194 protein-coding genes, 4 tRNA genes and 10 pseudogenes (2 of these 208 running past the window's edge) are annotated in these 228,179 nt (G+C 72.5%); 118 read left to right on the top strand and 90 right to left on the bottom strand.

Annotated elements, in window-relative coordinates; genetic code table 11:
- Positions 1–640: the end of a hypothetical protein gene (locus GR130_RS07815; protein ID WP_159504033.1), read on the top strand. Its footprint begins 707 nt before the window's first position; 640 of the gene's 1,347 nt are visible here — the last part of the coding sequence; the start codon falls outside the window, past its left edge; its stop codon occupies positions 638–640.
- A gap of 152 nt (positions 641–792) precedes the next feature.
- Positions 793–963 (top strand): hypothetical protein, encoded by a 171-nt coding sequence (locus tag GR130_RS39715; RefSeq protein ID WP_201304828.1) that lies wholly within the window; start codon positions 793–795, stop codon positions 961–963.
- Positions 964–1,068: 105 nt separating this feature from the next.
- Here the strand turns inward: GR130_RS39715 and GR130_RS07810 are convergent, their stop codons facing one another.
- From GR130_RS07810 to GR130_RS07800, 3 genes are all read right to left on the bottom strand, one after another.
- A complete protein-coding gene (locus tag GR130_RS07810; RefSeq protein WP_159504032.1) occupies positions 1,069–2,010 on the bottom strand; it encodes a 3-oxoacyl-ACP reductase in 942 nt (313 codons plus the stop codon).
- Positions 2,011–2,077: 67 nt separating this feature from the next.
- The gene (locus GR130_RS07805) at positions 2,078–3,154 is read right to left on the bottom strand and encodes a Zn-dependent alcohol dehydrogenase (protein WP_159504031.1); all 1,077 of its coding nucleotides are present in this window, start codon (positions 3,152–3,154) and stop codon (positions 2,078–2,080) included.
- Between the two features lie 115 nt (positions 3,155–3,269).
- Positions 3,270–4,154 (bottom strand): MaoC/PaaZ C-terminal domain-containing protein, encoded by an 885-nt coding sequence (locus GR130_RS07800; RefSeq protein ID WP_159504030.1) that lies wholly within the window; start codon positions 4,152–4,154, stop codon positions 3,270–3,272.
- Positions 4,155–4,558: 404 nt separating this feature from the next.
- Here GR130_RS07800 and GR130_RS07795 point away from each other — a divergent pair, with 404 nt between their 5' ends.
- From GR130_RS07795 to GR130_RS07780, 4 genes are all read left to right on the top strand, one after another.
- Positions 4,559–5,572, top strand: coding sequence for an ABC transporter ATP-binding protein (locus GR130_RS07795; protein ID WP_159504029.1), 1,014 nt, complete (start codon positions 4,559–4,561; stop codon positions 5,570–5,572).
- Positions 5,572–6,300: an ABC transporter permease gene (locus tag GR130_RS07790; RefSeq protein WP_159504028.1), complete on the top strand. Its 729-nt coding sequence runs from the start codon at positions 5,572–5,574 to the stop codon at positions 6,298–6,300. The genes GR130_RS07795 and GR130_RS07790 overlap by 1 nt, the downstream gene beginning before the upstream one ends.
- Positions 6,301–6,440: 140 nt before the next feature.
- Positions 6,441–7,646 carry a histidine kinase gene (locus GR130_RS07785; RefSeq protein ID WP_236573927.1) on the top strand — a complete coding sequence of 402 codons (1,206 nt, stop codon included), beginning with the start codon at positions 6,441–6,443 and terminating at the stop codon, positions 7,644–7,646.
- Complete coding sequence (locus GR130_RS07780) at positions 7,643–8,248, top strand: response regulator transcription factor (protein ID WP_159504026.1); 606 nt, start codon at positions 7,643–7,645, stop codon at positions 8,246–8,248. The genes GR130_RS07785 and GR130_RS07780 overlap by 4 nt, the downstream gene beginning before the upstream one ends.
- A 39-nt stretch (positions 8,249–8,287) precedes the next feature.
- Here GR130_RS07780 and GR130_RS07775 read toward each other — a convergent pair whose 3' ends face one another.
- The 3 genes from GR130_RS07775 to GR130_RS07765 all read right to left on the bottom strand — a co-directional run bounded on the left by GR130_RS07775 (position 8,288) and on the right by GR130_RS07765 (position 13,294).
- Positions 8,288–9,733: an MFS transporter gene (locus tag GR130_RS07775; RefSeq protein ID WP_159504025.1), complete on the bottom strand. Its 1,446-nt coding sequence runs from the start codon at positions 9,731–9,733 to the stop codon at positions 8,288–8,290.
- Between the two features lie 146 nt (positions 9,734–9,879).
- The gene (locus tag GR130_RS07770; RefSeq protein WP_159504024.1) at positions 9,880–11,073 is read right to left on the bottom strand and encodes a lipid-transfer protein; all 1,194 of its coding nucleotides are present in this window, start codon (positions 11,071–11,073) and stop codon (positions 9,880–9,882) included.
- 16 nt (positions 11,074–11,089) lie between these two features.
- Positions 11,090–13,294, bottom strand: coding sequence for an acyl-CoA dehydrogenase (locus GR130_RS07765; protein ID WP_159504023.1), 2,205 nt, complete (start codon positions 13,292–13,294; stop codon positions 11,090–11,092).
- A 383-nt stretch (positions 13,295–13,677) separates the two neighbouring features.
- Between GR130_RS07765 and GR130_RS07760 the strand changes: the two genes are divergently transcribed.
- The 4 genes from GR130_RS07760 (at position 13,678) to GR130_RS07745 (ending at position 17,442) form a co-directional block, all read left to right on the top strand.
- Positions 13,678–14,337, top strand: coding sequence for a class I SAM-dependent methyltransferase (locus tag GR130_RS07760; RefSeq protein WP_159504022.1), 660 nt, complete (start codon positions 13,678–13,680; stop codon positions 14,335–14,337).
- A 19-nt stretch (positions 14,338–14,356) separates the two neighbouring features.
- On the top strand, positions 14,357–15,247 hold the full coding sequence (locus tag GR130_RS07755; protein ID WP_159504021.1) for an N-acetylmuramoyl-L-alanine amidase: 891 nt from the start codon (positions 14,357–14,359) through the stop codon (positions 15,245–15,247).
- A gap of 211 nt (positions 15,248–15,458) precedes the next feature.
- The gene (locus GR130_RS07750; protein WP_159504020.1) at positions 15,459–16,259 is read left to right on the top strand and encodes a hypothetical protein; all 801 of its coding nucleotides are present in this window, start codon (positions 15,459–15,461) and stop codon (positions 16,257–16,259) included.
- Between the two features lie 163 nt (positions 16,260–16,422).
- Positions 16,423–17,442, top strand: coding sequence for an LLM class F420-dependent oxidoreductase (locus GR130_RS07745; RefSeq protein ID WP_159504019.1), 1,020 nt, complete (start codon positions 16,423–16,425; stop codon positions 17,440–17,442).
- A 284-nt stretch (positions 17,443–17,726) separates the two neighbouring features.
- Here GR130_RS07745 and GR130_RS07740 read toward each other — a convergent pair whose 3' ends face one another.
- From GR130_RS07740 to GR130_RS07720, 5 genes are all read right to left on the bottom strand, one after another.
- The gene (locus tag GR130_RS07740) at positions 17,727–18,563 is read right to left on the bottom strand and encodes a maleylpyruvate isomerase family mycothiol-dependent enzyme (RefSeq protein WP_159504018.1); all 837 of its coding nucleotides are present in this window, start codon (positions 18,561–18,563) and stop codon (positions 17,727–17,729) included.
- A gap of 30 nt (positions 18,564–18,593) precedes the next feature.
- The gene (locus tag GR130_RS07735; RefSeq protein ID WP_159504017.1) at positions 18,594–19,181 is read right to left on the bottom strand and encodes a hypothetical protein; all 588 of its coding nucleotides are present in this window, start codon (positions 19,179–19,181) and stop codon (positions 18,594–18,596) included.
- Between the two features lie 132 nt (positions 19,182–19,313).
- Positions 19,314–20,384: a prenyltransferase/squalene oxidase repeat-containing protein gene (locus GR130_RS07730; protein WP_159504016.1), complete on the bottom strand. Its 1,071-nt coding sequence runs from the start codon at positions 20,382–20,384 to the stop codon at positions 19,314–19,316.
- On the bottom strand, positions 20,381–21,220 hold the full coding sequence (locus GR130_RS07725; RefSeq protein ID WP_159504015.1) for a class I SAM-dependent methyltransferase: 840 nt from the start codon (positions 21,218–21,220) through the stop codon (positions 20,381–20,383). The genes GR130_RS07730 and GR130_RS07725 overlap by 4 nt, the downstream gene beginning before the upstream one ends.
- A gap of 59 nt (positions 21,221–21,279) precedes the next feature.
- Entirely contained in the window at positions 21,280–22,635 is a 1,356-nt protein-coding gene (locus GR130_RS07720) for a glycosyltransferase family 4 protein (protein ID WP_159504014.1), read from the bottom strand.
- A 239-nt stretch (positions 22,636–22,874) separates the two neighbouring features.
- Here GR130_RS07720 and GR130_RS07715 point away from each other — a divergent pair, with 239 nt between their 5' ends.
- Positions 22,875–23,513 carry a TetR family transcriptional regulator gene (locus GR130_RS07715; protein ID WP_159504013.1) on the top strand — a complete coding sequence of 213 codons (639 nt, stop codon included), beginning with the start codon at positions 22,875–22,877 and terminating at the stop codon, positions 23,511–23,513.
- A 24-nt stretch (positions 23,514–23,537) separates the two neighbouring features.
- Here GR130_RS07715 and GR130_RS07710 read toward each other — a convergent pair whose 3' ends face one another.
- Entirely contained in the window at positions 23,538–23,771 is a 234-nt protein-coding gene (locus tag GR130_RS07710; RefSeq protein ID WP_159504012.1) for a ferredoxin, read from the bottom strand.
- The gene (locus GR130_RS07705) at positions 23,771–25,222 is read right to left on the bottom strand and encodes an aldehyde dehydrogenase (RefSeq protein ID WP_159504011.1); all 1,452 of its coding nucleotides are present in this window, start codon (positions 25,220–25,222) and stop codon (positions 23,771–23,773) included. The genes GR130_RS07710 and GR130_RS07705 overlap by 1 nt, the downstream gene beginning before the upstream one ends.
- Positions 25,223–25,384: 162 nt before the next feature.
- Between GR130_RS07705 and GR130_RS07700 the strand changes: the two genes are divergently transcribed.
- The 6 genes from GR130_RS07700 to GR130_RS07675 all read left to right on the top strand — a co-directional run bounded on the left by GR130_RS07700 (position 25,385) and on the right by GR130_RS07675 (position 32,909).
- A complete protein-coding gene (locus GR130_RS07700) occupies positions 25,385–26,425 on the top strand; it encodes an MBL fold metallo-hydrolase (RefSeq protein WP_159504010.1) in 1,041 nt (346 codons plus the stop codon).
- A gap of 662 nt (positions 26,426–27,087) precedes the next feature.
- Entirely contained in the window at positions 27,088–28,500 is a 1,413-nt protein-coding gene (locus GR130_RS07695; RefSeq protein ID WP_159504009.1) for a prenyltransferase/squalene oxidase repeat-containing protein, read from the top strand.
- Positions 28,500–29,198 (top strand): SCO2322 family protein, encoded by a 699-nt coding sequence (locus GR130_RS07690; RefSeq protein WP_159504008.1) that lies wholly within the window; start codon positions 28,500–28,502, stop codon positions 29,196–29,198. The genes GR130_RS07695 and GR130_RS07690 overlap by 1 nt, the downstream gene beginning before the upstream one ends.
- Positions 29,195–30,376 carry an energy-coupling factor transporter transmembrane component T gene (locus GR130_RS07685; protein ID WP_159504007.1) on the top strand — a complete coding sequence of 394 codons (1,182 nt, stop codon included), beginning with the start codon at positions 29,195–29,197 and terminating at the stop codon, positions 30,374–30,376. The genes GR130_RS07690 and GR130_RS07685 overlap by 4 nt, the downstream gene beginning before the upstream one ends.
- Positions 30,373–32,001, top strand: coding sequence for an ABC transporter ATP-binding protein (locus GR130_RS07680; protein ID WP_159504006.1), 1,629 nt, complete (start codon positions 30,373–30,375; stop codon positions 31,999–32,001). Before GR130_RS07685 ends, GR130_RS07680 begins: the two co-directional genes overlap by 4 nt.
- Positions 31,998–32,909, top strand: coding sequence for an ECF transporter S component (locus tag GR130_RS07675; protein WP_159504005.1), 912 nt, complete (start codon positions 31,998–32,000; stop codon positions 32,907–32,909). The genes GR130_RS07680 and GR130_RS07675 overlap by 4 nt, the downstream gene beginning before the upstream one ends.
- Here the strand turns inward: GR130_RS07675 and GR130_RS07670 are convergent.
- Entirely contained in the window at positions 32,893–34,062 is a 1,170-nt protein-coding gene (locus GR130_RS07670) for a steroid 3-ketoacyl-CoA thiolase (protein WP_159504004.1), read from the bottom strand. The two genes, GR130_RS07675 and GR130_RS07670, sit on opposite strands and share 17 nt — an antisense overlap.
- A gap of 260 nt (positions 34,063–34,322) precedes the next feature.
- Here GR130_RS07670 and GR130_RS07665 point away from each other — a divergent pair, with 260 nt between their 5' ends.
- Positions 34,323–35,555, top strand: a complete 1,233-nt coding sequence (locus GR130_RS07665; protein WP_159504003.1) for a cytochrome P450 — start codon at positions 34,323–34,325, stop codon at positions 35,553–35,555.
- Positions 35,556–35,658: 103 nt separating this feature from the next.
- Here GR130_RS07665 and GR130_RS07660 read toward each other — a convergent pair whose 3' ends face one another.
- Together GR130_RS07660 and ctaD are read right to left on the bottom strand one after the other, a co-directional pair.
- Entirely contained in the window at positions 35,659–36,021 is a 363-nt protein-coding gene (locus GR130_RS07660; protein ID WP_159504002.1) for a hypothetical protein, read from the bottom strand.
- Positions 36,014–37,672 carry an aa3-type cytochrome oxidase subunit I gene (ctaD, locus tag GR130_RS07655; RefSeq protein ID WP_236572918.1) on the bottom strand — a complete coding sequence of 553 codons (1,659 nt, stop codon included), beginning with the start codon at positions 37,670–37,672 and terminating at the stop codon, positions 36,014–36,016. The genes GR130_RS07660 and ctaD overlap by 8 nt, the downstream gene beginning before the upstream one ends.
- Before the next feature lie 116 nt (positions 37,673–37,788).
- Between ctaD and GR130_RS07650 the strand changes: the two genes are divergently transcribed.
- From GR130_RS07650 to GR130_RS07625, 6 genes are all read left to right on the top strand, one after another.
- Positions 37,789–38,328: an RNA polymerase sigma factor gene (locus tag GR130_RS07650; protein WP_159504001.1), complete on the top strand. Its 540-nt coding sequence runs from the start codon at positions 37,789–37,791 to the stop codon at positions 38,326–38,328.
- The gene (locus GR130_RS07645) at positions 38,321–39,361 is read left to right on the top strand and encodes a CU044_5270 family protein (RefSeq protein WP_159504000.1); all 1,041 of its coding nucleotides are present in this window, start codon (positions 38,321–38,323) and stop codon (positions 39,359–39,361) included. Before GR130_RS07650 ends, GR130_RS07645 begins: the two co-directional genes overlap by 8 nt.
- Before the next feature lie 563 nt (positions 39,362–39,924).
- Positions 39,925–41,349: a glycine betaine/L-proline transporter ProP gene (proP, locus tag GR130_RS07640; RefSeq protein ID WP_236573925.1), complete on the top strand. Its 1,425-nt coding sequence runs from the start codon at positions 39,925–39,927 to the stop codon at positions 41,347–41,349.
- A gap of 202 nt (positions 41,350–41,551) precedes the next feature.
- Positions 41,552–42,688 (top strand): DUF2330 domain-containing protein, encoded by a 1,137-nt coding sequence (locus GR130_RS07635; RefSeq protein WP_236573924.1) that lies wholly within the window; start codon positions 41,552–41,554, stop codon positions 42,686–42,688.
- Between the two features lie 104 nt (positions 42,689–42,792).
- A complete protein-coding gene (locus tag GR130_RS07630; RefSeq protein ID WP_159503998.1) occupies positions 42,793–43,122 on the top strand; it encodes an antibiotic biosynthesis monooxygenase family protein in 330 nt (109 codons plus the stop codon).
- 322 nt (positions 43,123–43,444) lie between these two features.
- Complete coding sequence (locus GR130_RS07625; protein ID WP_159503997.1) at positions 43,445–43,972, top strand: GNAT family N-acetyltransferase; 528 nt, start codon at positions 43,445–43,447, stop codon at positions 43,970–43,972.
- Positions 43,973–44,111: 139 nt separating this feature from the next.
- Here the strand turns inward: GR130_RS07625 and GR130_RS07620 are convergent, their stop codons facing one another.
- Complete coding sequence (locus tag GR130_RS07620) at positions 44,112–46,190, bottom strand: MFS transporter (RefSeq protein ID WP_159503996.1); 2,079 nt, start codon at positions 46,188–46,190, stop codon at positions 44,112–44,114.
- Positions 46,191–46,575: 385 nt separating this feature from the next.
- Here GR130_RS07620 and GR130_RS07615 point away from each other — a divergent pair, with 385 nt between their 5' ends.
- Together GR130_RS07615 and GR130_RS07610 are read left to right on the top strand one after the other, a co-directional pair.
- Positions 46,576–47,586 carry a peptidoglycan-binding domain-containing protein gene (locus GR130_RS07615; RefSeq protein WP_236572916.1) on the top strand — a complete coding sequence of 337 codons (1,011 nt, stop codon included), beginning with the start codon at positions 46,576–46,578 and terminating at the stop codon, positions 47,584–47,586.
- A gap of 169 nt (positions 47,587–47,755) precedes the next feature.
- Entirely contained in the window at positions 47,756–48,418 is a 663-nt protein-coding gene (locus GR130_RS07610) for an HAD-IA family hydrolase (RefSeq protein WP_159503994.1), read from the top strand.
- A gap of 30 nt (positions 48,419–48,448) precedes the next feature.
- Here GR130_RS07610 and GR130_RS07605 read toward each other — a convergent pair whose 3' ends face one another.
- The gene (locus GR130_RS07605; protein ID WP_159503993.1) at positions 48,449–49,030 is read right to left on the bottom strand and encodes a TMEM165/GDT1 family protein; all 582 of its coding nucleotides are present in this window, start codon (positions 49,028–49,030) and stop codon (positions 48,449–48,451) included.
- A gap of 200 nt (positions 49,031–49,230) precedes the next feature.
- Positions 49,231–49,989, bottom strand: a complete 759-nt coding sequence (locus GR130_RS07600) for an ABC transporter permease (protein ID WP_159503992.1) — start codon at positions 49,987–49,989, stop codon at positions 49,231–49,233.
- Between the two features lie 764 nt (positions 49,990–50,753).
- Between GR130_RS07600 and GR130_RS07595 the strand changes: the two genes are divergently transcribed.
- The 5 genes from GR130_RS07595 (at position 50,754) to GR130_RS07570 (ending at position 56,519) form a co-directional block, all read left to right on the top strand.
- Positions 50,754–52,748 (top strand): FAD/NAD(P)-binding protein, encoded by a 1,995-nt coding sequence (locus GR130_RS07595; protein WP_159503991.1) that lies wholly within the window; start codon positions 50,754–50,756, stop codon positions 52,746–52,748.
- 104 nt (positions 52,749–52,852) lie between these two features.
- Positions 52,853–53,317 (top strand): DoxX family protein, encoded by a 465-nt coding sequence (locus GR130_RS07590; protein ID WP_159503990.1) that lies wholly within the window; start codon positions 52,853–52,855, stop codon positions 53,315–53,317.
- 172 nt (positions 53,318–53,489) lie between these two features.
- Positions 53,490–54,128 (top strand): DedA family protein, encoded by a 639-nt coding sequence (locus GR130_RS07585; RefSeq protein ID WP_159503989.1) that lies wholly within the window; start codon positions 53,490–53,492, stop codon positions 54,126–54,128.
- Between the two features lie 137 nt (positions 54,129–54,265).
- Positions 54,266–55,432, top strand: coding sequence for a methyltransferase (locus GR130_RS07580; RefSeq protein ID WP_159503988.1), 1,167 nt, complete (start codon positions 54,266–54,268; stop codon positions 55,430–55,432).
- Between the two features lie 430 nt (positions 55,433–55,862).
- The gene (locus GR130_RS07570; protein ID WP_159503986.1) at positions 55,863–56,519 is read left to right on the top strand and encodes a nucleoside/nucleotide kinase family protein; all 657 of its coding nucleotides are present in this window, start codon (positions 55,863–55,865) and stop codon (positions 56,517–56,519) included.
- A 35-nt stretch (positions 56,520–56,554) separates the two neighbouring features.
- On the opposite strand, the gene GR130_RS07565 is transcribed toward GR130_RS07570, so the two are convergent.
- Entirely contained in the window at positions 56,555–56,974 is a 420-nt protein-coding gene (locus tag GR130_RS07565; protein WP_159503985.1) for a hypothetical protein, read from the bottom strand.
- Between the two features lie 99 nt (positions 56,975–57,073).
- On the opposite strand from GR130_RS07565, the gene GR130_RS07560 reads away from it, so the two are divergent.
- Together GR130_RS07560 and GR130_RS07555 are read left to right on the top strand one after the other, a co-directional pair.
- A complete protein-coding gene (locus GR130_RS07560; RefSeq protein WP_236572914.1) occupies positions 57,074–57,859 on the top strand; it encodes a MarR family winged helix-turn-helix transcriptional regulator in 786 nt (261 codons plus the stop codon).
- A complete protein-coding gene (locus tag GR130_RS07555; RefSeq protein WP_159503984.1) occupies positions 57,856–58,704 on the top strand; it encodes an alpha/beta fold hydrolase in 849 nt (282 codons plus the stop codon). Before GR130_RS07560 ends, GR130_RS07555 begins: the two co-directional genes overlap by 4 nt.
- A gap of 117 nt (positions 58,705–58,821) precedes the next feature.
- Here the strand turns inward: GR130_RS07555 and GR130_RS07550 are convergent.
- Positions 58,822–59,157: pseudogene (locus tag GR130_RS07550) on the bottom strand (VOC family protein); the annotation flags it as partial.
- A 246-nt stretch (positions 59,158–59,403) separates the two neighbouring features.
- Here GR130_RS07550 and GR130_RS07545 point away from each other — a divergent pair.
- A complete protein-coding gene (locus GR130_RS07545; RefSeq protein WP_236572911.1) occupies positions 59,404–60,423 on the top strand; it encodes a class I SAM-dependent methyltransferase in 1,020 nt (339 codons plus the stop codon).
- Between the two features lie 461 nt (positions 60,424–60,884).
- On the opposite strand, the gene GR130_RS07540 is transcribed toward GR130_RS07545, so the two are convergent.
- On the bottom strand, positions 60,885–61,733 hold the full coding sequence (locus GR130_RS07540; protein ID WP_159503982.1) for a PadR family transcriptional regulator: 849 nt from the start codon (positions 61,731–61,733) through the stop codon (positions 60,885–60,887).
- Between the two features lie 108 nt (positions 61,734–61,841).
- Between GR130_RS07540 and GR130_RS07535 the strand changes: the two genes are divergently transcribed.
- Both GR130_RS07535 and GR130_RS07530 read left to right on the top strand, forming a co-directional pair.
- Entirely contained in the window at positions 61,842–62,330 is a 489-nt protein-coding gene (locus tag GR130_RS07535) for a hypothetical protein (RefSeq protein ID WP_159503981.1), read from the top strand.
- 34 nt (positions 62,331–62,364) lie between these two features.
- Positions 62,365–63,561 carry an FAD-dependent oxidoreductase gene (locus GR130_RS07530; protein WP_159503980.1) on the top strand — a complete coding sequence of 399 codons (1,197 nt, stop codon included), beginning with the start codon at positions 62,365–62,367 and terminating at the stop codon, positions 63,559–63,561.
- A gap of 63 nt (positions 63,562–63,624) precedes the next feature.
- On the opposite strand, the pseudogene GR130_RS41770 reads toward GR130_RS07530, so the two are convergent.
- Positions 63,625–63,726 (bottom strand): annotated as a pseudogene (locus GR130_RS41770) (helix-turn-helix domain-containing protein); the annotation flags it as partial.
- A gap of 303 nt (positions 63,727–64,029) precedes the next feature.
- On the opposite strand from GR130_RS41770, the gene GR130_RS07520 reads away from it, so the two are divergent.
- Positions 64,030–65,721: a serine/threonine-protein kinase gene (locus GR130_RS07520; protein ID WP_159503978.1), complete on the top strand. Its 1,692-nt coding sequence runs from the start codon at positions 64,030–64,032 to the stop codon at positions 65,719–65,721.
- Positions 65,722–66,145: 424 nt separating this feature from the next.
- Positions 66,146–66,913, top strand: a complete 768-nt coding sequence (locus GR130_RS07515) for a GNAT family N-acetyltransferase (RefSeq protein WP_159503977.1) — start codon at positions 66,146–66,148, stop codon at positions 66,911–66,913.
- 312 nt (positions 66,914–67,225) lie between these two features.
- Here the strand turns inward: GR130_RS07515 and GR130_RS39710 are convergent, their stop codons facing one another.
- The 3 genes from GR130_RS39710 to GR130_RS07500 all read right to left on the bottom strand — a co-directional run bounded on the left by GR130_RS39710 (position 67,226) and on the right by GR130_RS07500 (position 69,738).
- On the bottom strand, positions 67,226–68,269 hold the full coding sequence (locus GR130_RS39710) for a hypothetical protein (RefSeq protein WP_201304827.1): 1,044 nt from the start codon (positions 68,267–68,269) through the stop codon (positions 67,226–67,228).
- A gap of 446 nt (positions 68,270–68,715) precedes the next feature.
- On the bottom strand, positions 68,716–69,075 hold the full coding sequence (locus GR130_RS07505; protein ID WP_159503975.1) for a DoxX family protein: 360 nt from the start codon (positions 69,073–69,075) through the stop codon (positions 68,716–68,718).
- A 168-nt stretch (positions 69,076–69,243) separates the two neighbouring features.
- Positions 69,244–69,738 (bottom strand): cupin domain-containing protein, encoded by a 495-nt coding sequence (locus GR130_RS07500; protein WP_201304826.1) that lies wholly within the window; start codon positions 69,736–69,738, stop codon positions 69,244–69,246.
- 81 nt (positions 69,739–69,819) lie between these two features.
- Here GR130_RS07500 and GR130_RS07495 point away from each other — a divergent pair, with 81 nt between their 5' ends.
- Positions 69,820–70,671: a LysR substrate-binding domain-containing protein gene (locus tag GR130_RS07495; protein WP_236572909.1), complete on the top strand. Its 852-nt coding sequence runs from the start codon at positions 69,820–69,822 to the stop codon at positions 70,669–70,671.
- Between the two features lie 509 nt (positions 70,672–71,180).
- Here the strand turns inward: GR130_RS07495 and GR130_RS07490 are convergent.
- A complete protein-coding gene (locus GR130_RS07490) occupies positions 71,181–72,119 on the bottom strand; it encodes a phospholipid scramblase-related protein (RefSeq protein WP_159503973.1) in 939 nt (312 codons plus the stop codon).
- 219 nt (positions 72,120–72,338) lie between these two features.
- On the opposite strand from GR130_RS07490, the pseudogene GR130_RS07485 reads away from it, so the two are divergent.
- Positions 72,339–72,995: pseudogene (locus tag GR130_RS07485) on the top strand (amidohydrolase); the annotation flags it as partial.
- Here GR130_RS07485 and GR130_RS07480 read toward each other — a convergent pair.
- Entirely contained in the window at positions 72,979–73,698 is a 720-nt protein-coding gene (locus GR130_RS07480; protein ID WP_159503972.1) for a TetR/AcrR family transcriptional regulator, read from the bottom strand. The pseudogene GR130_RS07485 and the gene GR130_RS07480 sit on opposite strands and share 17 nt — an antisense overlap.
- A 106-nt stretch (positions 73,699–73,804) precedes the next feature.
- Between GR130_RS07480 and GR130_RS07475 the strand changes: the two genes are divergently transcribed.
- Positions 73,805–74,884 carry an alpha/beta hydrolase gene (locus GR130_RS07475; RefSeq protein ID WP_159503971.1) on the top strand — a complete coding sequence of 360 codons (1,080 nt, stop codon included), beginning with the start codon at positions 73,805–73,807 and terminating at the stop codon, positions 74,882–74,884.
- A gap of 435 nt (positions 74,885–75,319) precedes the next feature.
- Here GR130_RS07475 and GR130_RS07470 read toward each other — a convergent pair whose 3' ends face one another.
- Positions 75,320–75,802: a carboxymuconolactone decarboxylase family protein gene (locus tag GR130_RS07470; RefSeq protein ID WP_236572908.1), complete on the bottom strand. Its 483-nt coding sequence runs from the start codon at positions 75,800–75,802 to the stop codon at positions 75,320–75,322.
- Positions 75,803–75,869: 67 nt separating this feature from the next.
- Here GR130_RS07470 and GR130_RS07465 point away from each other — a divergent pair, with 67 nt between their 5' ends.
- On the top strand, positions 75,870–76,754 hold the full coding sequence (locus GR130_RS07465; RefSeq protein ID WP_159503970.1) for a sigma-70 family RNA polymerase sigma factor: 885 nt from the start codon (positions 75,870–75,872) through the stop codon (positions 76,752–76,754).
- Positions 76,755–76,949: 195 nt separating this feature from the next.
- On the opposite strand, the gene GR130_RS07460 is transcribed toward GR130_RS07465, so the two are convergent.
- From GR130_RS07460 to GR130_RS41300, 3 genes are all read right to left on the bottom strand, one after another.
- Positions 76,950–77,207, bottom strand: coding sequence for a hypothetical protein (locus GR130_RS07460; protein WP_159503969.1), 258 nt, complete (start codon positions 77,205–77,207; stop codon positions 76,950–76,952).
- Positions 77,208–77,517: 310 nt separating this feature from the next.
- Entirely contained in the window at positions 77,518–78,606 is a 1,089-nt protein-coding gene (locus tag GR130_RS07455) for a hypothetical protein (RefSeq protein ID WP_159503968.1), read from the bottom strand.
- A gap of 80 nt (positions 78,607–78,686) precedes the next feature.
- Positions 78,687–79,052 (bottom strand): hypothetical protein, encoded by a 366-nt coding sequence (locus GR130_RS41300; protein ID WP_159503967.1) that lies wholly within the window; start codon positions 79,050–79,052, stop codon positions 78,687–78,689.
- 81 nt (positions 79,053–79,133) lie between these two features.
- On the opposite strand from GR130_RS41300, the gene GR130_RS07445 reads away from it, so the two are divergent.
- The 4 genes and pseudogenes from GR130_RS07445 (at position 79,134) to GR130_RS07435 (ending at position 81,815) form a co-directional block, all read left to right on the top strand.
- Positions 79,134–79,289, top strand: a complete 156-nt coding sequence (locus GR130_RS07445) for a hypothetical protein (protein WP_159503966.1) — start codon at positions 79,134–79,136, stop codon at positions 79,287–79,289.
- An 82-nt stretch (positions 79,290–79,371) separates the two neighbouring features.
- Positions 79,372–80,553 (top strand): annotated as a pseudogene (locus GR130_RS07440) (IS3 family transposase).
- Positions 80,550–80,675 (top strand): annotated as a pseudogene (locus GR130_RS41765) (hypothetical protein); the annotation flags it as partial. The pseudogenes GR130_RS07440 and GR130_RS41765, both read left to right, overlap by 4 nt.
- A complete protein-coding gene (locus GR130_RS07435; RefSeq protein ID WP_159503965.1) occupies positions 80,676–81,815 on the top strand; it encodes a site-specific integrase in 1,140 nt (379 codons plus the stop codon).
- A 95-nt stretch (positions 81,816–81,910) separates the two neighbouring features.
- Here the strand turns inward: GR130_RS07435 and GR130_RS07430 are convergent.
- Positions 81,911–81,982 (bottom strand) — tRNA-Val (locus tag GR130_RS07430).
- Between the two features lie 181 nt (positions 81,983–82,163).
- Between GR130_RS07430 and GR130_RS07425 the strand changes: the two genes are divergently transcribed.
- The 6 genes from GR130_RS07425 to GR130_RS07400 all read left to right on the top strand — a co-directional run bounded on the left by GR130_RS07425 (position 82,164) and on the right by GR130_RS07400 (position 88,078).
- Positions 82,164–83,558 carry a hypothetical protein gene (locus GR130_RS07425; RefSeq protein WP_443043582.1) on the top strand — a complete coding sequence of 465 codons (1,395 nt, stop codon included), beginning with the start codon at positions 82,164–82,166 and terminating at the stop codon, positions 83,556–83,558.
- Positions 83,559–83,751: 193 nt separating this feature from the next.
- Positions 83,752–84,621: a DUF4383 domain-containing protein gene (locus GR130_RS40355; protein ID WP_236572905.1), complete on the top strand. Its 870-nt coding sequence runs from the start codon at positions 83,752–83,754 to the stop codon at positions 84,619–84,621.
- Between the two features lie 144 nt (positions 84,622–84,765).
- Positions 84,766–85,470 (top strand): FadR/GntR family transcriptional regulator, encoded by a 705-nt coding sequence (locus GR130_RS07415; RefSeq protein WP_159503964.1) that lies wholly within the window; start codon positions 84,766–84,768, stop codon positions 85,468–85,470.
- A 136-nt stretch (positions 85,471–85,606) separates the two neighbouring features.
- Entirely contained in the window at positions 85,607–86,755 is a 1,149-nt protein-coding gene (gene dgoD, locus GR130_RS07410; protein WP_159509807.1) for a galactonate dehydratase, read from the top strand.
- Between the two features lie 65 nt (positions 86,756–86,820).
- Positions 86,821–87,837 (top strand): sugar kinase, encoded by a 1,017-nt coding sequence (locus GR130_RS07405; RefSeq protein WP_159503963.1) that lies wholly within the window; start codon positions 86,821–86,823, stop codon positions 87,835–87,837.
- 25 nt (positions 87,838–87,862) lie between these two features.
- Positions 87,863–88,078, top strand: coding sequence for an FmdB family zinc ribbon protein (locus GR130_RS07400; protein ID WP_159503962.1), 216 nt, complete (start codon positions 87,863–87,865; stop codon positions 88,076–88,078).
- 4 nt (positions 88,079–88,082) lie between these two features.
- On the opposite strand, the gene GR130_RS07395 is transcribed toward GR130_RS07400, so the two are convergent.
- From GR130_RS07395 to GR130_RS07380, 4 genes are all read right to left on the bottom strand, one after another.
- Entirely contained in the window at positions 88,083–88,742 is a 660-nt protein-coding gene (locus tag GR130_RS07395; RefSeq protein ID WP_159503961.1) for an O-methyltransferase, read from the bottom strand.
- Between the two features lie 108 nt (positions 88,743–88,850).
- Entirely contained in the window at positions 88,851–89,672 is an 822-nt protein-coding gene (locus tag GR130_RS07390; protein WP_159503960.1) for an HAD family hydrolase, read from the bottom strand.
- Complete coding sequence (locus tag GR130_RS07385; RefSeq protein WP_159503959.1) at positions 89,669–92,176, bottom strand: phosphoribosyltransferase; 2,508 nt, start codon at positions 92,174–92,176, stop codon at positions 89,669–89,671. Before GR130_RS07385 ends, GR130_RS07390 begins: the two co-directional genes overlap by 4 nt.
- A 106-nt stretch (positions 92,177–92,282) precedes the next feature.
- Positions 92,283–93,455, bottom strand: a complete 1,173-nt coding sequence (locus tag GR130_RS07380; RefSeq protein WP_159503958.1) for an HpcH/HpaI aldolase/citrate lyase family protein — start codon at positions 93,453–93,455, stop codon at positions 92,283–92,285.
- 220 nt (positions 93,456–93,675) lie between these two features.
- Here GR130_RS07380 and GR130_RS07375 point away from each other — a divergent pair, with 220 nt between their 5' ends.
- Positions 93,676–94,785, top strand: coding sequence for a TerD family protein (locus GR130_RS07375; protein ID WP_159503957.1), 1,110 nt, complete (start codon positions 93,676–93,678; stop codon positions 94,783–94,785).
- 56 nt (positions 94,786–94,841) lie between these two features.
- On the opposite strand, the gene GR130_RS07370 is transcribed toward GR130_RS07375, so the two are convergent.
- The 6 genes from GR130_RS07370 to GR130_RS07345 all read right to left on the bottom strand — a co-directional run bounded on the left by GR130_RS07370 (position 94,842) and on the right by GR130_RS07345 (position 99,390).
- A complete protein-coding gene (locus GR130_RS07370) occupies positions 94,842–95,579 on the bottom strand; it encodes a TerD family protein (protein ID WP_159503956.1) in 738 nt (245 codons plus the stop codon).
- A gap of 99 nt (positions 95,580–95,678) precedes the next feature.
- Positions 95,679–96,857 (bottom strand): DUF475 domain-containing protein, encoded by a 1,179-nt coding sequence (locus GR130_RS07365; RefSeq protein WP_159503955.1) that lies wholly within the window; start codon positions 96,855–96,857, stop codon positions 95,679–95,681.
- A 52-nt stretch (positions 96,858–96,909) separates the two neighbouring features.
- On the bottom strand, positions 96,910–97,485 hold the full coding sequence (locus GR130_RS07360) for a TerD family protein (protein WP_159503954.1): 576 nt from the start codon (positions 97,483–97,485) through the stop codon (positions 96,910–96,912).
- 116 nt (positions 97,486–97,601) lie between these two features.
- Positions 97,602–98,177: a TerD family protein gene (locus GR130_RS07355; protein ID WP_159503953.1), complete on the bottom strand. Its 576-nt coding sequence runs from the start codon at positions 98,175–98,177 to the stop codon at positions 97,602–97,604.
- Positions 98,178–98,355: 178 nt separating this feature from the next.
- Positions 98,356–98,814 carry a peroxiredoxin gene (locus GR130_RS07350; protein ID WP_159503952.1) on the bottom strand — a complete coding sequence of 153 codons (459 nt, stop codon included), beginning with the start codon at positions 98,812–98,814 and terminating at the stop codon, positions 98,356–98,358.
- Positions 98,815–98,961: 147 nt separating this feature from the next.
- A complete protein-coding gene (locus tag GR130_RS07345; RefSeq protein WP_159503951.1) occupies positions 98,962–99,390 on the bottom strand; it encodes a DUF3052 domain-containing protein in 429 nt (142 codons plus the stop codon).
- 515 nt (positions 99,391–99,905) lie between these two features.
- On the opposite strand from GR130_RS07345, the gene aceE reads away from it, so the two are divergent.
- A complete protein-coding gene (aceE, locus tag GR130_RS07340; RefSeq protein ID WP_159503950.1) occupies positions 99,906–102,638 on the top strand; it encodes a pyruvate dehydrogenase (acetyl-transferring), homodimeric type in 2,733 nt (910 codons plus the stop codon).
- Positions 102,639–102,736: 98 nt separating this feature from the next.
- Here aceE and GR130_RS07335 read toward each other — a convergent pair whose 3' ends face one another.
- Both GR130_RS07335 and GR130_RS07330 read right to left on the bottom strand, forming a co-directional pair.
- Positions 102,737–103,168, bottom strand: coding sequence for a peptidase inhibitor family I36 protein (locus GR130_RS07335; protein ID WP_159503949.1), 432 nt, complete (start codon positions 103,166–103,168; stop codon positions 102,737–102,739).
- 660 nt (positions 103,169–103,828) lie between these two features.
- Positions 103,829–105,430: an MFS transporter gene (locus GR130_RS07330; protein ID WP_159503948.1), complete on the bottom strand. Its 1,602-nt coding sequence runs from the start codon at positions 105,428–105,430 to the stop codon at positions 103,829–103,831.
- A 115-nt stretch (positions 105,431–105,545) separates the two neighbouring features.
- Here GR130_RS07330 and GR130_RS07325 point away from each other — a divergent pair, with 115 nt between their 5' ends.
- The 7 genes from GR130_RS07325 (at position 105,546) to GR130_RS07295 (ending at position 113,716) form a co-directional block, all read left to right on the top strand.
- Positions 105,546–106,202 (top strand): TetR family transcriptional regulator, encoded by a 657-nt coding sequence (locus tag GR130_RS07325; RefSeq protein WP_159503947.1) that lies wholly within the window; start codon positions 105,546–105,548, stop codon positions 106,200–106,202.
- 216 nt (positions 106,203–106,418) lie between these two features.
- Positions 106,419–107,633 carry an alpha/beta hydrolase gene (locus GR130_RS07320; RefSeq protein ID WP_159503946.1) on the top strand — a complete coding sequence of 405 codons (1,215 nt, stop codon included), beginning with the start codon at positions 106,419–106,421 and terminating at the stop codon, positions 107,631–107,633.
- A gap of 198 nt (positions 107,634–107,831) precedes the next feature.
- A complete protein-coding gene (locus tag GR130_RS07315) occupies positions 107,832–108,710 on the top strand; it encodes a DUF4429 domain-containing protein (RefSeq protein WP_159503945.1) in 879 nt (292 codons plus the stop codon).
- A gap of 154 nt (positions 108,711–108,864) precedes the next feature.
- Complete coding sequence (locus GR130_RS07310; RefSeq protein WP_159503944.1) at positions 108,865–110,256, top strand: sensor histidine kinase; 1,392 nt, start codon at positions 108,865–108,867, stop codon at positions 110,254–110,256.
- Positions 110,253–110,933, top strand: coding sequence for a response regulator (locus tag GR130_RS07305; RefSeq protein ID WP_159503943.1), 681 nt, complete (start codon positions 110,253–110,255; stop codon positions 110,931–110,933). The genes GR130_RS07310 and GR130_RS07305 overlap by 4 nt, the downstream gene beginning before the upstream one ends.
- Positions 110,934–111,147: 214 nt before the next feature.
- On the top strand, positions 111,148–112,314 hold the full coding sequence (locus tag GR130_RS07300) for an alpha/beta hydrolase (protein ID WP_159503942.1): 1,167 nt from the start codon (positions 111,148–111,150) through the stop codon (positions 112,312–112,314).
- A 163-nt stretch (positions 112,315–112,477) separates the two neighbouring features.
- A complete protein-coding gene (locus GR130_RS07295) occupies positions 112,478–113,716 on the top strand; it encodes an acyltransferase family protein (protein WP_159503941.1) in 1,239 nt (412 codons plus the stop codon).
- Positions 113,717–113,891: 175 nt separating this feature from the next.
- Here the strand turns inward: GR130_RS07295 and GR130_RS07290 are convergent, their stop codons facing one another.
- Both GR130_RS07290 and GR130_RS07285 read right to left on the bottom strand, forming a co-directional pair.
- On the bottom strand, positions 113,892–114,908 hold the full coding sequence (locus GR130_RS07290; RefSeq protein WP_159503940.1) for an aldo/keto reductase: 1,017 nt from the start codon (positions 114,906–114,908) through the stop codon (positions 113,892–113,894).
- A 6-nt stretch (positions 114,909–114,914) separates the two neighbouring features.
- Positions 114,915–115,430 (bottom strand): MerR family transcriptional regulator, encoded by a 516-nt coding sequence (locus tag GR130_RS07285; protein WP_443043581.1) that lies wholly within the window; start codon positions 115,428–115,430, stop codon positions 114,915–114,917.
- 187 nt (positions 115,431–115,617) lie between these two features.
- Here GR130_RS07285 and GR130_RS07280 point away from each other — a divergent pair, with 187 nt between their 5' ends.
- Positions 115,618–116,436 (top strand): serine hydrolase domain-containing protein, encoded by an 819-nt coding sequence (locus GR130_RS07280; RefSeq protein ID WP_159503939.1) that lies wholly within the window; start codon positions 115,618–115,620, stop codon positions 116,434–116,436.
- A gap of 61 nt (positions 116,437–116,497) precedes the next feature.
- On the opposite strand, the gene GR130_RS07275 is transcribed toward GR130_RS07280, so the two are convergent.
- Positions 116,498–117,169 carry a pirin family protein gene (locus tag GR130_RS07275; protein ID WP_201304825.1) on the bottom strand — a complete coding sequence of 224 codons (672 nt, stop codon included), beginning with the start codon at positions 117,167–117,169 and terminating at the stop codon, positions 116,498–116,500.
- A gap of 57 nt (positions 117,170–117,226) precedes the next feature.
- On the opposite strand from GR130_RS07275, the gene GR130_RS07270 reads away from it, so the two are divergent.
- The 5 genes from GR130_RS07270 to GR130_RS07250 all read left to right on the top strand — a co-directional run bounded on the left by GR130_RS07270 (position 117,227) and on the right by GR130_RS07250 (position 122,219).
- A complete protein-coding gene (locus GR130_RS07270) occupies positions 117,227–118,411 on the top strand; it encodes a PucR family transcriptional regulator (protein ID WP_043264201.1) in 1,185 nt (394 codons plus the stop codon).
- 89 nt (positions 118,412–118,500) lie between these two features.
- Complete coding sequence (locus GR130_RS07265) at positions 118,501–119,436, top strand: ACP S-malonyltransferase (RefSeq protein ID WP_159503938.1); 936 nt, start codon at positions 118,501–118,503, stop codon at positions 119,434–119,436.
- 13 nt (positions 119,437–119,449) lie between these two features.
- The gene (locus GR130_RS07260) at positions 119,450–120,496 is read left to right on the top strand and encodes a ketoacyl-ACP synthase III (RefSeq protein ID WP_159503937.1); all 1,047 of its coding nucleotides are present in this window, start codon (positions 119,450–119,452) and stop codon (positions 120,494–120,496) included.
- Between the two features lie 111 nt (positions 120,497–120,607).
- Positions 120,608–120,856 (top strand): acyl carrier protein, encoded by a 249-nt coding sequence (locus GR130_RS07255; RefSeq protein ID WP_016572342.1) that lies wholly within the window; start codon positions 120,608–120,610, stop codon positions 120,854–120,856.
- A 76-nt stretch (positions 120,857–120,932) separates the two neighbouring features.
- Positions 120,933–122,219, top strand: a complete 1,287-nt coding sequence (locus tag GR130_RS07250) for a beta-ketoacyl-[acyl-carrier-protein] synthase family protein (protein WP_159503936.1) — start codon at positions 120,933–120,935, stop codon at positions 122,217–122,219.
- 70 nt (positions 122,220–122,289) lie between these two features.
- Here GR130_RS07250 and GR130_RS07245 read toward each other — a convergent pair whose 3' ends face one another.
- Positions 122,290–123,180: an NAD(P)-dependent oxidoreductase gene (locus tag GR130_RS07245; protein ID WP_159503935.1), complete on the bottom strand. Its 891-nt coding sequence runs from the start codon at positions 123,178–123,180 to the stop codon at positions 122,290–122,292.
- Between the two features lie 56 nt (positions 123,181–123,236).
- On the bottom strand, positions 123,237–123,731 hold the full coding sequence (locus GR130_RS07240; RefSeq protein ID WP_043264207.1) for a DUF3145 domain-containing protein: 495 nt from the start codon (positions 123,729–123,731) through the stop codon (positions 123,237–123,239).
- A gap of 325 nt (positions 123,732–124,056) precedes the next feature.
- Here GR130_RS07240 and GR130_RS07235 point away from each other — a divergent pair, with 325 nt between their 5' ends.
- A complete protein-coding gene (locus GR130_RS07235) occupies positions 124,057–124,980 on the top strand; it encodes an SGNH/GDSL hydrolase family protein (protein WP_159503934.1) in 924 nt (307 codons plus the stop codon).
- Between the two features lie 218 nt (positions 124,981–125,198).
- Positions 125,199–125,900: a DUF4097 family beta strand repeat-containing protein gene (locus tag GR130_RS07230; protein ID WP_159503933.1), complete on the top strand. Its 702-nt coding sequence runs from the start codon at positions 125,199–125,201 to the stop codon at positions 125,898–125,900.
- On the opposite strand, the gene GR130_RS07225 is transcribed toward GR130_RS07230, so the two are convergent.
- Positions 125,887–128,448 (bottom strand): beta-glucosidase family protein, encoded by a 2,562-nt coding sequence (locus GR130_RS07225; protein ID WP_159503932.1) that lies wholly within the window; start codon positions 128,446–128,448, stop codon positions 125,887–125,889. The two genes, GR130_RS07230 and GR130_RS07225, sit on opposite strands and share 14 nt — an antisense overlap.
- A gap of 146 nt (positions 128,449–128,594) precedes the next feature.
- Between GR130_RS07225 and GR130_RS07220 the strand changes: the two genes are divergently transcribed.
- The 3 genes from GR130_RS07220 to GR130_RS40345 all read left to right on the top strand — a co-directional run bounded on the left by GR130_RS07220 (position 128,595) and on the right by GR130_RS40345 (position 131,120).
- The gene (locus tag GR130_RS07220) at positions 128,595–129,314 is read left to right on the top strand and encodes a TetR/AcrR family transcriptional regulator (RefSeq protein WP_236572902.1); all 720 of its coding nucleotides are present in this window, start codon (positions 128,595–128,597) and stop codon (positions 129,312–129,314) included.
- A 237-nt stretch (positions 129,315–129,551) separates the two neighbouring features.
- Complete coding sequence (locus tag GR130_RS40350) at positions 129,552–130,322, top strand: carbon-nitrogen hydrolase family protein (protein ID WP_236572894.1); 771 nt, start codon at positions 129,552–129,554, stop codon at positions 130,320–130,322.
- Between the two features lie 12 nt (positions 130,323–130,334).
- Positions 130,335–131,120, top strand: coding sequence for a M15 family metallopeptidase (locus GR130_RS40345; RefSeq protein WP_236572892.1), 786 nt, complete (start codon positions 130,335–130,337; stop codon positions 131,118–131,120).
- Between the two features lie 260 nt (positions 131,121–131,380).
- Here GR130_RS40345 and rbsK read toward each other — a convergent pair whose 3' ends face one another.
- The 6 genes and pseudogenes from rbsK to GR130_RS07180 form a co-directional block, all read right to left on the bottom strand.
- A complete protein-coding gene (gene rbsK / locus GR130_RS07210) occupies positions 131,381–132,307 on the bottom strand; it encodes a ribokinase (protein WP_159503930.1) in 927 nt (308 codons plus the stop codon).
- A gap of 125 nt (positions 132,308–132,432) precedes the next feature.
- Positions 132,433–134,354 (bottom strand): annotated as a pseudogene (locus GR130_RS40340) (ABC transporter permease/substrate-binding protein).
- Positions 134,344–135,987: a sugar ABC transporter ATP-binding protein gene (locus tag GR130_RS07195; protein ID WP_159503928.1), complete on the bottom strand. Its 1,644-nt coding sequence runs from the start codon at positions 135,985–135,987 to the stop codon at positions 134,344–134,346. The pseudogene GR130_RS40340 and the gene GR130_RS07195 overlap by 11 nt, the downstream one beginning before the upstream one ends.
- 212 nt (positions 135,988–136,199) lie before the next feature.
- The gene (locus tag GR130_RS07190) at positions 136,200–137,282 is read right to left on the bottom strand and encodes a LacI family DNA-binding transcriptional regulator (RefSeq protein ID WP_236572891.1); all 1,083 of its coding nucleotides are present in this window, start codon (positions 137,280–137,282) and stop codon (positions 136,200–136,202) included.
- Between the two features lie 555 nt (positions 137,283–137,837).
- The gene (locus GR130_RS07185; protein ID WP_159503927.1) at positions 137,838–138,266 is read right to left on the bottom strand and encodes an organic hydroperoxide resistance protein; all 429 of its coding nucleotides are present in this window, start codon (positions 138,264–138,266) and stop codon (positions 137,838–137,840) included.
- Between the two features lie 380 nt (positions 138,267–138,646).
- Entirely contained in the window at positions 138,647–139,669 is a 1,023-nt protein-coding gene (locus tag GR130_RS07180; protein WP_159503926.1) for an NADP-dependent oxidoreductase, read from the bottom strand.
- Positions 139,670–139,756: 87 nt separating this feature from the next.
- Here GR130_RS07180 and GR130_RS07175 point away from each other — a divergent pair, with 87 nt between their 5' ends.
- On the top strand, positions 139,757–140,257 hold the full coding sequence (locus GR130_RS07175; protein ID WP_159503925.1) for a MarR family winged helix-turn-helix transcriptional regulator: 501 nt from the start codon (positions 139,757–139,759) through the stop codon (positions 140,255–140,257).
- Between the two features lie 132 nt (positions 140,258–140,389).
- Positions 140,390–141,013: a mycothiol-dependent nitroreductase Rv2466c family protein gene (locus GR130_RS07170; protein ID WP_159503924.1), complete on the top strand. Its 624-nt coding sequence runs from the start codon at positions 140,390–140,392 to the stop codon at positions 141,011–141,013.
- Positions 141,014–141,189: 176 nt separating this feature from the next.
- Here the strand turns inward: GR130_RS07170 and GR130_RS07165 are convergent, their stop codons facing one another.
- On the bottom strand, positions 141,190–142,908 hold the full coding sequence (locus GR130_RS07165; RefSeq protein WP_159503923.1) for an MFS transporter: 1,719 nt from the start codon (positions 142,906–142,908) through the stop codon (positions 141,190–141,192).
- A 171-nt stretch (positions 142,909–143,079) separates the two neighbouring features.
- Between GR130_RS07165 and GR130_RS07160 the strand changes: the two genes are divergently transcribed.
- Complete coding sequence (locus tag GR130_RS07160) at positions 143,080–144,012, top strand: GntR family transcriptional regulator (protein WP_159503922.1); 933 nt, start codon at positions 143,080–143,082, stop codon at positions 144,010–144,012.
- Positions 144,013–144,041: 29 nt separating this feature from the next.
- Here the strand turns inward: GR130_RS07160 and GR130_RS07155 are convergent, their stop codons facing one another.
- Positions 144,042–145,349, bottom strand: a complete 1,308-nt coding sequence (locus GR130_RS07155) for a helix-turn-helix domain-containing protein (RefSeq protein WP_201304824.1) — start codon at positions 145,347–145,349, stop codon at positions 144,042–144,044.
- A 127-nt stretch (positions 145,350–145,476) separates the two neighbouring features.
- Entirely contained in the window at positions 145,477–145,623 is a 147-nt protein-coding gene (locus tag GR130_RS39700) for a hypothetical protein (RefSeq protein ID WP_201304823.1), read from the bottom strand.
- A 317-nt stretch (positions 145,624–145,940) separates the two neighbouring features.
- Here GR130_RS39700 and GR130_RS07150 point away from each other — a divergent pair, with 317 nt between their 5' ends.
- The 11 genes and pseudogenes from GR130_RS07150 to GR130_RS07100 all read left to right on the top strand — a co-directional run bounded on the left by GR130_RS07150 (position 145,941) and on the right by GR130_RS07100 (position 161,875).
- On the top strand, positions 145,941–146,930 hold the full coding sequence (locus GR130_RS07150) for a DUF3068 domain-containing protein (protein ID WP_159503921.1): 990 nt from the start codon (positions 145,941–145,943) through the stop codon (positions 146,928–146,930).
- Between the two features lie 175 nt (positions 146,931–147,105).
- Positions 147,106–148,389, top strand: a complete 1,284-nt coding sequence (locus tag GR130_RS07145; RefSeq protein ID WP_159503920.1) for a glycosyltransferase family 4 protein — start codon at positions 147,106–147,108, stop codon at positions 148,387–148,389.
- Between the two features lie 8 nt (positions 148,390–148,397).
- On the top strand, positions 148,398–149,123 hold the full coding sequence (locus tag GR130_RS07140) for a class I SAM-dependent methyltransferase (RefSeq protein WP_159503919.1): 726 nt from the start codon (positions 148,398–148,400) through the stop codon (positions 149,121–149,123).
- Positions 149,120–154,102, top strand: coding sequence for an alpha-(1->3)-arabinofuranosyltransferase domain-containing protein (locus tag GR130_RS07135; RefSeq protein WP_236572889.1), 4,983 nt, complete (start codon positions 149,120–149,122; stop codon positions 154,100–154,102). Before GR130_RS07140 ends, GR130_RS07135 begins: the two co-directional genes overlap by 4 nt.
- Positions 154,099–155,817, top strand: coding sequence for a condensation protein (locus GR130_RS07130; RefSeq protein WP_159503918.1), 1,719 nt, complete (start codon positions 154,099–154,101; stop codon positions 155,815–155,817). The genes GR130_RS07135 and GR130_RS07130 overlap by 4 nt, the downstream gene beginning before the upstream one ends.
- Positions 155,814–156,647: a class I SAM-dependent methyltransferase gene (locus tag GR130_RS07125; protein ID WP_159503917.1), complete on the top strand. Its 834-nt coding sequence runs from the start codon at positions 155,814–155,816 to the stop codon at positions 156,645–156,647. The genes GR130_RS07130 and GR130_RS07125 overlap by 4 nt, the downstream gene beginning before the upstream one ends.
- A gap of 353 nt (positions 156,648–157,000) precedes the next feature.
- Positions 157,001–157,876 (top strand): annotated as a pseudogene (locus GR130_RS07120) (DMT family transporter); the annotation flags it as partial.
- A 481-nt stretch (positions 157,877–158,357) separates the two neighbouring features.
- Positions 158,358–158,561, top strand: a pseudogene (locus GR130_RS40335) (Trm112 family protein); the annotation flags it as partial.
- A gap of 320 nt (positions 158,562–158,881) precedes the next feature.
- Positions 158,882–159,721, top strand: coding sequence for an FkbM family methyltransferase (locus GR130_RS07110; RefSeq protein ID WP_159503916.1), 840 nt, complete (start codon positions 158,882–158,884; stop codon positions 159,719–159,721).
- The gene (locus GR130_RS07105; protein ID WP_159503915.1) at positions 159,705–160,316 is read left to right on the top strand and encodes a hypothetical protein; all 612 of its coding nucleotides are present in this window, start codon (positions 159,705–159,707) and stop codon (positions 160,314–160,316) included. Before GR130_RS07110 ends, GR130_RS07105 begins: the two co-directional genes overlap by 17 nt.
- 527 nt (positions 160,317–160,843) lie before the next feature.
- Positions 160,844–161,875: a rod shape-determining protein gene (locus GR130_RS07100; protein WP_159503914.1), complete on the top strand. Its 1,032-nt coding sequence runs from the start codon at positions 160,844–160,846 to the stop codon at positions 161,873–161,875.
- A 219-nt stretch (positions 161,876–162,094) separates the two neighbouring features.
- On the opposite strand, the gene GR130_RS07095 is transcribed toward GR130_RS07100, so the two are convergent.
- Both GR130_RS07095 and trxA read right to left on the bottom strand, forming a co-directional pair.
- Positions 162,095–162,691 (bottom strand): histidine phosphatase family protein, encoded by a 597-nt coding sequence (locus GR130_RS07095; protein ID WP_159503913.1) that lies wholly within the window; start codon positions 162,689–162,691, stop codon positions 162,095–162,097.
- Positions 162,688–163,089, bottom strand: a complete 402-nt coding sequence (trxA, locus tag GR130_RS07090; protein WP_159503912.1) for a thioredoxin — start codon at positions 163,087–163,089, stop codon at positions 162,688–162,690. Before trxA ends, GR130_RS07095 begins: the two co-directional genes overlap by 4 nt.
- Positions 163,090–163,806: 717 nt before the next feature.
- Between trxA and GR130_RS07085 the strand changes: the two genes are divergently transcribed.
- Together GR130_RS07085 and GR130_RS07080 are read left to right on the top strand one after the other, a co-directional pair.
- Positions 163,807–164,598, top strand: coding sequence for an MBL fold metallo-hydrolase (locus GR130_RS07085; RefSeq protein WP_159503911.1), 792 nt, complete (start codon positions 163,807–163,809; stop codon positions 164,596–164,598).
- Positions 164,599–164,758: 160 nt separating this feature from the next.
- A complete protein-coding gene (locus GR130_RS07080) occupies positions 164,759–165,634 on the top strand; it encodes a glycosyltransferase family 2 protein (RefSeq protein WP_159503910.1) in 876 nt (291 codons plus the stop codon).
- Positions 165,635–165,689: 55 nt separating this feature from the next.
- Here GR130_RS07080 and GR130_RS41295 read toward each other — a convergent pair whose 3' ends face one another.
- Positions 165,690–167,537: a hypothetical protein gene (locus GR130_RS41295; protein ID WP_159503909.1), complete on the bottom strand. Its 1,848-nt coding sequence runs from the start codon at positions 167,535–167,537 to the stop codon at positions 165,690–165,692.
- A gap of 180 nt (positions 167,538–167,717) precedes the next feature.
- Here GR130_RS41295 and GR130_RS07070 point away from each other — a divergent pair, with 180 nt between their 5' ends.
- From GR130_RS07070 to GR130_RS07060, 3 genes are read left to right on the top strand one after another with little or no spacing between them, the layout of a single operon-like run.
- The gene (locus GR130_RS07070; protein ID WP_159503908.1) at positions 167,718–168,848 is read left to right on the top strand and encodes an NAD-dependent epimerase/dehydratase family protein; all 1,131 of its coding nucleotides are present in this window, start codon (positions 167,718–167,720) and stop codon (positions 168,846–168,848) included.
- A gap of 59 nt (positions 168,849–168,907) precedes the next feature.
- Entirely contained in the window at positions 168,908–169,402 is a 495-nt protein-coding gene (locus tag GR130_RS07065) for an NUDIX domain-containing protein (RefSeq protein WP_201304821.1), read from the top strand.
- On the top strand, positions 169,399–170,403 hold the full coding sequence (locus GR130_RS07060; RefSeq protein WP_159503906.1) for a mevalonate kinase family protein: 1,005 nt from the start codon (positions 169,399–169,401) through the stop codon (positions 170,401–170,403). Before GR130_RS07065 ends, GR130_RS07060 begins: the two co-directional genes overlap by 4 nt.
- A gap of 177 nt (positions 170,404–170,580) precedes the next feature.
- Here GR130_RS07060 and GR130_RS07055 read toward each other — a convergent pair whose 3' ends face one another.
- From GR130_RS07055 to GR130_RS07040, 4 genes are all read right to left on the bottom strand, one after another.
- Positions 170,581–171,693 (bottom strand): radical SAM protein, encoded by a 1,113-nt coding sequence (locus GR130_RS07055; RefSeq protein ID WP_159503905.1) that lies wholly within the window; start codon positions 171,691–171,693, stop codon positions 170,581–170,583.
- Positions 171,694–171,780: 87 nt separating this feature from the next.
- A complete protein-coding gene (locus tag GR130_RS07050) occupies positions 171,781–172,671 on the bottom strand; it encodes a carbohydrate ABC transporter permease (protein ID WP_236572887.1) in 891 nt (296 codons plus the stop codon).
- On the bottom strand, positions 172,668–173,597 hold the full coding sequence (locus GR130_RS07045; protein WP_236572885.1) for a carbohydrate ABC transporter permease: 930 nt from the start codon (positions 173,595–173,597) through the stop codon (positions 172,668–172,670). The genes GR130_RS07050 and GR130_RS07045 overlap by 4 nt, the downstream gene beginning before the upstream one ends.
- Positions 173,598–173,602: 5 nt before the next feature.
- The gene (locus tag GR130_RS07040; RefSeq protein WP_159503904.1) at positions 173,603–174,886 is read right to left on the bottom strand and encodes an extracellular solute-binding protein; all 1,284 of its coding nucleotides are present in this window, start codon (positions 174,884–174,886) and stop codon (positions 173,603–173,605) included.
- A 298-nt stretch (positions 174,887–175,184) separates the two neighbouring features.
- Here GR130_RS07040 and GR130_RS07035 point away from each other — a divergent pair, with 298 nt between their 5' ends.
- Both GR130_RS07035 and GR130_RS07030 read left to right on the top strand, forming a co-directional pair.
- Positions 175,185–176,348, top strand: a complete 1,164-nt coding sequence (locus tag GR130_RS07035; protein WP_159503903.1) for a serine/threonine protein kinase — start codon at positions 175,185–175,187, stop codon at positions 176,346–176,348.
- A gap of 5 nt (positions 176,349–176,353) precedes the next feature.
- Positions 176,354–177,088 carry an HAD family hydrolase gene (locus GR130_RS07030; RefSeq protein WP_159503902.1) on the top strand — a complete coding sequence of 245 codons (735 nt, stop codon included), beginning with the start codon at positions 176,354–176,356 and terminating at the stop codon, positions 177,086–177,088.
- On the opposite strand, the gene GR130_RS07025 is transcribed toward GR130_RS07030, so the two are convergent.
- Positions 177,072–178,499 (bottom strand): N,N-dimethylformamidase beta subunit family domain-containing protein, encoded by a 1,428-nt coding sequence (locus tag GR130_RS07025; protein WP_159503901.1) that lies wholly within the window; start codon positions 178,497–178,499, stop codon positions 177,072–177,074. The two genes, GR130_RS07030 and GR130_RS07025, sit on opposite strands and share 17 nt — an antisense overlap.
- A gap of 124 nt (positions 178,500–178,623) precedes the next feature.
- Here GR130_RS07025 and GR130_RS07020 point away from each other — a divergent pair, with 124 nt between their 5' ends.
- Both GR130_RS07020 and GR130_RS07015 read left to right on the top strand, forming a co-directional pair.
- Complete coding sequence (locus tag GR130_RS07020) at positions 178,624–179,484, top strand: class I SAM-dependent methyltransferase (protein ID WP_159503900.1); 861 nt, start codon at positions 178,624–178,626, stop codon at positions 179,482–179,484.
- A complete protein-coding gene (locus GR130_RS07015) occupies positions 179,481–180,245 on the top strand; it encodes an N-acetyltransferase (RefSeq protein WP_159503899.1) in 765 nt (254 codons plus the stop codon). Before GR130_RS07020 ends, GR130_RS07015 begins: the two co-directional genes overlap by 4 nt.
- Before the next feature lie 560 nt (positions 180,246–180,805).
- Here GR130_RS07015 and GR130_RS07010 read toward each other — a convergent pair.
- From GR130_RS07010 to GR130_RS07000, 3 genes are all read right to left on the bottom strand, one after another.
- Positions 180,806–180,879 (bottom strand) — tRNA-Ile (locus GR130_RS07010).
- Between the two features lie 180 nt (positions 180,880–181,059).
- Positions 181,060–181,132 (bottom strand) — tRNA-Asn (locus GR130_RS07005).
- 5 nt (positions 181,133–181,137) lie between these two features.
- Positions 181,138–181,210, bottom strand: a tRNA-Asn gene (locus GR130_RS07000).
- A 218-nt stretch (positions 181,211–181,428) separates the two neighbouring features.
- On the opposite strand from GR130_RS07000, the gene GR130_RS06995 reads away from it, so the two are divergent.
- Together GR130_RS06995 and GR130_RS06990 are read left to right on the top strand one after the other, a co-directional pair.
- On the top strand, positions 181,429–181,728 hold the full coding sequence (locus GR130_RS06995) for a YtxH domain-containing protein (RefSeq protein WP_159503898.1): 300 nt from the start codon (positions 181,429–181,431) through the stop codon (positions 181,726–181,728).
- Between the two features lie 78 nt (positions 181,729–181,806).
- The gene (locus tag GR130_RS06990) at positions 181,807–183,276 is read left to right on the top strand and encodes an FGGY family carbohydrate kinase (protein ID WP_159503897.1); all 1,470 of its coding nucleotides are present in this window, start codon (positions 181,807–181,809) and stop codon (positions 183,274–183,276) included.
- Between the two features lie 33 nt (positions 183,277–183,309).
- Here GR130_RS06990 and GR130_RS06985 read toward each other — a convergent pair whose 3' ends face one another.
- The 5 genes from GR130_RS06985 to GR130_RS06965 all read right to left on the bottom strand — a co-directional run bounded on the left by GR130_RS06985 (position 183,310) and on the right by GR130_RS06965 (position 190,652).
- Positions 183,310–184,557 (bottom strand): RNA polymerase sigma factor, encoded by a 1,248-nt coding sequence (locus tag GR130_RS06985; protein ID WP_159503896.1) that lies wholly within the window; start codon positions 184,555–184,557, stop codon positions 183,310–183,312.
- Between the two features lie 118 nt (positions 184,558–184,675).
- Positions 184,676–186,592 carry a DNA primase gene (gene dnaG / locus GR130_RS06980; protein WP_159503895.1) on the bottom strand — a complete coding sequence of 639 codons (1,917 nt, stop codon included), beginning with the start codon at positions 186,590–186,592 and terminating at the stop codon, positions 184,676–184,678.
- 272 nt (positions 186,593–186,864) lie between these two features.
- Positions 186,865–188,127: an NAD(P)/FAD-dependent oxidoreductase gene (locus GR130_RS06975; protein WP_159503894.1), complete on the bottom strand. Its 1,263-nt coding sequence runs from the start codon at positions 188,125–188,127 to the stop codon at positions 186,865–186,867.
- 195 nt (positions 188,128–188,322) lie between these two features.
- The gene (locus GR130_RS06970) at positions 188,323–189,723 is read right to left on the bottom strand and encodes a deoxyguanosinetriphosphate triphosphohydrolase (RefSeq protein ID WP_159503893.1); all 1,401 of its coding nucleotides are present in this window, start codon (positions 189,721–189,723) and stop codon (positions 188,323–188,325) included.
- Positions 189,720–190,652, bottom strand: coding sequence for a sirohydrochlorin chelatase (locus GR130_RS06965; protein WP_236572877.1), 933 nt, complete (start codon positions 190,650–190,652; stop codon positions 189,720–189,722). Before GR130_RS06965 ends, GR130_RS06970 begins: the two co-directional genes overlap by 4 nt.
- A gap of 161 nt (positions 190,653–190,813) precedes the next feature.
- Here GR130_RS06965 and GR130_RS06960 point away from each other — a divergent pair, with 161 nt between their 5' ends.
- The gene (locus tag GR130_RS06960) at positions 190,814–193,009 is read left to right on the top strand and encodes a molybdopterin oxidoreductase family protein (protein WP_159503892.1); all 2,196 of its coding nucleotides are present in this window, start codon (positions 190,814–190,816) and stop codon (positions 193,007–193,009) included.
- A 49-nt stretch (positions 193,010–193,058) separates the two neighbouring features.
- Here the strand turns inward: GR130_RS06960 and GR130_RS06955 are convergent, their stop codons facing one another.
- Positions 193,059–194,069, bottom strand: coding sequence for an adenosine deaminase (locus tag GR130_RS06955; protein ID WP_159503891.1), 1,011 nt, complete (start codon positions 194,067–194,069; stop codon positions 193,059–193,061).
- 97 nt (positions 194,070–194,166) lie between these two features.
- A complete protein-coding gene (locus GR130_RS06950; RefSeq protein ID WP_159503890.1) occupies positions 194,167–194,628 on the bottom strand; it encodes a gamma-glutamylcyclotransferase family protein in 462 nt (153 codons plus the stop codon).
- A gap of 139 nt (positions 194,629–194,767) precedes the next feature.
- Here GR130_RS06950 and GR130_RS06945 point away from each other — a divergent pair.
- A pseudogene (locus GR130_RS06945) lies at positions 194,768–195,199 on the top strand (SanA/YdcF family protein); the annotation flags it as partial.
- Between the two features lie 105 nt (positions 195,200–195,304).
- Here GR130_RS06945 and GR130_RS06940 read toward each other — a convergent pair.
- The 3 genes from GR130_RS06940 to cutA form a co-directional block, all read right to left on the bottom strand.
- A complete protein-coding gene (locus GR130_RS06940) occupies positions 195,305–195,742 on the bottom strand; it encodes a hypothetical protein (RefSeq protein WP_159503889.1) in 438 nt (145 codons plus the stop codon).
- An 847-nt stretch (positions 195,743–196,589) separates the two neighbouring features.
- Positions 196,590–197,756 carry a trypsin-like serine peptidase gene (locus tag GR130_RS06935; RefSeq protein WP_201304819.1) on the bottom strand — a complete coding sequence of 389 codons (1,167 nt, stop codon included), beginning with the start codon at positions 197,754–197,756 and terminating at the stop codon, positions 196,590–196,592.
- 136 nt (positions 197,757–197,892) lie between these two features.
- A complete protein-coding gene (cutA, locus tag GR130_RS06930) occupies positions 197,893–198,267 on the bottom strand; it encodes a divalent-cation tolerance protein CutA (RefSeq protein WP_201304818.1) in 375 nt (124 codons plus the stop codon).
- A gap of 532 nt (positions 198,268–198,799) precedes the next feature.
- Between cutA and GR130_RS06925 the strand changes: the two genes are divergently transcribed.
- On the top strand, positions 198,800–199,165 hold the full coding sequence (locus tag GR130_RS06925) for a cupin (protein ID WP_159503888.1): 366 nt from the start codon (positions 198,800–198,802) through the stop codon (positions 199,163–199,165).
- A gap of 76 nt (positions 199,166–199,241) precedes the next feature.
- Positions 199,242–200,063, top strand: a complete 822-nt coding sequence (locus GR130_RS06920) for a class I SAM-dependent methyltransferase (RefSeq protein ID WP_159503887.1) — start codon at positions 199,242–199,244, stop codon at positions 200,061–200,063.
- 208 nt (positions 200,064–200,271) lie between these two features.
- Here GR130_RS06920 and GR130_RS06915 read toward each other — a convergent pair whose 3' ends face one another.
- A complete protein-coding gene (locus GR130_RS06915) occupies positions 200,272–201,060 on the bottom strand; it encodes a sulfite exporter TauE/SafE family protein (protein WP_159503886.1) in 789 nt (262 codons plus the stop codon).
- Between the two features lie 75 nt (positions 201,061–201,135).
- On the opposite strand from GR130_RS06915, the gene GR130_RS06910 reads away from it, so the two are divergent.
- Positions 201,136–202,053: an aldo/keto reductase gene (locus tag GR130_RS06910; protein ID WP_159503885.1), complete on the top strand. Its 918-nt coding sequence runs from the start codon at positions 201,136–201,138 to the stop codon at positions 202,051–202,053.
- 57 nt (positions 202,054–202,110) lie between these two features.
- Positions 202,111–202,557 (top strand): hypothetical protein, encoded by a 447-nt coding sequence (locus GR130_RS06905; protein ID WP_159503884.1) that lies wholly within the window; start codon positions 202,111–202,113, stop codon positions 202,555–202,557.
- A gap of 18 nt (positions 202,558–202,575) precedes the next feature.
- On the opposite strand, the gene GR130_RS06900 is transcribed toward GR130_RS06905, so the two are convergent.
- Positions 202,576–202,941: a hypothetical protein gene (locus GR130_RS06900; RefSeq protein WP_236572875.1), complete on the bottom strand. Its 366-nt coding sequence runs from the start codon at positions 202,939–202,941 to the stop codon at positions 202,576–202,578.
- Positions 202,942–203,143: 202 nt separating this feature from the next.
- On the opposite strand from GR130_RS06900, the gene GR130_RS06895 reads away from it, so the two are divergent.
- The 4 genes from GR130_RS06895 to GR130_RS06880 all read left to right on the top strand — a co-directional run bounded on the left by GR130_RS06895 (position 203,144) and on the right by GR130_RS06880 (position 207,485).
- Complete coding sequence (locus GR130_RS06895; RefSeq protein WP_236572873.1) at positions 203,144–203,968, top strand: helix-turn-helix domain-containing protein; 825 nt, start codon at positions 203,144–203,146, stop codon at positions 203,966–203,968.
- Positions 203,965–204,252 (top strand): DUF397 domain-containing protein, encoded by a 288-nt coding sequence (locus GR130_RS06890; RefSeq protein WP_159503882.1) that lies wholly within the window; start codon positions 203,965–203,967, stop codon positions 204,250–204,252. The genes GR130_RS06895 and GR130_RS06890 overlap by 4 nt, the downstream gene beginning before the upstream one ends.
- A gap of 9 nt (positions 204,253–204,261) precedes the next feature.
- Positions 204,262–205,449, top strand: a complete 1,188-nt coding sequence (locus GR130_RS06885; RefSeq protein WP_159503881.1) for a M20 metallopeptidase family protein — start codon at positions 204,262–204,264, stop codon at positions 205,447–205,449.
- Between the two features lie 80 nt (positions 205,450–205,529).
- Positions 205,530–207,485, top strand: coding sequence for a glycoside hydrolase (locus GR130_RS06880; RefSeq protein WP_159503880.1), 1,956 nt, complete (start codon positions 205,530–205,532; stop codon positions 207,483–207,485).
- A 125-nt stretch (positions 207,486–207,610) separates the two neighbouring features.
- On the opposite strand, the gene GR130_RS06875 is transcribed toward GR130_RS06880, so the two are convergent.
- The gene (locus tag GR130_RS06875) at positions 207,611–208,267 is read right to left on the bottom strand and encodes a response regulator transcription factor (protein ID WP_159503879.1); all 657 of its coding nucleotides are present in this window, start codon (positions 208,265–208,267) and stop codon (positions 207,611–207,613) included.
- Positions 208,268–208,339: 72 nt separating this feature from the next.
- Entirely contained in the window at positions 208,340–209,656 is a 1,317-nt protein-coding gene (locus tag GR130_RS06870; RefSeq protein WP_159503878.1) for a sensor histidine kinase, read from the bottom strand.
- A gap of 253 nt (positions 209,657–209,909) precedes the next feature.
- Here GR130_RS06870 and GR130_RS06865 point away from each other — a divergent pair, with 253 nt between their 5' ends.
- From GR130_RS06865 to GR130_RS06840, 6 genes are all read left to right on the top strand, one after another.
- Positions 209,910–211,274, top strand: a complete 1,365-nt coding sequence (locus tag GR130_RS06865) for an NAD(P)/FAD-dependent oxidoreductase (RefSeq protein WP_159503877.1) — start codon at positions 209,910–209,912, stop codon at positions 211,272–211,274.
- Between the two features lie 2 nt (positions 211,275–211,276).
- Complete coding sequence (gene nirB, locus GR130_RS06860; protein WP_159503876.1) at positions 211,277–213,904, top strand: nitrite reductase large subunit NirB; 2,628 nt, start codon at positions 211,277–211,279, stop codon at positions 213,902–213,904.
- The gene (gene nirD, locus GR130_RS06855; RefSeq protein WP_159503875.1) at positions 213,901–214,299 is read left to right on the top strand and encodes a nitrite reductase small subunit NirD; all 399 of its coding nucleotides are present in this window, start codon (positions 213,901–213,903) and stop codon (positions 214,297–214,299) included. The genes nirB and nirD overlap by 4 nt, the downstream gene beginning before the upstream one ends.
- Before the next feature lie 137 nt (positions 214,300–214,436).
- Positions 214,437–214,931: an SRPBCC family protein gene (locus GR130_RS06850; protein ID WP_236572871.1), complete on the top strand. Its 495-nt coding sequence runs from the start codon at positions 214,437–214,439 to the stop codon at positions 214,929–214,931.
- The gene (locus tag GR130_RS06845) at positions 214,928–215,326 is read left to right on the top strand and encodes an ArsR/SmtB family transcription factor (RefSeq protein ID WP_159503874.1); all 399 of its coding nucleotides are present in this window, start codon (positions 214,928–214,930) and stop codon (positions 215,324–215,326) included. The genes GR130_RS06850 and GR130_RS06845 overlap by 4 nt, the downstream gene beginning before the upstream one ends.
- Positions 215,327–215,377: 51 nt before the next feature.
- Positions 215,378–216,322 carry an oxidoreductase gene (locus GR130_RS06840; protein ID WP_159503873.1) on the top strand — a complete coding sequence of 315 codons (945 nt, stop codon included), beginning with the start codon at positions 215,378–215,380 and terminating at the stop codon, positions 216,320–216,322.
- Between the two features lie 21 nt (positions 216,323–216,343).
- On the opposite strand, the gene GR130_RS06835 is transcribed toward GR130_RS06840, so the two are convergent.
- Positions 216,344–216,976, bottom strand: a complete 633-nt coding sequence (locus tag GR130_RS06835) for a hypothetical protein (RefSeq protein WP_236572868.1) — start codon at positions 216,974–216,976, stop codon at positions 216,344–216,346.
- A gap of 294 nt (positions 216,977–217,270) precedes the next feature.
- Here GR130_RS06835 and GR130_RS06830 point away from each other — a divergent pair, with 294 nt between their 5' ends.
- Positions 217,271–219,154 carry an APC family permease gene (locus GR130_RS06830; protein WP_159503872.1) on the top strand — a complete coding sequence of 628 codons (1,884 nt, stop codon included), beginning with the start codon at positions 217,271–217,273 and terminating at the stop codon, positions 219,152–219,154.
- Between the two features lie 55 nt (positions 219,155–219,209).
- On the opposite strand, the gene GR130_RS06825 is transcribed toward GR130_RS06830, so the two are convergent.
- Positions 219,210–219,632, bottom strand: a complete 423-nt coding sequence (locus GR130_RS06825; protein ID WP_159503871.1) for an ATP-binding protein — start codon at positions 219,630–219,632, stop codon at positions 219,210–219,212.
- Between the two features lie 180 nt (positions 219,633–219,812).
- Between GR130_RS06825 and GR130_RS06820 the strand changes: the two genes are divergently transcribed.
- The 4 genes and pseudogenes from GR130_RS06820 to GR130_RS40325 all read left to right on the top strand — a co-directional run.
- Entirely contained in the window at positions 219,813–221,072 is a 1,260-nt protein-coding gene (locus GR130_RS06820) for an ABC transporter substrate-binding protein (protein WP_201304817.1), read from the top strand.
- A 74-nt stretch (positions 221,073–221,146) separates the two neighbouring features.
- The gene (locus GR130_RS06815) at positions 221,147–222,049 is read left to right on the top strand and encodes a carbohydrate ABC transporter permease (RefSeq protein ID WP_159509796.1); all 903 of its coding nucleotides are present in this window, start codon (positions 221,147–221,149) and stop codon (positions 222,047–222,049) included.
- A 5-nt stretch (positions 222,050–222,054) separates the two neighbouring features.
- Positions 222,055–222,891, top strand: coding sequence for a carbohydrate ABC transporter permease (locus GR130_RS06810; RefSeq protein ID WP_159503870.1), 837 nt, complete (start codon positions 222,055–222,057; stop codon positions 222,889–222,891).
- Positions 222,892–223,012: 121 nt separating this feature from the next.
- A pseudogene (locus GR130_RS40325) lies at positions 223,013–223,375 on the top strand (TauD/TfdA family dioxygenase); the annotation flags it as partial.
- Between the two features lie 103 nt (positions 223,376–223,478).
- On the opposite strand, the gene GR130_RS06800 reads toward GR130_RS40325, so the two are convergent.
- The 3 genes from GR130_RS06800 to GR130_RS06790 form a co-directional block, all read right to left on the bottom strand.
- Positions 223,479–224,351, bottom strand: coding sequence for an ArsR/SmtB family transcription factor (locus GR130_RS06800; protein WP_159503869.1), 873 nt, complete (start codon positions 224,349–224,351; stop codon positions 223,479–223,481).
- 718 nt (positions 224,352–225,069) lie between these two features.
- Positions 225,070–226,902: an RNA polymerase sigma factor gene (locus tag GR130_RS06795; protein WP_159503868.1), complete on the bottom strand. Its 1,833-nt coding sequence runs from the start codon at positions 226,900–226,902 to the stop codon at positions 225,070–225,072.
- 280 nt (positions 226,903–227,182) lie between these two features.
- Positions 227,183–228,179 carry the 3' portion of a radical SAM protein gene (locus GR130_RS06790; RefSeq protein ID WP_159503867.1) on the bottom strand. 113 nt of this gene lie beyond the right edge of the window, so the window shows 997 of its 1,110 coding nt (coding positions 114–1,110); its start codon lies beyond the right edge, outside the window — the gene reads right to left on this strand; the stop codon is at positions 227,183–227,185.

Genomic DNA, 228,179 nt, shown 5'->3' with positions numbered 1-228,179 from the left:
CAGCAGCCTGCCGGTGCGCTTCCCGGAGTGCCTGCGGGCTCCCGGCATGGCGGTGACGCCGTTCGCGCTGCAGCCGGGGCGGATGCTGCTTCCGGAGAGCTGTGCGGTGGCGTTCCGGATCGACGCCGCGAGCGGGACGTGGCTGGGCGTATGGCGGCCCGCGGGGCGGCGGTTGCGGCAGTTCCGGGCGCCGGAGGGCTGGCTGGCGGGCGCCGGGCTGTGGACGCGGGACGGTGAACTCCTGCTGCCCTACGCGACGGACGCGGTGCCGTGCGGGATGGCGCGGATGACCGTACCGCCGGAGCCGGTCGCGGTGCGGGTGGCCGCCGGGCCGGTCGTGGGGCAGGCCGCGGCCGTGGGGACGGTCGATGCCGTACGGCCGGTCGCGGTGCCGGTCGCCGCGGTGCCGGTCGCCGCGGTGCCGGTCGCCGCGGTGCCGGTCGCCGCGGTGAACGGATCAGGAATCACGCATTCCGGGGGCGGGATTGTCCCGGATGCTGCGCATACCGGTATCGACTCCACAGCATCTCCACATCTCAAGGTCATCGACACGGAACCGCACACCAGTGCCACGCATCCCCGATTGTGCAGGCCAGTGCCCCTGCAACAGGCACCTCTCGGGGCCCGGGAGGCCCGGTGAAGCGCTGGTTTCCGCCCAGTTACTATTCAGGCGGGGGCTACGCAGCCGGTTGACCCGGCCACCGACAGCGCCGCACGGGTTTCGCCCCGGCGGTAGCTGGGGGAGGTCCCGACGCGTACAGCTGCAAGCGATCTGACGGAGTGACTCTTTCCATGTCCGAAGCCCGAACCGACACGACCCAGGCGCGCCCCCAGGTGGCCTCCGCCCAGGCCGCCGAGGCCGCAGGCGCCGGCAAGCACCGCGGCCAGGCTTCCTCCAGCGAGGAGGCCCAGGCCGCCGTGCACGGCCGGCACCGCCGGGACCAGCAGGCGCAGACCGCCTGAGGACCCACCCGACGCCGACGGCCGCGGCCGACGCACCGCTTCCCGCGGGCGGCGGCCGCGGCCGTTTCCGTGCGTGCACCGGTCCGCACCCGAACGGACCGGCCGTCAGCCGTGCTTGAGGCCCAGCACCTCGGCCGCCGCGAAGGTCTCGTGCGCCGGGCGCTCGGCGTAGTACGGCGTCAGCAGGCCGTCCAGCTCCTCGTAGCTGAAGACCTCCTTGGCGGTGTCGAACTTGGCGGCGATCCGGGGGCGTTCGGCGATCGCGACCATCCCGCCGTGGACGACCAGCAGCTGGCCGTTGACCCGGGCGGCGGCCGGCGAGGCCAGATAGCCGACCAGCGGCGCGACGTGCTCGGGTGCCAGCGGGTCGAGGCCGCCGTCGTCCGGGACCTGGAATCCGGCGAAGACGTCCTCGGTCATCCGGGTGCGGGCGCGCGGGCAGATCGCGTTCGCGGTCACGCCGTACTTGGCCAGCGCCAGCGCCGTGGACGTGGTGAGGCCGACGATGCCGCCCTTGGCCGCCGCGTAGTTGGGCTGGCCGGCCGAGCCGGCGAGGAACGCCTCGGACGAGGTGTTGACGATCCGGCCGAAGACCGGGCCGCCGGCCTCCTTGGAGCGGGCGCGCCAGTGTGCGGCGGCGAAGTGGGTGGTGTTGAAGTGCCCCTTGAGGTGGACGCGGATCACCGAGTCCCACTCGTCCTCGGTCATCGAGAACACCATCCGGTCCCGGAGGATCCCCGCGTTGTTGACCAGGATGTCCAGCCGGCCGTAGGTGTCGATCGCCAACCGGACGAGTTCTTCGGCCTGTTGGTGGTCGGCGACGTCGCCGAGGTGGGCGACCGCCTGCCCGCCCGCCGCGCGGATCGCTGCGGCGGCCTCCTCGGCGGGGGCGGCCGAGGCGGTGCCCGAACCGTCCCGGCCGGGCTGACCGAAGTCGTTGACGACGACCCGGGCGCCGAGGCGGGCGAGTTCCAGGGCCTCGGCCCGGCCCAGACCGCGTCCGGCGCCGGTGACGATCGCGGTCAGGCCCTCCAGTGGCTGTGCCATGCGTGTCCCCTCCTGTCCTGTCATGCCCTGTCCCGACCCGTCCTGTCGTCCCGCACGGCGGTCGGTGTCAGATCTCGATGCAGGTGCGGAGCGAGGTTCCCGAACGCATCTGGTCGAGGGCGTCGTTGATCTCGGCGAGCCGGACGCGGTGGGTGATCAGCCCTTCGAGGTCGATCCGGCCGGCCCGCCACAGCGCGATGGCCCGCTCGTAGGACCGCAGCACGTCGCCGCCCCCGTACAGCGACGGCAGGATCCGCTTCTCGTCGAAGAACAGCTCGAACATGTTGACCTGGAAGGTGTCGTCCAGCGCGCCCGCGCCGACCACGCACAGGGTGCCGCCGCGCCGGGTCGTCTCGTACGCGGTGCGGGTGGTGGCCGACTTGCCGACGACCTCGAAGACGTAGTCGAAGCCCTCTCCCCCGGTGATCCGGGCCTTGGCGTCGGCGAGTTCGTCCGGCGCCACGGCCTCGGTGGCGCCGAAGCGGAGGGCGGCCTCGCGGCGGGCGGCCACCGGGTCGACGGCGACGATCTGCGCGGCGCCGCAGGCCCGCGCGCCCTGGATGACGGAGATGCCGACGCCGCCGCAGCCGATCACCGCGACCGACGACGCGGCCTCCACCTTCGCGGTGTTGAGGGCGGCGCCGAGCCCGGTGGTGACCCCGCAGCCGATCAGCGCGGCGATCTCGTACGGGACGTCGTCCGGGATGGGGACCGCGCAGTCGGCGGCCACCACGACCTCCTCGGCGAAGGTCCCGGTCCCGGCGAAGCCGAAGACCTCCCCGCCGGGGCGCCGGAAGTTGGGCGTGCCGGCGTTCATGAACCCGGCCAGGCACAGGTGCGTCTGGCCCCGCTTGCAGGACGGGCAGCCGCCGCAGGCGGGCAGCCAGCACATCAGGACCCGGTCGCCCTGCCGCAGTCCGCCGACCCCGTCGCCGACATCGAGGATCTCGCCGGCGCCCTCGTGGCCGGGGACGAACGGCGCGGGCTGCGGCAACACCCCGTTCATCGCGGAGAGATCGGAGTGGCACAGCCCGGTGGCCCGGATGCGTATCCGGACCTTCCCCGGCCCGAACCCCGTCGCCTCGACGTCGTCGAGCACGTCGAGCTTGTCCTGTCCCGTCTCGTGCAGTACGGCTGCGCGCATGCGCACTCACGGCTCCTCTCGCGGCTTCACGGCAACAAACGGCGACCGGATGTCCCGGCCGTCGCCCCTCGGGCAGGACCTGGGGCCTGCCCGACCCCGACCCACCGGGCAGGGCCTAGCGGTACGCGATCACGGTGTCCGCCAGCACCGGGGCGTCGTCGCGGTCGGCCGCGGTGACCGACACCTGGAGGCGGCCCGCCTCGGGGGCGTCCCGCCAGACGTGGATGCGCAGCGTCTCCCCCGGGAAGACCACCCCGGCGAAGCGGGTGGTGTACGAGCGGACCCGCCCGACGTCGCCGCCCAGCGCCGTGTCGACGACCGCCTTCAGCGTGACCCCGTACGAGCACAGCCCGTGCAGGATCGGCCGGTCGAACCCGGCGAGCCTGGCGAACTCGGGGTCGGCGTGCAGCGGGTTCCAGTCGCCGGACAGGCGGTAGAGCAGCGCCTGGTCCTCGCGGATGAGCCGCTCGGTGGTCAGGTCGGGTGCCCGCTCGGGCGGTTCGAGGCGTGCGGAGGGCCCGCGTTCGCCGCCGAAGCCCCCCTCGCCGCGGACGAAGATCTGGGTGTCGCAGGTCCACAGCGGGCCGTCGCCGTCGGCCACTTCGGAGCGCAGCACGATGACGGCGGCCTTGCCCTTGTCGTAGACGGCGGGCACGGTCGAGGTCTGGGTGGCCCGGCCGGTGACGGGCAGGGCGCGGTGCACGGTGACGGTCTGCCCGCCGTGCAGGACGGCGGCCAGGTCGACGTCGATACCGGGGGCGGAGAGTCCGCCGGCGAGCGCCATGCCGCCGCCGGCGACGGTGGCGAAGCTGGGCAGGACGTGCAGCGCGCTCTCCAGGGTGTAGCGGAGCTCGTCCGGGTCGGTGGCGGGGTGCGGCTTCTCGGGGGTGGCCGCGCCGGCGCCGATGCCGAGGTGGTAGAGCTGGACGTCCTTGTGGTCCCAGGCGAGTTCGGTGGTCCGCGGCTCGGCGGAGGTGGCCTTGGCGGCGTCGATGGGCATCGGGGGTGCTGCTCCTTCACCACGGTGTGAGACCCCGGCCCGGCCGTCCGCACCGTCGACCGTGCCGGGGTCGTATCGGGTCGGCGGACCGCGTCCGGTGGGCGCGCCGGCGCGCTTCTAGAACGCGTTCTAGCCGATGGCCCTCATGTATAGCCGATGCGCGCCGCACCCGGAAGACCTCTGACGGATTGTCAGATACGGGGAGGGCGGGCGAAGGCGCGGACGTGCCGCGGTGCGGTGCCGCCCGGCGGACCGTGACATTTGTCAGGGCGGATCCCGCACATTCGCACCTGCCGCCCGGCGGCGGACGTCCGTAGCGTCATGGGCACGACGCCGGTGGGGCGTCGTCCGAGGACGAGCACGGCCGGCGCGGCGAGCGCGCCGGCGCAACGGGGAGGGCGGCCATGACGGGGACGGCGGTGCCGGGAGGCACGGCGGTGGGATTCTCCGGGGTGACCCGGAACTACGGCGCGGTGCGTGCCGTGGCCGGGCTGGACCTGGAGATCGCCCAGGGCGAGACGGTGGCACTGCTCGGGCGCAACGGCGCGGGCAAGTCCACCACCATCAGCATGCTGCTGGGCCTGCTGCCGCCCAGCTCGGGCACGGTGCGGCTGTTCGGCGACGAGCCGGAGGCGGCGGTGCGGGCGGGCCGGGTGGGGGCGATGCTCCAGGACGGCAAGCCCATCCCCCGGGTCACCGTCCGCGAGTTGGTCGGCTTCGTCGCCGCCACGTACCCGAACCCGATGGAGGTCTCCGAAGCCCTGGGGCTGGCCGGCCTCGCCGACTTCGGCGGGCGCCGGATCGACCGGCTCTCGGGCGGCCAGGCGCAGCGGGTCCGGTTCGCGGTGGCGCTGGCCGGCAACCCCGAGCTGCTGGTGCTCGACGAGCCCACGGCGGCGCTGGACGTGGAAGCGCGCCGGGCGTTCTGGCACGCCATGCGCGGCTATGCGCGGCGCGGCAACACCATCCTGTTCTCCACCCACTATCTGGAGGAGGCGGACGACAACGCCGACCGGATCGTGGTGATCGACCGCGGCCGGGTGGTCGCGGACGGCAGCGGCGAGGCGGTCAAGCGGCGGGCCGGCGGCTCGCTGGTCTCCTTCGACCTCGCGGGCGCGGGCACCGGCGCACTGTCCGGGCTGCCCGGCGTGACCGCCGTGGAGATCCGCGGCGACCGCGCCCTGCTGCGGACGTCGGACTCCGACGCGACGGTGCGGGCGCTGGCCCACCTGGACCTCATCCGCGGCCTCCACGTCTCCCCCGCCAGCCTGGAGGATGCCTTCCTCCTACTGACCGGCGCACCGGACGCCGACGACGACACCGGCGGCGCGACGGGCCGCGGTGCCACGGACCACGGCGCCGTGGGCGCCCGTACGCCCGCCGCCCACGGCGCGCTGCCCCCGAAGGAGACGGTGTGATGCTCGACTACCTCCGCCTGGAAGTGCGCCGCACGCTGCGCGACAAGGGCTTTGTGATCTTCGGTGTCGGGATGCCGGTGCTGATGTACCTGCTGTTCACCAAGATCGGCGCGGGCCCCGGTGGCGCGCCGATGGCGTGGAAGGTCTCCTCGATGGTCGGCCTGGCCGCGTACGGCGGGCTGGGCGCGGCGATCGGGGTGGGCAACGGCCTCGCCGAGGACCGGAGCCTGGGCTGGCTGCGGCAGCTGCGGATCACCCCGCTGGGCCCGGTCCAGGTGGTGGTGGCCCGCGGACTGGCCGGGACGGTGACGGTGCTGCCGGCCATCGGGGCGGTGCTGCTGGTGGGCGCGCTGGTCAACGGCATACGGCTGGCGGCCTGGCAGTGGGCCGCGCTGGTCGTGCTGCTCTGGCTGGGGACCGCGCCCTTCACCCTGCTCGGTCTCGGCAACGGCTACCGCCTCTCCTCGCAGACCACCGGACTGGTCAACACCGGCTGCCTGCTGCTGCTCTCGCTCGTCGGCGGCCTGTGGTTCCCGGCCGACGCGTTCCCCGGCTGGCTGCGCGCGCTGTCCTCCTGGACGCCCGCCAACCGCTTCGCCGATCTGGGGCTGAGCATCACCCGCGGCGGCGCGCCGGGGCTGACGACGGTGGCGGTGCTGGCCGCCTGGCTGGCACTCTTCGGCGGTTACGCGGTGTACGCGTACCGCCGGGCGGCCCGCTCGGTGTGAGGGACGGCGTGAGGCAGATGGCACAGCGGCGGACACGGGGCGCGAAGCCCGGGGGCGGCAACGGCGGCAGCGGCAACGGCTGCAGCGGCGACGAGGGGCAGGGGTCGTGCGCGACGGTGCCGAAGTGGGCCGAGCGGCAGATGAAGGGCCCCAACCGGTACACCTTCCTGCCCTGGCTGCTGATGGGACTGGGCGCGTTCTCCAACATCATCCACGGCAGGACCGACCACCCGGTGCTGGCCGGCGCCGGACTCCTGGCCTTCAACTCCCTCTACGTCAGCGTCGTCTTCGCCTCCTTCAACCCCCGCAGGCGCGACACCCGCTACCCGCTCTACGCCCTCGGCGCGCTGACCGCCGTCACCTTCGCCATCGCGCTCGGCTTCCGCGGTGACTGGTTCCTCTTCTTCCCGCTGCTGTCGCTGGCCTCCGGTACGGTGCGCGCGCTGCGCGGCAGGCCCCTCGGCGTCTGGCTGATCGCGATCAGCGGCGCGGCCGGCTTCCTGTCCGGCCAGGTCGACCACAGCGTGTCGGGCTCGGTCGGCATCGGCTACGCCACGTTCCTGTCCGGCATGGTGACGGCGACGGTCCTCAGCCTCTTCGACACGATCCAGGAGCTGCGCACCACCCGTCAGGAACTGGCGCGCAGCGCCGTGGAGCGGGAGCGGCTGCGGTTCTCCCGCGATCTGCACGACCTGCTGGGCCACACCCTGTCCGTGGTGGTGGTCAAGGCCGAGGCGGTCCGCCGGCTGGCGCCGCGCAACCTCGATGCCGCGCTGGCCCAGGCCGCCGACATCGAGGCGGTCGGCCGGCAGGCGCTGACCGAGATCCGCGAGGCGGTCACCGGCTACCGCGAGGGCAGCCTCAGCACCGAGCTGGACCGGGCCCGTTCGGCGCTGGAGGCGGCCGGTGTCGACCCCGTCGTACGAGTGTCCGGGCCGCCGCTGCCCGCGCAGGCCGAGGCGCTGCTGGGCTGGGTGGTCCGCGAGGGCGTGACCAACACCGTGCGGCACAGCGGCGCCACCCGCTGCGAGATCGCGCTGCACGCCGACGACGACCGGGCCCGGCTGACGATCACGGACGACGGCCGCGGTCCCGTAGGCTCCGGTTCCGGAGCGCCCGACGGTGCCGCCGGTACGCGGGGCCGCTCGGCCGACCCGGCCGACCCGGCCGACGGCAACGGCCCCGGCCCGGTGGGCGGTACGGGCCTGAAGGGGCTGGCCGAGCGGCTGGCCGCGGCGGGCGGCACGCTGCGCAGCGGTCCCGACGGCCGGCGCGGTTTCCGCGTGACCGCCGAACTGCCGGTGGGCGCGGGCGACATGGCGGATGCGGAGGAGTTGACCAGGTGATCAGGGTCCTGCTGGCGGAGGACCAGGGAATGATGCGGGGCGCGCTGGCGCTGCTGCTCGACCTGGAGGAGGACATGGAGGTCGTCGCCCAGGTCCCGGCGGGCGACCAGATCGTCGACGCGGCGCTGGCCGCCCGGCCCGATGTGGCGCTGCTGGACATCGAACTCCCGGGCCGCAGCGGGCTGGACGCAGCCGCCGACCTGCGCGCGCAGCTGCCGTCGTGCAAGGTGCTGATCGTGACGACGTTCGGCCGGCCCGGCTATCTGCGCCGCGCCATGGAGGCCGGGGCGTCCGGCTTCCTGGTGAAGGACGGGCCGGTGGAGGACCTGGCGGCGGCGATCCGCCGGGTCCTCGCCGGTGAGCAGGTCATCGACCCCGGGCTGGCCGCGGCGGCGCTGAGCGCCGGCCCCAATCCGCTGACCCAGCGCGAACGCGATGTGCTCACCGCGGCCGTGGACGGTGCGACGGTCGCCGATATCGCCGGCCGGCTGCACCTCTCCCAGGCCACCGTCCGCAACTACCTCTCGGCGGCCATCGGCAAGACCGGCACCCGCAACCGCATGGAGGCCGTACGGGCGGCCCGCCGCAACGGCTGGCTGTAGCCGCGGGCCGTACCGGGCACGCGGCCCCCGGCCGGGCGGTCACCCCTGGGCGGCCCCGGCCCGGCGGCGCGGCAGGGCGAGCAGCATCAGCACGATGGACGCCGCCAGCACGATCGCGCCGGAGCCGAAGGCGAGCCCGTAGCCGCTCGCCAGCGCCGTCCGGCCGTGCCCCTCGGCGATCCGGGCGGCGGCGATGGTGGAGAGGACCGACAGGCCCAGCGCGCCGCCCATTTGACGGGAGGTGTTGATCAGGCCGGAGACCAGGCCCTGGTCGGCCGGGTCCGCGCCGGAGGTGGCGATGGCGGCGGTCGGTGTCGCGGTCAGTCCGGCGCCCAGCGCCATCAGGACGCCGGGGCCGAGGATCGTGCCGAGGTACGTCCCGTGGGCGGTCATCGTGCTCTGCCACAGCATGCCGGAGAGCGAGATCGCCGCACCGGTGACGGCCAGCGTCTTGGCTCCGACCCGGTTCATCAGCCGCGGCGCGAGCTTCGAGCCCAGCACGATGCTCAGCGAGTGCGGGATGAAGGAGAGCCCGGCCTCAAGTGGCGTGTAGGAGAGGACGTTCTGGACGTAGAGGGACAGGAAGTACCACATGGAGAACATCGCGGCGCCGGCCAGCACCATCGCCGCGTTCGCCGACGAGACCGAGCGCAGCCGGAAGAGCCCCAGCGGCATCAACGGGGCCTTGGTGCGCGCCTCGACGGCGACGAAGGCCGCGACCACCAGGAGCCCGGCGGCCAGCGGCAGCAGCGCGGCGGCCGACCCCCAGCCGTGCGTCTCGGTCTGCACGATCCCGTAGGCCACCAGCCCGAGCCCGCAGGTCACCAGCAGCGCGCCGGGCACGTCCAGCCGCCGCGTGGCACCCTGCCGGCTCTCGGTGAGCCAGGTCACCGCCCCGGCCAGGACCAGCGCCCCCACCGGCACGTTGATCAGCAGCACCCAGCGCCACGACAGGTACTGGGTGAGCACCCCGCCGACCAGGCCGCCCACCGCGCCACCGCCCGCGCCCACCGCGGTCCAGGTGGCGATGGCGCGGGTACGGGCCGGGCCGGCCGGGAACGACGTGGTGAGGATGGTCAGCGTCGCCGGGGAGAGCACCGCCGCGCCGACGCCCTGGACGGTGCGGGCCGCGATCAACTGCCAGGGCTGCTGGGCGAGTCCGCCGGCCAGGCTCGCGACGGTGAAGAGCGCCAGCCCGAGGACGAAGATCCGCTTGCGGCCGAAGAGGTCGGCGGCCCGGCCGCCGAGCAGCATGAAGCCCGCGAAGGTGATCACGTAGGCATTGACGATCCACTGGAGGCCCAGCTCCGACAGTCCCAGGCCGGAACGCATGGCGGGCAGGGCCACGTTCACGACGGAGACGTCCAGGACGACCAGGAACTGCCCGGCGCAGACCAGCAGCATCACCAGCCAGGACGGCGCCGCCGCCCGGCGTGCGGCGGCGGACAGCGTGGAAGGGGTGGCTATCGGGGGCATGCGGACCATGCTCGCACTCGCCGCGCGCCCGGCGCATCGGGATATCGGTGCATCGGACATCTGTCGCACGGCCTAGTCCCGGAGGCGTAGGACGCGCCTGCCCGCTTCCCCTCCCCTGCCCCTCTCTCCCCTCCCCTCAATCCCTTCCCCTCCCCTCACCTCCGCAGCAGCGTCACCACCGCCGCGCCGCCCAGCCCGATGTTGTGGGCCAGCCCGACCCGGGCGCCGGGCACCTGGCGCTCGCCCGCCGTTCCGCGCAACTGCCATACCAGTTCGGCGGTCTGGGCCAGGCCGGTCGCGCCCAGGGGGTGGCCCTTGGAGATCAGGCCGCCGGACGGGTTGACCACCCAGCGCCCGCCGTAGGTCGTGGCGCCGTCGGCGACCAGCTTCCCCGCGTCGCCGTCCGCGCACATGCCCAGCGCCTCGTACGTCAGCAGCTCGTTGATGGAGAAGCAGTCGTGCAGCTCGATGACGTCGACGTCCTCGATACCGAGGCCGCCGTCCGCGTAGACCTGCCGGGCCGCGGCCCGGGACATCGGCTTGCCGACGACGTCGATGCAGGAACCGGAGACGAAGCTCGCCTCGGTGTCCGTCGTCATGGCCTGGGCGGCGATCTCCACCGCCCGGTCCGCCAGGCCGTGTTCGCGTACGAAGCGCTCGGAGGCGAGCACCGCCGCCGCGGCGCCGTCGGAGGTCGGCGAGCACTGGAGCTTGGTCAGCGGGCGGTGGACGGTCCGGGCCGCGAGGACCTCCTGGACCGTGTGGACGTCCTGGAACTGCGCGTAGGGGTTGTGCGCGGAGTGCCGGTGGTTCTTCGCGCCGACCGCGGCGAGCTGTTCGGTCGTGGTGCCGTACCGCTCCATGTGCTCGCGGGCCGCGTTGCCGAAGATCTGGGCGGTGGGCGGGGTCGCCTCGAAGCCGTGGGCGGCGGCCATCACCCCGTAGTGGCGGGCCACCGGAGAGGTCGCGAAGCCTCCGCCGTCCGCACCGGCGCCGAGTGCGCCCCGCTTCATCTTCTCGAAGCCGAGGGCCAGCACGCAGTCGTTGAGGCCGGCGGCGACGAACTGACGGGCCATCATCAGTGCGGTGGAGCCGGTCGCGCAGTTGTTGTTGACGTTGTAGACGGGGACGCCGGTCAGCCCGAGTTCGTAGACGGCGCGCTGGCCGGCCGTCGAGGGCTGGTAGCAGTAGCCGACCGGCACCTGCTCGACCGCCTCGTAGCCGATCCCGGCGTCCGCGAGGGCCGCGCCGCCCGCCTCCTTCACCATGTCCCAGTACTGCCAGTCGCGGGTCTCGGGCTTCTCGAACCGGGTCATCCCGACGCCGACGATGTACGCCTTGCCAGCCATGCGAATCCTCCTGGGGTCAGATGAGGGGGCGGGGCTCCGGATCCCGCGGCAGGCCCAGCAGCCGTTCCGCGACGACGTTGCGCTGCACCTGGGTCGTCCCGCCGGCGATGGTCAGGCAGCGGGACATCAGGAAGCCGTGCAGGGCCCGTTCGCCGGCGCCCTCGCGTACCGCGCCGGCCGGGCCGAGGAGTTCCAGCGCCAGTTCGGCGACCTTCTGCTGGTGGGCGGTCTGCACCAGCTTGCGGATGCCGGCGCCGGGGCCCGGCTCCAGGCCCGACACCTGCTGGAGCGTGGTGCGCAGCCCGATGCAGGCCAGCGCATGCGCCTCGGCGGCCAGCGCACCGACGCGCGCCCGCACCGACGCGTCCAGTCCGGCGGAGCGGTCGAGGAGTTCCTCGAGCCCGGTGTCGAAGGTCAACTGGTCGGCCATGTGGACGCGTTCGTTGTCCAGGGTGGTGCGGGCGACCCGCCAGCCGTCGCCGGCCCCGCCGACCACCGCGTCGGCCGGCAGCAGCACGTCGTCGAAGTAGACCTCGTTGAAGAGGGCGTCCCCGGTGATCTCCTTGAGGGGGCGGACGTCGATCCCGGGTGCCTTCATGTCGACGAGGAAGAACGTCAGGCCGCGGTGCCGGGGCGCGTCCGGGTCGGTGCGGGCGAGCAGGATGCCGTGGTCGGCCCACTGGGCGGCCGAGGTCCAGACCTTCTGGCCGTTGATCCGCCAGCGACCGCCCTCGGCCGGCGTCGCGCGGGTGCGCAGCGACGCCAGGTCCGAGCCGGCCTCCGGCTCGGAGAAGAGCTGGCACCACAGGAGGTCGCCGCGCAGCGTCGGCGGCAGATAGCGCCGCTGCTGGGCGGCGGTTCCGTGGGCGAGGAGCGAGGGGACCACCCAGGTGGCGATGCCGAGATCGCCGATCCGGACGCCGGCGGCGGCCAGTTCCTGCTGGATGGCCAGCTGCTGGACGGGGCCCGCGCCCAGTCCGTAGGGCTCGGGGAGGTGGGGTGCGGCATAGCCGGTGGGGGCCAGGGCACGGCGCACGGCGGCCGGGTCCAGGCCGCGGACCCCGCCGACGACGCCCCGGGCCTGCTCCCGGAACGCGTCCGCCGCGGCGGGGAGTTCGAGCCGGAGCGCGCGGCGGGCGCCGGCGGCGGCGTGGCGGGCGGCCCGCAGCCGGTGGCCGTCGCCGCCGCCGAGGAGCTGGCGGGCGGTGACCGCGCGGCGCAGATGGAGGTGGGCGTCGTGCTCCCAGGTGAAGCCGATGCCGCCGAGGATCTGGATGCAGTCCTTGGCGCAGCCGACCGCGGCGTCCAGGGCGGTCGCGGTGGCCAGCGCGGCGACCAGCCCGCGCACCTCCGGCGGTTCGTCCAGCGCGCGGGCCGCGTCCCAGACCAGCGCACGGGCCTGCTCGCAGCGTACGAGCATGTCGGCGCAGAGGTGCTTGACGCCCTGGAACTGGCCGATCGGGCGGCCGAACTGCTCGCGCACCGCGGCGTGTTCGGCGGCGGTGTGCACCGCCCAGGCGGCGGTGCCGCAGCCCTCCGCGGCGCTCAGCACGCCGGCCAGGTCGCGGACCAGGGCGCCGTCGAGCGCCAGCCGCCGGCCGCCGGGGACCGCCACGCCGTCCGCGCGCACCTCGGCGACCGGCCGCGTGGGGTCGGCGCTGTCGTGGGCGCGGACGGCGAGGAGGTGGGCGTCGACGGCGAGCCAGACCTCGTCGGCCGAGCCTTCTGCGCTTTCCGCGCTCTCCGCGGCCAGCACGAGCAGATCGGCGTCGGCGCCGGCCAGGACCGGTGGCGCGGTGCCGTCGAGGACATGGCCGTCGGCGTCCGCCGCGGCGGTGAGCGAGCCGGCGCCGAGGGCGACGGCGGCGGTGCGTTCGCCGGTGGCCAGGGCCCGTACGAGGTCCCGGGGCGCGCCGCCGCGGTGCAGCAGTTCGGCGGCGAGGACGGTGGGCAGATAGGGCCCGGGCAGCGCGGCACGCCCGAACTCCTCCAGGACGACGGCGAGATCGAGCAGGGTGCCGCCGCCTCCGCCGTCGGCCTCCGGGAGGTGCGGGGCGAGCAGGCCCTGGGCGGCGAGCCCGTCCCAGTACGCGGGCCGGCCGGGGCGCAGGGGCGCGGCGTCGAGGAGTTTGCGCACCTCGCCGGGCGGCACGGTGCGGGCGGCCCAGCCACGGGCCGCCTCGGCCAGGTCACGGTGGTCTCGCGTGATTCCGATGCCCATGGCGGGCAGAGTAGAACACGTTTCAATCTGATGGAAGGTCAGACGGCGGCGGAAGGGCGGACGCCGCGCGGACGGCGGAGGCGAAAGCGGTCCGGACCGGACGGGAACGGTTCGGAGCGGATCAGAGCGGATCGGAACGGCACGGATGCGCACCGGAAACAGTCCGGTGAATTCCCGTACGGACCGTTCCGCTATTCCGTTCGCCCGCCGGCTCCGCCGCGCCCGGCAGGCGAATTCGCGGCATTCCCGGGCCCCACCGCGCACGCGGCAAACACCCGCCGGCGAAACGTCCGGCCGGCGAAATGGGAACCCCCGTTCCGATATCGCTCCCGGCATACGGCACGATGAGCCACTGACCGCCGCCGCACACCAGGAGGATGCGCATGACCGCCCCCACGGCTCCGACAGCACCCCGGCCGGAGATTCTCGCCGCGTTCGAGGCGGCGAAGGGCTTCATGCCGGCGGACGAAGGGCTCGCGCTGTACGCGGCGGCCACCGAGGCGGCGGCGCTCGGGCTGCCGCTCGTGGAGGTCGGCACCTATTGCGGGCGCTCCACGATCCTGCTCGCCGACGCCGCCCGCGCGGCCGGCGTGACGGCCGTCACCGTGGACCACCACCGGGGCAGCGAGGAGCAGCAGCCGGGCTGGGAGTACCACGACCCCACGGTCGTCGACCCGGTGGTCGGGCGGATGGACACCCTGCCCACCTTCCGCCGCACCCTGCACGCCGCGGGCCTTGAGGACCACGTGATCGCCCTGGTGGGCCGGTCGCCGCAGGCCGCGGCCCTCTGGCAGGCGCCGGTGGGCCTGGTCTTCATCGACGGCGGGCACACCGACGAGCACGCCACCGCCGACTACGAGGGCTGGGCCCCGCACGTCGCGCCCGAGGGCCTGCTGGTCATCCACGACGTCTTCGCGGACCCGGCGGACGGCGGCCAGGCCCCGTACCGGATCTACCGCAGGGCCCTGGCGTCCGGCGCGTTCACCGAGGTCGCGGTGCACCGCTCGCTGCACGTCCTGCGCCGCACCGGCCCCGGAATCTGAGCGGGCTACCATCGCGAACGTGTCGAACGGCAGCAGCTTCCCCCCGCCCCGGCGCCTGCGCGGCACCCTGCTGATCGCGCTGGCCGCCGTGGTCGCCGTCGGCGCCGCGGGCTGGCTGGCCTGGCGGTCACCGGGCGGCGGACGGCCGCACGCCGGGACGTCCGCCGCCGGCTCCCCGGCACCCGACGGCAAGGGCGGCACGGCAGGCCCCTCCGCACACCCGGGCAACCCGCACGGCAGCCTCAAGGGCAGGACGGTGCTGCTCGACCCCGGCCACAACCCGACCAACCACGACCACACCGCGCAGATCGCCCGCCTCGTGGACATCGGCAACGACCGCAAGGAGTGCGACACCACCGGCACCTCCACCGACGACGGCTACGCCGAGGCGTCCTTCAGCCTCGACGTCGCCCGGCGCGCCCGGACGCTCCTCCGGGCGGAGGGTGCCAAGGTCGTCTTCACCCAGGACGGCGACCGGCCATACGGCCCGTGCGTGGACGAGCGCGCCGCCATCGGCAACGCCGCGCACGCCGACGCCGCGGTCTCCATCCACGCCGACGGCTCGGCCGTGGGCAACCGCGGCTTCCACGTCATCCTCCCGGCCCGGGTGCAGGCCGGCGCGGCCGACACCTCCGCGATCACCGGCCCCTCGCGGGACCTGGGCGAGCGGCTGGCCGGGCGGTTCGTGGCGGCGACCGGAAGCGCCCCGTCCAATTACGTCGGCCACGGGACGGGCCTCGACACACGCTCCGACCTCGGCGGTCTCAACCTGTCGACGGTGCCGAAGGTCTTCATCGAGTGCGGCAATATGCGCGACCCCAAGGACGCCGCGGAATTGGCCGACGCCCAGTGGCGGCAAAAAGCGGCCCGCGGGATCACGGAGGGCATTACGGACTTCCTGACGCGCTGACCGGACTTTCTCGACACGTCCCGTACCGGCGCGCCGCCTGCTCCGCCATCGTGATTGCCGCGCCGATACCGGCGGGACGATCCACAGGATTCGGGGCTAGGTTCCCCTTTACCATGGGGTGCCACCGCCGTGCCTCGCACCGCGCGCCAGCGACAGCGTCGACCGGAAACGCGACGTCGACCAGAACACGAAACCGACAAAGGACCTTTACGTGAACATCCGCTCCCTCAGTCGAGGCGATGGCGTGGTGATCGGAGCAGCGGTGCTGCTGTTCATCGCCTCGTTCCTCAGCCTCGACTCGTCCGGCGTCATGAACGCCTGGCAATCGCTGCACCTGCTGATGAGCATCTTCCTCGCGGGTGTCATCGCCGCCGCGCTGATCGTGGTGGCCCGGTCGCTGCCGCATCCGCGCAAGGTCGCCGGGCTGGACCTCGGTCAGTTCGGTACGGCGCTGGCCATCTTCGCCGCCTGGACCGCGTTCTGGGCGCTCATCGACAGCACGGGACCGGGCGCCGGCCTGATCCTCGGCCTGCTCGGCAACCTGGTCCTGGCGGGCGCCGCCGTGGCCACCCCGCTCGTCCCGCAGCTCCAGGCCGCACTGGTCAGCGCCCCCCGGCCGCAGGTCGCCCCGTACGGCGGCGCGGCGGGCGCCACCCAGGGATACGGCTACCCGGGCGCCCAGCAGCAGGGCGGCTACGGCTACCCGTCCGCCCAGCAGCCGCAGGCCGGCCAGACCTACGGCCAGCAGGCCCCGGCCGCGGACGCCACGGCAGGCGGCGCTGCCGGCGCCACCCAGGCCGCCGGCAGCCCGGCCGACTTCGCGCCGTTCTGGTTCGCGGTACCAGTCGCCCGCCCGCTGTACAGCGAGGAGGGCAGCCCGTCGCCGATCGCCGAACTGGCGCCCGGCACCTGGTATCTGGCGGTGGAACAGCGCGGCCAGGCGCTGATCGCGCAGACCCAGGACGGCCGGCGCGGCGTCCTCCAGGACACCACCGGCATCCAGCGCGGCTGACGCCCGTCACCCGCACCGCGGTCCTTCCGGCCCCCGGCCGGGCGGCCCCTCGCCCTCCAGGGCGGGGGGCCGTTGCCATGTCCGCGGCACGGCCGTACAGTTCGCCGGACCGCACGAGTACCTGACACCACATCAGATGACTCACCGTCGGAGGGCGGGCACCATGCGACTCGGTCTGGCACTCGGCTACTGGGGGCGCGGCCCCGACCCCCGGCATCTCGAACTCGCCCGCGAGGCCGAGCGCCTGGGCTACGACTCGGTGTGGACCGCGGAAGCCTGGGGCTCGGACGCGTTCACCGCGCTCACCTGGATCGCCGCGCACACCTCCCGCATCAAACTGGGCACCGGCATCGCCCAGATGGCAGCCCGCACCCCCACCGCCACCGCGATGCACGCCCTCACCCTCGACCACCTCTCCGGCGGGCGGATGCTGCTCGGCCTGGGGCTGTCGGGCCCGCAGGTCGTCGAGGGGTGGTACGGACGGCCGTTCCCCAAGAGCCCGCTGACCGCCACCCGCGAATACGTGGACGTGGTCCGCCAAGTCCTGCGCCGGCAGGGCCCGGTGGAGCTGGACGGGCGCTTCCACGCGCACCCGTACCGCGGCCCGGACGGCACCGGCCTCGGCAAGCCCCTCAAGCCCATCACCCATCCGCTGCGCACCACGCTCCCCGTCCTCCTGGGCGCCGAAGGCCCCCGGAACATCGCCCAGACCACCCGGATCGCGGACGGCTGGCTGCCGCTGTACTGGTCGCCGGCCCGCACCGAGGTCTACCGGGAGTCGCTGGCGAACGCCCCGGACGGCTTCCTGATCGCCCCCATGGCGCGCGCCGCGGTCTGCGACGACCTCGCCGAGGGGCTGCTCCCCGTCAAGGCGATGCTCGGCTTCTACATCGGCGGCATGGGCCACGCGGCCAGGAACTTCCACGCCGACCTGATGGCGCGGATGGGGTACGAGGAGGAGGCCCGCCGGATCCAGGAGCTGTTCCTCCAGGGCCGCAAGGAGGAGGCGGTACGCGCCGTACCCGACGCCTTCGCGGACGAGATCTCACTGATCGGGCCGCGCGAACGCATCGCGGAACGGCTGGAGTTGTGGCGCAAGGGGCCGGTCACCGACCTCCTGGTGACCGCCCCGGACCTGGGCACGTTGCGGGTGTTGGCGGAGCTGAACGCTGCGCTTGGCTGACCTCCCACGTTTTCGGCTGTCCCACCGTTCCGCTGCGCTTTGCCTGCTTCCCACGTTGCCGGGTGCGGCGCCGTTGCTCCCCCACTGCCTGAAGGGCGTGGGAGGTACCCCCACGCGGCGGGCGGGGCCGCTGCGCGGGGCTGTCGGGGTGCGGTGACGGGCCTCCGGGGCAGGGTGTCCGGACTGCTTCGATTTACGTCCGGACACCCTGCCCCTCCGGCCCGTCCCCTCCCGTGAGTGGGGGGAAATTCGGTGGGTGGGGGCTGGTGTAGGTGGCCGGTACCTCAGTCGAAGGACGCGTAGGACAGCCAGCGGTCGAGCAGCGGGCGGTCGCCCAGCACCTCGACCCGGTCGCTGTCGGCGGGCAGCCTGCGGTAAATGACGGCCAGCAGGTCGGTGAGCGGGCCGCGGAGCGCGACCGCGGCCTTCTCGTGGGCGCGGCGGTGGACGAGCCGATCGCCGGTGAGGTCGAGGAACCACTCGGCGTTCAGAGCGGGCGGGACGTCGGTGGCGTGCAGGTGCAGCGTCCGGCCGGGCCCGAACAGGCCCTCGGCGCGCTCCGCCCAGCGCTCGGCCGCCGCCGGCAGGGCGCACACCTGGAGCCACTCGTCGATGCAGTCGGCGGCGATCTCTGCGGCGACCTCGTAGCCGGCGCCGGTGGTGAGCGCGGCGTCGGCGCGGTGGACCACCGTCTCGTGAGTCATCCGGCGGGCCCAGAACCCGGCCCGGTGGTCCGACGCCCAGGACCAGACGGCGGTGTCGGGGCCGGCCTCGCGCAGCGCCGCCACGGTGCGCTCGGCTCCCTCCGCCAGCCAGGCGTCGAGTGCACCGGGAGTCTCGTCCGCCGGACCGTCGGCGCCGGGGACGGTGGCCGGGTCGATCCCGGCGGTGGCGCGGGTGGCGACCAATTGCCCGGCCCAGCGGTGCGCGCCACCGAGGTGTCGGGCGAGGTCGGCCAGGGTCCAGTCGGGGCAGGTCGGCACCGCGGCGGAGAGGTCGGCGCCGCGCAGCGCCGCGCGGAACTCCCCTGTCTCGGCGAGGAGTTCCGCGCAGTAGCGTTCGTGGTCGAGCGAGCCCTGGAGGCGGACGGGCGGGGGCTGGTGCGGTTCCTGGAGAGTCATGGGCCGCACCGTACTGCGCGCCCCGGTGCCTCAGCCTCCCAATTGCGAGGTGCTCGGCACCTGGTCCTTCACCTCGGCGCCGTTCTTCTTGCCCGCGTCCTTGACGTTGTTGATGACGTTCTGGAACTGGTCGACGTCGCCGGTGCCGGCCTCGCCCTTGCGCAGCTTGGTGCCCAGGTCCTTCAGCGACTCGATGCCGCTGGTGAGCGGGGCCAGCGCCTTGGAGAGCGCGGGGTCGCCCTGGGCGTTGCGCACCGCGGCCTTGAGGCGGTTGTAGGTGAAGACCCCGGCCAGGCCCGCCTTGACCAGGGCGGTCTTGCGGCCCTGGGCGCCCTTCTTGAAGGTGCCCGCCTTGTACGGCTTGACGATCCACTGGTAGGTGGCGCCGGCCGCCAGCCCGGCGTTGGCGACGAAGCGGGTCTTGGCGAACTTCTGCTTCTCGAACGAGCTGGTGGGGCTGGGGCTCGGGCTGGCGCTGGCGCCGGGCGAAGCGGAGGAGCCGCCCTTGTTCTTGCTGCAGGCCACGGCGCCCACGGTCAGGCTGCACGCCAGCAGCAGCGCGACGACGGCCCGGCGGAGGGCCGCGTGGTTGCGGGTGGGGGACGACTGGACGGTCACGGCGCGCCTCCGGTGGGCTGGGGTGGGCTGGGGAGCATTCGTCCGCAGCCTGACCCGCCCACCGGAGGGCCGCCACCGGGAACCGGCCGTATGGGGGTGCCCGGTGCCGGCCCGCGCCCGTACGGGGGAGGGCTACCGGCAGCAGTCCGGGGCGAGCCCGGACGGCAGCCGCTCACCGCCGAAGACCGCCGTGGTGGCTTCGTCGCCGCCCAGGGCGGCCACCGCCAGCAGCAGCGAACCGGCCGTCCAGGAGGTCAGCTCCCGCGGCCAGATCGCGTCGTCGTCGAAGACGTAGCCGGTCCAGTACATCCCGTCCTCGGCGCGCAGGTGCTGGATCCACTTCAGGATCTGCACCGCCCGCTCGGACTCCCCCATCGCCCAGAGCGCCAGCGCCAGTTCGGCGCTCTCGCCGCCGGTGACCCAGGGGTTGGGCAGCACGCAGCGCACTCCCAGGCCCGGTACGACGAAGCGCTCCCAGTCCGCGTCGATCCGCTCCCGGGCCGCCGCGCCGCGCACCGCGCCGCCCAGGACCGGGTAGTACCAGTCCATGGAGTAGCGGGACTTGTCGAGGAACCGCTCCGGGTGGTGGCGTATCGCGTGCCCCAGGCGGCCGACCGCCAGTTCCCAGTCCGGCTGCGGCTCCTCGCGCTGCTCGGCGAGCGCCAGCGCGCAGCGCAGCGCCTGGTAGACGGAGGACGAGCCGGTCAGCAGCGCGTCGTCGACGGGGGTGCCGTCGTCCTCGCGCTTCCAGCCGATCTCGCCGCCGGGCTGCTGGAGTTCCAGCACGTACTCGATCGCCGCGTGGACCGCGGGCCACATCCGGTCGAGGAAGGTCTCGTCCCCGGTGGACAGGTAGTGGTGCCAGACGCCGACCGCGATGTACGCGCAGAAGTTGCTCTCCCGGCCGCGGTCGGTGGGCGCCGCCGCGTCGCCGTCGGCGTAGGCCGCGTACCAGGAGCCGTCCGGGTTCTGGTGCCGGACCAGCCAGTCGTAGGCGGCCTCGGCGCGCTCGTGCTCGCCGGCGGCGTCCAGCGCCATGGCGGCCTCGGTGTGGTCCCACGGGTCGAGGTGGTGGCCGCGGAACCAGGGGATCGCCCCGTCCGCGCGCTGGGTCGCCAGGATGCCGGCGACCGTGCGGGCCGCCTGTTCGGCAGTGAGCACCCCCGGCAGGACCAGCCGTTCGGTACGCCCGGGACTCGTCACTTGGCGGCCCCGGAAGCGGACGCGGTGGTGGACTTGGCCGTCTTGGTGCCCTTGGCGGTGCGCTTGGCGGGCTTCCCGGCAGGCGCCTCGGCCGCCGCCTCTGCCCGAACCTCCGCCTCCGGCAGTCGCGGCTTCGTGGCGTAGGCGACGAAGCTCTTGCCGATGAGCGGGTTGAGCGCCTGCTCGGCGAGCCGGGTGGCCAGCGGCTTCTTCATGATGTCCCAGACCAGCAGCTTGTGGTACGCCTTCACCGGCAGCGCCTGGTCGTTGTCCACGCCGAAGGCGCACTTCAGCCACCAGTACGGGCTGTGCAGTCCGTGCGCGTGGTGGGTGCCGTACGGTTCCAGGCCGGCCTCCCGCATTTTGCCGAGGAGTTCGTCCCCGCGGTAGATGCGGATATGGCCGCCCTCGACCTCGTGGTAGGCGTCGCTGAGCGCCCAGCAGATCTTCTCCGGGCCGTACCGGGGCACGGTGACCGCGATCCGGCCGCCCGGCCGCAGCACCCGGACCATCTCGGCGAGCACGCCCTTGTCGTCCGGGATGTGCTCCATGACCTCGGAGATGATCACGACGTCGAAGCTGTCGTCCGGGAACGGCAGCGCCAGCGCGTCGCCCTCCATGGCGACGGCGGACGCGCCCGCCGGGGCCTCCCCGGCCTCCTTCATCGCGGCGAACCACTTGGCGACCTCGCGGATCTCCTCGCCGTTCTGGTCGAGGGCGACGACCTGCGCGCCGCGCCGGTAGCACTCGAAGGCATGCCGGCCGGCGCCACACCCCAGATCGAGTACGCGGTCGCCCGGAGCGAGCGGGAAACGGGAAAAGTCGACGGTCAGCACAGCGTTCTGCTTTCGTCCGGCGGTGGGTGGCGGTGAGGGCTGCGGTACGGGGTGAACGGCTAGCGGGAAAGGGTGTGGGCGGCGGCCCGGCCGCCCTGGAGGGCGATCGCCTCGCGGTAGCGCTCGGCGGTGCCGATGGCCGCCTGCCGCCAGGTGAAGCGGGACAGCACCCGCTCCCGGCCGGCCGCGCCGAGGCGGCGGCGCAGCGCGTCGTCGCCCAGCAGGCGGAGCAGTCCGGCGGCCAGCGCGCCGGCGTCGCCCGGCGGCACCGCGAGGCAGGTCTCGCCGTCCGGGCCCGCGACCTCGGGGATGGCGCCGCCGGTGGTGGCCAGCAGCGGCGTCCCGGTGGCCATCGCCTCGGCGGCGGGCAGCGAGAAGCCCTCGTAGAGGGACGGGACGCAGGCGATCTGCGCACCGCGGACCAGGTCGACGAGCTCGGCGTCGCTGATGCCCTTGACGAACTCGATGGCGCCGGAGAGGCCGAGCCGCTCGATGGCGGCGGCGACCGGCCCGTCGTCGGCGCGCTTGCCGACGACCACCAGGTGCGCGTCCGGGTTCTCGGTCCGCACCTTCGCCAGCGCCTCGACGAGGTGGATCAGGCCCTTGAGGGGCACATCGGCGCTGGAGGTGGTGACGATCCGGCCCGGCACCTCCGGGACGGCGGCGTCCGGCGAGAAGAGGTCGGTGTCGGCGCCGATGTGCACGACATGGATCCGGTCGGTCCGTACGCCGAGGTCGTCGATGATCTCCTGGCGGGAGGAGCCGGAGACGGTCAGCACCGATGGCAGCCGGCGGGCGACCCGCTTCTGCATGCGGGTGAAGCCGTACCAGCGGCGGACCGAGGCGCGGCGCTTCCAGTCGTGCGCGGCGGCCAGGTCCAGCCGCCGGTCGACGGTGATGGGGTGGTGGATGGTGGTGACCAGGGGGGCGCCGAGCGCGCCGGGGCCGCCGAGCAGGCCGTACCCGAGGGTCTGGTTGTCGTGCACGACGTCGAACCGGCCGCGGTGGGCGGCGAGATGGCGCCGGGCGCGGAGCGAGAACGTCAGCGGCTCGGGGAAGCCGCCGGTCCACATCGTGCCGACCTCAAGGGCGTCGATCCAGTCGCGGTACTCACCGCGCCGGGGCGTGCGGAACGGGTCGGGCTGTCGGTAGAGGTCGAGGCTCGGCAGCTCGGTCAGCGTCACCCCGTCGTCGAGGACGGGATAAGGCTGGGCGCCGATCACCTCGACGGTGTGGCCGAGGCGGGCCAGTTCGCGCGAGAGGTGGCGTACGTAGACGCCCTGTCCGCCGCAGAACGGGTTCCCCTTGTACGTGAGCATCGCGATGCGCAGGGGACGCCCGGGGTCCGTCGGGGCGGAGGCCGAAGCGGCCTCTACCGGGCGGGGCGCGGCTGCCTGGACGGCCTCTGCGGTCACGCTCGGCCCCCTTCTCACTGGACTTTCGCCGGAGCGTAACCGCTGGCGATAATCTAGAACAAGTTGCAGAACCGTATAGCTACTGATCAGTTCGGCGAAGTTCGAATCTACCGGCCGGGAACGGAGCGAGAAGAGCCGCACCAGGTGATTCGCGCCACCACACACCCCCCTGCCATGCTGTGCCGATCGCACCACCGACACTCACCGCATCGCGGATGGAAAGTCACGGAATGGGACATATGACTACGGAATCCAAGGCGGCCCGGCCGGCGCTTCCCGCGAGTCCTCCCCTGACCGAGCGTCAGGAGGCCCGGCGCCGCCGCATCCTGCACGCCAGCGCCAAACTGGCCAGCCGCGGCGGCTTCGACGCCGTCCAGATGCGCGAGGTCGCCGAGTCCTCCGGGGTCGCGCTCGGCACCCTCTACCGCTACTTCCCGTCCAAGGTGCACCTGCTCGTCGCCACCATGCAGGACCAGCTCCAGCACATGCACGAGACGTTGCGCAAGCGCCCCCCTTCGGAGGAGGACCCCGGCGCCCGGGTCGCCCAGACCCTGATGCGGGCCTTCCGCGCGCTCCAGCGCGAACCGCACCTCGCCGACGCGATGGTGCGCGCACTGACCTTCGCCGACCGGTCCGTCAGCCCCGAGGTCGACACCGTCTCCCGGCTGACCACCGCGATCATCCTGGACGCCATGGGCCTGGAGGGCCCGCCCACCCCCGAACAGCTCTCCGCGGTCCGGGTCATCGAGCACACCTGGCACTCGGCGCTGATCACCTGGCTCTCCGGGCGGGCGTCGATCGCCCAGGTGAAGATCGACATCGAGACGGTCTGCCGGCTGATCGACCTCACCACCCCCGGCACCGGGGCGAAGGGCTGAGAACCCTCCACCCCGCGCGCCCCTTCACTCCTCAGGAGGGAAGACCGCCTCCCCGCTCGCCACCGCGGTGATCGTGATCGCCTCGACCGGGCACCCCTCGGCCGCGGCCAGTACGCCCTCCCCGGCGTCCGTCTCCGCCGCCACGGGATGCGACTGGCGGGCCGCGTCCAGGCGGAACCCGTCCGGCGCGGCCCCGACGCACAGCCCGGACCCGATGCAGACCCGCCGGTCCACCGCCACCCGCCAGCGCTCCCCCATCAGGCACCCGCCGGCAGGTGGATCATCTTGTGCTCCAGGTACTCGGCGAAGCCCTCCGGCCCGAACTCCCGCCCGATCCCGGAGTTCTTGTAGCCGCCGAAGGGACCGAGCATGTCGATGCTGAACGTGTTCACCGAGTACGTCCCCGTCCGCACCTGCCGCGCGACCTCGATGCCCCGCTCCACGTCGGCCGTCCACACCGACCCGGACAGCCCGTACTCCGAGTCGTCGGCGATCCGCACCGCCTCCGCCTCGTCCTCGTACGGCAGCAGGCAGATCACCGGCCCGAAGATCTCCTCGCGCGCGATCCGCATCGCGTTGTCGACCTCGCCGAACAGCGTCGGCTCGACATACCAGCCCGTCGGCAGGTCCTTCGGACGCCCGCCGCCCGCCAGCACCTTGGCGCCCTCCTGCTGCCCCAGCGCGATGTAGTCCAGCGACCGCTGCCGCTGACGGCGGGCCACCAACGGCCCGACCTCGGTGGCCGGATCCAGCGGGTCACCGACCCGCAGCGCGTCCGCCGCCGCGGCGAACCGCTCCGCTATCTCGTCGTAGCGGGCGCGCGGCGCGAGGATCCGGGTCTGCGCCACGCACGCCTGCCCGTTGATCATCCAGGCGAACGGCGCGATCCCGGCCACCGCCGCGTCCAGATCCGCGTCCGGCAGGATCACCGCCGCCGACTTGCCGCCCAACTCCAGCGTCACCCGGCTGAGATTGCGGGCCGCGACCTCCATGACCCGCTTGCCGGCCGCCACCGACCCGGTGAACGACACCTTGTCCACGCCAGGGTGCCCGACCAGGTACTCGCTCACCTCCCGGTCGGCCGGCAGGATCGACAGCACCCCCTCCGGCACCCCCGCCTCCGACGCGATCTCCGCGAGCAGATACGCGTCCAGCGGGGTCTCCGGCGACACCTTCAGCACCACCGAGCACCCGGCCAGCAGCGCCGGCGCGAGCTTGGCGGCGGCGGTGAACTGCGGGACGTTCCACGGCACCACGGCCGCGACCACCCCCACCGGCTCCCGGCGGACCAGCAGCGGCCCCAGCACCCCCGCCCGCCGCTCCTCGAACGCGAACCCCCCGGCCACCGTGATCGCCGCGTCCCACACCATCATCGCGGCCAGCGACTGCACCATGACGCCCGAGGTCACCGGCGTCCCGTTCTGCGCGCCGATGACCCGGGCGAACTCCTCGCTGCGCACCGCGAAGGCGTCCTTGATCCGGCTCACCACCGCGATCCGGTCCGCCAGCGGCGCGTTGGCCCACTCCCCCGCCGCGAACGACCGGCGGGCCGCGGCCACCGCCCGGTCGACATCGGCCCGCGACGCGTGCGGAACCCGGCCGATGACCTGTTCGGTGTGCGGTGAGACGACCTCGATCGTGTCCGTACCGGCCGGGTCGACCCACTCACCGCCTATGTAGAGCCTGCCGTGCTCGACGAGGTCGCTCATCTCCGCCGCCTCCCGAAGGTTTCTGACGCTCCATCAGAACTGATACCAGTTCCACTTCCCCGAGTCCACGACACCGCCCCAACTACCCACCCCCCGACCCCACTTCACATCACCTGAAACCCGTTCTAGTTATAGTGACGGCAGGCGACGAGGGGACGGGACATGACACCGCAGGTGATCGACCACAGGGGCGGCGTATGGAGCATCGCCGTCCCCATCCCCGACAACCCCCTCGGCCACACCCTCGTCCACCTCCTGGAAACCGACCGCGGCCCGGTCCTCATCGACACCGGCTGGGACGACCCCGACTCCTGGGACACCCTCACCGCCGGCGTCACCGCCTGCGGCTTCGCCCTCGCCGACATCCACGGCGTACTGGTCACCCACCACCACCCGGACCACCACGGCCTCTCCGCCAAGGTCCGGGAGACCTCCGGTGCCTGGATCGCGATGCACGCCGCGGACGCCGCGGTCGTCCGGCGCACCCGCGAGGCCGAACCGGGCCAGTGGCTCGACTACCTCCTCGCCAGACTCACCGCGGCCGGCGCCCCCGACGACCATCTGGCACCCCTGCGCGAGGCCCGCGCCGCCGGCCGCGGCCGGCGACTCCCCGGCCGCGGGGCCGCCCTCCCCGACCGCGCGATCGCCCCCGGCGAACTCCTCGACCTCCCCGGCCGCCGCCTCCGCGCCATCTGGACCCCGGGCCACACCCCCGGCCACGTCTGCCTGCACCTGGAAGAGGAACACCCCGCCCGCACCCCCGGCTCCGGCCGCCTCTTCTCCGGCGACCACCTCCTCCCCGGCATCACCCCGCACATCGGCCTCTACGAGGACCCCGACGACACCACCACCACGGACCCCCTCGGCGACTACCTCGACTCCCTCGAACGCATCGCCCGTCTCGCCCCCGCCGAGGTCCTCCCCGCCCACCAGTACGCGTTCACCGACGCCAACACCCGCGCAGACCAGCTCATCGCTCACCACGAAGAACGCCTCTCCGACCTGAGAGCACTGCTCCGCGAACCCCGCACCCCTTGGCAACTCGCCACCGCCATGCAGTGGAACCGCCCCTGGGACCAGATCCCCTACGCCTCCCGCAACATCGCCGTCTCCGAAGCCGAAGCCCACCTCCGCCGCCTGGTAAAACTCGGCCACGCCGAACTCCTCCCGGGCAACACCCCGCAGCGGTACCAGGCGGTGTAACCCCCACCACAGGGACGGCCGCCTGCGAGCCAAAGGACACGAGCCGGTATCCGCGACGGTCGGAGCCACCGTCCGACGGTCGGCGACGGCGCAGGGCCGGAGGGATGTACCGGAGTGCGCCCGCAGGACCTGGAGCGAACGCCGGGGCATTCGTCATCCACACACCAGATGCGCCCGCGCCGAGGACGAACTCCGGTGCAGCCCTCCGGCCCCCACCCACCGGACCGCAACCGCAACGAGGCCAGCCCCCACCGGCCGGCAGCCAAGAGCGATCCCCACCACGACATCGGCGTCCCCCCAGCGGAGCGTTAAGGTGTGCGGGACAACTTCATCCGTACCCGATCGGGGGAAGCCGGTGTAAATCCGGCGCTGACCCGCAACCGTGAGCACGGCCGCATACCGCGCAGCCCCGTATGCACCCCGCATGCACCCCGTATGCACCGCCGTACCAGCCGGAGCACCCGTAGGGCACGACCAAGGCTCCCGCCACCGACCCGCCGCCCGAGCGGACGGCCGGTGCGCGGCACCGTCGAGGTATACGGAGCTGAGCCCGGTGCCACCGCGAACCGCCCAACAGGGCGCGCGGCACGGCCGAGCCGCGGCTGCGTACACCGCCGCGAACCGACCCGAGAGGCACCGACCCGATGGCCACCACGGCCCCCATGGCCCCCCTGGCTCCCCAGCCCCCATCGCCGCAGACGCACCCCGTCGCCGCCCGGGCCCCCCGCGCCCGCGCCGCCGCGGCGCTGGCCGCCACGGCCGCACTGGGCACGGTCCTCACCTCGTACACCGCCCCCACCGCATACGCCGCCCCCGCCACGCACACCGCCGCCGACCCGGCCGCGCCCGCCACCCCCGCCAAGCTCCCGCACGGCCTCTACGGCACCAAGGACCCCCAGTACGACGGCGTCTGGCGCCAGTCGCTGGCGCTGCTCGCGCAGCACACGGTCGGGGTGCGGCCCGCGGCGTCGGCCGTCGACTGGCTCGCCGGGCAGCAGTGCGCCGACGGCTCGTTCGCCGCGTTCCGTCCCGACGCCGGCACCGCGTGCGACGCCAAGACGATGCGGGACACCAACCAGACGGCCGCCGCGGTCCAGGCGCTGGCCGCGCTCGGCGGGCACGGCAGCGCCGTGCAAAAGGCCGTCGGCTGGCTGAAGTCCGTCCAGCACGACGACGGCGGCTGGGGCTCGATGGCCGGTTCGGACAGCGACGCCAACTCCACCGCCGTCGTCATCGGCGCGCTCACCGCGGCGGGCGAGCGGCCCGAGTCCGTGACGTCGAAGAAGGACGGCAAGAAGGACGGCAAGAACCCGTACGACGCGCTGCTGGGATTCCAGTTGGGCTGCGACGCGAAGGACACGAAGGACGACGCGCGCGGCGCGTTCGCCTTCCAGCTCAAGGGCGCGGCGCCGAACGCCGACGCGACCGCGGCTGCCGTCACCGGCGCGCTGGGGAAGGGCTTCGTCGTCGACCCGGCCGGCAAGGACGCCACCGCACCGGTCAAGGCACTGACCTGCGGCCAGGACCAGGGCAGCGACGGCGCCAAGGCCGCCAACGGAGCCGACGGGGTCGACGGGGCGGACCGGCGGGCGCGCGCGGCGGACGCCGGCAGCGCGTATCTGGTGGCCCAGCTGGACGCCGACGGCCAGCACCTGCGCTCCGCGATGCCGGGCGCCGAGCAGCAGCCCGACGTGGGCAACACCGCCGCCACCGTGGTGGCGCTGGCGGCCGGTTCGCACGGCGCCGCCGCGCAGAAGCCGCTGCAGTGGCTGGAGAAGAACGCCGCGGGCTGGGCGAAGCAGAGCGGCCCGGCAGCGTACGCCCAGCTGGTGCTGGCCGCGCACGCCACCGGCACCGACCCGCGCTCCTTCGGCGGCACCGACCTGGTGGCCGCCCTCAACGCGACCGGCCCGGCACCGGAGGGCACCGCACCCACCACCCAGGACAAGAACGCCAAGAACGCCAACGACACCGGCGGCGGCATCAGCCCGTGGTGGGTGGTCGGCGTCGGGCTGGCCTTCGGCGCCGGCATCGGCTTCCTGCTCAGCGGCCGCAAGAACAAGAACGCCCTGTGATGCGGGGCAGCCGATGCGGCCGGGGCGCCGCAACTCTGCTGCTGGCCGGGGCGGTCGCCGGGCTGTCCGCCGCGCCCGCGCAGGCGCAGGAGTACCGCTACTGGTCGTTCTGGGAGGCGAAGGGCGGCAGCGGCGGCTCGTGGACGTACGCCACCGAGGGGCCGGCCACGCTGCGGCCGGCCGACGGCGCCGTCGCGGGTTTCCGCTTCACCGTCAGCACCGACTCCGCCAAGGCCGGTACGCCGCGCACCGCCCCCGACTTCGCGGCGATCTGCCGCACCACCCCGGCGAAGCCGGGCAGCAAGCGCATCGGTGTCGCCCTGGACTTCGGCACCGCGGCCGACGCCCCCGCCGGCGAGCAGCCGCCGCCGGCCCGGACGGCGTGTGCCCAGGTGCCCGAGGACGCCTCGGCGGGCGATGCGCTGGCGGCGGTCGCGAAACCGCTGCGCTACGACGCCAACGCGCTGCTGTGCGCCATCGCGGGCTACCCGCGGTCCGGCTGCGCGGAACAGGTCGCCGGCGGATCGAAGGACGGGTCGAAGGACGGAGCGAGGAGCGGGGCGAAGCAGAGCCCCAGCGCATCCGGCACCTCGTCCACAGCGGACGGCGGCCCCGCCGCCGGCCTGCTCGGCGGCATCGCGGCCGTCGTCGTACTGGGCGCGGCCGGCGTGTGGCAGGCCCGCCGCCGGCGCGGATGAGCGCCCCGCAGGCGACCCGTACCACCGCGCTGCACGCGGGCGCCTGGTGGCTGTGGGCGCTCGGCCTGGCGACCGCGGCGTCGCGGACCACCGATCCGCTGCTGCTGGGACTGCTGATCGGCGTGGCCGGCTACGTCGTGGCGGCCCGCCGTACGACCGCGCCGTGGGCCCGCTCGTACGGGGCGTTCGTCAAGCTCGGGCTGCTGGTGATCGGCATCCGGCTGGTGTTCGCGTTCGTGCTCGGTTCGCCGGTTCCCGGTACGCACGTCCTGGTCACGCTCCCCGAACTGCCGCTCCCCGACTGGGCGAAGGGCGTCCGGGTCGGCGGCCGGGTCACCGCGGAGGGCATGGTCTTCGCGGCGTACGACGGCCTGAAGCTGGCCACGCTGCTGATCTGCGTGGGCGCCGCCAACGCGCTCGCCAACCCGGCCCGGCTGCTGAAGTCGCTGCCGGGCGCGCTCTACGAGGCGGGGGTGGCGGTCGTCGTCGCGATGACGTTCGCACCGAACCTGGTCGCGGACGTCCAGCGGCTGCGCGCCGCCCGGCGGCTGCGGGGCCGCCCGGACCGGGGCGCCAGGGCGCTCCTCCAGGTCGGGCTGCCGGTGCTGGAGGGCGCGCTGGAGCGCTCGGTGGCGCTGGCCGCGGCGATGGACGCGCGCGGCTACGGCCGTACCGCCCAAGTGCCGCGCGCCGTACGGCACACCACCTCCGCGCTGACCCTCGGCGGGCTGCTGGGCGTCTGCGCGGGCACGTACGGACTGCTGGGCGACTCCGGCGGCGGCTACGGGCTGCCGCTGCTGCTGGCCGGGCTCGCCGCCGCTCTGGCCGGGCTGTGGCTGGGCGGCCGGCGGTCGGTGCGCACCCGCTACCGGCCCGAGCGGTGGGGCGTGCGCGCCTGGCTGGTGGCCGGTTCGGGCCTCGCCGTCGCCGCCCTCATGATCGCCGCCAACGGCTACGCCCCGGCGGCCCTGCACCCGCCCGCGGTGCCGCTGACCGCGCCGGTGCTGCCGCTGTGGCCGGCGCTGTCGCTGCTGGTGGGGCTGGTGCCCGCAGTGGCCGCGCCGGTACCCGCGCCGGTGCCCGCGGGCGGGGACGGCGGGGCGCGCCGACCGGACCGCGCCAACGGCCCCGCCCGTACGGCCACTTCCGATCCGTCCACGAAGGAGCCCGCCCAGTGATCCGCTTCGAGCAGGTCTCGGTCACCTACGGGGACGCCGCCGCGCCCGCCGTGCGGGGCGTCGACCTGACCGTGCCCGAGGGCGAGTTGTGCCTCCTCGTCGGCCCGTCCGGCGTGGGCAAGTCCACCCTCCTGAACGCCGTGTGCGGGCTCGTCCCGCACTTCACCGGCGGCACCCTGCACGGCCGGGTGACCGTCGACGGCCGGGACACCCGCCACCACCCGCCGCGCGAACTGGCCGATGTCGTGGGCACCGTGGGCCAGGACCCGCTGGCGCACTTCGTCACCGACACCGTCGAGGACGAACTCGCCTACGGGATGGAGTCGCTGGGCCTGGCCCCGGACGTGATGCGCCGCCGCGTCGAGGAGACCCTGGACCTGCTGGGCCTGGCGGAGCTGCGCGACCGGGCCATCGGCACGCTGTCGGGCGGCCAGATGCAGCGGGTGGCGATCGGCTCGGTGCTCACCACCCACCCCAAGGTGCTGGTCCTGGACGAGCCGACGTCGGCGCTGGACCCGGCCGCCGCGGAGGAGGTGCTGGCGGTGCTCCAGCGGCTCGTCCACGACCTGGGGACGACGGTGCTGCTGGCCGAGCACCGGCTGGAGCGGGTGGTCCAGTACGCGGACCAGGTGATCCTGCTGCCGGGCCCCGGCGCCGCGCCCGTGATGGGCGACCCGGCCGAGGTGATGGCCGTCTCGCCGGTCCATCCGCCGGTCGTCTCCCTGGGGCGGCTCGCCGGCTGGTCGCCCCTCCCGCTCTCCGTGCGCGACGCGCGCCGCAAGGCCGCCCCGCTCCGCGACCGGCTGGCCGGGGTCACCCCGCCGGCGGCCGGCGCGGGCGCGGCGGCCCCGGCGGCCGGCGGGGAGCCGGTCGCCGCCGTCCGTGACCTCGGCGTCCGCCGCGGCCGGAGCGAGGCCCTGCACGGCGTCGACCTCACCGTCCGCCCCGGCGAGACGGTCGCCCTGATGGGCCGCAACGGCGCGGGCAAGTCCACCCTGTTGACGACCCTGGTCGGGATGCACGCGCCGGCCTCCGGCACGGTCCGCGTGGGCGGCGCCGTCCCGCACCGCACCCGGCCCCGCGATCTGCTGCGCCGGGTCGGGCTGGTGCCCCAGGATCCCCGGGACCTGCTCTGCGCGGACACCGTGGCCGCCGAGTGCGCCGCAGCCGACCAGGACTCCGGCGCGCCGGCCGGCCGCTGCCGGGAGCTGGTCGCCCAACTGCTTCCCGGCGTCGCGGACTCCGCGCATCCGCGCGATCTGTCCGAGGGCCAGCGCCTGGCGCTCGCGCTGGCCGTGGTGCTGTCCGCCCGGCCTCCGCTGCTGCTGCTCGACGAGCCCACCCGCGGCCTGGACTACGCGGCCAAGGCCCGGCTGGTCGAGCTGCTGCGCGCCCTGGCCGCCGAGGGCCATGCCATCGTGCTGGCCACCCATGACGTGGAGCTGGCCGCCGAACTGGCGCACCGCGTCGTCATCCTGGCGGACGGCGAGGTCGTCGCCGACGGCCCCACCGGCGACGTGGTGGTCTCCTCGCCGTCGTTCGCCCCGCAGGTCGCCAAGATCCTCTCCCCGCTTCCCTGGCTCACCGTCTCCCAGGTCGCGCGCACCCTGGAGGCGACGGCGTGACCGCGCCGACCCGCCCGGCCCGTGCGGTACGCCTCGGCCCCCGCTCCGTCGCCGCCCTGGTCCTGGTCTCGGCCGTCGGCGTGATGGCGTTCGGCTGGCCGCTGCTCGCCGACTCCGCGTCCGGGCTCGCCCATTCCCAGGACGCGCCCTGGCTGTTCACGGCGCTGCTGCCGCTGCTGCTCGCCGTCGCGGTGGCGACGGTCGCGGATGGGCCCCCAGCTAACGCTGGGGGGACCCCCGGCCTGGACGCCAAGGCCATCGCGATGCTCGGCGTGCTGGCGGCCGCCGGGGCGGCGCTGCGCCCGCTGGGGGCGGGCACCGCCGGGATCGAGCCGATGTTCTTCCTGATGGTGCTGGCGGGGCGGGTGCTCGGACCGGGGTTCGGCTTCGTCCTGGGGTCGGTGGCGATGTTCGCGTCGGCGCTGCTGACCGGCGGGGTCGGCCCGTGGCTGCCGTTCCAGATGCTGTCGATGGGGTGGGTGTCGATGGGCGCGGGGCTGCTGCCGGGGCCGGACCAGCTGCGCGGGCGCCGAGAACTGGCGCTGCTCGCCGCGTACGGGGCGCTCGCCGCGGTCCTGTACGGGCTGGTGATGAACCTCCAGGGCTGGCCGTACATCGCCGGTCTGGCCTCCGGCGTCTCCTTCGTCCCCGGCGACCCGCTGCACGACAACCTGGCCCGCTACCTCGCGTACTGCCTGGCCACCTCGCTCGGCTGGGACCTGCCGCGCGCCCTGGTCACCGTCGTGCTGACCGCCACGCTCGGCGGCCCGGTCCTCAAGGCGCTGCGCCGCGCCACCCGCCGGGCCGCCTTCGAGGCGCCGGTCTCCTTCGCCCCCGGTACGCCACCGGCGGCCGGGACAGCCGGGGCAACCGGGACAGCCGGGCCATCCGTTACAGCCGCTGAATGATCGTCCCGGTCGCCAGCCCGCCGCCGGCGCACATCGTGATCAGCGCGAACTCCTTGTCCCGGCGCTCCAGTTCGTGCAGAGCGGTGGTGATCAGCCGGGCGCCGGTGGCGCCGACCGGGTGGCCGAGGGCGATGGCGCCGCCGTTCACGTTGACCTTCGTCAGATCCTGCTCGAAGACCTGCGCCCAGGACAGGACGACGGAGGCGAACGCCTCGTTGATCTCGACGAGGTCGATGTCCTTCAGCGACATCCCGGCCTTGCCGAGTACCGCCCGGGTCGCGTCGATCGGCCCGTCCAGGTGGAAGTGCGGGTCGGATCCGACCAGCGCCTGGGCCACGATGCGGGCCCGCGGCCTGAGTTTGAGGGCACGTGCCATCCTCTTGGAGGCCCACAGCACCGCGCAGGCGCCGTCGGAGATCTGCGAGGAGTTGCCCGCGGTGTGGACGGCGGTGGGCATGACCGGCTTGAGGCCGCCGAGCGCCGCCATGCTGGTGTCCCGCAGCCCCTCGTCGCGGTCGACCAGCCGCCACATCCCCTGTCCCGCGGCCTGTTCGTCCTCCGTGGTGGGGACCTGGACGGCGAAGGTCTCCCGTTTGAAGCGCTCCTCGGCCCAGGCGGTGGCCGCGCGCTCCTGGGAGATCAGGCCGAGGGAGTCGACGTTCTCGCGGGTCAGGCCGCGGTGGCGGGCGATGCGCTCGGCGGCCTCGAACTGATTGGGCAGGTCGACGTTCCACTCGTCGGGCCAGGGCTTCCCCGGGCCGTGCTTGGAGCCGCTGCCGAGGGGGACCCGGGACATCGCCTCGACGCCGCAGCCGATCCCGACGTCGATGACACCGGCCGCGATCATGTTGGCCACCATGTGATTGGCCTGCTGGGAGGAGCCGCACTGGCAGTCGACGGTGGTGGCCGCGGTCTCGTACGGGAGGCCCATGGCGAGCCAGGCGTTGCGGGCCGGGTTCATGGACTGCTCGCCGGCATGGGTGACGGTGCCGCCGACGATCTGCTCGACGCAGTCGGGCTGGATGCCCGTACGGGCGAGGAGTTCGCGGTACGTCTCGCCCAGGAGGTAGGCGGGGTGGAGGTTGGCAAGCGCACCTCCGCGCTTGCCGATCGGGGTGCGTACGGCTTCGACGATGACGGGTTCCGCGGCCATGACTGACTCGTCCTCTCCTCGCGTCCGCGGGCTTCCCGGCGCCCACGGAGGGAAGAACTAGTACGCGTTCTAGTTCTGCGAACAGTCTCGTGAGCCGCACCCCGGGGCGCAAGAGGGCTGCAACCCCCTTGTGCGCAACGGGTATCGCCGCGACCCTTGCCACTTGCGGGACGCGTCATTACCTTCACCGCGACCAGACCTGATGACCCGTCAGGAGACGCCCTCGCCGCGTCCGACGTCAGCCGGCCCAGGAGTCGCCGATGCACTGCCCCGCGTTCCCCGAAGGGTTCGACTTCACCGACCCCGACGTCTACCAGTCCCGCGTCCCGCTCCCGGAGTTCGCGCGGCTGCGGCAGACCGCGCCCGTGTGGTGGAACGCCCAGCCGCACGGCATCGCCGGCTTCGACGACGACGGCTACTGGGTCGTCACCCGCCACCAGGACGTCAAGGAGGTCTCCACCAGACCCGAGGTCTTCTCCGCCCACCTCAACACCTCGATCATCCGCTTCAACCCGGGCATCTCCCGCGACCAGATCGACGTCCAGAAGCTGATCATGCTCAACATGGACCCGCCCGAGCACACCCGGGTCCGCCAGATCGTGCAGCGCGGCTTCACCCCGCGCTCCATCCGCGCCCTGGAGGAGGCGCTGCGCCACCGCGCGGAGCGGATCGTCGCCGAGGCGCGGCGGCGGGGCGCCGGCGACTTCGTCACCGAGATCGCCTGCGAACTCCCCCTCCAGGCCATCGCCGAACTCATCGGCATCCCCCAGGACGACCGGGCCCGCATCTTCGACTGGTCGAACAGGATGATCGGCTACGACGACCCGGAGCTGGCCATCACCGAAGAGGTCGGCGCCAACGCGGCCATGGAGCTGATCTCGTACGCGATGAACCTCGCCGCGGCCCGCAAGGAGTGCCCGGCCGAGGACATCGTCAGCCGGCTGGTGGCGGCGGAGCACGAGGGGAACCTCGGCTCCGACGAGTTCGGGTTCTTCGTGCTGCTGCTGGCGGTGGCCGGCAACGAGACGACACGCAACGCCATCACCCACGGCATGCACGCCTTCCTCACCCACCCCGACCAGTGGGAGCTCTACAAACGCGAGCGCCCGGCGACCGCCGCGGAGGAGATCGTGCGCTGGGCGACGCCGGTGGTCTCCTTCCAGCGCACCGCCACCCAGGACACCGAACTGGGCGGCGCGCGGATCAGGAAGGGCCAGCGGGTCGGGATCTTCTACTCCTCCGCCAACCACGACCCCGAGGTCTTCGCGCACCCCGAGGTCTTCGACATCACCCGCGACCCCAATCCCCATCTGGGATTCGGCGGCGGCGGCCCGCACTTCTGCCTCGGCAAGTCCCTCGCCGTACTGGAGATCAACCTGATCTTCAACGCCATCGCCGATGCCATGCCCGACATCTCCCTGGCCGGCGATCCGCGCCGGCTCCGCTCCGCCTGGCTCAACGGCGTCAAGGAACTCCGGGTCCGCTACGGCTGACGCCCCGGCCCACCTCTCCGGCAGCGCGCGTCCGCACGCCTACGGCATCACGAATCCGGCGTCCCGAATCCGGCGTCCCGAATCCCGAGGCACGGCGCGGACCTCACGGCCGCGGGAGGCCGATCGCCACGGTCAGCAGCACCGCGGCCGCCGCCGACGCGCTCAGGAACGCGGCGACCAGCCGCTTCCGCAAAGCCAGGTAGACGCTCTCGTATTCGGTTCGCAGACCGGCGCTGCGGACCGCGATACGTTCCAGATAGACCCGGGAGATCTCGCCCTGGTCCCGGCAGTAGTGCCGTACCACCTCCTGCCGCTGGGATTCGGTGAGCCAGGGCAGCCCCGCGCAGAAGGCGTCCGCCCGGGTACGCGCCCGGTCCTTCTCCGCCGCCCAGAGCAGATACCCCTCGATCTCGTTGATCGCCTCGTCCATCCGTATCACCCCGTCCTTCCCGGTCTCGTCACCCATCGATCGCACCCGCTACCTCGGGATGATGCACATCGAACGCCGGGGATTCGGACCGAATACGCGGAAGGGCAAGGAAGTTGTGCCGTGGCGGCGGACAGGACGTCGCCCATTCCAGCGAACGGCCGTAGCCCCAGGGATCGTCACCGACCACCCGCGCCCCGTATTTCGCGGTCTTCCAGACGTTGTAGAGGAACGGCAGCAGGGAGAGCCCGAGAACGAGGGAGAAGATGGTGGAGACGGTGTTGAGGGTGGTGAATCCGTCGGCCGCCAGATAGTCCGGGATACGGCGCAGCATGCCATTCGCGCCCAGCCAGTGCTGGACGAGGAACGTGCCGTGGAAGCCGACGAACAGCGTCCAGAACGTGATCTTGCCGAGCCGCTCGTCGAGCATCTTGCCGGTGAACTTCGGCCACCAGAAGTGGAATCCGGCGAACATCGCGAAGACGACCGTGCCGAACACGACGTAGTGAAAGTGCGCCACGACGAAATACGTGTCGGAGATGTGGAAGTCCATCGGCGGCGAGGCCAGGATGACGCCGGTCAGACCACCGAAGACAAAGGTGACGAGAAAGCCGACCGCCCAGAGCATCGGCGTCTCGAAGGACAGCGAGCCCTGCCACATCGTGCCGATCCAGTTGAAGAACTTCACGCCGGTCGGGACCGCGATGAGGAACGTCATGAAGGAGAAGAACGGCAGCAGTACGCCGCCCGTCACATACATGTGGTGCGCCCACACCGTGACCGAGAGACCGGCGATGGAAATCGTCGCGGCGATCAGGCCGATGTAACCGAACATCGGCTTCCGGGAGAAGACCGGAATGACCTCGGAAATGATGCCGAAGAACGGCAGCGCGATGATGTAGACCTCCGGATGCCCGAAGAACCAGAACAGATGTTGCCAGAGCAGCGCCCCGCCGTTCGCCGCGTCGAATACATGGGCACCGAATTCACGGTCCGCCTCCAGGGCGAACAGCGCGGCGGCCAGCACCGGGAAGGCGAGCAGGACCAGCACACCGGTCAGCAGCACGTTCCAGGTGAAGATCGGCATCCGGAACATCGTCATGCCCGGTGCGCGCATGCAGATGATGGTGGTGATGAAGTTGACCGAACCGAGGATCGTGCCGAAGCCGGAGAAGGCCAGACCCATGATCCACATGTCGGCGCCGACACCGGGGGAATGGACCGCGTCGGAGAGCGGCGCATAGGCGAACCAGCCGAAGTCCGCCGCACCCTGCGGGGTGAGGAATCCCCCCACCGCGATCAGTGAGCCGAAGAGGTAGAGCCAGTAGGCGAGCATGTTGAGCCGGGGGAACGCCACGTCGGGCGCGCCGATCTGCAGCGGCATGATCCAGTTCGCGAACCCGGCGAACAGCGGCGTCGCGAACATCAGCAGCATGATCGTGCCGTGCATCGTGAACGCCTGGTCGAACTGCTCGTTCGACAGGATCTGGTGCCCTGGCCGGGCCAGTTCGGCACGCATCACCAGCGCCAGCAGCCCGCCGACGCAGAAGAAGGCGAAGGCGGTGACCAGGTAGAGCGTGCCGATGGTCTTGTGGTCGGTGGTGGTCAGCCACTTCACGGGGAGCGGCCGGGCCGGGCGCGGCCGCGCGGCGGGCGGCTCCACGGACGGCGGCTTCACAGAAGACGTCATGCCCCGTACGTGTCCGCGGCCCCCGGAACCGTCACCGCGCGCCGCCCTTCCGCGGGGTGTGAAGTCTCACCCGGGGAGGGTGTGACGATCGGCGGTATGCCGGACACCAAGGGTTCATGAGCACGGACGACGCCTTCGCCGAGGCATATCGCGCGCACTACTGGGCGGTCAGCCGCTTCGTGGCGCGGCGGCTGGACGCCCCGGCACACGAGGTCGAGGAGGTGGTGGCGGAGGTCTTCTCCATAGCGTGGCGAAGACGCACCGATCTCCCCGACGCACCGCTGCCCTGGCTGTACGGGGTGGCCCGCAACTGCCTGGCCAACACGGTGCGCGGGCTCGGCCGGTACCGGCGGCTGCTGCACCGGCTGGGCAACCACGAGGCGGCGCACGGCCGGCAGACCGTGGACAGCCCGGACACCGAGCGGCCCGGCTCCTGGGTCCACGAGGCGCTGGCCCGCCTCTCCGCCGCGGACCGCGAGGTGCTCCGGCTGACCACCTGGGAGGAACTGACCGTCGAGGAGCTGGCGGTCGCCCTCGGCTGCGGCCGGAGCGCCGCCGCGATGCGGCTGCACCGGGCCCGGCGCCGCCTTCGCGCGGAGATCGACCGTACGCGGACGACCGTGTCCGTACGAGCAGGAGGCGACGCCCGTGAGTGACGAACTGGAGCTGCTGCGCGCGGCCAATCCGGTACCGGCCGGCGAAGGCCCCTGGCGGGACCGCCCGTTGGACGCCGCCGCCGAGCGCGGCCTCAACCGCCTGCTGCACAGCGCCCGCACCCGGCGCGCCCGCCGCCGCCTCGTCCTGCGCGCCGAGGCCGCCGTGCTCGCCCTGGTCGGCGTCCTCGCCTTCACCCTCTCCGACGCCGGCAGCAGCCCGGCCGCCGCGGCCCCCTCCGCCCTCGTCCCGCACGCCGGTGCCGCGCCCGTCCCGCTGGCCGAACTGGCCCGCAGGGCGGAGGCCAGGGCGCGGACGGCCGGCCCCGCGGACGGGCCGCGGCGCGGCAGCCATCTGCAGAGCTGGTACCTGAGCATGCGGACCGGCCCGGACGCCGCGCCCCCGGTCACCGTGCCGGAGGAGCGCATCACCCGCTGGAACGCCGACGGCAGCGGCTCGGAGCTGGTCGTGGCCACCGACCCGCGGTACCCCGGACGCCCGGTGATCCACGACGACGACGGCCGCTGGACGACCGTCGGCGACGGCAGGGTCCTGCACCGCACGACGTATCCGCCCGGCTCCGGCGACCGGCCGCGCGGCCTCGCCGCCCGGACGAAGCCGCCCACCGACCCCGCGGCACTGCGCACACAGCTGGCGTCCCTCTACGGACGAGGCGGCGACTCCGAGGGCACCCCCGAGGGCACCGCCGACGCCACCCCCCAACTCCTCCTCGCCCTCTCCTCGTTCCGCCAGGAGTGGACACCGGGACCGCGTGAGACGGCCGCGATCGACCGGATGCTGGCCGACGCCGGGGGCCTGCGGCCGGCCGGCGCGGTGACCGACCGGCTGGGCCGGCGCGGCCAGGCGTATGTCCACGACGGCCCGGACGGCGGCATGAACGCCACCCGCCAGATGGTGATCCTCGACCCACGCACCGGCCAACTCCTGGGTACCGAGATCACCTTCACCAAGGACCTGCCGGACTTCCGGATCACGGCGGGTGAGGTGATGTCGTACGAGGCGTGGATGCCGTGACCGTACGAGGCGTGGACGCCGTGACGCTATGTGTCGTGGACGCGTGACACCGGCCGCCCGCCGAACCGTCCGGGACCCGCGGCGGGGACGCCCGAGTGGCGGGGCACCGCCGCATGGCGGATCCTTGAGGGACGCGACGATCCTTCGGCGCGGTGGTGCCCGGCACCGCCGCGCCGTTTCCGTGCGCCCGCATCGCAGGAACCGGAAGCCGTGAGGGCCGCCCGCCGGACCGAGGGGCCGCCCGCCGAACCGCCCCTGCGGCCTATGACGCGGGCCACAATCCGCCATCGGTTGCGGTCGATCCCCGCGAGATGGATCACAGCCGATAGTCCCCGAAAAAGATCGCCGGAACCATGTTTGCCCTGCAAGGAGCGGGTAGACGAGCGACTGTGCGGTCATCCGCCTACTGTCCGTAATAACCCGTTCTGCCCCTATGGTCGACCTTTGCCCGTCACGCCATGGCGGGCAGTGCCATGTAGTCGTCCAAGAGAGCGCAGGCGAGCGAACACGTGCCGACGCAGTCCCCCATCGCATCCGGGTCCGATACGAAGGCCGGCGGCCCGCTGAACGCCGCCGAGCCGCGCTCGGCGTCCACACAGCGGCCGACACCGGACGAGGTCACCGTCGTCGACCCCGCGATGGTCAAGCGCGCGGTGTCCGCGGCAGCTCTCGGTAACGCGATGGAGTGGTTCGACTTCGGCGTCTACAGCTACATCGCGGTCACCCTCGGGCACGTCTTCTTCCCGTCCGGGAACCCGACCGCGCAGTTGCTGTCGACGTTCGGAGCGTTCGCGGCGGCATTCCTGGTGCGCCCCATCGGCGGCATGGTCTTCGGGCCGCTCGGCGACCGCATCGGCCGCCAGAAGGTCCTCGCGATCACCATGATCATGATGGCCGTCGGCACCTTCGCCATCGGCCTGATCCCGTCGTACGCCACGATCGGGGTCGGCGCGCCCATCCTGCTGCTCGTCGCCCGCCTGGTGCAGGGCTTCTCCACCGGCGGTGAGTACGGCGGCGCCTCCACCTTCATCGCCGAGTACGCACCCGACAAGAAGCGCGGATTCCTGGGCAGCTGGCTGGAGTTCGGCACCCTCGCCGGTTACGTGGGCGGCGCCGGCCTGGTCACGCTGATGACCGCGCTGCTGTCCACCGAGGACCTCAACTCCTGGGGCTGGCGCATCCCGTTCCTGATCGCGGGCCCGATGGGCATCATCGGCCTGTACCTGCGGATGCGGCTCGAAGAGACCCCGGCCTTCGCCCAGTTGGAGAAGGAGGCGCACGCCAAGGAGAAGGAGCGCCGCGCGGCCGAGAAGCGGATCGGCATCCGCGAGATGGTCTTCGGCCAGTGGCGGGCGATGCTGCTGTGCGTCGGCCTGGTCCTGGTCTTCAACGTCACCGACTACATGCTGCTGTCGTACATGCCGAGCTACCTGACCTCGGAGCTGAAGTACGACGAGACGCACGGGCTGCTGGTCGTGCTCGGCGTGATGGTCGTGATGATGGTCGTCCAGCCGTTCGCGGGCAAGCTGTCCGACCGCTTCGGCCGCCGCCCGGTCATCGCGGCCGGCTGCCTGGGCTTCCTGGTGCTGTCCATTCCGGCGCTGCTGCTGATCCGCCAGGGCTCGCTGGCCGCCATCGCACTGGGCATGGCCGCGCTGGGCCTGCTCCTCGTGTGCTTCACCTCGTCGATGCCGTCCGCGCTGCCCGCGCTCTTCCCGACCAAGGTGCGCTACGGCTCCCTGTCGATCGGCTTCAACATCTCGGTGTCGCTCTTCGGCGGCACGACGCCGCTGGTGGTCACCGCCCTGATCGGCGCGACCGGCAACAAGATGATGCCCGCCTACTACATGATGGCCGCGGCCGTCATCGGCGGCATCGCCGTCCTCCTGATGTCCGAGAGCGCCGGCAAGCCCCTCCCGGGCTCCCCGCCGGCCGTGGAGACGGAACAGGAAGCACGCGAACTCGCAGGGGCCACGACGGGCCGCTGAGCCACCCGACCGCCCGGCGGCCCCCGCCGGGCGAACGACCCGCCGACGACACCCCAGCCACGGCCCCTGCCCCCTGGGGGAACCAAGGACACCGCACCACCCGTCTGTGACGCTGCCGATCGCGGGGATCGGTTCACGGGGAACGGGGGCCACCATGGGCATGGCGGCAGGCGCCACAACCGGCGCAGGGGCGGGCGCCGGAATGCGCGCCGGGGGCACGGAGCGCGCCACCGGCGGCCGGCGGCGCGCGCTCTGCATCGTGCTGGTCCTGCTGGCCGTGCAACTCGGCTGGCTCGCCCGGCCCGCGTACGCCTGCGGTTGCGGGGCGATGGTGCACGGTCCGAACGCCACCATGGCCGTGCACCACGAGACGTCCGCGGTCCGCTGGGACGGCACGGCCGAGCAGATCACGATGAGTCTGACCGTCGACGGCACCGCCCCGGACGCCGCCTGGATCATGCCCGTACCGCACCGCGCCACCGTGCGGCTCGGCGATCCCGCACTCCTCACCGAACTCGGCCGGCTCACCGAACCGGTCACCGAACACCGCAGCTACTTCTGGCCGCGCAGCGGCGACTGGCCCTTCGCGTCGGGCTTCGGCGGCGCCACGGCCCCGGCCCCCGGCGCCAGGGCACAGGGCGTCGGTGTGGTCGGCCGTGAGCGCCTGGGCCCCTTCGACGTCGCCCGGCTGACCGCCACCGACCCCGACGCCCTGCGCAACTGGCTGAAAACCAATGGCTTTCAGCTTCCCCCGGCGCTCGCCACGGAACTCCGTCCGTACGTGACCCAACGCTGGGAGTACGTGGCGATCCGGCTGGCCCCCGCCGAACGGCACGGCTACCTCACCGGCACCCTCGATCCGCTGCGGCTCTCCTTCCCCAGCGAGCGCCTCGTCTACCCCATGCGGCTCTCCCGCCTCGCCCGGACACCCCAGTCCCTGAGCCTCTACCTCCTCGCACCACACCGGATGGAGCCGCGCAGCACCATCGGAGGAGCCGCACCCAAGGTCTTGTACGCAGGACGGATCCGGCCACGCGGCGCCGTCCGCGACTTCAGCGGCACCGGCCCGGCCTTCCTCACCGCCCTCGACCAGAGCTTCCCGCAACCCCAACGCATCAGCGGCGACCACGAGTTCCGCCGCACCACCGCGGACACGCCGTACCAGCGGGTGACCTACGCCTACTCCCCCATGGAGGTCGGCGGCATCCCCCTCTGGATCCCCACGGTCGGCGGGGTACTCCTCCTCCTGACCGCGGCAACCGCCCTGACCCTCGCCCACCGCACCCGCGACCGCGCCACCCCACCAGCCCCGGTACGGATCCCCCCACCCCTCCGCTGACATCGCAGGCCCCGCAACGGACGGACGCCCCACGAGCCGGCTGCCCCGCGAGCCGGACGGCCCTGACCGGCCTCCCGTGCGGCCCATGGGGCACGATGGGGTGCATGAGCATCGTGAAGATCAACGTGCTGACCGTCCCCGCTGAACAGCGGGAAACCCTTGAGAAGCGCTTCGCGTCCCGCGCGCACGCGGTGGAGAGCTCGGACGGCTTCGAGTGGTTCGAACTCCTCCGCCCGGTCGAAGGCACCGACAGCTATCTGGTGTACACGCGGTGGCGTGACGAGGAGTCCTTCCAGGCGTGGATGGAGGGACCCATGAAGGCGGCCCACCAGGGCGCCCAGGGGCAGGGTGCCGAGCGGCCCAAGCCCGCCGCCACCGATTCGACGCTGTGGTCCTTCGAGGTCGTTCAGCACGCCGCCCCCAAGAACTCCTGAAAGCGGGGGCGCACTCGGCCGCGCTCATTCCGCCAACAACAACCGGCCGCCTGGCAACACAGGCGGCCGGCCTTGTGTTGACGAACGGCTATCGCGTCAGGGCTTCGAGTGCGTGGCTGGCCGCCACTTCAGCCATTCGACCATTCGGCCATTCGACCAACGGCACGTGCGCCTCACCGGAATTTTTCTCGACAGCCCACTGGAACGGCTTGCCAGCGCGGCCGATCGCCCCGTCTCTCGGCCTTCACTCCGCCGCGGGGTACGGCCGTTCCCGTACGAAATCCCTTGCGTCCGGCGTCGCCGCTCTCGTCACAATGTCGGCATGACCGACGCCGTCGCCACCCCTCTCCCCCGCCCCTGGGCGGTCTCCGCAGAGCCGGTCGGTTCGCCGGTGGCGCGGGCGCTGCTGCGCGAGTACTACACCGAGGTCGCCGACCGCTACTTCGCGCTCCACGAGGGGCGCCACTCGACGCCCGAGGAGATCGAGAAAGGGCTGGCGGAGTACCCCAGCGCCGATCTGGTGCCGCCCAACGGCGTGCTGCTGGTGGCCCGGCACGGCGATGAGGTGGCCGGATGCGTGGGCACCCGGCTGCTGGACGCGCGTACCGCCGAGCTCAAGCAGATGTTCGTACGGCCCACCCAGCGCGGTAGGGGCGCCGCGGGAGGGCTGCTGCGCGCCGCCGGGTCCGCCGCGCTGCGGATGGGTGCCGAACGGCTCCGGCTGGACACCCGGCTCGACCTGACGGAGGCCGTCGCGCTCTACAGGCGGCACGGTTTCGTGGAGATCGACCCGTATCACGACGACGTCCACGCGGAGATCTTCTTCGAGAAGCGGCTGGTGGAAGGGTAGTTGGGGGGATGGAGGGCCGGGGGAACGGAGGGCCGGGGGGACGGGGAGAGGGGGAGAGGCGGAGAGGGGGACGGGTGGGGAGGAGGCGTCCTGACTCGGCGGCGCGCCTTCGGGAGCGCCTCCCGGTCTGCCGGTCGAGTCACTTCGCCATGTCCGGTGGTCGGGGCGTGCGCTGGGCCGTGCGCGAGACCGGCTGGCGGGCGTCCCCGTTGGTCGGTTCCTCGGCGTCCGAGCCGCACAACTCCGCCGACAGCTCCCGGACGAGTTCGGTGAGGTCGGTGGGCCGGTCCCTGGTCCACCAGTCGCCCAGCATCTCCGCCAGCGACTGCTGGCGGGCCTCGGAGAGCCGGTCCGCGACCTCCCGGCCGCGGTCGGTGAGGAGCAGCGTCAGCCCCTCGCGCTGCGCCAGGCCGCGTTCCTCGACCTGTCGTGCCCCCTCGGCCACCACCCCGAGCGGCACGCTGGCGCGGTCCGCGAGGAGCGCCGGTTCGACCGAGCCGTAGCGGTAGATGCGCAACAGCATCCAGCTGGCCGCCGGTTTGAGGTCCAGGCCGGCCCGTGCGGTGATCTTCTCGTAGATGTCCTTGCGGCCCTCCATGCTGCCGAGTTTGGACAGTGCGCGGGCGACCTCCTCGTGGGACGACCGCTCGACGGGGTTGGAGCAGAGCACTTCGGTGGTGTCGGGTGCGGTGACGCTGCTGCGGAGCGGCTCCTCCCGGAGGAACCAGGCCAGGGCGAACGCGACGAGGACGACCGGGACGGCGTAGACGAAGACGTCGGTGATGGAGAGGGAGTAGGCGTTGAGGACGCCGGCGGCCTGGGCGGGCGGCAGCTGCGCGACGGCCCGCGGGTCCTGGGCGATCTTCGACGCCGTGATGCCGGGCGGGAGTTGCGCTCCGGCGAGGGCGTCGGCGATCCGCGGGCCGAGTTGGTTGGTGAAGATCGTGCCGAAGATGGAGACGCCGAACGAGGCACCGATGGAGCGGAAGAACGTCGCTCCTGAGGTGGCGACCCCCAGGTCCTGGTAGGGGACCGCGTTCTGCACGATGAGGACCAGCACCTGCATGACCAGGCCGAGCCCGAAGCCGAAGACGAAGAAGTAGGTGCTCGTCAGGGCGACGCCGCTGGACGGGTCGAGCTGGTGCAGCAGGAGCAGTCCGAGGGTGACCACGGCGGTGCCCGCGATCGGGAAGACCTTGTAGCGACCCGTACGGGACACGATCTGCCCGGAGGCGGTCGAGGAGATCAGCATGCCGAGCACCATCGGCAGCATGTGCACACCGGACATGGTCGGGGAGACCCGGTGCACGACCTGGAGGAACGTCGGCAGATACGTCATCGATCCGAACATCGCGAAGCCGATGACGAAGCCGATGATCGCGGTCAGTGTGAACGTCCGCATCCGGAACAGCCGCAGCGGCAGGACGGGTTCCGCGGCCCGCCGCTCCACGAGGACGAACACCCCCAGCAGGACGACACCGAGCACGCCGAGCCCCACGATCCGCCACGAGCCCCAGGGGTAGGTGACGCCGCCGAGCGAGGTCATCAGGACCAGGCAGGCGGCGACCGCCGCGATCAGGGCGGTGCCGAGGTAGTCGATGCGGTGCGGAGTGCGGCGTACCGGTATCTGCAGCACGGCGGCGATGACGGCGAGCGCGATCACCCCGATGGGAACGTTGATGTAGAACACCCAGCGCCAGCTGAGATGGTCCACGAACAGCCCGCCGAGCAGCGGCCCCAGGACGCTGCTGCCTCCGAACACGGCGCCGAACAGGCCCTGGTACCTGCCGCGTTCGCGGGGCGGGACGATGTCCCCGACGATCGCCATCGACAGCACGATCAGACCGCCACCGCCCAGGCCCTGGAGCGCGCGGAAGCCGATGAGCTGCCCCATGTTCTGGGCGATCCCGCACAGCACCGAGCCGACCAGGAAGATCACGATGGCGGTCTGGAACAGCTTCTTGCGCCCGTACTGGTCACCGAGCTTGCCCCACAGGGGCGTCGCGGCCGTCGACGCCAGCAGATAGGCGGTCACCACCCAGGAGAGGTGGTTGAGCCCGCCGAGATCGCTGACGATCGTGGGCAGCGCGGTGGCGACGATGGTCTGGTCGAGCGCCGCGATGAGCAAGCCGAGCAACAGCGCGCCGATCGCGACGAGGACCGCCCGCCGGGACCGTCCCTCGCCGGCAGCGGCAGGAGCGCCGGTGTCCTGCGCCATGAGCGTCTCCCTCTCGTCCCTTGGCCTTCGGGCTCTGGGCTTGGGCTTCTTCTGCTCCCTGCTCCCTGCTTCCTCTGCTCTGTGCCTCTCCGGCTCCGCTACGGCCGTGGGGCTCGGCTGCCTTCCGGCCGTCGGAGCGATTCCGGGACGCCCATGGGCGTCCGACGTCCATGGGCGTCGCTGCCCGTATGGGAACACCCGTCGGCCTTTCTCCCATCCTGGGCGGTTACCCGGGATATGGCCCGCCGAGAGGCCCTGGGTATCGGCATTCACCTTGAAGACACCCGGGGTACACCCTGCGGATGTCGTGGAGCGCCTGCGCGGACGCGTGCGGGCTCTGAATAATCGGCTGCCGGCGCGAGCCTCCAGAGAGAGGGGACCCCCCGTGACGGCATCGGCCTGCCCGCACTGCTTAGCCCCCGAACGCAGCGACGGCCGTCCCACCTGCCTGTGCGCGGCAGCCGAGGCGGCGGACTTCGACCCGCTGCGGATCCGGCCCTACGTGTCCTTACCGGACGGCGAGGGCGGCGACCCGGAAGAGGACGAGGCCGCGGGCGCCGCGTACGGGGACGGCGAGAGTCGCGGAGGCGGCGGGCGCGACAGCCTGGACGTCCTGGGCCTGCACCTGGACGGCCTGGACGGCTTACCCGGGGTGGCACCGGCCGCCCCCGCTCCCCTGCCGCCACCTCCCGGACCCCCGGATTCCGGGGCACCGCCCTCCCTGGCGCACCGCGGCGCCGGCCCGACCTCCCGCACCTTCACCTCGTCCCCGCCCCCCGAACCGCCCGCGCCGCACACGGCCGCCCCCTCCGGACGCCGTCGGCGGGCGCTCCCCGCCGTTCTGGCCGTCACGGGAGCCGCGGTGGCCGCCACCGCGATCCTGGTCGGTACCGACGTGCTGCCGGGCATCGGGCGGGACCGGGCGGCCCCGCCCGACGGCGGCGCCGTCGCCCCCACCGCGTCCCTCCCGACCGACGACGGCGACGCCTCCCCCACGCCGAACGCCCACCACTCCGCCCCCGCCTCGACCACCCCACGCAGCACAGCCCCGGCGACCACCGTGACACCCCGCGAGACCGCGCCGGCACCAGGCCCCCAGGCCCCCGTACGGGCATCCGGCAGCGTGACGGACAGCCCCGGCGACAGCTCCGCCAGCGCCCCGCCCACCGGCCCGATCGTGCTCCGCGAGGGCTCCACCGGCCCGCAGGTCGCCGACCTCCAGGAGCGGCTGCGGCAACTGGCGCTCTACGCGGGTCCGGCCGACGGCCAGTACGGCACGGCGGTACGGAGCGCCGTAGCGCGCTACCAGCAGACCTACGGGGTGCACGGCGACCCGGACGGGGTCTACGGGGCGCCGACCCGGGCATCCCTCGAATCGCGCACCCGGGCGCCGTGACGGACCTCATGGCCGTCCTGGACCGGGGTGGCTTGTCGGCCCCCCATGCCGCTTTGTATCGTGTAGGAACAAAGTGGTTCCGCCCGCATTCCCTGACCGGCGGGCGGGACCGCTTGTGTTCTCCGCACCGTTCACCGTCCCGCCAGCGACAGCGCCCAGGAGCCCGCCGATGACGGCCACCACCACGCTCATAGCCCGCGCCCTGCTGCTGGACATGGACAGCACGATCGTGAACTCCGAGGCAGTCGTGGAGCGCTGCTGGCGGCGCTGGGCGGCCGAACAGGGGCTCCCGGCGGACGACGTCCTCCAGGTCGTTCACGGGCGCCAGGGCTGGGCGACGATGGCCGCGCTGCTGCCGGACCGCCCGATGGAGCTCAACATGGCGGACAACCGCCGGATGCTGGCCCAGGAGACCTCCGACACCGAGGGCGTGGTGCCGGTACCGGGCGCGCCCGCTTTCATGGCCGCCCTCGCCGGACTGCCGCACGCCCTGGTGACCTCCGCAGATATCGCCCTGTCCGACGCCCGGATGCAGGCCGCGGGGCTGCCCATGCCGACCGTACGGATCACCGCGGAGAGCGTGAGCGCCAGCAAGCCCGACCCGGAAGGGTTCCTCAAGGGCGCTGCCGAGCTGGGCTTCGCGCCCGCGGACTGCCTGGTCTTCGAGGACTCCGAGGCGGGCATCGCCGCGGGCCGGGCCGCGGGAATGCGAGTCGTCGGCGTGGGCGACCGCGCCGCCGCCCACGCCCCCACCGCCCAGGTCCGCGACCTCACCCAGATCCGTATCGAGGCCCTGCCGGACGGCGCGATCGCCGTCCACGTCACGCACTAGTCGCGGTACCAGGTCGCGTACCGCCGCCCCTCAGCCCGCGGCCGCCTCGTACAGGCTGAAGCCGGCGAGCACGAGCATCAGCGCGGCGGCGATCTTGGTGATCAGCCGCAGCGGCACCCGCTTCATCAGCGTCCGTCCGCCCAGGATGCCCAGCCCCGCCACGGCCCACAGGCCGAGGACGGCGCCGATGCCCACGGAGACCGGGTCGTTGTAGCGGGCGGCGAGGTTGGCGGTCATGATCTGGGTCAGGTCGCCGAACTCGGCGACCAGGATCATCATGAAGCCCGCCCCCGACACCTTCCAGAAGCCCTGGTCGGCGGGCTTGACCACGTCCTCCTCGTCGTCGTCCTTGCGGAACAGCAGCACGGCCGCGCCCGCCAGGAACAGCACCCCGACCACGCCCTGGACGATGCGGTGCGGGAGGAGGGTCAGCACGCTGCCCGCCGCGATGGCGAGGACGACATGCACCAGGAAGGCGGCGGCGACGCCCGCGAAGACGTACGAGGCGCGGTAGCGGGTACCGAGCATCAGGCTCGCCAGGGCGGTCTTGTCGGGCAGTTCGGCGAGGAAGATGACGCCGAAGACGATGGCGGCGACGGTAAGGCTGAACACGGGGTGGGATACCTCGATCGGTCGGGCCGCATCAAAGGGCCCGGGAAGTGGGGTCGCTTCGGCACGGCAGCGTCGAACACTGCGGCCGAAGGTCTCGCTGGCGCGTAGGGATACGTACCGCGTCGCACTGCGATACCTACCGCGCCTCCGGGCGCCGGCTCAGACGAGCTGAGCAGTATGTCGACAATCCCGGCGAAGAGCTACTCCCCTCCTGCTGCCGGCAAGGGTACGCGGTGGATCCGCCCGCGTGCCACCAGCTCCAGCACCACCGCGCACGACGACGCCTGCACGGCCAGCAGCGCGACCAGGACGAACAGCTGCACCGCGCCTGCCTGTACGGGCGAGGCGCCGCCCAGCAGCATGCCCACGAAGGCGCCGGGGAGTGTGACCAAGCCCACCGTCCTGGTCTGGTCGAGCCCCGGAAGCAGTGCGTCCGACGCGGCCGGGCGGGCCACCTCCATGCGCGCGTCCCGGTCCAGCAGCCCCAGCGCCAGCCCCGCCTCGAACTCCCCGCGCCGTAGTTCCAGCTCGTCCAGCGCCCGGCGCCCTCCCAGTACGGTCGCGGTCAGCGCCCCGCCGATGAGGATGCCGGTGACCGGGATCAGGCTGAGGCCGCGCGGCGGTACCAGGCCGGTGAGCAGCAGCAGGGCGACGACCGGCAGGACCCCGGCGGCGATCGGCACGGCGGCCCACCACCAGGTGTGGTTCCGGGTGATGCGGCGGCCGGCCGTACGGACCGCCACCGCGAACATCAGGACGAGGAAGCACAGCAGCCAGGGAAGGGCGCCGACGACCCAGCCGATGAGGTAGGAGACGGCGGCGAGTTGGGCCGCCGCGCGCAGGCCGGCGAGGGCGATGGCCCGGGCGTGGCCGAGACGGGCCACCGCGGCGACGGCCACGGCGGCGACCAGCAGGACGACGAGGACGACCCCGAGGGTGGCGTTGACCGACAGGAGCACGCGCTCACTGTAGGCGGACGGGTGGGCCGGGCACGCGCACCGGAGTTCCGGCGCAGGTATGGCGTGCCGCGGGTAAGGCGTCCCCCCGGCCCGGTGGCTTCCCGGGCGTTCCCCGCGAACTTCGTCAGGACCTCATGAGGACCTCGTTGATCCGACGCGCCCATGTCTCCAGCTTGCTCTCCGGTACCCACCGCACGTCAACTCCACTCCAGGCCAAGGGCGTTCCGACGTCGAAGCATTACGCGCGTCACGTCGCGCCACGTCGCGCCACGTCACGTCACGTCACGTCACGTCGCGCCACGTCACGACCGCCGCGGGTCCGACCGCGGTCCTGGTACCGGCCCGAGGCCGACAAGGATCCGGCGGAGAAAGCAGAGTTGCAGAAGTTCCTCAACGGCTGCTGAGACGACGCCGGGCGCCCGCCGGCCGGGAGCGCCGGTCGACGAACGCCGGACGCCGGTCGACGAACGCCGGTCGACAGACGCCGGTCGACGGACGACGCAATGGACCTCTTGAACCGGAATCGTCCGGTTCTCCGCTCGTGTGCGGGTTGCCGGCGTACGCGTTGATGCGTGTGGTTCGCCGCCCGTCGGCCGCCGGCCGAACCGCCGCCCACCTGCGAAATCGGCGGAATCTTTTGCCTCTCGGGGTGCCGTGCGGGCGCCTCGGGCGGTGATGATGGGGCGCACCTACGCTTGCCGTCCACCCCCCGATGGCCGCGCGCTCCCCCGCGTACGCCGTCCACCCCCCTGGGAGAGCCGCTCTTGGCTGCCGACCGCCCCGCCGACCGCCCCGCCCGCCCGTCCATCGCCATCGTCGGGGCGGGGCCGCGCGGGACGAGTGTCCTGGAGCGGATCTGCGCCTCGGCCCCCGAACTGGCCCCGGGCGTCCAACTGACCGTCCATGTCATCGACCCCGCACCGCCCGGTGCGGGCCGGGTGTGGCGTACCGCCCAGCCGTCCGAGCTGCTGATGAACACCGTCGCGTCGCAGGTCACGCTGTTCACCGACGACAGCGTCGAGTGCGCGGGGCCGATCCGCAACGGGCCGAGCCTGTACGCCTGGAAGGGGTGCGACGTCGGGCCGGACGACTATCCGGGGCGGGCGCTCTACGGCCGCTATCTGGAGTGGGTGTTCCGGCACACGGTGCGGACCGCGCCCCGGAACGTGACCGTGGCCGTGCACCGGGCCCGCGCGGTGCGGCTGACCGAGGCCCCCGACGGCACGCAGTCGCTGGCCCTCGACGACGGCCGGACGCTGCCGGGCCTGGGCTCGGTCGTGCTGGCGCAGGGCCATCTGGAAACCGTCCCGGATGCGGAGCAGCGGCGCTTCGCCGACTACGCCGCCGGGCACGGCCTGCCGTATCTGCCGCCCGCCAACCCCGCCGATCTCACCGAGGAGTTGGCGGCGCTGCCCCCGGGCCGCCCGGTGCTGCTGCGCGGGCTCGGCCTGAACTTCTTCGATCACATGGCGCTGTTGACGACGGGGCGCGGCGGCCGGTTCGTACCCGGCGCGGACGGCTCCGTGCGGTATCTGCCGTCCGGCCGCGAGCCGCTGCTGCACGCGGGTTCCCGGCGGGGCATCCCGTACCACGCGCGCGGCGACAACGCGAAGGGCGCGCACGGCCGCCATCTGCCGCTGCTGCTCACCCCGGACGTCATCGCGGCCTTCCGCAAGCGGGCCGACTCCGGGGATCTGCCGGACTTCCTCACCGAGGTCTGGCCGCTGGTGGCCAAGGAAGTGGAGGCGGTCTACTACGGGGCGCTGCTGGCACGCCGCTCCCCGGACGGCTCCCCGGACGCCTTCCGGGAGCGCTTCCTGGGCAGCGCGCACGGCAGCCCCCAAGAGGCCGCCGCCCTCGACGAGTTCGGTGTCGCGCCCGCCGAACGCTGGGACTGGGACCGCGTGTCCCGCCCGCACGCCGACCGCCCGTTCGCCGGCCGGGCCGACTTCCGCGGCTGGCTGCTGGACCATCTGCGGGCGGATGTGGCACACGCCCGGCAGGACAACGTGTCGGGCCCGGTGAAGGCCGCCCTGGACGTGCTGCGGGATCTGCGCAACGAGCTGCGGCAGATCGTCGACCACGGCGGGCTGGCGGGCACGTCCCGCCGCGACCACCTGGACCGCTGGTACACCCCGCTGAACGCCTTCCTGTCCATCGGGCCGCCGCGCCGCCGCATAGAGGAGATGGCGGCGCTCATCGAGGCGGGGGTGCTGGAGGTCGTCGGCCCCCGTATGGAGGTCCGCGTCGGCACCGGGGAGGAGGCGCCCGGGTTCACGGCCTCGTCCCCGGACGTCCCGGGTTCGCGGATCACGGCGACGGCCCTGATAGAGGCCCGGCTCCCGGAGCCGGATCTGCGGCGCACCGGGGACGCTCTGCTGACCCGGCTGCTGGCCGACGGCGGCTGCCGGCCGCACACCGCGGACGGCTACGAGACCGGCGGGCTGGACGTGTCGCCGAGCCCGTACCACCTCGTCGAGGCGGACGGGCGGCGCCATCCGCGGCGGTTCGCGGTCGGGGTGCCGACGGAGGGCGTGCACTGGGTGACGGCCGCCGGAGCGCGCCCCGGGGTGGGATCGGTCACCCTGGCGGACACGGACGCGGTGGCCCGGGCGGCGCTGCGCGCCTCGGCCGCCCGGCCGCCGCGCCCGCGACCGCCGGCCCCTCCGGCCCCTTCCGTCCCGGCCACCGCTCCCGTCGCGTCCGCCTCGTCGATCGTCTCCGCCACCCCCATGGGCCGCTTTGGTTCAGACCAATAGTTCCCCAAAAGAGAAGATGTTGAACTTGCAAGCAACAGTAAGGCGGGCCTAACCTTCCACTCCAGCGGTTACCTCGTCCCCACAAAACCGTAGGAGTCACCCCCATGTCCGCTCCCCTCACCTCCTTCACCGACAAGGCGACCCCGCACGCCCTCGCGCTCTTCCGCGTCGTCGTCGGTCTGCTCTTCGCCTGCCACGGCGCGTCCTCGCTCTTCGGCATCATGGGCGGAGCGATGGGCAACGGCTCGACCGTCCCGGCGGGCAGCTGGCCCGGCTGGTACGCCGCGGTCATCCAACTCGCCGGCGGCGTCCTCGTGATGACCGGCCTGGGCACCCGCCCGGCGGCTTTCATCAGCTCCGGCTCGATGGCCTACGCCTACTTCACGATGCACGCGGGCCACGCGCTGTGGCCGATACAGAACGGCGGCGAGGCGGCCGCGATGTTCAGCTGGGCCTTCCTGCTGATCTTCTTCACCGGCCCCGGCGCCTGGGCGCTCGACCGCGTCTTCTTCGGCGCGTCGGACGCGGCGCCGGCGCCCGCCGCCGAGCGCGAGCCGAGCGCCGCCTGACGCGCCCGCGCCCGCGACCCGCGCCCGGCCCCGACATCCCGGTGGCCCCGGGAGGGACACACTCCGCCCCGGGCCGCTCGGCAGCCGGGGCCGGGCGTACGCTGTATGGCTGTAGTGCCGCCCCTGCCGCCCCAAGCGACGTCGCGGCGGGGTCCGGACCGGGAGCGATGCGTTGGTGGAAAGCCTGGGGTCCCTCAGCGGCACCCCCTGGGTGTATGTGATCGTCGGTCTCTCGGTCGTCCTCGATGTCTTCGTACCGATCCTGCCCAGCGGGGTCCTGGTGATCACCGCCGCCACCACGGCCGCCGGCACCGGCACCGCCACCGACGTCGCCACGTCCGTCCACGGCGAGAACCACCTCGCCGAGATGCTCTCGCTGGTGCTCTGCGCGGCCACCGCCTCGGTGCTCGGCGACATGGTCGCCTACCGGCTGGCCTGGCGCGGCGGCGACCGCTTCGACCGCGCCATCGGCCGCTCCCGCCGTCTGGCCGCGGCCCAGGAGCGGCTCGGTGCGGCGCTCACGCGGGGCGGCGGCGGCATCGTCGTACTGGCCCGCTTCGCACCCGCCGGGCGCTCCGTGGTCAGCCTGGGCGCCGGTGTCGCGCACCGCACGGTCCGCGAGTTCCTCCCCTGGTCGGCGCTGGCCGGGCTCGCCTGGGCCGCGTACAGCGTGAGCCTCGGCTACTTCGGCGGGCACTGGCTCGGCACCTCCTGGGTCAGCGCCGCGCTCTCCGTCTTCGCCCTCTTCGTCGCCGGATCGGTGGCCGCGTTCCTCATGCGGCGGCCGGAACGGCGGGCCACCGCCCACTGACCCACGGGCGGCGACCCGGCACGGAGTAGAGTCGATCGTCACCACCCCGCTCCCGCCGCCCCTCCGGGCGGGCGCGGCGCCGCGCCGCAGCGGCCCGGGATGCGGGGGTTCGAACCACTAACGCGAGGCACACTTCGGTGAACCAACCACCGGTCGTCGAATGGACCGAGGCCGACGAGGCCCGTTCCGCCCGTTGGCGTTCCGAGAACGGCGCCCCGCCACCCCGCAGGATCGTCATCGCGGACGACCGGACCAGAGCCGACGAGGCGTACCGACTCGCCTGCGAGGGCACCGCGCTCCTCTGGCGCGGCGACTTCCACAACGCCCGCCAGTTGCTGACCGCGATGGCCCGCAGGGTCGACCGCCGCCCCCGCAAGGCGCCGCCCGCCGACCCCACCCAGGCGTTCCACCTGCACCGCGCCGCGCAGAACCAGCGCGCCCGCATCCTGGGCATGCTGCTGGTCCCCCTGGACGCGGACCTCGCCGTCCCGCTGCACCGCGCGCCGGACGTCCGCGAGGCGTGCGCCAGGGCATACGGCCCGCCCGAGCCAGCCGCTGCGTCCGCGCCCGCCGGGACCGCCGGGACCGCCTCGCTGGTCTCGCTCCGCGAACTCCTAGGCCTCATCGGCGCCAACGAATGGCGCCGGAAGGGCGTCGAGATCCCGGCCCTCGGCGGCGACCGGATCCATCCGCACTACGGCGTGTTCTCCCCGGCCCGCGGCGAATACGTCGACCTGGTCGCCGAGACGCCGCTGCCGAGCCAGGACCTGGCGTTCGACATCGGTACCGGCACCGGCGTACTGGCGGCGGTGCTGGCGCGGCGCGGGGTGCGCCGGATCGTGGCCACCGACCAGGATCCGCGCGCGCTGGCCTGCGCCCGCGAGAACACCGAACGGCTGGGCGTCGCGGACCGGGTGGAGGTGGTCGAGGCCGATCTCTTCCCGGCCGGCCGCGCCCCGCTGGTCGTCTGCAATCCCCCCTGGGTGCCCGCCAAACCGACCTCCCCCGTGGAGCGCGCGGTCTACGACCCGGGCAACCGGATGCTGCACGGATTCCTGAGCGGCCTCGCGGAGCATCTGGCACCGGGCGGCGAGGGCTGGTTGATCCTCTCCGACCTGGCCGAACACCTCGGCCTGCGTCCGCACGACGAACTCCTCGACGCGTTCACCGCGTCCGGTCTCACCGTCCTCGGCCGGCTCGACATCACACCGCGGCACCCGCGCGCCCGCGACACCTCCGACCCGCTGCACGTGGCCCGCGCCGCCGAGGTCACGTCGCTGTGGCGGCTGGGCGCGGCGGACTGACCGCCGCGCCGGGCAGGCACCGGCCGCGCACCGGCCGTCCCCGAGATCGGCGCCCTGCCGGCCGCACGGCGTGCCGCACGCCTGCTCAACACCGTGCAGGCTCCCGCCCGTTGGCACCGAACCCCGGCGCGCGGCGGCGGGCCCCCTTCGTGGCCGGCCTGCCGGAAGCCGGGCCGGTCGCCGTGCAGGACGACCACCCCGGCCCCGGCCCCGGCCCCGGCCCCGGCCCCGGCCCCGGCCCCGGCCCCGGCCCCGGCCCCGGCCCCGGCCCCGGCCCCGGCCCCGGCCACCGCAACGAACCGGCGCGGCATACGGCACGGCACACGGCACGGCACACCACCGCCGGCCCAGCAGGGCGGGCGGGCGATGGAGCGCGGGAACTCCCCCGGTCTCCGCCGGCCGCCCGTCCGTCAGGCACGATGTACCCACCATGGATCCCGCGCATCTCCTGACCCGAGCCCGCCGGCTCGCCGCCTCCGCGACCCCCGGCCGACGCCGCCTGCTCGGCATCACCGGCCCGCCGGGCGTCGGCAAATCCACCCTCGCCGCGCATCTGGCGGCGGAGCTGGCAGGCCAGGCCGTGCTCGTACCGATGGACGGATTCCACCTCGCCGAGGCGGAGTTGCGCCGTCTGGGGCGCACCGATCGCAAGGGCGCACCCGACACCTTCGACCCCGCCGGATACGCGGCGCTGCTCGCCCGCCTGCGCGCGCGGGAGTCCGGCACCCCCGTCTACGCCCCGGCCTTCGACCGCCGCATCGAGGAGCCGATCGCCGGCAGCATCCCCGTGGCCCCGCACATCCCGCTCGTCATCACCGAAGGCAACTACCTCCTGCTCTACTCCGACCCCTGGGCCCAGGTCCGCGAACTGCTCGACGAGGTCTGGTACATGGAGCTGGACACCCCGGAGCGGGTGCGCCGGCTCATCGCCCGCCATGAGCGCTTCGGCCGGCCGCGCACCGACGCCGAGCACTTCGTCCGCACCTCGGATGAGCCCAACGCCCGGCTGATCGCGACCACCCGCGAACGCGCCGACCTCGTCGTCACCTTCACCCCCGACGAGGCGCCGCCGGCAGCGGGCGAATAACCCGCGCACCCGGCCTCCGCCCCTCCCCCAGCACCTCACCACCCCCTTCTCCCCCTTCCTCCCCCGTCCCACTCCGCCCCGTTCCCCCGCCCGCCGGACGCCATCAGGCCCAGCACCGACAGCGCGCCCCACCCCACGGACACCGCCACCGCCTTCCGCCGCCGCCCGCGCCCCGGCAGGGTCAGGCCCAGCAGCGCGGCATCGCCGAAGTCGGCCGCGATCCGCAGACACGCGGCCGTACGCAGCGCCGGCCCCTCGGGCGCCAGCACCATGGCCAGTCCGCTCGCCGCGTCCCGCCAGCCGACCGGCCGTAGAGAGGTCCGGGTCGCGGCTGCGGTCCGCCCGCGCGCGTCCACCAGCCCCGAGGGGCGCGCCAGCACATCGGGCAGCGCCATGACGGCCACTCCGTACACCGCCGTGGCCGCCCCCACCGCGCGCAGCAAACCGACCTTCATCCGCCTCCCGCCTTCCTCTCGTCCCGTCAACTCCTTTCCTCAACTCCATTCCTCGCCAACGACCTTCCCAAACGACATCAACAGTGTCATCATGACATCATGAGTGTCGATAAGGGGGGCACCACCGAGCAGTCGGGTGCCGAGCAGGCAGGGGCCATGCAGGCGGGTGCCGATCCGGAGGGCGCCGAGCAGGGGCGCACCGGACGGGAGGGCACCGGACAGGAGGGCACGGGACAGGAGGGCACGGGGCGCACGGACGCCGCCGAGCCCACCGGCGCCGAGCCCACCGCCGTCGAGGACCTGCTGTACGGGGTCATCCGGCGCCTGTGGCCGCTGCACCGGACGATCGTGCGCGCCGTGGAGCGCGAGCTGCGGGGCACCGGCATGACCGCCGGCGAGCACGCCCTGCTCGACGCGCTGCGCACCCAAGGCCCCCGGACGGTGCCGCAGTTGGCGCGCTCACTGGACCTGGACCGGCAGCCGGTGCAGCGCTGGGTGAACCACGCGGCGGACCTGGGCCTGGTGGTGACGGCCCCGAATCCCGCGCACCGCCGCTCGTCCCTGATCCGGCTCACCGCCGAGGGCTCGGAGGTGATGCGCGGGATACAGGACTCCGAGGCGGCGGAACTACGGCGCGGGCTGGCCGACCTGTCGCCGGCGGACGTCAGCACCGCACTGCACGTACTCGACCGGCTCGGCGAGGAATTCCGGCACTTGGCGGACGGCTCGCGCGTTCCACCGGAGGAAAGCGGCAATCCCGACATCAGGGAATCCACCGACACGGATGCGACAGGGACTGCCGAACCATCCCCTACCACCCCGCAACAGCGAGCAGCCACCCGCCCATCCGCCCCTCTCTCCCACACAGAACGGCCCGGAGAATGACCCACGACTTCAGCGCCTGGTCCGAGATCGACAACGGCACCGTCCCGATCGACGACGGCGAGCTGTTCTACGAGACGGCCGGCGCGGGTCCCGCGGTGGTGCTGCTGCACGGCGGGATGCTCGACCAGCACATGTGGGACGAGCAGTTCGCCTGGCTGGTCAACTCCGGTCTCCGCGTGATCCGCTACGACTCCCGCGGCCACGGCCTCTCCTCCACCGTGACCGGCGACTGGGCCAACCATGACGACCTGGCGGCCCTCCTGGACGCGCTCGACGTCCCGAGCGCCGTCCTCGTCGGCCTCTCCCACGGCTCCCGGGTCGCGCTCGACACCGCCCTGGCCCACCCGGACCGGGTGACCGCCCTCGCCCTCGCCGCCCCCGGAATCAGCGGCCGGGCCTTCACCGACCCGTTCGTCCTGGAGCACATCAAGGAGCAGGTCGCCGCGATCGGCGCACCGGACGGCGCGGAGCGCTACGTGGAGCACTTCCTGCGGATGTGGGTGGACGGGCCGCACCGCGGGCCGTCCGCCGTGCACCCCGGCTTCCGCGAGCGGATGCGCGCGTCGGCGACCGCCAATGTCGAGGTGCATGCCGACGGTGTCGGCGCCGGCCTGCCCATCGAGGTGGGCGCCTTCGACCGGCTCGGCGAGATCCGGGTGCCGACGATCGTCCTCGACGGCGACCTCGACTCCTCCGACATATCCGCCAACGCCCATGCGATAGCGGTCACCGTCCCCGGCGCCCGGAGGATTCGCGTACCGGCCGCCGGCCACATGGTCAATCTGGAGAACTCCCCGCTCTTCGACCGCGAACTGCACGCCTTCCTGTCCTCCCTGGACTACTGAGGACCGCTGAGGACGACCACATCGCCGCCATCGACGACACCACCCGCAAGCTGATGGCCGACGTCAAGCGGCCCGTGTCGGTGGGCTTCTCCCCGGCCGACACCACGGAAGCCCACCGGCGTACAGCGACTTGGACACCGGGTGGTCGCTGGTCCTGACCAGGGCACCCGAGGCGTTCAGCCGCGCCTGGGCCGCAGCGAGGTCGCCGAGCGTGCCGACCTCCCAGGCGAGGTGGTACAGCCCGATCCGGCCACTTTCCGGCCCCGGCTTGTCCGAGCCCGCCGCGAACAGCCCCAGATCGTGATCGTTGAGCGACCCCGGCGCACGAAGGAAGGCCGCCCGCCCCGGAATCTCCCAGCCCACCGACAGCCCGAGGGCCTCGGTGTAGAACGCCACCGACCGCGCCACATCGCGGACGTACAGCACCGCATGGTTGAGCCGCCGTACGGTCATATCCCCTCCCGTCGCACACGGAACTCCGGCCTCTCCCCGGTACCTGTCCCGCACACCACCCAACGGAACCCCACTTCCGGCCAAGCGGGTTGCCCCTCAAACGGCACACTCACGGACGGCGACATGCGGACCGGTCAACGCCGGGAGCGGGCTCCCCGGTCAGCGTCACGTAGCGGGGATCGGCGGGGAACGTCGGCTGCGAATCTCTCTCCACGCGTCCAACGTTCCCTCGGCAGCCCCTCGGGCTTGGCCTCCGCACGCGGCCATCGCCTCTCGTACCGTGTGGGCCGCCTCGATCACGGCATCCCCTGCCAGGAGCATCACTCGCTCAAAGGCGATCGCTTGGACTCCGGCCACCATCCCATCTCCCTTTTCCTGACACGGTCATGGGGGATGGCTAAGGTGAGCATCATGCGCTCCGGAAGCCCCAGTCGCACCGCTCGGTCCGCGGCCGTCCATCGCGCGGCCCACCAAGTCATAGAAGGTGGCCGTGTCTTCACCGATCCGCTGGCGATCCGCCTGCTCGGTGAGAGCCCGGCCGACATCGCGGGCGAGGCGCGCGCACATCCGGAGCGGCGCTTGATACGGCTGTTCATCGCGGTACGCAGTCGGTTCGCCGAGGACGCGCTGTGCGCCGCCGTTGCCGCGGGGGTGCGTCAATTCGTCGTGCTGGGTGCGGGGTTGGACACCTTCGCCTGCCGCAATCCACACAGCACCGTGGGCCTGACCGTGTTCGAGGTGGATCATCCGTCGACCCAGGCGTGGAAGCGCGAACGGCTGGCGGCTGCCGGGATCGACCCGCCGCCGTCGCTGACGTTCGTGCCGGTGGACTTCACACAGCGGACTCTCACCGATGGTTTGCGGGCCGCGGGGTTCGATCCGCACCGCCCGTCCTTCTTCAGCTGGCTCGGCGTGGTCCCGTACCTCACGCGGGAGAACGTGTTCGCGACCCTCCGTTCCGTGGCGGCACTGCCCGGCGGTGCCGAGATCGTGTTCGACTACAGCGACCCGCCGAGCACCCTGCCGCCCGACCAGCGCGCCGCACATGACGTCAGTGCGGCCCGTGTCGCTGCTCTGGGAGAACCGTGGCTGAGCCACTTCGAGGCCGACCAACTGGCGGCGGATCTCGGGGATATCGGCTTCACGATGGTCGAGGACCTGGGCCGGAACGCCCTGGCCGCCCGCTATTTCGGCGCCCCGGCCAACGCGCCGCAGCGGCCAGGAGCCCACGTTGTCCGCGCCGCAAGCTCCCCCAGGCAGCGGTGAAGCACAGCAGCTGCCCAAGGACTCCCGGAACACGCAGCCTGTCACGCGCGGAAGTCCCGCTGCGGCTCGTACCAGGGCATGGTCGCGTTCTCTGCCCATAGCTCTGGACAAATCGGCCGGTTGGGGTCAGTGGAGCGGGCTTGCCCCCTGGCTTCCAAGTGGAGCGCGCCACCGTACGAACGACCTGGATGCCACGGGCCGCGCCTGCCCGGCTCCACCCACCTCGCCCCCCGAGCCGAAGTCCCCTCGCGCGACCCCGCGTTCAACGATTCCTTCCCTTCCTTCCTCGCCGCCACGACCGGAGCACTGACCACCCACGCATCGCCGCGGCAGAGGCGGAACGCGTGTCCAAGGTTCTTCGCCACTGGTGCGGTTGGCCGGTCCCCGTCCAACCGGTCATAGCGATCGTCGGGGCATCCCGCATCGACTTTGCCGGAGCAGCGGCCTCCGGTGAAGCGCGTTCACGCCCGGCCCCCTGCCATCACCGACGGCCACTTCGACGACCCCCGCCGACCTGGCGGAGACGGGGAACCCTTGAGGCGGGGGGAACCTTCGAGACGGGGGGAGCCTTCGAGACGGGGGAGCCTTCCGGGGAGTACGGACCCCTCAGGTCCATGCCCCGGGGGTTCGCTGTGGGGCACGGCTCGCGGCCGCTGTAAGTCGCGGTCCGGCTTTGAGGACGCTTGGCCGGCCAGGGCCTGCCGCCCGGTGTTCTGGGCGAGACGGGTCAGTTCGTCGAGCGTCCAGCTCAGCCGACCGCTGCGCAGATCGTCCGTGACGGCGCGGATCCAGTCCAGTTCTGCGGCGGTCATCGCGCGCAGATACTCCTCTTCGAGCGTGGTCACCCGCGGAAGGCCGTGGACCTCCGCCTGCTCCGCCAAGGACCTGTCGTGCGCGTCAACGGTCCGCGCGAGGACCGCGGCGCGCTGTTCCAGCACGTCGAGGGCCTCCTCCGGGGCGAGCAGGAGGACGAAGGACAGCGCGGCGGGGAACTGCGGGAACTCCTGCTTCGGTGCGGCCAGCATCTCGTTGAGCCAGACGCGCATGGCCGAGCGCCCCGCGTCGGTCGGCTCGTACACCGTCCGCTCGGGGTACTGCTGGTCGCGGCCGGTTTCCCGGACCGTGACCAGGCCCGCGGCGAGCAGCCGGTCGATCGTCCGGTAGAGGCTCGCGCGCTGGCCGACATTGACGACCTGGCCCTTCCCCCACCGCTTGATCAACCTCTGGATTCCGTACGGGTGCAGCGGCTGGAAGTGCAGCAGGGCCAGCACGGTCAGGGCCAGCGGGGAGCTTCGGGGAGGGGCGCTCATGTCCGCACACTACCCACCGCGAAACTAGTTGACACGAGACTAGTTCCACTGCAACTATCAAACCCGACGGGAAAGAGCAGGCACCACCAGCGGACGGAGACCACGGAGATGACCACCAGCACGGAGACGACCGCCGCCACCGAGCGCATTCACGCCGACCACACCGTGACCAAGCGGCTGGGCAACTGGACCCGCGCCGGACACATCCAGGTGCGCGCCCGCCGGGGCCTGGCCGTGCTCGACCTGCGCTCCCCGGACCTGCCCGACGACATCGAGCTCCGCCTTGAACTCCAGCGCGCCACGGTCAAGTTGCTGGTGCCGGACGACGCCGTCGTCGAGCACTGGGACCTGCACTGGACCGCCCGCGGCAAGGTCAAGGACGCACAGGTCCGGACCGCCGACGAACCGGCCCTCGCCGGCGCCCGTCGGATCCGTCTGGCCGGTGTCGCAACCGACAGCGAGGTCCGCGTGCACCGCGGCGGCATCGCGGTCCTCAGCGCCATGTGCTCCCGCGCCTATCTGGAGGACCTGCGGCTCGCCCACAGGACGGGCGGTCACCCGACCGTCGACGACCCGGCACGCTCGCACAGCCACTGAACATCCGACCCAGGTGCGGGAAAGGGGCAGACACATGAGCGCGATCAGGACGGCGGCCGTCATCGGAGGCGGCATAGCCGGACCGGTAACGGCTCTCGCACTGCGCAGGGCGGGCATCGAGGCGACCGTCTACGAGGCCTACGAGAACACGGCGGACGGCCTCGGCGGCATGCTGATGGTCGCCCCGAACGGGCTCGACGCCCTCGAAGTCGTCGGCGTGGAACGGGGCTTGGCCGGTCAGCCGATCCACCGCATGGTCATGACCGACGGACGGGGCCGGCGGATGGGAGAGTTCGGAGGGCTGACGGGCCTGCCACCCAGCCGGGTGATGTGGCGTGCCGACCTGTACGGGGCGGTGCGCGAGCGGGCCGCCGCGGCGGGCGTACAGACCGTGTACGGCAAGCGGCTGGCCGGGGTCGAGGAAACCCCGGGGGGCGTCATGGCCGAGTTCGCCGACGGGACCCGGGTGACCGCGGACGTGCTGGTCGGGGCCGACGGCATCCGGTCGACGGTCCGGCAGCTGATCGACCCGGCGGCACCCGGCCCCCGGTACACCGGCCTGCTCGGTTTCGGCGCGTACTCGGAGGCGGAGGTCCCTCAGGCGCGGCCGGACACCATGTACTTCGCTTTCGGCGAGCAGGCGTTTCTCGGCTACTGGCCGGTGCCCGGCGGAGGCACCGCCTGGTTCGGCAACCTGCCGTACGACGAGCCGCTCGGCGCGGAGCAGGCCCGCGCGACGCCGCCGGCCGCGTGGATGCGGATCCTGCGGGAGAAGTACGCCGAGGACGTGCCCGGCCGCGATCTGCTCCAGGGCACCCGCGACGACGAACTCCTCACCTTCGGAGGGCTGGAGATCCTGCCTCCGGTTCCGAAGTGGTACCGCGGCCGGATGGTCCTGGTCGGCGACGCGGCCCACGCGCCGTCCTCCAGTTCCGGACAGGGCGCGTCCCTGGCGGTGGAGAGCGCGGTGCAGCTGGCGCGGTGTCTGCGGGACATCCCCGACGCGGGCGCGGCGTTCGCGGCGTACGAGCAGCTACGGCGGGGCAGGGTGGAGAAGGTCGCGGCCCAGGCCGCGAAGACCAACAGTCAGAAGTCGATGGGGCCGGTGGCGACGAAGATCATGGCCTTGCTGATGCCGCTGGCGACGCGGACGTTCCTGACGCCGGAGAAGATGTTCGGCTGGACGCACCGTTACCGGATCGACTGGGACGAGCCCGTGGTGCCCGCCTGACGCCGCGCGGCAGTGGGCCTCCCGGACGGCTTCCGGAGCCGCGCCATCGCCTAGGGCGAAGTTGTACCCGCACCGGGCCGCGTTGGCGTAGTGCTCAAGGACAGTGGTCTGGGCGGGAGTTGGATCGAGTGCGAACCGGTGGGCTCGTACGGTTTCCGCGGTCATCGGACGATCGTCTCGTAGGCCACTGGCAATCGTCGGCGACGGGCGAGCGATCAGCCTCGGACAGCGGCGCGGGGGGGCCGTGTCGATCGCTACGCGAAGCGCGCTCAGCGCCTTGTCGGCCGTCTCGGTGCCATCGTGGGTTGAGCGGTCCGGGTGTGGCTGAGCGTCCTGGTTCCCTCGGTCACACTGACGGACTTGGCCATCACCGCCTGCTCTGTATTCCCGATTCCCGGCGTGATCTCAAGCGGACCTATACTCCCCCTGCTCGGCCGACAAGGTGCACAGGGGAAGCACGGGGGAAGCATGACGGTCTTCGAGAACCTCGACTACATGGTGATATCGCTGGGGTCGGGCCTCTTGGTCGTGACCGTGCTGACGCTGGTGGTGCGAATGGCATCACTGCCGCTGCTGTTGCGCGCTCAACGGGCTGCACGTCAGCGGGCGTTGGCGACCGTCGGCGGGGGTGCGTCGCCAGACGGGTTCTCGGCGGCAGCCGTCGGGGAGCTGGTGCTCGGAGTCGGCGGCGCCATCGGGCTGGCACTCCTGCTGCTCGGCGATTTCGTCTCCGGCTTCGACGTGCTGATACAGCCCATCGGTATCGGCTCGGTGGGAGCCTTCGCCCTGGCCAGGGAGTTGGACATCCCCGCCGGAACCGCACAGCTCTGGCTGCTCGTCGGCGGGATCCCGATCCTGGCGCTCTGGGTCCTTCTCTGGCTGCTGACGCAGCGCAACCTGCTGAACGTCCGGATGCCTGCGGGGTCTTGGCCCTCGCCCTCGACGCGTGGTCGGCTGGTCGGCCTGTTTCTTCTTCGTGTGGTGCTCGGCGTGTTCGTACCGGTCGGGGTGGTGGTGGCCGCCTTGCTGTTCCAGGCCGTCGCAGTCGTGACCAGTTGGAGGCTCCGGTCCGCCGCCGCCCCGGTTCCGCTCCAACCCGCCCCGTACGGTCCGCCCTCCCCGTACGCACAGACGGTGCAGTCCGCGCAGCCCGTCCCGTACGTGCCGCCCGTTCCGGCCTCTCCGCCCGCGCAGCCCAGCGCGCACGTACCGACCCAGGCCGACCGGAGCGCCGGTGCCGCGCCACAGGTCGCATACCAGGAGCTGCACCCGAACGAGCCGCGGACGATCGCCGGGTACCAGTTGCTCGGCCGGATCGGGTCCGGTGGGATGGGCACGGTGTATCTCGCCCGGCGCGAGGGCGCGGCGACGCAGGTGGCTCTGAAGACCATCCACCCCGAACTCCTGGACCACGCCGAGCTGCTGCGCCGCTTCGAGCGCGAAGCGGAGGTGCTGGCCATGGTCTCCGGCGCCTACACCGCCCGGGTGCTCGATGCCGGGGTCGACGCCGGACGGCCGTACCTGGCCATGGAGTTGCTGGACGGGCGGCCCCTCGACGTCCATCTGCGCGAGCAGGGACCGATCCGCTCTCCCGAGGCCCTGCGGGCCCTGGCGCTGGCCCTGGCCGTGGCCCTGTCCGGGGTGCACCGGCTCGGCCTGGTCCACCGGGACCTCAAGCCCGCCAACATCATGCTGACCACCGCCGGACCGCGCCTGCTCGACTTCGGCATCGCGGCGATCGTCGACGGCACGCGGCTCACCCGCACCGGCGGCGGACCGGGGACGTTGACGTACATGGCGCCGGAGCAGTTCGGCGACGAGCCCGTCGGCCCGACCGCCGATGTCTGGGCATGGGCGTGCTGCGTGGTGTGCGCGGCGCACGGCACCAGCCCGTTCGCGGCGACCAGCACGGGTGCGGTGATCCGCCGAATCGTGGACACCGGGCCCGAGCCCGCCGGGCTGGAAGCAGTGCAGGCGCTCGACCCGGCTCTCGCGGCCGCCGTCGGGCGGGCGCTGACCGCCGATCCGGCGGGGCGCCCGGCGGACGGCGCTGCCCTGGTGGAACTGCTGACCGCCCACCAAGGGCCGGGCCACACACTCCCGGACGTGAACACCGTCCGGGACCAGATCACCCAGGGCTGGCGCACGCTGGCGCTCTGAGCACCAGATCACCCCATGTCGTCACTTCGTACCAGTGGGCCGGGTCCTTTTCCCGAAGCCTCCGGTACACCGGGTAGGGGTCGGGGATGGTCGCCATGTCCAGGGGGCGTAGTGCGCAGAAAGCGTCATGAGCCGTGCGTTTCCACCAGTTGCCCGTGGCCGCGGCCACCGAGGAGAAGGGCCGAACCCGAAACCCGCCCGGACCGCCCGAAGCAGTTCGGCAGGTCGTAAGGCGGCTGTCGGGAAAGTGACCGAAGCGAAGTGACTGGTCAGATCAGAAGTGGTCGTAGCGCATAGCCACTTCCTTTCCGCATACCTCGAACGTGATGCTGAGCGGAATTGCGATTACGCGTGAGGGGGCATCCCTTCAGGCCACCGCGGTCGAGGGGCTCACATTCCAGCGGTGGCTGTTCGCGTTGTCCCTATGACGTTCAGCGACGAGCCGGGAGGCGTGCGCCGGAGGCGTAATGAAGGTCTGATGCGGCTGCGCGCGGTGCCAAGAGGACGAGGCCGCCGCGTCCTCGAAGAGGTGTCCGGAACCTGCCCGTGCGGTGTTGCCGGGCCTGCGGCGGTCGGCCACCTTGTGCATCCCACAGGTGAGGAGAGTTCGTTGACGTATCCCCTCCGTCTGGTCGGCGACAAGGTCACGGTGCGCGAGTTCCGCATCGAGGACGTCGACGACATGCAGCGCGTTTTCGGCGATGACCGAGTGACCAAGTGGCTGTCGTTCGACAGCCGCGACCGCAGCGAGACCCAGGCCAGGATCGAAGGCGCGATCAAGAACGCTCAGCTCTCCCCTCGGACCGAGTTCTACCTGGCGGTGACCAAGCGCGACGACGACCGTGCGATCGGCTTCGTCCGCCTCGTGCGCTCCGGCTCCCAAGGCGAGGACATCGGCTGTGCCATCGCGGCGGACGAATGGGGCCGCGGCTACAGCACCGATGCCCACCTTGTGATCCTCGACTTCGCCTTCGGGAGCCTTGGCCTGGAGCGGGTCAGCGGGTGGATCCCCCTCGACAACACGAAGAGGATCACGTCACTCGTCGAGGGTGGATCTCTCGCGAGGCTCGGGTTCAGGACCGACCGGGTGGCGCGCAGGCACGAGTTCATCAACGGAGCGTGGCGGGACTGCAATCTGAACTCCGTGAGCGCGGAGGAGTGGAGTCACCGTCGCCAGACGCGACGAGACTGATCCCCTCGGTCGAAGGCGCCGTCGACCTCGCACCCGCCCTCATACGGCTGGCTGCCGTAGGGGCGCATCTCCTCGCCAACTCGCGGTCACGCGGACGTGAGGGACAACACGGCCTCGATGGCGGAGGCATGGCAACCACCGAGACCTCGTCCTGGTCGACAACCCGTTGTCCGGCATGTTCGGCCAAGCCGTGTTCTGCGGATCCTGTCCCCGAACGTCAAATGCAAACCGCTTCTTGCGCGCGTCGCAGGCTGCCTACGGCCACCAGGCGTCCGCGTCCCGGGAGGGCGGCGCCAGTGGCTGGCGGAGCGGTCAGCTCTCAAAGGTGATTTTGACGTAGCCGTGGCCTCCGGGGGTGCCGGGTTTGCCGTCAGCGCCGGTGGATCCGTTGGCTCCTGGCGCGGCGGTGTGCTGCATGCTGACTGATCCTTCGCCGCCACCGCCGTGTGCGCCGCCGTTGCCTCCGTGACCGCCGGTTCCGCCGGTTCCGATGCCTGCGGCAGGCGGGGCGACTGTGGGCTGGGCTTGGTCCGAGGCTGGGATGCCGCCGGCTTCCGGCCCGCGCGGGCCGTAGGGGCCGGTCATGCCGTCGCCGCCAGCGGAGCCCGCCCCTCCGGGGGTGTTCTTGGCATCGGACTCAGTGGAGTCGGGGCAGGCGCTTTTGAGGTCGACTACTTGGGAGGCTCGGCTGGCTCCTCCGGCGCCCCCGTTCCCGTCTGTCCCCTTCGCGCCCTTCTTGTCCGTGCCGCCACGGCCCGGAGCGCCGGGCTTGCCGGGCTGTGCCGGATGCCCTGTGGCGCCGCCCTGGGCGAACGCGAGTGGGAAGGTCCTGGGGGCACGGCTGTCTGGATTGTCGGTGCCGACCCCCAGTCGGAGGTAGATCTTTGAGGCGTCGCCGCCGTCTGCGTGCGGTTCTGGGCCGGTCTGGCCGGCTTGGCCGTCGCTTCCGTTCGAGGTGCCGATGCCGAGGACCCCGTTGGTGCCCCTGGCGCCTCCGGTTCCTCCGGTGCCCCCCTTGCCCTGGGCTGCCGGTGTGTCTTCCGCTGCCACATGAACCCGGGCGATCAGTGGATGCTGAGCGACCACCGGTACTACGCAGCGGGTGTATCCGCCGGCGCCGCCACCGGCACCGGCGCCGCCGCCACCACCGGCGCCGCCCCTGCCGCCCTCGCCCCCCTCGGCGGCGCCGAGGTTGAGCTCGTTGGCCCCGGCGCCACCGCCTCCGCCCCCTCCGCCGCCACCGCCCGCACCCGATGCTCCCGCAGCGCCACCACCCCACGCCTCGATGATCATGCGCTTCGTCTCGGGCGGAATGGTGAACCGGTAGTCAGTGCCAGAGGGCTTGTCGAACACCAAGGTGCGCTCCTGCCCGCTAGCGGCAGCGCCAGCCACGCCACCGTGCACCGGCAAGGCGCCCTTACTCCGCCCCTGCGCCTGAACCGTGCCTGCCGTGCACGTCGCTGCTACGGCCAGGGCGGCCAGACCAGCCAGCACCTGCCTCATCGGCGCCATGGAGCACCAACTCCTCTCAGAGGAACGGAAGTTGAGCGGAGGCTACCTATTCGGAGGCATGCATATGCTCACACCTACGAGTGAAATGTCCCCTCAGACGTCTGCCGGCGGCTCTTCGGCTCCGCGTCACGCTGATCAGGGCGGGTGGCTTTGTTCACGAGTTGCGACAGCAGATGTACGCGTCACCGAGCAGCGCGTCGATGGCGGCGTGTTCGATGTTCAGGAGAAGTGACAGCGGCCGTGGGGCGGCCGGTCCGCAGGTGCATCCACCGGTCGAGGACCGTGCTCGATCATGGCCCGGTGGCCAGCCAGATGGTCACGGCCGCAGCGGCGGCGAGTCCGATGTTGAGTGTGATCCGGCGGTCTTCGGCGGTCAGGTGGACGGCGATCGCACCGGTCTGCAGGAGTACGAAGCCTGTGGCCGCGGCCGGCGCCAGCGAGGGGGCGATGCTGGTCAGTGGCGGCAGGATCAGGCCGGTCGCGCCAAGTACTTCGACCGTCCCCAGCGCCCTAACGGCGGGCAAGGGCATTCGGTCGACCCAGGCCATCATCGGTCGGAGTTGATCGCGGCTGCGGAGTACCTTCAGCGTGCCTGCGTAGAAGTAGAAGAGGGCGAGCGGTCCCGCGACGATCCAATAGGCGATGTTCATGGTTTCCGTTCATGGGCCGCCGGTTCCCGGAGACCCGTCGATTGCATCGATTGCCAGAAGAGGCGTGGAGAAGGCCCGGTCCGTCGTCCGAGGGACCCGGACGCCGGAAGGCGGGAGCGCCACGCCCCCGCCGGTCGTAAGGAGGGCGGCCGGGCCGTTCCGTCGGCTTCAGGCGAGGTCGGTGGCAGGCTCGGTCGCGTAGCGGCTCATCGCGTCGATGTTGGCCTGTGGCGTCAGCGGCCGGCCGCCGGCGAGCACGTCCTGGAGGTCTCGGAAGTACTGCACGTACAGGTCGGGGGTGAATGTGCTGAGCATGACGGCGGGTTGGTCGGTCAGGTTAGCGAAGGTGTGCGGGGTGCCGGGCGGAACCATCACGAGCGTGCCCGTGGTGGCGTCGCGGTCCTCGTCCCCGACGGTGAACCGCACGGTGCCGGAGAGGATGTAGAAGCCCTCGTCGTGTTGGGCGTGGCGGTGCTGCGGCGGTCCCTGGGTGTGCGGGGCGAGGACGGACTCGGCGATCGCGAGACGGTGCCCGGTGTGGCTTCCGTCCTCCAGGACGCGCATGCGCGTGGTGCCGAGGACGATCGTCTCGCCGTCGTCGGGACCCACCACCGATACGGCGGGGTCGGCCTGCGGTTCGTTGGTCCTTGCTTCTTCGGTCATGTTCACGAGTGCACCGCCGGAGCCTCACGGCTGTCCAAGACCCATCCCGCAGCGCCGATACCTCGTGGGTATCGTTGCAGTGTGGAGCTACGGACCTTGCGCTACTTCGTGGCCGTCGCCGAGGAACTCCACTTCGGCCGAGCCGCCAGCCGACTGCACATGAGCCAGCCGCCGCTGAGCCGGGCGATCAAGCAGCTGGAGGCCGATGTCGGGGCCCTGCTGTTCGCCCGTTCGCCTGCCGGCGTCACGCTCACCCCAGTGGGCACGGTGCTGCTCGACGAGGCACGAGCCCTACTCGACCATGCCGACCGCGTCCGTGCACGCGTGAGCGCGGCGGCCGGCGTCGCGACCATCACCGTCGGCATCCTGGCCGACGGCACCGACCCGGGAGTGCCCAGGCTGGCCGCCGCCTACCGCCGAAGCCACCCCGGCATCGACATCCGCATCCGCGACACCGATCTGACCGACCCAACGTGCGGGCTGCGCGCCGGACTGGTCGACGTCGCCTTGACCCGGGCGCCGTTCGACGAAACTGCCCTGACGGTGCGGGCGCTGCGGACCGATCCGGTCGGAGTGGTCCTGCGCGCCGACGATCCACTGGCCCGCCGCGACCGGCTGCGGCTGGCCGAGCTGAGCGACCGCCGCTGGTTCCAGTTCCCGCAGGGCACCGACCCCATCTGGCAGTCGTACTGGAACGGCGGCACGCCGCGCGAGGGCCCGGTGGTGCGTGCCGTCCAGGAATGCCTGCAGGCCGTGCTGTGGAACGGCACGGTCGGCCTGGCCCCGCTCGGACACGACCTGCCCGCGGAGTTCGCCGTGGTACCGCTGATCGACATGACGCCGAGCCGAGTGGTGGCGGTGTGGAACGAAGGTGACACCAACCCGTTGATCCGATCCTTCATCGAGATCGCGACGGCCGCGTACCGCCACTGAGCACCGGCAACCGGTGCTGCCACAGCTCGTGAACAATTCGAACGCTGCGGCTCTCGGGACTGCCTCCCGAAGTGGTGAACATGTGCTGTTCCTTCTCGCATACAGAGCCAGGGCGGGTGTCCGTTGTCATCGAATCGAGTCGTTTGACAGCGAAGTCAGTCCGCTGCGGTTCTGCGCCACCGAAGATGACCCACGACGTCAAGCCCACGGTCGTGGAACTGGAGGCCCAGGGGCTCCCCCAGAGGGAGATCTGGCGCGGCAGGATTAACCAGAGGCGGTCGCGGAGGGGGCTGGGTAGCATCCGCAGTCGCTGGCCTCCACCACCCAATGGTGAAGGAACCTGCGACGACGCCATCATCGCGATCCAGCGCACACCGGTCCCGCACCCCCGCCACCACCTGGGAATGTTCGACCACGCCGACGGCTCCGGCCGCTGAGTACAGGCACCGCCCCCGGCGCGACGCCCATGTCACGGACAGCGCCCAAGCGCCTGTCCGGTGGGTGAGGGCCTAGGCGTTGCCGTCCTTGTCGGGCTTGAGCATGGTGTCCACGGTGAGCGCACCCGCCAGCGCCAGCGAGCGCAGGGGTTCGTCCATCGGACGCAGCACCTGGATGTAGTAGTAGTCCTGGCCGCCGATGCCCTCCAGGATCACGTCGAGCAGCGTCCGGGCGATCCGGGCCACCGGCGTACCCGTGTGGTCGGTGATCGTAAAGCTGAAGTGGATCCAGTTCTCCGCTCGGATGTGCCCGACGGTATGGCCGTTGGCCACCAGGTCGAAGCTGATCCGGCCGATCACTTCCTGCTGGACAATCTCGCCCACCGGCGACCCGTCCGGGCGGGCGACCGCCACCCGGGCCTTGAGGACCTTGGTACCCCGGCTCAGCACCAGGAACGGGACACCGGCCGCGTCCCGGATCTCGAACTTGCGGGAGAGGTAGCGGTCCATGCTGCTCATGAAGCGCAGCGCCTTGCGAGCAGCGTTCTGGCCGGTCTCGGCGACCGAACCGATCTGGTTGCCCTGCTGATCGCAGACCGCGTAACTGGTGCTGATGTCGACCCACTTGAAGTCCTGGTCGACCCTGAAGATCTCGGCCGACAACAGGGCCTCGGGACCGCCGCCCGCCTGCTGATAGGCCGACTGCGGCTGCGGGTACTGCGGTTGCGCGTACTGCTGCTGTTGAGCCGGCGCCGCCTGCGCGTACTGCTGCTGAGCCGGGGCCTGCGGGTACTGCTGCTGGGCGGGCGCCTGCGGCGGGTACTGCTGCTGGGCCGGCGGCTGCGGATACGCGGGTGCCGGGGCGGCCGGCTGCGCATACACCGGGGCCTGCGGCGCGGGCGGCGGCGACGCCTGGGTGTGTTCGGTCCAGCGATAGCCGTCCCACCAGCGCACAACCGGGGCACCGTACGGATCCTGATACCAGCCTGGGGGAACTGCTGTCTGCGTCACGCCGAGAGCCTAGCCGCCGCCACTGACACCGGGTACAGCGGGCACTACCCGTTCTCGCTCAAGCGCCTTGACGGCACGTCACCGGCGGCATCCGGCAACGAAAGCGTCCCGGGGTAGCGCGTCCAACGCCCGTCGGCGGGCGGGAACAAGCCCCGTTCCAACGCCGTCACGACGGCGGCGTCGGGCGGATCGCCCCGGACGGGAAGATCGACGAGTTCGCCCTACCCGATCGCAGCTCACGCCCGCACGCCATCACACGATGCCGCGCGACGCCTGGCCGCCGAGATCGGCACGCTCGCCACGGTGCCACTCCCGCAGACCCCTGCGGACATCGAGCGGATAGTCGCCGACGCCCAGACGCCCAACGGGCCGCTGGCCCGGTTCGTGGCCGTTCGGGCCAGAGCACAGGAGGCCACGGTGAGCGTGTCCTACCGCTGCTGGCCGCAGGAGCGTTACACGGAGGTACGCGAGGACATCCGCCGACTGGCCACGTCGTACACGGGGGCCGGGGTCAGCTTCCCCACCGATCCGTTCCCCGCCATGGTCTACCCAGAGCACGACGCCCGCATGCTCGCCCGCCGCGTGCGCCGCACACTGGGCCCGGACGCGGTCACCGTGCTCCATGCCGCGTTCCCGCCCTTCAGCGGCGAGGACTTCGCCCTCTACCTGGACCGTGTCCCCGGCACGTTCACCTTCCTTGGCGTCCGTGCCCCCGGCGCACCCATCACAACCGCCTACCCGCACTACCCCGACTTCGCCCCGGACGAGCGAGCCATCGGCATCGGCGTACGGGCGATGGCAGGCTGGATCGCGCAGCGGACCCACAGGGCCCAGGACTTGCACGGGGCGGCCGGCGGCTCTAGGAGCGGTCGATGAGGGTCTGGACGCCGTCGAGGATCCGGTCGAGGCCGAACTCCAGGGGGTCGGCGGTGTCGGGGGCGAAGGCGCCTGCGGCGATGGCGCGGGTCAGAGCGGGGAAGCGGTCGGCGTGCCGGTCGAGCAGTTCTCCGGTGAGGTAGCTCCACTCCTGGCTGTGCTCCTCGTCGAAGTCGAGCAACTGCTGGACATGGGTGCGCACAAAGCCGGCGACGAGAAGGAAGACCCGGTGCTGCTGGCCGGCCGTGAGGCCGGTGGGCTCCAGGGCCGCGAGCGCCGCGTCCAGCCAGCCGAGCTGGTTCGGCCCCATGACCTGGCGGCGCATCGAGATGGCCGCCAGCAGCCAGGGGTGGGCCCGATGGATGCGCTCGGACTGGCGAGCCCACTCGATGATCCGTGGCCGCCAGCCACTACCTGCCGCTGACAGATCGGGCGCCTCGGCGAGAACCGACTCGACCATCAACTCGACCAGTTCGGCCTTGCCCGGCACATAGCGGTACAGCGCCATCGCCGACACGCCGAACTCGGCGGCGACCTTGCTCATGGAGACGGCCGTCAGATCCTCGGCGTCGGCGATGGCCACGGCGGCCTCCGCGATACGCAAGGGAGTCAGGCTCGGCTTGGGGCCGCGGGTCGGCTGCTCCTGCTCCCCCCACAGCAACGCGATGCTCGCGCGCAGGTCACGCGCCTTCTCCTTGGCCATGCGGCCCTCCCTCTCGACGGCAGTCGGTGATGCCCGTTGACGCCACCCACAACTGTATATACCGTAAACGCAACTGCTGATGACATAAACAGTTGGGGGAACCGTCATGCTCGCCACCATCCTCACCGCCTCCGCCGCCACCCTGGCCACGCCCGTCGCCGGCCTGCTGGGCTACCGCCAGGCCAAGCGCACCGCGAACGCCAAGCGGCTGCGCATCACCTCCCCGAACGGCATCGACGAGTCCGGGTTCGTCCGCATCGGCGGCATCGACCAGTGGGTCTCCGTCCGCGGGGAGGACCGACGCAACCCTGTGATCCTGGAGATCCATGGCGGCCCCGGCGCGTCCAACCTGATCTACGCCTCGTGCACGCGGGCCTGGGAGCGCCACTTCACCGTCGTGCGGTGGGACATGCGCGGCGCCGCCAAGACCTTCGGCCACGGCGGCCCGGCCGGACAGGGCGAGCTGACCCTCGACCGCCTCCACCGGGACGCCGTCGAAGTGACCGAGCACGTCCGTGCCCGGCTCGGCGTCGAGAAGGTCCTGCTGGTCGCCAACTCCATGGGGACCGTTCTCGGACTCCGCCTCGCCCGCAACCACCCCGAGCTGTACTCCGCCTACGTCGGCACCGACCAGAACGTCGTCGCGGGCGGACGCGACCGCCCGGCCTACCACTCCCTGCTCGGCCGCCTGCGGAAGGCAGGCAAGCGCAAGGAGCTCGCCGCCGTCACCGCGATGGGCCCCGATGCCTCAACCTGGAGCGTGCACCAGTGGTCGCAGTACAACAAGCTCGTCGTCACCACCGACCCGTTGACCTTCGACACGATGAAGACCGTAGTGATCCGCTCGCTGTGGTTCTCTCCCCTGCACACGCTTCGCGGGCTCCGGACCTACCTGAAAGGCATGGATTTCTCGGAGCCGCTCGGGCTCCAGGCCGCGACCGTCGACGAGTGGGCCGAGGGCACCGCGTTCCGGATCCCGTTCTTCGTCTTCCAGGGCGACAGCGACGTCCTCACCCCGCCCGAACCGGCCCGTCGGTTCTTCGACGACGTGACCGCCCCCGTGAAGGACTTCGCACTCATCCGGAACGCCAGCCACTTCGCGTCCTTCCGCCACCCCGACCAATTCCTCGACCTGATGCTCACCAAGGTCCGCCCGGCGATCACCAGCGAGCCACTCGCCAGGTGACGCGCCGCTCCCCACATCACCGCCGCCCCTGCCCAAGACTGCGCGGCCGCCGCTGACCCTGGTTGCAGTTACGGTTGCATTCACCTCCGTCCAGCACCGTTCAGAGCCGGTTCGACGTGGCGCTCCGCCGCTGTCGAGACGTCTACGGCCCCCCGGACAGCCGTCTCATTCGACCACTGATCCACGAACCCCAATGGGCGAGGGGTGACACCCCCGCCACCTGGGGCGGTTGACAGCCCTCCGACAGTTCCACAGCGGCGCGATCGTCCGCACTTCCCTCGCTACTTCCGGTGCGGACAGGATGTCGCGGGTCACCAGGCGTTACAGCTTGGCCCGCGTGCTTTCGGTGTGCCGTGGCTCGGTGCCGAAGCCAAGCGCGATGGCCATCGGGGAGCTGTCCCGCCCCCGGCGTAGCGCCTCGGCCGTGTATGAGGATCAGTTCCAGGAGGTGCCGGCCGGCTCCTCGATCGTGGTGTTGAGGCGGTTGAAGAAGTTGGTGAGGCCGATCATCAGGATGATCGCGGAGAGCTGCTCCTCGTTGAAGTGGTCCGCTGCCTCGTCCCAGATCGCGTCGGGGACGGCCTTGCCGGAGCGGTCGGCGATCCGGGTGGCGGCCTCGGTCAGCGCCAGGGCGGCACGCTCTTCGCCGGTGAAGAACGGGGCCTCGCGCCAGGCGGCCACCGCGTGCAGCCGCTCGTCGGTCTCCCCGTGCTTCCTGGCGCCCGCCACGCCGGCGAACACGCAGGCACTACAGCCGTTGATCTGACTGGCCCGCAGGTGGACCAGTTCCAGGATCTGCGGCGCGACGCCGCCCTGGTACATGGCCTTGTAGATGTTCTGGATGCCCTTCATGGCGTCCGGCAGAACCATCGCGGGGTTCTTCATGCGGGCGGTGGTCGTGATGGCGGCGTTCAACATGGTGTTTCCTCTTCATCGGTTAGCGTCCGTCACTGGACCGACGGATCCCGACGCGAGGATGTGACAGGTGAGCGAAGAAATTCTTCTGGCCCAGCGTTTCGAGGCGGAGCGGCCCCAACTGCGTTCGGTGGCCTACCGGATGCTGGGGTCGCTCGCCGAGTCCGAGGACGCCGTCCAGGAGGCGTGGCTCAAGCTCAGCCGCACCGACGTGAGTGACGTGAAGAACCTCGGGGCCTGGCTCACCACGGTCGTCGGCCGGGTCTGCCTGGACATGCTGCGCTCCCGCACCTCGCGCCGCGAGGACCCTCTCCCCGAGCAGGAAGAACAGGCCCGGATACCGGATCCCGTCGTCAGCGGCCTGGCCACGGTCAACCCCGAGCAGGAGATCTTGGTCGCGGACTCGGTCGGCATCGCCCTCATGATCGTGCTGGAGACCCTTTCCCCCGCCGAGCGGCTGGCGTTCGTCCTGCACGACATGTTCGACGTGCCCTTCGACGAGATCGCGCCCGTCCTGGGCCGGACCTCCGCCTCCACCCGGCAGCTCGCCAGCCGCGCCCGCCGCCGCGTCCAAGACGCCGCCCCGCCCGCCGACCCGGACACCACGCGCAAGCGCCAGGTCGTCAACGCGTTCCTGACCGCCTCCCGCGGCGGTGACTTCGAGGCGCTGCTGACCGTCCTCGACCCCGAGGTGGTGGCGCGCTCCGACGGCGGCACGCTCGTCCCGAGCGTTCTGCGGCGCGGCGCGGCCGACGTGGCGTCCCAGGCGATCACCTTCGCCCGCTTCGCGGCCGACGCCCGCCTGGTACTGGTCAACGGCACACCCGGGGTGGTGTCCTTCGCCGAAGGCCGACCGCTGTCGGTCATGTCGTTCACCATCCGGGACGGCCGGATCACCGCACTGGACATCCTCACCGACCCCTCACGCCTGACCGCCCTCGGCTTGACCACCTGACCGCTACACGCCCCGCCGCGGTGGCCGATCGGCCACCGCGGCGGAACCTGCGCCGGTGGGCCACACGCTGCCGTGTCACCGAAGCCGACCCCTGTCGGCGCTTCACCTACGAGGTGACGGCGACACCGCTCGCCGTCCCCATCTCGCACCGGCAGTACGACATCGCGCCACCAAGGAGGGCCGCACCGTCACTGCCTAGGCCTGGGGGACGGTAGTGCCGTATGCCTCGTGAGCTGCGTTGAACGCCGCATGGACCCGCGTCAGGGCGGCTCGGGTCTCTTCGGCGCTCATGACCGGGAGCATCACGAGTTCTGCCCGTGCCGCCCGCTCGACGGCGGCCCATGCCTGATGCGACCGCTTGTTGTTCGCGACCCGCTGGTCGGTTCGTACGAAGCCGAGGGCGGCCGTCAGCGAGGCGGATGCTAGGGCGAGCACGCCCGCGAGCACGCGCATTCCGGCATCGGCGAGCCCGGCTCCGAGCTGTTGGTCACCGTCATGGAGCTGTTGGTCACCGTCATGTGAGCAGGGTGTCACTGGGAGTCAATTAAGGGAAGATGGCGTGTAGTTGTCCAAGCTGGCGTTGGGGGGGGTACGCCGCGAGGATCGCACGCGACGGCCAACGTGCACGAGGATTGGGTCGTGGTGAGGGACGGCGGCCTACTTCCAGCCGACGCGACCGGCTTCGCCGACGTGCAGAGCATCACCTCTCCAAGTGGGACAGGCAGCGCACCAACCCGTAGATCATTTGCCGGACAACCCTTAGTTAGCCCGTGGTGAAGCAGAACTCGTGGATGTGGTCGTCGATACCGCGATAGACCACGTGCAGGGTCGTGTCGACGTCCCAGGAGTAGACGGCCGGGTCACCAGCCGCGCGGGGAGCCGCACCGGTGTCGGACAGATCCGTGTGGTGCCACTCGCCATTGCGCACGAGGTCGTGGATGTGGTTGTCCGTGCCGCGATAGACCACGTGCAGGGTCTTGTCGACGTCCCAGGAGCGGACAGCCGGGTCACCAGCGGCGTTCGGAGCCCCACTGGTAGCGGACAGGTCGTTGTGGTGCCATTCGACGTCGCCCGTGTACACCCCCAGCAGCTCGTGGAGGTGACCGTTGCCATCGCGGTAGACGATGTGCTGTTCGCGCTTGTCGTTCTGCGCATCCCCGGCAGGGTTGCCGGCCGCGGCTGGTGGGTTGCCGGTGGTCACGGCGGTGATGTCCCCCTTGTACTGGGCGCCGAAGTGGCGGGAGAGCGACAGAAGACAGAGGTGGTCGTCGGTGCTCCGATAGACCACGTTCATGCCGTTGTCCATCGCCCAGCGGTAGACGGCGGTCGGGCCGCCGGCCGCTTCCGGAGGCGTGTCCGGCGCGAAGAGGACGCTGGGGCCGGTGTCGCTCCACACGGACTCGAATTCCGACATGTCGTGGATTCCACTGTCGGAGCCGCGGTAGAGCACGGTCGGATCGTCGAAGTCGTTGAGGATGATGCCGATGGGCTCGTCCGTGGAGTCTGGTGGGTCGCCTTGTGCCGTGCCGGTGAGATCGGTGTGATGCCAGGTGCCATCGAACGACAGTCCGTGAACGTGGCTGTCCGTCCCGCGGAAGAAGACGTACGCGGCTGCACCGGAGGTGCTCCCGGCAACAGGATCTCCTGCCGACTCCGGCGGGTCACCTCGGGCCGTGCTGGTGAGATCGGTGTGATGCCAGGCGCCATCGAACGACAGTTGGTGAATATGGCCGTCCGTACCACGGTGGACCACACGCTCGGTTTTGTCGGCGTCCACGGTGTACCCGGCGGGATTGCCTGCCGACGGTGGGCCGCCGCCAGCACGAGTGAGGTCGTTGTACTGCCACGTCATGCCGTTTCTCCTCGACTTGAACCGGAAGCCGGGGCCGGGTCGGCACGGTCGGCCGACCCGGCCCACGGCGACAGGCGTGTTCAGGTGCTTCCGGTGCTTCCGGTGCTTCCGGTGCTTCCGGTGCTTCCGGTGCTTCCGGTGCGAATGTTCCCGGTGATGTACTGGACGTACGGGCCGCTGGTATCGCAGGCCTGCCCGGTCCGGTCGGTTCCCGCGGGCGTGTTTCCGGCGAACCAGTCCTCGACGACCTGCGCCTGCGCTTCGATGCTGAACTCGTCGTAGGACGCACCTGCGGGACCGCAACTGGAGGGATTGCCCCCGGTGGCCTCACAGACCTTCGTGACGAAGGCTTCGGCCAGGAACGTGAGATCCATCGGGGTCTGGTGAATCTGCCACGCGTGGACCAGTTCGTGGACCGGAAAACGGTCGGTGCCCCGCTCTTGCATCCCGCGGTGAAACACCCCGTCCCAATTCAGTCTGCGACTCCGTGGCGACAGCGGCAACCGGAGCTCCGCCGCGGCCTCGCGGTGACCGGCGATGGCGGCATCCCGCTGCACTCCCGCGTCATCGGCGGCGGAGCCGCGGAGATCTCCCAGATCACCGGCACCATGAACGCCCTGCACGCGATAGCCGGCCCCAAGGAGTTCCTGCTGGTCGCGGAGTCTGAACCGCTCCGGGTCTGATGGAGGCTCGATTCCCTGAGAGGATCGAGTCATCGCACGTCCGTCCCCTTACCCTGCCGAACTTCGCGAGCGTGCGGTGCGCATGTTCGCGGAGATCCGTCCGAACTACCCGACCGAGTGGGCCGCGATGAAGGCGGTCGCGGCGAAGCTGGGCATCGGTGCGGCCGAGACGGTGCGGACCTGGGTCCGCAAGGCCGAGGTGGACGCGGGCCAGCGGCCCGGCACCACGTCCGAGGAAACCGCGGAGATCAAGCGTCTGCGGGCGGAGAACGCCGAACTGCGGCGGGCGAACGAGATCTTGAAGGCGGCGTCGGCTTTCGTCGCGGCCGAGCTCGACCGGCCGTCAAAGCGCTCGTAGCGTTCATCGACGAGTTCAAGAAGGTGTTCGGGGTCGAGCCGATCTGCCGTGTGCTCTGCGGCCACGGACTGAAGATCGCAACGAGCACCTACTACGCCGCCAAGAACCGCGCTCCCAGCGCCCGCGCGATACGGAGCCAAAGGCGCACATCAGTCGGGTGCATGCCGACAACTACGGCGTCTACGGAGTCCGGAAGGTCTGGCGGCAGCTGCATCGCGAGGGCATGGTCGCGGCCCGCTGCACGGTCGCCCGGCTGATGCGCGAGCTCGGCCTGGAAGGCGCCCGTCGTGGCAAGAAGATCCGAACCACCCTGCGCGACGATGGGCATGAACGGGCGGCTGACCTGCTGCAACGCGACTTCACCGCCTCCAGGCCGAACGAGCGGTGGGGCGCGGACTTCACCTACCTCGCCACCTGGTCCGGGATCGTCTACGTCGCATTCGTCGTGGACGTGTTCTCCCGGGCGATCGTCGGCTGGTCCGCGGCGACCAGCAAGCGGGCCAAGCTGGTCCTCGACGCCCTCGACATGGCCCTGTGGCGCCGGGATCGCGCCGGAACTCCCGCTGGACCAGGGCTGGTTCATTATTCGGATGCGGGCAGTACACGTCTTTCGCGTTCACCGCGCACCTGATCGAGGCCGGCATCGACGCCTCGATCGGCACCGTCGGCGACGCCCTGGACAACGCGCTCATGGAGTCCCAGATCGGCCTCTACAAAACGGAGCTGATCAAACCCCGCAGGCCCTGGCACGGCCTCGTCGACGTCGAGCTCGGCACCGCGGAATGGGTCGACTGGTTCAACAACCAGCGCCTCCACAGCGCGACCGGCGGCATCCCGCCCCATGAGTACGAGACCAACCACCACGCTCAACACCAGCCCCGACCGGCGGCTGGAGTCAACGTATAGAGCCTCCACCGATCCCGGAGCGGTCCACCTACCTCGGCTACGAGGACTACATCCAACGCATCTTCATCCCCACCATCGGCCACCTCAAGCTCCGCGACCTTCGCACCCGCCACGTCCAGGAGATGTTCCAGGACATCTGGGACCGCAACAAGGAACACGAAAAGAACATCGAAGCCGCCAAGGCAGCACTGGCCACCGAGCGGGCCGCCCACGCAACCTGGCGCCAGGCACCCACCCCCCGCCCGCAGGAACTACGCCAAGCCTGGAACGACGCCAAGACCGCGCTGCGCAAAGCCCGGAGCAAGCCCCGCCACATCACCGGAGCCGGCACCCAGCTACACATCAACAACACGCTCAGCGGCGCCCTCGATGACGCCGTCAAGGCGCGCCTGCTCTCAGAGAACTGGGCCAAGCACGTGGTCCTGCCGACCTACCGCAAGCCAAAGCCGCTCGTGTGGACTCCCGAGCGCGTCGGGTCGTGGCGGAAGACAGGTAAGAAGCCAGGGAAGGTCATGGTCTGGACACCCGAGCAAACGGGACAGTTCCTCGACTCGGTCGCCGAGCACCGCCTGTACCCGCTGTTCCACCTCATGGTCTTCCGGGGGCTGCGCCGCGGCGAGGCATGCGGTCTGCCGTGGACCGAGGTCAACCTCGAAGCGGGCATCGTGCACATCAGCGAACAGCTGGTGGCCCTCTCGTACGAGGTATGGGAGGACACCCCCAAGAGCGACAGCGGCGCCCGTACCGTCGCGCTGGACTCCCAGACCCTGGAACTGCTGAACCTCTGGAAGCGGCGCCAGGAGCAGGAACGGAAGGAGTGGGAGGAGCACCAGCAAGCCAAAGGCAAGAACGGCGAGCCGCCGCAGATCTACCACGAGACCGGCCGCGTCTTCACCTGGGAGGACGGACGGGCATACCACCCTGACTACGTGCGTCAGGTCTTCGACCGGCTTCTGACCAAGCACGACCTCCCGCCCATCCGCCTTCACGATCTCCGCCACTGCGCCGCCACCCTCTCCCTGGCCGCCGGCGTCCATATGAAGGCGATCCAGGCGATGCTGGGCCACTCGTCGTACCAGCTCACGGCCGACACCTACACCTCGGTACTCCCCCAGTTCGAGAAGGCGCAGGCCGAGGCGCCGGTGCAGCTCGTGCCACGTAAGACGCAGGCGAAGAAGGCGAGCAAAGCCGAGACAGAGAAGCCAACGGCCAGCAGTGAGACCGGAGCCCCCGCAGAGGAGTCCGGCGAAACGGCCGCGTGACGCCAGGTTCCCAGGATGTTCCCGAGCATGGGAAAAGGCCCTCCGGATGATCTTCCGGAGGGCCTTTCGTGATGCTCCGCTGCTGGTCAGCGCGGTGGGCACAGACGGATTTGAACCGCCGACATCTGCTTTGTAAGAGCAGCGCTCTACCGCTGAGCTATGCGCCCTGGACGAGCCGACAGACTACCTTGCCCGGGGGCCTGGTCTGCAAACCCGTGGTCGGAGGGCGGGAGGCGCTCGTCCGCGGGCGGGAAGTCGCGTGGAGCGTGAACTTACCGGACGGGGTGTTCGTTTCGGTGGGTGGGAGAATGCCAGCCGGCCCTGGGGCGATCCGATCAGGAGAGGGATGTGACGGCGACACAAACGCAGCCGCAGCCGCAGCAGTACGAGCAGCGGGCACGCCGTCGATCCCGCGGGGGCCCGGTCCGGGATGTGGTGGGGCTCGTGCTGCTGCCGTTGCCGCTGCTGGCGGCGATGGCGCCGATGGCGTTCGCGGGTGGCGGCACCCGCCGCTGGTTCGGGCGCGGGGAGAGCCAGCGGGCCGAGACGCAGGCCGCGAAGGACGCCGCGGCGGCGGCGTTCTACGAGCTGGACACCGCGCACCGTGACCTGCGGATCTCGGTGGAGACGATCACCGCCGTCGACAGTTCGCAGCGGGCGCGGCAGGCCGCGGTGGAGTACGAGGGCTTCGGCCGGCGGATCGACCAGGTGAGCGAGGGCTACATCACCGCGGTCGACGCGCACGATCTGGACCGGGACGACATCGACGGCGCGGCGGTGGCACGGGCGCGGGCCGATCTGACGCGGGCCAGGGAGGAACTGGAGCGCGTCAGGGGGGAGCTCGACTGGTTCGCGCAGAGCCTGGCGCCGCTGCTGGAGGGCGCCGAGACGCAGCTGGCGCGGCTGGCGCCGGCCGTGGAGCGGGCGCGGCAGGCGCTGCTGGCGGCGAGCAACGCGCTGGACGCGGTGCGCGCGCAGGGCCTGCGGGCGGACGATCTCGCGGCCCGGCTGGCGGCGCTCGGCCCGGAGCTGACCAAGCTGAACGAGGGTGCCGGAACGCACGGCGTACCAGAGACGATCCGGCGCGCCGACGAGGTGCTGCGCACGGCCGAGGAGCTGCGGCGCGAGGCGGAGCGGCTGCCGGAGACGGCGGCGGAGATCGACAAGCGGCTGGTGTCGCTGCGGACCCGTTCGCAGGCGATCACGACCCGTGCCCAGCAGGTCGATCCGGTGCTCAGCGAGCTGCGGCGGCGGTACAGCGCGGCGTGCTGGCAGGACCTCCAGCGGGTGCCGGAGGAGGCCGCGCGGTCCGTCAGGGAGGCCGAGAGCACGCTGCGGGAGGCGCAGCGGGCCCGCGACGAGCAGCGCTGGTCGGACGCCACGAGCCGGCTGGCGACCGTACGGGCGCTGCTGAACACCACGGACGAGGCGGTGTCGGCGGCCGGCGACCGGCTGCGGCGGCTGGACGCGGTCTCGTTGGACCGGCAGCAGGAGATCGAGCGAACCCGGTTCGCGGTCCGCGACGCGCAGCGGCTGGCGATGGCCGGGCGGAGCACGCCCGACCCGCGGCACGCCGGCCCGCTGGACGAGGCGGTGGCGCGGCTGGAGCGTGCGGTCGGCGGCCTGGAGGGGCGGCATCCGGACTGGTGGCACTTCCTGACCGAGACGGAGGCGGTACGGGAGACGGCCGCCCGGGTGGTGCAGGAGATCCGCGAGGCGCGGGGCGGCGCGGCGGGCCGCTGAGGCGCGGGAGGGGGAACTGCGGGAGGGGGTACGGGGTCCTCCGGGGCTCCGTACGCGGAGCGGAGGCGTGGTTCTTCTCCGGGCAGCCCGGGCTGCTGCGCTTCGGCGGGCGCGCGATGGCGTGAACCGGCCCCTTGGCGGATCCTGGGAGTGAGTACGGCCAGGCGGCTCATCTGCGCGAAGGAGGCCGGAGATGGCAACTGGGGCTACTGGCGGCACCCTGCACCTCGTGAATCCGTTGCAGCGGCTCAAGCGGCGGCGCGCCCAACTCGACGAGCACCTGCCCGTGGACCACCGGCTCAGCCAGGTCTACCGCATCGGTGCCGGACTGATGGGGCTGGTGCTGATCGCGTTCGGCGTCCTCGGTCTGACCCATCACATCGGTTTCTTCGACACCGGCGGCGCGACCGTCGCCGGGCTGAACGCCAACGGCGCCCTCAGCGTGCTCTCGGTCGTCGTCGGGGCGCTGCTCTTCGGCGGCATGCTGATCGGCGGGAACTTCGCCTCGACCTGGAACATCCTGTGGGGCGCGCTGTTCCTGCTGAGCGGCTTCGTGAATCTGGCGCTGCTCCAGACCGACGCGAACTTCCTGGCCTTCAAGATCCAGAACGTGCTCTTCAGCTTCGTGGTGGGGCTGCTGCTGATGGTGTTCGGGATGTACGGACGGGTCAGCGGCGGGCTGTCGCACGACAACCCGTACTGGCGCGCCCGGCACCCGGAGGAGGCGGATCGCTTCGCCCGTGGCGAGCTGCACCCGGTGGCCGGTATGACGGCCGGACGGCAGGCGGCGCGGGTGAACATGCAGGGCGCCTGGCACGGCGGACGCGGTTCGCTCGGCCCCGGGACCAGCCTCACCGGCCCCCACCGGCACGCCGGCGACCTCCCCGCCACGGGCGCGGGCCGCGGCGCCGGCGCGAGCGGAACCGCGGACAGGAGCGGCGGTACGGCGACGGCGGACACGAGCGGAGGTAAGGCGACGGGGGCCACCGGGACGGGCAGGGGTGCGGGTCGCGCAACGGACACCCGCACCGGTCCGGACGACACCGGCGGCAAGGAGCAGTGAGCCGGGGCGAGGAGGCGTCGGGGCGCACCGGGGCGGGGGCGTTCGCCCGGGGCGCCCCGCCGGCTGCGGGCCGACGGCCACCGGCCGAGGGGCCATCGGCCGAGGGGCCATCGGCCGAGGAACGGGAGAGCACGGGGAGCAGCCATGACGCAGCGGGCAAACGCCGGCTCCGGGGCGGGACACGGGTCCCAGGGGGCGGTGGTCGAGGCGCTGGCGAAGCGGATCTTCGGCGGCGCCTACGGCGAGGGTGACGTCCTCGCCCTGCGGGAGCTGACGGCCGAACTGGGCGCCACCCAGACCGTGTTGCGTGAGGCGATCAAGGTGTTGACGGCCAAGGGACTGCTCGCCACCCGCCCGAACCACGGCACCTACGTCCGCCCCCGGGAGGAGTGGAACCTCCTCGACTCCGACGTCCTGCGGTGGAAACTGGCGGCCGGCGCCTCGTCCGACTTCTTCGCCGACCTGCTGGAACTCCGCCGCTCCATCGAGCCCGCCGCGGCGGCGCTCGCCGCGGAGCGCCGTACGGACGACGACCTGGAGGCGCTGAACGCCGCGCTCAGCGCGATGGCCGCGACCGAGGACGATCCGGTGCTGCTCGTACGCGCCGACGCCTCCTTCCACATGGCGATGCTGGTGGCGTCCAACAACCGCTTCTACGCCCAGATGCACCGGGTGATCGTGCCCGTCCTCATCCACCGCGGGCGGGCGATGTACGCCTCCGGCGGGGAGTTCGAGCATCCGCACGCGCGGCACGCGGCGGTGGCCGCGGCCGTACGGGACCGGGATCTCGACGGCGCCTACATGTTGATGCTGGAGCTGCTCGACAAGTCTGCGCGCGACTTTCCGTAGGGCTCGGCGTACGACGTTCCGTTGGGCCGCCGCCCCAAGAGGAGGTGCGGGCGCCGTGCCGAGGGGATAGAGGGAGGAGGGGTGGACGCCCCGTGCCCCTCGCCGAAAGGACGGTCCCCTCCCCATGGCCCGATCCCTGAAGATCACCCGTATCGAGACGTTCCTGGCCCCGCCGCGCTGGCTGTTCGTCCGGGTCGAGACCGACGCGGGCGTCGTCGGATGGGGCGAGCCTGTCGTCGAGGGGCGCGCCGAGCCGGTCCGGGCGGCCGTGGAGGTGCTGGCGGAGTACCTCCTCGGGCAGGACCCCGCGCGCATCGAGGACCACTGGCAGGTGATGGCCAAGGGCGGCTTCTACCGGGGCGGCCCCGTCCTCTCGTCCGCCGTCGCCGGCCTCGACCAGGCGCTGTGGGACATCAAGGGGCGGCACTGCGGTCTGCCCGTCCACCAGCTGCTGGGCGGGCCGGTGCGCGAGCGGGTCCGGGCCTATGCCTGGGTCGGCGGCGACGATCCGCGAGCCGTCCGGGACGCGGTGGCCGCGCAGGCCGAGGCGGGCTTCACCGCCGTCAAGATGAACGGCTGCGGCCGGATGTCCCCGGTGGCGACCCGCGCCGAGGTGCGCGGCTGCCTGCTGCGCGCCGCCGCTGCCCGCGAAGTCCTGGGCGACGAGCGGGACTTCGCGCTCGACTTCCATGGCCGTGTCTCCCCCTCCAACGCCCGCAGGCTGCTCCCCTTGCTGGCCGAATACGCGCCGATGTTCGTCGAGGAGCCGGTCCTCCCCGAGCACACCGAGGCCCTGCCCGGCCTCGTCGGCGCCTCCGGCATCCCCCTTGCTCTCGGTGAACGTCTCTACACCCGCCGTGAGTTCCTGGCTCCGCTCCAGGCCGGTGTGGCGGTCGTGCAGCCCGACATCTCCCATGCGGGCGGCATCTCCGAGCTGCGCCGGATCGCCGCGCTGGCGGAGACGTACGGGGCACATCTGGCCCCCCACTGCCCGCTCGGCCCGGTGGCGCTCGCCGCCTCCCTGCAAGTCGCCTTCACCACCCCGAACTTCCTCATCCAGGAGCAGTCCCTCGGCATCCACTACAACAAGGGCGCCGAACTGCTGGACTATGTCGTGGACCCGGAGCCGTTCCGCTTCGAGCAAGGGGCGTTCCTGCGGACCGACCGGCCCGGCCTCGGGATCGAAGTGGACGAGCGCGCCGTACGGGCGGCGGACGCGGCGGGCGGGCACGCCTGGCGGAACCCGGTCTGGCGGTACGACGACGGCGCGTTCGCGGAATGGTGACACGGCGGACGGCGGCAGCGGCAACGACGGCAGCAGCAGCGGCAGGAGACCGGGGGGAAGGTGCGATGCGGAACGGCGCGGAACCGGACGACGCGATACGGGGCGACGCCGGGAGGTCCGGCCCCGCGGTCGGACCGGACGTCCTCACCTTCGGGGAGACGATGGTCGCCCTGCGCGGCAGCGGCCCGCTGAGGCTCGGCGGCACGATGCAGGTCTCCATCGCGGGCGCGGAGAGCAACGTCGCGATCGGCCTGGCCCGCCTCGGGCACGACGTCCACTGGTCGGGCACGGTCGGCGACGACGAGGCGGGCCGGCTGGTGCTGCGTACGCTGCGGGCCGAGGGCGTCGGGGTGGGCGGGGCGGCGACCGACAGCGGCGCGCCCACCGGCCTGATCCTCTTCGAGCCGCGGCTGCCGGACGTGACGCGGGTGCACTACTACCGCACCGGTTCGGCCGGCTCCCGGCCCGGCGCGTCCGCGATCGAGCGCGCCTTCGCCACCGCCCCGCCCCGCGTCCTGCACCTGACCGGCATCACTCCGGCGCTCGGCCCCACGGCCCGGGCGACGGCCCGGCGGGCGCTCCAACTGGCGTGCGGGCACGCCACGCTGGTCTGCCTGGACGTCAACTTCCGCGCCCGGCTCTGGACCGCGGACGAGGCCGGCGCGGTGCTGCGCGAGTGGCTGCCCTCCGTGGACCTCGTCATCGCCTCCGACGACGAGCTGCCGCTGTGCCTGCCCGGACCGCCGGGCGACCCCGGCGAGGGCGCGGCGCGGCTGCTGGACCTCGGCGTCCGCGAGGTGGTGGTGACACACGGCGCGGCCGGGGCGACGGCGTTCACCGGCACCGGCTCCCGCCACCGGCCGGCCACCCCGGTCCGGGCGGTGGACCCCGTGGGCGCCGGCGACGCCTTCGTGGCCGGCTACCTCTCGGCGCTCCTGGACGGCGCGGACCTCGCCGGGCGCCTGGCGCGGGCCGCCGCCACCGGCGCGTTCGCGGTCGCCTCGGCGGGCGACTGGGAGGGCGCGCCCACCCGCGCGGAGCTGGGCCTGCTGGGCGCGCCGCCCGGCACCGTCGTGCGGTGAGCGGCACCGCGGATAACCTGTGGCCATGCCTCGTTACGAATACCGGTGCCGCCCCTGTGGCTCCACCTTCGAGCTGAACCGGCCGATGGCCGAGTCCTCCGCCCCGGCCGTCTGCCCGGAAGGCCATGAGGACACCGTGAAGCTGCTCTCCACGGTCGCGGTCGGCGGTTCCGCCGCCGCGCCCGCCCCGGCTCGCGGCGGCGGGGGCGGCGGTTGCTGCGGCGGCGGCTGCTGCGGCTGAGCCGCTACCGCCGGCGCGCCAGCGTCAGCCCGTCCGCCACGGTGAGCATCACCGACTCCATGCGCCGGTCCTCCCGGACGTGGTCGTTGAACTCCCGGATCGCCAGCGCCGGTCCGGTCGCCGCCGGGTTGGTGACCAGGCCCCGGTACAGGACGTTGTCGGCGACCAGCAGGCCGCCGGGCCGCAGCCGGGGCACCAGCTCCTCCCAGTAGGCGATGTAGCCGCCCTTGTCCGCGTCGAGGTACACCAGGTCGAGGTGCGGCTCGGGCGGCATCGCCCGGAGGGTTTCCAGGGCGGGCGCGATCCGCAGCTCGATGCGGTCCGCGACGCCCGCCGCCGCCCATGCCTCCCGGGCGTACGCCGTCCACTCCTCCGACACGTCGCAGGTGACCACCGTGCCGCCGCGCGGCAGCGCCTGCGCCATGGAGAGCGTGGAGAAGCCGGTGAACGTCCCCACCTCGACGACGTGCCGCGCCCCGGTCAGCCGGACGAGGAAGGCCAGCAGCGGCCCCTGCTCCGGCGCCGACTGCATCCCCGCCGCGCCGGGGAACCGCTCGTGGGTGAGGTCCACGAGGTCGCGCTGCGCGGAGTCCAGCGGCGGATTGTGCGCAAGGACGTAGTCGTACAACTCCGGTGTGATCGGCGTGTTCTTGGACTCGGCCACCAGCACTCCTCCTGATCCCGGGCGGCGGTCCCGGCCGGTGCGGACGGGCAACGGCACGGCGCCACGACGACCTAGGAGGCTAGCGGAGCGCCGTCCGTGCCGACGGCTTCAGCCGTCGCTCCGCGAGCCACCGGCGGCGGCGCGGAAGGCCCGTACGATCTCCTCGCCCGCCGCCGCCCCGCGCGCCTCCAGCGCGGTGACATGGGGCGCCTGCCAGCCGGCTGCGGCCAGTTCGCCGTGGCCGGGCCGCCAGCCCCGGTCCGCCGCCAGCAGCAGGTCGGCGTCGAGCAGCGAGTCGCCGGCCGCGAGGATCTCGGCGGCACCGGTGCGGCGGGCCACCTCGGCCACCGCGGCGCTCTTGGTGAGCGGCTTCGGCACGGCGTAGATCTTGCGGCCCTGGAGGGACACCGTCCAGCCGCGGGCGCCGGCCCAGTCGGCGAGGTCCGCGACCCAGCCGTCCGGCAGCAGCGTCCGCTCGACGACCAGATAGACGAAGAGGTCCTCGGCGACGCGTTCCTTGCGGAGCCAGGCCGGGTCGGCGGTGCGGGCCAGGTGCCCGCGGATCTCGTCCAGCGGGGCGCACCGCGCCGCGAGCCGGGCGGCGACCGTGCGCCGCCAGTCGGGGTCGGACTCGCCCCGTACGAGGAGGTGGCCGCCGTTGGCGCAGACGGCGAACTCCGGGGGCGGGCCGGGGAGATGGATGCGCCGGTACTGCTCCCGGGTGCGGGTGGTGGCCGGTACGAAGGTGGCGGTGGCGGCGACGTCGGCGAGCAGCACGGCGGCCGTCTCGGTCATGTAGGACAGCGGTGCGCGGTCGTGGACCTCGACGCAGAGCAGCCGCGGGGCTTCGGCGTCGGGCTGGGTGAGGTCCAGTGCGGCGGCGGAGTAGATCAGGGTGCGGTCGAGGTCACTGGCGACGAGTGCGGTCATCGGGAGGCCACCGCCGTGCCGTCCGCGCCGGTGGCCCCGCGGGTGTAGCGGGGGTGGATCAACCCGACGCAGGTGTAGGGGAGTTCGTCGACCTCTTCGACGGGCACCCCGCGCTGGCCGGCGAGCAGGCGCACATGGTCGAGGTCGGTTCCGGCGCCGCGCCGCGCGAGGATCTTCCAGGGGACCCGGCGCAGCAGGACCCGGGTGGTCTCGCCGACGCCGGGCTTCACGAGGTTGACGTCGTGGATGCCGTACTCCTCGCTGATCCGCTCGACGGCCGCCCAGCCCGCCCACGTGGGGGTGCGGTCGGTGGCGGCCAGTTCCGCGACGTCCGCGGCGACCGCCCCGGTGACCTCGTCGAACCGCGCGCCGACCGAGTCCAGGAAGGCACCGGAGACATCGCTGCCGGCCAGGTCGCGGTAGAACTTGGCGCCGTGGAAGTCGTCGGGTCCCACCAGGTCGGCGCGCAGCACGGTGCGCGATATCAGCCCGGAGACGGTGGAGTTGAGGCAGGCGGACGGGATGAGGAAGTCGTCGCGGGTGCCGTAGGTGTCGACGCAGCCGCCGGGGTCGGCGAGCACCGCGAGCCGCGGGTCGAAGCCCGGGACGCCGGGGAGACCGGGGAAGTCCGCCAGGGCGCGGGCCAGTTCGCGGGCGATGGCGCCCTTGCCGGTCCAGCCGTCGACGAAGACCACGTCCGCCGGGTCGTGCCGGTCGGCGAGCCAGCGCAGGGCGGTGGTGTCGATGCCCCGGCCGCGGACGATCGAGACGGCGTAGTGCGGCAGGTCCACGCCGTGTGCGTGCCGGGCCCAGCGGCGCATCAGCACGCCGACGGGGGTGCCGGCCCGCGCCAGGGACACGAGCACGGGGCGGGGGCCGCGCTCCCGGAGCACCGTCTCGGTGACCGTTCCGACGGCCCGTGCGATACGGCCCGCGGAGCTTTCCAGCGCACCGCGGAAGAGCGCCTGGTACGCCTCGCTCGGCTGGTACTCGACCGGCAGCGACTCCGCGTAGTGCGCGCCACCGCTCTGGATGGCCTCCTCGCGCTCCTCGGTGGGCGCTTCGAGGGTGACCGAGGACAGGTCCTGGAGCAGCCAACCCACCTCGTCGGGCGCGTACGAGGAGAAGGCGGGGCCGCGCAGCGGCTCGGGAAGGGGCCCGGCCGGAGCCTGCCGGTGCGGGGTGTAGGCGGGGATGACGGCGAGCAGCAGCCGGTCGGTGTGGGCGGCGAGGCGGTCCAGCAGGCCGCCGGGGCAGTGGAGTTCGGGCCGGTCGCCCTCGGAGTCGACGACCGCCACGACGGCGTCGAAGCGGCGCTCCGGGTCGGTGCCGGGGGCGACGTTGTAGGCGTAGCGCTCCCCGGGCCCGTCCGCCGGCCGGTCGTGGGCGGGGAAGGCCAGCCGGGTGCGTATCGCGTAGCCGGGGTCGTCGATGGCGAGCACCGGGGAGCGGGTGGTGGTCGAGAAGTGCACGGCCCGGTCGCCCGCGCCGCCGCCGATCCGGTCGTCGAGGGCCCCGGCGAGGCGCAGCGGTGCGTACATCAGCTCCTCGTTGCCGAGGACGAGGACGCGGCGGGCGCCCGCCAGGTGCTCGGCGATCCGGGCGGCCATGGCCGGCAGCCCGGCCTCCAGGCGCGCCCGGTGCTCCGGGGTGAAGCCGTGCCGTCCACCGTCCGGCAGCCCCTCGGGCCAGCCGAGGTCGATCCGTACGGCGCCGGCGCCCCGGCCGGACCGCGGCGGGACCGCCGCGGTGCGGGCCACCTCATGGGCGGCGACCAGCTCCCGGCCGCGCGCGAGGACGTCCGCGGGCAGCCGAACGCCGCCCGCGGCCAGGAACACCAGGTCGACGCGGGCGCCCAGTTCGGCCGCGCACTCCGCCAGCCGGTCGCGGTCCCCGGCGGATCGCATGTCGACCAGGGCGACGACGACATAGCGGTCGCGCGGGAAGCGCGCGTGCAGCGCCCGGAGGGTGTTCAGGACCGTGCGCCCGGTGGAGAACTCGTCGTCGACGAGCACCAACGGGCCGCCACCGGCGAGGAGTTCGCGGTCCTCGGGGAGCAGCAGATGGGAGGTCGCATGGCTGTGCTCCTCCTCGAAGCCGCCCACCCGGTCGACGCCCGGCACCGGCCGCCGGGTGGAGTGCAGATACGGTGCCGAGCCCAGCCCGTCGGCGACCGAGTGCCCCAGTCCGGTGGCGGTCTCGGCGTATCCCAGGACGACGGAGCGGGCGGCGGCCTCGTCCCCGAGCAGCGCGCGCACCCGGCGCCCGAGTCCGACGCCGGCGCCGTGGACCACGTCCGGGCGCTGCGGGACGTGCTTGCCGAGCACGTTCGACACCAGGAGGTGGGCCCGCTTGGGGTTGCGGCGCAGCGCCAGCCCGAGCAGTTCGGGCAGCTCGTCCGCGCCGCTCAGCGCGACCCCGAGCCGCCCGGCGACCCACTCCCCCGTCCACACCTCGCGTGCCGTCTCCTCCTCGGTGCCGTACGTACCCTTCGTGCCGCTCATGCCGTTCCCGCCATCCTTGCTGTTCCTGCTGTTCCTGCTGTTGCTGGGCCGCTGTTCCCGCTGTTCCCTCGTCTTTCGCCGCCGTTCCCGCCCCGTCCGCCGCGCCTCAGGCCGGCGGCAGGCTCGCGGTCAGCAGCTCCACGAACCCGACGTCCTCCCGCGCCACGCCGAACGCCGCGGCGCGCAGCAGGGTCCGTTCGGCCCAGGCACGGTGCGGCTTCACCTCGTTCATCTTGTTCGTGTAGGCGGAGCGCAGGACCCCGCCGTCGCCCTGCTCGGGCCGCAGGATGTCGCCGGCGTCGCTGAACTCCTCGTGGCTGACGACCGAGAGGGCGTGCACGGGGGCGACGTGCGAGGGGTGGATGCAGGTCTTGCCCTCCAGTCCGTTCGCCCGGTCGAGCTCGATCTCGCGCAGCAGCCCGTCCATGTCGTGCTCGATCAGCGCGTTGCGCAGCTCCTCGGCCTCCCCCACGAACGGGGTGCGGCGCAGCTGCGGCTTGAACATCCGCTGGTGCAGCCGGAAGTACTCCCACACCGGGCCGGTGACCGTGAAGCCACTGCCGTCCGCGCGGCCGAGGACGTTCACCACGTCGGCGATCACGGAGGCGACGATCTGCACGTCGTACGCGGTCATGTCGGGCGCCCGGCGCAGCCCGTAGGCGGAGCAGAAGTCCGTGACGCCGAGCCGCAGGGCGAGCACCCGGTCGCGGTGGGCGCCGACGGCCCTGGCGATGCCCCGGAGCGTCGCGGCGCGGCTCTCCAGGTGCAGCAGCTGCGGGGATTCGAGCACCGGCATCGCGAACAGCCGCCGCCCGCAGGCGGATTCGGCGGCGGCCAGCTCCTCCAGGAAGGGCGTGCCCCGTTCCTCGGTGAACTTCGGAAGTACGAAACCGGACAGCCTGCGCACGGCGGGCCCCAACCGCCCTACCAGGTCCCGTATTTGGTCCGGTTCACGGACGCGGACGAACAGCAGCGGCAGGTCCGCGCCCGCCTCGGCTGCCGCGTCGAGCAGTCCGAGCTGCCGGACGAGGTTCTCCTCGCCGGCCGCCACGTCCGCGTCTCCTATGGAGTCTTCGAGGCACAGCACCATGGACACGACCCCGCGCCCGGCCTGCTTGAGGACGTCGGCGGCGAGCCGCGGGCGGGTGGCGGGGCTGTAGAGCGTGGCGCCCAGGGCGGCCGCGAGCGTACGGGCCGGGGAATCGGCGGTGAACTCCACCGGTTCCTCGTGGAACAGAGCCTTCCGGATGTCAGGCGCAAGATGCCCGAAGTGACGCATACAACTCCCCGCATACCAGCGGGACCCGGGCACCCCCGTGACGTCTCGCTGTCTGGATCCAGCCGATAATCGTACGTGTGTGGGGGTACCGAAAGTTCCCGCCGCAACGAAATTCCGTGACCCCGGCCCGGCGTCCAGGTGTACGGGCGGGCCGCGGGTCCGGCGCGCGGGCCGGGCCCCCGCGTTGTCGCTGCGAGGTGTGGGAAGGCAGGATTGCCGCATGACGCACGCGATGCTGAAAGGGTCGAACGTACCCCTCGACGCCACGGCGGTACGGGCCGTCCTGCGCTGGACCCCCGGCGCCGACGTCCCCGACGTCGACGCCTCGGCCCTGCTCGTGGGACCGGAAGGACGCGTGCGCTCGGACGAGGACTTCGTCTTCTACAACCAGCCGAGGCACCCCAGCGGCCTGGTCCGGCACCTGCCCAAGTCCCGGCTCGGCGACCACCTCACCGACAGCATCGAGGCGGACCTCGCTCCGCTCGACCCGGCGGTGGACCGGGTCGTCCTCACCGCGTCGTCGGACGGCGGCACCTTCGCGGACGTACCGGATCTGCGTGTTCTGCTGTACGACGCGGCGACGGAGGGCGCCGAACCGGTCGCGGTCTTCGACGTAGTGCCCGACACGGGCGAGGAGACGGCGCTGATCTGCGGGGAGCTCTACCGGCGCGGCGACGGCTGGAAGTTCCGCGCGCTGGGGCAGGGGTACGAGAGCGGGCTGGTCGGCCTGGCGACGGAGTTCGGGATCTCGGTCGACGAGAACGATCCGCCCGCCGGCCGCACGGACCCGCCGGGAGCGGCGGAACCCTCCCCGGCCCCGCCGGACGACGTCCCCACGGAGGCCGTCGAGCGGCCCGCCCCCGGCGCGCCACAGGTCCCCGGACCGGCCACCCCCACCTCCCCGCCGCCCAGCGCCTGGCCCGAAGAGGCCGTCGCGCCGTCGTCCCCGGGGGGCCCGCCGGCGTATCCGGCGGCCGGCCCGGATGCCGTCACCCAGCATGTGCCGGACCGGATGCCGGAGCCGTTCTCGGCCGCCCCGCTGCCCCCGGCCCCCGCGGCACCGCCGCCCACCGCCGGCTACGGCTACCCGCAGCACGTTCCGCCGCCGCCGGCGCAGCCCCCCGCCTACGGCTACCCTGGCCCGCCTCAGCAGCCCCCGTACGCGCCCCAGCAGCCGCCCGCGTACGGCTACCCGCAGCACATGCCGCCGCACCTGCAACCGCCGCAGCCCGCCCCGACGTACGGCTATCCCGTGCAGCAGCCGCAGCCGTTCGCCCCCGACCCGTCGTTCGTACTGCCGCCCCAGGGGCCGCAGTTCCAGCGTCGCTAGGGCAGGCCCCGGCGGCCGGCCGCGGCGGTCAGGCCATGGCGGTCAGACCATGGCGGTCAGACCTTGGACTTGTAGCCGCGGCCCCACTGGAGCCCCCAGCCGTACATCCGGTCGAGCTCCGCCTGGAAGCCGTAGACGTACTTCACCTCGCGGCGCACCGTCAGGCCGTCCTTGCCGTTCTCCAGCATGAAGATGGCGCAGGAACGGGCCTGCGGGGCCCGCTCGTCCAGCTTGACCTCGACCCGCGGTCCGGTGCTCGGGTAGAGCGTCACGACCGCGTGCGTACGGTCGAAGGCCGGGGTCCCGTCGTAGATGTAGACGAAGATCAGCAGCCGCTTGATCTCGTCGCGGTGGTCCAGGTTGACGTACAGCGTCTCGCCGGACCCCGAACCGAACCGGTCGTCGCCGCTGAGCTGGACGAACGGTGGGCCGTTGAGGTCGCCGAGGAAGTCCCCCAGCGGCTGCACCACGCCCTTGGTGCCGTCGGCGAGTTCGTACATGCAGGCCAGGTCCAGGTCGACGTTGACCACGGCCGGCCCCTGCGCCTGCACGACCTCGGGCTTGAACAGCCGCCCCGGATTCCGCAGCAGGCTGCCGGTGCGCTGCCCGCCCCGCTCCATCAGGTCCGAGGTCCGCATCTGCCAGCTCAGGTTGACCCGCAGATGCCCGTTGGCCGCCCCCTGCTTGGTCAGCGAGACGACCGGATGACGCTTCGTCAGCTCGACGACGTACGACGCTCCGCCGCCGTCGAAGGCCGGCGCGTTGCCGCGCCGCCAGTTCCCCAGGAACGACATCTTTCCCACCCCCTTGTCAGGCCCCGCATCACCACGGGGCGGCCGGAGGGTTCGTACCCATGGCCGCCCCGCAGAAAGCGTTCCTCAATCAGCCGTCCGTCACACTCCGGACGTCACTTCCGACTTCGCCGACGACTCCTGCCCTGGCCTGCCCTCGCGCCGGTTGCGCAGCACGGACGAACCGAAGGACAGGGCGATCAGCACGACGCCGACCAGGCCGGTGACGACCTCGTTGATCTCGTACTTGATCGTGACGAGCAGGATGACGCCCAGCGCGCCGATCGCGTAGTGGGCGCCGTGCTCCAGATAGACGTAGTCGTCCAGGGTGCCCTTGCGCACGAGGAAGACGGTCAGCGACCGGATGTACATCGCGCCGATACCGAGGCCCAGCGCCATCGCGAAGATGTCGTTGGTGATGGCGAACGCGCCGATGACGCCGTCGAAGGAGAAGGACGCGTCGATGACCTCCAGGTAGAGGAACATGAAGAACGCGGCCTTGCCGGCCAGGCCCACGGCCGAGCCGCCCCGCTTCCGCGCCGGAGCCGCGTCCGCGCCCTTCCCGCCGCCCCGGGCGCCCTCGGCACCTTGGACCTCGTCGGCCGCGCCGTCCTCGTCGTCCTCGTCGTCCTCCAGCCGGCCCTCGAAGTACCCCGAGACACCGCCGACGACGAGGTAGGTCACCAGACCGCCGATACCGGACAGCAGGACCGTGGTGGTCTTGTCGCCGCCGCCGTGCGCCACGTTGGTGGCCACCGTCAGGGCACTCACCAGCAGGGCGACCAGCGCGACGATGATGGAGAGGGTGTCGAGCTTGCCGATCCGGGCGAGCGGCTTCTCGATCCACCCCAGCCACTTGTAGTCCCGCTCCTCGAAGATGAAGTCGAGGAAGATCATCAGCAGGAAGATGCCGCCGAACGCCGCGATGGCCGGGTGGGCGCTGGTGACCAGTTGCTCGTAATGCGCCTTGTCGTTGATCGCGAGCCTGACCGCCTCGATCGGCCCCAGCTTCGCGGTGATCGCGACGATGACGACCGGGAAGACCAGCCGCATGCCGAACACCGCGACGAGAATGCCGACGGTCAGGAAGATCTTCTGCCAGAAGGCGTTCATCTTGCGCAGGATTCCCGCGTTGATGACGGCGTTGTCGAACGAGAGCGAGATCTCCAGGATGGACAGGATCCCGACGATCGCGAGCCCCTGCCACCCCCAGAGGACACCGGCCAGGCCGAGGCCGAGCACCGTGATGGCGAACGACCAGCCAAAGGTTTTCAGGAGCACTGCCCACCCAATCCTTCGCTGTATGGGTCCCCCGCGCGCGGTGCGCGGCGCTTTACGAAACGTTGACCCCGAAGTCTAGAGCGATGCCCCGCAGACCGGATGCGTACCCCTGCCCCACGGCCCGGAACTTCCATTCGCCGTTGTAGCGGTAAACCTCGCCGAAGATCATCGCCGTCTCGCTGGAGGCGTCCTCGCTGAGGTCGTAACGGGCGAGTTCGCCACCGTCGGCCTGATTGACGATCCGGATATAGGCGTTGCCGACCTGGCCGAAGCTCTGGCCGCGCAGATCGGCTTCATGGATCGAGACCGGAAAGACGATCTTGTCGACCTGCTCCGGAACCAGCGTGAGGTCGACGAGGACCGTCTCGTCGTCGCCCTCGCCCTCACCGGTGAGGTTGTCGCCCGTGTGCTCGACCGAACCCTCGGGGCTCTTGAGGTTGTTGTAGAAGACGAAGTACTCGTCCGCCAGGACCCGGCCCTCCCGGCACAGCAGCGCGCTGGCGTCGAGGTCGAACGGCGCTCCCGTGGTGGACCGCGCGTCCCAGCCGAGCCCGACGGTGATCCGTGTGAGATTCGGCGCGGCCTTGGACAGGGAGACGTTGCCCCCCTTGGCGAGTGTGACGCCCATCGTGTTCGCTTCCTCCCCTGTGTCGGTAGGGGACGCGGCTCACGCCCCCTGAAGCGCGTCCGGCGCCGTACTCCCCGCTGCGGGGCGTACGGCGCCGGACGCGGTGCAGCCGTCGGTCAGACGTTGACGCCGAAGTCCTGCGCGATACCGCGCAGCCCCGAGGCGTAGCCCTGGCCGATGGCGCGGAACTTCCACTCCGCGCCGTTGCGGTAGAGCTCGCCGAAGACCATGGCGGTCTCGGTCGAGGCGTCCTCGCTCAGGTCGTAGCGCGCCAGCTCCTTGCCGTCGGACTGGTTGACCACGCGGATGTAGGCGTTGCGGACCTGGCCGAAGCTCTGCTGACGGGTCTCGGCGTCGTAGATCGACACCGGGAACACGATCTTGTTGACGTCGGCCGGGACCCCGGCGAGGTTCACCTTGATGGCCTCGTCGTCGCCCTCGCCCTCACCGGTGGTGTTGTCACCGGTGTGCTCGACCGAACCGCAGGGGCTCTTCAGGTTGTTGAAGAACACGAAGTTCTGGTCGCTGGCGACCTTGCCCTGGTCATTCGTCAGCAGGGCGCTGGCGTCGAGATCGAAGTCCGTACCGGTGGTGGTACGCGCGTCCCAGCCCAGACCGACGAGCACGGCGGTCAGATTGGGGGCTTCCTTCGTCAGCGAGACGTTGCCGCCCTTGCTGAGGCTGACTCCCACGAGTCCTCCCATAGATTCGAGGGGTACGTCATGAATGTGCGCCCCCATCGTGCATGGCATCGGATCAACGAATTGATCCTAGTGACGGGTTCCCACCGAATGCGGATACCGCGCGCGGATCCCGAAGGATGTCCGCCCGGTGGGCCGTGGGGCGCCCGGCGCGTGCGGCGCTCGGTGACTAGAGGGCTTCGAGGGCCTTGACGTAGTCGTTCAGGTCGCGGGCGTCGGGCAGGCCGTTGACGACCGTCCAGCGCACCACGCCCTCCTTGTCGATGATGAACGTGCCGCGCACCGCGCAGCCCTTGTCCTCGTCGAAGACGCCGTACGCCCGCGACGCCTCGCCGTGCGGCCAGAAGTCCGACAGCAGCGGGTACTCCAGCCCCTCCTGCTCGGCGAAGACGCGCAGCGAGAAGGGGGAGTCGTTGGAGACGGCCAGCAGCTGGACGTCGTCGTTGGCGAACTTCGGCAGCTCGTCGCGGAGCGCGCACAGCTCACCGGTGCACACGCCGGTGAAGGCGAAGGGGTAGAAGAGCAGGACGACGGCCTTCTCGCCGCGGAAGTCGGAGAGCCTGACCAGCTCGCCGTGCTGGTTCCTGAGCTCGAATTCCGGAGCCTTCGTGCCGACCTCGATCGCCATGGGTGCTTCCCTTCCGCATCACTCTCAACTTGACGCGACCAACCCTACGCGCCGGCCCGAACGCCCGGAGAACCCGGCCTGAACAGGGCCGAGCCCCCTCCGGAACAGGCCGGAGGGGGCTCGGGCGCACACCGTCGAGGGGAGCGCTCAGCGCTTGGACTTGGGGGTGACCAGGCGGCTGCCGGTCCAGTCCTTGCCCGCGTTGATGCTCCGGGTCTGGGACAGGCCCGCGGTCTGGGCGGCTTCGTTGATGTCGCTCGGCTCGATGTAGCCGTCGCGGCCGGTCTTGGGTGTCAGCAGCCAGATCTGGCCGCCCTCGTCGATCAGACCGATGGCGTCCACCAGCGCGTCCGTGAGGTCGCCGTCCTCGTCCCGGAACCAGAGCAGGACGACGTCGGCCACGTCGTCGTAATCCTCGTCCTGGAGCTCCTGGCCGGTGACGGCCTCAATGCCTTCTCGGAGCTCCTGCTCGACGTCATCGTCGTAGCCGATCTCCTGGACCACCTGTCCGGGCTCGAACCCCAGCCTGGCGGCAGGGTTGGTCCGCTCCTCCGCGTGGTCCGCGGTCGCGCTCACGGATTGCCTCCTGTCATGTTTCGGAAATGCTCGGGGACCCCGCGCGTGCGCGGGGCATTGGGCGTAGTCCACACGGGCCGGGCGGATCGCGCAAGTACCCGGCGGTCGAGACCGCCTAAACGGTGACGATCCGAAGGCACCGCTGGACCACCGCCACCCCACCAGGACACCACGAAGTGATTCACACCACAGCACCGGGGCGGGTATATGGGGTAGGCGGGCACGAATGGCCCCGTCGAGTGACGAGGGAGCCACCCGGACCCGCTTTCGAGCGCCGGACGGCCGTACGTCAAGGACTTTCGACATGGGCGTATGGTTGCGATTTGGCCGACCTGAGGACCGGCCTTTTCAGCGCCATCTCTCAGCGGGTGGTTACCCATCGGTAGAGGTGACGTATCCCAGTGACTCGGTACACGATGGAAGACGGCGCGACACAAGGCAGAGACAGCATTCGTCCCCGTGCACAGCAGCAATGGCAAGCCGAGCACGATACGAACCGAACACTAAGGAACAGCGTGGCTTCCGGATCCGATCGAAACCCGATCATCATTGGCGGCCTTCCCAGCCAGGTCCCGGACTTCGATCCCGAAGAGACCCAGGAATGGCTCGACTCGCTCGACGCGGCTGTTGACGAGCGAGGCCGGGAACGTGCCCGCTACCTGATGCTCCGCCTGATCGAGCGCGCCCGCGAGAAGCGTGTGGCCGTGCCCGAGATGCGCAGCACGGACTACGTCAACACCATCGCGACCAAGGACGAGCCGTTCTTCCCCGGCAACGAGGAGATCGAGCGCAAGGTCCTCAACGCGACCCGGTGGAACGCTGCCGTCATGGTCTCCCGCGCCCAGCGCCCGGGCATCGGCGTCGGCGGCCACATCGCCACGTTCGCCTCCTCCGCTTCCCTCTACGACGTGGGCTTCAACCACTTCTTCCGGGGCAAGGACGAGGGCGACGGCGGCGACCAGATCTTCTTCCAGGGCCACGCCTCGCCCGGTGTCTACGCCCGCGCCTTCCTCCTGGACCGACTGTCCGAAGCGCAGCTGGACGCCTTCCGCCAGGAGAAGTCCAAGGCCCCCAACGGGCTGTCCAGCTACCCGCACCCGCGGCTGATGCCGGACTTCTGGGAGTTCCCGACCGTCTCCATGGGCCTGGGTCCGCTCGGCGCGATCTACCAGGCCCGCATGAACCGCTACATGGAGGCGCGCGGGATCGCCGACACCTCCAAGTCGCACGTCTGGGCCTACCTCGGCGACGGCGAGATGGACGAGCCCGAGTCGCTCGGCCAGCTGTCCATCGCCGCCCGTGAGGGCCTGGACAACCTGACCTTCGTCGTCAACTGCAACCTCCAGCGCCTGGACGGCCCGGTCCGCGGCAACGGCAAGATCATGCAGGAGCTGGAGTCGCAGTTCCGCGGCGCCGGCTGGAACGTCATCAAGCTGGTCTGGGACCGCAGCTGGGACCCGCTGCTCGCGCAGGACCGCGACGGCATCCTGGTCAACAAGCTCAACAGCACCCCCGACGGCCAGTTCCAGACGTACGCCACCGAGACCGGCGCGTACATCCGCGAGCACTTCTTCGGGGACGACCAGCGCCTGCGCGCGATGGTCGCGAACATGACCGACGACCAGATCCTCCACCTGGGCCGCGGCGGTCACGACCACAAGAAGATCTACGCGGCGTACGCGGCGGCCAAGGCCCACAAGGGCCAGCCGACGGTGATCCTCGCGCAGACGGTCAAGGGCTGGACGCTCGGCCCGAACTTCGAGGGCCGCAACGCGACCCACCAGATGAAGAAGCTGACCGTCGAGGACCTCAAGGGCTTCCGCGACCGGCTGCACCTGCCGATCCCGGACAAGGACCTGGAGGACGGCCTGCCGCCGTACTACCACCCGGGCCGCAACTCCGAAGAGATCCAGTACATGCACGACCGCCGCAAGTCGCTGGGCGGCTACGTGCCCACCCGTCTCGTGCGGGCCAAGCCGCTGGAGCTGCCCGGCGACAAGGCCTACGCCACCGCCAAGAAGGGCTCGGGCCAGCAGAAGATCGCCACGACCATGGCGTTCGTCCGCATCCTGAAGGACCTGATGCGGGACAAGGAGATCGGCAAGCGCTTCGTGCCGATCGCCCCGGACGAGTACCGCACGTTCGGCATGGACGCGTTCTTCCCGTCCGCCAAGATCTACAACCCGCTGGGCCAGACCTACGAGTCGGTGGACCGCGAACTGCTGCTGGCCTACAAGGAGTCGCCGACCGGCCAGATGCTGCACGACGGCATCACCGAGGCCGGCTGCACCGCCTCCCTGATCGCGGCGGGCTCCGCCTACGCCACGCACGGCGAGCCGCTGATCCCGGTCTATGTCTTCTACTCGATGTTCGGGTTCCAGCGCACCGGCGACCAGTTCTGGCAGATGGCCGACCAGCTCGCGCGCGGCTTCGTGCTCGGCGCGACCGCCGGCCGTACGACGCTGACCGGTGAGGGGCTCCAGCACGCCGACGGCCACTCCCAGCTGCTGGCCTCGACCAACCCGGCCTGCGTCGCCTACGACCCGGCCTACGGCTACGAGATCGCGCACATCGTCAAGGACGGTCTGCGGCGGATGTACGGCGAGAACGCCGAGGACGTCTTCTACTACCTGACCGTCTACAACGAGCCGATCCAGCACCCGGCGGAGCCGGCCGACGTCGACGTCGAGGGCATCCTCAAGGGCCTCTACCGCGTCAAGTCCGGTGAGAAGGGCGAGCACGCGGCCCAGATCCTCGCCTCCGGCGTGGCGGTCCCGTGGGCCGTCGAGGCCCAGCGGATCCTCGCGGACGAGTGGAACGTCAAGGCCGACGTCTGGTCGGCGACCTCCTGGAACGAGCTGCGCCGCGACGCGGTGGCGATCGAGGAGCACAACCTGCTGCACCCGGAGGAGGAGCAGCGCGTCCCGTACGTGACGCAGAAGCTCCAGGGCGCCGAGGGCCCGAAGGTCGCGGTGTCGGACTGGATGCGTTCCGTCCCGGACCAGATCGCGCGCTGGGTCCCGGGCACGTACCAGTCCCTGGGCGCCGACGGGTTCGGCTTCGCGGACACCCGCGGTGCGGCCCGCCGCTTCTTCCACATCGACGCGCAGTCGATCGTCCTGGGTGTGCTCACCGAGCTCGCCAAGGAGGGCAAGGTGGACCGCTCGCTGCTGAAGCAGGCGATCGACCGCTACCAGCTCCTGGACGTCACGGCCGCCGACGCGGGGGAGGCGGGCGGCGACGCCTGACCCCTGTGCGGCCTGCCGCCGCACCGTCTCCGCCGCGCCCCCCGGCCAGCGCTCAGCGCCGGCCGGGGGGCGCGGTGCGTGCACCGCGGACGCCCGGATCACTGCTCCCATAGCTTGAACGCCCTTACCTGGTACGGCGCCTTGGGCACCCAGCTGCCGCCGCCCGGGTACGTGTCGAACTCGCCGGTCTCGGCACACTCGGCGCTCTGGTAGGTGGTGACCGGGCGGCCGGTGCGGTTGGCGAACGCGGCGGCGGTGACCCCCTTGGGCAGGGAGACGCAGCTCTCGATCTCGGTGTCGGACAGCTCGTAGGTCTGCCGCCTGCCGCCGAAGTCCGCCTTCGGCCAGAGGCACAGCTGGCCGGCCGAGCAGTCGCCGGAGGTGGCGGGGTGCCCTGCGGTGCGGGCGGCGCCGGCGGCGTACGCGGCCGGGGCGCCGAGGGCGGCCGGGGCGACCAGCACCGCGGCCAGCGCGGCCAGGCCGGTGACCAGCGCGGTGGTGTGGAACGTGTCGAACAGACGGATACGCATAGGAGCCTCTCCCCCGTGACGTGGCCGTGGCGCCCCGCGCGGAGCGGGAGGTGGGCCACGGCGTGGGTGTCCGCGGCGGGCGGGTGTCCGCTGCGGGTTCGTTTTCGAGCCTGGCGCCGGTGCGGCGCGATCGCCAAGGCCCGGGCGGAGGCTCCACCCGCATCAGGTATGTGGATAACCGTGCGGCGCCCCGCCGGCGCGGTGGTACGCGCGGTTGACGTGTGACGGGGTCGCGGAGACCGGGCGCGGAAACCGTTCCTCCCGTGCGCCGCACGGCAGTTGGGCGTGCCCGCTGCCCAGGAGGAGGCGCCGCGGGCCGGCGGTTCCCGGATCGGGTCATCCGGATGAGGGATTCGGCGGTCCTGGCGGAAGCCAACTCGCCCTTGGCGTACGGCGCGTGGCGGCGACCGGCGGGCGGACGGGACGGGTTGACGACCGGCGGGCGGGTTGACGACCAGCGGACGGCGGACGGGCGCCCGCGGCGGGCGCACGGCCGACTCGGCACCCCGCGCCCCGCACAGCGGCCGGCGGCCGGCACCCGGCGCGCGAAAGACGACGGCGCGCGGCCGGCCGAGGGTGCCCCGGCCGGCCGCGCGCCGGTCGTGTTCTTCGGGTGTGTGCGGCGCCGGGGCGCTGCGCCCGACTACCGTGCGGTGCCGGTCAGATGTGCCCCATGCCGGCGCCCGCCTCGGCGTTCGCGCCGCGCTTGGTGAGGACCGCGACGACGGCCGCGACGATCGCCACACCGCAGGCGACCGTGAAGGCCAGGCCCATGCCGGAGACGAAGGTGTCGTGGGCGACGGTGGTGATCTTCTGGGCGAACTCCGGCGGGGTGCCCTTCGGCACCGGCGCGATACCGGCCGAGACGGCGTCGGACACCTGGGACATCTTCTCGGGCGGCAGCGGCGGGAGGCCGGCCGCCTGCCACTTGCCCGGAAGCTGGTTGTCGACGCGAGAGGCCATCACCGCGCCGAGCACCGCCGTACCGAGGCTGCCGCCGACCTGCATGGCGGCCTGCTGGAGACCGCCGGCCACACCGGACAGCTCCAGCGGGGCGTTGCCGACGATGACCTCGGTGGCGCCGACCATGACGGGCGCGAGGCCCAGGCCGAGCAGGGCGAACCAGAGGGACATCGGGCCGGTGCCGGTACTCGTGTCCAGACCGGACATGCCGTACATGGCGACGGCGGTGAAGACCATGCCGCCGACCAGCGGGATCCGGGGGCCGAACTTGGTGATCAGCGCGCCCGCGAGCGGCGAGCCGACGATCATCATGCCGGTCAGCGGCAGGAGGTGCAGACCGCTGTCGACGGGGCTCATGCCGTGGACGTTCTGGAGGTAGAACGTCACGAAGAACAGGCCGCCCATGAAGGCGAAGGCCATCAGCACCATGAGGACGGTGCCGGCGGTGAGCGGCACGGAGCGGAACATCCGCAGCGGGATCAGCGGCTCGCGCACCCTGGTCTCCAGGACGGCGAAGAGCACGAAGAGGACGACCGCGGCGATCAGGAAGCCCCAGGTCTTCGTGTCGCCCCAGCCCCAGTCCGTCGCCTTGATCAGCGGCCAGATGAGGCAGAACATCGCGCCGGACAGCAGCACGATGCCGGGGATGTCGAAGGAGCGGGGGGCATTCTCCGCGCGGTGGTCCTTGAGGATCACCAGGCCGAGGATCAGGGCCAGCGCGCCGACCGGCACGTTGATGAAGAACACGGACTGCCAGCTGACGTGCTCGACCAGCAGTCCGCCGACTATCGGGCCGCCGGCGGTGGAGGCGCCGATGACCATGCCCCAGATGCCGATGGCCATGTTGAGCTTCTCGGCCGGGAAGGTGGCGCGCAGCAGTCCCAGCGCGGCGGGCATCAGCAGCGCGCCGAACAGGCCCTGCAGCACACGGAAGACGATGACCAGCGTGACCTGGCTGGAGAACCCGATGGCACCGGACGCGGCGGCGAAGCCGACGATGCCGATGAGGAAGGTCTGGCGGTGACCGAAGCGGTCACCGAGCTTGCCCGCGGTGATCAGCGCGACGGCCAGCGCGAGCATGTAGCCGTTGGTGATCCACTGCACGTCGGCGAGCGACGCGCCGAGGTCCTCCTTGATGGCCGGGTTGGCGATGGCGACGATCGTGCCGTCGAGCGCCACCATCATGACGCCGATGGCGACGGAGAAGAGCGTCAGCCAGGGATGGCCCCGCAGCCCCTTTCGAGGCTCCGGTACGGGAAGTTCCGGTGCGACGTCGGCGACCGGGGTCTGTGAACTCATGTTTCGAGGCTAATGTCAGCCACTGACAATTGACAAAGTGATTCATGAGTCGGTAACTGTCATTTAGCTCACAGGTATTCTGAGCAGCAAGAACACCAGGGAAAGGCGGCGCAGGATGGCGACCCCGACGCCGCAGACGGCACCCACCGGCGGCCTGCGCGAACGCAAGAAGCAGCGCACCCGCGACGCCCTGATCCGGGCGGCGCTGGAGCTCTTCACGGAGCAGGGGTACGAGGCGACGACGATCGACGAGATCGCCGAGGCCGTGGACGTCTCCCAGCGCACGTTCTTCCGGTACTTCGCCAACAAGCAGGACGTCACCTTCGCGGTCCAGGACATGGTCGAGGCCCGCTTCCTCAGCGAGCTGCGCGCCCGCCCGGAGGACGAGGCCCCGCTGACCGCGCTGCGCAGCGCCGTGATGGTGGCCTGGGACGACATCGGCAACGCCATCGCCTCGGTGATCCCGCTGGACCTGCACATGCGCTCGTACCAGATGATCGAGTCGACGCCCGCACTGGTCGCCGCGCATCTGCGCCGCTCGTCCGAACTGGAGGAGCAGATCGCCCAGTTGATCGCCCGGCGCGAGGGGCTGGACGTGGACACCGACCCCCGCCCGCGGGTGCTGGTCGCGGCGTTCAGCGGCGTGATGCGGGTGGCCGGGAAGATCTGGGGCGAGGGCCAGGACTGCAGCGTGGCGGCGATCCGCGAGCTGACGCAGTCCTATCTGGACCAGATCGGGCCGGCGATCGACGCCGACTGGCGGACCCGCTGAGCACAGCGCCCGCCGGGCGTGAACACGCCCTCGACCTGGCGTAACGGCCTTCCTCCGGTGGGTGATCGGTTCATTGCCCATTGAGACCGACTCTGCACGAGTGAGCATCGACCAGTGACATCGGATGTCCGTTTTGGTCGAAATACCCTCCACGAAACGTGAGATGCCTCACTGGGCTCGGCAGGCACCCTCCCGCGTCTCCTAGGGTGGCCCGCGGTGACTTCTTTCTCGGACCTCGGTCCTTCCTCCGGTTTCCTGCAGTCCACCGCCTGGCGTGCCTCGCTCGCCTTGGTGGTGGTGTTCGTGATGCTTGCCATGACCGGCTGGACGGCCATCAGAGGCACCAAGGACGACGCCAACCCCCTGGCCACGGCGAAGGCCGCCTGGCGCCACGCCACGTTCCACGGGCGGGCGCTGCCCGACCCGGACGGCGCGCCGGCCACCCTCCGCGCGTTCTTCGGCACGCTCGACCGGGCCGAGCGCCAGCAGCTCGCGACCCGCTACCCGCTCGTCGTCGGCAACATGGGCGGCGCCCCCGTCGAGCTGCGCTACAGCGCCAACCGCATGGCCATCGACGCCGCCCGCGCCGTCGAGAAACGACGCATGCGCGACCACCGGCTCACGCCGGTCGGCCGCCAGACAGCGGGCCAGCTGATGCACCGCCTCGAATCGCTGATGAGCGACGGCCGCCAGATCCTGGCCTTCGACCCGGCGGGCGACGGCCGGGCCGCGGAGGTCTTCGGCGACCTCACCACGGCCGACCGGGTCTCGGTGGTGGTGCCCGGTGTGGACACCAACCTGTCGACCTTCGAGCGCACCGCCAAGGCGACCGCCGCCCCCGTGGGCATGGCGCAGTCCCTCTACGACGCCGAGCGCTCCGCCCGGCCGCAGGCCCGTACGGCGGTGATCGCCTGGGCCGACTACACCACGCCGGCCGGACTGGGCGTCGAGGCCGCCACCGGGCAGCTCGCCGAGGCCGGCGCGGTCCGGCTGCGCTCCCTGGTCGGCTCCCTGCCGTCCGATGACTCCGTCTCGCTGTTCTGCCACAGCTACGGGTCCGTGGTGTGCGGCGTCGCGGCCCGGAGCCTGCCGGGCAACGTCACCGACATCGCGGTGGCGGGCAGCCCCGGCATGCGGGCCGGGAGCCTGTCCGGGCTGGGTACGCACGCCCGGGTCTGGGCGATGCGCGACGCCGACGACTGGATCCAGGACGTGCCGTACCTGGAGGTCGGCGGGCTCGGCCACGGTGCCGACCCGGTCGATCCGTCCTTCGGGGCGCGCATCCTGTCGGCCGCCGGCGCCGACGGGCACGCCGGCTACTTCGCTCCGGGCACGCGCAGTCTGCGCAACTTCGCGATGGTCGGCGTCGGTGCCCTCACGTCGGTGGAGTGCGCCTCCAGCGACTCCCACTGCAGCACGGACCTGGCCTGACGGTCGGATGCGTGCAGCCGGTTGCCCGCAGGTACGGCCCGGCGCCCGGGGACGGGCCGTACCTGCGGGAACCGCGGCCGGTGCGGGTGACGTGAACAGAGCAAGGCGCCCGGCAGGTGACCGGGATGCCCGCGACGCGCGTAGCGCAGGTGTCCGGAAGGGGGACGGGCGGGCGACCACCCGCATACGATGAGCCACATGGGTGATGTGCTGGCCGGTTTTCACGCCGTCTGGGAGTTCGACACGGACTCCGTGCTCATCCGCTTCGAACGGGGGATCCGCAGGCCGAGGCTGTTCCAGGCGCTCGGCGAGCGACGCATCCCGTACGAGGCGCTGAAGTCCGTCGAGGTCTCCCAGGGCAGGCGCGGCGCGGTGGTGCTGCACGCCGTGCCGCGGCAGGGGGCCGACCCCCTGATGGAGGCGGCGAACGGACAGCTCAAGGAGGACGCCGACCCGTACCGGCTGGTGCTGCCGGCCGAGCGCGAGACGCTGGCCGAGTTCTACGCCGACGAGCTGCGCGCGGCGCTGGGGCCCGCGGCGAAAGAGCCCGCCGAGCGCCACCTCGTGGCCGCACCGGAGCCTCCGCTGCACTTCAAGGCGTACGACGGCAAGGCGTCCTTCGACGGCCGGTCGGTCGCCTTCCGCTGGTTCTGGACGGGCGCGTCCTCGGCCAAGTGGAAGAGCGGCGACCAGATGTTCGCGGTCGACGAGCTGACCGGGGTGGAGTGGCGCTCGCCGGAGGTCCTCAACGGCCATCTGCGGCTGCTGGAGCGCGGGGCCCGCGAGCCGGGGGCCGGCGAGGCCGACCAGGACCCGGCGGCGGTGGTCTTCGGGCTCGGCTACGGGCTGGTCCACGAGTCGCTGCCGTTCGCCGCCTCCGTACTGGAGGCGGTACGCGCCGCCGACCCGGCGCCGGACGTGCCGGAGCGCGAGCCGGTGCGCCGGGCCGGGGAGACCCGCCGGGACCCCGCCGACATCGCGGACCGGATCCGGCATCTCGGGGAGCTGCACGAGGCGGGGCTGCTGACGGACGCCGAATTCAGCGCGAAGAAGGCGGAGTTGCTGGCGGAACTCTGAGGGGCGGGGGCTCCGGGCGGGCCGTGGCGGAGCCGGACGGACGAGCCGCGCGGGTCCCGGCCCGTCGGGCGGGCGTCATACCGTGGTACGGGCCGCAAGCCCGAACCACGGTATGACGCCGGTGCGCGGGCGGTCCGCTTACATTGATCTCGCGATGTTCAAGCGACCCCCCACCCCAGAGCGCGAGCCGGCCCGCGGCGACGGGCCCGAGCCGGTCCGCACCAAGGCGCTGCGCGCCGCCCGGCAGGCGGTGCGCGTCCTCGCCGCCGAGCTCGGCACCCCGGCCGGTCCCGGCACCCCGCTGTTCGCCGGCGTCCAGAGCCGCTGGCTGCGCCGTCTGCCCTACCTCGTTGCGTTCGTGTTCACGGTCTCCCTGCTGCCGTCGGGCGTGAACGTCCTCCACAACGACTACGGCATGAGCGGCGGCCTGGCGGGCGCGCTCGCCACCGCGCAGAGCGTGCCGCTGCTGCTCGCGGTGACCCGGCCGCTCCAGGCATGGTGGGTGATCTTCGCGGCGGATCTCGTCGGTGCCGCGGCCCTGATCGGCACCGACGGGGTCGCCGGCCGCACCTGGCCCTGGCCGCCCACGGTGATCGTCGGCTATCTGGTGCTGATGCTGGCGCTGGCGCTGCGCGAGCGCCGCCGCACCCTGATCGCGGTCTGGCTGACGACCGGCGCCGCCGGGATCCTCGCCGAGACGATCGCGCCCGACAGGAGTCAGAGCACCTGGGTGCTGATGTTCGTCCTCGCCGGCGTGATGCTGCTGATGGGCGCCGCCCTGCGGGAACGCGGCGACGCCCAGCGGAAGTTGCAGGAGCAGGAGACCATCAGCGAGGCGGAGCGCGCCCGGCGCACGCTGCTGGAGGAGCGCACCCGTATCGCCCGTGAGCTGCACGATGTCGTCGCCCACCACATGTCGGTGATCACGGTCCAGGCCGACAGCGCCCCTTACCGCATCAGCGGGATACCCCAGGAGGCCCAGGAGGAGTTCGGGGCGATCGCCGCCACCGCGCGCGAGTCCCTGGCGGAGATGCGCCGGCTGCTCGGGGTGCTGCGCAGCGAGGAGACGGAGCGGCAGGGCGGTCCGGAGAAGGCCCCGCAGCCCGGGATCGGCCAGCTGCCGAAGCTGGTCGAGGCCACCGTACGGGCCGGTGTGCCGGTCGAGTTGGTGCTGCCGCCGGAGCCGGTGGTCCCGGAGCCGGCGGTGGACCTGTCGGCGTACCGCATCGTCCAGGAGGCGCTGGCCAATGTGGTGCGGCATGCGCCGGGCGCGCAGACCCGGGTGTCGGTGACGACGACCGGGGACGGCGCACGGCTGACGGTGCTGGTCGTCAACTCCCGGCCACCGGTGCCCTCCGCGCCGCTGGAGACCAGCGGCACCGGGCACGGCCTGGTCGGCATGCGGGAGCGGGTGCGTCTGGTGGACGGCACGCTCGACACCGGGCCGCTGCCCGACGGCGGCTTCCGGGTCGCCGCCCAACTCCCCCTCTCCGCTCCGCTCTCCGGGGCGGCTCCTCTCTCAGCGAAGGGCTCCGACTCCCCATGACCACGCGCGTGATCATCGTCGACGACCAGGCCATGGTGCGGGCGGGGTTCGCCGCCCTGCTCGCCGCGCAGAGCGACATCGACGTGGTGGGTGACGCCCCGGACGGTGTGCAGGGCGTGGCGCTGAGCCGGCGGACGCACCCCGATGTGGTGCTGATGGATGTCCGGATGCCCGAGATGGACGGGCTGGAGGCGGCCCGTCAGCTGCTCGATCCGCCCATCGGCGTCACCCACCGCCCGAAGGTGCTGATGCTGACCACCTTCGATGTCGACGACTATGTCTATGAGGCGCTGCGGGCGGGCGCGTCCGGGTTTCTGCTCAAGGACGCGCCGCCGGCCGACCTGATCTCCGCGGTGCGCGTGGTGGCGGCCGGCGAGGCACTGCTCGCGCCGTCGGTGACCCGGCGCCTGATCGCCGATTTCGCCCGTCAGCGGCCGGCGCCCCGCAAGGACCGCGCCTCCCTGCGGCTGAACGGGCTGACGCCGCGGGAGACGGAGGTCCTGGAGCTGATCGCCCGCGGTCTGTCCAACCAGGAGATCGCCGATGCCCTGATCCTCGCCGAGCAGACCGTGAAGACCCATATCGGCCGGGTGCTCGCCAAGTTGGAGCTGCGGGACCGCGCCCAAGCCGTGATCTTCGCGTACGAGTCGGGTCTGGTGGCCCCCGGGGAGCGGTGACCGGGGCCTCCTCCGGGTAGCCCCACCCCGCCCTCCTGCCGGCCCCACCCCGCTCCTGGGGGCAGCCCCCGCGCTCTCCTCCGCGAGGACGAGAGCGCGCCGGCACCCCCTACCCCGGTATCACCCGGGAGTTGGCGCCCCGGTGTGACGTCACGTCATACACCGTCTTCCTACCTTTCCCTCCGCCACACCGCTGGAAGAGGGAGAGACCACCATGACCGTGCCGCGCAACGGCCTTCGGCGCAGCAAGCGGACCGTCGTCGCCGCCGCACTGGCGGCGGCCGTCGTCGCGGGTACCGGCGGATGGGCGGCCGGCACCGCGCAGACCGCGGTGACCGGGCCGGCGCCCGGGGCCGCCGCCTGGCGGGCCGACCACTCGCTGGGCGTGCGGCTACCGGATCCGGCCACCGCGGAGCCCGCCGAGGTCGCCCGCTTCTTCGCCTCGCTGACCGACCACGAGCGGCAGTCGCTCGCCGCTCGGCATCCGCTCACCGTCGGCAACCTCGACGGTGCGCCGGTCGCCCTGCGCTACGAGGCCAACGCCCGTGCGCTGCGCGCGGAGCGGGACCGCCAACTCGCCCTCGCCACCGACCCGGCCGGCACCCTCCAGGACCACCGGCAGGCCCGGAAGGCCGCCGACCGCTGCGCCGCGCTGCTCGCCCCCGGGCGCCACATCCTCGCCTTCGACCCGCGCGGACGCGGTCAAGTGGCCGAAGTGCACGGCGACATGGCGACCGCCGAGCGGACCGCGGTGATCGTGCCCGGCTCGGACATCGACCTGGCGTCGTTCGACCGCGCGAAGGACCCGTACGGCACCCCGACCGGCATGGCCGCCTCGCTGCGCCGGCAGATGGCGGCGGATGCGCCCGGGACCCGTACGGCGGTGATCGCCTGGGCCGGCTACACCACCCCGGTGGGCCTCGGCCCGGACGCGGCCACCGGCCGGCTCGCCGAGGCCGGCGCGCCCCGGCTGGCCCGCCTCCTGTCCGGCCTCGCCGCCCTCGGCACCCCGGCGCCGGCGGTGTTCTGCCACAGCTACGGATCGGTGGTCTGCGGGCTGGCCGCGCCGCGTCTGGAACGCGGTGAGATCGCCGACCTGATGGTCTTCGGCTCGCCCGGGACGCGCCAGGACAACGTGGCGGAGCTGCGCACCCCGGCCCGGGTGTGGGCGGCCCGGGACGCCTCCGACTGGATCGGCGACGTCCCGAACGTCGAGCTGCTGGGCCTGGGGCACGGCACGGACCCCACCGATCCGGCGTTCGGCGCCCGGCGCGTCTCCGCCCAGCAGGCCAAGGGCCACACCGGATACCTCGCCCCCGGCACGGACTCCCTCCGCAACTTCGCGGCGATCGCGCTGGGCCGCTACGCCGAGGTGCGCTGACGGCGACCGGCCCGCCACCGGGGTGCCGCGCGCGCCGGCCGGCGGCCCCGCTCCCCCGCAGCCACCGCCATCCGGCACGCCCCCCGGTCGCCACGCCGCAGAACTCGCCACCGGGCACTAGCGATCGGTCACCCGGCATCCACCACTCACCCAGGGACGCCCCATGGACACCGCACCTCTCGTACGCCTCACCCGGACCGTGCGCACCGCCGTCCACGCCATCGAGGACCGCACCCCGGTGCACCGCGACCGCGCCGTCGACGGACTGCGCGCCCTCGCCCTGCTCTCCGTCCCCACCGGCCACTGGCTGCTCGGCGGCTTCACCCGGGGTGCCGACGGCGCGCTGCACAACGCCAGCCCGCTGACCGCCTGCGGCTTCCTCGCGCCGTTGAGCTGGTTACTCCAGATGCTCGGCATCTTCTTCCTGGTCGGCGGCTATGCCTCGGTGCTGTCCCTGCGGCGCGCCACCGCGCGGGGCGATACCACCGGCGCCTGGCTGCGCGGCCGGATCGTCCGGCTGGGCCGCCCGGTGCTGGGCGTCACCGCCGTCTGGGCGGCCCTGCTACCGCTGCTGTACAGCCTGGGGGTGCCCGTTGCGACGCTGCGCACGGGGGCGACGCTGGTGATCCAGCCGCTCTGGTTCGTCGGGGTGTATGTGCTGGTCACCGCGCTCACGCCGTACTGCGCCCGCGCCGCACGGCGGATGGGCGGCTGGGCCGCGGCGCCACTGCTCGCGGCGGTCGCCGTCGTCGACTTCCTGCGGTACGGGCCGTACGCGGAGGCCATGCCGCCCTGGCTGAGCCTGCTCAATCTGCTGCCCGGCTGGATGTTCGCCTACCAGCTCGGCGTCTCCTGGGGAGAGCGGCGGCTCGGTCGGCGCGCCGCCTGGACGCTGCTGCTCGGCGGCGCCGCGCTGTTCGCCGCGCTGCTGCTGTTCTTCCACTACCCGGCGAGCATGGTCGGGGTCCCCGGGCAGGACCGGACGAACTCCCACCCGCCGTCGCTGCTGGTCCTGGCGCTGGCCGCGGCGCAGTCCGGGGCCGCGATCCTGCTCCGCGACCGGCTGGCCGCGCTGCTGCGCCGGCCCGTGCTGTGGGCGCCGGTCGTGATGATCAACCTCTGTGCGATGACGATCCTGTGCTGGCACCAGACCGCGATGTTCTCGGCGGCCGTGCCGTTCTCCCTCGCCGGCGCCGTACCGGGCCTGACCGTCGCCCCCGACTCGCCCGGCTGGATCCTGGCGCGGCTGGCCTGGCTGCCGGTCTTCGCCGTCCTGCTCGTCCTCATCGGGCGGGTCACCCGCCGCTTCGAGACGCCGTGGACCGGCGTGGGGCGGGCCCGCCGGGCGGTCGCGGCGGTCCTGGCGGCCGGTTTCGCGGTGTTCGCGCTGGGGCTCGCGTAACCGCCCGGCGGACGCACGTCTGCCGCCCCGCACCGCGCCTTCGGGTGCGTGATCAGCCCGATCACGCACCCGAAGGCACCGGGGCGCCGTACGGCGCCGGGGCCCGGTCCCGCCGAACACCCGGCATCCGGCGGCCCGTTGGGCCCGCCGCGCCGGCGCCGTGGTTCCGGCCCGGTTACTCCCGGCCGGCCGACGTGAACGTCATGTCGGCGTACCGGTCCCCCGCCACCCGGCCCGCGATCGGCTCCAGCAGCGCCAGGTCCTGCTCGCCGAGCGCGAGCCGCGTGGCGCCGGTGTTCTCCTCGATCCGGCGGCGCTTGCTCGTGCCGGGGATCGGGACGACCGTCAGCCCGCGGGCGGCGGCCTGGTGGTGCACCCACGCCAGCGCGACCTGGCCGAGCGTCGCGCCATGGGCGTCCGCGATCTTCCGGACCGGTTCCAGCAGGGCGGCGTTGGCGGCGGCGTTGTCACCCGTGAAGCGGGGCTGCCGGCGGCGGAAGTCGTCCTCGCCCAGCTCCGTGTCGGCGTGCACGAAGGAGCCGGTCAGGAAGCCGCGGCCGAGCGGCGAGTACGGGACGAGGGCGACGCCGAGGCCGGCCGCGGCCGCAACCACGCTCTGCTCGATGTCGCGGCTGAAGAGCGACCACTCGGACTGGACCGCCGCGATGGGGTGGACGGCGTGTGCGGCACGCAGCTCGGAGGCGGTCACCTCGCTCAGCCCCAGATGCCTGACCTTGCCCTCGGTCACCAACTCGGCCATCGCGCCGACCGATTCCTCGATCGGGACGTTCACATCGCGGCGGTGCATGTAGTAGAGGTCGATCACGTCGACGCCGAGGCGCCGCAGGCTGGCCTCGACGGCCTGCCGGACGTAGGCGCGGTCGTTGCGGACGGCGCGGGTGTAGGGCTGGTCCGGATTGCTGACCAGCGCGAACTTGGTGGCCAGCACCACCTCGTCGCGGTGCGCCTGGATGAAGGGGGCGATGAACTTCTCGTTCTCGCCCGCGCCGTAGACATCGGCGGTGTCGTAGAGCGTGACGCCCAGTTCGAGGGCGCGCTCCAGGGTGGCCCGTGCCTCGTCGGCGTCGGTCGGCCCATAGGCCCAGCTCATGCCCATGCAGCCGAGGCCCTGGACCCCCACCCGCGGGCCGCCGGTGCCCAGCTCCACCGTGCCGATCTTCTCGCTCCCCATGAGACCTCAGAACCTCTCGGACGCCCGCCGGGCGTCGGCATAGATGTCGATCTTGTAGTCGAGTACGTCCAGCGTGCTCTGCAGCTCGGCTATCCGCTGCCGTACGTCCTCGCGGTGCTCGGTCAGCAACCGCTCGCGCTCGGCGAAGGTGCTCTCGCCGGCCCGCACCAGCTCCGCGTAACGGACCATGTCGGCGACCGGCATGCCGGTCAGCCGCAGCTTGGCGACCAGATTCAGCCAGTCCAGATCGCGGTTGGTGAAGCGGCGCTGCCCTGTGTGCGTACGGTCCACATGCGGCATCAGGCCGATCCGCTCGTACCAGCGCAGGGTGTGCGCGCTCAGGCCGGTGTGCTCGGCCACCTCGCTGATCGTGTACCGGTCGTGGCCGGTGGGACGCGGATGGGCGGGCGAGGTCGCGCACCCCTGCAGCGTCGCCGGCCGCGGCCGGGGGCACGGCACCTCCGGCAGCCCCCTGGTCATGGTCGCGCCGTCGGTCGCCGGCCCGCTCTGCGTCACGGTCATACCGCGTCTCCCCCTCTTCGCCGGATGGCTCGTTCGTCCCCAGACACCGCGCCGCCGTCCGGACTCTGGTCGGATGCCTCTCGACCTCCCCAACGCTAGAGACCTGGAGTGCACTCCAAGCAAGCGCCGATCGCGGAGAGACTTGACCGGAATTTGAGGCCGTCAGGGCACCCCGTAGGCTCGGACCATGGAGAGCCTGCGGATGATCGAGAACTGGCCGGTGCCCACCGCCTCGGCCGCCGTCGTACGAGCCGATGGCTCGGTGGCCGGAGCGTACGGCCCGCTGGAGCACCGCTTCCCGCTGGCGTCGGTCACCAAGCCGCTGGCCGCCTACGCCGCGCTGCTCGCCGTCGAGGAGGGCGCCGTCGAACTGGACGAACCGGCCGGTCCCGAGGGTGCCACGGTCCGTCATCTGCTCGCCCACACCTCAGGGCTGGCCTTCGACGAGCAGCGCGCGATGGCCGCGCCAGGCACGCGCCGAATATATTCCAACGCCGGTTTCGAGGCGCTCGGCGACCACATCGCCAAGGCGACCGACATCCCCTTCCCGCAGTATCTGCACGAGGCGGTGCTCACCCCGCTCGGCATGACCGCGACGGACCTGCAGGGCTCACCGGCCAAGGACGGCGTCTCCACGGTCGCGGACCTGATCCGCTTCGCGGCCGAACTCCAGGCGCCCCGGCTGCTCGCGCCGCAGACGCTCGCGGCGGCGACCGGGGTCGCCTTCCCGGGGCTCACCGGCGTGCTGCCGGGCTACGGCCACCAGAAGCCCAACGACTGGGGGCTGGGCTTCGAGATCCGCGACGGGAAGTCGCCGCACTGGACGGGCGCCGGGTCCTCGCCGCGCACCTTCGGGCACTTCGGGCAGTCGGGGACGTTCCTGTGGGTGGACCCGGACGCGCGGGCGGCGTGCGTCGCGCTGACCGACCGGGACTTCGGGCCGTGGGCCATCGAGGCATGGCCGAAACTGACCGATGCGGTACTAGCCGAACTGGCCGCCCACTGACCGCTCCGGGGCCCGGTACGGAGTGAGCGGCACCCGGCCCTCCCGTATGCCGCCCGCTCCCCTATCCGTAGACCGACTCCGGCCGCATCTCCCACACCAGGCACTCCGCCGCCGTCAGCCCCACCAGCTCCAGCCCTTCGGCGTCCGTGATCCGCGCCGCGTCGCCGGCCGCCAGGCGCTCCGATCCGAGCCGCACCGCACCGCGTGCCACCTGCACGTACACCCGGGCGGCATCCGGGAGGGCGGTGCGCTCGCCGTCCGCGAGGCGGCGCACGTGCAACATGGCGCCGGCCCGCGGCAGCGCGTACGGGGTGCCGTCGGCGATACCGCGGACCACCTCGTACGACGGGTCGCCCCCGTGGGAGAGCGGGGCCAGCCACATCTGGACGAAGCACAGCGGCTCCGCACCGGAGTTGCGCTCGACGTGCCGCACGCCACCGGCCGAGCTGAGCCGCTGGAGGTCGCCGGGGCGTACGGTCGTTTCGTGGCCCGCCGAATCGCGGTGGGTCAGTTCGCCCTCGACGACCCAGGTGACGATCTCGGTGTCCCGGTGCGGATGCTCGTCGAAGCCGGCGCCGGGCGCGAGGCGCTCCTCGTTGCAGGCGATCAGCGCGCCGAAACGCAGGTTCTCCGGGTCGTAGTGGGGCCCGAAGGAGAACGCGTGCAGCGACGTGATCCCGCCGTCCGCGTCGCCGCCCCGATAGCGTTCCTCACCTCTGCGCACCTGAATCATCGGCCCACCGTAGCCCCGCCGCCGCACCCCCTCATCCCGATAGGGCAGGCTTGTCCCGTGTCTGAACCCGCATCGCGCGACGCGCACCCGCACTCGGCGACCCTCCGGCGCCTGGAGAACTCGTCCGGCAAACTGGCGGCGGCGGCCATCTCCCGTATGGACGCCACGCTGCCGTGGTACCGCGCGATGCCCCCGGAGAACCGTTCCTGGATCGGGCTGGTCGCGCAGGCCGGTATCGCCGCCTTCACCGAGTGGTTCCGGCACCCCGAGACGCCGCAGGCGATCAGCACCGACGTCTTCGGCACGGCACCCCGCGAGCTGACCCGGGCGATCACCCTGCGGCAGACCGTGGAGATGGTCCGCACGACGATCGAGGTCATGGAGGCCGCGATCGACGATGTCGCGGCGCCGGGCGACGAGTCCGTGCTGCGCGAGGCGCTGCTGGTCTACGCCCGGGAGATCGCCTTCGCCACCGCCCAGGTCTACGCGCAGGCCGCCGAGGCGCGCGGCGCCTGGGACGCGCGGCTGGAGTCGCTGGTGGTCAACGCGGTGCTCTCCGGGGAGGCCGACGAGGGCGCGGTCTCGCGGGCCGCGGCGCTGGGCTGGAACGCGCCGGAGCATGTGTGCGTGGTACTGGGCACCGCCCCGGACGGGGACAGCGAGCTGACCGTCGAGGCGATCCGGCGGGCCGCCCGGCACGCCAAACTCCAGGTGCTGACCGGGGTCCTGGGCAGCCGCCTGGTGGTGATCGCGGGCGGCTCGGACAACCCGCTCAAGGCCGCGAAGGCGCTGATCGGCCCCTATGCCGCGGGGCCCGTGGTGGCCGGCCCGGTGGTCTCCGACCTGCTCGCCGCGACCCGCTCGGCGCAGGCCGCGGCGGCCGGGCTGCGGGCCTGCGCCGCGTGGCCGGACGCCCCGCGGCCGGTGCTCGCCGACGATCTGCTGCCGGAGCGCGCGATGGCCTCGGACCCGGTCGCGCGCGAGCAGTTGGTGGAGGAGATCTACAGACCGCTGGAGGAAGCGGGGTCGGCTCTCCTGGAGACGCTGAGCGTCTATCTGGAGCAGGCCAGCAGTCTGGAGGGCGCCGCCCGGATGTTGTTCGTCCACCCCAACACCGTGCGCTATCGGCTGCGTCGTGTGACGGACGTCACCGGCTGGTCACCGTCGGATGTGCGCTCGGCCTTTACGCTGCGTATCGCGCTGATTCTGGGGCGTCTGGCTGACGGTGAGGCGCAACCCTAGACTTTTGTCGGACACCAACAATTCCCCCGATGGTTCTTCGTCCCTGTCCCCACGGGCGGGCGGGACCTCCCCCAAGAGAGAGTGTGAGGGTGCTCGTACTCGTCGCTCCCGGCCAAGGCGCTCAGACGCCCGGCTTCCTGATCCCCTGGCTCGACCTCCCCGGAGTCGAGGACCAGCTCCGTGAGTGGTCCGACGCTATCGACCTGGACCTCGTCCACTACGGCACCAAGGCCACCGAAGACGAGATCCGCGACACCGCGGTCGCCCAGCCGCTGCTGGTGGCGGCCTCCCTGATCTCCGCGCGGCAGCTGTTCGCGACCGCCGACGACGTCGCCGCCCAGGTGGGCGCGGCGGCCGGGCACAGCGTCGGCGAGCTGGCCGCCGCGGCACTGACCGGCGCCGTCTCCGACGGCGCCGCGATGAGCCTGGTGCGCCGCCGCGGGCAGGCCATGGCCGAGGCCGCCGCGGTCACCGAGACCGGTATGGCGGCGCTGCTCGGCGGCGACGAGGCCGTCGTGCTGCCCCACCTGGAGAAGCTCGGCCTGACGCCGGCGAACGTGAACGGCGCCGGCCAGATCGTGGCCGCGGGCACCGCCGAGCAGATCGCCGCGCTGGTCGAGAACAAGCCGGAAGGCACCCGCCGGGTCGTGCCGTTGAAGGTCGCCGGCGCGTTCCATACTCACCACATGGCACCCGCCGTTTCGGCCCTGGAGTCGGCCACCGCGGAGCTGGCGGTCGCCGACCCGCTCACCCGTTACGTCTCCAACAAGGACGGACAGGTGGTCACTTCCGGCCGGGAACTGGTGCAGCGGCTGGTGGGCCAGGTGGCCAACCCGGTGCGCTGGGACCGGTGCATGGAGACCTTCAAGGAGCTCGGCGTCACCGCGCTGATCGAGGCGGCCCCGGGCGGCACGCTCACCGGCCTGGCCAAGCGCGCCCTGCCCGGCGTGAAGACGCTGGCCCTCAAGACGCCCGACGATCTCGATGCGGCCCGCGAGCTCATCGCCGCGGTATCGGCCGAATAGGAGTCCGAAGCGCATGACCTCGAAGATCAAGCCCTCCAAGGGCGCCCCGTACGCGCGCATCATGGGTGTCGGCGGCTACCGCCCGACCCGTGTCGTGCCCAACGAGGAGATCCTCAAGCACATCGACTCGTCCGACGAGTGGATCCGCTCGCGCTCGGGCATCGCCACGCGCCACTGGGCGGGCCCCGACGAGACCGTCGCGACGATGTCGGTCGAGGCGGCCGGCAAGGCCATCGCCGACGCCGGCATCACGCCCGAGCAGATCGACGCGGTGGTCGTCTCCACGGTCTCCCACTTCAAGCAGACCCCGGCCATCGCGACCGAGATCGCGCACCTGATCGGCGCGGGCAAGCCGGCCGCGTTCGACATCTCCGCCGGCTGCGCGGGCTTCGGCTACGGGCTGACGCTGGCCAAGGGCATGGTCACCGAGGGCTCCGCCGGGCACGTCCTGGTCATCGGCGTCGAGCGGCTCTCGGACCTGACGGACCTGGAGGACCGCGCGACGGCCTTCCTGTTCGGCGACGGCGCCGGCGCGGTGATCGTCGGCCCCGCCACCGAGCCCGCGATCGGCCCGACCGTGTGGGGCTCGGAGGGCGACAAGGCCGAGACCATCAAGCAGACCATCGCCTGGGACGCGTACCGCACCACGCCGGTGCCCGGCGGTGACGGCCCGGGGGAGCGCACCGCCCCCGAGGCGATCCGCTACCCCGCCATCACCCAGGAAGGCCAGGCGGTCTTCCGCTGGGCGGTGTTCGAGATGGCGAAGGTCGCCCAGCAGGCGCTGGACGCGGCCGGGGTCAGCCCGGACGACCTGGACGTCTTCATTCCGCACCAGGCCAACATGCGGATCATCGACTCGATGGTGAAGACTCTGAAGCTGCCGGAGAGCGTGACGGTCGCCCGCGACGTGGAGACCACCGGCAACACCTCGGCCGCCTCGATTCCGCTCGCCATGGAGCGGCTCCTGGCGACCGGTCAGGCCAAGAGCGGGGACACCGCGCTGGTCATCGGCTTCGGGGCGGGTCTCGTGTACGCCGCGACGGTCGTTACTCTCCCCTAGGCAAGATCTGCGCAGCACGGCACCAAGCAGTAAGTGTCGGTTGCTGTCCAGAGCTTCACCGCTTCACCGTAAAAAGCAGTTTCCCCCTAAAATGACCGAAGGAGCGCCATCATGGCCGCCACTCAGGAAGAGATCGTCAAGGGTCTCGCCGAGATCGTGAACGAGATCGCCGGCATCCCCACCGAGGACGTCCAGGTGGACAAGTCCTTCACCGACGACCTGGACGTTGACTCGCTGTCCATGGTCGAGGTCGTCGTCGCCGCCGAGGAGCGCTTCGACGTGAAGATCCCGGACGACGACGTCAAGAACCTCAAGACCGTCGGCGACGCGACCGACTACATCCTCAAGCACCAGTCCTGATCTGGCGCAGCGCATGTCGCCACCCCGCGGTGGCGCCGTCGATTCAGACCCCTCTACCCGTGGAGTAAGAATTCCCGTGAACGCGACCAATCGCACCGTGGTCGTCACCGGTATCGGCGCAACCACACCGCTGGGTGGCGACAGCGCTTCAACCTGGGAGGCCCTGCTCGCCGGCACGTCCGGTGTGGGCAGCCTCGACCAGGAGTGGGCAGCCGAACTGCCCGTCCGGATCGCCGCGCAGGCCGCCGTCGATCCGGCCGACGTCCTGCCCCGGGCCCAGGCCCGCAAGTTGGACCGCTCGGCACAGTTCGCGCTGATCGCGGCCCGTGAAGCCTGGGCGGACGCCGGTTTCACCGCCAAGGCCGGCGAGCCGGACTCCGGCGCCGGCGCGGCCGGCTCGGTCAACCCGGACCGGCTGGGCACCGTCATCGCCTCCGGCATCGGCGGCGTGACCACCCTGCTCGGCCAGTACGACGTGCTCAAGGAGAAGGGCGTCCGCCGCGTCTCCCCGCACACCGTCCCGATGCTGATGCCGAACGGGCCGTCCGCCAACGTCGGCCTGGACGTCAACGCCCGCGCCGGTGTGCACACCCCGGTCAGCGCCTGCGCGTCCGGCTCCGAGGCCATCGGCTACGCCATCGAGATGATCCGTACGGGCCGTGCCGACATCGTCGTCGCGGGCGGTACGGAGGCGGCCATCCACCCGCTGCCGATCGCCGCGTTCGGCAACATGATGGCGATGTCGAAGAACAACGAGGACCCGCAGGGCGCCTCCCGCCCGTTCGACACCGAGCGCAACGGCTTCGTCCTCGGCGAGGGCGCCGGCGTGATCGTCCTGGAGTCGGCCGAGCACGCCGCCAAGCGCGGTGCCCGGGTCTACGCCGAGGCCGTCGGCCAGGGCATCTCCGCCGACAGCCACGACATCGTGCAGCCCGAGCCGTCCGGCAACGGCATCGCGCACGCGCTGCAGAACCTGCTCGACAGCAGCGACCTCGACCCGGCCGAGATCGTGCACGTCAACGCGCACGCCACCTCGACCCCGCAGGGCGACCTGGCCGAACTGAAGGCGCTGCGCAAGGTCTTCGGCGACGACGTCGACCACATGGCGGTCTCCGCGACCAAGTCGATGACCGGTCACCTCCTGGGTGGCGCGGGCGGCATCGAGACGGTCGCCTCGATCCTGGCGCTGTACCACCGGACGGCGCCGCCGACGATCAACATCGAGAACCTCGACCCGGAGGCGGACGCGGACATCGTCCGCGGCGAGCCCCGCGCGCTGCCGGCCGAGGGCCGGGTCGCGGCGCTGAACGACTCGTTCGGCTTCGGCGGCCACAACGTGGTGCTGGCGTTCCGTACGGTCTGACCCCGTCGTCCGCAACGGGCCCGCCCGGTCACCGACCGGGCGGGCCCGCGCGTTTGCGGGCGGGCTCTGGTCAGCCGTCGAAGCTGGCGTAGTACGCCGCCGAGCCGTCCTCGTCGCCGTGCCCCTGCTCCTCGGCACGGCGGAAGCGCTCCGCGGCGCCGGCCACCAGGTCCACCCGTACGCCGGCCGCCCCGGCGGCCTCCGTGATGAGCCGGACGTCCTTGCGCGCCGCGGACACCGTGAAGCTCGCCGGGAAGTCCCCGGACAGGATCATCTCCGCCTTCATCCGCAGATACGGCATGTCGAGCGCCCCGCCCGCGACCGTGGCCAGGAAGTCCCGGGGGTCGACACCGAGCCCCTCGGCGAGCGCCAGGGCCTCCCCCGTGCCGCTGATGACGGTGAGCACCCAGGTGTTGACGACGAGCTTGAGGCGGCTGGCGGCGCCGCCGGTACCGTCCTCGCCGACCCATTGGGTGCGGCTGCCGACGATGTCGAAGACCCGCCCCGCGCGCTCCCGCAGCTCCTGCGGACCGGCGGCCAGGATGGTCAACTCGCCCTTTTCCGCGGGTGCCTTGGTGCCCACCACGGGGGCGTCGACGAACCGCAGGTCGTGTTCGGCGGCGAACCGGGCGAGGGGGACGAGCGCTTCGGGGCCCACTGTGCTCATCTGGAGCCAGAGGGTGCCGGGGGCGAGCCGCGGGGCGGCCTGCCGCAGGGCGTCCAGGACGGCGGGACCGTCGAGCAGCATGGTGAGGACGACATCGGCGCCGTCCACCGCCTCCGCCGGGGTGTCGGTGATACGGGCCCCGTCGGCGGCCAGTGGCTCGGCCTTGGCGCGGGTGCGGTTCCAGGCGCGGACGTCCAGCCCGGCACGGGCGAGGTTGCGGGCCATCGCGGCGCCCATGATCCCGGTGCCGAGCACGGCGACTGACGGTGCGTGGGAATTGTTGTTGTCGGCCATGGCGGCACGCTAGGCCGTGGAGGGCGCTCGAAGGCAACCGCGGCCGGATGTCGCCGTCACACGACCTGATGGAGCCAGCGGACAGGCGCGCCCTCCCCGGCGTACCGGAAGGGCTCCAGTTCGTCGTCCCAGGGCTTGCCGAGCAGCTTGGCGACCTCGTCGGCCAGCTCGGTCTCACCTCGGGCGGAGCGGTCGGCGGCGGCGCGCAGCCGGTCCTCGGGGATGAGGATGTCGCCGTGGATGCCGGTGACCGCGTGGAAGATGCCCAGGTCGGGGGTGGAGCTGTAGCGCTCGCCCTCGGCGGTGGAGCAGGGCTCGGCGGTCACCTCGAAGCGGAGCAGGTGCCAGCCGCGCAGTGCGGAGGCGAGCTTGGAGGCGGTGCCGGCCTCGCCCTGCCAGGAGAACTCCGCTCTCCAGGTGCCGGGCGCCGCCGGCTGGCGGATCCAGTCGAGGTTGACGCGCACCCCGAGGACGCCCGCCACTGCCCATTCGACGTGCGGGCACAGCGCGCGCGGAGCGGAGTGGACGTACAGAACTCCACGTGTCGTCACCGGGACCTCCCGTGCGGTTCGAGGTTCGCCTTCCCCAGCGGCCTCGTGCCCGTTCCGGTTACGGCCGGGACAGTTGCCGACATTCTGCCCCAGTGATCACTTCGGCACCAGCATGCCAGGTGACCTACAGTAAACACCATGAGGCGGAATTTGCCGCAAAAGGGACAGGAAATGACGTGATGTCATTTGCCTGCACCGACTGCACTTGCCACTTTGGGTCACAGACCGGCAGTTACAGGGCAAAGCTACCGCGCGGCACCGGACGGCAAGTGACGTACCGTCGGTACCGGAAGAGATATCACTCGCACGCCGGAGGGGACAGGGGATGACGACGATCAATCGGCCCGTTCGCCCTCGGCGTCACCGCCTCGCGGCCCGCGCGGGGCTGGCCGCGGCCACCGCCACCGTGCTGCTGGCCGCGCTCACCGGCTGTGGCGGCGACGGCGGTTCCGGCACCGCGCACGGCGGGGCGAAGACCAAGCACCCCGCCGCGAAACGGGCACCCGCATGGCGCACGGACCCCCACTCGATCGCCGCCCTCGGCGACTCCATCACCGTCGGCTTCGACGCCTGCACGGTGCTCTCCGACTGCCCCGAGGTCTCCTGGGCCACCGGCACCGACCCCAGGGTCGACAGCCTCGCCCGGCGGCTGGTGAAGGCGAACCCCGCCGCGCACAGCTGGAACTACGCCCGGACCGGCGCCCTGATGAGCGATCTGCCGGAGCAGATCACCGAGGCCGCCGCGCGCCGGCCCGAGCTGGTCACGCTCCTGATCGGCGCCAATGACGCCTGCCGCAGCGACGTACGGGCGATGACCTCCCAGGCTGCCTTCCGCGCCGGCTTCGAGCGGTCCATGAAGACGTTGCGGCGGGCGCTGCCGCACACCCAGGTGTATGTCGCCGCGGTGCCCGATCTGCTGCGGCTGTGGTCCGAGGGGCGCAAGAACCCGCTCGGCAAGCAGGTGTGGAAGCTGGGCATCTGCGGGTCGATGCTGCGCGACCCGGACGATCTGACGAAGCCGGCGCAAGACCGGCGGAACGGGGTCCGGGAGCGGGTCATGGCGTACAACGAGGCGCTGTCGGAGGTCTGCGCCCGGGACGCGCTGTGCCGGTTCGACCGGTCGGTCTTCGACTACCGCTTCACCGAGCGGCAGTTGAGCACCTGGGACTGGTTCCACCCGGGCGCCCGCGGCCAGCAGCAGCTGGCGGAGCTGGCGTTCCGGACGATCACCCGCCGGGAGAACGCGTGAGGGACGCGGTGCCCTTAGGGGTATCCCTGAGACGTCAGGGATACCCCTAAGGGCACCGCGGCGCAGGTCATACCCTGCGGGGACGGGGAAGGTCATACCGTGCGGCGACGAACGCGGGGCGCGGGGACGGAACGATGAGGGGTGAGCGGTTCCGGCATGGTCCGCGCCGCTCCGATCTGTTCCGACCTGTTCGTCACCTGTCCCGGGGGGAAAACGCCATGGCCCGTCTCCGCGCCTCTCATCTCGTGCTGCCGAGCGCGGCACTGACCGTCCTGATGACCGGCTGCTCGCTGACGATCGGTCCGCCGAAGACCGCGGAGCGGACGTACGGCGTCGACGGCAAGGTCGGCGCACTGTCGGCGACGACCCACGGCGGGGACATCGAGATCGTGCCGATCGACGCCGGGGGATCGGTCAAAGTGACGGAGAAGTACAAGTACGACGGGCAGAAGCCCACCCCCACCCACACGGTCAAGGACGGCACGCTGACGCTGACGGCCGGGGACTGCCCGGAGACCGGCCGCCGCTGCGAGGTGAGCTACCGCGTGCTGCTGCCGCGCAGCGCCTCGGTCGATCTGCACACCAACGGCGGCGACATCACCGTCCACGGCGCCTCGGGCGGCATCAGCGCGGAGACCAGCGGCGGCGACATCACCGTCGCCGACTCCACGGCCCGTACGGCGAAGGTGAAGACCAGCGGCGGGGATGTGGATCTCGCGCTGGCCGCGGTGCCCGACGAGGTGTCGGGGCGGACCAGCGGAGGCAATGTCACCATCCGGCTGCCGAAGGGCTCGTACGCGGTCCAGGCGGTGACGAGCGGCGGGACCCGCAGGGTCTCCGTCCCGACGGATCCCGGCTCGGAGCACAAAATATCGGCGCGGACGAGCGGCGGTGACGTGTCGGTGCTCAGCCAGAAGTGACCTGCGCCGTCAGCCGGATGTCGTCGATGCTGTGCGCCGCCTCGACGGTGTAGACGCCCGGGACCCGGCGCCAATGGCCGTCCGGTTCCGACCAGACCTCGAAGGCCCGTGCCGGCAGGGGGATTTCGGTCTCGGCGCTCTCGCCGGGGCCCGCCTCGACGGCGGCGAAGCCGGCCAGCCAGCGGTCCGGGCGCTCGGGCGCGCCGGCGTCGGGGGCGGGGGCGGGGGCGAGGTAGATCTGGACGACCTCGCGGCCGGGACGCCGGCCGGTGTTGCGCAGCCGGACCCGGACCGAGTCGGGGGTGGTGTCCAGGGACTCGTACTCCCAGTCGGTGTAGCCGAGCCCGTGGCCGAAGGCGTACGCGGGCGCGACGGCGGACCGCTGCCAGGCCCGGTAGCCGATGAACAGCCCCTCCTCGTACGAAAGTCGGCCGTCGGCAGGGGTTACGGTGGTCACCGGGGCGTCGGCGAAGCGGGCAGGCCAGGTGGTGGGGAGCCGGCCGCCGGGTTCGTGCGAGCCGAGCAGGACGTCCGCCAGCGCGGCGCCCGCTTCCTGGCCGGGGAACCAGCTCAGCAGCACCGCGGGGACCTGTTCCCGCCACGGCAGCTCCACCGGCGAGCCGGCGTTGACGACCACGACGGTGCGGGGGTTGGCGGCGGCGACCCGGGTGACCAGCTCGTCCTGGCGGCCCGGCAGCGTCAGGTCCGTGCGGTCGAAGCCCTCCGATTCCACCTCCTCCGTCGTCGCGACGACGACGATCGCGGCATCGGCACCGGCCGCCGCGCGGACCGCCTCCTCGATCTCGGCGTCGGCGTCGAGCTGCGGCTCACGGTGCCCGAGTGCGAAGTTCAGGACGTCCAGGCCCTCGCCCAGGCCGAGGGCGCGGGGCACGAACCGCAGGGTGAGCGGCACGGTCCGGCCGGCCGTCAGCTCCGCGGTGACCCGGTGCTCCACGGGGTGCATGAACGCCTCGAACGGATCGCCGCCGGCCGGGGCGCACTGGTCGTCGAAGAGCACCGCGCCGTCGACGGTCAGCCGGAGGCGGCCGGTGCCCGAGACGGCCAGGGTGTGGCCGCCGGTGCGCTGCGGGGTGTAGCTGCCGGTGAGTTCGACGGCGTGCAGGCTCTGCCGGGTGACGCCGTCGGGGAGGCTGCCCATCACCTGGACCTGACCGTCGAACTGCGCGTTCTCGGCCAGCAGTTGCCCGTCGGCGGCCAGGTAGCGGGCACGCAGGGTGAATCCGTCACGGGCGTACGGGACCCGGGTGCGCGGGTCGGCGCCGGTCGCGAAGGTGACCTCCACGCCGTCGGGGAGCGCGGCCCGCAGTCCGGCGAGCGGGGAGACGATCTGCTCGGGGAAGACGGTGGCGGAGCCGCCGCCGAGCACCCGGGCGTCGCGGGCAGCCGCCCCGACGACGGCGATGCGGCGCATGACGGAGGCGTCGAGGGGAAGAGCACGGCGGGTACGGCCTGCCGGGTCGGCGCCCTGCGCCGCGCCGCCCGCCGGCTCGCCGGCCAACTGCCCGTCGCCGACGGGCTCGTTGCGCAGCAGGACGACCGCGCGGCGGGCGAGGTCGCGGGCCACGGCCCGGCCGTCGATGCCCTGCGGCACGTCGGCCGGCGGCACGGCGGGCGGTGCCCCGTCCAGGCAGCCGGTGCGGGCGGCGAGCAGCAGCACCCGGCGGACCGCGTCGTCGACCTCCGCCTCCGCGACCTCGCCCGCGCGGACGGCCGCCGCGAGCGGGGGGCCGAAGACCGTGCGGGGCCCCGGCATCGCCACGTCCAGGCCGCCGCGCAGCGCGCGCACGGTGTGCCGGGCCGCCACCCAGTCGGAGACGTTGCAGCCGTCGAAGCCCCATTCGCCGCGCAGCACTTCGGCGACGAGCGGGCGGTGTTCGGTCATCGTCGCACCGTTGACCTGGTTGTAGGCGGTCATGATGCCCCAGGGGCGGGCGGTCTTGACGATGTGCTCGAAGGGGGCGAGATACAGCTCGCGCAGCGGGCGCGGGGCGATGCGGTTGTCGACCGTGAAGCGGTCGGTCTCGGCGTCGTTGCCGACGAAGTGCTTGACCGTCGTACCGACCCCGCCCTCCTGCACGCCCCGCACATATCCGGCGCCGATCACGCCGGTCAGCAGCGGGTCTTCCGAGTAGCACTCGAAGTGCCGCCCGCCGAGCGGCGAGCGGTGCAGGTTGACGGTCGGCGCCAGGAGGACATGGACGCCCTTGCGGCGGGCCTCCTGTGCGAGCAGTTGGCCGGCCCGGCGGGCGAGTTCGGGGTCCCAGGTGGCGGCCAGGGCCGTGGGGCTGGGCAGGGCGATCGACGGGTCCTCGGCGCTCCACTGCCCGCCCCGCACGCCGATCGGGCCATCCGACATCACCAGCGACCGCAGCCCGATCGCGGGCACGGCGGGCAGGGTCCACATGTCCTGGCCGGACAGCAGCCGGGCCTTGGTGTCCAGGTCGAGAGCGTCGAGCGCCCGCTCCACCACGGCGGAGTAGTCGTGGAGCCGGGTGTGGCTGCGGTGGGTACGGGGCTGGTCGGTCATCTGCGGCGCTCCCTTGACTGGACGTGCGGGCCCCCTGGCCGAATTCTCACCTCCCTACCGTGCACACGGTAGGGATCGTTAGCAGTACGTTACATATAGGGGGTGTAGAGCACTGAGAGTGCATGCGGGAGAGTTACGCTCGGCTCGTGAGCGCACGAGATCAGGGCCTCTCCCGGGGACCCCGGAGGGGCGGCGGCGGACGGGAGGTCCAGGGCGCCGAGCGGCGTGCGGCGATCATGGAGGCCGCCATGGAGCTGATCGCCGAGCGCGGCTACCGCCGCACCTCCCTCGCCGCCATCGCCGAGCGCGCCGGGCTGACCCAGCAGGGGCTGCTGCACCACTTCCCGACGAAGGAGCTGCTGCTCATCGGCGTGCTGGAGGCGCGCGACCGCTGGGACGCGGCCGCCGCGGCGTCCGGCGCCTGGCGCACCGGCACCCTCGCCCAGCTCGTCGACTACAACGCCACCCGTCCCGGCATCGTCCAGACGTACACCGTGCTGTCGGCCGACAGCGTCACCGAGGACCATCCGGCACGCGAGTTCTTCGAGACCCGTTTCCGTGCCGTGCGCCGGGCGCTGGCCGGGGCGCTGCGGGCCGAGTTCGGCGACACCCTGCCCGGCGGGCTGACCCCGGAGCAGGCGGCGCCGCTGCTCGTCGCAGTGATGGACGGACTTCAGCTGCAATGGCTGCTGGACCCCGAGAACGTCGACATGCCCGCCGCGTTCCGGGATTTCCTGACGCTGCTCGGAAGCATGGCCGGACAGGACGACGAGCCCGCCGAAGAGCCGGGCCAGGGGACTACCGAGAAACCCGGCGCGGGGGCCGACCAGGGCCGGTCCGCCCCCGGCCCGCCGGACAGTCCCTAGGCCGGCGGGTCCGGCCAGGACCCGGGGGGGCAGGGCCGCCGGCGCGCTGCTGCGCGTACTGCCGCGTCCGGGGCGGGAGTTCAGAGGCGGCGGCAGGTGCGGCGGGCGAGGTGCCGGCGCAGCCGGGCTGGGCGGCAGGGCACGCCTGATGACGCGCACGGACGGGGCCCGGAGCGTGCGGGCGGGAGTTGTCCACAGGCCCGGACGCGTCGCGGGCGGGCCGGGCATCATGGGCGAATGATCATTGCTGCCGCACAATTCCCCTCCGTACCAGGCGATATCGCCACCAACGCCGCACGGATGGCCGCCCTCATCGCCGACGCCGGCGAGCGCGGCGCCGGGCTGGTGGTCTTCTCCGAACTGGCGCTGACCCACTACGACCTGCATCTGATAGCCGCCGATCCGGCGGGTCTGGCGGTGCTGCCCGACGACGCCCGGCTGGAGCCCGTGCGGGAGGCGTGCCGGACGGCCGGGATCGCGGCGGTGGTGAACGCCGCGGGACGGGGCGCCGGCGACGGGGCCGCGCCGACCATCGCGACGTTCGTGTACGGGCCGGACGGCGCGCTGCTCACCCGCTACGACAAGCGGCATCTGGCAGAGAGCGAGTCGAAGGTCTTCGCACCGGGGACCGCACACGGCCGGTTCACGCTGGGCGGCATCCGGTTCGCGCTCGCCACCTGCTTCGACAGCAGTTTCCCCGAGGTGCCGGAGCGGGCCGTGGCGGACGGTTGCCGGGTCTATCTCTCCAGCGCCTTCCACGACGGCGCGGAGCGGGTGGCGCGGTATGCGGAACTGGCCCGGGAGCACGGGCTGTATGTGCTGCTCGCCAATGGGATCGAGGTCGGAAGCCCCGGCCCGGCCTGCGGGCTCAGCGGCGGCTGGCTGCCTTCCGGTGAGCGGGTGGCGGGGGCGTCCGCGTGGCCGGGGACGGGAGCGGGTGCCGACGATCGCGGCGACGGCGGCGGCGACGTCAGCGACGGCGAACTGGTGCTGAGCGATGTCCGGTAGGCGGTCACGCTGATGGCCGACCCCGCGGTGGCCGCGGTGCCGGTCCGGGAGTGCGGTGAGCCGCTGGTGGATCTCCGGACCGCCGCGCCCGCGCTCCTCGCGGACGGGCTCAAGGCGGACGGGCTCAAGGCGGACGGACTCAAGGCGGACGGACCCAACGACGAGGAGGACGGCGGGACGGGCGCCTTCGCGTATCTGCGGGAAGGCGTGCTGCGGCGGCTGCTGGCGGCGCAGCGGGCACTCCCGGACGGGCTGCGGCTCCAGGTCGTCGAGGGATACCGCCCACCGGCCCTCCAGCGCCGGTACTTCGAGCGGCACGGGCGCGAACTGCGCGCCGCGCACCCCGACTGGGACACGGCACGGGTCCGTCAGGCCGCCAGCCGCTTTGTGTCGCCGCCCGAGATCGCACCGCACAGCGCGGGCGGTGCGGTGGACCTCACCCTGGTCACGACCGACGGCGGCTCTGTCGACATGGGGACTCCGATCGACACGTCCCCGGAGGAGAGCGACGGCGCCTGCTATACGTCGGCCCCGGACCTGACGCCTGCCGCCCGCGCCAACCGCCGGGTGCTGGCCGCGGCGCTGCACGGGGCGGGCCCGGTCAACTACCCGACCGAGTGGTGGCACTGGTCCTACGGGGACCGCTACTGGGCGCTGACGACCGGTGCGGCGCATGCGCTGTACGGGCCCGCGGAGTTCGGCGAGGAGCAGGGCGCCGAGCGTGGCGGAAAGCCGGAGGCGCGCGGCACGGAGGCGGGGGCGGAGCCCGTCCTCCTGAGGGAAGGGGCCGAGCGGTGAGGTGCGGGCGGCGGGGTGCGGCGAGCCGGTGGGTAACCGCCGTATCGCGCCGCCCCGTCGGGACCTCCGGCGCCCTGGCGTCCCTCAGCCCCGCTCCTCCCTCCACCGGATCGGATCCCGCCGGAGCAGTTCCCTCCGGATCGCATCCCGCCAGGGCGATTTCCGCCGTAGCAGCTGTCGCCGGCTCGGATCCCGCCGGAGCAGCTCGTGCCGGAGCAGCTCGTGCCGGATCGGTTCCCGCCGGGCCGGTTCCCGCCGGATCAGTTCTCCGGCAGCTCCGGCGTCTCCGGCAGCTGCGCCAGGTCCTCCGCCGTGGGGTACGACGGCTGTGCGCCCGGCTTGGTGACGGCCGCGGCCCCGACGCGCACCGCGAAGCGGGCCGCTTCGGGCAGGGTCGCTCCGGCGGCCAGGCGGGTGGCGAGCGCGCCGGTGAAGGCGTCGCCGGCGCCGGTGGTGTCCACGGCCTTGACGCGTACGCCCGGGATCTCCGCCGTCCCGGACGCGTCCAGGACCAGGGCGCCGTCCCCGCCGAGGGTGACCACGACCGACCGGGCGCCCTGCTCGCGCAGCGCGGACGCCCAGTCCGCGGGCCTGCCGTCGGTGCGGCCGGACAGCTGCCGGGCCTCGTGCTCGTTGACCACCAACGGGTCGGCCACGGCGAGGAGTTCGCGGTCGAGGGTCTCGGGTGCCGGCGAGGGGTTGAGGACCACCCGGGTGCCGGCGGCCTCGGCCGTCGCGGCGGCGGCCCGTACGGTCTCCATCGGCACCTCCAGCTGGAGGGAGACCACCGACGAGGCCGCGATGACGTCCCTGGCCGCGGTGACGTCGTGTGGGGTGAGCGCGGCGTTGGCTCCCGGCGAGACGACGATGCTGTTGTCGCCGTCCGGGTCGACGATGATCATCGCGGTGCCGGTGCGGGCGCTCTCGTCCACGATGACCGGTGTGACGTCGGTGCCCGCCATGCGCTGGGCGGCGAGCAGCAGTTCACCGTACGCGTCACCGCCGACCCGCGCGAGCAGCGCGGTGCGCCCACCGATCCGGGCCGCGGCGGCTGCCTGGTTGGCGCCCTTGCCGCCGGCCGTCTCGACCAGGTCCGTGCCGAGCACGGTCTCGCCCGCGCCGGGCCGCCGTGCCACCCGTACCGTCAGATCCGCGTTGGCCGAGCCGACCACCAGGACGTCGTACATGCGCCGTTCTTCTCCCTTGTCCGAGCGCCGGTCCGCGCGTTGCTCCCGCGTGTCCGTACGCCGCTTTCCCGTCTCTTCCCGCCTGTTGCCGCCCGGCGGCCCGTCGCTGCCGCCGGGCCGCACCGTCAGCCGCCGAAGCGCGCGGCGTTCGCCGCCGTCACCAGGACCACCGGCACCTTCACCGTCCGCGGCAGCCGCTCGCCGCGGGATGCCCGCAGCGCCCAGTCCACCGCCTGCTTGCCGAGGAGTTTCGGCTGCTGGGCGACGGTGGCGGTCAGGGTCCCGTCGCGGACCGCCCGGACGCCGTCCGGGGTGCCGTCGAAGGCGACCACCTTCACGTCCCTGCCGGAGCGGGCCCCCAGCGCCTTGGCGGCACCGAGCGCCATCTCGTCGTTGGCGGCGAACACCCCGTCGATGCCGCGGTGCGCCTGGAGCATATTGGACATCACGTCCATGCCCTTGGTGCGGTCGAAGTCGGCGGGCTGCCGGGCGACGACCTGGATACCGGGGTACTGGCCGATGCCCTCCTCGAAGCCCTGGCCGCGTTCGCGGGCGGCGGAGGTGCCGGGCTGGCCTTCGAGGAAGGCCACCGTGCCCCTGCCGCCGAGCGCCGTGGCCAGCGTCTTCGCGGCGAGCCGGCCGCCGGCGACGTTGTCGGACGCGATGGTCGAGCCGACCGTGCCGCCGTTGACACCGCGGTCGATGGAGATGACCGGCACCTTCGCCCGGTTGGCGACGCCGACGGCCGGGACGGCGGCGTCGGAATCCACCGGGTTGATGATGGCCGCCTTCACCTGCTGGCTGGTGAACGTCTCCATCTGGTTGATCTGCTGCATCGGGTCGTTCTGCGCGTCGGTGATGTTGATGTGCAGTCCGCGGGCGTCCGCCTCGGCCTGCGCACCCTCCTTGATACCGACGAAGAACGGGTTGTTCATCGTGGACAGCGCCAGCCCCAGGTCGGTGTCGCCGCCGCGGTCGCAGCCGGAGAGGGCGAGCGCGCCCACCAGAAGTGCCGCGCCGATGAGTGCGGTTCGCCGCCTCATCGCGCGCTCCGGCGCCGCAGGGTGTCCAGGAGGACGGCGAGCGCGATCACCAGACCGGTGGCGACCTGCTGCCAGAACGCGGAGACGCTCAGCAGGTTGAGGCCGTTGCGCAGCACGGCGAGGATCAGCGCCCCGATCAGGGTGCCGGACGCCTTGCCGGAACCGCCCGAGAGGCTGGCGCCGCCGATGACGACGGCGGCGATGGCATCCAGCTCGTAACCGCCCGCGGCCTGCGGCTAGGAGGAGGTGAGCCGGGCGGCCAGCACGATGCCGGCGACCGCGGCGAACAGCCCGGACAGCGCGTAGATGACGAGTTTGCGGCGCCTGACGTTGATGCCGGAGAGCCGGGCGGCCTCCTCGTTGCCGCCGATCGCGAACATCGCGCGGCCCGAGTACGTACGGGCCAGGATGAGTGCGGCGATCAGCCCCATGGCGATCATGACGAGGACCGGCACCGGCAGCCAGCCGCCCAGAGTGTCGCCGAGCGCGTCGACCGCACCGGGGAAGGGGATCGGTGAGCCGCCGGAGATGACCAGGGCCAGGCCGCGGCCGACGGAGAGCATCGCCAGGGTGGCGATGAAGGCGGGCAGCCTGCCGTACGCGACCAGGGCGCCGGAGACCAGTCCGGCCGCCACGCCGACCGCGAGGCCGAGCAGCACCGCGAGCCAGACGGGCAGACCCTCCTTGGTGGCGGCCCAGGCGACCACGGTGGCGGACAGCGCGGCGACCGAGCCGACCGACAGGTCGATACCGGCCGAGACGATCACGAAGGTGACGCCGAAGGCCAGGATCGCGGTGACCGACGCCTGGACACCGACGTTGAGGAGGTTCTGGCCGTTGAGGAAGTCCCGGGACAGCACCGCCATCACGACGGCCAGGGCGATCAGGCCGCCGAGCGGGCCGTTCCGCAGCACGGCCCGGGAGAACCACGGCCCGAGACCGTCCGGGGACGGTGCCCCGCCCGCCGCCTCCGGGGCGGCTGCCGTCTTCACCTCAGCGGACATCGGAGCCCTCCATCGCGCTCTCGTTCGTGTTCCTGCCGTCGGGAGTGCCGTGCGGGGACTGGAGCGCGAGCTCCATCACGGCGTCCTGGGTGGCCTCCCCGGCCCGCAGCTCACCGGTCAGCCGTCCCTGTGCCATCACCAGCACCCGGTCGCTCATACCGAGCACCTCGGGCAGATCGCTGGAGATCATCAGCACCGCGCAGCCGGCCGCCGTCAGCTCGTTGACGATCTGGTAGATCTCGACCTTGGCGCCGACATCGATGCCGCGCGTCGGCTCGTCCAGGATCAGCAGCCTGGTCTCGGCCAGCAGCCACTTGCCGATGACGATCTTCTGCTGGTTGCCGCCGGAGAGGGTGCGGGCATGCTGCCCCAGGCCGCTCATCCGGACCTTCAACCGCCCGGCGACGGCCGCCGCTTCGCGCCGCTGGCCACTCCGGTCGACCAGCCCGCCGCGGGTGTCCCGGTCGAGCCGCGCCAGCGTCAGGTTGTCCTGCAGCGAGGCGTCCAGCACCAGCCCCTGGCCCTTGCGGTCCTCGGGGACCAGGCCCAGCCCGGCCCGCATCGCCGCCCGGACGTCGCCGCGCACCAGCTCGGTGCCCGCGACCTCGACCGTGCCGGCGTCGTAGCGGTCGACACCGCATATCGCCCGGGCGACCTCGGTACGGCCCGCACCGACCAGCCCGGCGAGACCGACGACCTCACCGGCCCGGATGTCGAAGTCGATGCCCTCGAAGACCGGCCGGGCCGACGCGCCGTTGGGGCCCTTGGCGCCGTACCGGGTCAGGCCCCGTACGCGCAGCAGCGGCGTACCCGGCTCCTCCTGGTCGGGGCGGCGGCGCGGGTACTGCTCGGCGATGTCCCGGCCGACCATCAGCCGGATCAGCTCGTCCTCGCCGGTTCCGGCGGGCACCTCGTCGACCGAGCGGCCGTCGCGCAGCACGGTGACCCGGTCGCCGAGCGCGCCGATCTCGTCGAGGTGGTGGGTGATGAAGATGATCCCGACGCCCGAGGAGCGCAGTTCGCGGACGATGCCGAAGAGCGTCTCGACCTCTTCGGAGGTGAGGACCGCGGTCGGCTCGTCCATGATCAGTACCCGGGCGTTCAGGCTGAGCGCCTTGGCGATCTCCACCATCTGGAGCCGGGCGATACCGAGTTCGGCGACCGGGGCGTTCGGGGAGACGTCCAGGCGTACCCGGCGCAGGAGTTCGGCGGCGCGGGCGCGCATGGTCTTCCGGTCGACGAGGCCGAGCGCGGTGCGCGGCTGGCGGCCCAGGAAGATGTTCTCGGCGACGGTCAGCCCGGGGACGAGGTTGAACTCCTGGTAGATGGTGGCGATGCCGAGCCGTTCGGCGTCCTGCGCGGAGCGGATCTGCACCTCGTGGAGCCCGTCGTACGAGCCGTCCGGGCCGCCGTCGGCGAGGATCCGCCCGCTGTCGGGGCGGTGGGCGCCGGAGAGCATCTTGATCAGGGTGCTCTTGCCCGCGCCGTTCTCGCCGAGCAGGACGTGCACCTCGCCGGTGCGCAGACTCAGGTCCACACCGTCCAGCGCGCGCACGCCGGGGAACGACTTCCTCACCCCCTCCACGCGCAGCAGTTCGCGGCGGCCCGGTACGTCGTCGTTGACGCCGGTCATACGCTGCCCCTCTCTCCTTCGGGTGGTGCGGTCGTCTTCGGGTGGGGTGGGTGGGGTGGGGTGCTCGGCGGCGGGGTCGGGGGTATGGGGAGCTGGGGTCGGGGGGATGCCGGGTGGATTGCTCGGGCGGGGCGACGGGGCCGGGGCCGGGTGGGCCGGTCGATCGGGGGGCCTTCGGGCCAGGGGCCTCGGCGGGAAGCGTGCGGGCGGGATCAGCCGGTGGGCGGCTCGTCGGCGGGCCGGACCGTGGTGGTCCCGTCGGCCGGCTGCCGGGTGGCCGGTCCGCCGGCCGGCTGCTCCGTGCCCGGCTCGCCGCAGGAGTGGCGGGTGACAAGTCGGGCGGACAGCAGCACCGTTGAGGCGGGGCGGCCCTCGATACGTTCCAGCAGGGCGTGCACCGCGGCACGGCCCAGCTCGCGGGTCGGCTGGGCGATGGCGGTCAGCGGCGGATCGGTGTGCGCGAACCACGGCACGTCGTCGTAGACCACCAGCGCCATGTCGTCGGGGACCCGCAGCCCGCGCGCCCGCAGTTCGTCCATCGCGCCCAGCGCCATCAGGTTGTCGGTGGCCAGCACCGCGTCCGGCGGTTCGGGAAGGTCGAGGAAGTCGCTCATCACCCGCCGGCCGCCGGTGGGTTGGAGGTCCGGGGTGGCGCCGACCCGTTCGTCGGGCAGCGGAATGCCGTGCGCGGCCAGTGCCGCACGGAAGAGTTCCAGGCGTTCGTCGCCGGTGGGGGTGCCGGCCGGGGCGACGATGATCGCGGGGCGGCGGCGGCCGAGGGCGGCGAGATGGGCGGCGAGGTCGGTGAGCGCGGCGCGGCCGTCGGCGCGGACGCACGGGGCGTCGATACCGGGCACGGCGCGGTCCAGCAGGACCAGCGGGGTGCCGGAGGCGACGACCTCGCGGAGCATCGCCGAGCCGGTACCGGCCGAGCTGACCAGCAGGCCGTCGATCCGGCGGTCGAGCAGGGTGCGGATGTAGTCGTCCTGCTGCTCGGGGCGTTCGCCGGCGTTGCCGATGACCAGGCTGTAGCCGAGGCTGCGGGCCGCGTCCTCGACGGCGTCGGCGAGCTCGGTGAAGAACGGATTGGTCAGGTCGCTGATGACCAGGCCGAGTGCGCCGGTGCGGGCGGTACGCAGGGCCCGGGCGACGTTGTTGGGGCGGTAGCCCAGCTCCCGTACGGCGGCGAGCACCCGCTCGCGGGTCTCCGCGACCGGGCTGTTGCCGTTGAGGACCCGGGAGACGGTGGCGACGGAGACCCCCGCCCGCTCTGCCACATCCTTGATGTTCGCCATGGCGCCGTTGCCGTCCTGTCGGTGGGTGTGCTGATCGCCGTCGACCTGCCCGTGCGATCCGCCCGGAACGCGCGATGCGGTCCGAGCGGCCGGCGCGATCGATGCGTACGTGCTGGATGGATCCGTGCCCGGTGGGCGCGTGCCCCGTGGGCGCTTGCCCGTCGGGTACGTGGTCAAGGAGTGGGTGTAATCGATTACGCGCGGTTTCGCGAGGCCCTACGTAATCGATTACATGGCGGTCGCGTCAAGACTCCGTGATTGTTGCCTGCGTCACAGCGGCCACGCCGGGTGTCGTCACGGCGTCCATGCCGCGGCCACATCGACCGCTTCGATCACGTCGGTCGCCTCGGTCATCCAGGTCACGACGACCGTCTCGGTCGCGACGACCGTCTCGGCCACACGGGCCACCATCGCCTGCGGGCTGCGGCGGGGCGGAACGGCCGAGAGCCGCACCCGCTGGGGGTACGGCCCTCGACTTCTGCGCACTGTGCGCGGGGAGGGGGAACGCGGCTACGCGCCGGCACCCGCGCCCCGGGCGGCGGTCGGCTCGACGCGTCAGGCGACGGTCAGCTTGACCTCGATGTTGCCTCGGGTGGCGTGGGAGTACGGGCACACCTGGTGCGCCTTCTCCACGAGGTCCTTGGCGGTGGCCGCGTCGACGTTGGGAATCGAGGCGGAGATCTCGACCGTGAGGCCGAAACCGCCGTCCGGGGTCTTGCCGATGCCGACCTTGGCGGTCACCCGCGAGCCGGAGACATCCGCATTCTCCCGGCGGGCGACAACGCTGAGCGCACCCTGGAAGCAAGCGCTGTAACCCGCCGCGAAGAGTTGCTCCGGGTTGGTGCCGGCACCGCTGCCACCCTGCTCCTTGGGCGGGTTGACGACGACGTCGAGCTTGCCGTCGTCGCTGGCGACGCGGCCGTCACGGCCGTTCTCAGCGGTGGCGACGGCGGTGTAGACGACGTCGACGGTCTGGATGGACATACCGAATCCTCCTGTGATTCGCCGCGACTCGCGCCCACGGATCGCGACGGCTTGCCGCCGAGCCTAACGGGCGGGGGCGGGGAGGAGGGAGGCGAGGCTCACAGAGCCGCAGACAGGCTTCTTGCCCTCCCCCCCCCCCCCGGCCCACCCACCCCACCCCACCCGCCAGTCAGCAGTCAACGGAATCAGCGGCGACCAGCCAGCGGGCACCAGTCACGGGCCAGCAGCCGCCAGTCATCAGCCACCAGCCACCAGCCACAGGCAACCGGTAGCCGGTAGTCGGCGGTCGGCGGTCGGTAGCCGCCCCGTCCACCGCTCCCGTCCACCCGTCCCCTCCAACGCCCGCTCGCTGAGGGGTGGTTGGCCTGTCCTGAGGAGCCTCAGTCGGTGAGGCTCACGATCATCTTTCCGGTGTTGTCGCCGCGGAGCAGGCCCAGGAACGCCTCGGCGCCGTTCTCGATGCCGTGCACCTTGGTCTCGGCGTACTTGAGGTCGCCGGAGCGGATCCAGCCGGAGACCTCCTCGACGAACCGGGGGCGCAGCGCGGAGTGGTCGCTGACCAGCAGCCCCTGGAGGCGCAGGCGCTTGCCGATGACCATGGCGAGGTTGCGCGGGGCGGGGCTGGGCTCCGTGGCGTTGTACATCGAGATCATGCCGCAGATGGCGACCCGGCCGTGGACGTTGAGCGCGCTGATGGCGGCTTCGAGGTGGTCGCCGCCGACGTTGTCGAAGTAGACGTCGATGCCGTCGGGGGCGGCTTCCTTGAGCTGCTGGGTGACATCGCCGTTCTTGTAGTTGAAGGCCGCGTCGAAGCCGTACTCCTCCACCAGGAGCTTGACCTTCTCGTCGGTACCGGCGGAGCCGATGACCCGGGAGGCGCCCTTGAGGCGGGCGATCTGGCCGACCTCGCTGCCCACCGCGCCGGCCGCGCCGGAGACGAAGACGGCGTCGCCCTCCTTGAACGAGGCGACCTCCAGCAGGCCCGCGTACGCGGTCAGGCCGGGCATGCCCAGGACGCCGAGGTAGGCGGTCAGCGGGGCGAGCGACGGGTCCGCCTTGGCGGTGTGGCTGCCGTCGACGACCGCGTACTCACGCCATCCGAGGCCGTGCAGGACGTGGTCGCCGACCGCGATGCCCTCGGCGCGCGAGGCGAGGACCTCGCCGACCGCACCGCCGTCCATCGGCTGGTCGAGCTGGAAGGGCGGGACGTAGGACTTCACGTCGTTCATCCGGCCGCGCATGTACGGGTCGACGGAGAAGTACGCGTTCTTGACGAGGATCTGGCCGTCGGCGAGTTCGGGCAGCGCGGCCTCGCGGAGCGCGAAGTCGTCGGGGGTGGGCCAGCCCTGCGGGCGGGCGACGAGGTGCCATTCGCGGCTGGTGGTGGGCAGCGGTGCGGACATGAGCTGGTCCTCCAAATGTTTCAGGTACTGAAACAATGATGCGCATCGATATTTCATGGTGTCAAGCAATTGGCTATCCTGGTGTGTATGACCCCGCGCGCAGACCCCCTGACCGTCGACGTCGTCGACCTGATCGGCACCGTCGTCGTCCGTTTCCACGAGGAGTACGAGCACGCCGCGGCCGAGCACTCGCTCACCGGCGCCCAGGCGCGGCTGCTCAGCCTGCTGGCCGTCGAGCCGCTGCCCATGCGCCGGCTCGCCCAGCGGCTGAAGTGCGAGCCGTCGAACGTGACCGGCATCGTGGACCGCCTGGAGTCGCGCGGCCTGGTGGAGCGCCGCCCCGACCCGGACGACCGCCGCGTCAAGCTGGCCGCCCCGACGGCCGAAGGCGCGCGGACGGCCGAACGGCTGCGGGCCTCCCTGGACTTCGCGCGCGAGCCGCTGGGGCAGCTGACCGTCGCCGAGCGCACCCTGCTCAAGCAGCTCCTCCAGCGGATGCTGGGTATCACCCCCGAGCCGTCGCAGAATCCGGAGCAGGAAGAGAAAAAGGGAGGGAAGGGGGAGAAGAAGCGGGAGCAGGGGGAGTAGGGGCGGCGGTGGGGCTTGGGGAGGGGGCGGGGCCGGCCGTTGGGGCGTGGGCGTGCGTGGGCGAATTGGCCCAGGGATTCCGCCGTGGAGTGTCCCAGGAGGTTGGGCCGGTGGCGTTCTAATCTGGTCGGCATGACGCTCCAGAGCAACACCCGCCACACCGTTGACTTCTACTTCGACCCCATCTGCCCGTTCGCCTGGATCTCCTCGCGCTGGATCCTGGAGGTCGAGCGCCACCGCGACCTGGACCTGCGCTTCCGGGTCATGAGCCTGTCCGTGCTCAACGAAGGCCGCGAGGACCTTCCCGAGAGGTACCGCGAACTGCTGGACAAGGGCTGGGGCCCGGTGCGGGTGTGCATCGCGGCCGCCCAGGAGCACGGGGAAGAGGTCCTGCGGGATCTGTACACCGCGCTCGGCACCCGTATCCACAACAACGGCCGCGAGGACACCGCGGCCGTCATCGAGGAGGCGCTGGCCGAGGTCGGGCTCCCCGCCGAGCTGGCGCAGGCCGCCGATCGGGACACCTACGACGATGCGCTGCGCAAGAGCCACCACGAGGGCATGGACCCGGTCGGCGAGGATGTCGGCACGCCCACGATCCACATCGACGGGGTCGCGTTCTTCGGACCGGTTCTGATGGCGATCCCGCGGGGCGAGGACGCGGTGCGGGTCTTCGACGGCGCCCGGCTGCTCGCCGGTTACGACAGGTTCTTCGAGCTGAAGCGGACCCGCACGGGAGAGTTCGACTTCAGCTGAGGGGCCCGGGGCCGCGAGGGCGAGGCGTCGATCCGGGGGCGTCGATCCAGTGGCATCGATCCGATGACAAGGGTCCGGGGCGGCGGTCCGGGGCAGGGCCCCGGGGCATGCGGTCTGAAGGTGCGTCACATTGTCGGGGTGTGGCGCTTGTCGGGGTGTGGCGCTTGCCGGGTGCCTCAGGGGCGGGTGGGGGTGCCTGTTGTGGTCGTCGGTGCCGGGGCGGTCGTTCCCGTGGCGGCGGGTCGCCCCTCACGCTCCCCCGCCCCGCCGGCTCCGTTCCCGGCAGCGCCGTCGGCCGCGGCCGGATCTCCCGTCTCCCCCGTCTCCCCCGCAGCTCCGTCGTGCGCGGTCCCGGGGGTCCGTACGCCCCGTAGGAGGGCCACCGCCAGGACGGCGGCCGCGGCCATCACGGCCGCGGCGCACAGGACGGCGGTGTGCAGGCCGTGGGTGAAGGCCGTGCGGGCGGCGGTCAGCAGGGCCGTGCCGACCCGGCCGGGGAGGTGGGCGGCGACCGCGGTGGCGCCGGCGAGGGTTTCGCGGGCGGCGTCGGCGACGCGGGCGGGAAGGCCGGTGGGCAGTGCGCCGCCGATGTCGCCGCGGTAGACGGCGCCGCCGATGCTGCCCAGGATCGCCATCCCCAGGGCGCCGCCCAGTTCGGTGCCGGACTCCAGGAGGGCCGAGGCGGAACCCGCCCGCTCGGGTGGGGCGATGCCGATGGCGAGTTCGTTTCCGAGGGACATCACCGTCACCAGCCCGGAGGCGTAGACGGCGGAGCCGGCCAGGACGAGCCACAGGGGCGAGGCGGGTTCCAGCCAGGACAGCCAGATGAAGCCGCCGGTGGCGAGGGCGAAGCCGAGGGCGATGACGTGGGCCCGGTCGATGCGCCGGGCGAGTGCGGCGGACAGCGGTGCCACGCCGCCGACGGCGAGGGTCGGGACCAGATTCCACAGCGCGGCCTCCAGGGGGCTCATGCCCCGTACGGACTGGAGGTACTGGGTGAAGAACACGGCGCAGCCGACGACGGCGAACATCGCCAGCAGGTTCATCAGGATCGAGCCGCAAAAGCCCCGGTGCCGGAAGAGTTCCAGGTCGAGCATCGGGTGGCGGGCGGTGCGCTGCCGGCGGACGAACGCGAGGGCGGCGAGCAGCCCGACGACCAGGGCGGCGACGGGCGGCGCGGTCACGCCGTTGCGGGCGATCTCCTTGATGCCGTAGACGGCGGGGAGCATCGCGGCCAGGGAGAGTGCGCTGCCGAGGAGGTCGAAGCGGCCGGTCGCGGGGTTCTTGAACTCGGGGAGCAGCAGCGGGCCGCAGAGCAGCAGCAGCGCCATCGCGGGGGTGTTGACCAGGAAGACCGAGCCCCACCAGAAGTGTTCCAGGAGGACGCCGCTGAGGACCGGGCCGATCGCGATGCCGCCGGTGACCGCCACCGACCAGATGGCGACCGCCTTGCCGCGCTGGGTGGCGTCGTGGAAGAGGTTGCGGATCAGGGCGAGGGTCGAGGGCATCAGGGTCGCGCCGCCGACGCCGAGCAGGGCGCGGGCGGCGATGAGCGTCTCGGCGCTGCGTGCGTAGGCGGCGAGCCCGGAGGCGAGGGCGAAGAGGGCGGCGCCGGTGAGCAGCAGCCGGCGGCGGCCGATGCGGTCGCCGAGCGCGCCCATGGTGATCAGCAGGCCGGCGAGGACGAATCCGTAGACGTCGAGGATCCACAGCTGCTGGACGCTGCTGGGCTCCAGTTGGGCGGTCAGGAACGGCACCGCGAAGTAGAGGACCGAGACGTCCATGGAGACGAGCAGGCAGGGCAGCAGGAGGACGGCCAGGGCGAGCCATTCGCGGCGGCCGGCCTTCGGGGCGGGCGCGTCCGGCGCCGGGGATGTGTACGGGGTAAACGTCATGCCGGACAGCGTAGGCAGGGGGTGTTTACGGCGCAAACGATAGATGATGGAAGGCAGTTGGGGGTTCGTCACACTAGTGCACCTCGGAGTGGTGGGGGTGGTGACGTGGGGAGGCGCTGGTAGGATCGGGGCGTTTCAGGACCGTTGGCGCACTAGTACGGAGGTCACCTCGTGGACCAGTCCGCTCCGCCGCCCTACCGCCGGATCGTCGAGGAGATCCGGGGCCGCATCGACGCCGGTGAGCTGGCGCCGGGCGACCGGGTGCCGTCCACCCGGCGGATCACCCGGGAGTGGGGGGTGGCGATGGCGACCGCGACGAAGGTGCTGACCACCCTGCGGCAGGAGGGAGTTGTCCGGACCGTCCCCGGCGTGGGCACGGTGGTCGCCGAGCCGCCGCGGGCCGCGCGCGGTGACGCCCCGAAGGAGCGGCGGGCCCGGGACACGGACGGCGGGCTCAACCGTGAGCGGGTGGTGCGGGCCGGGATCAAGGTCGCCGACGCGGAGGGGCTGCGGGCGCTGTCGATGCGCCGGGTGGCGGCGGAGTTCGGGGTGTCCTCGATGGCGCTCTACCGGCATGTGGCCAACAAGGACGAGCTGGTGCTGCTGATGGCGGACGCCGCGTTCGCCGACGTACGGCTTCCGGAGCCCGCGCCGACGGGCTGGCGGGAGCGGATGGAGGCGGGCGCGCGCCTCCAGTGGGCGCTCTACCAGCGGCACCCGTGGCTGGCGCAGTACCTGTCGATCAGCCGGCCGCAGCCGATGCCGCGGGCGATGGCGCTGATCGAGTGGACCATGGGGCGGGTCGAGGGGGTGGACCCGCTGACGCTGATCCACATGGCCGTGACGCTGCTGAACCATGTGCGGGCCACCGCCGCCGGGTTCGAGGACGACCTGGAGGCGGAGCAGGAGACCGGGATGGACCAGGGCCAGTGGATGGCGGCGATGGAGCCGGCGTTCGAGAGCATCCTGCGGTCCGGCGCGTACCCCATGTACGCGGGGGTCGACGGGGCCCCGCGGAACGCGGTCACCCTGGACACCATCTTCGAGTTCGGGCTGGCGCGGCTGCTGGACGGGATGGGGATGCTGGTCGAGCGGGGCACGTAGCGGCGGGGGCGGGGCCGGTGGAGGCGCCGTCAGCCGAGTTCGCCGCGGAGGCGCCGGGCCCGTAGCACCAGCTCCAGTTCGAAGCGGCGGTCCGGGTCGTCGACGTCCCCGCCCCACAACTCCCTTATCTGGCGCAGCCGGTAGCGCACGGTCTGCGGGTGGACGCCGAGCCGGGCGGCGACCTCGGGGGCGCCGCCACGGGTCTCCAGCCAGGCCAGCAGGGTCTCCGCGAGGCGCCGGCCGTGGGTGGGGCCGCACCGCTCCAGGGGGGCGAGCCGGCGGCGGGTGAGGTCCTCGATCAGCTCCTCGGGCGGCAGCAGGACCAGCGCCTCGGTGTGCTCGGTGCACTGCAGCAGTTCACCCGTGGGCAGCAGTCCGCGCTCCATCAGGTCGACCGCGGAGGCGGCCCAGCGCAGCGACTTGGCGGCGTCGGGCAGCGGTACGGCGGGGCCGATGGCGCCCGACCAGCCGGCCGCAGCCCGGGCGAGGAGTTCCCGCCGGCCGGGCGCGTCCGGTTCCGGCACCACCATCCGGGGCCGTTCGCACTCCATGTCGAGCAGCACGCCGTCGGCCACGGCGGGCGCCACCGCGTCCCGGGCGGGGCGCAACAGCACCGCCACCGCGACCCGTTCGGGCAGCGGCCATGCGATCCGGGCGGCGTATTCGGCAAGCGGCGGAGCACCCGGGCGGGAAGCCGGGGCCGGGGGGAAGGCACCGGCGGCCGGGGCCGGCGGGCCGTGCCGGGGGGCGGCGGCGGGCCGCCGGTACCCGCGGCCGCGGCCGGCTCCCGGGGGCGCTTCGGCGAACAGCTGCTCCATCAGGCGGCGTTGCAGCTGGAGCCGCTCCCCCGCCTGGCGGGCGGCGGCCTCCGCGTAGCCGCGGACGGATTCGGCGACCAGGCCGTCGAGGTACTCGAAACCGGACTCGGCCAGCTCGTACATCGCGGGGGCCGGGATGGCGACCTGCTGGCCGATCTCGGCGAGCCGCCGCCAGGCGAGCCGGACGCCGAGCCGGTAGATCGCCTGGAGGACGTCCAGGCTGCGGCCCTGCATGCCCTCGCCGCGCCCGAACTCCTGGAAGACCCGCGGATGGACGTGCGGGCGGTCCAGGCCGACGGTCATATGGGCCACGAAGTGCTCCAGCGACTGCCGGATCCCCACCAGCGCCCGCGGCTCCCCGAACTCGTCGGGGATCAGCGGGAGTTGCGGGTACTCCCGGCGGATCTCCCGCAGGATGTCCCGGGCGAGCGCGGGCACCTCCTCCATCGCCTGGGCGGCGAACCGCCGTACCTGATGGGGCGGCACCTCCCGCCACGCCGAGCGGACGGCGGTCACCACGGCGCGGCCCTCCCCGGCGTCCCCCGTTCCCCGGCGGCGCCGGGGCCCGCCGCCTCCCGGCGGGACCCGGTCCGCACCCCGCGCTCCGCCCCGGCGCGAACGGCCTTCGTCAGCACGCCCGTACCGCCTATCCGCCGGTCCGGTCGAAGGTCACCAGCGGCACGTTCGGCTGCTCGGGGGTGGCCTCCAGGGCGGCGACGATGCCGAGCGCGGCGCCGACGGCCAGGGCGGCGGCGGCCAGCGCGGTCAGTGCGGCGGCGAGCGTTCGGTGCATGGCGCGGCGATCCCTTCGTCGGCAGCCGAGGCGGGAGTGCGTCGGTGAGGGGGCACGGTGCGGCACACGGCACGGCACGACACGGGCGTACGGCTCACACCACAGCGGCCCTCAGGGGGCGGCCTCACGGCTCACATGACCGGCGGCGGCGACGCGTTCCCACAGCGCGGCGCCCCTTCGGTCGGGGTGCCTGCCGAGTGTGGAAGGGCATTGACGCGCTGTCAAGGGTTCGCTTACGTTCCCGCCCCATGGCGCCGCGTCGCGGCGCCGCACGTGCACCAGGGCGTGTTCCCCTCACCGCTTCCAGGAGTGCCCGTATGCGTGAATCCGGCAACCCCGCGGCGCCCGCCGCCGCCCCCCGCACCGCCTCACCGCTGTCGCTGATCCTCCTGGGCGCCGGGGTGTTCCTGCTGGTCCTGGCCCCGCTGCTGGTCCGGTACGTCACGCCGCGGGCCGCTCGCACCCCGGTCGACGTCGATGTCACCACCGTCTTCACCGGCACCGGCAGCTACTTCGACACCGGCTCGCTGACCACCAGGAACGGGCAGCGGATCACCATCACCCGGCATGTGCTGGGCGATGTCGCGGCGAGCGGGAAGAGCGGGCGGGCGGTCTGGGACGTGTCCACGACGGTCGACACCCCGCCGACGCTGGCCCTGAAGGACCCGCGCCGGGCGTTCCAGTGGACCACCGGCCGCTGGGTCACCGACCGGGCCAGCAACGCCCCGGTGCACTGCTGCGGCGAGGCCCCCACCCGCTATGACGGCGACGCGTACCTCAAGTTCCCCTTCGACGTGCAGAAGAAGACCTACCGCTGGTGGGACGACACGCTCGGCGCCGCCGTCCCGCTCCGCTTCGCCGGCACGACACGGGTGCAGGGCTACCCCGGCTACCGCTTCACCGGAACCGTGCCGGCCACCCGGACCGGCAGCCGGCAGGTGCCCGGACGGCTGGTCGGACGACCGCAGCAAGGGCAGATCCAGGCCGAGGAGTGGTACGCCAACTCCTCGATCACCCTGGTCGCCGACCAGCGCACCGGCCGGATCATCGACGCGTCGATCTCCCCGCACAAGACGCTGCGGGCACCCGGCTCCCGGCACGACGCGGTCACCCTGCTGCGCGGCCGCGACCTGGAGTTCACCCCCGCCACGCAGCGCGCCCAGGTCGGGCTGGCGAAGGCGGACAGCGGCAAGCTGGCGCTGGTCGGCCGGACGCTGCCGGCGGGCGCCGCGGCCGCCGGCGCGGTGCTCGCGCTCGCCGGCGGACTGCTGGTCGTACGGGGCAGACGGCCGGGTGGCCGGATCTGAGCGAAGTGATGAACAGGCGGCCTGGATCGGACCGGATTTTGTCATCCCGGTGAGTAGCCGCCGCCGGTCCGTCGGCGAAAACTGTGCCTCCCACACGCTGCACGACCCGCACGACTCAGCACGCAGTACGTCCCCCCACCACCGGTACCGCACCCTGAGACGAGTTGGATCGCACATGCCCCAGCATGTCCCCGCCTCCCCCGCCCCGCCCGCCGCTCCCCCCGCGGCGGGCCCGCTCGCACCACCCGCACCCCCCGCGCCGGCCGCGGCCCCGGCCGCCGGCGCACCCCCGCTCCCCCGCCGCATCGTCTTCCTGGCCCGCCGCGACCTGGGCAACCCCGCCGCCGGCGGCTCCGAACTGCTGGTGGACCGGATCGCCGACGGGCTCACCGCGTACGGCCACGACGTCACCCTGCTGTGCGGCGGGCCCGTCTCCCCCAAGGTCTCGGCTCCTCCCCCACTCTCGACTGCTCCCCCACTCTCGACTGCGCTCGACCGGGGGGACCCCCATGACCAGGGAGGTGCCCCCACCCGCCGCTACCGGGTGGTGTCCGCGGGCGGCGACGCCGCCCACTTCCTGCGCGCCCCCGGCCGGTTGGCGCGCCACGTCGGGGCCTGCGACCTGCTGGTCGAGGTCTGCAACGGCATGCCGTACCTGGCGCCGCTGTGGCACCGCGGCCCGACGCTGTGCCTGGTCAACCACGTCCACACGGACCTGTGGGGGATGCGCTACCCGGCGCCCGCGGCCCGGCTCGGCCGCCGCCTGGAGCACTGGGCGCTGGCCGGCACCCACCGCCGCAACCTGATGGTCGCCGTCTCCGGCTCCACCGCGTCCGCACTGCACGACCTGGGCGTCGCCCCGGACCGGATCCGGCTCGTCCACAACGGCGTTGCCGAACCGGGGCCGCTCGCCCCCAAGGCCCCCGAGCCGCTGTTCCTGGCCATGGGCCGGCTCGTCGAGTACAAGCGGATCGACCTGCTGCTGCGGCTCTGGGAACGGGTGCGGCCGGTGACCGGCGGCCGGCTGGTGATCGTCGGCGACGGACCGGAACGCGACCGGCTGGCGGCCCTGGCCGGCCCGGACGTCACCTTCACCGGGCGGATCTCCGAACAACGCAAACACCAACTGCTGTGCTCCGCCTGGCTGCTGCTGCACCCCTCGGTCGTCGAAGGATGGGGCCTGGTGGTGATGGAGGCCGCCGCGCGCCGCACCCCCGCCGTGGGCTTCGACATCCCCGGACTGCGGGACTCCGTCGAGGACGGGGTCACCGGCCTGCTGGCGCGCGGCGAGAGCGCGTTCGCCGCGCACTGGTGCACCCTCGCCCTGAGCGCCCGGCGGCGGAACGCCCTCGGCCTGGCCGCGGCCCAGCGCGCCGCCCGCTTCCGATGGAGCCGCACCGTCCGCAGCTTCCGCGCAGTCGCCGCGGAGGCGGTCCGCCACACCCCGCCCGGCCGGTGAGGCCCGCCGTGCGCGACCCCTCGCTGCGCAGGTCCTACGCCCTCTTCCGCGCCTTCCTGCGCGAACAGACCGAACCGGAGCACTGCTACCGGCTGCTCGCCCGCGACGCCGCCGACCAGGTCGAACGGTACGTCCCGCTGGACGGCGCGGTGGTCGCCGACGTCGGCGGCGGCAGCGGCCACTTCACCGAGGAGTTCCGCCGCCGCGGCGCCCACGGCTACCTCTTCGAGCCCGACACGGCCGAACTCACCGCCCGCGGGCACGCCCCCCAAGGAGCGGTGGTCGCCGACGGCTACCTGCTGCCGCTGGCCGACGGCGCCGCCGACGTCTGCTTCTCCTCCAACGTCCTGGAACACGTCGCCGACCCCCAGACCTTCCTCAGCGAACTGGTCCGGGTCACCCGCCCCGGCGGCCTGATCTACGTCGCGTTCACCAACTGGCTGTCCCCCTGGGGCGGCCACGAGACCGCGCCCTGGCACTACCTGGGCGCCGAACGGGCCCGTACCCGCTACCGGCGGCGCACCGGCCGACCCGCCAAGCACACCCTCGGCGAGAACCTCTTCGCCGTCCACATCGGCCGCACCCTCCGCCAGGTACGCGCCCGGGACGACGTCGCCGTCGTCACCGCCCGCTCCCGCTACGCCCCCTTCCTCGCCGAGGCCATCCCCCGCCTCCCGGGCGTCCGCGAGATCGCCACCTGGAACCTCCTCCTCATCCTCCGGCGGTTGCCATGACCCAGACGCTGAAGATGTACCTGTCACCGGGCTCACCGGACGCCGGAGGCAACCCGGCCACCGCCCCCGCCCCACCACCCGACGGACCCCGCCGCCGGCGCTGGCCGTTCGCGTTCTGGGCCGCCGTCCTGGCCGGATTCCTGGCCCCCGCCCCCGGCAGGATGACCTTCGAGACCAAACTCGGGGTGACCACCGACCCCTGGGCGTTCCTCGGCGACCTCGGCCAACTCTGGCACGACCGCGCCGGGTTCGGCGGCATCGCCGACCAGTACTTCGGCTACGCCTTCCCCACCCTCCCGTACTACGGCCTGACCCACCTCGTCCACCTGCCCGTCTGGCTCGCCGAACGGCTGTGGATGTCGCTGATCGTCACCGCCGCGTTCTGGGGCGCGTTACGACTCGCCGAACGGCTCCGCTTCGGCACCCCGCCCACCCGGCTCCTCGCCGCCGCCTGCTACGCCCTGTGGCCGACCTTCACCCTCGTCATCGGCTCCACCTCCGCCGCCGCCCTGCCCGGCGCCCTGCTGCCCTGGGTCCTGCTGCCGCTCACCGACCCGCGCCACAGCGCCCGCACCGCCGCCACCCGCTCGGCACTGCTGATCCCCTTCATGGGCGGCGTCAACGCGGCCTCCACCCTCGCCTCCCTGCTGCCCGCCCTCCTGTACCTGCTGTCCCGGACCGGGCCGCGCCGCCGCGCCCTGCTCGCCTGGTGGCTGCCCGGCGTCGCCCTGGCCACCGTCTGGTGGGTGGTCCCGCTGCTCCTGCTGGGCATCCACGGCGAGAACTTCATGCCGTTCATCGAGCAGGCCGACACCACCACCGGCACCATGTCCGCCACCGAGATGCTGCGCGGCGCCGGCAACTGGGTCGGCTACCTCAACTTCGGCAAACCCTGGCTGCCGGCCGGCTGGACCCTGACCGCCAACGCCTTCGCCGTCCTCGGCTCCGCACTCGCCGCCGCACTCGGCCTCGCCGGCCTGGTCCGCCGCGACCTGCCCGAACGGCGCTGGCTGCTGCTGACCACCCTGACCATCGCCCTGATCGCCCTCGCCGGCTACGGCGGAGCGCTCGGCGGCCCCGCCCACGGACTCTGGCAGGACTGGCTGAACGGCTGGCTCCGCCCGTTCCGCAACATCTACAAGTTCACCCCCGGACTCGCCCTCGCACTCACCCTCGGCCTCGCCCACCTGCTGGGCACCGCCCGCCGCAACGGCCCCGAAGGCCGCCGCGCACGCGGCCTCCCCGGCCACCGCGCCCTCCCGGCCGCCGCCGCGCTGCTCGTCCTGCCCGCGCTCGCCCTGCCGTACCTGACCGGCACCGTCCTCCAGCCCGGCGCCTTCACCAAACTGCCCGCCTACTGGCAGCAGACCGCGAACTGGCTCGCCGCCCACACCCCGCGCAGCCGCGCCCTGGTCGTCCCCGCCACCGCCCACGGCATCTACACCTGGGGCTCCCCCATCGACGAACCCCTCGACGTCCTCGCCCGATCCCCCTGGGCACAACGCGACTTCGTCCCCTTCGGCACCCCCGGCTCCCGCCGCACCCTGGACGCCGTCGAGCAGGCCCTCCTCACCGGAGCCGAAGTCCCGGGCCTCCGCGACTACTTGGACCGCGCCGGCATCCACGACGTCGTGGTACGCAACGACCTCGACCCCGACCAGATCGGCTACGTCCCCCCGCGCACCGTCACCCGCACCCTGGAGGCGTCCGGCTACCGCAAGGTCGCCGCGTTCGGCCCCCTGACGACCAGCGGCCGGATCCCCGCCGAGGCCCCCGTCCAGATCCAGGGCCTCTACCCGCGCCAGCGCTCCGTCGAGATCTACCGCCCCCAGGGCATCCCCGAACCCGGCCCGGCCACCGCCAAGGCCGTCGCCGGCACCGCACAGCTCAGCGGCGGCCCCGAATCCCTGCTCCAGCTCTCCGCCGACCCCACCCTGCGCAACCGGCCCACCGTCCTCACCGGCGACCGCCACCCCGGCCTCGGCACCCCACCGCTCCAACTCACCGCCGACGGCCTGCGCCGCGCCGACACCCGCTTCGGGCTCGTCAACAGCAACACCTCGTACACCTACACCGCCGACGAACGAAACCACCCCGACAGCGTCCAGGACCCCGGCCGCCCGCCCCGGCAGATCCTGCCCACCACCGGCATCGAGCACCAGACCACCGCCGTCCTCCGCGGCGCCGCCTCCGTCACCGCCTCCACCAGCGGCAACTGGCTCTTCCACCTCCCCCAGTACGACCCCGTCAACGCCTTCGACGGCAACCCCGACACCGCCTGGGCCGAAGGCAGCGCCGGCGACCCCGTGGGCCAGTGGATCCGCATCGCCTTCACCAAGCCCACCGACATCCCCGCCACCCTCTCCGTCACCCCCCTCCCCGGCGACGGCCTCCGCGCCGCCCCCACCTCCGTACGCATCCAGACCGACCACGGCAGCGCCGACAGCCCCCTCCGTCCCGACGGCACCCGCCAGCAGATCGCCGCCCCACCCGGGAAGGCGGCCTGGCTCAAACTCACCATCCTCGGCTCGCAGACCCCGCGCGCCGGCCTCTCCGGCGCCGGCTTCTCCGAGATCTCCATCCCCGGCGTCCAGGTCACCCGGCTCCTCCAACTCCCCACCGACGCCACCGCATCCGACTCCCCCGCACAGACCATCTCCCTCCACCGGGGCAGCGACCCCGGCGGCCTGTCCCCCGTCTCCGCCGAGGTCGGACTCCACCGCCAGTTCCTCACCGGCCGCAGCGCCTCGTACACCGTCACCGGCAAGGCACTGGCCGTCCCCGGCACCGAACTCGACCACCTGTTGGACCGCATCGCCCCCGACCAGAAGGACCGCATCACCGCCACCGCCGACTCCACCAGCTTCGGCTTCGGGCAGTCCCTCAGCCCCCGCAACCTCGTCGACGGCGACCTGACCACCGCCTGGATCGCGGGCGACAAACCCACCGTCCACCTGCGCTGGCCCGGCAAGAAGAAGATCGACCAGATCGTGCTGGCCGCGGCCGGCGGCATCTCCACCCGCCCCGAACAGATCCTGATCAACTCCCCCTACGGGGCGGCCACCGCGGGCGTCGACGAGAACGGCCAGGCCCGCTTCGACCCGATCACCACCGACCGCCTCGACATCACCATCAGCAAGGTCAAGGAACTCACCCTCAACAACCCGGTCGCCGGCCAGCCCCTGCAACTCCCGGTCGGCCTCAGCGAGATCTACATCCCCGCCCTCGACTCCTACCGCACCCCGCGCCCCGACCCCGGCAAACGCTTCTCCCTCGCCTGCGGCCAGGGCCCGATGCTCGCCGTCGACGGCGTCCTGCACGCCACCAAGGCCAGCGGCTCCGTCCGCGACCTCACCGACCGCCGCCCCATCACCGTCCAACTCTGCGCCGACGAGGCCCCCGACGGCCGCCTCCTCCTCCCCTCCGGCCGCCACCGCGTCGAAGCCGGCGACCAGGGCCCGCTGGCCCTGACGGACGTGGTGCTCCAACGGGGGGAGGCGAGTGGGACGAGCACCGCGAGCGCGACGAGCACGGCGGATAGGGCGAGCACGGTGGATAGGGCGAGCACGGTGGACAAGACGGATGGGACGGACAGGACGAACAAAGCCCGCTCTGCCGCTTCCTCCTCTTCCTCTCCCTCTCCCGATACCGCTGCCGCACGTCCGGTCACTGCCGGGAAGTGGACGGGTGACCACCGCACCGTCGCCATCGGCGCGGGTCAGGCCGCCTACCTCCAGATGTACGAGAACGCCAACGACGGCTGGCACGCCACCCTCGACGGCCACGAGCTGACCCCGCTCCGCGTCGACGGCTGGCAGCAGGCGTTCCTCGTCCCGGCCGGCGCCGGCGGCACCGTCGAACTCACCTACACCCCGGCCACCTTCTACGACCTCGGCCTCATCGGCGGCGTACTGGGTGTCGCCGTACTCATCGCCGCCGCCCTCATCCGCCGCACCCCACGCACCCCGCCGCCCGCCCCACAACCACCGCCCGCCCCCTCCTGGGTCCTGGGCACACTCGCCCTGACCGCGGTGGTCGCCATGGCGGCCGGCCCGTACGCGGTGATCGTGCCGCTGCTGGCCGTGGCGGCCCGCTACCGGCCGCGGGTACTGGCCCCCCTCGCCTTCGTGGCCATGCTGGGCGCCGGCATCACCGCGGCCCTGGGCGCGGGCCACCCCGTCGCCGAACACACCGGAGCCTTCAGCGCCACCGCCCAGGCCCTCGCCCTGCTCGCCCTGACCGCAGCCGTGGTCACGGTCCCGGCCCCGCCAAACGCTTCACACCTACCCACGCCGTCCGGAACTCCCCCTGGCTCCGCACCCTCGTCACCGTCCACACCGTCTACGCCCTCCACACCGTCAGCGCTCTCAGCACCGTCCGCACGGACCACGACATCAACCGTTCGCCCTCCCCTGCCGCGACGCGATCGGGGCGGAGATGCGGGGACAGGCGGAGATGCGGGGACGGGTGCGGGCGCACCTGGTGGACGCCCGAGTGTCCGACTGCCCGGCGGATCAGGAGGGTTGGACAGGCCGGGCGGATCCGGAGCGGCAGCGAACGGCGGCCCGGGAAGCGCTCAGGGAGCCGCCACAGAGACCGGCGGGCCAGTCGACCGGCCGACCCACACACCCCCGACTGGCCCGCCCCTCCGCCCCTTCACACCACCGCCGACTCCTCATGACACCCCGTCAACCACCTCCGCTGCCGACACCTCCACCGAACCCCCTACTGGCTCCCCTCCCGGCTCCCCTCCCGGCTCCTCTCCCAACTCCCTTCCTGACTCCCGTCCTCGCTCCCCTGCCGGCCCTCCCGCCCGGGCCGGGCGTCTGATCACGGCCCGCGGGCGGACTCCCGGTGCCGGCCCCTCCTGGGCCGCCCCGTATCGGCGCCCCACCCCGGAGGCCGCAACCGACCCGTCTCCGAGCCGTCCGACAGGTCCCGTACGACCGGCCGACACCGGGGAGGACACCGCCCGATGACCGCACTGCAACCGGCCCCGCACGACCCGCCCAGCGCCTTGCACAGCGGCCCACCGCCCGATAGTCCGGGCGGCGAACCGTCCCTCGCCGTACCGGACGACCGGCCCGGCGAGCCGCCCGGCAGCCGCTCCGGCACACCCTCCGAAACCCCCGACAGCACCTCACCCGGCAACCGCGCCAAGGCGCCGCGCGCCGCCCTCCGAACCCCCGCCGGACTTCCCCCCGCCCCCCAACTCCCCACCCAACCCACCATCGCCCACGTCCCCTTCCCCGTGGTCGACGAGATCTCCCGGCACTGCCTGGCGGACGGCGAGCCGGAGACCGTACACATCGAGGTGCACCTCCCCAGGCCGGTCGATCACTGCCGGCTACGTACCGCGTTCCACCAGGCACTCGCCCTACACCCCCGGATCCTCATGCGCCAGGCCCCGGCCCACTGGTGGCATCGCCGCTACACCTGGCAGCTCACCGCCACCCCCGACGTCGACCCGGTCTCCTTCCCCCCTCCGGGCCCCGACGCCCTCGAACGCGCCCGGGAACGCGCCCTCACCCACTGCCCGCCCCTGCACCTCTCGCCCCCCGTACGCCTGGAGGTCGTCGAGCACACAGCCCAACCGGGCGCCTCGGCCGGCACCGTACTGCTCCTCACCATCAACCACACCGCACTGGACGGCCCGGCCTGCCTCCGCGTGCTCGCCACCACCGCCGAGCTGTACGGCGGCGCCGACAACTCCCCCGCACCACCCCCCGTACGCGCCCCCGGCCCCACCCCCACATCGCGCCACCCCGCTCCGGACCACCCCGACCCCAACGGCGCCACACCACCCACAGGCCGCACCCACCCCCTGACCCGCCCCGCCCGCATCACCCCCCACCACATCAGCACCGGGACCGGCAGCGGCACCGGCACCGGCACCGGCAGCGACGTCATCTGCAACGGCACCAGCAACGGGATGCTGCTCACCGAACTCCCCGTCCCGGCCCGTCCGCCACGCACCGCCGACGCCCCGCCCCCGTACACGGTCAACGACCAACTCCTCGTCGCCACCTGCCTGATGGCCGCCCGCTGGAACCGGCTCCACGGCCGCCGCACCGCCCCGGTCGTCGTCACCATGCCCGTCGACGACCGGCCACGCGGTACCGAGATGCCCATCGGCAACGGCACCCGGCTGGTCTCCGTCGACTTCGGACCGGACGCCGAACGCCGGGACGCCGCGCTTCTCACCGCCGACCCGCCCGACCCTGCCGCGCTGTCCCGCCTGCTGCACCACACGGCCACCCGCACCCGCGCCCTGAAGTCCGCACCCGGACCCCAACTCGGGCTTTCCGGAACGCTCTTGACCACCCCCGCACTCCCCGTCGGCCTGCGCGCCGCCCTCACCCGCACACTGCGCTCCGCCGCCGCACCCTGGACGTCGACCACGCTCCTCTCCAACATCGGCCGCATCCCCTACCCACTGGACTTCGGCGACGCCGGCCGGGCAACCGCCGTATGGTTCTCCGCCCCCGCCCGCATGCCCCGCGGAGTGACCGTCACCACCGTCTCGGTCGGCAACCGGATCCAGCTGGCACTCCGCTGGTCGCACGCCCTCCTCGACGCCCCGGCCGCCAACCACCTGGCCGCCCTCTTCCGCTCCTCCCTCGCCGCCACCGCCCACCCCGCACCCCCAACCACCCCGCCGGCCCCGACCGCGCCCGAAGGAGGCGCCCGATGACCCCGCCACCCCCCACCACCAGCCCCGCCCCCTCCCCTCCCACCCCCCACCTCCCCTCCCAACTACGGGACTTCTACGAGAACCCCTCCGTGCCGGTCGCATCCGGCGACGCCCGGAGCCGACGACAGGCCCTGCTCCTGGCGCGCGCCCTGGGACCCGCACGCGTGGGGGCACCGCCCGCCACCGTCCTGGACATCGGCTGCGGCGACGGCACCGCGGCCGCCACCGCCGCAACACCCCTCGCCGGCCACCGGATCATCGGCGTCGACTGGTCCCAGGACGCGCTACGCCGTGCCGCGACCCGCATCCCCGCCGTCGTACGCGGCGAACTCACCGACGGCGGGCTCCCGTTCACGACCGGATCCGCCGACGCGGTGCTCTTCAGCGAGGTCATCGAGCACCTCGTCGACCCCGATGCCGCCCTGGACGAACTCCGCCGCGTACTCCGCCCGGGCGGGCACCTGATGCTCTCCACCCCCAACCTCGCCGCCTGGTACAACCGCGGGCTCCTCCTCGCCGGCATCCAACCCGTCTTCTCGGAGGTGAGCCTGCGCGCGATCCACGGCCGCCCCGGCACCCAGGTCGTCGGCCACCTGCGCCTCTACACCGCCCGCGCACTACGCGGCTTCCTCACCGCTTCCGGCTTCGACGTCGTACAGATCGCGGGCGCGCCCTACCACGACGTCCCGCGCCCCCTACGCCCGTTGGACCGCGCCGCCTGCCACATCCCACCCCTGGCCTCCATCCTCCTCGCCCACGCCCGCCGGTCACCCACACCCCCACCACGCAAAGCCCCACCGCCCAAAGCCCCACCACGCAAAGTGAGATAACCTGGGAACCGACTACTCTCCGTAATCGTTGCCGGAGTAAGAGGAGGCCCGCAAGGCACACCGCAGAACGCACACGGCACCCCACCCAGCCACACACCACCTGATACACAGCACGCAACACGCGACACACACCCACAACCCACAACCCGCAACCCGCAAGCCACGACGCAGAGCGCCCAACATTCGACGCCCGACGCCCGACACCCAAGGCAAGGCGCCCCACGCCCGACACCCAACGCCGCCCAGCCGCAAAGGACGAATCGCGGAGAACCAGCGAGCCGAGCCAGCGGACTGGAGGGCCACGACGCCGGCCAGCTACCGGGCTGGCGAGCCGAAGAGAAGGGAGTGCAGCGATGCTCTGGTGGGGCGTGGCATCCGCGCTGCTCGCCAACGTCCTGTACAGCACGGGCTTCGTGTTGGAGAAGCGCGCCCTGTCCGGGCTGCCCGCGCTCAGCACCCGCCGGCCCGCCCGGGTCGTCCGCCACCTCCTCAGCAGCCCGCTGTGGATCGTCGGCTCACTCGCCCTCGCCGCCGGTTTCGCCGCCCAACTCGCCGTCTACCGCACCCTCCCCATAGCCGCCGCACAAGGCATCTTCGTCTCGGGTCTGGTGCTCCTGCTGCTCCTGTCCTCGGTCGTGCTGGGCGAGCGGACCAGCGGCCGGGAACGGCAGAGCATCGTGACGATCCTCGTCGCGCTGGTGATGGTCGTCGCCTCCTTACAGGGCCAGGACGCACAGGCCATCGCCCGTACGGCACCGCCCGCGACACTGCTCGCCATAGCCGTGCCATCGCTCGGCGCGGGGTTGCTGCTGTACCGCTCCGCCGAACGCCGGGCACGGCGCCGCCACCGCCTGCCCACCGCGGGCGTGCCGTACGGGGTTGCGGTGGGGCTGCTCTACGGGGTCAGCTCGCTCGCCATCAAGGGCGTGTCCGGGCTGCTCGGCACCCACGACATCCCCGCCGCGGTCGGGGCGCTCTTCCGGTCGCCGTACCCGTATCTGCTCCTGTTCACCGGCGCGACGGGGCTGGTTCTGTCGCAGACGGCCCTGCAGCGCTGCCGAGCCTCGGTCATCGTCCCCGTCTGCTCCACCGTGACCTGCGTGTTCACGGTCGCCTGCGGCACGGTCGCCTTCGGCGAGCCGCTGCCCGCCAACCCCGTACGGCTGGCATTGCGGCTGGGCGGCACCGTCGTCGCACTGTCCGTTCTCCTGGCGCTGCCCCGTCATGACGACCATGACGGTCGTGACCGTCGTGACGGTCGTGATCGTCATCGCAGTCACGGCAGTGGTGGCAGTCACGGCAGTGGTGGCAGTCACGGCAGTGGTGGCAGTCACGGCAGTTGTGAGAGTCATGGCAGGCATGCCAGTCGTGGGAGTCATGACAGGCATGACGCCGGCGCCTCGACGGGGCAGAGCAGCGACACCTCGACCGGTCAGGACGCCGGCACCCCCGGCGCCTTCGCCGCCCCGCCAACCGACCTTGTCGCCTCGCCAACCGACTTTGCCGCCCCACCGGCCGCCGCCTCCGCCCCACACCCTTCGGCCTTCGCCTCACGTTCTTCGGCCGTCGCCCCACACCCTTCGGCCACCTCTGCGCGCCGTTCGGCCTCCTTCCGATGTCCCTCGGACGCACCGGGGGCGGGCGGGCGGTCGCACGAGGGATCACTCGGCCGCACCGATCAATCCATCGCCAAGACAACGGAGTTGAGCCATGAAGCGCGATGACCCGCTGCTGAGGATTCTTGCCTGCCCGATCGACAAGGGGCCGCTCCGCCTGCTCGCGCCGGACGACGCCCTCTACAACCCGCGGCTGCGGCGCCGTTATCCGATCCTCGACGGTATTCCCCAACTCCTGCCGTCCTCCGGCGTGCAGGTCACCGACGAAGAACATGAGCGTGTGCTACGGCAGATCGCGGAGGAGGACGCCGACAAGAGGGAGGGCACCGGCGACGGGCAGGATGCCCTCTTGGGGGAGGACGCTCTCTTGGGGGAGGGTGCCGGCTTCGGTGGGGGTGTGGCTTACGGGGGTGACGCGGGCTCCGAGGGTGACGTGGGATGCGATGGGGAGGCTGATGTCCGTGCCGACACTGCCTCCTCTGGTGAGCCTGCCGCCTCTGCCCCTGCCCACACCCCCACCCACGCCCACACCCACGCCACGTTGCCCGGAAATTCTGCTGGGGCCGGGGCCTCCCCAGGAGCCGGGGCCACCGGCCCTGTGGACTCGGAGGCAGCGTCGTGACGTTGGCGGCGTGGTTGGGGCCGCGGTTGCCGGGGCGGTGGGTGGCTGCCGTGGCGGGCGGGCTCTATCCGCGGTTCGAGCCGGAGCTCGGGCGGCTGGCGGACTTCTGTCCGGCGGGCGGGACGGCCGTGGACGTCGGCGGGTGGTACGGCCCGTGGACCCGGCGTCTGGCGCGGCGCGCCGACCGGGTCGTCACCATCGAGCCCGTCCCCCATCTGGCCCGGCTGATCGCCTCCGTCACCCCCGCCCATGTCGATGTCGTCCCCGCGGCGGCCACGGATCACGCCGGTTGCGCCACGCTCTGGCTGCCCCCGAACGGCCGTGGCGACCGCGGGGTCTCCTCGCTCGTACGCCGTGAGCTGCACACCACCGCTCTGGACGTCCCTTGCCTTCCCCTGGACGGGCTGGAGTTGTCGGCCGTCACCCTCATCAAGATCGATGTGGACGGTGGCGAACTGGCGGTGCTGCGCGGCGCGGTACGCACCGTCGAGCGAGAACTACCCGCATTGTTCGTCGAGTTGGAGACACGCATTCAGCCGCTCGCGCCCGTGCTGGAGTGGACGGCCGCCCGCGGGTACCGCGGCTGGGTCCTGCCGCACGACCGCTGGTTGCCGCTGGCCGACTTCGATCTGCCCGCCCATCAGTCCCGCACCTCCCATGTCGCCGAACACGGCCTGCTGAGGCGCTCCCTCGCCCCGCACCGCCGCTACGTCAATTCCGTGCTCTTCCTCCCCGACGGCGCCCGCCCCGGACCCGTCGCCTCCGCGCCGGCCGCCGCCTCCGCCGGGTCCGCCGCGTCCGTCCGCGACCATGTCCATCATGAACCCCGCCACTGACAACGACCCGCCCGCCGGCTCCGGCGCCTCCGCAGACCTGCCGGGCCCCCTCGCCTTCCAGCTCGTACTGCTGCGCCGGATGGCCGACCACCAGTCCGGGCTCGTCGAGGACGCACTCCGTGAACTGGGGGTCTCCCGGGCCGAGATGCGTGAGGCCAACCGCCGCTGGCAGGCCCGGATGCACGCCCCGCGGGCGCGGGCCGGCGTCCAGCCGTACCGTGCGCTGCTCGGCGCCCCCGAGACCGTCGCCGGTCGCCGCGTCGGCGATCTGACCTGCGAGGCGCTGACCTGGCCGGTACCCCTCTGGCCCGATCTGCGGTTCGAGGTCCTCACCGCCCCGGGGGGCGCCGTGTGGAACGCGTGGCTCGTCCGGGCGCCTGACGCAGCCACCCCCGTGCTGCGTACGACGGAGGACCTCACCCCGTGGTCGTGCACGGTCGACGAGGTCGCCCGCGCCTTCGCTCCGGCCCGCCCCATGGAGGGCAGCGCCCCCAACCGCTGGCAGCTGGCTTGCACCGCCCACGGTCCGGACGGAAAACGACAGGACGTCGTCGCGGAGTTCACCTGGGGACTGTTCCAACGGAGGGTGGGCTGACGGACCGGCGGGTGCGGACGCGAGCGATCGATGGCGTGGGGAGCCCGCCGATGTGGACGGCGGTAGCGCGGTGGTGACATGGCGTCAGGTATGCGTCCGGCTCGTCGGAGACCATGGGGGCGGTGCGTCCGTGAGCCGGGACGTCGGTGAGCCGGGACATCCCTAGGCCGGGTTGTACGTGCGTCGGTGCGGCATGAGCACGTGAGTCGCCGAGGCGGGCCGGGCCGGGCAGCCCCGCCGCGTTCCCTCGCGCCTTCCCTCGCGCCTTGCCCCGTACCTCCCCCGGCTCCCGGCTCCTTCCCCGACCCCCTCCCCGCCTCCGTCTCCGTCGCCGTGCCGCCCGCGTCACCGTTCCCGTCACCCCTTCGCCCCGCCTTCCCCTCTTCCGTCCCCCGGGCGGACGCGCTCGACGAGCGGGGTGGGAATCGGGCCCGGAGGATGGCGCACGAGCGCTCCCGTGTGGGCGCTTGCGTCCATTACCGGCCCACCGGGGACGGCCAGACCGGCCCATCGGGGAGGAATCCACCATGACCATCTGCCTCGCCCAACTGCGGCGCTGCTCGGCCGCCGTCGACCTCGGTGCGGCCCGGACCAGGGTGTACGTCAAGAACCAGGGGCTGGTCGTCGACGAACCGACCGTCGCCGCGGTCAACACCCGTTCCGGCTCGCTGCTGGCCGTCGGCGCTCAGGCCGAGGTGATGGAGGGCCGCACCCCCGACTACATCAAGGTGGTCCGGCCGGTCTCCAACGGGACGGTCGTGGACATCGACATGGCGCAGCGGCTGCTGCGCCACCTGGTCGGCGACAAGCTGCGCAAGACGTGGCGGCGCCGGCCGAGTATGCGGGCCGCGGTCTGCCTGCCGTACGGCAGTGAGCCGCTGGCCCAGCGGGCGGCCGTGGAGACCCTCACCGGGCTGGGTGCGCGGCGGGTCGAACTGGTCGACACGCTGGTCGCCGCCGCCGTCGGCTGCGGGCTGCCGGTGGAGCAGCCGGAGGCGACGATGATCGTGGTGTGCGGCGCGGGCACCACCCAGGTCGCGGTGCTGTCCCTCGGCTCCATCGTGGCCGCCGAGACCGTCCCCGTGGGCGGCAATGCCATCGATCACGCGGTCATCCAGCATCTGCGGCTGCACCACGAGCTGATGCTGCCCGGCCAGTCGGTACGCCCGCTGCATCTGATGTTCGCCGGGGAGGGCGAGCTGACGCCGGGCACCACCGAGGTGCACGGGCGGGATGTGGTGAGTGGACTGGCGCGCTCCGTGCACGTCGACACCGAGAGGGTACGGCGCGCGATCATCACGCCGCTGACCGCGATCCTCGACGGTATCGGGGCGGTGCTGCGGCGCTGCCCGCCGGACCTCGTGGCCGATCTCGGGGAGCGCGGCATCATGCTGGCGGGCGGCAGCGCGGTGATCCCGGGGCTGGAGCCGATGATCCACGAGGCGACGACGATGCCGGTGCACATCGCGGACCGGCCCGGCACCTGCGCGGTGCAGGGGCTGGGCGCCATGATCGAGGGCAAGGTGCAGCCCCTGCACCTCGATCCGATGGCTCCGTAGCCCAGTAGATCGGTAGATCGGTAGCTCCGCAGCTCTGTGGCTCTGTGGCTCGGTAGCTCTGTGGCTCGGTGACTCCGTAGCCCTGTGGCTCGGTAGTGGGAAGTCCGACGTAGTGGGAAGTCCGACGCGCGGTGGGACGGCTACAGAGGCGGTGCGACGGCTACAGAGGCGGTGCGACGGCCCGGCTGGCCGGGCGGGCCCGGCCGGCGGGCGTTCCGGTCACAGGCTCCGGGCGTTCCAGGCGATGACCGCGGGGCGGTCGTGTTCGGTGCCCAGGACGCCGACCGCGCCGGTGCCGAACGTGAACAGTCCGCCCGCCGCGGCCGGCAGGCCCAGGCGGCGGGCGGTCAGTACGCGCAGGAAGTGCGCATGCGCAACCAGGGCCACATCGCCCTCTTCGGCCTCCAGATGGGGCGCTATGCGGGCCAGTACGCGGTCGGCGCGCGCACCGACCTCCTCGGGTGTCTCCCCCGGGTGGTCGGCGGGACCGGGGGCGACGCCGTCGCTGAACAGATACCAGCCAGGTCTGCTGCGGTGGATCTCGGCGGTGGTGACGCCCTCGTCGCCGCCGTAGTCCCATTCCCGCAGGTCGTCGAGGATCTGCGGCGTCGGGAGCCCGGCGAGTTCGGCGGTGCGCAGTGCGCGGGCCATCGGGCTTGCGTAGACGTGCCCGATCTTCCGGCCGGACAGCACCGGCCGCAGCGCGCGGGCCTGCTCCTCGCCGTCGGCGGTGAGCGGGAGGTCGGTCCAGCTGGTGTGCCGGCCGTCCCTGCTCCACTCGGTCTCGCCGTGCCGGATCAGCAGCAGCTCGCTCACTCGGCCTGCGCCTGCTCTCCCTGCTGGGCCGCCTGCTGGGCCTGGGCTTCGGCGACCGACGCCCGGACCTCGTCCATGTCGAGTCCGCGGGCCTGGCCGATCACGTCCTCCAGGGCGGATTCCGGCAGCGCGCCGGGCTGGGCGAACACCGCGATGTTGTCCCGGACGATCATCAGGGTCGGGATGGACTGGATCTCGAAGGCGGCGGCCAGCTCGGGCTCCGCTTCGGTGTCGACCTTGGCGAAGACCAGGTCGTCGTGCTTCTCGGACGACTTCTCGAAGATCGGGCCGAACCGCTTGCAGGGCCCGCACCACTCGGCCCAGAAGTCGATCAGGACGAAATCGTTGCCGGAGACGATCTCGTCGAAGTTGTCCTTGGTGAGCTCCACGGTGCTCATACGCGCTTCCCTGCTTCCGGTCTGCTGACGATGTCCGGGTCGGTGTCCCGTCGGTCCGGTCGGTGTCCGGTATCCGCAACGGGATCGACCCGCACCGTATTCCGTACACCGGACCGTCCCGCTCCCCTGCCCACCCCAGCCGCTCCTAGACATCCCGCCCCTCGGGAATCGCCATACCGCCGTGTGGCACATCGCACGGCGCCCTGGGAGAAGCGCACGCCCCCATTCAGGCCGCGCCGGGCACCGAGAGCGGTACACCCGGTCCCCTGGACGCCCGGCCGCGCGGTCCCGTGCTTCCGGTGTCAGATCCAGTACGGGCCGGCGGCACCGTTGCGCGGCCGGGCACCGACAGGCCGGCGCCGTCCGCGATGCGCCCGGTGAGTCAGCTCGGCGCGCGGTGCCCGGCGGGACTTCGGGGGACGTGTAGCCGGCGGCCAGGTCGGCAGCCGGATCGGCGTGATGCACCTCCAGTTCGCGTCCAGTTCGCGCAGGCGGGTGGCGAGCAGGCTCTCCGGCGTCCGCAGTCAGCCGGTGCTCACCCACGCCGCGCGGGCTGCGGACAGCAGCCGTACGCCGCGCTGCCCGACGTACGCGGCGCTGCCTGGCGAGTGCGGGGGGGGAATCAGGATGCGTATCGCGGTGTGTGCGTGGGCTGCGATGGTCCGGATCGCCGCCCTACGATGGACGGGGGGCCTGCCCGGAAGGAGGTGCCGGCCCATGGAGACGCGCGTCGATGAGATCGCCGACGGCATCTACCGGATCTCCACCTACGTTCCCGACGTGGCAGCACCGGCGGGGTTCACGTTCAACCAGTTCCTCATCGACGCGGAGCAGCCGCTGCTCTTCCACACGGGCATGCGGCGGCTGTTCCCCCTGGTATCGGAGGCCGTGGGCCGGGTCGTGCCGCTGGACCAGCTGCGCTGGCTGGCCTTCGGGCATGTGGAGGCCGACGAGTGCGGGGCGATGAACGAGTTCCTGGCCGCGGCCCCGCATGCCGAGGTGGCGCACGGCCTTCAGGGGTGCCTGGTCTCGCTCAACGACCTGGCCGACCGGCCGCCGCGCCCGATGGCGCACGGTGAAACGCTTGACCTGGGCGGCAAGGAGGTGCTGCGGCGCCGGGTGATGAACCTCAACACCCCGCACGTGCCGCACAATTGGGAGGCGCGGGTACTGTTCGAGGAGACCACCGGCACGCTGCTGTGCGGCGATCTGTTCACCCACCTCGGAGACGGCCCGCCGATCACCGATCACGACCTGGTCGGGCCCGCGCTCGACGCGGAGGAGTTGTTCCGTCAGACGTCGTGCCTGACGGCGGCGGTGGCCACGATGCGGTCGCTGGCCCGGCTGTCGCCGAGGACGCTGGCCGTGATGCACGGGTCGTCGTACTACGGGGACGGGGCGGCGGCGCTGCGCGAGTTGGCCGACGGCTACGAGGACCGGTTCAGTCCGGAGATCGCCTTCGCCGGCCGACCGAGCACCCTCGCCGGCCAGGACGCCCCGCAGGGATGACTCCGCGGGACGACCTCGTGGGATGACCCGCGGATGACCCGTGGGATGACCCGACGGAACGAGCCGGTGGCGATGTCGCCGGGCCTGCGTCGTGGCACTCCGCGGTCCGTGGCGGCGGTTAGCATCGCTGGAGAGACCGCCAAGGACGGAGTGTTCATCTGTGCGTCATCTGCGCGTAGGCGTCGCCATCTTGACCATGGGGAACCGCCCCGCCGAACTCCAGGAGCTGCTGGATTCGGTGGCCAAGCAGGACCTCCCGGCGACGCACATCGTGGTCGTCGGCAACGGCTCGCCGCTGCCCCCGCTTCCCGATGGCGTGACCGGCCTGTCGCTGAGCGAGAACCTGGGGGTCTCCGGTGGCCGGAACGTCGCCCTGGACGAGCTGCGCAAGCTCGGCGAGCTGGACGTGGTGGTCGACCTGGACGACGACGGGCTGCTGATCAGCCCGGACGTCTTCAGCCGGCTGGCGGAACTGTACGAGCGGGACCCGCAGTTGGGCGTCGTGAGCTTCCGCATCGCCGACGAGCGGGGCCGGACCCAGCGCCGCCACGTCCCCCGGCTGCGGGTCGGCGACCCGCAGCGCGGCGGCCTGGTCACCACCTTCCTCGGCGGCGGTCACGCACTGTCCGTGCCGATGCTGGACCGGATCGGCGGCTGGCCGGACGAGTTCTTCTACGCACACGAGGAGACCGACCTGGCGTGGCGGGCGCTGGACGACGGCTGGCGCATCCGCTACGCGCCGGAGATCGTGCTCCAGCACCCGTACACCTCGCCCACCCGGCACGCGGTCTACCACCGGATGGTGGCCAGAAACCGCGTCTGGCTGGCGAAGCGCCATCTGCCGGTGCTGCTGGTGCCGCTGTATCTGGGTGTCTGGGCGGGCCTGACGGCCGTCCGCAGCCGCTCGGCGGCGGGCATGCGGGCATGGGCCGCCGGGTTCGCGGAGGGTGTGCGGACCCCCTGCGGACGGCGGCGGCCGATGCGCTGGCGCACGGTGTGGCGGATGACGCGGCTGGGACGGCCGCCGGTCATCTAGGGCCTGTCCGGCCCTGGCCACCTGACCCGTCGTACAGGTCTCGGCGGTTGACCGGTCAGACGTCCAGGGCGAGATGGATGCCCTCGTAGGCCAGCCACTGGGCGTGGGTGTGCAGCCCGTGGACGAGGTCCGTGGCGGGTTTCCAGCCGGGCGGGGCCGGGGGCCAGGGCGCCTCCTCCGTACGGCGCGGGGGTGCCGCGGACGCTGTCGGCGGTGCCTCGGCGAGCGGTACGGGGCGGACCGCCGTCTGTACCGCCGTTGCCAGTTCGGCGGCGGTGACCGGGGCGTCGGCCAGCCCGGTCGTCCCGTCCGGCGGGGGCGTGCGGAGCATCGCGGACAGCGCGCCGACCAGATCACCGACGTGCAGGGGGCGCAGCTCCGCGTCCGGGTCCTCGACGGTCAGCGGGTAGCTGCGCAACGCGTCCCAGACGAGGCGGCCGATCCGCGTGTCGTGCGGGCAGCCGGGGCCGTACAGCTCCCCGACGCGGACGGTCACGTCCCTGAACTGCCCCGCGGTGTCCCGGTACTTGAGGGTGAGGGTGGGGGTGGAGGAGGTGCCGCAGACGATGTCGGCGGCAGTGGCGGCGGCGGGAACCGGCGGGTGCTGGGGGGTCAGGGCCGTCAGGTCGAGCAGCGCGTCGTACGGGCGGCCGGCGGGCCGAGCGGGGGCGGTGGGCTCGTCGGGGGCGGTGGGGCGCCCCAGGAGGGTGATCCGGTGTCCGGCGTCGGCCAGGCCCCGTACGAGGTGTTCCGTGAGCGGGGTCGCGGTCCCGAGCACGCCGACCCGCAGGGGGGCTGCGGTATGGGGGCGGGCCGGGCGGGCCCGCTGCCGGTCGGCCGCCTCGCGGCCGGCCGCGACGCCGGCGAGGGTGATCTGCGCGAGTTCCGCCCGCAGTTCGGCGATGCGCTCCTCGGACCGGGCGTAACTGATGCCCCCTGGGCCCACGGTGGCCAGTGCCTCGGCGAGGACGGCGGGGTCGGGGGCGGGGGCGGTGCCGCCGTCGAGTGCGGTGGTGCGGTGGCCGTCCCGCTGCTGGACGAATCCCATCGTGAAGGCCGTCAGCCAGGTCCCGGTGGCCGCGGCGGGGCCGCTCGCTTCGGCCATTCCCACGATGGCCGGTTGCGGTCTTCCGGGGCGTACGCCGCAGCCCTCCAGGTATTGCGCGCAGGTGAGATGGAGCCAGTGGCCGGGGTCGTCGCCGGGGGCGCCGGCGCGTACCGCGCACTGCGCGACGCCGTGTTTGAAGAACGGCAGCACCCGCAGTCCGCTCAGCCGGGCGTCTTCGCGACCGGGAACGTCCGAGGGCAGAAAGCAGACCGAACGGCGCGGTCCGCGGAAGGCATTGCCGGAGATGCTGCCGTGGTCCTCGTGTTCGGCGAGGCTGGGTACCGAAACGTATGCGGGGATTCCGTGCGCGCGTAAGTAGTGGTTCATCAGGATGTCGTCGGGCCAGCTGTCAAGATGGCGTCGGCCGAAAGCCACGAATCCGGCGGCGACTTCCCTGGGCAGAATGATGGCGACGCACGGAAAGTACTCGTTGACGGCGGCCACCCAGCGCGCTCCGGCCAGCGCGCCGAATCGGACCGCGGCGCCGTTTCTGGAGTCCCAGAGCGCGAAAAGCGCGAGGGCCGCGTCCGGCATCTCTTCGACCGCCATCCGGGCGCGGGTGAAGAACGTATCGGAGAGGATCATGTCGTCCTGGACGACGAGTTGATGAGTGGCGCCGTCCTCGATCGCCGACCAGGCGCACAGCGCGGTCCGCAAAACGGACGGTTTCCCGGCCGGGTCCGGGTCCATGACGACCCGTAATGCGCCCGGCGGGGCGGCCTGCGCCAGGCGTTCCGCTGCCGCGCGGCGTTTCGGGTGGGTCATCACGGCACCGCTCAGCCGATATCGCGTCATCGTTTTCCTCCGGCGCTTTTCGCCGTGCCGGGCATTCCGGCACAGGTGGATCCGGACAGTACGGCGGTGGCCGGGAGCGCGGCAAGACTGCCGAAATCGCGCTCTGGTAGCGGCATTCCGCGACCGACATGCTGACCGCTGGCCCAGGTCGGGCGGTCTCGTGCACAGGGAGAGGGTTCCATGTCGGCGACGGCGAACGGCACTGGTAACACCGGTGGTATCGGTATCGGCACCGGTAATGGCGTGGGAAGTGCGGCGTGCGGCGATCCGGGGGAATCGGTGGCGGCCCGGCTGGAGAAACTGCGGGACGCCCGTGTGGTGGTGACCGGTGGCGCCGGATTGGTGGGCAGCCGGCTGGTTGCCCTATTACGCCGGGCGGATGCCGAGGTGACGGTACTGGACCGGCTGGACGCCTATCCCGAATCGGCGCACACCTCGTTGTTCGGGGTGGACGGTCTCGGGGCGAAGACGGTGGTCGGGGATATCTGCGACCGCGAAGCGGTGCGTACGGTGCTCGACGGCGCCGACTATGTGGTGCACGCCGCGGCGTACGCCGATGTGGCCGCCTGCACCCGTCGGCCCGATATCGCCTTCCGGGCCAATGTGCAGGGCACCCAGGTGGTGCTGGAGGAGGCCGCGGCGTCCACGGTGCGGCGGCTGGTGCTGGTGTCCTCGGCGGCGGTGTACGGGGACGGCGATCCCTCCGTACGGGGGCCGCAGGTGTTCCGCGAGGACCAGCGGCTGCTCCCGGTGTCGGTGTACGCCAACTCCAAGCTGTGGGCCGAGCACCAGACGCGGCTGCTGCTGGGCGGCCCGGACACCCCGGAGTACGCGGTGCTGCGCTACTTCTCCGTGTACGGCGATCCGCAGATCCCCAAACCCGGCAGCCATTCGTGGATGGTGGCCTGGCTGTCCATGCAGGCCCGGCTGGGCCGCCCGATGCGGCTCAACGGGGGCGGGGTGCAGGTGCGGGACCTGGTGCACGTCGAGGATGTCGCGGCGGCCACCGCGCTGGCCCTGATCGAGGAGCGGATGGCCGGGGAGACGGTCAACGTCGGTACCGGTGTGCCGACTTCGGTGCGCGAGGTGGGTGAGCTGATCGCGCCGCACTTCCCTGCCTCGCGGTTCGTCACCACCCCCCTGCCGCAGGGCGATCCGCTGGGGGGGTACGCCGCGACCGCGCACTCCCGTGAACTGCTGCGCTGGCAGCCGCGGATCGACGTCCGGTCGGGTGTGGAGCGGTATGTGCGGTGGCTGTCCGCGACACCCCATGCGGTGCCGGGGTGGCTGGCCGCCGGGCCGGCCGCATGACAGCCTGCCGCCGGGAAGGCGGACGAATACCCGTGAAACGGAAGCAAGGTGACGTACAGGTGAGTTATGTCGGCTCGTATCTCTGGGCCCTGCGGCAGCAGGTGGGCAGCCGGCCGCTGCTGGTCCCGGGCGCGCAGGTCCTGCTGCTGGACGGGGCCGGCCGGGGGCTGTTCCAGCGGCGCGCCGACAACGGCGTGTGGGAGCTGCCGGCCGGGGCGTGCGAGGAGGGCAGCGACTTCACGGGGACGGCCGTGCGGGAGCTGGCGGAGGAGACCGGTCTGCGGGTGGCGCCGGCCGACCTGGAAGCCTTCGGGTCGCTGTCCGACCCGGAGGTGCACACCCTGACGTACCCCAACGGGGACGTCACGCACTGCTTCGCGCTGTGTTTCTGGGCCCGCCGCTGGTCCGGGGAGCTGTCCCCGGGCCGGGACGAGGTGACCGGTGCGCAGTTCCGGGCGCTCGCGGATCCACCGCGACCGCTGCATCCGCCCACCGCTGTGGTCCTGGAGATGTTCCGGGAGTTCGGCTCGACCGGAAAGTTCCAGGCCCGATGACGATGACGCGAGCGGTTCGAGGGGTTCCGGCGGGGGGCGCGGCGGTGCCGTGCCGGGCGTGCCTGTCCGGGGAGGATCTGGACTGGCTGGGCGGCCGGTCGGTCAGTCTGGCGCTGGATCTGACCACGTCGGTGACGGTACGGGCGCCGGGTGCCCGGCCGCCGGGCGGGTCCGGTTCCGGTGGTGGGGCGGGCAGTTGGGCGGAGGAGGTGTGGGCGTTCCTGCGCCGGCGGCTGCCGGGAGCGGGGGCCCGCCCGCCGGCCGTGACGGTGCGCAGCGACGCGCCGGCGGCGAGCGGCCTGTCGTCGTCGACGGCGCTGATCGTGGCGCTGTTCCGGGCGTTCGCCGGGGTGGCGGCGCCGGGTGCGCCGCTGTCCGCGCGGACGCTGGCCCAGTGGGCGTACGAGTTCGAGTTCGGGTACTTCAACGGCGGCGGGATGGATCACCTCGCGGTGATCGCGGGTGGTCTGCTGCTGCTCGACGGGCGGACGAGCGGCCTGCCGGAGATCGTGGGCCGGGTGGACTTCCCGGACGACTGGGCGGTGGTGGTGCTCGACTCGGCCACCAGGAAGGACACCGGCGACCACATCCGTTCGGTGCGCGCGCAGCTGGCGGCCGGGGATGCCCGGCTCGCGGCGTACCGGGAGCGGTGCGACGCGGCGTCCGCCGCCGTCTGGGAGGCGGTGCGCCGCCGTGATCCGGCCGCTCTGGGCGGTGCGATGGGCGAGGCGCACGCCGCGATGCGCGACCTCCAGGGCATGTCCACGCCGCTGTTGGAGGAGCTGCGGGAGGTGGCGCTGCGCGGTGCCGGCCTGCCGCTGAAGCTGAGCGGGGCGGGCGGGGGCGGGGCGCTGGTGGGGGTCTGCCCGGCCGCCGACGCGGAGGAGGCGGCCGCCCGGCTGCGGCGGGCTCTCGGGGCGGCGCATCCGCGGGCGCGGGTGCTCGTGACCCGGGCGGCGGCGGGCCTGGCGCCGGAGCTGGCGGCGGCGCCGGCCCCGTAGACGCGGCCGGTGGGGCGCCGGCCCCGTAGGGCGGGGCCGGCGCCCCGGGCCGTTCCGTGCGCGGGACCGGGGGCCGGCGGTCCCGCCCCGGCGAGCCGGCGGTTCCGGCGGCCGCCGGCCTGCCAACTGCCCGGGGCGGGAGGCCGGATGAGCGGGTCCGCCGGATGAACGGTTCCGCTAGATGAACGGGTCCTCCTCGCTCCCGGCCTCCGGTACCCCCAGGGTCCCCGCCGCCGTTCCGGACCTGATCTTGTCGAGTTCGAGGTTGGAGCGGTGGCGCGCGCAGTGGAAGCGGCAGTCGCGGCTCGGGTCGACGATGCCGCGGTCCGAGGTGCGCCAGATGTCCGCCAGGCTCTCGGTCACCGCGTCGCCGATGCGGGCCCCGGCGTTGCCCCGGTGGTACGAGCAGACATAGACGCCCGACGGCGTCACCAGGGTGCGCAGTTCGGCGACGGGGCAGCGGTGGTAGTCCTTCTCCTGGACGGGTCCCACCCGGTTCCGCAGGGACGTCAGGGTCGAGGAGTTGACGATCTCGAAGCCGTCGCCCGTCCACTGCCGCGCCTTGGCGAGCTGCTCCTCCACAGAGGCGAGGATGCCGTCCGGCACCTGGATGACGTGGTGCCCGTCGTCGAACATCGCCTTGGTCTCGAAGTAGTCGCACCCGATGTCGTGGGCGAGTTCGGCGGCCTGTAAGACCTCGTGGTGGTTGCTGACGACGCTGCCGTCCGGTTCCTGGCGGGTCATGACGAGGAACGAGTAGCCGAGCGCGCCCGCTTTGGCCTCGGCGAGGAGCCGCATGTTGCCGATGACCTTGTCGAAGACGCTGCGGCCCTTGCGGTCGGGCCGGAAGAGCCGGTAGGTGTCGCTGGTGCCGGCGTCGACGGAGACCCGTACCCATGAGGCGTAGGCGGCCAGTTCGGCGAGGTTCTGCCGGATCAGGGTGCCGTTGGTGACCACGCCGATGGCGATGCCGGCCTCGCCGAGGACCCGCAGCACCGTGCGGGTGCCGCGGTGGGCGAGCGGTTCGCCGCCCCCTATGAGGACCACCGCCCTGACCTTCATCTCCACCAGTTCCCCGGCCAGTTCGGCGAGCCGTTCGGGGGTGAAGCGCCCCTGGTTGAGCAGTTTTCCGCTGATGCATTCCGGGCAGGCCAGATCGCAGAAGGTCGTCGGGTCCAGGTCCACGACCAGGGGGCCGCTGGAGGGTCCTCCGGAGGCGGCTTCGAGGATCCGCGGCCAGCCGGTCGGCTGGTAGAGCTTGGACACCAGGTCGAGACGGTCGAACGTCACGTGTTCTCCTGCAAGGTCGGGTACGTGCGGAGGGTCCGTCCACCGGGGCAGCGGTGCACCGGTGAGCGCGTACGGTGAAAGTCCGGGTCATCCCTTGACCGCGCCGGTCGCCAGGCCCGCGGAGATCCGGCGCTGGACGAGCGCGAAGAAGACCGCCACCGGCAGCGCGGTGAGCGTGGCGCCGGCCATCAGACCGCCGTAGTCGGTGCCGAAGCCGGTCTGGAAGGACACCAGCCAGACGCTGAGGGGCTGCTTGTCGTTGCTGGACAGCAGGACATAGGCGAGCACGTACTCGTTCCACGCCTGGACCAGGGCGTAAATGGAGGTGGCCACCAGCCCCGGTGCGAGCAGCGGCAGGACGACCCGGCGGAAGGCGCCCAGCCGGGTGCAGCCGTCGGTCATCGCGGCCTCCTCCAGCTCGACGGGGACGGCGGCGACGAAACCGCGCAGCAGCCAGACCGTGAAGGGGAGCAGGAAGACGAGGTAGGTGAGGATCACCCCGGGCAGGCTGTCGGTCAGTCCGGCGTCGCTGAGCAGCAGATACAGCGGAATGATCAGCCCGGCCGACGGAATCGTCTGGACTCCCAGGATCACCACGACCAGGGCTTTGCGCCCGGCGAACGCAAAGCGGGCGAGGGCGAACGCGGCGAGCGTGCCGATCAGCAGGGAGACGGCGACGGTCCCGGCACCGATGAGGACGCTGGCCCGCACATTGGCCCAGAACGTGGGGGTGGCGAGGGCCCGGTGGAAGTGTTCCAGGGTCAGCCGGTCCGGCCAGAACCGCGGCGGACTGGCGTGGATCTCGTCGGCCGGCCGGAATGCGGTGAGCAGCATCCAGTAGATCGGGAACGCCATCAGCGCGCTGAAGAGCAGGCCCAGTGCGTTCGGTGCGGGTCGCCGTTTTCCGCGGTGCCGGGATTTCGGGTGTTCCCGGTTCCGCGCAACGCCCCGGTTCCCGGTGCGGGGTGCTGTGTTCACTCGGTCTCCCCCAGGTGGACGAGCTGGCGGATGTAGACGACTGCGCCGCCCAGCAGCATGAGGACGGTGAGGACGGCGAGGGCCGCGCCCGCGCTGTAGCGGTTGACGGCGAAGGACTCGGTGAACGAATAGACCCCGAGAAGGTAGTAGTCCTTCTCGGGCTGGCCGCCGCGCATCAGCCAGATCTGGTTGAACACCCCGAAATCCCAGATCGCGCAGAGCGAGGTGACCAGAACCGCCGACGGTTTGACCGCGGGGAAGGTGACGTGCCGGAACAGCCGGAGTCCGCGGGCACCGTCGACGCGGGCCGCCTCCTCCCATTCCGCGGGGATCTGCAGGAGCGCGGCGTGCAGGGTGACCGCGGCGAACGGCACGGTGCCCCAGACGACGACACCGGTGATCACGGCGAATCCCTGCCAGGGGTCCTCGAACCAGTTGTGCTTGCCGAAGTCCAGTCCGGGCAGCTGTCCCAGCAGCCAGTTGACGACGCCGTCGTCGGCGTCCGACAACCAGCGGAAGATGGACGCCGCGACCATGACGGGCATCGCCCACACGGCGACCAGCACCCCGGTCATGACCGTCCGCACCCAACGCGCCACCCGCCGCATCAGCAGCGCCACCAGCATCGACAGCACCATCGTCGCCGACGCGCAGACCACCGTGAACAGCACGGTGCGCCCGAGGACCGTCCAGAAGAACCCGTCGGTCAGGATCGACCGGTAGTGCGCCAGTCCGGCCCAGGGCGGCGCGGTCCCGGAGAAGAGCTCGCGGCGGGTCATGTCCTGGAAGGACAGCAGCACCAGGTCGGCGAGCGGGTAGCCGAGGACGGCGGCGAGGGCGAGCACGGTCGGCGCGATCAGCAGGTAGGGCAGCACCCGCCGCCGGGCGGTGCGCCGCGCGCGCGGCTGCGGCTCCGCGGTCCCCACGGCCGTCAGTTCTCGTTGATCACGGCGTCGATCCGGCGGTCCGCGGCCTGTGCCGCATCCGCCACCGACCGCTTCCCGGTCGCGATGTCCTGGAGCATCTCCTGGAGGACCTGGGACTTCTCCACGGCTCCCCACCCCGGCGCCAGGGGGGTCATCCAGCCGCGCCCGGCGGCCTGCGCGGCCGGGCCGTCGATGCCGCCGGCGGCCACCTCCCGCAGCTGGGCGGTGTTGTTGGGCAGGGTGTCGGCGGCGATCAGCCGGCGCTGCGAGGTGCGGTCGGTGAACAGCCGGATCCAGTCCTGGGCGAGGTCCCGGTGCGCGGACTTGGCGGGGACGGCGAGGGTGGAGCCGCCCAGGAACGGCGGCAGCGGTCCGCCCGAGGGGCCGGGGAAGGCGAACGTGGCGAACTTTCCGCGCAGTTGCGGGCTGCCGCCCGACCTGCTGTCCGTCGCGGCCCTGGCCTCCCAGGTGGTGCCGTAGAACATGCCGACGCGGCCCTGGCCGACCACCGCCGGCTCGTCGCCGTTGTCCTTGGACCGGTCGCCCACGTAGTACGCGTCGAGCAGGTCCTTCCAGGCGGCCAGGCCCCTGACGGACGCCGCCGAGGACAGCGACCCCTGCCAGCGGCCGTCCTTGCGCACCGCGATCTCGCCGCCCGCGTCCTTGACGAACGCCATCGCCGCGTACCAGTAGCGGCCCGGCATGTAGAACGCGGAGAAATTCCGGTCGGCGGCGCCGAACTTCCGCTTCAGCTTGTCGAGATCCGCCCGCAACTCCGGGTAGCTGCGCGGCGCGTGGTCCACGCCGACCTGATGGAGGAGATCGGTGCGGTAGATACCGACGCGGGGGCCCGCGTAATACGGCACGCAGTATGTCTTTCCGTCGTTGCGGCAGGCGTCGCGGAGCGCCCCGAGCCATTCTCCGGAATGGTCGAACCGCGCCGGATCGACGGGTGCGAACGCCCCGTTGACGACGTAATTGGTGGTCTCGCTGTTTCCCATCTCGACCACGTCGGGCACCTGCCGCCCGGACAGTGCCGCGTCGAGTTTCTGGTTCTTGCTGGTCCACTGCTGGTACTGCACGGTGACGTGGGCGGTGGGATGTGTCCGGCGGAACCGGTCGTTGACTTCCGAGACCAGATCCGGCCAGCTCTCCTGGGCGTCGACGGTCAGCCACACCGTCAGGTCCCCCGAGCGGCCCGCCGCGACCGGCCCGCCGCAGCCGGCCGCCGGCCCCAGCACCGCGAGAGCCCCCAGGGCCGCCGCTGAACGGGAGACACGTCCCACCATGATCTCCTCCGTCGGGGTCGTCGGAACCGGCGTGCTATCTACCCCGCGTATCCCGCCCGTCACCCCCGGGAGTCTTTCCGGCCAGAAATTCCACCGCCCCCCAATGGCCGGCCGGGGAAAGCGGAAACGCCCGTACGGCAGGCCGGGCCGCATTCCGTTCCGGGGTTCACCACCGCAAACCCGTCGGCGAATTGACGCAAAAACTCCGGTACTCCGGAGATCCGCTCTTGACGCTGCCGCCCCCGCTGCCTCACTTTTGCTCGGGTGTCTCCCACGTCCCCTATCGAAGGGTTTGCACGTGACTGAGTACGGCACGACGGCCGCAGATCCGGCCACCCGGCCCCTGAAGGTCAACTCCTGGAACGGCTGGGACCCCCTGCGGCATGTCGTCGTCGGACGCGCCGACAACACGGTCGTACAGGCCCCAGAACCGGCCGTCCGGCGGGACTTCCCCGACGACGGCTTCCCGCTGGGCACCTACGGCCCGATGCCGGCCGACATGACCGCCGAGGCCAACGAACAGCTGGACAACTTCGCCGAGTTGCTGCGCCGCCGCGGCATCCGCGTCGACCGCCCCACCCCCCTCGACTTCAGTCAGCAGGTCAGCACGCCCGACTGGTCGCAGGAGTCGATGTCCGGCTGCATGCCGCCGCGCGATCTGCTGCTGACCGTCGGCAACGAGATCCTCGAAGCGACCATGTCGTACCGCAGCCGCTGGTTCGAGTACCTCTGCTACCGGCCGCTCCTGCAGCGCCTCTTCGACGCCGACGAGAACATGCGCTGGGAGGCGGCGCCCAAGCCGCGGCTGACCGACGCCTCCTACAAGCCCGGTTTCTGGGACACCTACAACACCCTCGGCACCGAGGAGCAGCTGGCCCGGGTGCGCGACTACGACCTGGTGCTGACCGAGGCCGAGCCGCTGTTCGACGCGGCCGACATCGCGCGCTTCGGCAAGGACCTGTTCGTCCAGCTGTCGTTCGTCACCAACCGCGGCGGATACCGCTGGCTCAAGAGCCACTTCCCCGACTTCCGGGTGCACGCGGTGACCTCCACCAACACCCACCCGCTGCACATCGACGCCACCTGGGTGCCGCTCCGCCCCGGACTGGTGCTGCACTGCGGTGAGCGGCTGGCGGACGCCGAGCTGATGGAGTTCTTCCGCCGCAACGACTGGGAGGTCATCGAGGCGGTGCAGCCGGCCAGTTGGGAGCACCAGCCGAGGCTGTCGTACTGCAGCCCGTGGCTCGCCGGCAACATGCTCAACCTCGACCCGAACACCCTGTGCATCGAGGAGAAGGAAGTGCCGCTGGCCGACCAGCTCTCCTCGTACGGCTTCGAGATCGTGCCGGTGCCGTTCCGAGCGGTCGGCCCGTTCGGCGGCGGGCTGCACTGCGCGACCTTCGACATCGAACGGGACGGGACGCTGGAGGACTACTTCCCGCACCGCCACGGACGGTACTGACGCCGGTGCCGGACGACCGCGGGGACACCGCCCGGGGCGGCATCCGGGCCGTGATCCTCGACTTCTACGGCACCCTGGTGCGGCTGGTCGAACCGCTGCCGCCCAGCCACCGGTCGCTGTTCGCACGCCGGGGCCTGACCGAGGCCGCCGAAAGGTGGGGCGACCAGTGGGCGGTCGGGCCCCGGGACGGCGAGGAGCACACCGCCCACTCCGTCAGCGAACAGGCCTACCGCGCCTGGGAGGTGGACCGGCTGCGGCGCCGGGCGCGGGACTGCGGCGTCCCGGAGCCGGTGGCCGGCGAACTCGCCGTGGAACTCGACCGGGCGATGAAGGACCTCCGGCTGGCGCTCTTCGACGACGTCGTGGACACGCTGGCGGAGCTGCGCGCCCGGGGCGTGCGCGTGGCGGTCTGCTCCAACTGGTACTGGGACCTGGACCGCGCCATCGAGGACGTCGGCCTGGCCGGGCTGGTGGACACCGCGGTCACCTCGGCCCGCGCCGGCGCCCGCAAACCGCACCCGCTGATCTACCGGGCGGTGCTGGAACGGTGCCAAGTGCCCGCCGGGCAGGCGCTGTTCGTCGGGGACATGTGGGAGCCGGACGTCGCGGGCCCGCTGGCCTGCGGGATGCGGGCCGCGCATCTGTGGCGGGCCGACCGCGTCGTCGAGGGGGTGGCCCCGCCGCTGCCGGACGGGGCCGTGCGGATCTCCTCGCTGGCCGCGCTCAGCGGTCTGCTGTAGCCGGGCCGGCCAGCCGGTTCAGTACGTTCCGGGTCACCCGGACGACCCCGGGGTCCAGTTCGCGGCCGCAGACCACCGGCCAGTCGGTGGTTCCGGCCGTGAACACCGTGCCCCCGGCGGTGTAGAGCCCCATCGTGGCGGCGCGCGGGGAGGTGATCGCCGCCTCGCGCTCCGGGCAGTTCCAGTGCCCCCATCTCAGGTGGTGAAAGTCGTCGTGCACCGGATCCAGGAGGTAGATCCCCAGGATGAGGAAGGACTCGGGAGTGCCGTCCGCCCCGGTGGCGCGGGCCACCCCGTCCGCGTCCGTCGCGAAGGCCGCGCCGTCGCACTCGTAGCCGATCAGCGCGGTCCCGGCGCCCAGGGCGTCCTGGGCGCCGCCGTCCGTGCCGTCCCGCAGGCCGGTGCCCTCGTAGACCCAGTGGTCGGCGTGCTGGACCCGGTACCCCTCGCGGGGCCGGTCGCCGGGCCAGTCCCCCGGCCACATCCCGCCGTTGCGGAAGCTGACGCCGGTGAGCGCGTTCTCCGGCTCCCCGACCCCGTCCGGCGGCGCCGGCCACCACAGGTCGGTCGCCGGGAGATGCGGGTACTCGGTGCCCACGTGGTGGTCGGTGTCGGAGACGAACGCGCTGTTGCCGTCCACCGGATGCACCCGCCACCAGCAGGTGTTGGCGCTGAGGAACGCCACGTTGCCGCCCCCGCGCACGAACTCCGCGACCTGGGCGCGCATCGCCGCGCTCCAGTACTCGTCGTGCCCGACGCTCAGCAGCAGCCGGTACGGGGCGAGCAGCCCCGGGTCCTCGTGGAGGTCGAGGTCGGTGCAGTACTCGACCTCGTAACCGCTGCGTTCCAGCCAGGCGATGAACGGCGCGTCCCAGTAGGCGAGGTCGTCGACGCCGCCGGGCCGGTGCAGGCTGAGCTGATGGCCGCGGGGCCGGTCGGCGCCGCCCTCCTGATAGACGGGGTGGTCGTAGAGGCTGGCGGCCCGCTGGACGTCCGCGCGGTCCGCGCGGTTGTAGGCGTGTCGGGTGTAGGTCGACTTCTTGTAGAGGATGCGGGCCCCGCCCGCGCCGGGATGCCGCGGCCGGACCACGAAGAACTCCCGGCCGAAACCGGCGATCCCCGTGTCGTCCAACAGCGCAACGTCCCGGGCGCGCCTCTCCTCCCCCTCTCCCCTCCCCTCCTCCTCGACGAAGTGGGCGAGATAGATCCCCGGCGGCCAGTCGTCGGGGATGCGGTGGTCGTACGGCGGCCAGTCCCAGTCCACGGCCGGCGAGGCATGCTCCCGGACGCCGTCCGGATGCGGCGGCGCGGCGGCCGGGACACCCGGATACGGGCCGGTCTCCGCCATGAAGGCGAGTTCCCGTCCCAGCCGGTAGAAACGGACCCGGAATTCCCCGGCATCCGTCGACACATGAAATCCGAGACGCCGTCCGGCTATCACACTCTCACGATCCATATATCCCTCGATCACCCGCGCCATGCTAGGTGCGGCACCGGTCCGCAACAACGAAAATTCCGGCCAACGGAGGCAGAAAATGGGCAGTGAATTCCGGGTAAGGGAACTGGTACTGGGCATTGAGGGACTGGCCCTGCTACGGCATGCGATGGACGCCGACGAGGAATTCATCGCGGCGCGCCTGGCCGAGATCCGCAGCTACGCCGACGACAGCGCCGCCACCCGCCCGGACCGCCGTAAGCCGGTCAGCGAACTCGACGCCGCGGACGGCTACGCGTCCTGGTCCAGCCGCTACGACTCGCTGCCGAGCGCCTACCTGGAGGTCGAGGAGCCGATTCTGCACGGCCTGCTGGACCGCGGCCCGGCCGGCACCGCCCTGGACGCGGCCTGCGGCACCGGCCGCCAGACCGCCGCCCTGGCCGCCCGCGGCTACCGCACCATCGGCGTCGACCAGTCACCCGAAATGCTCGCGCACGCCCACCGGAAAGCACCCGGCGCGGAATTCCGCGAGGGCCATCTGGAAAAACTCCCGCTGGATGACGACAGCGTCGACCTCGCCGTCTGCTCCCTCGCCCTGACCCATCTCCCGGACCTTTCCTCCGGTATCGGCGAACTGGCCCGGGTGGTCCGCCCCGGCGGCCGGGTCATCGTCTCCGACCTGCATCCGTTCGTCACCACGCTCCAGGGCCAGTGCATTTTCGTCCACGACAACGACCGGCTGGCATTCGTCCGCAACCACCGCCATCTCCACAGCAGTTATCTCTCCGCCTTCGCCGACGCCGGGCTGACCGTACGGGAATGCCACGAACCGGTCTTCAACGGGCGGCTGGCACCGGGCGGTTACGAGGAGTCCATCGCCGACGCCGCCCGCGCCGCCTGGGAGGGAATCCCCCTGGTCGTCATCTGGGCCGCCGAGAAGCCCGAAACGAGCGCCGCATGACCCCCGCCTTCGTGCACCACTCCGAACGCCCCGAACTCTGGGACCGCGTCAGCGACGAATTCGCCGGTATCGTCCCCGAATACAACCTCCACGGCGATATCAACGCCGGCTTCTGGGACCGCCTCTTCAGCGACTTCGCCGACCACCAGTTCCTCCTCCACGACCCGGACACCGACACCGTCCTGGGCGCCGGCCGCACCCTTCCGCGCACCTGGGACGGCACTCCCGAGGGCCTCGGCACCGGCCTCGACGCGTCCATCGAGGCGGCGTTCCGCGACCACGACGCGGGGGCCGCACCGGACGCCCTGTGCGCCCTGGGCATCGAGATCCCGCGCGCCCACCAGGGCAGGGGCCACTCCACCCGCCTCCTCGGGCACATGGCCGACATGGCCCGCGCCGCCGGCCTCTCCCACGTCGTCGTCCCGGTCCGCCCCACCTGGAAGGACCGCTATCCCCTCGTCCCCATCGAGCGCTACGCGTCCTGGACCCGCCCCGACGGCGCCCCCTTCGACCCATGGATCCGCACCCAGGTACGCCAGGGCGGCACCATCGCCGCCGCGGTGGCGCAGTCCTCCCGCATCACCGGCACGGTCGCCGAATGGGAGACCTGGACCGGCATGGCCTTCCCCGACGACGGCACCTACGTCTTCCCTGGCGGCCTGGACACCCTCCACATCGACCACGCCCGCGACCGGGGCGCGTACTGGGAACCCTGCGTCTGGATCACCCACGACGTCCGCAGGCCCGCACCCGCCCCCTGACTCCGCTCCCCCAGCAGCAGCCCGCTGTGCCCCACAGCGCTCTCCGCGTACGCCGCCAGCAGCGCGGTGTGCTCCGAGGTGACCCCGGGGCGGCGCTCGGGCAGCAGCGCCGCGGCCCGGACCCGCGCGCCGGCACCCCGCCGGCCGGATCCCGGCGCGGTGCGGCGCGTGCCGGCGCGCGGCGTCCTCGGCCGGTCCGCACCAGCGCCTCCGGCCACCGCACCCGGCGCCGCGGATCCGCGTCCCGCCCGTGCCCGTGCCCGGCCGGCCCGCTGTACGCCCCCTCCCCGCACCGCCGTACGGCAGCCGGTCCCGTTCCTCCGGCACCCACCCGCGGCAGAGCAGCGCCCGCCATGGCGCACACCGCCCGGATCCCACCACCCGCGGACCGGGAGACCGCGCCGCCGAACCGGACGCGGCACCACGACCGCAGGAAGAGCCCCCGTGAAGCCGCACGAAGCCCCGTGAAGCCGCATGGAAAAGGGCCCTCGCGTGTCCGCGAGGGCCCTTCCTGCCGTGTTCTCACCGGGTCTGATCGTTTCTGCGCTACCAGGCTGCGGTGGGGCGGGTGGGACTCGAACCCACGGCCGACGGATTATGAGTCCGCTGCTCTAACCGGCTGAGCTACCGCCCCCTCACGGCGCGTCGCGCACATTTGTGCGCGCCGTCTGCCGCAGCATAGCCGCTCATACGATCTGCTGCCCGTGCGGGCTGCCGTCGGGCGACCTTGCCTGCCCAAAAGGACTTCGATCACCGGTCGTTCGGTTCCCGGGCACAAGAAAAAGGACCCCTTCCGGGGTCCTCGTTCTTTCTGCTCCCCCGACTGGACTCGAACCAGTAACCCTCCGGTTAACAGCCGAATGCTCTGCCAATTGAGCTACAGGGGACCGAGCTCCCCCGACTGGACTCGAACCAGTAACCTGCCGGTTAACAGCCGGCTGCTCTGCCAATTGAGCTACAGGGGATTGCTCTGTGTGCCTCGAATGCATCGCTGTCCGGGCTTCCGGACGGCGGGCGCTCGCTGCGACACATACATTAGCGCAAGCAGGGGGGTGCTCCGCCAATCGGTATGGCCTCAGGTCGCCGCAGGTGATCTCCGGCGCCGGAGGGCAGGTGCGCAGCCCGGTGGTCCGCTGCCGCCCGGCACCGGACGCGGATCGAGCGGCATGGGAAAGGTGGAGCGATGCGCTACCGGCTCACGTTCATCGCGGGACTGGCGGTGGGATATGTGCTCGGGACCCGGGCCGGCCGGGAGCGGTACGAGCAGCTGCGGAAGGGCGCGCAGCGGATCGCGCGGAACCCCGCGGTCCGCAACACCGCCGAGTCCGCCGCGCTGACCGGGCGGCAGACCGCGACCAGGGTGTTCGGGACGGTTTCCGCGAAGGTCGAGGGGCGGCTGCCCGCGCCGGTCGCCGAGCGGGTGCGGTCGCTGCGCGAGCAGCGCGCGAACGACGAGGACGACTGGGGCACCAGCAACACCTGAGGCTCCGCACGCGCCCGGGCCCTGCCGGGCAAACCCTGACTCTCTCCCCATGCGATCCATGGGGCATCATCTGGGGCCATGGGGATAGTCGCCGGGTTGGACAGTTCGTCCGAGAGCACACGGATCGTGGTCTGCGATGCGGACACGGGTGCCGTCGTCAGGCAGGGGTACGCACCGCACCCCGTCGAGAAGGGGCCTGATGTCGATCCTCAGGCGTGGCTGATGTCACTCGGCGAGGCCGCGGGGAACGGGCTGCTGGAGGGCGTGCAGGCCATCGGTGTCTCCGCGCAGCAGCACGGGCTGGTGCCGCTGGACGCCGACGGGAACCTCGTCCGGCCGGCGCTGGTGGGCAACGACAAGCGGGCGCAGGGCGCGGCGGCGGACCTGGTGGATTCGCTGGGCGGCCGGTCCGCGTGGGCGCAGGCCGTCGGGTCGGTGCCGCAGGCGGCGCACCCGGTGACCAAGCTGCGCTGGCTGGCGCGTGCCGAGCCGGCGAACGCGGCCCGGATCGCGGAGGTCATGCAGCCGCACGACTGGCTGGCCTGGCAGCTGCTGGGCCGGCCGGCGCGGCGGACCACGGACCGGGGCGGGGCCTCGGCGACCGGTTTCTGGTCGGCGGCGACCGGCACGTACCGGCCGGACCTGGTGGAGTTGGCGCTGGGGCATCAGGTGCGGCTTCCGGAGGTGCTGGGCCCGTCGGGCACGGCCGGTTTCACGCCGGAGGGGCTGCTGATCTCGGCCGGTACCGGCGAGACGATGGCCGCGGCCTTCGGGCTGGGGGTCGGCGCGGGCGACGCGGTGGTGTCGCTGGGCGCCTCGGGGTCGGTCTTCGGCATCCACCACGAGGCGCTGGTCGATCCGTCCGGGACGATCACCTCGTTCGCGGACGCGACGGGGCGGCATCTGCCGGTGGTGCACACCACCAACGCGGTGCGGGTACTGCGCGGTGCGGCGGAGCTGCTCGGCACGGATCTGGCGGGGCTGTCCGACCTGGCGCTGAAGTCGTCGCCCGGCGCGTACGGGATGGTGCTGCTGCCTTATCTGGAGGGCGAGCGGACGCCTCATCTGCCGCACACCGCAGGGTCGTTGCACGGGATGCGCCGGGAGAGCATGAAGCCGGAGCACCTGGCGCGGGCGGCCGTGGAGGGCATGCTGTGCGGGCTCGCGGACGCGCTGGACGTGCTGCGCGGTCGGGGCGTGGCGGTGCACCGGGTGTTCCTGCTGGGCGCGGCGGCCGAGCTGGGCGCGGTGCAGACGGCGGCGCCCGGGCTGTTCGGGGCGCAGGTCGTGGTGCCGCAGCCGGCCGACTACGCGGCGCTGGGTGCGGCCCGGCAGGCGGCCTGGGCGTGGAACGCGGCGCACCGTACGGGCACCCCGGCCGCCGGTGGGGACGGCGGATCGGGGTACCCGGAGCCTCCGCAGTGGCCGGCGGCGGCGAGCCAGGTCTTCGAGCCGGGCGAGGAGCTGCCGGTCTGGCAGGCGGTACGCCAGCAGTACGCGGCGGTGCGCGACGAGGCCCACCCGGGGGCGTTCCAGCGGGAGGGCTGACCGGGCCGCGCCGCCGCACGGGCACTCCGCGGCTCAGTCGAGATAGCCGCGGAGCTGGTCGGCGAAGGCGTGGTCGCGGAGTTTGTTGAGGGTCTTGGACTCGATCTGCCGTATCCGCTCGCGGGTGACGCCGAAGATCCGGCCGATCTCCTCCAGGGTGCGGGGACGGCCGTCGGCCAGGCCGTAGCGGAGCTGGACGACCTTGCGCTCGCGTTCGCCGAGGGTGGAGAGGACCGCGTCGAGGTGCTCGCGAAGCAGCAGGAACGCGGCGGACTCGACGGGGGAGGCGGCGTCGCCGTCCTCGATGAGGTCGCCGAGGGCGACGTCCTCCTCCTCGCCCACGGGGGCGTGCAGGGAGACCGGTTCCTGGGCGAGCCGCAGCACCTCGCTGACGCGTTCCTCGGTGAGGTCGAGGCTGGCCGCGACCTCCTCGGGGGTCGGTTCGCAGCCGTGCTCCTGGAGCATCCGGCGCTGGACCCGTACGACGCGGTTGATCAGCTCGACGACATGGACGGGGACGCGGATGGTGCGGGCCTGGTCGGCGAGGGCGCGGGACATGGCCTGGCGGATCCACCAGGTCGCGTAGGTGGAGAACTTGTAGCCGCGGGCGTAGTCGAACTTCTCGACGGCGCGGATCAGTCCGAGGTTTCCCTCCTGGACGAGGTCGAGCATGGTCAGCCCGCGGCCGACGTAGCGCTTGGCGACGGAGACCACGAGGCGCAGGTTGGCCTCGATGAGGCGGCGCTTGGCCATCCGGCCCAGGACCACCAACTTGTCGAGGTCGTAGGCGAGTTGGGAGTCCAGGTCGGGGGTGCCGGTGAGCTTCTCCTCGGCGAACAGGCCGGCCTCGACGCGGCGGGCGAGCTCGACCTCCTCGGCGGCGGTGAGCAGCGGGATCCGGCCGATCTCGCGGAGGTACTGGCGGAACAGGTCGGAGGACGGGCTGACGGTCCCGGGGCGGGGCGGCGGCTCGGGGGTGATCTCCTCCAGGACCATCTCGGCGGCGGGGGGTTCGGGCTGCTGCGGGACCGTGACCTGCCCGGTCGGCAGGTCGGCGAGGGCGGGGGCGGCCGGTGTGCCGGCGGGCGGTGCGTCGGGGAGGGTCTGGGTCTGCACGGGGGCGACCTCCAGGGTGATCGCGTCTGGGGCGGCAGAAAGCCCGGGAACGGTCGCGGCCGAGCCGCCGTCCGTCCCGTACGTCACGAACGGCTGCGCGGCGTACTCGCGGCCCGTACCGGGGTGCGTACGACCGGGTGTGCCGCGCTCCGAGGACTCAGGCACCGTTCCTCAGTGTGGAGTACGACACACTCCCGCCACGAGGGGCGTGCGGGCACTTTTTGAGTCCGGTCCGTGACCGGATGGCTACCGGGAGGTGCTGGGGGTGGCCCGGGAGGCGGTGCTACAGGGCTCCGTAGCCGCGCTCGCGGAGGGCCTGGCCGTACTGCTGGAGGACCCACAGCTCGTTCTGGACGGCGGCCAGGTGCTCGGGGTCGGCGCGCGGGCCCAGGCGCTGGAGGGTGCCGCGGATCTCGGTGACCCGCTGGTTGACCGCGGCGAGGCGGACGGCGACCAACTGGACGCCGGCGTACGCCTCGTCGGGCTCGCGGCGGGTGTGCAGCGGCTCCACGGCCAGCTCGGTGACCATGGCGCGGACGGTGTCGTCGGGCGCCGCCTCGCGGACGCGGGGGACATAGCCGCTGTCGGCGGCGCCGGCCGAGGCTCCGCCGGCGTCCTCGATGCACTGGCGGACCACGGCGTACGGCGGCGCGGTGAACTCGTCGGCGCCGTAGGCGTCGAAGGCCGGGGAGACCAGGTCGGGGCGCTGTAGGGCGAGCTTGAGCAGTTCCCGCTCGACGCGGTGGGCGGGGCTGCGGAGGTTGAGGGCGGGGCCGCCGGTGCCGGGCGCGGGGCGCTGCGGGGCGGCGGCCGGGGCCGTGCCGGGGCGCTGCGGGCGGCCCTGGCCGGGGCCGCCGTCGCGCCCGCGCTCGCGGGCCCAGCGGGCGAGCTGGCCGACCCGGCGGACGACGAACTGGGTGTCCAGGATGCCGAGCATGCCGGCCAGCTGGACGGCGGATTCGTGCTGGATGGAGCTGTTCTTGATGTTGGCCACGATGGGGGCCGCCTCGTCCAGCGCGGCGGCCCGGCCCACGGTGGTGTCCAGGTTGTGCCGGGAGACGACGTGGCGCAGCGCGAACTCGAAGAGCGGGGTGCGGGACTCGACGAGGTCGGCGACCGCCTGGTCGCCCTTGGCGAGCCGCAGGTCGCAGGGGTCCATGCCGCCGGGGGTGATCGCGATGGAGGTCTCGGCGGCGAACTTCTGGTCGTCCTCGAAGGCGCGCAGGGCGGCCTTCTGGCCGGCGGCGTCGCCGTCGAAGGTGAAGACGACCTCGGAGCCGGAGTTGTCCATCAGCAGGCGGCGGAGGATCTTGATGTGGCCCTCGCCGAAGGCGGTGCCGCAGGTGGCGATGGCGGTGGTGATCCCGGCCAGATGGCAGGCCATGACGTCGGTGTAGCCCTCGACGACCACCGCGCGGCTGGTCTTGGCGATCTCCTTCTTGGCGAGGTCGATGCCGTACAGGACCTGGGACTTGCGGTAGATCGGGGTCTCGGGGGTGTTCAGGTACTTCGGGCCGTTGTCGTCCTCGCGGAGCTTGCGGGCGCCGAAGCCGACGACCTCGCCGGCGATGTCGCGGATGGGCCACATCAGACGGCCGCGGAAGCGGTCGATGGGGCCGCGGCGGCCCTCCTGGGAGATGCCGGAGAGGACCAGCTCCTGGTCGCTGAAGCCGCGCCCGCGCAGGAAGCGGGTGAGGTGGTCCCAGCCGGCGGGGCTGTAACCGACGCCGAAGTGCTGGGCGGCGGCCTGGTCGAAGCCGCGCTCGGCGAGGAACTTCCGGGCGATCTCGGCTTCGGGGGAGTCCAGCTGCTCCCCGTAGAACTGGGCGGCGGCCTTGTGGGCCTCCACGAGGCGGGTGCGCTCGCCCTGCTGGCGGCCGGGGGTGTAGCCGCCCTCCTCGTATCGGAGGGTGATTCCGGCCTGGGAGGCGAGGCGCTCGATGGTCTCGGCGAAGGAGAGGTGGTCGATCTTCATGACGAAGTCGACGGTGTCGCCGCCCTCCTGGCAGCCGAAGCAGTGGTAGAGCCCCTTGGCCGGGCTCACGTGGAACGACGGGGACTTCTCATCGTGGAAGGGGCACAGGCCCTTGAGATTGCCGCCGCCGGCGTTGCGGAGCTGGAGGTACTCGGACACGACGGCGTCGATCGGGACCGCGTCCCGCACCGCCTTCACATCGTCATCGTTGATCCTGCCTGCCACGCGTGAATTCTACGGTGGAGGTCGGACAGCGCCGGGCGGGCCGGGTGGGGGGCCGGGGCGCCCCCGGCGCCAGGGGCGCCGGGGCGCGGGGGCACGGGGTGCGGGAGCGCGGCGCGGGTGTGGGGTGCGTCACGCCCGCCGGCCGCCGGGCGGCGTCCCGGACGTCGTCGGGGGCGACGGCCGGGGCGCCGGTGCCGCGTCCGCCGGGACGGGCGCCGCCGGCGGGCCCACGGGCATACGGGCCACGTGGGCCCATGGGGCGGCCCGGCGCGCTACGGGAGGAGCGACTCCAGGGGAACGGACGGGTCCTGCAGCTTGTCGGGGTCCAACTCGGCGCCGGAGCGGATCAGTTGCTGGACGGTGCCGGTGACGTCCCACACGTTGACGTTCATGCCGGCCAGCAGGCGTCCCTCGCTGAGCCAGAAGGCGATGAACTCCCGCTTGCCGACGTCGCCGCGGCACACGACCTGGTCGTACGAGCCGGGCGGGGCGTAGCCGGAGTACTCCATGCCGACGTCGTACTGGTCGGAGAAGAAGTACGGGATGCGGTCGTAGCTGACGTCCTGGCCGAGCATGGCGCGGGCCGCGGCGGGGCCGCCGTTGAGGGCGTTGGCCCAGTGCTCGACGCGCAGCCGGGTGTCGAGCAGCGGGTGGTCGGCGGCGGCGACGTCGCCGGCGGCGTAGATGTACGGGTCGGAGGTGCGCAGCGCGGCGTCGACGGCGATGCCGCCGCCGTCGGCGCGGTCGACGACGTCGAGGCCGGCCTGTTCGGCGAGGGCGGTGCGCGGGGCGGCGCCGATGGCGGCGAGCACGTCGTGGGCGGGGTGTTCCTCGCCGTCGTCGGTGCGGACGGCCAGCACCATGCCGTCGTGGCCGACGATTTCGGTGAGGCGGGCGCCGAAGTGGAAGCGGACGCCGTGGTCGCGGTGCAGGTCGGCGAAGAGCGCGCCGAGTTCGGGCCCGAGGATGCCGTGCAGCGGGGTCGGATGGGGCGCGACGATGGTGACCTCGGCGCCGTAGGAGCGGGCGGCGGCGGCGACTTCGAGGCCGATCCAGCCGGCGCCGGCGATGACCAGGTGGCCGTTGTCGCGGCCCAGGGAGGCCAGTACGCCGCGCAGCCGTTCGGCGTGCGCGAGGCGCCGCAGGTGGTGCACGCCGGCGAGTCCGGTGCCGGGGATGTCGAGGCGGCGCGGTTCGGCGCCGGTGGCCAGCAGCAGTTTGTCGTAGGCGATGAGGGTGCCGTCGCCCAGGCGTACGGTCTTGGCCGCGGGGTCCAGGTGGACGGCGGGCTGGCCCAGGTGGAGTTCGATGTCGGCCTGTGCGTAGAAGGCGGGTTCATGGATGAACACGCTGTCCCGCTCGTCCTTGCCGAGCAGGTACCCCTTGGAGAGCGGGGGCCGCTCGTAGGGGTGGTCGCGCTCGTCGCAGATGAGGATCACGCGGCCGGTGAACCCCTCTGTGCGGAGAGTCTCCGCGGCCTTCGCTCCGGCCAGGCCACCCCCGACGATGACGAACGTCTGGTGTGCGTCGACCACTTGCTTCCTCCTCGTTGCGGTGCCGTACGTCCGCGTCCGCGTCCGTAAACGCCCCCGTTGGTGCCCCCCGTTGGTGCTCCCTGTGGTGCGTGCCCCCGTTGTTCCGTTCGTGCGTGTGCGCTGCCCCGTGCGAATCGTCGTGGACGAGCGTCCCGCACGGAGCGTGAGGGGGGAAGAGGGGCTGCCCCCCTAGGGTCACCCTGGGTTGCCCCAACCGTTACCAGGGGGACGCGTGAGGCGGGCGTGAAGAGAGCGCGCGGAGGCGTCCGTGAGGGCGGCGATCTGGTCGATGACGGCGCGCATCCGGGCGGTGTCGTCGGCCGCCGCGGCGAACAGCGAACGGAACTGCGGATCAAGGCCGTCCGGGGCGCGGGCCAGCAGTGCCTCGGCGAGTTCGGCGATGACCACGCGCTGGTCGGCACGGAGGGCTTCCTGGTCGGGACGCTGTATGACGTACCGGTCGGCGACCGCTTTGAGAACGGCGCATTCCAGCCGGGTTTCGGCCGGAACCACCAGCTCCGCCGCGTAGCGGGTGAGCCGCCCGGTTCCTCCCCCAGAGCCCGGACGGCTCCGGGGGTACCCCCATCGCTCGCGGGTCGCGCCCTCGGCGGCCTGGCAGAACCGGCCGATCAGCTGGCTGGTGGCGTCCTTGAGGCGGGCCTGGGCGAGCGCCGTGCCGTCGTAGCCGTGCGGCCACCACTCCTGGTCGAGGAGGCGGTCCAGGGCGGCGGCCAGTTCCGCCTCGCCGGCGCCGGGGGCGTAGCGCTCGGCGGCCACCGCGAAGATCTCGGCGCGTTCGGCGTCGGCGAGCAGCACGTTGGGGTCGAGGTGCCCGGCGTGCAGCCCGTCCTCGACGTCGTGCACCGAGTACGCGACGTCGTCGGACCAGTCCATGACCTGCGCCTCGAAGCTGCGCGCGGCGGGCGGGGCGCCCGCGCGGAACCATGCGTAGACCGGCAGGTCGTCCTCGTAGACGCCGAACTTCGGGGAGTCGGGTCCTTCGGGGTGCCCGCCGCGCGGCCAGGGGTACTTGGTGGCGGCGTCGAGGGCGGCGCGGGTGAGGTTGAGGCCGACGCTGACCGGGTGGCCGTCCGCGGCGGGCACGAACCGCTTGGGCTCCAGGCGGGCCAGCAGCCGCAGCGACTGGGCGTTGCCCTCGAAGCCGCCGCAGGGCGCGGCGACCTCGTTCAGGGCCTGTTCGCCGTTGTGGCCGAAGGGCGGGTGGCCGAGGTCGTGCGCCAGGCAGGCGGTCTCGACCAGGTCCGGGTCGCAGCCGAGGGCGGCGCCCAGTTCGCGGCCGACCTGGGCGCACTCCAGGGAGTGCGTCAGCCGGGTGCGGGGGCTGGCGTCCCAGGCGTGGGTGTGGGTGCCCGGGGTGACGACCTGGGTCTTGCCGGCGAGCCGGCGCAGCGCGGCGGAGTGCAGGACCCGGGCCCGGTCGCGCTGGAAGGCGGTGCGCCCGGGGCGTTTGTCCGGTTCGGGGACCCAGCGTTCGGTGTCGGCCGCGGTGTAGCCGGGTGTTGCCGAGTGCGGTGTCGTGTGCGGAGCCGGGCCCGCTTCCGGGGGCGGCGGGGTGGCCGGTGATGTGCCCGTCATACAGCGACGGTAGCCGCCCTGATGCCCTCGGTGCCGGATCCGGTACGCGCGCTGAGCGCCTGGTCGTAGCGGTGCAGGACGAGCCGGGCCAGCGCGGTGTGGTCGCCCAGGGGGGCGGCGGCGGGCCCGGGGGCGGCCGCCGCGCACTGGTCGGCGAACCGGCCGGGGGCGGTGAAGCAGGCGGCGACGGCTATCCGGCGGGGGTCGTGGCCGCGGGCGGTGAGCGTCCGTATCGCCTCGGGGACGGTGGGGGCGGCGGCGGAGGCGAAGGCGGGGAGGACGGGGAGGCCGCCGAGGCGGGCGGAGAGCAGCTCGGCGGTGCGGGCGGTGTCCTCGGCGGAGCGGGGTGCGCGGGAACCGGCGGCGGCCAGGACGACCGCGCTGCGGGCCCGGGGGCGGGCGGGCAGGCCGGCTTCGAGGAGGCGGCCGTGCAGCGCCTCGGCGAGGAGGGGGTGCGGGCCCAGGGGTGCGGCGATCCGGCCGGTGAGGTGGTCGGCGGCGGCGAGTGCGGCCGGCAGGTCGTGGGTGACGTGGTGGCCGCGGGCCAGGAGCAGCGGCACGAGAACGACCTCGCCGCGCAGCCCGGCGAGGGTGTCGGCGAGCAGCGGCCGGTCCAGTTCGATGTGGCCGAGGCGTACGGGCAGGCCGGGGCGGAGGGCGCGGACGCGGGCGAGGAGGGCCCGGACGGTGGGGGCGGCCTGGGGGTGGCGGCTGCCGTGGGCCACGGCCACGAGGGTGGGCGCGGCGGCCTCGGACGCGGGGCGGGTCCCGGTGGGGCGCCGGTAGCCGTGCAGGCGGACGGTGCCGAGCCGGCTGCTGAGCTGGTCGGTGATCGCGGACGCGAGTTCGGCCGCGCCCACGGGGGCGGCGGGCGGGGTGGCGGGGTCGTACGGATCCGGAACGGGGTGGTGGGGTGTCGGCGCCATCATGGGCCGAGCCTGGCAACCGCTCGTTGCGGTTCCGTTTCCCGGGTGGGAACTCCGTGTTCCGTCGGTTCTCAGCCACCCGCCCGCCCTGTAGGAGGTCTCCGCCGCCCGCCCGAAACAGAGCCGATCCGTGTCCGTAACAGGCCCGTACCACGCTGTACGGCATGGACGCCGCGACCGTTGAGACCCACTGCCCGTACTGCGCTCTCCAATGCGGCATGGGTCTGCGGCCGGTCGGCCGGCCGGCCGGGCCCGCCGTGGAGGTCGTCGAGCGGACCGCCTTCCCGGTGAACCGGGGCGCCCTGTGTGGCAAGGGCCGTACCGCCCCCGAACTCCTCACGCCGGGCGCGCGGCTGTCGTCTCCCCTGGTGCGGGACGCCGCCACCGGGGAGCTGGTGCCGGCCGGCTGGGACGAGGCGCTGGACCGGGTCGCGGACGGGCTGCGGCGGGCCGGCGCGGCCTACGGGAGGGACGCGGTCGGGGTGTTCGGCGGCGGCGGGCTGACGAACGAGAAGGCGTACACGCTGGGCAAGTTCGCGCGGGTGGTGCTCGGCACGTCGCAGATCGACTACAACGGCCGGTTCTGCATGTCGTCGGCCGCGGCGGCGCACGGCCGGGCGTTCGGGCTGGACCGCGGGCTGCCGTTCCCGCTGGCCGATGTGGCGCGCACCGGGTGCGTCATCCTGGTCGGTTCCAACCTGGCCGAGACGATGCCGCCGGCGCTGCGCTATCTGACCGAGCTGAAGGAGAACGGCGGCCGGCTGATCGTCGTCGACCCGCGCCGCACCCGCACCGCCGAGCAGGCCGATCTGCATCTCGCGCCCCGGCCGGGCACGGATCTGGCGCTGGCGCTGGGGCTGCTGCACCTGGTGGTGGCCCAGGGCCGTACGGACGAGGAGTTCATCGCGGAGCGCACCAGCGGCTGGCCGGAGGCGCGGGCCGCCGCGATGGCGCACTGGCCCGAGATGGTGGAACGGATCACGGGCATACCGGTGCCCCGACTCCGCGAGGCGGTCCGGATGTTCTGCGAGGCCCCGTCCTCGATGGTGCTGACGGCGCGCGGCCCCGAGCAGCAGTCGAAGGGCACCGACACCGTGGGCGCGTGGATCAACCTGTGCCTGGCGACCGGGCGGGCGGGCCGGGAGCTGTCCGGATACGGCTGCCTGACCGGCCAGGGCAATGGCCAGGGGGGCCGCGAACACGGCCAGAAGGCCGACCAGTTGCCCGGCTACCGCAAGCTGGACGACCCGGCGGCGCGCCGCCATGTGGCGCAGGTGTGGGGCGTCGAGGCGGCGTCGCTCCCGGGCCCCGGCCGCAGCGCGTACGAGCTGCTGGAGGCGCTGGGCGGGGACATCCGGGCGCTGCTCCTGATGGGCTCCAACCCGGTCGTCTCCGCGCCGCGCGCCGCCCATGTGGAGGGGCGGATCCGGTCGCTGGACTTCCTGGCGGTGGCGGACGTGGTGCTGTCCGAGACGGCCCAACTGGCCGATGTGGTGCTGCCGGTGGCCCAGTGGGCGGAGGAGACCGGCACCACGACCAACCTGGAGGGCCGGGTGCTGCTGCGCCGCCGCGCCGTGGCCCCGCCGCCCGGGGTGCGTACGGACCTGGAGGTGCTCGGCGGGCTCGCGGCGCGGCTGGGGCACGCCAAGGGCTTTCCGAGCGACCCGGAGGAGGTCTTCGACGAGCTGCGGCGCGCGTCGGCGGGCGGTCCGGCGGACTACTCGGGGATCACCTACGAGCGGATCGCGGCGGAGGACGGGGTGTTCTGGCCGTGCCCGGCCGGGCCGGAGTCGGCAGGTGACGGCGGACCGGCGGCCGACGGGGCGCCCGGCGGCGGGGAGCCGTCGGTCTCCTCGGCGGCAGACTCTGCGGCGGCGGCGCCGCGGTTCCCGCACCCCGGGACCCCGCGCCTCTTCCTCGACCGGTTCGCGACGCCCGACGGCCGGGCCCGGTTCGTCCCCGTGGCGCACCGCCCGGCGGCCGAGGAGACCGACGCGGCGTACCCGGTGGTGCTGACCACGGGGCGGGTGCTGGCCCAGTACCAGTCGGGTGCGCAGACCCGCCGGGTGGCCGAGCTGAACGCCGCCGAGCCCGGCCCCTACGTCCAGCTCCATCCGCAGCTGGCGGAGCGGCTCGGCGTCGCGGACGGCGAGCCGGTGGCGGTGGTCTCCCGGCGCGGCCGGGCGGTCGCGCCGGCCCGGGTGAGCGGGGCGATCCGCCCGGACACGGTGTTCATGCCGTTCCACTGGGCGGGCGAGGGCCGGGCCAACTCCCTGACCAATCCGGCCCTCGACCCGGTGTCCCGGATGCCGGAGTTCAAGGTGTGCGCGGTGCGGATAGAGCGGGTGCAGCCGGCATGACCCCGCCCCGGCAACCCTGAAGCAGCCCTGAAACAGCCCTGAAGATCCGTCAGAACGCGTCGAGTTCCTTCAGGTACGCCGCCCGCGTCTCGTCGTCCAGGAAGGAGGCCAGGAAGGAGTTGCGGGCCAGCGTCCGCAGCGTCGCGTCGTCCAGCCCCAGGGCGTCCCGTACGGCGGTGAAGTTGTCGTCCGCGTAGCCGCCGAAGTAGGCCGGGTCGTCGGAGTTGACGGTCACCAGGAGCCCGGCGTCCAGCATGGCGGGCAGCGGGTGGTCGGCGAGGTCGTCGATGACCCGCAGCCGGACGTTGGAGAGCGGGCAGACGGTCAGCGGGACGCGGTCGGCCACCAGCCGGGCCACCAGCCGCTCGTCCTCAAGGGAGCGCACCCCGTGGTCGATCCGGTCCACGCCGAGGACGTCCAGCGCTTCCCACACGTACGAGGCCGGCCCCTCCTCCCCCGCGTGGGCCACGCACTTGAGCCCGGCCTGCCGCGCCAGCTCGTAGACCTCCCGGAACTTCGACGGCGGGTGGCCGACCTCGGCCGAGTCCAGACCGACGGCGGTGATCCGGTCGAAGTACGGGCGGGCCGCCTCGAAGGTCTCCAGGGCCGAGTCGGCGCTCTCGTCGCGCAGGAAGCACATGATCAGCCGGGTGGTGATGCCGTGGTTCCGCGGCGCGGCGTCCAGGGCGCGGGACAGCCCGCGGACGACCGTCCCGATGGGGACGCCGCGGGCGGTGTGCGCCTGCGGGTCGAAGAAGATCTCGGCGTGCCGGACGCCCTGCTCCTTGGCGCGCGCCAGGTAGGCGTCGGCCAGGTCGGCGAAGTCGTCCTCGGTGCGCAGGACCGCCATCAGCGCGTAGTAGAGGTTCAGGAAGGACTGGAGGTCGGTGAAGGAGTAGGCGCTGCGGAGGTCGTCCTCGGTGGCGTACGGCAGCGTGACGCCGTTGCGCTCGGCGAGCGCGAAGGCCAGTCCGGGCTCCAGGGTGCCCTCGATGTGGAGATGCAGTTCGGCCTTGGGAAGGGGGCGGTGGGCGGGGGCACTCGGGGAGTTGGAAGGCACTCGGGTCACACCTGTTCTGCTCTGGTCCTGCTCTGCGGGAGGCCCGTTCCGGGGTACCGGAAGCACCGGTTCCGCGGTACGGGAGGAGTCGTCCAGGTTATCCGGGGTTTCCCGCGCGGTGTCCGCGGCGCCCGGTCCAGTCGCCGCCCGCGACCGGCGTCCCGGTGGCCCGCAGCCGGGCGGCCTGCGGCCCGGCCACCAGGTAGACCCAGGCCCGTACGGTCCCGCCGTCCGCGCGGACCGCCTCGGTGGCCACCCGCTCGTAGAGGTTGCGGCCGCTCCCCTCGGCGCCGGGGATGTAGCCCTCCAGCCGGTCGAGCGCGGTGCGCACGTCCTCGTAGTCGGCGGCGCGCGGCCACACCAGCGCACCGTGCACCACCGCGTCGGCGGGCCCGGCGACGGCGTACGGGTACCCGGGGCCCTCGTAGAGCAGCGCGCCGCCGATGCGGGCCGGTTCCTCGGCGGCGGTCCGGCCGCGCAGGAACCGGGCGTGGTTGGCCTCGCCGGGGCGCAGCGTCCCGTAGACGAAGAACGGCAGGCGCTCGTCCTCGATGGTCATCGGCGGCGGTCCTCTCCCCTGTCGGCGAACGGCGTCCCGGCCACATCCCCATGGCCTGTGACCTGTGACCTGTGACGCCATCGTCCCCCGACCGCAACCGCGGCGGGCCGGACTGCCGGGCTGTATACGGCGCATACGGATGCTGGGCATCCGGGCGGTGCGGGGCGTGCGGGTTCCGCGGTGGCCGCGGCGCCCCCGGATACCGCGGACCCGGCGCGGGCAGCGCCGCGCGTTCCAGGCGGTCGTGGTGCTGACGGTGCTCGCCCTGGCGCCCGCGACCTGGCTCGACGCCACCGCGGGACCGCGCGTCCGCACGGTAGCGGCGGCGCCCGCCGCCCCCGTTGCCGTGGTCTTCGGCGTCGGCCTGTGGAACGGCGGGCCGTCCCCGTATCTCGCCCACCGGCTGGACGCCGCCGTGCGGCTCTACGACCGCGGCACCGTCCACGCGATCCTGGTCACCGGAGACAACAGCCGGCACGACTACGACGAACCGGACGCGATGCGCGGCTATCTGGTGCGGCACGGCATCCCGGCCCACAAGATCGTCAGCGACTACGCGGGCTTCGACACCGCCAACCCCCTCTATACAGAGTCTGTCTAGAGCCGTCAGCGTCCGGGCGCTCAAGGACGCAAAGCGCCCCGCCCGGCTCATGGCCGAACGGGGCTCGCCGCATGCTTACTTGCAGAACGACGACTTGACAGCCGTGACGATGCGCGCCGCCTGGTTGTCCGTCACGGTCGGCACGGCGCCAGGCGTGTTGCCCGTGAACCGGATCTTCGCGTCCTCCTGCACGTCAGAGTCAGCCTGCCCCGCCCGGATATCCGCACAGATGGTCCTTGACGCAGTGAGCGCCCACTTCTCGTTGTCCCCAAAAGCTGAGTTCACAGCCTTGAGCGCAGACATGAGCTTTGGGGTCTGTTCAGCGTTCGGGGACAGCGCGGCGCCATCCTTTGGCCCGGTCGCATCCTTGCCGCTTGTGGTGCTTTCTGCGGTAGGTGCCGCGGTTGCCGGCGCGCTCTTGGGCGTCTTCGCGTTCGGGCCGTCGGCGTCGCATGCGGACAGTGCCGCGATGACCATTGCCGCAGCGAGTACGGCCGTGGTTGTGCGCTTCATGTTCTCCCCTAATACGTGAGCGCGTTCGTGATCAACAGTGCCTACCACGCCGGTCCACAGGCAGATAAGCGAAGCCCCGCCCGACTCATGGCCGAACGGGGCTCATTGCGTGTGTCTGTTCTACCGGATCACGTCATCCGGGGTTGGTCCCGCACCGAGCGAGGTGGCGCAGTCCGGGCAGGCGTAGAGCGTGGTCCCCGGCCTGCTGGCGCTCTGAATCCAGCGGACTGCAACCGGGGTGTCGGTGAGCTTGTGGCATCGGATGCGGAGTGCGACGCGCACGTCCGGCACCGGGCCGATTATGCCTTCCCGGGTCACGCGGCGCTCCCCTCCGTGCTAGCGGCCGAATGCGACCCCTCGAACGCGTATGGGTAGTCCTCGCCGAAGAGCACGGCAGCCGCGAGAGCCTTACGGCGTTCGCACACCTTCCGCAGCGTGAGCGTGGTTTCTGCGAGCACGTACGGCCGGATGGGGTGCGATTCCTCGCCGGGGATGGGCGTGTGCCGTTCGATGACGTGCTGTGGCGTGGGGGTGGCCCACGGGCGGGACCATGGGTTCACGGTGATAGGCGCGAGAACCGGCTCGGGGGTGGGCGTCGGCTGTGCGGTGAGGTGTTCGGCGGTGTGGCGTCCAGGCCGTCGGCGAACCCGGGGAAGTAAGGACAGCGCCCAGTAGAGGGCATGGGTACGGCGGCGTGCGGGAGATCTTCGCGGCGGGGAGGGCGGCGGCGGACGCGGTGCTGCGGCCCGATCCGCAGTTCCTCGGCCCGAAGGAGAAGGGCCTGACGGAGGCGCTGCACTGACGGTACGCGCCTCCGGTCAGACCCTTGTCCCGGGCCGGGGGACTCCTAGAGGAGTCCCCCGCCACCTCCCGAACTCGGCGTGCTCTGCGCGTTCTGCGTGTTCTGCGTGTCCGGACTGTTCTGCGCGTCCTGCGTGTCCTGCGCGTTGTCCGTGCCCGGCGAGCCCTGCGAGCTGTCCGTGCCCTGCCCGCTCGGAGCGCTCTGCGGGTCCTGCTGGTCCTGCGGGTCCTGCTGGGGCTCCTGGTTCTGCAGGCTCTGCTGGGCCTGTTGGCTCGGCTTGCTCGGCTTGCTCTGCGCGGTCTGGCCGTTCTGGGCGCTCTGCGCCTTCTGTGTGCTCTCGGCGCTCTGCGCGCTCTCCTTGACCGCGCGGTTGTAGAGGCTGCGGATCTCCTTCCCGAAGTACGGGCTGTAGGAGACCCGGTCGCTGTGCGGACCGCTGGGGCCGCCGCCGTTGACGCCGCCGATGACGCCGATGATCCGGCCGGTCTGCGTGTGCTCGTCGAAGTTGGTCAGCCAGGGGCTGCCGGAGGTGCCGCCGAAGAACCCACCGCAGTCCAGGCGGAGTTCACGGGTGCCGGCCAGGCGGCTGGTGCGGGCGTCGCAGCGTACCGCGCGGTCCGCCGGGTCGCTCTGCGCGCTGGGGTAGCCGATGACGCTGACCTGGTTGCGGTAACCGGGCGTGTCGGACAGGACGTTGCCGCCGGTGACGGACTCGATCATCCGGCCGCGGTCGTCCGGGGCGACGGTGGCGAACGCGAAGTCGAGGTCGGCACCGGCTCCGGTGGTGGCGCGGTCCGAGTACGCGAACGTGTCGTCGATGGCCCACACCCCGAAGGGCTGGGAGTCCGCACCCGACTGGTACTGCGGGACGAACGCGGCGCGCGCGCCCGGGTTGCAGTGCCCGGCGGTCAGCAGCAGGTTGCCGTGCGGGCTGTGCACCACACTGGCGGTGCAGTGGTGCTCGCGCGCCTCCCCGTCGACGGAGAACAGCACGCCGACGGACGGGATGCCGTCGAAGTGCCGTGCGGTCGGGGCGAGTTGCGGTGCGGGGGCGGCCTGCTCGTCGCCGCGGTCGTCGGTGCCCGCGGCGCCGGCCATCCGCTGCGGCGTCCAGTAGGCGGCGGCGTCCTTGCTGGTCCAGGAGCCGTGCGGGTGGGTCTGGTGGCCGTAGGACACCTGGTCGCCAGGGGGGCCGTCGGCCGCGTGGCTCACGGGGGAAACGGCGAGACACAGGGTCGTGCCCAGGGCGAGTGTCGCCGCCCTCCCCCACCGGCAGCGCAGCCGCCGGCGGTGCACAACGGCGGTACCCGCCGCAACGGCCTTCGACATAGGGGGTGGTAGTGCCACGTCAGCTCGTCTCCTCTGCGACCCAGGCGAGATACCCGGCGCCACCGTGCGTGACCGGAGTGGCGATGATCTCCGGGGTCTCGTAGTCGTGTGCGGCGAGGAGATAGCTCTCCAGCGCCGCGTACCGCGTGCTCGCCGTCTTGAACAGCACCTGCCACTCCTGGTTGGTCTCCACGGCGCCGTCCCAGCGGAAGACCGAGGTCACCGGTGCGCTGATCTGCGCACAGGCGGCGAGTCTCGCCTCGATCGCGCCGCGCGCCAGCCGTTCGGCCTTCTGCTCGCTGTCGGTGGTCGTCATCACGGTCAGAAATCGCGCCGGCTGCGCGGCCGGGGCCGGCACGGCAGGCGGTTCGTTCAGGGCGGTCGGGTCGGCCACGGTCACGCACCCTTCGCGGTGGGGGTGGGGGGTAGTGCCACTGCCCAGCACATTCGATCTTCGACGCTCATTCCTCGGCGTCCTGTGTCCATTGCTCGGTCCTCGGTCACCGATCTCCGGTCGCGAGTCATTGATCTCCGGGGTCTCCGGTCATCGGTCGTCGGTCGCGCCCGTCCGTAGCCGGGCTCCGAACTCCGGGCTTCCGAGCTCCAGGCATCGCTCTCCGGCCATCGATCTTCCGCCATCGATCTTGCAATCCTTCGGTCAAGGATCGCCTCGCATCGTACGGATCTTGATGATCAACTGGCGCGCGGCGGGCCGCTGCCCGCGCCCAAGCACCCGGACGCCCCATTCCCATTCCTATCCGTCGACCGCTCCCTTTCCGACCCCTCCCGTTCGCGTCCGCCTTCGTATCCGCCGGCCGCGCGCCCGTACGCCCCGGTTGCGCCCTCCTGCGCAGGGACAACGATGGAGAGGGGAGTCCCGCCGCAGGGACGTCCCGCCGCCGGGCCGCACTCGAAAGGCGAGCGCCATGGAGAATCTCGAAACCCTCATCCGCGACCGACTCGACGACGCCCGCGCCTCCGCGCACGGACGCAGCGCCCACCTCTTCCTGCACGACGGCCCGCTGCGCCAAACCGTGATCGCGCTGCTGGCCGGCACGTCGCTGGACGAGCACAACGCGCCCCCGGCGGCCAGCCTCCACGTGCTGCGCGGCCGCGTCCGGCTGACCTGGGCCGGCGGCGGCCAGGTGCTGACCGCGGGGCAGATCACGGCGATTCCGCACGCCCGGCACGGCCTGACGGCCCTCGACGACTCGGTGGTGCTGCTGACCGCCGTCACGGCGGTGCGCGAACGGGCGCGGGGCGTGCCCGCGGGCGCGGCGGCCCGGGGCTGACGCCGGCCACCGCCACGGCGTAGGACCGCACGTTTTCACTCTTCACATTTTTCTGAATGTTCCGTACCATCGAACCATGACCAGCGCGAAATCGAAGGTGCAGTTGACCGGGGCGAAGGAGACCCTCCTCGCCACGCTCTACGGCCGCGCGGTCGACAGCCGCGCGAAGAAGCCGATACTCGGCGACACCATGGCCGTCGACACCGTGCGCCGCCTCGACTACGACTTCCGCAAGCTCCGGATGCGCGGCGGCGACGCAGCCGGAGTCGCCCTCCGCGCCCGGCAGTTGGACGTCTGGACGGCCCGCTTCCTGACCCTGCACGAGGAGGCGACGGTGGCGCATCTGGGCTGCGGCCTCGACACCCGCGTCTACCGCCTCGACCCCGGCCCCCGGGTGCGCTGGTACGACGTCGACTTCCCGGACGTCATAGACCTGCGCCGGCAGCTCTATCCGGAGCGCCCCGGATACGCCGAGATACCGACGTCCGTCACGGCCCCGGACTGGGTGGACGGACTCCCGTCCGACCGGCCGACGATGATCGTCGCCGAGGGCCTGCTGATGTACCTCACCGAGGAGGACGTCACCACGCTCCTCCGCCGCCTGATCGCCCACACCCCCAGCGGGGAGCTGGCCTTCGACGCCTTCAGCAGGTTCGCCCTGCGCGCGGCGCGCCTCAACACCGTCATCGTCAGGACCGGTTCGACGCTGCACTGGGGCACGGACCCGGCCGGCATATCCCGGCTGAGCCCCCGCCTGGAGATCGTCGAGAACATCAGCGCCCTGGACCTGCCGGGGATCGAGAAGCTGCCCGTGGCCTACCGCGCGGCGGCCCGGATCGCGGCGCGGATACCCGGGGGCCTACGGGACATGTCGCGGCTCTACAACTGCCGTTTCTGAAACCGCCGCTGCGGCCGTTGGCGCTGTTGGCGCTGTTGCCGCTGTTGCCGCTGTTGGCGCTGTTGGCGCTGTTGGCGCTGTTGGCGCTGTTGGCGCTGTTGGCGCTGTTGCAGGGCCGTCGGATCCGGGTCCGCCGCCGCATACGGGAGCGACGCCGCGTCACCGCGGGGGCATCGGCGGGCCTGCGCCCGGACGGTGGAGGGGGGCGTCAGGCCGCCAGCCACTGGTCGTAGACCAGCTTGCACAGGAGGGTGATGACGACGATGACGAGCACACCGCGCACGAAACCGGCGCCGCGCTTGAGGGCCATCCTGGCACCGACCGTGCCGCCGACGAGGTTGAACAGGGCTAGCAGCGCCCCCAGTTGCCACAGCACAGTGCCCTGGATGGCGAACATCGTCAGCGCGCCGACGTTGGTGCAGACGTTGATGACCTTGGCGGTGGCGGAGGAGGTGACCAGGTCCATGTGGAGGAGGGCGGCCAGTGCGATAACGAGGAAGGCACCGGTGCCGGGGCCGATCAGCCCGTCGTAGAAGCCGATTCCCAGGCCCGCGACGAGGATCGCCACCAGCACGCGCCGCCGGGTCACCGGTCCCGAGGGCGCGGGGGCGGTGCCGAACGCCGGGCGGAAGAGGATGAAGGCGAGGACACCCAGGAGCACGGCCATGATCAGCGGGCGGAGCACCGCACTGTTGATACCGGCCGCGAAGAACGCCCCGGTGAGCGATCCGGCGAGCGCCGCGGCGCCGATCCGCAGGGCGGTGCCGATGTCGATCGGGGTCTTGCGGACGTAGGTCACGGCGGCCGCGGTGGTGCCGACGATGGCGGTGGACTTGTTGGTGCCGAGCACGAACGCGGCGGGCGTGTGCGGAAGGCCGACCAGCAGCGCCGGGAGCAGCAGCAGCCCGCCGCCGCCCACCACCGCGTCGATCCAGCCGGCTGCCAGGGCCGCCAGGCAGAGCAGAGTCAGCGTGAACAGCGATATGTCAGGAGGCACCAGGTGATCTTATGAAGGGGCGCGACCCGGGACGCCGGATTATTGCCGGCCGGACTGCCGTCTAGGCTCCAGCCCGTGGATACGGAAGCGAATGTATCTCCGGGATCTCCGGGACCTGAATCTCCGGCACCGGAGTTCGCGATCGGCGGGAGCCTGGCGGTGCGGCGGCTGGGGCTGGGGACCGGCGGGCTCGTCGGGGCCGGGTACTGGGGGCCGCGGCACGCGGACCCGCGGCAGCCCGTCGCGCTGCTGCGCCGGGCCGTCGAGCGCGGGGTGACGTTGATCGACACCGCCGACAACTACGGTCCGGACATCGCCGAGGAGTTGGTGGCCCAGGCGCTGCACCCGTATCCGGACGACCTGGTGATCGCGACCAAGGGCGGGGTGGTGCGCACGGGGCCGGACATCTGGCATATCGCCGGGCGGCCGGAGGAGCTGCGCGCCATGTGCGAGGCGAGCCTGCGGCGGCTGCGTACGGACACCATCGACCTGTACCAGCTGCACCGACTGGACCCCGAAGTGCCGATGGCCGACCAGTTGGGCGCCCTGCTGGAACTCCAACAGGCCGGGAAGATCCGGCACATCGGGCTGGACAGCGTCGGGGCGGCGGATCTCGCACGGGCGCAGGAGCTGGCCCCGATCGCGTCGGTGCAGAACCGCTACAACCTCCTGGACCGCACCTCGGAGGACGTACTGGAGCTGTGCGAGAAGGGAGGGACGGCGTTTCTGCCGTGGTTCCCGCTGGGGAACGGGGCGCTGACGGGGGAAGCGGGCGAGGTGGTCGCCGCGGTCGCCGCCGGGCACGGCGCGACCACGGGGCAGATCGCGCTGACCTGGCTGCTGCACCGCTCCCCCGTCCTGCTACCGACGCCCGGTACGGGCTCACCCGCCCATCTGGACGAGAACCTGGACGCGGTACGGATCGCACTCACGGAAGGGGAGTTGGCGCGGCTGGATGCGGTGGCGGAGGGCTCGGGCGTGCGGGAACGGTGACGGGCGCCGCCCGCGAAATAGGCGTCGCCTGCGGGGCGTTGGGGCTACGGTTCCGGTATGACGGATCAGACGGGGAAGCAGACGGGGAAGCAGACGGGGAATCTGGCTCAGGACGAAGGGGCGCCGCTGGTGCGCCCTGCGCTGCACACCGTGTTGCTGGAACTCGAACGCGAGGTCACCGCGCCCCCGGCGGACGTCTTCGAGTTCCTGGCCGCCGAGTTGGCTCCCACGGACGGCCACACCAAGTATGCCGTGTACGCGGACGCCCGCACGGCCGTGCTGCAGGGGGACTGGTGGTACCGGGGCGAGTACCGGGTGACCGAGGCGGCGAACGGCGGCGCCACGGTGTCGTACACCGTCGTCAATGTCGCCCAGGTGCAGCACGAGGGAGGGAACGCGATCAGCAAGGGCACCCTCGCCTCCGCGCCGGACGCCTTCGCGCGCCGCCTCGACGCGATCGAGGCGGCCCTGGTCGGGGACCGGAAGGGCGACGAGGCGGGCTGACCCGCGCCCGCCACCCCCCTACCGCCCCTTACGGCGGCAGACCTCGCACGGGAACGGGCACGGCTTCACCGCCTCCCCCGCCGGTACATGGACCACGGCGGGCGAGGGCTTCGGCAGCCGGGCGCCGCGGCTCTTGGCGACCCGGTGGACCTCGGCGAGCGAGTCCGTCAACTCGACGGTGAGCAGCTGGAGTTCCCCGGACGTCCAGGCGCGCCCGGCGAGCACGCGCCGCGACTCGTCGATGAGGTCGGCGGCCGAGTCGAGTTGCGCCACCTCGACGCTGTCGGCAATACGGGACACGGGGCCGGTGCCGTCGCCCACGACGAAGCAGGGCTTGCCGTCCGTACTCGACCACGGCAGAAGCCGCGCGGTAGCGTCGGTCATGTCGTCAACCTCCAGGGGGTTGGTGGCCACGCCCCCGGACCGGTCACGCGGTCGCGGGGGTCCTGGCTTTGCGTACGGGGTGTAGCCATTCGGTCACGCTGACAACGCAACGGGCAATAGAATGGGGTCACTTAAACGGCAGTGCTTACAGCAACTGCCTGCGGCGATGCTGACCGCGACCACAGAACGAGAGGTCACAGCATTGGACGAGACGACCCCACCCGAGCACTTCAATCCGCTCCAGAGCTTCGGGCGTGACGTCAAACGGGTACGCCTGGGCCGCAATCTCACGCAGAAGCACTTGGGCCAAGCTGCGGGCTACTCCTACGCATACGTCAGCATGGTGGAGTCCGGGAAGGTGAAGGCCAGCGAGAAGTTCGCCGACGGCTGCGATCTCGCGTTCGGGACGAACGGGCTCTTCGCGGGCATGCTGCGGAGGATCGACGAAGGGGATCACCCGTCGTGGTTCCTTCCGTATCTGAACCTGGAACGGAAGGCATCGCGAATCCTGACCTACGAGACGAACCTCGTAACAGGCATCGTCCAGACAGAGGACTACGCGAGGGCCGTCTTCCGCGTAGCCAACCCCGGGGCAAGCGCCGAGGGGATCGAGGACAAGGTTGCCGCGCGGCTACGGCGACGTGAGGTGTTCGAACAGGACGCTCCCCCGCGTCTGTGGGCCATCCTCCACGAGGCGTGTCTGCGGACCGTCGTCGGCAGTGCCGAGGTCATGGCAGGGCAGCTCGACTACCTGCTCGCGGTAGCCACGTCCCCACACGTGGCGCTTCAGGTCATGCCGTTCTCGGCGGGCATTCCGGCCACGTCCACGATGCCCTTCATCGTGTTGCGCTTCTCGGACTCCCCCACCGTGTTGTACACGGAGACCCGGGTAGGAGGCAGGATGCATGATTCCGCACAAACGGTCGACGCCGCCCTGGATGACTACGATCTGCTCCGGGCGCATGCGTTGGCCCCGGATCAATCACTGGCCCTGATCAAGAACCTGCTGAAGGAGTACCGAGCATGAGCCCCGACTTGGATCTCGCCGCCGCCACGTGGATCAAGTCGTCCTACAGCGAGGGCAACGGCGGGGCGTGTGTCGAGTTCACCCGCGACTTCACCTGGGTCAAGTCCTCCTACAGCGATGCCAACGGCGGAGACTGCATAGAGTTCTCCCCCGCCCACTCCGCCACCCACGGCGTCGTCCCCGTCCGCGACAGCAAGGTTCCGGACGGGCCCGCGATCGTGGCTTCCGCTGCGGGGTGGTCCTCGTTCGTCGCCGCGGTCAAGAATGGGGGGTTCCCCAGCTGAGGAGCCCGTATGAACCTTCGTGACGACGCCCGCGCGCTCTCCGACGACCTCGTACAGCTGCGCCGTTCGCTGCACCGGATCCCCGAGACCGGGCTGGATCTGCCCCGTACGCAGGAAGCCGTACTGGCTGAACTGGACGGGTTGCCGTTGGAGTTGAGTACGGGGGACGGACTCACCTCGGTGACGGCGGTGCTGCGCGGGGCGGCGCCGGGGCCGACCGTGCTGCTGCGCGGCGACATGGACGCGCTGCCGGTGGCCGAGCGCACCGGGCTCGACTTCGCCGCCGGCAACGGCCGGATGCACGCCTGCGGCCACGATCTGCACACCACCATGCTGACCGGTGCGGCCAGGCTGCTCGCCGCGCACCGCGACCGGCTCGCGGGTGAGGTGCTGTTCATGTTCCAGCCCGGCGAGGAGGGTTACGACGGCGCCCGGCACATGCTGGCCGAGGGGCTGCTGGACGCGGCCGGGCAGCGGCCGGTGGCGGCGTACGCGATCCACGTGCTGTCCGCGGGGGTGCCGAGCGGCGTGTTCGGGACCCGGGGCGGGCCGGCGATGTCGGCGTCGAACGTGCTGCGGGTGACCGTACGGGGCGAGGGCGGACACGGGTCGATGCCCCACCGCGCCAAGGACCCGGTGCAGGCCGGGTGCGCGATGGTGACCGCGTTGCAGGCGTGGATCACCCGTAGCTTCGACGTGTTCGACCCGGTGATCCTGACCGTGGGCACCTTCCACGCGGGGACGAAGCAGAACGTCATTCCGGACACGGCGGTCTTCGAGGCGACGGTGCGCAGCTTCTCGGAGCGGGCGCAGGCGCGGGTCAAGGACGGCACGGTGGAGGTGTGCCGGGGCATCGCGGCGGCCTACGGGGTGGGTGTGGACGCGGAGTTCAGCGAGGTGTATCCGATGACCGTCAACGACGACGCGGCGGCGGACTTCGTGGCGGCCACGGTGCGCGAGGTGCTCGGCGAGGAGCGGTACGCGCCGATGCGGCAGCCGCTCCAGGGGTCGGAGGACTTCTCCCGGGTGCTGGCGGAGGTGCCCGGCGCGATGGTGTTCCTGGGTGCTCCGCCGGCCGGTGCGGACCCGGAGCGGAGCGCCAACAACCATTCGCCGCTGGCCGAGTTCGACGATGCGGTGCTGGCGGACGGGGCGGCGGTGTACGCGGAGCTGGCGGCGCGGCGCCTGGCCGTGTGAGGAGGCTGCCGCCCGGTGCCCCCTGGGACGGTCCGGCGGCCTCTTAGAAGGTTCTTAAAGCCGGTCGCTATTCAAAGGACATGGCATCCACACTCACCCGAGCGGTCGCCGCCTCGCTGGCGCTGACCGCCTCCGCGTTCGCGCTTTCCGGTTGCGGCAGCGCCACGGCCGGTACGGTCCAGGGCAGTCGTGTCGAACTCCCCGTCGCCGGCGGGACCGCCGTCGTCGACACCGGGTCGCTGGCGGTCACCGCCCGCACCAAGGACGGGACGCGGCTGGTGCTGTCCGAGGCGGCGGCGAGCGGCCTCGGCAAGCCCGGCCCGGTGACCCGTACGGCCGGGATGGCACGCTGGAGCTATCCGGCCAAGGGGCTCCGGGTCACGGCGAGTTCGGAGCGGGGGCGACTGCACATCCGGATCCGGTCGGAGCGGGACGGGTCGGTGAGCTGGCCGGTGACCGGTACCGACCGGGCCGCGTCCGATGTGCAGCTGCCGCGCGGCGAGGGGCTGGACATCCCCGTACGGGACGCGTTCTGGAACGGGCCGAAGGGCGGGCTGGCCGGGAACACCGTCGATGTGGGCGGGGATCTGTCGCTGCCGCTGTGGGGCTGGTCCGGCGGGCGGCACGGCGTCAGCTATCTCACGCCCACCGACATCGGGACGACGCTGCGGTTCGCCTCCACCGGGGGGCGGCTGCGCGCCACGGCGGCACACGACTTCAACTCCGGTGAGGGGACGGGAGACTACGACGTCTCGTTCTCGCTCACGGACGGGAATCCGGTGGCCCCGGCCGCCGACTACCGCTCCTACCTCTCCCAGCACGGGCAGCTCGGCAGCCTGCACGAGAAGATCAGGAAGAACCCGGCCGGGGCGAAGCTGCTGGGCGCGTTCCACGCCTACCTGTGGGGCGAGGCGCGGACCGCGTCCGGTGTCGAGAAGCTGAGGAAGCTGGGCGTGGACCGGATGTGGCTCGGGTACGACTCCGGGCCGGACCCGATGACGGCGGACGCCGTCCGGGCCGCGAAGAAGGCGGGGTATCTCGTCGGGCCGTACGACACGTTCGCCAACGGGCAGGATCCGAAGACGGCGGACAGCCCCACGTCGGCGTGGCCGGACAGGGTCTACCCGGACTTCTGCGTGCGGAAGGCGGACGGGACGGCACAGACCGGTTTCGGGGGCCGCGGCTGCTATCTCAGCTCGCGCGCCTTCGAGAAGGCCGAGCCGGCCAAGCACTATCTGGCCGACCGTACGCGGGCGATGACCGCCAACGGGGCGGACAGCTACTTCCTGGACGTGGACGCGACCGGTGAGGTGTTCCGCGACCACGGCGCGGGCCATGAGATGACCAGGGCGGGTGACCGGGAGAACCGGCTCGCCCGGATGCGGCGGATCGCCAAGGGCCTCGTCCTGGGGTCGGAGTCGGCGCAGCCATGGGCGAACCCGGTGCTGGCCTTCGACCACGGCTCGGGGACGCCCGTCGCCGACGGGCTGTGGAAGCTGGAGCGGGACAGGGAGAAGTGGGGCGGCTACTTCCCGCAGAACGCCCCGAAGAACGCCTTCATGCCGGTGTCGCTGCCGGCGGACCTGGCCACCGCGATGTACGACCCGAAGTACCGGGTGCCGCTGTACGAGACGGCGCTGCACGAGTCGCTGGTCAACGTGGAGCGGTGGGAGCTGTCGTACGACAAGCTGCCGGAGCAGAAGACCACCCGGGCGCTGCTGGCGATGCTGAACAACACCCCGCTGAACTTCGCGCTCAGCGGGCCGTCGCTGGAGAAGGACGGGAAGGAACTCGCCGCCCTCCAGAAGTACTTCGGACCGCTGCACCGCGCGGCGGGGACCGAGAGGATGACATCCTTCCGGTGGCTGAGCGGCGACCGCACCGTGCAGCGGACGGTGTTCGGGGACGGGGCGCTGACCGTCACCGCGAACTTCGGCAGCGCGGCGCACGACGGGCTGCCGGGCGGCTGTGTGGACGCCCGGCTGCGGGGTGACACGCAGCCGCGGCGGCTGTGCCCGGCGGAGGTCACCAGCTGAGTTCCCGCACTCCCGCACTCCCGCACTCCCGCATTCCCGCATTCCCGCATTCCCGCATTCCCGCATGAGATCAACAGTTGGGCTTCAGCAGGGGCGTTGAAGCGGGTCGGTCGGTCCTGCCGTGGCTACGGTCGGCGGGCCGCCTCCAGATAGCGGAGCACCGCCATCACCCGGCGGTGGTCCGTCTCCGAGGGCGGGAGGTCGAGTTTGCCGAAGATGTTGGCGATGTGCTTCTCGACCGCCCGCCCGGTGACGGTCAGCGCCGTGGCGATCGAGTGGTTGGTGCGGCCCTGGGCCATCAGCGACAGCACCTCGCGCTCGCGCGGGGTGAGGGCGTCCAGGGACCGGGCCCGGCGGCTCGCGCCGAAGAGGTGGCCGACGACGTCCGGGTCCAGCGCGGTGCCGCCGTTCGCCACCCGCTCCAGGGCGTCCACGAACTCACCGATGTCCACCACCCGTTCCTTGAGCAGATAGCCGACCCCGGCGAAGCCCGCGCCGAACAGCCGGTCGGCGTAGGCGGTCTCCACGTACTGGGAGAAGATCAGCACGCCGGTGTCGGGGTGGTCCCGGCGGATCGTGACGGCGGCTCGCAGGCCCTCGTCGCGGTGGCCGGGCGGCAGCCGGATGTCGATCACCGCGGCGTCCGGCCGGTGTTCGGCGATCGCGGCGAGCAGCGCCTCGGCGTCGCCGACGGCCGCCGCGACCTGCACGTCGCGCAGCTCCAGCAGCTGCACGAGTCCGTCGCGCAGGATCGCGGAATCCTCGGCGATGACGACGCGCATGGTTCCTGCCTTTTGGTGGTCGGGGTGGTGGTCGGGCTTCTTGGTGGTCGGGCCTCTTGGCGGTCGGGCCGCTCAGTGATCGGGGCGGTGGGCCTGGTACGGGAGCCGGACCGCGACCACGCTAGGCCCTCCCGGCGGGCTGTCGCAGGTCAGCGTGCCGTCGACGGTGCGGATCCGGCCGAGCAGCCCGGTCAGCCCGCTGCCCGCGCCCACCACCGCCCCGCCGCGCCCGTCGTCCCGTACGGACAGCCGCAGTCCGTCCGCGTCGCCGTGCACCTCGATCGCCGCCTCCGCCGCCCCGCTGTGCTTGACGGTGTTGGCGAGCAGTTCGGCCGCGCAGAAGTAGGCGATGGACTCCAGCGCGGGGCTGGGCCGCTGCTCGATCCGGGTGTGGAGCGCCACCGGCAGCGGGGCGTCGGCGGCGAGGGTGGCCAGCGCGCTGGCCAACCCCTCGTCCAGGACCGGCGGGTGGATGCCGCGGACGAGGTGTCGCAGATCTGCGATGGCCTGGGTGGCGTTGTCCTGGGCGCGCGCCACGACGGTCAGCAGCCGGTCCCGGTCGGCGTCCTTGGTGAGCAGTTCGCGGATCAGGGTGAGGTGCATGCCGAGGCCGACGAGGCGGGCCTGGGTGCCGTCGTGCAGATCCCGTTCGATGCGGCGGAGGGTTTCCGCGGCGTCGTCGACGGCCTGCGCCCGGGTCTCCTCCAGCGTGCGGATCCGGGCGTCCGCGGCGCTCGGCCCGAGGAGCGCCCGCAGCAGCGTCCGGTGCGGTGCGCCCGCCCGGCGCACCAGCCAGGGTGCGCCGAGCACCAGCAGCGCCCCGACGGCGACCACCAGAAGCCACCTGGGCCAGCTGTCGAATTCCACACCGTGGATCTGGAGCCCCACCTTCCGCACGGAACCGTCCGCGCCGCGCAGGGTGAAGTAGTTCCACCGCCGCAGCACGGGGTGGGCGACGGCCAGCAGCCCGTATACATAGCCGAGGACGACGGCGAGCAGCGGGAGCAGCGCCGTCAGCGGTGCGAGCAGCGCACAGCCCACCGCCCGCCAGCCGGCCGGGTCGCCGAGCACCGCCCGCCGCCAGCCGAACACCCCGGACTCCCGCCGGCGCCCGGCCGGCTCGATCGACTCCCCCAGGAGCCTGCGCAGCAGTCCCCGCTGGGTGTCGCCCAGGGCCAGCGCGCCCCGTACGCTCAGTGCGATCAGCCACGGCCCGAGCGCCGTCCACGACAGCACCGCCCCCAGCGCCAGCCCGGTCGCCACCAGTACCGCCCCGGGCAGTGCGAGCGCCGGCCCCAGCAGTGCGCACAGCGCCGCGGCGAGGGCGCGCGGGGTGAAGGGTGCGAGGAGGACCGTGCGGATCGGGGGCCGCGGGCGGGTGCGGGGCATGGGGTCAACGTAGTCACCCGGATCACCGCGGAGGAGGGCGGAGCGCGAGCGCCGGACGGCATCGTGGTGGCCGTCACAGCCGCCCTTGCGGCGGCCGCCGTGACCGCCCGGCCGCCGCCCCGGGGCCCGTGACCAGGGCTTTCGAGTGGCCCCTGGGCCTCACACCGGCGCCGGCCGCCCGCTGAGCGCAGCGTTCCGCCGGGGAAACAGAGGGGATGCGGGCGGGTAACAGGCGCGCCGCAGGCTGACCGGCATGACCTCGACAACGCGGGAGCGCACGGCGCCACGAGTGGTGGTGATCGGCGGCGGTATGGCCGGAGCCCGGCTCGTACGGCAGCTGACCGCCGCGCGGGCCGGCGCGGCTCCCGGCGCCCTCACCGTCATCGGCGAGGAGCCGTCCGCGCCGTACAACCGCGTGCTGCTCGCCGAGGTGCTCGCCGGCCGCTATGCGCCGCAGGTCATCGAACTGCCCGCGCCCGGTGCCGGGGTGGACTGGCGCGGCGGCGTACGGGCCGAGGCGATCGACCGGGAGGCGCGCCGGGTGCGGTGCGACGACGGCCGGGAGGTCGGGTACGACGTGCTGGTGCTGGCCACCGGCGCCAACCCGGTACTGCCGCCGCTGCGCGGGCTGTTCACCCCGGGGCGGCACGATCTGCCGGACGGGGTGCATCCGTTCCGGACGCTGGACGACTGCCGGGCGCTGGCCGCGGCGGTGCGGCCCGGCGGACCGGCCGTGGTGATCGGCGGCGGGCTCCTCGGGGTGTCGGCGGCGCGGGCGCTGGCCGCGCGCGGCGCGCAGGTCGTACTGGCCCACCAGGGCGAGCACTTGATGGAGCATCAGCTCGATGCGGGGGCCGCGGCGCTGCTCCGCGACCACCTCGCCGCGCTCGGTATCGAGGTGCACACGGAGTGCCGGGTCCGCGGGATCGAGACCGCGGTGCCGGACGCGGCGGAGCCCGGCGCACGCCGGGTCCGGGCGGTGGAGCTGGCGGACGGCTTCCGGCTCGACGCCGAACTCGTCGTGCTGGCCTGCGGGGTGCGCCCGCGCACCGGGCTCGCCGACGCCGCCGGGCTGGACGTCGGCCGGGGTATCCGCGTCGACGACGCGCTGCGTACCTCCGACCCCCGGATCCACGCCGTCGGCGACTGCGCCGAGCACCGCGGGACGGTCTACGGTCTGGCGGGCGCCGCCCAGGAGCAGGCCGATGTGCTCGCCCGCGTGCTGACCACCCCTGTGTCCCCCGCTCCCGTACCGGCCGGCGCGGCACCCGCACCGGAACCCGCCGCCCCGGTCTACACCGGCACCCGCCTGCTGACCCGGCTGACCCTCGCGGCCGAGGGCGCCCCCGCCACCGGATCCGCCTCCACCGGGTCCGCCCCCTTCGACCTGGCCGCGTTCGGCCGGACCACCCCGCTCCCCGGCGACGACGTCATACGCCTCGCGGACGCCACCCGCACCGCCTACCGGAAGGTCGTCGTCCGCGGCGACCGGCTGGTCGGCGGCATCCTCCTCGGCGATCTCGGCACTGTCGGCGCGCTCGCCCGTACCTGGGAGGGCGACGAACAGCTCCCCGCAGCTCCGCTGCTCCACCTGCTCACCACCGACGGAGGCTTCTGATCATGGCCGCACCCGCCACCCCGGCAACGCCCGGCACCCACGACACCGCCCGCCCCGCCATCGTCCTCGTCGGACACGGCATGGTCGGCCAGCGCTTCCTGGAGGAGCTGGCCGAGCGCGGGGTCACCGAGCGGGCGCGGGTGGTCGTGTTGTGCGAGGAGCCCCGCCCCGCGTACGACCGCGTCCAGCTGACCTCGTACTTCGCCGGGCGCACCCCCGACGAACTGAGCCTGACCGCCCCGGACTTCATGGCACGGCACGGCATCGAGCTGCACATCGGCGACCCGGCCGAGACGATCGACCGGGAGTCCCGCACCGTCACCGCCCGCTCCGGGCTGACCGTCCGCTACGACACCCTGGTGCTCGCCACCGGCTCGTACCCGTTCGTGCCGCCGGTGCCGGGCAAGGACAGCGCCGGGTGCTTCGTCTACCGCACCATCGAGGACCTGCTCGCCATCGAGGACTACGCCAGGACCGCCGGGTCCGGTGTCGTCGTGGGCGGCGGGCTGCTCGGCCTGGAGGCGGCCGGCGCCCTCAAGGGGCTCGGACTGCGCACCCACATCGTGGAGTTCAACCCGCGGCTGATGGCGCTCCAGGTCGACGAGGGCGGCGGCAGCGCGCTGCGCCGCACCGTCGAGGAGATGGGTCTGGAGGTGCACACCGGCGTCGGCGGCAAGGAGATCACCGCGGACGAGAGCGGCGCGGTGACCGGCATGGAGCTGTCCGACGGGTCGCGGATAGCGACGGACCTGGTGATCTTCTCGGCCGGGGTCCGGCCCCGTGACCAGCTCGCCCGGGACTGCGGGCTGGCGGTCGGCGAGCGCGGCGGCATCGTCGTCGACGAGCAGTGCCGCACCAGCGACCCGGCGGTGCACGCGATCGGCGAGTGCGCGCTGGCCGCCGACGGCCGGGTCTACGGCCTGGTGGCGCCCGGTTACGACATGGCCCGGACCACCGCCGACGCCATCGCCGGGAAGGACGGCGGCTTCACCGGCGCCGACCTGTCCACCAAGCTCAAGCTGCTCGGCGTCGACGTGGCGTCCTTCGGCGACGCGCACGGCACCACGGAGGGCTGCCTGGACGTCGTCTACGCGGACTCCCGCAGCGGCGTCTACAAGAAGCTGGTGATCGGCGCGGACGGCACGCTGCTGGGCGGCGTGCTGGTCGGCGACGCCGAGTCGTACGGGATGCTGCGTCCGCTGACCGGGAGCGTGCCGCCGGTGGCGCCGGAGCAGCTGGTGCTGCCCGCCGGGGCCGGTGCGCCCGCCGCGCTCGGCCCGTCCGCGCTCCCCGACGACGCGGTGGTCTGCAACTGCCACAACGTCACCAAGGGCGCGATCCGTTCGGCGGTCACCGAGCACGAGTGCACCACCGTCCCGCAGGTCAAGAAGTGCACCAAGGCCGGCACCGGCTGCGGCTCCTGCGTCAAGGCGCTCACCACCCTCGTCAACGACGAGCTGGCGGCCGGCGGCGTCGCCGTCGACACCGGCCTGTGCGGCTGCTTCCCGCACACCCGCGCCGAGCTGTACGAGATCGTCCGCACCCTGCGGCTGAACAGCTACGCCGAACTCCTCGACTCGCACGGCCGCCCGGAGGCCCGGTCCGGCGACGGCTGCGAGATCTGCAAACCCGCCGTCGGCTCGATCATCGCGTCGCTGGCCCCCGCGGTCGGCGCCGACGGATACGTGCTGCACGGCGAGCAGGCCGCCCTCCAGGACACCAACGACCACTTCCTCGCCAACCTCCAGCGCAACGGCTCGTACTCGATCGTGCCGCGCATCCCCGGCGGCGAGATCACCCCGGAGAAGCTGATCGTCATCGGGGAGGTGGCCCGCGACTTCGGCCTCTACACGAAGATCACCGGCGGTCAGCGGATCGACCTCTTCGGCGCCCGGGTCGACCAGCTCCCGGTGATCTGGGCCCGGTTGGTGGACGCCGGCTTCGAGTCCGGGCACGCCTACGGGAAGGCGCTGCGGACCGTGAAGTCCTGTGTCGGGCAGACCTGGTGCCGCTACGGCGTACAGGACTCGGTCCGGATGGCGATCGACCTGGAGCTGCGCTACCGGGGCCTGCGCTCCCCGCACAAGCTGAAGTCCGCGGTCTCCGGATGCGCCCGGGAGTGCGCGGAGGCCCGCGGCAAGGACTTCGGCGTCATCGCCACCTCCAACGGCTGGAACCTCTACGTCGGCGGCAACGGCGGCGCCGACCCGCGCCACGCCGACCTGCTCGCCCAGGACCTGTCCGACGCCGAACTGATCCGGCTCATCGACCGGTTCCTGATGTTCTACATCCGCACCGCGGACCGCCTGGAGCGCACCTCGGCGTGGCTGGAGCGGATCGAGGGCGGCCTGGACCACGTACGGGACGTCGTCGTCCACGACTCGCTGGGGCTGTGCGACGAGCTGGAGGCGCTGATGGCCGCCCATGTCGCCCACTACCGCGACGAATGGGCCGAGACCCTCGCCGACCCGGAGCGGCTGGGCCGCTTCGTCTCCTTCGTCAACGCGCCCGGCACCCCCGATCCGTCCGTCCGCTTCGTACCGGAGCGCGACCAGATGAAGCCGGACCCGGCGCTGCTGGCCGGCCCGACCCTGCCCGTTCGCACCCTCGAAGGGACCTCCGCCCGATGACCACCGCCACCGCCCCTTCCCCGGCGGCCCTCGCCACACCTTCCCCGACCGTCGAGATCCTCGGCCCCGAGGGCTGGCTCGCCGTCTGCGCCCTCGGCGACCTCACCCCCGGGCGCGGCGTCGCCGCCCTGCTCCCGGACGGGTCCCAGGCGGCCGTGTTCGTGGACCGCGGCGGCCGGACGTACGCGATCGGCAACCAGGACCCGTTCACCGGCGCGCAGGTCCTCTCCCGCGGTCTGACCGGCTCCGCCGCGGACCGGCCGTTCGTGGCGTCGCCGCTGCTCAAGCAGCGCTTCGACCTGGAGACCGGGGAGTGCCTGGACGACCCGGCGGCCTCGGTCCCCGTCTACCGCGTCCGGATGGACGGCGCGGCGGCCGGCGGCCTGGACGGCTGATGACCGCTCCGGGGCAGGGCGGCCGGACCGCCCTGCCCCGGAGAACCAATGCGCAACCCTTGGGTTGCACCTCCCGTCGCCACGTGCAACCATCGAGTAGCACGTAAGGCACACCAGAGCGGGCGGGAGGCCACCCCATGACCATGCACAGCGAACCCACCGGACACCCCGACGACCCCGAGCGGAACCGCATCGAGCGGGAGATCACCATCGACGCCCCCGTGGAGCGCGTCTGGGCGGTGCTCACCGAGCCCGAGCACGTCGGCTCGTGGTTCGGCCAGGGCGCGCCGACCCCGGTCGACCTGCGGCCCGGCGGGATCATGCACCTCGACCACGGCCAGTACGGGCAGTTCGACACCACGATCGTGACGGTCGAACCGCCGCACCGCTTCTCCTACCGCTGGGCCAGCGGCTACCCCGGCCAGGTGGCGACCGAGGACAACTCCACCCTCGTCGAATTCACCCTCACCCCCGAGGGCGGCGGCACCCGGCTGCGGGTGACCGAGACCGGCTTCGCCTCCCTCGTCATCCCCGAGGAGCGGGTGCCGTTCGCCTCGTACGAGAGCCACAGCGAGGGCTGGACCGGCAAGGCGAAGGACATCAAGCAGTACGCGGAGCGGCTCGCGGCATGACCGACGACAGGGGGCGGGGGCGCGCGGTGGGATCCGCGGGCGGGCCGGACGCCGGCGCCGACACCGCGACGGAGGTGTTCGCCGCGCTCGCGGATCCCACCCGGCGCCGGATCCTCGACGCCCTCGCCGCGCACGGCGAGGCGACCGCCACGGTCCTGGCGGCGGAGCTGCCGGTCAGCCGGCAGGCCGTCGTCAAGCACCTGGGGGTGCTGGACCGGGCCGGACTGGTCGCCGGCCGCCGGGCGGGCCGGGAAGCGCGCTACCGGGTCGTACCCGAGCAACTGGGGATCACCGCCCGGTGGATGGACCGGATCGCCGCCGACTGGGACAGCCGCCTCGCGGCGATCAAGCGGCTGGCCGAGGCGGGCGGCGGCGACCCGGGGAGCGGCCCCTGACGGGCGAGCCCCGGGGCGTACGCTGGTGCCCCCCCTACCGAGGAGTACGGCGTGACCCGGTGGAACACCAGCCACATCCCCGACCAGACGGGCCGCTCGGCGGTCGTCACGGGCGCCAACAGCGGTATCGGCTATGTCACCGCCCGCGAACTGGCCCGGCGCGGCGCCCGGGTCGTGCTGGCCTGCCGCAGCACCGAGCGCGGCGCCGCCGCCCTGGACCGGCTGCGTTCCGAAGTGCCCACCGCCGAGGCGGAGTTCCGGCGGCTCGACCTGGCCGACCTGTCCTCCATACGGGACTTCGCCGCCGGACTGGACGACTTCGACGGCGACCGGCTCGGGCTGCTCGTCAACAACGCCGGCGTGATGGCGCTGCCGCAGCGCACCACCGCCGACGGCTTCGAGATGCAGTTCGGCACCAACCACCTCGGCCACTTCGCGCTGACCGGGCTGCTGCTGCCCCGGCTGCTGGCCACGCCCGGCGCCCGGGTCGTCACCGTCTCCAGCATGCTGCACGCCCTGGCGAACGTTGACCTCGGCGACCTCAACAGCGAGCGCTCCTACGGCCGTTGGACCGCCTACGCGCGCTCCAAGAGCGCCAACCTGCTCTTCACCCACGAGCTGGCCCGGCGGCTGGCCGCGGCCGGCTCGGGGGTCGTCGCCGCCGCCGCGCACCCCGGCTACGCCGCCACCAACCTCCAGACCGCGGGCGTCAGGATGGAAGGCCGCAGGTCCGCCGAGCGCGCCATCGACCTGGGCACCCGCCTCATCGCACAGTCCGCGGACGGCGGGGCGCTGGGCACCCTCTGCGCGGCCACCGCCCCGCACATGCGGCCGGACTCCTTCATCGGCCCGCGCAGCGGCCTGCGCGGCGCCCCGGCCCGCTCCTTCCGCGCCCCGTGGACGACGAACGACCGCACCGCCGAGGCGCTGTGGGCGGCGTCGGAGCAACTCACCGGCGTGCGCCACGACTTCGCGGTGCCGGCCGCGGCGCGCTGACAGTCCCGGGCAGGGCGCGCGCTACGGCAGCAGGCCCGACGCCTCGAACACCGCCCGCGCGCCCGCGCCGTCGATCCGGTCCGCCAGCTCCTGGAGCGGACCGGCACCGCACCGCAGCAGCCCGCGCTCGCGGGACCGGCACACGCCCTGGTCGAGCAGATGCCACAGCAAGGGGTTCGCGGTCAGCGTCCGGGGGTCGATCTCGACCCGGCCGCCCAGCGCGTCCCGCAGCACCAGCCGCGGGGCCACCCCGTCGCCGCGGCGCACCAGCACCAGCAGATCGGTGTCCACCCGCCGGGTGCGCAGCAGCCCCCGGGAGGCCAGCCAGTGCGGGCCGGCCGTCACGTGTGGCGGGTAGAGGACCGCGAACAGCACCAGCGCGACGGACGTCCAGCACACTCCCCGACCGGGAGTGAGCGTCCCGTTGGCGAGGTCGACCAGCTGCATGACGGCAAGGAGTCCCGCCGCCCAGCCGAGTGCCGCCCGCAGCTCCGGACGCCAGGTGCGGTCGTCGGCGACCGCCGCCCCAGGGCGCAGCGCGGGTGGTGGAACCGCCGGTCGTTCGCTCCGTGACCCACCGGCTCGTCCTCCCTCATCGTCGCCGCCGTCCCTGTCCTTCGCGGAGTCGGGCCCCGGGCCCGGTCGCCGTCCCATGGGCCAGAAGCTAGGGCGGCCGCCCCGGCCCGGTAGCGGGGTTGACACGGCACTGACACCACATACGCGAACCTTGACGCCGCGCTGACGCACCATTGACGCGGAGGCCGTACGGACGTCATACGCGGACCGCAGACTGCCATGACGCCGGTCACATTTCACCCTCGCCCCCGTCAAGAACCCGTGAAGATCCCGGCACCGCCCGCCAAGGCCCCGCCAAGGCCGCTCGCCTCCCGCCGAAGTGCCGCACACGCTGAGCGGGTCCCGCCATGCCGCACGGAGGTACGACGAACCATGTCGACGGTGTCCCAGCCCGCAAACCGGCCCGAACAACCGCCGGATCCGGCGACCGGCACCGCCCCGCGGTCCACCGACGGCCCCGACCCGGCAGCCGACCGCCACCGCCTCACCGCCCTCCAGGGCGTGGCCGCCCTCTCCCTCGACGCGATGGCCTCCGTCGCGTACGGGCCCGAGTCGATCGTGCTGGTGCTGGCCGCCGCCGGCGCCCACGGACTGGGCTTCACCCTCCCGGTCACCCTCGCCATCGCCGCCCTGCTCGCCGTCCTCGTGGCCTCCTACCGCCAGGTCATCGCCGCCTTCCCCAACGGCGGCGGATCGTACGCGGTCGCCCGCACCCACCTGGGCCGACGCACCGCCCTGGTGGCCGCCGCCTCCCTCATCCTCGACTACATCCTCAACGTAGCCGTCTCGGTGACCGCGGGCGTCGCGGCGCTCACCTCCGCCTTCCCCGCCCTCTACGCCGACCGCGTGTGGATCTGCCTCGCCGTGCTGGTCCTGGTCACCGGCATCAACCTGCGCGGCATCGTCGACTCGGCGAAGGCGTTCCTGCTCCCCACCGCCGTCTTCATCGCCGCCATCCTGGCCATGGTGGTGGTCGGCCTGTTCCGGGACGCCCCGGCCTCCACCCTCAGCGCCCAGGGCCACGCCTCGGTCCTCGCCCACAACGCCACCGCGGTCGGCGCGCTGCTGCTCCTGAAGGCGTTCGCGTCCGGCTGCTCGGCGCTGACCGGTGTCGAGGCGGTCGCCAACGCCGTACCGTCCTTCCGCGCCCCGCGCGCCCGGCGCGCCCAGCGCACCGAAGTCGCCCTCGGCGCCCTGCTCGGCGTGATGCTGATCGGCCTCTCCGTGCTCATCGGCCGCTTCCACCTCCAGCCCGTCGACGGCGTCACCGTCCTCGCCCAGCTCGCGGACGCCTCGCTCGGCCACAACTGGGCCTTCTACGTGGTCCAGTTCGCCACCATGGTGCTGCTCGCCCTCGCCGCGAACACCTCCTTCGGCGGCCTGCCGGTCCTGATGGGCCTGCTCGCCCGCGACAACTACCTGCCGCACGTCTTCGGCCTCAAGGCCGACCGCCAGGTCCACCGCCACGGCGTCCTGGTCCTGGCGGCGGTCTCCGCGGCGCTGCTCGTCTTCTCCGGCGGCGACGTCAACACCCTCGTCCCTCTCTTCTCCATCGGCGTGTTCGTCGGCTTCACCATCTGCCAGGTCGGCATGGTCCGCCACTGGCTGCTGGAACGTTCCGCCGGCTGGCGCGGCAAGGCCCTCCTCAACGGCTTCGGTGCGGTGCTCACCGCCGCGGCGGCGATCGTCGTCACCGCCACCAAGTTCACCGAGGGCGCCTGGCTGATCGTCATCGCGCTGCCCGTGCTGGTCGCCGCCTTCGAAGCCGTCCACCGCGCCTACGACCGGATCGGCGCCCGCCTCGGCCTGGGCCGCGTCCCCGAAACCCCGCGCCGCGCCCGCTCCCTGGTCATCGTCCCGGTCTCCCACCTCTCCCGCCTGACCAGCGAGGCCCTCACCGCGGCGGTCTCCCTGGGCGACGAGGTGGTGGCCGTCACCGTCACCTACGCCACCCCCGAGGATCGCCCCGCCACCGAGGCCCTGCGCCGCGACTGGGAACTCTGGAACCCCGGCGTGGACCTCCTCGAACTGCCCTCCGAGACCCGCTCCATCGGCCGCCCGATCGCCGACTACGTACGTCATCTGACGGAGCATCACCCCGGGACCCGGGTCACCGTCCTCATCCCCGAGGTCGAACCCGCCCACCTGTGGCAGCGCCTCCTGCAGAACCAGCGCGGCGCGGTGGTCGCCCACGCGGTCCGGCGCGACACCGACGCGGTGATCTGCCGACTGCGGTTCCGCCTGGCGACCGCGTAACGGGAGAACCGCTCCGGGCGGCGGCCGGACCGGCAGGTGCCGCCGCCCGGACCAATCAGGTCCCCCGCGCCGCCAGTTCGCACCACACCGTCTTGCCGACCCCCAGCACGCGCACGCCCCAGCGGTCCGAGAACGCCCCGACCAGCCGCAGCCCGCGCCCGTGCGGGACCCGGGGCCCGGGATCCCCCACACTCGGCAGCCGCTCGCCCCGCGCGTCCGTCACCGCGATCCGGAGCACCGCCGCGGTCAGCGTCAGCCGCACCCGGACGTGCCGGCCGCGCACCCGGCCGTGCACCAGCGCGTTGGTCACCAGCTCGGACACCAACAGCCGGACGTCCTCGGCCAGTTCGCGCTGCCCCCAGTCGCCCGCCAGCCGGGCCGCGCGGTTCCGGGCCAGGGCGATGCTCTCGGGGCGCGGCGGATAGGTGTGGACGTCCTCATGGAGGACCGCTTCTGCCGTGTTGTGCGGGGCGAGCATGGTCGACCACCTCCGGTCAGGACGGCACGCACAGGCCATTCAAGCACTTCCGCGCCGCTGTGCCACCGGTCCGCTACGGACCGTGGAAGCCCGCCGGACGAGGGAGTGTCGGCCACGCCCGGGGGACGGGTTCGTACGGAGGCAATGCGCGCGTCACGCCGGTGCGGCAAAGTACCTGCCATGACGGATATCGGCAGACGGCGGCTGCTCGCCGCCGGAGGTGGTGTGGCGCTCGCCGGGGCGCTGGCGGCGGGGTGCGGATCCAACACCGGCCGGGGCGGGGGCGGTTCGGGGCCGGCGCTCAGCCAGTGGTACCACCAGTACGGGGAGCCGGGGACGCGGCAGGCGGTGAAGCGGTACGCCGCGGCGTACAAGAAGGCGGACGTCACCGTGCAGTGGCGCCCGGGGGACTACGACCGGCAGACCGCGGCGGCGCTGCTGACCGACGCCGGTCCGGACGTCTTCGAGGTCAACGGCCCGACGCTGGAACAGATCCAGGGCGGCCAGGTGGCCGATCTCACCGATGCCGTCGCACCGGTCAGGGACGACTTCCACCCGGCGGTACTGGCCCCGAAGATCTGGCAGGACAGGATCTGGGGCATCCCGCAGACCGTCGACACCCAGCTGCTCTACTACCGCAAGAGCCTGCTCAGGGACGCCGGGGTACAACCGCCGCAGACGGTCGACGCGTTGGTGGACGCGGCGAAGAAGCTCACCACCGGCAAGGTCAAGGGGCTCTTCCTCGGCAACGACGGCGGCGCGGGGGTGCTCGGCGGGACACCGCTGTTCGCCGCCGGGCTCAGCCTGATCGGCGACGACGGCAAGGTCGGCTTCGACGACCCGGCCGCCGCCCGGGTGCTGGCGAAGATCCGGCAGCTGTACGCCGACGGGTCGCTGCTGCTGGGCGCGCCCACGGACTGGTCCGATCCGGCGGCGTTCGTGCAGGGGCTGACCGCGATGCAGTGGTCGGGGCTGTGGGCGCTGCCGCAGATCAGGAAGGCGCTGGGGGACGACTTCGGGGTGCTGCCGTTCCCGAAGGACGGGGCGGGCGGCAAGCCGGCGGTGCCGGTGGGCGCCTACGCGTCGGCGGTGAGCGCGCGGAGCAGGCACCGGGCGGCGGCCACCGCGTTCGCGAAGTGGCTGTGGGTGGACCGCACCGACTTCCAGCAGGACTTCGCGCTGTCGTACGGCCTCCACATCCCGGCCCGGCGCTCGCTCGCGAAAGGGGCCAGGCAGTTGCGGGACGGTGCGGCGGCGGACGCGGTACGTTTCGCGACGGAGCACGGCTACGCCGAACCGCTCCTGTGGACCACCCCGGACCGCAACGCGTACCAGGACGCGCTGAGCAGGATCATCAAGGACGGGGCGAATCCGGAGAGCGAGCTGAAGGCCGTGGTGCGCAAGGTCAACGCCGAACTCCAGCGGGTCAAGAAGACGTGACGACGACAAGCAACAGCCCGACGAGCCCCAGCCCGACGAGCAACGGCGGCGCGTCGCCGACCCGGCCGGCCCGGCTGCTCGGCCCGCAGCGGCGGAACCTGTGGTTCTGGGTGTTCGTCGGCCCGTTCGCCATCGGGCTCGCGCTGTTCACCTACGTACCGCTGCTGTGGAGCCTCTACCTCAGCTTCTTCAACGCACACAACACGGTGAATCCGACCGACTTCGTCGGCCTGGGGAACTACACCGCGATGCTGAGCGACAACGCCTTCCTCGGCAGCCTGGGCACGTTCCTGCTCTTCACCGCGTTCATCGTGCCGGCCACCTACGCGCTCTCGCTCTCCCTCGCCCTGATGGTCAACCGGCTGCGTTTCGCGCGCGCCTTCTTCCGCTCGGTGTTCTTCCTGCCCACCGCCTGCTCGTATGTCGTGGCGTCGCTGATCTGGAAGCTGTCGCTCTTCAGCGGGGTGCGGTTCGGACTGGCGAACACCGTACTCGGATGGTTCGGGGCGGACCAGACGGCCTGGCTGTCCACCACCAGCCCGCCGTGGTACTGGCTGGTCATCGTGACCGTCCGGCTGTGGCTGCAAGCCGGCTTCTACATGATTCTCTTCCTCGCCGGACTCCAGCGCATCTCCCCGCAGTTGTACGAGGCAGCGGCCATGGACGGTGCCCGGCCCGGCTGGCAGGTGTTCCGGCACATCACCTTCCCGCAGCTGCGCGCCACCTCGGTCGCGGTCGTGCTGCTCCTGGTCATCAACGCGTTCCAGGCGTTCGACGAGTTCTACAACCTGCTGAGCGACGCCCGGGGATATCCGCCGTACGCCCGTCCGCCCCTGGTCTACCTCTACTACACGGCACTCGGCCGCGACCAGAACCTGGGACTGGGCAGTGCGGGCGCGGTGATCCTGGCGCTGATCATCGCGCTGGCGACCGTCGTCCAGGCACGCTGGTTCGGCCTCGGCCGCAAGGAGGACTGAGCGGAATGCAGGACGCACTGACCAGAGCCGGACGAGCCCTGCGCGCCGTACTCCTGGTGGCCCTGGCCCTCCTCTTTCTCATCCCGTTCTACCTCCTCCTACGCAACGGACTCGCGAGCGAATCCGACATCACCGCCCCCAGCTGGACGTTCTTCCCCTCCCGCCTCCACTGGTCGAACCTGACCGAGGTGTTCACCGACCCGAATCTCCCGATGGCGCGGGCCCTGCTCAACTCCTCGCTGATCGCGGTGTCGACGACGGTCGGCACGGTCGTCCTGGCCTCACTCGCCGGCTACGGCCTGGCCCGCATTCCGTACCGCCACGCCTCCGTGGTCTTCTACGCGATCCTGGGCACGCTGATGGTCCCGGCGGCCGTGACCTTCGTCCCCAGCTTCGTCCTGGTATCGACGCTCGGCTGGATTTCGACGCTCCGGGGCCTTGTCATCCCCACGCTCTTCAGCGCCTTCGCCTGCTTCGTCTTCCGGCAGTACTTCCTCGGCTTCCCGCAGGAGTTGGAGGACGCGGCACGGGTGGACGGCCTCGGCTACTGGCGGACGTACTGGCGCATCGTGGTGCCCAACGCCCGGCCGGTCTTCGCGGCGGTCGGCACGATCGTCTTCATCGGGGCCTGGAACGCCTTCCTGTGGCCGCTGGTGATCGGCCAGGACCAGTCCGCGTGGACGGTGCAGGTCGCGCTCTCCACCTTCACCACCGCCCAGAACCTCAACCTGCACGAACTGTTCGTGGCGGCCGGCATCTCGATCGTTCCGCTGCTCGTCGTGTTCCTGCTGCTCCAGCGGTACATCGTGGCGGGCGTCGAACGCAGCGGAATCGACGACTGAGGCACGGGCCCGGCCCCCGCAGCCGGCACGCGCCCCATGGCCCGCCGCCCCACACCGCACCCCTCACCGGACACCCCTCATCGGCACCTCTCCCGCCCCACAGGCGCTAACGGAGTGGAACGTGCCGCTCCACCGGGGACAGCCCCGCCCGCTCCCCACACACCACACCAATTCCCCGTCATTTGACGGGAGTTGGAGACCATCCGTCCCTGCCCTCGGCGACTCGAAGGAGGCGGTGCGGTTTGACAAGACGGCCGTCGACGCGCCTACGTTCAAGAACGTATGGCACACGGACGTAACCTTCCGCGAACGCCCCGCAATAGCAGCGGTGTTGCCGCCGCGCAAGGCGCCGGCGCGGGCCGGGGACACGGTGTGCGCCGATAGGACCACCGCGTACGACAATTTGCCAGTGAAAATCCGGGGGCGGATCGATGACGCAAGAGCGCTGCACGACTATCTCCCAGGCTTCTCCCGTTTCCCCCTACCACCCAACTCGCCCTGTCTCAGGCGTAGTTCCCACCCATGGCGCCGCCACCCGTGCGCCGGCACCGGACAGCCGCTCCGGTACGGGTTGCCCACGCCTCCCCTTACGCCTCCACCGCCGCCGTCCCCCCGGGCGCCGGTCCCCCCGCCGCCTGCTCGGTCGCTCTGGCCCCGCGGAGGAGGGCCGCACCGAGCGGCGTCAGGGTGTGCAGCACCGCGTTCCCCTGGCGCAGGGTGAAGAGGAGGCCGGCGTCCCGCAGCACGGTGGCGTGCTGGCTGGCGGATGCCAGGGAGACGTCGACGCGGCGGGCCAGTTCGCTGGTGGTGCAGCCGACACCTATGCCGTGCAGTATCGCCGAGCGGGTCTGGCCCACGAGACGGCCCAGGGAGCGGTCCGGCGGCACCGTCGGGGTCAGGCGCGGGACCTGGTGCTCGACCGGGTAGACGAGGACCGGCGTCAGGTCCGGGTTGTAGAAGGTCACCGGGGTGCGGCGGCAGAAGTAGGAGGGGAGCAGGAGCAGCCCGCGGCCCCCCAGGTGGAGTTCGCGTTCGACCGGGTAGTCCGCCTCCAGGACGGGCGGGCGCCAGCGCATCATCGGCGGGAGGGACGCCAGCAGGCGGTCGGCGCCGCCGTCCAGGAGCGCCCGGCCGCGGGCGGCGCGGTCGGCCTCTATTCGGCCCTGGACGCGAGGCCAGTACGGAGCCACCGCCGCCTCGTAGTAGCGCCGGAGTATCCCGGCGAGCCGGCCCAGCGCGCGGGTCTCGCCGTCCGCCATGTCCCGTATCCACGCGGGGAGCGGGCGGCCGGCGGCGGGAGCCAGCCGGGAGAGCTCGTCGTGCAGGCGGGCGGCGGGGGTCTCCCGCAGCGCGGCAAGCGCCTCGTCCATGCCGAGCAGGCCCTCGGCCGGCGTCAGGAAATCGGGGAAATAGCCGCGGGTGGGCACCAGCGGCGCCAGCAGGCGCGTTTCGCCATTCAACTTTCCGCGCGTTTCCGATCGCCATTTCCCGAACGCCGAATCGTCGCGCCTGTCACGTAGTCGATGAAAGCTGAGGACTGTCTCCCACAGTGCGTCGGGGCGTGCGGCTATCCGCACGCGGGCCAGATCGAGTCCACTGAAATGGACGCGTAACACCGAACCCCCACCCTTGGTTTCCGAAGTCGGCCCCCGGCACGCCTGAGTATGCACGCCAACACGTGCGGTCACCATGCCCTTTTGGCCAGAGTTGAAAAGGGTCGCGCCGGCGGGGGCCCGCCGGGAATGCTGTACTCAATTCAACGGCGGTGCGAACGGCCCGGATTGCTCGATCCCGTGGGGGGTGATGGGCAACCAACCGGCCCGGCCGCGGGCCCGTTGAAGGCCGCCTCCCACGCCGACTGGGAGGGCGGCAGCTCCCGAGGGGGGAGTCCGGAGAAAGCGAGGGCGGCACCTCCGCACAGGTGCCGCCCTCGTAGGGTTGACCTGGGCAGATGCCGAACTGACGGTCCGACAGGGCACGCTGGGGGCACATCAGGCCACAACCGCGTCGAACCCCACTCCTCCCCCTCCTCCAGCAGCTTGTTCGGCCGCCGCACGATCCGGGCCCAGGTCTTGGCCCAATGACCCGCACCCGCGTGCGGGACGCGACGGACGGCTGGTCCGGAACAGTTCGGTTCCCGCCGGCCGTCCGCGCGCCCCGATCCCGCAGCGGAGCGCGTCAACCTTTGCGGAGACGGATGAGCGCTCGACTCCCGTCGACACGGAGGATGTCCATGACGAGTTGGTTGACCGTCGAGGTACCGGGACTGGACTGGCTGCCGCTGGCAGTCTGCGCGCCGTTGCCCGAAGTCGCGGCGTAGCTCAGGATGTTGCCGGCGACGCTGACGATCTTCAACACGTCGACACCCGCCTGACCGTCGAGCGGGATCGTGTCCCCGCCTGTCACCTCGACCTGACACGTGTCGTGATAGCAGGCGCTGAAATCGCTGCCAGGCGGCGCCTGCGGCGGTGCGGCAGGCGGCGGGGGCGGCGGTGCCGCGGGCGGCGGGGGCGGAGGCGCGGCGGGACGCGCCGGCGCCGGGGCGGGCGTGGGCGTGGGCGTAGGCGTAGGCGTGGGCGTGGGCGTGGGATTGGTCGGCGTCGGCGCCGTACGCACGGGTGGCGGCGAAGGCTTGGGGGCCGGCGTCGACGCGGGCGGAGGCGTCGGGGCCGGTGCGGGCTTAGGCATGCCCGCAGGCGTAGGCGTGTCCGCAGGGGTGGACGTAGGAGCGGACGACGGCGCGGCCTCGCGCTCGGCGGCCGGCGAATGCCGGGCTGTGACCGGGCCCTTGTCCGTGGTCGCAGGTGTGGGCGACAAGGGGGCCGCACGCCTGGGCAAGGGCAGGGGCGTGGCCGCGGCGGTAGGCGGGGGCAAGGTCGGAGTCGGCGTCGGCGTCCGGGTGGGCGTCGGGGTCGAGGAAGAGGACGGGGGCCGGGCCGCAGAGGGGGGCAGGTGCGGGGGCGGCGTCCCGAGTGTCCTGGGCGAAGTGTCCTTCCGCGTGACCGGAGGAGGTAGCGGTGCGCTCTGCGGACTCTCGTCGTGGTCGCCGAACGGCATGGGCAGGAGGACGACGGCGACCCCGACGGCGGTGGCTATGGCGGTGGCGACCCCGGGCTTCGCCCACAGTCCGGTACTTCCGTGGAGGGCGCCGTTCGGGCTTGCGGAGCCCAGCGCCCCCGCGCCGGTTCCTACTGCGGTGTCGGTGAGCCGTGCCGCCACATAGGCGGAGCCTCCGAAGAGCAGCACCGCGACGGGCAGTACCGAACCCAGTCGTTCGTTGAGGTCGGTGAGTTCGATCAGCGCGCGGCGGCAGTACTCGCACTGGGTCAGGTGTCGGTCGAAGTCCTTGGTCCTGCGGCGTCCGGGGCGTCGCACCACGGCGCCGAGCCGGGAGCTGTGGCGGCGGCACTCGTCGGTGGCGGAGTCGCTGACGGCATGCGCGGCCAGGTACGCCTCCCGCAGTCCTTCCCGGGCCCGGTAGGCCAGGGAGCTGACACCGGCCGGGCTCATGCCGAGCAGGGAACCCACCGTCTGGGCCGAATCCCGTTCCACGGCGGTGTGCCACAGGACGGTCTGCCAGCGCTCGGGCAGCGAACGGAAGGCCCGCAGCACGAGGCTGTTGTCCTCCAGGCGGAGCATCCGCTCCTCGCTGCTCTCCGCGCCGGGCGCGTCGTGGGCGTTGGCGAGCCACTGCTCGAAGTCGGGCGACAGCTCGGTGCGACGGGCCCTGGCGGCCCAGTCGGCGGCGGTGCGGCGGACGATGGTGAGCAGGTACGGGCGCCACGCGGACTCGGGGCCCTTGCCGGATCGTACGGCCTGCAGGGTGCGGGCGAAGGCCTCCGCGGTGAGGTCCTCGGCGGTGTGCGGATCCCGGCAGCAGGCGGATGCATACGAGAGGACCGCCGAACGGTGCCGCCGATACAGCTCGTCCAACGCGGCATCGGAATCCGGATTCCGTAAAGCCGCGGCGAGTTCGGCATCGGAGGGCGGGGCATCGTGGTCATTGGCCATGAGGCAGCGAGGCCTTCCATGTGCATGGGGGATGGCATGAATGCCTCCTGATCCTGATCGAGGTCGCCTGGGAGCGTTCGAACAAGCGGGGAAGCAATGCCGATTCGTAACGGAAACGGCCGCGGCGCACGCGCAACCCTCCTGCCCGCCGTTCCGTTCCCGTCCGTCTGCGCCAGGCCGTACGGGGACTATTCACTCCGTACGCCTCGGGAATCCTTCTCGACGTTGCGTGGGTTCCCCATGCCGGGAACCCACGCGCTGACCAGCGCGAACACGAGGGTCAGCGCGCGACCCATGTAGGCGCGTAGAGGGCAGTGAGCCGGGCCGCTTCCTCCTCGCGGAAGTCTCGGACTTCGGCGCACCGCTGGCTCATCACGAACTCGCCCAATGTCAGGCACAGGTCCATACGCTGAATGCACACGCCGACCATGAACGGGCCGTTCTGCGCCCGGTACATGCGCACGCCGTAGTACCCCTCCTGACAGTCCCGGTCGTTGTTGAACCGGCACCCTTTGCAGGTGTCCGGCAGCCGGACGGGTCGGATGCTCTTCGCGTAGAGGGTCCGGCCGTCGGGGAGCCGGTAGCGGGTGCGCTGGTCGGAGGCGCCGGCGGTGACGATCCGGCGGACCGGAACCGCCCCGAGATGATCCACCACATGGTGCATGGCAGCGAGTGACGCCCCGTCGTCCTCAAGGTTCACAAGCATCCGTACGGTGACGTCCCGCCCGTGCTCCTCGATAATGCGGAGCACCCGCGCCACGTGGTCATGGTCCGGGATCACGATGTTCGCCGACACCTTCACCCCGTGCCGGGAAGCGGTGTCGATCGTGGCGGCGAGAGCGTCCAGCTTCCGCGCCGCCAGCTTCGGTGAAGCGAGGCGCGGCGCCTGGACGGCGGCAAGTTCCTCGGGCGTCGTTCCGAAAACGGACAGGTTGATTCGGTCGAGCCCGGCCGCCGCACAGTCGGGCAGAACGGCCGCTCCGTTCTCGCCGTTGCTGGTGAGTCCCACCGTCAGGCCGAGGCGGCGCGCGATGCTGACGAGCGCCGGCAACTCCGGGTGCAGAGTCGGCTCCCCGCCCGTGAAGTGAACCTCGGTCGTCGGGAGGCTGCCGCGCACTGCCGCCAGGGCCAAGGCGAAGTCGGAATCGGCCTTGATCCGCTCCGGCAGGAAGCTTGCGCTGTTCGTTGAGAGGTAGATCGAGACCCGACCGGAGCGACCGGGTGTTCCCGTGAACTGCCCGGCTTCGCGGCCGAGGTTGTCGGTCGTGACGGGTGTG

The organism is Streptomyces sp. GS7 (genome assembly GCF_009834125.1).
In the GTDB taxonomy this organism is placed as follows: domain Bacteria; phylum Actinomycetota; class Actinomycetes; order Streptomycetales; family Streptomycetaceae; genus Streptomyces.
The sequence above is the reverse complement of the archived record's forward strand: the minus strand, read 5'-3'. Positions and strand labels throughout refer to the sequence as shown.

What these genes read in the sequence shown, in the direction of transcription:
- GR130_RS07565 (WP_159503985.1), bottom strand. Translation starts at nt 56,974, where the DNA reads ATGAAGGTCGGTTTGCTGCGCGCGGTGGGGGCGGCCACGGCGGTGTAC.
- GR130_RS07515 (WP_159503977.1), top strand. Translation starts at nt 66,146, where the DNA reads ATGACGTTCAGCGACGAGCCGGGAGGCGTGCGCCGGAGGCGTAATGAA.
- GR130_RS07775 (WP_159504025.1), bottom strand. Translation starts at nt 9,733, where the DNA reads ATGGTCCGCATGCCCCCGATAGCCACCCCTTCCACGCTGTCCGCCGCC.
- GR130_RS07170 (WP_159503924.1), top strand. Translation starts at nt 140,390, where the DNA reads ATGACGCTCCAGAGCAACACCCGCCACACCGTTGACTTCTACTTCGAC.
- GR130_RS07135 (WP_236572889.1), top strand. Translation starts at nt 149,120, where the DNA reads ATGACCCAGACGCTGAAGATGTACCTGTCACCGGGCTCACCGGACGCC.
- GR130_RS07435 (WP_159503965.1), top strand. Translation starts at nt 80,676, where the DNA reads ATGTTCCAGGACATCTGGGACCGCAACAAGGAACACGAAAAGAACATC.
- GR130_RS07795 (WP_159504029.1), top strand. Translation starts at nt 4,559, where the DNA reads ATGACGGGGACGGCGGTGCCGGGAGGCACGGCGGTGGGATTCTCCGGG.
- GR130_RS07705 (WP_159504011.1), bottom strand. Translation starts at nt 25,222, where the DNA reads ATGAGCGACCTCGTCGAGCACGGCAGGCTCTACATAGGCGGTGAGTGG.
- GR130_RS07660 (WP_159504002.1), bottom strand. Translation starts at nt 36,021, where the DNA reads ATGGGTGACGAGACCGGGAAGGACGGGGTGATACGGATGGACGAGGCG.
- GR130_RS07505 (WP_159503975.1), bottom strand. Translation starts at nt 69,075, where the DNA reads ATGAACATCGCCTATTGGATCGTCGCGGGACCGCTCGCCCTCTTCTAC.
- GR130_RS07805 (WP_159504031.1), bottom strand. Translation starts at nt 3,154, where the DNA reads ATGCGCGCAGCCGTACTGCACGAGACGGGACAGGACAAGCTCGACGTG.
- GR130_RS07315 (WP_159503945.1), top strand. Translation starts at nt 107,832, where the DNA reads ATGGGTGATGTGCTGGCCGGTTTTCACGCCGTCTGGGAGTTCGACACG.
- GR130_RS07070 (WP_159503908.1), top strand. Translation starts at nt 167,718, where the DNA reads ATGTCGGCGACGGCGAACGGCACTGGTAACACCGGTGGTATCGGTATC.
- GR130_RS07635 (WP_236573924.1), top strand. Translation starts at nt 41,552, where the DNA reads ATGCGCGCCGGGGGCACGGAGCGCGCCACCGGCGGCCGGCGGCGCGCG.
- GR130_RS06900 (WP_236572875.1), bottom strand. Translation starts at nt 202,941, where the DNA reads ATGACCGACGCTACCGCGCGGCTTCTGCCGTGGTCGAGTACGGACGGC.
- GR130_RS07130 (WP_159503918.1), top strand. Translation starts at nt 154,099, where the DNA reads ATGACCGCACTGCAACCGGCCCCGCACGACCCGCCCAGCGCCTTGCAC.
- GR130_RS06865 (WP_159503877.1), top strand. Translation starts at nt 209,910, where the DNA reads ATGACCTCGACAACGCGGGAGCGCACGGCGCCACGAGTGGTGGTGATC.
- GR130_RS07670 (WP_159504004.1), bottom strand. Translation starts at nt 34,062, where the DNA reads ATGGCCGCGGAACCCGTCATCGTCGAAGCCGTACGCACCCCGATCGGC.
- GR130_RS39715 (WP_201304828.1), top strand. Translation starts at nt 793, where the DNA reads ATGTCCGAAGCCCGAACCGACACGACCCAGGCGCGCCCCCAGGTGGCC.
- GR130_RS07145 (WP_159503920.1), top strand. Translation starts at nt 147,106, where the DNA reads ATGCCCCAGCATGTCCCCGCCTCCCCCGCCCCGCCCGCCGCTCCCCCC.
- GR130_RS07740 (WP_159504018.1), bottom strand. Translation starts at nt 18,563, where the DNA reads ATGACTCTCCAGGAACCGCACCAGCCCCCGCCCGTCCGCCTCCAGGGC.
- GR130_RS07245 (WP_159503935.1), bottom strand. Translation starts at nt 123,180, where the DNA reads ATGGCCGACAACAACAATTCCCACGCACCGTCAGTCGCCGTGCTCGGC.
- GR130_RS07620 (WP_159503996.1), bottom strand. Translation starts at nt 46,190, where the DNA reads ATGGCGCAGGACACCGGCGCTCCTGCCGCTGCCGGCGAGGGACGGTCC.
- GR130_RS07185 (WP_159503927.1), bottom strand. Translation starts at nt 138,266, where the DNA reads ATGTCCATCCAGACCGTCGACGTCGTCTACACCGCCGTCGCCACCGCT.
- GR130_RS07335 (WP_159503949.1), bottom strand. Translation starts at nt 103,168, where the DNA reads ATGCGTATCCGTCTGTTCGACACGTTCCACACCACCGCGCTGGTCACC.
- GR130_RS07100 (WP_159503914.1), top strand. Translation starts at nt 160,844, where the DNA reads ATGACCATCTGCCTCGCCCAACTGCGGCGCTGCTCGGCCGCCGTCGAC.
- GR130_RS07225 (WP_159503932.1), bottom strand. Translation starts at nt 128,448, where the DNA reads ATGACCGACCAGCCCCGTACCCACCGCAGCCACACCCGGCTCCACGAC.
- GR130_RS06990 (WP_159503897.1), top strand. Translation starts at nt 181,807, where the DNA reads ATGGGGATAGTCGCCGGGTTGGACAGTTCGTCCGAGAGCACACGGATC.
- GR130_RS06905 (WP_159503884.1), top strand. Translation starts at nt 202,111, where the DNA reads ATGACGGATCAGACGGGGAAGCAGACGGGGAAGCAGACGGGGAATCTG.
- GR130_RS07150 (WP_159503921.1), top strand. Translation starts at nt 145,941, where the DNA reads ATGCGTGAATCCGGCAACCCCGCGGCGCCCGCCGCCGCCCCCCGCACC.
- GR130_RS06880 (WP_159503880.1), top strand. Translation starts at nt 205,530, where the DNA reads ATGGCATCCACACTCACCCGAGCGGTCGCCGCCTCGCTGGCGCTGACC.
- GR130_RS06820 (WP_201304817.1), top strand. Translation starts at nt 219,813, where the DNA reads ATGACGGATATCGGCAGACGGCGGCTGCTCGCCGCCGGAGGTGGTGTG.
- GR130_RS06795 (WP_159503868.1), bottom strand. Translation starts at nt 226,902, where the DNA reads ATGGCCAATGACCACGATGCCCCGCCCTCCGATGCCGAACTCGCCGCG.
- GR130_RS07125 (WP_159503917.1), top strand. Translation starts at nt 155,814, where the DNA reads ATGACCCCGCCACCCCCCACCACCAGCCCCGCCCCCTCCCCTCCCACC.
- GR130_RS06920 (WP_159503887.1), top strand. Translation starts at nt 199,242, where the DNA reads ATGACCAGCGCGAAATCGAAGGTGCAGTTGACCGGGGCGAAGGAGACC.
- GR130_RS06960 (WP_159503892.1), top strand. Translation starts at nt 190,814, where the DNA reads ATGGACGCCGCGACCGTTGAGACCCACTGCCCGTACTGCGCTCTCCAA.
- GR130_RS07480 (WP_159503972.1), bottom strand. Translation starts at nt 73,698, where the DNA reads ATGGCCAAGGAGAAGGCGCGTGACCTGCGCGCGAGCATCGCGTTGCTG.
- GR130_RS07715 (WP_159504013.1), top strand. Translation starts at nt 22,875, where the DNA reads ATGACTACGGAATCCAAGGCGGCCCGGCCGGCGCTTCCCGCGAGTCCT.
- GR130_RS07105 (WP_159503915.1), top strand. Translation starts at nt 159,705, where the DNA reads ATGAACCCCGCCACTGACAACGACCCGCCCGCCGGCTCCGGCGCCTCC.
- GR130_RS07625 (WP_159503997.1), top strand. Translation starts at nt 43,445, where the DNA reads ATGACCGACGCCGTCGCCACCCCTCTCCCCCGCCCCTGGGCGGTCTCC.
- GR130_RS07180 (WP_159503926.1), bottom strand. Translation starts at nt 139,669, where the DNA reads ATGTCCGCACCGCTGCCCACCACCAGCCGCGAATGGCACCTCGTCGCC.
- GR130_RS07590 (WP_159503990.1), top strand. Translation starts at nt 52,853, where the DNA reads ATGTCCGCTCCCCTCACCTCCTTCACCGACAAGGCGACCCCGCACGCC.
- GR130_RS07330 (WP_159503948.1), bottom strand. Translation starts at nt 105,430, where the DNA reads ATGAGTTCACAGACCCCGGTCGCCGACGTCGCACCGGAACTTCCCGTA.
- GR130_RS06940 (WP_159503889.1), bottom strand. Translation starts at nt 195,742, where the DNA reads ATGAAGCGCACAACCACGGCCGTACTCGCTGCGGCAATGGTCATCGCG.
- GR130_RS07060 (WP_159503906.1), top strand. Translation starts at nt 169,399, where the DNA reads ATGACGATGACGCGAGCGGTTCGAGGGGTTCCGGCGGGGGGCGCGGCG.
- GR130_RS07310 (WP_159503944.1), top strand. Translation starts at nt 108,865, where the DNA reads ATGTTCAAGCGACCCCCCACCCCAGAGCGCGAGCCGGCCCGCGGCGAC.
- GR130_RS06875 (WP_159503879.1), bottom strand. Translation starts at nt 208,267, where the DNA reads ATGCGCGTCGTCATCGCCGAGGATTCCGCGATCCTGCGCGACGGACTC.
- GR130_RS07470 (WP_236572908.1), bottom strand. Translation starts at nt 75,802, where the DNA reads ATGTTGAACGCCGCCATCACGACCACCGCCCGCATGAAGAACCCCGCG.
- GR130_RS07305 (WP_159503943.1), top strand. Translation starts at nt 110,253, where the DNA reads ATGACCACGCGCGTGATCATCGTCGACGACCAGGCCATGGTGCGGGCG.
- GR130_RS07475 (WP_159503971.1), top strand. Translation starts at nt 73,805, where the DNA reads ATGCTCGCCACCATCCTCACCGCCTCCGCCGCCACCCTGGCCACGCCC.
- GR130_RS40355 (WP_236572905.1), top strand. Translation starts at nt 83,752, where the DNA reads ATGGCAACTGGGGCTACTGGCGGCACCCTGCACCTCGTGAATCCGTTG.
- GR130_RS07785 (WP_236573927.1), top strand. Translation starts at nt 6,441, where the DNA reads ATGAAGGGCCCCAACCGGTACACCTTCCTGCCCTGGCTGCTGATGGGA.
- GR130_RS07520 (WP_159503978.1), top strand. Translation starts at nt 64,030, where the DNA reads ATGACGGTCTTCGAGAACCTCGACTACATGGTGATATCGCTGGGGTCG.
- GR130_RS06845 (WP_159503874.1), top strand. Translation starts at nt 214,928, where the DNA reads ATGACCGACGACAGGGGGCGGGGGCGCGCGGTGGGATCCGCGGGCGGG.
- GR130_RS07695 (WP_159504009.1), top strand. Translation starts at nt 27,088, where the DNA reads ATGGCCCCCCTGGCTCCCCAGCCCCCATCGCCGCAGACGCACCCCGTC.
- GR130_RS07360 (WP_159503954.1), bottom strand. Translation starts at nt 97,485, where the DNA reads ATGGGCGTCACACTCGCCAAGGGGGGCAACGTCTCCCTGTCCAAGGCC.
- GR130_RS07790 (WP_159504028.1), top strand. Translation starts at nt 5,572, where the DNA reads ATGCTCGACTACCTCCGCCTGGAAGTGCGCCGCACGCTGCGCGACAAG.
- GR130_RS06850 (WP_236572871.1), top strand. Translation starts at nt 214,437, where the DNA reads ATGACCATGCACAGCGAACCCACCGGACACCCCGACGACCCCGAGCGG.
- GR130_RS07500 (WP_201304826.1), bottom strand. Translation starts at nt 69,738, where the DNA reads ATGACCGAAGAAGCAAGGACCAACGAACCGCAGGCCGACCCCGCCGTA.
- GR130_RS07400 (WP_159503962.1), top strand. Translation starts at nt 87,863, where the DNA reads ATGCCTCGTTACGAATACCGGTGCCGCCCCTGTGGCTCCACCTTCGAG.
- GR130_RS07295 (WP_159503941.1), top strand. Translation starts at nt 112,478, where the DNA reads ATGGACACCGCACCTCTCGTACGCCTCACCCGGACCGTGCGCACCGCC.
- GR130_RS07700 (WP_159504010.1), top strand. Translation starts at nt 25,385, where the DNA reads ATGACACCGCAGGTGATCGACCACAGGGGCGGCGTATGGAGCATCGCC.
- GR130_RS07380 (WP_159503958.1), bottom strand. Translation starts at nt 93,455, where the DNA reads ATGCGTCACTTCGGGCATCTTGCGCCTGACATCCGGAAGGCTCTGTTC.
- GR130_RS07325 (WP_159503947.1), top strand. Translation starts at nt 105,546, where the DNA reads ATGGCGACCCCGACGCCGCAGACGGCACCCACCGGCGGCCTGCGCGAA.
- GR130_RS07610 (WP_159503994.1), top strand. Translation starts at nt 47,756, where the DNA reads ATGACGGCCACCACCACGCTCATAGCCCGCGCCCTGCTGCTGGACATG.
- GR130_RS07405 (WP_159503963.1), top strand. Translation starts at nt 86,821, where the DNA reads ATGCGGAACGGCGCGGAACCGGACGACGCGATACGGGGCGACGCCGGG.
- nirD (WP_159503875.1), top strand. Translation starts at nt 213,901, where the DNA reads ATGACCACCGCCACCGCCCCTTCCCCGGCGGCCCTCGCCACACCTTCC.
- GR130_RS07765 (WP_159504023.1), bottom strand. Translation starts at nt 13,294, where the DNA reads ATGGGCATCGGAATCACGCGAGACCACCGTGACCTGGCCGAGGCGGCC.
- GR130_RS07385 (WP_159503959.1), bottom strand. Translation starts at nt 92,176, where the DNA reads ATGAGCGGCACGAAGGGTACGTACGGCACCGAGGAGGAGACGGCACGC.
- GR130_RS39700 (WP_201304823.1), bottom strand. Translation starts at nt 145,623, where the DNA reads ATGCACCGAACGCTCGCCGCCGCACTGACCGCGCTGGCCGCCGCCGCC.
- GR130_RS07665 (WP_159504003.1), top strand. Translation starts at nt 34,323, where the DNA reads ATGCACTGCCCCGCGTTCCCCGAAGGGTTCGACTTCACCGACCCCGAC.
- GR130_RS06995 (WP_159503898.1), top strand. Translation starts at nt 181,429, where the DNA reads ATGCGCTACCGGCTCACGTTCATCGCGGGACTGGCGGTGGGATATGTG.
- GR130_RS07770 (WP_159504024.1), bottom strand. Translation starts at nt 11,073, where the DNA reads ATGGCTGGCAAGGCGTACATCGTCGGCGTCGGGATGACCCGGTTCGAG.
- GR130_RS40345 (WP_236572892.1), top strand. Translation starts at nt 130,335, where the DNA reads ATGGCCGACCCCGCGGTGGCCGCGGTGCCGGTCCGGGAGTGCGGTGAG.
- trxA (WP_159503912.1), bottom strand. Translation starts at nt 163,089, where the DNA reads ATGAGCACCGTGGAGCTCACCAAGGACAACTTCGACGAGATCGTCTCC.
- GR130_RS07350 (WP_159503952.1), bottom strand. Translation starts at nt 98,814, where the DNA reads ATGGCGATCGAGGTCGGCACGAAGGCTCCGGAATTCGAGCTCAGGAAC.
- GR130_RS07455 (WP_159503968.1), bottom strand. Translation starts at nt 78,606, where the DNA reads ATGACGTGGCAGTACAACGACCTCACTCGTGCTGGCGGCGGCCCACCG.
- GR130_RS07810 (WP_159504032.1), bottom strand. Translation starts at nt 2,010, where the DNA reads ATGGCACAGCCACTGGAGGGCCTGACCGCGATCGTCACCGGCGCCGGA.
- GR130_RS07285 (WP_443043581.1), bottom strand. Translation starts at nt 115,430, where the DNA reads ATGACCGTGACGCAGAGCGGGCCGGCGACCGACGGCGCGACCATGACC.
- GR130_RS41300 (WP_159503967.1), bottom strand. Translation starts at nt 79,052, where the DNA reads ATGCAAGAGCGGGGCACCGACCGTTTTCCGGTCCACGAACTGGTCCAC.
- GR130_RS07230 (WP_159503933.1), top strand. Translation starts at nt 125,199, where the DNA reads ATGGCCCGTCTCCGCGCCTCTCATCTCGTGCTGCCGAGCGCGGCACTG.
- GR130_RS07555 (WP_159503984.1), top strand. Translation starts at nt 57,856, where the DNA reads ATGACCCACGACTTCAGCGCCTGGTCCGAGATCGACAACGGCACCGTC.
- GR130_RS07020 (WP_159503900.1), top strand. Translation starts at nt 178,624, where the DNA reads ATGGGCAGTGAATTCCGGGTAAGGGAACTGGTACTGGGCATTGAGGGA.
- GR130_RS07260 (WP_159503937.1), top strand. Translation starts at nt 119,450, where the DNA reads ATGACCTCGAAGATCAAGCCCTCCAAGGGCGCCCCGTACGCGCGCATC.
- GR130_RS07540 (WP_159503982.1), bottom strand. Translation starts at nt 61,733, where the DNA reads ATGAGCGCCCCTCCCCGAAGCTCCCCGCTGGCCCTGACCGTGCTGGCC.
- GR130_RS07630 (WP_159503998.1), top strand. Translation starts at nt 42,793, where the DNA reads ATGAGCATCGTGAAGATCAACGTGCTGACCGTCCCCGCTGAACAGCGG.
- GR130_RS07390 (WP_159503960.1), bottom strand. Translation starts at nt 89,672, where the DNA reads ATGACCGCACTCGTCGCCAGTGACCTCGACCGCACCCTGATCTACTCC.
- GR130_RS07710 (WP_159504012.1), bottom strand. Translation starts at nt 23,771, where the DNA reads ATGGGGGAGCGCTGGCGGGTGGCGGTGGACCGGCGGGTCTGCATCGGG.
- GR130_RS07300 (WP_159503942.1), top strand. Translation starts at nt 111,148, where the DNA reads ATGACCGTGCCGCGCAACGGCCTTCGGCGCAGCAAGCGGACCGTCGTC.
- rbsK (WP_159503930.1), bottom strand. Translation starts at nt 132,307, where the DNA reads ATGTACGACGTCCTGGTGGTCGGCTCGGCCAACGCGGATCTGACGGTA.
- GR130_RS40350 (WP_236572894.1), top strand. Translation starts at nt 129,552, where the DNA reads ATGATCATTGCTGCCGCACAATTCCCCTCCGTACCAGGCGATATCGCC.
- GR130_RS06970 (WP_159503893.1), bottom strand. Translation starts at nt 189,723, where the DNA reads ATGACGGGCACATCACCGGCCACCCCGCCGCCCCCGGAAGCGGGCCCG.
- GR130_RS07290 (WP_159503940.1), bottom strand. Translation starts at nt 114,908, where the DNA reads ATGGGGAGCGAGAAGATCGGCACGGTGGAGCTGGGCACCGGCGGCCCG.
- GR130_RS06890 (WP_159503882.1), top strand. Translation starts at nt 203,965, where the DNA reads ATGAGCCCCGACTTGGATCTCGCCGCCGCCACGTGGATCAAGTCGTCC.
- GR130_RS06835 (WP_236572868.1), bottom strand. Translation starts at nt 216,976, where the DNA reads ATGGGACGGCGACCGGGCCCGGGGCCCGACTCCGCGAAGGACAGGGAC.
- GR130_RS06885 (WP_159503881.1), top strand. Translation starts at nt 204,262, where the DNA reads ATGAACCTTCGTGACGACGCCCGCGCGCTCTCCGACGACCTCGTACAG.
- GR130_RS06810 (WP_159503870.1), top strand. Translation starts at nt 222,055, where the DNA reads ATGCAGGACGCACTGACCAGAGCCGGACGAGCCCTGCGCGCCGTACTC.
- GR130_RS07375 (WP_159503957.1), top strand. Translation starts at nt 93,676, where the DNA reads ATGACGCACGCGATGCTGAAAGGGTCGAACGTACCCCTCGACGCCACG.
- GR130_RS06950 (WP_159503890.1), bottom strand. Translation starts at nt 194,628, where the DNA reads ATGACCATCGAGGACGAGCGCCTGCCGTTCTTCGTCTACGGGACGCTG.
- GR130_RS07370 (WP_159503956.1), bottom strand. Translation starts at nt 95,579, where the DNA reads ATGTCGTTCCTGGGGAACTGGCGGCGCGGCAACGCGCCGGCCTTCGAC.
- GR130_RS06965 (WP_236572877.1), bottom strand. Translation starts at nt 190,652, where the DNA reads ATGATGGCGCCGACACCCCACCACCCCGTTCCGGATCCGTACGACCCC.
- GR130_RS07255 (WP_016572342.1), top strand. Translation starts at nt 120,608, where the DNA reads ATGGCCGCCACTCAGGAAGAGATCGTCAAGGGTCTCGCCGAGATCGTG.
- GR130_RS06925 (WP_159503888.1), top strand. Translation starts at nt 198,800, where the DNA reads ATGGAGAATCTCGAAACCCTCATCCGCGACCGACTCGACGACGCCCGC.
- GR130_RS07280 (WP_159503939.1), top strand. Translation starts at nt 115,618, where the DNA reads ATGGAGAGCCTGCGGATGATCGAGAACTGGCCGGTGCCCACCGCCTCG.
- GR130_RS07415 (WP_159503964.1), top strand. Translation starts at nt 84,766, where the DNA reads ATGACGCAGCGGGCAAACGCCGGCTCCGGGGCGGGACACGGGTCCCAG.
- GR130_RS07690 (WP_159504008.1), top strand. Translation starts at nt 28,500, where the DNA reads ATGCGGGGCAGCCGATGCGGCCGGGGCGCCGCAACTCTGCTGCTGGCC.
- ctaD (WP_236572918.1), bottom strand. Translation starts at nt 37,672, where the DNA reads ATGACGTCTTCTGTGAAGCCGCCGTCCGTGGAGCCGCCCGCCGCGCGG.
- GR130_RS06830 (WP_159503872.1), top strand. Translation starts at nt 217,271, where the DNA reads ATGTCGACGGTGTCCCAGCCCGCAAACCGGCCCGAACAACCGCCGGAT.
- GR130_RS07535 (WP_159503981.1), top strand. Translation starts at nt 61,842, where the DNA reads ATGACCACCAGCACGGAGACGACCGCCGCCACCGAGCGCATTCACGCC.
- GR130_RS07460 (WP_159503969.1), bottom strand. Translation starts at nt 77,207, where the DNA reads ATGCGCGTGCTCGCGGGCGTGCTCGCCCTAGCATCCGCCTCGCTGACG.
- GR130_RS41295 (WP_159503909.1), bottom strand. Translation starts at nt 167,537, where the DNA reads ATGACGCGATATCGGCTGAGCGGTGCCGTGATGACCCACCCGAAACGC.
- GR130_RS07190 (WP_236572891.1), bottom strand. Translation starts at nt 137,282, where the DNA reads ATGGCGAACATCAAGGATGTGGCAGAGCGGGCGGGGGTCTCCGTCGCC.
- GR130_RS07760 (WP_159504022.1), top strand. Translation starts at nt 13,678, where the DNA reads ATGACCGCCCCCACGGCTCCGACAGCACCCCGGCCGGAGATTCTCGCC.
- GR130_RS07685 (WP_159504007.1), top strand. Translation starts at nt 29,195, where the DNA reads ATGAGCGCCCCGCAGGCGACCCGTACCACCGCGCTGCACGCGGGCGCC.
- GR130_RS07650 (WP_159504001.1), top strand. Translation starts at nt 37,789, where the DNA reads ATGAGCACGGACGACGCCTTCGCCGAGGCATATCGCGCGCACTACTGG.
- GR130_RS07015 (WP_159503899.1), top strand. Translation starts at nt 179,481, where the DNA reads ATGACCCCCGCCTTCGTGCACCACTCCGAACGCCCCGAACTCTGGGAC.
- GR130_RS07085 (WP_159503911.1), top strand. Translation starts at nt 163,807, where the DNA reads ATGGAGACGCGCGTCGATGAGATCGCCGACGGCATCTACCGGATCTCC.
- GR130_RS07560 (WP_236572914.1), top strand. Translation starts at nt 57,074, where the DNA reads ATGAGTGTCGATAAGGGGGGCACCACCGAGCAGTCGGGTGCCGAGCAG.
- GR130_RS07275 (WP_201304825.1), bottom strand. Translation starts at nt 117,169, where the DNA reads ATGATTCAGGTGCGCAGAGGTGAGGAACGCTATCGGGGCGGCGACGCG.
- GR130_RS07040 (WP_159503904.1), bottom strand. Translation starts at nt 174,886, where the DNA reads ATGGTGGGACGTGTCTCCCGTTCAGCGGCGGCCCTGGGGGCTCTCGCG.
- GR130_RS07570 (WP_159503986.1), top strand. Translation starts at nt 55,863, where the DNA reads ATGGATCCCGCGCATCTCCTGACCCGAGCCCGCCGGCTCGCCGCCTCC.
- GR130_RS07530 (WP_159503980.1), top strand. Translation starts at nt 62,365, where the DNA reads ATGAGCGCGATCAGGACGGCGGCCGTCATCGGAGGCGGCATAGCCGGA.
- GR130_RS07745 (WP_159504019.1), top strand. Translation starts at nt 16,423, where the DNA reads ATGCGACTCGGTCTGGCACTCGGCTACTGGGGGCGCGGCCCCGACCCC.
- GR130_RS07800 (WP_159504030.1), bottom strand. Translation starts at nt 4,154, where the DNA reads ATGCCCATCGACGCCGCCAAGGCCACCTCCGCCGAGCCGCGGACCACC.
- GR130_RS06825 (WP_159503871.1), bottom strand. Translation starts at nt 219,632, where the DNA reads ATGCTCGCCCCGCACAACACGGCAGAAGCGGTCCTCCATGAGGACGTC.
- GR130_RS07195 (WP_159503928.1), bottom strand. Translation starts at nt 135,987, where the DNA reads ATGACCGGCGTCAACGACGACGTACCGGGCCGCCGCGAACTGCTGCGC.
- GR130_RS07165 (WP_159503923.1), bottom strand. Translation starts at nt 142,908, where the DNA reads ATGACGTTTACCCCGTACACATCCCCGGCGCCGGACGCGCCCGCCCCG.
- GR130_RS07235 (WP_159503934.1), top strand. Translation starts at nt 124,057, where the DNA reads ATGACGACGATCAATCGGCCCGTTCGCCCTCGGCGTCACCGCCTCGCG.
- GR130_RS07175 (WP_159503925.1), top strand. Translation starts at nt 139,757, where the DNA reads ATGACCCCGCGCGCAGACCCCCTGACCGTCGACGTCGTCGACCTGATC.
- GR130_RS06870 (WP_159503878.1), bottom strand. Translation starts at nt 209,656, where the DNA reads ATGCCCCGCACCCGCCCGCGGCCCCCGATCCGCACGGTCCTCCTCGCA.
- nirB (WP_159503876.1), top strand. Translation starts at nt 211,277, where the DNA reads ATGGCCGCACCCGCCACCCCGGCAACGCCCGGCACCCACGACACCGCC.